Here is a 229715-nt window from a genome sequence, read left to right on the forward strand (position 1 = left end):
GGCCAGCAGTTCGGCGATCGCCTGCTCGCAGCGGGCCAGCACCTCGGCCGCCAGGTCCGTCGCATCGGTATCCACGCGTTCCAGCACGCCGTGCACGAGCGTTCCGAATTCCGCGCCGTAGGGCAGGTTGTTCATCAACGAGGGTGCGGCACCGGCGAATTCGGTGTCGGAGACGAGTTCGGCGGCAGGTTCGGCGGGTTCGTCGGTGGTGTCTTCCGGTGCGGCGGTGTGCAGGTCGTGGGCGGCGGCGGTGAGCGCGGAATAGGAGGTACGCCGCCAGTCGTGATCGATCGCGCGGTCGAATCGGGCCGCGGCGAGCGCGCCGACCTCGGCCCGTCCGCGTTCCCAATGCGGGCGCACCCGCCCGATCGTGCGTACTTCCTCGACCGAGACGACGCCCGGTGCGGCGGCGGCCCACTGCGAAAGCTGTTCGGCCACAGCCTCGTCCACCGCGACCTCGGCGCGGCCGGGCACTTCGGCGCTGCCGGGCAACCGGCCCAGGATCATGCGGTGCAGGGGCGCGAAGGCGGTGCCGTAGGCGGGGGCCCACCAGGCCACCACCTGGCATTGCGCGCGGGTGAGCGCCACATACAGCAGCCGCAGTTCCTCGCCCGCCTCCTCCGTCTCGCAGCGGCGCTTGCGGTCGGCGTAGCCGGGGGCCTCCGCGCCGCCCACATCGAGCACGCGCTCGGGGCCGTCGTGGAACAGCAGCGTGGCCGGAGTGGGATTCTTGGCGCTGTCCCATGCGAAGGGCAGGTACACCACCGGGAATTCCAGGCCCTTGCTGGCGTGCACGGTCGCGATCTGTACGGCGGCCGCGTCGCGGTCCAGGCGGCGGCTGCGGTCGGAGACGGTGCCGGAGGCGGGATCTCGCACCCGGTCGGCCAGCCAGCGGGTCAGCGCGGTCAGTCCCAGCGATTCGCGCGCCGCCACCTGATCGAGCAGCTGGGCGAGGTGGCGCAGATCGGTCAGGCGGCGTTCGCCGCCCGCGACCGCGAGCAGCCGCGGTGCCAATCCCGTTTCGGCCGAGAGCTTCTCGAAGACGGCGGCGAATCCGGCGCGGCTGAACAGCCGCGCCGCCTCGCGCAGCTGGGCGCTGAGCCGGCCCACCAGATCGGCTCCGCCGCTGTCGATCTCGGCGGCCGACAGGCCCAGCAGCGGGGTTCCGGCGGCCAGGCGCACCCGATCGCCGCGGTGCGGTTGTTCCAGGGCGCGCAGCAGCCACAGCCAGTCCGTGGCGCTCCCGGTGGCGAAGACGCTCGCGCCGCCTGTGAGCACCGAGGCGACGCCGACGCGGTCCAGCGCGGCGCGCACGAGGTCGATCTGGGAGCGGGTACGGACCAGCACCGCGATATCGCCCGGGCCGAGCGGGCGATCCTCGATCAGCGTGCCCGAATCGAGCAGTCGGACGATATCGGCGGCCAGATCCTCGGCGACCCGGGAGCGCTGGCGGCCTACGGCGGGGAAGTCCGCGCGGTTGCGCGGTCCGGCGCCATCACGGCGGAAATACCGCAGCCGCAATGGGATTCGCTGCTCGCTCGGTCCGTTCAGGCGAGTGTGCGGGCGGACGGCCCGCACCGGGTGGACGGTGATCTCCTTATGTCCCAGCGCGGCCCCGCCCATGACATGCTCCAGCGCGGTGAGCAGGCCCTCGTCGCTGCGCCGGTTGGTGGTGAGTTCGCGCCGCTGTTTCGCGTGTTCGACGGCGTCGAGATAGCTCAGCACCTCCGCGCCACGGAAGGCGTAGATGGCCTGCTTCGGATCGCCGACCAGCACCAGGGTGGCGTGGCCGTGGAAGGAGCGGCGCAGGATTTCCCACTGCAGCGGGTCGGTGTCCTGGAACTCGTCGACCAGCGCCACGCGGTAGCGCTCGCGGATGCGGGCACAGGCGCGTTCGCCGTGTACCGGATCGGCCAGCACGTCGTGCAGCAGCATCAGCAGATCGTCGAAGTCGCGCAGGCCCGAAAGACGTTTGCGCCGTTCGACTTCCGACCGCACCGCCAGCGCGAACGCGACCCGTTCGGCGGCCGGATGGTCGCCGATCCGCTCATCGGGCACCAGCCGCGCGTGCCGGTCCCCGACCGCCGCGGCACCGAGCTGATGGGCCTCCTTCAGCGCGAAGGGCGCGCCGCCGCGCGCGTAGCGGGCCAGGTACAGATCGTCGGCCACGGTCGCGACCAGATCCTCGATCCCGTCGACCAGCCGCACTCCCGGATCGTGCTCCCCCGCCAGGCCCAGCTCGTCGAGCATGCGCTGACAGAAACTGTGCGTCGTGGCGATCGTTCCGGAATCGAAGTCCGACAGCGCCGCCACCAGCCGCCCGCGCCGCCGCGCCACCTCCGCCGAATCCCCGTGCGCCAGATGTCGAATCAGCTCGTCCGAACTTCCCAGCGCCTGCTGTGGATCCGCCAATCCCGCCGCCACAGCCACGAACCGCTCCCGAGTCCGCTCCCGCAACTCCTGGGTCGCGGCCCGGCTGAACGTCACCAGCAGCAGCTGCGAGACATCGACCCCCGCCTCGGCCACGAACCGCACCGCCAGCCCGACGATCGCATAGGTCTTCCCGGTCCCCGCACTGGCCTCCAGCACGGTCGTGGCCTGCGGCAGCGGGCCGCACAACTCGAACGCATTCCCGGCGTATTCGCCGGGTGCCGGGTGGTGCCGTACTACAACGGGTTCCACCGGGTCGGGAACCGGGAACAGTTCCTCGATCTCGGGTTGGGCCGGGGCGTGGCGGATGGCGGGTTCAGTCGGGCGGCGGCGGGGGCGGGCGGGTTCGACCTCGGGGAGGGAGAACAGTTCGTCGGTCATGGTTGCCCCTGGGTTTCGTTGGCCAGCAATGGATTCCACAGGCGGCGGGCGAGGGCGCCGAAGCGGGTGGTCTCGCCGGACGGGTCGGGGCCGGGCAGGGGGGATTCGAGGTGTTCGAGGCGCGGCGCCGGGCCCCAGACGTAGCGGAGGTAGCGGTCGGTGTGGTCGCCGAAGGCCTTCGGCCCGCCCGGACCGCCGAGGAATTCCTGATCGGCGGCCTGGCGAGCCTCGTCGAGACTCACGCCCTGACAGCGGCGTTCGGCATAGACCGCCGAGGCGGTCGGGGTGATCGGCAGTGGTTCGGCCAGACCCTCGTCGCGCAGTGCGGCCAGCTCGCGCAGGATCGCCTGGGCCGCCGCGGCATTGGGCGCGGTGAGGGTGGAACGCCAGGCGGGACGGTTGAATCGGCCGCGCCCGATGGTGATCGCGCGCCAGCTGTGATTGCGTTCGGTCGCGGCCAGGGCGAGCAGCCGCACCCAGGCGGCGAGGCGATGTTTGGGCGCGAGGCGGGAGAAGGTGGTGCGCACCACCGCGTCGTCGTGCACATCGGGCACCGTACCGCTCAGCAGCCGCCCCTCGCCGAGATCGACCGCGATATCCATGGTGCGCGAGGGCAATTCGTGGATCGGGCGCGCCACCCGGACGAGTTGGTCGACGGTGTCCTCCACATCGGTGAGCACCGCCGCGCCCAGTCCGAACGGCGGCAGCGTGCCACGCCGCCACTCCGCGGCGCGCAGGGCGGCCGGATCCGCACCGTTGAGCCGGGCGGCCAGCATGCGCTCGCCCATATTCCATTTGGTCAGCCCGTCCAGCTCGATGGGCAGCCGCTCGTCGATCTCCTCGGCCTCCTCCGGAACCCGGATTCCCAGGCGCTGCCACAGGAACGCGCGCACCGGATGTTCGGCGAACGAAATCAGTTCCGCCAGTTCCACATCCACGCGCGCCGAGGCCGCCAGCGGACCCGGCAGGAAGGCGGGCTGCTCGCGGACCGGGCCGGTCGCGGCCTGCGCGCCCGCCAGCGCGACGGTGTCGAAGCTGATCGGATCGTCGGCGGCGAAGTTGCGAATGTCGAAGGGCTGCAACGGATGCCGGATCACCACGCCGTCCAGCGATCCGGTCAGCGCCCGCAGGGTGTCCAGCAGTTCGGCGAGCGGGATCGCGGGCGGGCGATGCGCGCCGGTCACCGGATCGGCGCCGGTGTGCAGCACCACGAGCCGGTCCTGGGCGGCCATGATCGCGTCGAGCAGCAGTTGCCGGTCCTCGCTGCGCGGATCACGTTCGCCCACCAGGGGTTCGCGCGCGAGCACATCGTCACCGTCCACGCCGCCGGCACGCGGGAAGACCTCGTCGTCCAGGCCCAGCAGCACCACCACCCGATGCGGTACCGACCGCAGCGGGGCCAGTGCGCAGACGGTCAGCTCACCGGTGCGGAAGTTCGCCCGCGCGCTGCGGCCCGCGAGCCGATCATGTAGCAGCGCCGCGATATCGGGCAGTCGCAGCGGCACCGAGCCCGCGTGTTCGAGCGCGGTGGCCACCTCGCGGCGCGCCTCGACGCCCTGCCAGGACTGCGCATACGTGGTGTCGGTCAACAGATCCAGCGCCCGCCCGAGCACCTGCGCCCATTCGTGCGCGGGACGCGGCGATCCGGCGGGTTCGGCGGGCGTGGGCCCGCGCAGATCGCGCACGCAGACCGCGAGCCGGTCGGTGAATTCCGCGAACCGTCCCGCGAGATCCACATCGGCGGAGTCCACATCCTCGAGCGGTAGCGCCAAATCCAGCCAGTCCTCGGAGGATTCGCCCGCCGCCACGCCGAGCAGAATGCGGTCGACGGCCGCGTTGAGGGTGTTCTGCGCGAATTCGCCCAGCCCGAACGCCTGCCGCTGCCGAGACCCGATCCCCCACCTGGCCCCGGTCTCGGCGGCCCATTCCCGCAGCCGCTCGATATCGTCGTCGTCGAACCCGCAGCGCACCCGCACCGGTTCGGCCGCCGCGAGATCGAGCACCTGCGTGACCGTCACCCGCCCATCGGCGAATCCGAGCAGATCCTCGAGCACGGCCAGCACCGGATTGGCCTCCCCCGACCACCGATCGGCCAACCGCACCCGCAATCCGTGCGCCGGATGCGCGGGCCCCGCCCCCGCCTCGATCTGCCAGTGCCCGAACGCGGCCCGCACCAGCGGACCGTAGGTCTCCACGTCCGGACACAACACGACCACATCCCGCGGCTCGAGCCCCTGATCCGCCGCGAAGATCCCCAGCAACACCTCCCGCAGCACCTCGACCTGCCGTGCGGGCCCGTGACAGGAATGCACCCGCACGGTCCCATCGGCGCGCCCCGCCTCCGGCTCGGGCGGCCACCGATCGTCACGAATCCCGGCCTGCAGCTCGGAAAGCAGAGTGCGCGAGGGACTTTCGCCATGCTCGCGATGATGCGTGTCGATCACCGCACCGACGCCGCTCAACCGCGCCTGCAGCTCCCGCACATCCCGCCCCAACGCCGCCAGCAAAGGATGCGCCACGCGCAGCGCACTGTCATCGACGGCGCGAGACATGTCCGACATGAGAGAGCTCGCGGGGTCAGAGGACACCGGGGAGCCCGCCGGGACGAGGGAATCGGCCGGACCCGACACGATGCGGGAGTCGACGAGGTTCGTCGGGGCGGTGGAGCTCGCGGTGGCGAGCGCGGGTTTCAGGTTCGACCAGAGGGTGGGGCTCGGGTGGGCCAGCCAGAGGTGGACGTCTCGGTGGGCAGCCAGGGCGGCGAGGACCTCGAGTTGGTCGGTGGTGGGGCGGGTGGGGCCGAACAGGGAGATTCGTTGGGGTAGTGGGGTGATCGCCGGGTCGGTACGCAGGCGGGTGCAGGCGGTGGTGAGGCGTTCGGCGGGGCCGGGGGTGGTCAGGCGGGTGCGCAGGCGGCGCCAGAGTTCGGGTTGCCAGCGCAGATCCTCGGGCAGGGGGTTGCCGCAGCCGTCGGTGTCGTGGCCCTGGGACCAGTCGGCGATCAGGGCCGGGCGCCCGGTGGCGTAACCGTCGAAGAGGGCGGCGATGCGCGCGGCGGTGGCGTAGCGGCGGCCCGCGCGGTGGGCCACGGCGGGGATGTCCGCGCCGAGGTGGCGCGACAGCAGGGCGGCCCAGGGTTGTGCGAGAGCGTCATCGATCACACTCAGTAGCGTCCAGACCATCCGCCCGGGCGCCCACGGATCGTCCTCGGCCGGAACGCCGGTCGCCGCGGCGAGCACCTCGGCCACCAGCGCGGCGGGCGTGGGGAAGGCGATATTCGCCGAAATCCCGTCTCCCGCAACCGCGCCCAGCATGCCCGCGAGCCGCTGCTGGAGCCAGCGCTCGATGCCCTTGGCGGGTACGGCCACCACCTCCACGGCGAACGGGTCGGCCAGGGGTCGCGCCAACACCGCCCCGAGCTCGTCGGCGAGCGTCGCCGCCCGCTCGGCTCGATGGATGTGCAGCGCCATCTCCCCGCCTCACTCCCCTCGCTGATGCTGTCGGTGAGCTATCCGCCGGATGCCCCATGGTTGCCTGTCGTCGGCCGATCCTACAAACTCGGCGGGCCCGAACCGCGGCACGACTCGGCATTCCGGAGACATACCATGTGGTATGAGGCTGGCAATCTGCCGGAAATAGGTCTTCAACACACGTTTGACCGAATTGCCGGACAAGTACCAAATTCTCAGCAACACAAGCGAATCCGCTCATCAGACCACGCCGGAAAACTTGACCGCAATTCGCCACCGCGTGTCATGCCGGATGCGGCGGTGTGGTGTGCCACAGTGCTCTGCGGGGTGGGATGGGAGATCTTTTCGAAAGGCTGGTTCGGTTCATGACAGCGACGGTGATTCCCCATGTACCCAGATCAGGGTTCACGGTCCGCCGAGTCGGCGAGCTGTGGGAGTTGGTGAATTCCCGCCACTACGGTCGCACCGTCGTTCTGCACGCCTGGCCCCGTGACGGCCACACCGAGGCGTTCGAACACTGCTATCGACTCAACGGCCGCAGCGTCGAGGAGTTACAGGCCGCCTTCCACTGATCGTCGATGTCCGAAAACCGCTGTGCCACACCGATCTCCGATGCCGCGGTGCCTCGAGCGACCTGGGCGGGCGCGATATGCGCGACCGGAACCTTTGCTATGGTGCGTCCGTGCGTTATCCCCGCAGCGCCGCGCGCGCCAACCGCCCCACGCGCATGGCCGCAGGTGCCTGCGCCGTCGCCGCCGCCGCCCTCATCGCGGGCGCGCCCGCCCTGCAGGCCGGCCCCGCCGCCGCCGTCCCGGTCCGAACCGAGGGCTGCAACGACGGTTTCGACTGTGATATGAGCGCCCGCATCCAGAAGGTGGACGCCTATCTGTCCAATCGCCCCGGCATCACGGGTTATGTGGTGCGCGACCGGGTCACCGGCGCGGTGCACAGCAACGGCAATGCCGATACCCAGTTCTGGACCGCCTCGACCATCAAGCTGGCCATCGCGGAGGATCTGCTCAATCGCGCCCGGGCGGGCTTCATCGTGCTGACCCCCGAGGACCGCACGCTCATGGAGTCGATGCTGGCCACCTCCAACGACACTGCCGCCGATGTGCTCTGGGCCAAGTTCTCCGGACTCGATCACATGGCCTTCAACAACGCCTTCCGCGCCAACGGCATGGTCGCGCTGACGCCGCAGCAGCCGACCACCGGACGTGCGTTCCCCGACTGGGGTTTCCAGCAGTGCACCCCCGCCGATCTGGATCGGCTCATGAACAACGTGCTCGATCACATGAATCCCGACGATCGCGCCTATCTGCTCGATCGGATGCGCAATGTGGACACCAATCAGCACTGGGGCGTCTGGGGCGCGGGCGCGGCCATGCGTCCGGGTCTGAAGAACGGCTGGTCCGACGAGCAGGGCGGCTGGGTCGTCAACTCGGTCGGCTTCGCCGGTCCCGGCGAGCGCTACACCCTGGGCATCATGAACGACCTCGGCACCCAGGGCGGTTACGCCGACGGCGAGGAGACCACCACCCGCGTCGCCGAAATGCTGTTCAGCGGAAGGTAGTTCTCACCGCTTGCGCAGCCGCAGCGGCGCCCCGTCACGCGGGAACGGGATCGTGGAGAATCCCCACGGCATCAGATAGTCGTCGGGGATTCGCCATTCGTAGTCGCGGACCATCGCGGCGATCATCACCTTCACCTCGAGCACACCGAAATGCATGCCGATGCATTTGTGGGCGCCCGCGCCGAAGGGCATCCACGCCAGGCGGTGCGATTTGTCCTCGCGGCGATGCTCGGCGAAGCGTTCGGGATCGAAACGCGCCGGGTGCGACCACAATTCGGGGAGCAGGTGGTTGAGGCTGTAGGCGAGGTCGACCTGGGTGCCCGCGGGCACGTAGTGTCCGGCGATCTCGGTGTCGCGCACCGCGCGGCGCACCAGGCCCGGCACCGGCGGGACCAGCCTCAGGCTCTCCTTGATCACCAGATCCAGATCGTGCAGCCGATCCAGATCCGCGATGGCCGGCGCGCCGCCGCAGTCCTCGCGCAGCGCCAGCGCCTCGGCCCGCACCCGTCGCTGCCACTCCGGATGCCGCCCAAGGTAATAGGCGACCGCGGTCGCGGTGGTGGTCGTCGTATCGTGGGCGGCCATGATCAGGAAGATCATGTGATTGACCACATCGGCATCGGAGAACATCTCGCCGTCCTCGGTGCGCGCATGACACAGCGCGGAGAAGAAATCGGCGCCTTGGGACCGGCGTTTGGCCGGGATCATGCGAGTGAAGTACTCCTCCAGCACCTTTCGGCCCCGCAGCCCCGCCCGCCAGGAACTGCCGGGGACCGGATACCGCACCAGCGACAGTCCGGCGTGGGTGCAGTCGAGGAAGGCCGCGCCCAGCCGCTGCCGCTCGGGCCCGGCCCGCACGCCCATGAACGTCTCGGCGGCGATCTCGAGGGTCAGATCCTTGATCGTCGGATACAGCCGCACCTGCCGCCGCGTGCCGCTCACCCAGCGGCCGATGGCCGTGTCCACCACCGGAACCAGATGTGCCAGATGCGCTTCCAGCCGCTCCCGGGTGAAGGCCTGCTGCATGATCCGCCGATGGAACATGTGCTCGGAGAATTCGAGCAGTAACAGTCCGCGGCCGAAGAACGGGCCGATGAAGTAGTCCCAGCCCTGTCCGAAGTCGCCCCGCCGCTTGCCCAGCACCTCGTCCACGGCCTGCGGTCCGGCCACGTAGACGTGATCGACGCCGAGTGCGGGGTGATAGCTCACCGGCCCGTACCGGTGATAGCGGGCGAGCAATTCGGCTGGGCCCCACCGCAGATACTGCAGCGAGCGGCCGAGCAGCGGCAGTCCGGCATCGCCGTGGACCGCGCGCAGCTCGCTGCCGGATCGGGGCGTGGCGAGAATCTGTTCGCGCACGGGGAGCATCCGCAGCGCTCGATCGATCGGATTGCGGCCGGTGACCTCGAGAAAGCCGATGTTCTCGCGGTCCATCCGGGAGTCGATGCTGACCATGATCGCAGCCTCTCATCAAAAGTACACCTTGTACTTTAACGGTAGAGTGTGGGCTGTGACAAGGCACACATCGCGGCCGCGGCCGCGCGGCCGCCCGCCGGGCCCGCCACTGGACCCGGCGCTGCGGCGCGCCGAAATCCTCGACGCCACAGAGCGAGTCGTCGCGCGCACCGGAACTCCGCTCACGATCGCCGAGGTCGCGGCCGAGGCCGGCTATGCGCGCACCGCGGTGTACGCGGTCTTCCCGGATCTGCCCGCACTGGTCGACGCGCTGGCCGAGCGACATATGGAAGGGCTCATCGCCGCCTCCGACGCGATCCTGGCCCAGCCGCTGCCCGGCCGCGATCTGCTGCGCGCGCTGGTCCAGCTGATCTGCGATTTCGTCGACGGCAATCCGAATCTGCATCACCTGCTGATGCAGCGACTGCAATCCGACGACCCCACGGGACATCGCCGCCCGTTCTTCGCTCGCGCCGCGGACTGGGCCGGATCGGTGTTCGATCTGCTGCTGCGCCAGATCGGCGCCGACCCCGCCCCCGCGCGCGTCTGGGCGACCGCGACCGTGGGCGCGATCCTGATGTCGGCCGAGGATTGGGGCCGCCACTCCGATCGCGATCGCGTCGAATTCGTGGACCGGCTCACCGCATTCCTGTGGCCGCCGCTGGAACAGGTCGGCGCGGATCGGTACATCGGCCCGCTGCGGGGCGGAAGGGAAATCGACCATGATACGTCATCGAACCGAAGACGCGCCGGGGAGGTCGAAGTAACCGAAACTGGGTAAGCCGACTACCGTTAGGCATGTTGTAGATCGAATGGCGGAGGAGCAAAGATGACAGGAGCGGCTGTCGAGAACCGACGCCATCGCGTGGCGGTGATCGGATCCGGCTTCGGCGGCTTGTTCGCCTGCAAGCATCTCAAGAAGGCCGACGTCGATGTCGTCCTCATCTCCAAGACCTCCACACATCTGTTCCAGCCCCTGCTCTATCAGGTGGCGACCGGCATCCTGTCCACCGGTGAGATCGCCCCGGCCACCCGGATCGTGCTGCGTAAGCACCACAACACCCGGGTGATTCTCGGCGAAGTGAACACCATCGATCTCACCCGGAAAACGGTGACCTCGCGACTGCTCAACGAGGACACCGTCACCTCGTTCGACAGTCTGATCGTCGCCACCGGCGCCCAGCAGTCCTACTTCGGCAACGACCAGTTCGCCACCTATGCCCCGGGCATGAAGACCATCGACGACGCGCTCGAGCTGCGCGCCCGCATCCTCGGATCCTTCGAGGAGGCCGAACTGGCCAAGACCCAGGCCGAACGCGACCGGTTCATGACCTTCGTGGTCGTCGGCGCGGGCCCCACCGGCGTCGAATTGGCCGGGCAGATCGCCGAACTCGCCGATCGCACCCTCGTCGGCTGCTTCCGCAATATCGATCCGCGCGACGCGCGGGTGATCCTGCTCGAGGGCGCGGGCGCGGTGCTCGCGCCGATGGGCCCGAAGCTGGGCAGTATCGCGCAGCGGCGGCTCGAGAAGATGGGCGTGGAGATTCAGCTCAACGCCATGGTCACCGATGTCGACGCGCGCGGGGTCGTCGTCAAGGACAAGGACGGCAGTCAGCGGCGCATCGAGGCGGCGTGCAAGGTGTGGTCGGCCGGTGTGCAGGCCAGCGAGCTGGGCAAGCTGCTCGCCGATCAGTCCACGGGCACCGAGGTCGACCGGGCGGGCCGCGTGATCGTGGAACCGGATCTCACCATCAAGGGACATCCGAACGTCTTCGTGGTCGGCGACCTGATGTCGGTGCCGGGCGTGCCCGGACAGGCACAGGGCGCGATCCAGGGCGCCACCTACGCGGCCAAGCAGATCAGCGCCGAGGTCGACGGTAAGCAGACTCCCGAGCAGCGCAAGCCCTTCCGATACTTCAACAAGGGTTCGATGGCCACCGTGTCGCGGTTCTCCGCGGTGGTCCAGATCGGCAAGCTCGAATTCGGCGGCTTCCTCGCCTGGCTTTGCTGGCTGGTGCTGCACCTGTACTACCTGATCGGCTACCGCAGCCGGGTGGTCACCGTCTTCCAGTGGTTCGTGGCCTTCCTGGGCCGCAACCGCGGCCAGATGGCCGCCACCGAACAGTGGGTGTTCGCGCGCCTGGCCATGGAGGCGATGAACGGCAACGAGAACGACCGTCGCGAGGTTCGCGACGAATTGGGCGAAAACGCCCCGGAGGCAGGTAAATCCGAGGCCGGTCACCGAGCCGTCTGAATATCCGGCGATCCGGAGTCGGCAACCGCCGAGTGACCGGATGACGATACGGGCCGGAGTCGCGATCAGCGGCTCCGGCCCTTTCTTGTGTCCGACCTCGGAATTCGCCCGGATTGCAGCTAATCGGTCGCAATACCAAGACATTTCGACGTGTCCGTATTTCCACCCATCCAGGACCGCCGCGGGTCCGAATGCAGGTCGTCGAGAAGTGTCTAGGAAGAAAGGTCGTTATGGCCGCAGGTAAACACAGAGCCCCCAATCCGCACCGTCAACGGGTCAGCACCGCCTTCGCGGCGGGTGCGGTGCCGCTGGTGCTGGCCATCGTCGGCAGCGGGACGGCCAATGCCGCACCCGCCGAGCCGAATACCACGGCGGCGGCGCAGGACGCGCCGGCGCAATGGCCCGCCACCGAAGCGCCGAATACCCAGCCGTACGAGGGCCTGCACATCCCCGGCGACACCTACAGTTCCATCCAAACGGCGCGGTCCATGCCGGACCGTTCCTATCTGGCCCCGGTCGGCGTGCTTCATCCTCCTGCGCCCGTCGCCCCGGTTCCGCCGATCGCTCCGCCCCCGGGCAAGTTCCGCTTCGGTGACGTCCAGCTCGACGTGCCGGCCGGAATGGATCGCGAACAGGCCATCGAGATCAACGACCAATCCGCACAGGCGGAGGCGAATCTCGCCACCTTCCTGGATTCGGTCGGGATGGAACGCAGTCGCTCCGATCGCATCGCCGGGCAGACGGTCGGCACGGCCGCGATGGGTGCGGTCGGCGGTGCGGCCATGGCCTCCCCGTTCGCGCTCACCGGCGGTCTGGTCGGTGGCCTGCTCGGATTGGTCGTCGGGCTGCCGTTCGTACCGGTCGGTGTGATCGCGGGGCCCGCGATCGGCGCCACCGCGGGTGCGGGTGTCATCACCGTGCCCGCCGCCGCGGTCGGCGCGGCGGCCGGTGCCGTTGTCGGCGCGGTCAATGCGTTCAACGCCCCGCCACGCGTGGTCGGCGACTGAGCAGTACCGGATCCACCGGGGCGGGGACGGCCGACGATGTCCGCCTCCCGCCCCGTTCGCGCGCCGTGCCCCACCCACACCGAAAGACGAGGCCGATGAGCCTGTTCCACATGCTGATGCAGACCATGTCGGCCGAATGGCAGTTCGCCGGGGATTCGATCGAATCCTGGCTGGGGCTGTTCCGCCCGTAATCGGTCAGGCGATCGCCAGGGTCGCCGAGGTCCTGGTGAACAGGGTGCCGCCCGCCGCCAGCGGCAGCAGCGAGGCGGTCAGTCCGGTGGTATCCGCGGGACGGCCGTCCGGATAGCGCAGCTCACTCTCCAGCGCGCGTGGCGCCGCGAGCCGATCATCGATGACCGAATCCGCGCCGAGTTCCAGGCGATGCCGCAGCAGCGGCAGATCGCCGATATCGGCGACGAGTTCGCCGCCCCACCAACCGAATTCCTCACCGGTGCGGCCGATCTGCACCCGTTCCCGCAGTCGCACCCGCGCGCCGTCGGCGATCGCGACGCTCGTGCGGGATTCATGTTCGGCCCCGCCCGCGACCACCGTCGGCTCCGGATCGAAATCCAATTCCCCGCCGATCTCGAAGCGCCACCGCGCCCAGGACCGCAGCGTAACCCGGCCGGGCAGGGCGATGGTGGCGGCCACCGAGCGCACCAGCAGCCGCGCGCCCGGCTCCACCACGATCGCGATATCGAGCTCATCCCCACCCAACGGCGTTGCGGCCGTGCCGATCAGGTGCACGGTCTCCGGGCCGGTGCGCCGCGCCGCCAACCCGCCGGTGGCGTGGATATGCGGCAGGGCACCGGCCCTGGCGTGGATCCTCAGTTCAGTGCGCAACCGGGGCGCTCGCGTCAGGGCCGCGGGTGCCGCCATCGGATTCAGTGTCGTGCTCGGCGGCGACGCGCAATTGCTCACGCACCCAGTTCAATACGGGGGTGGCCGCCGGATCCTCGGTCAGGGACGTGAAGACGAATGGGCGGCCGTCGCGCACGGCCGTCGAATCCCGGTCCATCACCGCGAGATCCGCGCCGACCCGCGGGGCGAGATCGGTCTTGTTGATCACCAGCAGATCGGAGAAGGTCACGCCCGGACCGCCCTTGCGCGGCACCTTGTCCCCGCCCGCGACGTCGACGACGAAGATCTGCGCGTCGATCAGGCCCGAGGAGAAGGTCGCGGTGAGGTTGTCGCCGCCGGATTCGACCAGGATCAGATCCAGCGGCGGGTTGGCCTCGATCAGATCGTCGATGGCGTCGAGGTTGGCGGTGATGTCGTCGCGGATCGCGGTGTGCGGGCAGCCGCCGGTCTGCACGGCCGTGATGCGCTCGTCCGGCAGTACCGCGTGGCGGCGCAGGAAGTCGGCATCCTCGGTGGTGTAGATGTCATTGGTCAGCACGGCCAGCGAAAGCTCCTCGCGCAGTTGCCGGCACAGGGCCGCGACCAGCGCGGTCTTCCCCGATCCGACCGGGCCGCCGATGCCGATCCGCAGCGGCTCGCCGGGGGTGCGCTCCCGCTTGGGGCGATCGTGGGCGTGATCGTGCGGTTCGCCGTCGATCAGATGTGGGGGCATGAATGCATTTCCTCTCTACGAAGCGAACAGTGGCATATCGCGTCCGACGTGCCGCTCGGCGAGCACGTCCTGGAGCGGATCCGACAGGGCCGCAAGGCCTTTCACCGCCTCGGCGGCGGTCAGGTCACAGACCTCGGCGAGCCGGACGGTGCAGGCGGCGACGGCCGCGGGATCCAGCGCCAGCAGCCGCTGCGCCGCGGTCGCGGCGCCGGTCATGGTGGTGTACACGACGATTCCGGCGATCTGCTCCGGCGTCGCCCCGGCCTCCCGCCCGATCTCTCCGAATACCGTGGACAGATGCGGGCGGGCACCCAGCGCGCGCCAATCCCGGTGCGGCCATACCTGTTTCGCCAGGCGCGCCAGCCCGCGGCCCTGCGCCCGCGACGCGATCCGCGCCGCCGGGGCCGGCGTGCGCGCATCGGCCTCCGCCTCGGCGCGCCCCGGGTCCAACTCCCCCGCACAAACCGCCGCGGCCAGCGACGCCGCCACCAGACCCGAGGTGCGCACCCGCCGCAGCAGATACACCTGCACCGACCCGACATCGCGCACCAGACCCGAGGCGATCGCCTCCTCGACCCCACCGGAATGCACATGCCCCCCGATCGGCAGCCGCGAATCGGCGAGCGTCAACAGCATCGCCAGACTCATCACCACACCGCCCGATCACCCACGCCCCGATCTTATGGGGCGGATTCGGGACGACCTCCTGTGGGCCGTGGGGTCAGCGGTGGAAGCCGCGGGAGCGGGAGATGAACCGGTGGGTGGAGCCGCGGGTGATATCGCTCCAGGCCTGGAGCGGTCCGGCCCACCAGGGCGAGATCTCCACCGGCTTGGCGACCACGGCGTGGCACACCGTATCGGCGGCCTCCTCGGAGGTCAGGCCCGGCATTCCGCTGAAATCGGTGGGCGCGCTCATCCGGGTGTGGACCAGCGGCATGTAGATCGAGGTGGTGGTCACCCCATCGGCCGCGATCTCGGTGGCCACCGTGCGCAGCCAGACGTCGAAGGCCGACTTCGAGGCGTAGTAGGCCGACCAGCGCGGCATGGGCGGCATGCGCAGGCCCCAGGTGGAGATGTTGACGATATGTCCCGCGCGGCGCTCGCGCATATCCGGCAGCAGGGTCAGCAGCAGCCGCACCGGACCGAGGTAGTTCACATCGATGGTGCGCGTGAAATCGTGGAAACGGTCATAGGATTCGTCGATCCCGCGCCGAATGGAGCGGCCCGCGTTGTTGATCACCACATCGATATGCCCGTGCGTGTCGAGCAGTTCGCGGCCGAGCCGATCGGTGGCATCCATGTCGGACAGATCGGCGGTATAGGCGAATGCCGTGCCGCCCGCGGCGGTGATCTCCCCGGCGACCTCGTCGAGATCCTCCCGCGAGCGCGCCACCAACAGCACCACCGCGCCCGCGGCGGCCAGCTTGCGGACCGTCGCCTTTCCGATGCCGTGCGAGGCGCCCGTCACGAGGACCACCCGACCCGAAACCGCTTCCCGCAGGGCCTTGTCCCGAGGCCTGGCGGTCGGGTACAACAGCCGGGTCGCCACCCGTTCGGCCAGCGGCCGACCGTTGCCTGTGGTGTCGTTCACCCCTCGACTCTAAGCGGGGCGCAGTGATCTTCGCGCCGGAATCCGACCCGAAGTCCGGTTCAGTGCGCGGCGCTATCGACCGGAACGCGGCTGTCCAGCTCGACCTCGGGTCGCGTGCGACCGCGACCCGCGACCGATGCCACCGCCGCCATCGCGACGAGCAGCACCGCACCGACGGTGGTCGCGGTATGCATTCCGGTGACGAAGGATTCGCGGGCGGCGTGCACGAGGGCGCCGTCGCTCCCGGCCCGGTCGATGGTCTCCCCCAGCGTCGAGGCGAATTCACCACCGGAGCGGAACACCAGTGCCGCAAGCGAACCCAGCAGCGCCAGACCCAGCGCATTGCCCAATTCGAAGCTGGTCTCGGAGATCCCGACCGCCGAACCCGCCCGCTCCGCGGGCACCGAGGACACCGACACCTCCGATACCAGCGTGAACACCACGCCGTATCCGAGGCCCGCGACGGTCGAACCCGCCACATACCAACCGATTCCGCCGTCCACGCCGAGCCCGAACAGCATGAGATTGCCCACCGCCGCGGCCCCGAGCGCCAGCACGAACGTAGTCCGCGCACCGAGCCGCCGCGCGATCTTGGCGCCGTTCATCGAACACGCGAACACCACGACGGCCTGCGGAATGCCGAGCAGCGCCGCCCCGAGCGCGTCGCGACCGGTCACCGACTGCAGATACACGCTCGTCAGATAGCTCAGCCCCGCCAGCGACATCATGCCGATCGTCGACGAGCCGATCGCCACCGAGAACAACCCGCGCCGGAACAGCGACAGATCCAGCAGCGGATCGGCCAGATGCCGCTGCCGCCGCACGAACAGCACGAGCACCACGACGCCGAATACGGCGGAGAACGCCGCCGCGACATCGATGCCCTCGGCCGCGGCCCGCTTCACCCCGTACACCAGCGGCAGGATGCCGCCGATCGACATCACCACGCTCACCAGATCCAGCGGCCCACGCCCGGAGGACCGATGCTCCGGCAGCACGAACGGCCCGACCGCGAACAGCACCAGCAGCACCGGCGTATTGATCAAAAACACCGTGCCCCACCAGAACTGATGCAGCAGGATCCCGCCCACGATCGGGCCCACCGCCGAGCCGCCGGCGAAGAACGCCGTCCAGACCCCGATCGCCGTGCCGCGGGTGCGCGGATCCGGGAACAGGCTCGAGATCAGCGACAGGCTCGACGGCAACAGCGTCGCCCCACCCAATCCCATCAACGCCCGCGCCGCGATCAGCACGCCCGCACTCGGCGCGAACGCCGCCAGCACCGAGGCCACCCCGAACACCGCGGCGCCCGCGAGCAGGATGTTGCGCCGCCCGATCCGGTCGCCCAGATTGCCCATGGTGATCAGCAGTCCGGCGATCAGGAATCCGTAGATGTCGAGGATCCACAGCTGCTGCGTGGCCGAGGGCGCCAGCGCATCGGTCAGCGCGGGCATGGCCAGATACAGCACCGACATATCCATCGACACCAGCAGCACCGGCAGGATCAGCACCGCCAAACCCAGCCAGGCACGCCGAGGGGCCGCGATGTCGCGGGTATCGATGCCAGTCATCACCTATCCTTTTCGAGTCGCGCGTACAACGTACGCGTCCATGGTTGGGTACAGCGTACGCATCCGCGCGCCGAAACGAAAGCGAGTAGTTGCATGGCCGAGCCGAAGCTCACCCGCGCCGCGATCGTCGATACCGCGATCGAGCTGGCCGACGAGGCCGGGCTCGATGCCTTGTCGATGCGGCGCATCGCCGAGCGGATGGGGGTGGGCGCGATGTCGTTGTATCGGCATGTGCCGAACAAGGACACGCTGCTGGCGGATATGACCGACGAGGTGGCCCGGCGCAATCCGTATCCGGACACCCCGCCGGACTGCACCTGGCGCGACCGGGTGCGCATCGCCGCGGAGATCGATTGGCGGCTCTACCGGGAACATCCGTGGGTGCTGTTCACCTTCGCCGTGCCGCGCTACAACTTCGGGCCGTCGAGCCTGGCATGCCTGGCCTGGCTGGTGGAGGGCTTCGGCGAGGTGACCGACGACACCCGCGAGGCGACCCGGATGTCGCTGTCGGTGTGGAGCTATATCGCGGGCATCGCGCTGCAGAACGTCAGCGCCGCGATGCTGGCCCGCCGCGACGGCGAACAGGAGGAGTCGAGCTTCCGCGCGCTACTGGACGGCAGGCCGCTGTGGCCGACCCCACCCGCACTGGTCGCGCTGGAGGGCACCGGCCGCGGCGATCTGCTCGATCCCGAACAGCTGCTGTATTCCGGTCTCGCGGCGCTGTGCGACGGGTTCGCGGGCGGCCGCTGACATCGAATCCCGGGTAACGTCACGACCTTCCGAGGGTTGACCCGCACGCCGCGAGTCGCCGATGATCCTCGCGGGCGCACAGGGCAGCAACCCGGACGGGTGCCGACCCGCCGCCCGGGAGGAATTCACCCATGGCACAACCACATCCGAATGCCCTCGGTCCGGCCGAGCGGGCGGGGATCGAACGATTCCTGCGCGAGCGCGGGGCCGACCGGATCGCGCATCCCGGCGGCACACTGCTGGCCCACCTGCTCCGCGTGGCCGATCTGCTGGCGGCCTGGGGCGCGGATATCGACGTCCAACGCGCGGGCCTCTGTCACGCCCTGTACGGCACCGATGGATTCGATCAGCCGCTGCTCGATCTCGCCGAGCGCCCGGCCGCGATCGCGCTGCTCGGTGACCGCGCCGAATCGCTGATCTACCTGTACTGCGGTTGCGATCGATCGGCGGTCTACCCCCGGCTCGGCGCGACTCCCGTCGTATTCACCGACCGGTTCACCGGCCGCGACCACGAGCCCGCCGCGGCCACGCTGCGAGCCTTCCTGGAGATCACCGCCGCGAACGAACTCGACGTCATGGCCCATAACGCCGAACTCGCCGCGCGGCACGGGCCCGCGCTGTACGGCCTGTTCGACCGGACCAGAGTGCACCTTTCGGCCCGGGCATGGCGGGCCTGCCGAATCCAATTGGGCCCAGCCGACGCCTGACTCGCTGTTACCTTGACCCATCAAGGCAACGGTCCTACCTTGGTAGGCCAAGGAGCGGCGATGAACGGACCGACCATGATTCCGTCGATGGCCGAGCGGGCGGCGGCGCTGGGGGTGCGGATCCACGATCCGCCGCCCAAAACCTCGTCGACCGCATCCCCGCCGGCACGCTCGTGGTGGTACCGGACGCGGGACATAACGTGCAGGAGGACAATCCGGCCGGGCTGAGCACCGCATTACACGCCTTTCTGACATGCTGACCGGCGACCGATGAATCCGAGGTCCCCACCCCGTCCGTGGTTGTGCATCAGCCCTATTCGAAGGAGACCCGCATGCAGAACGGTTTCGCGGTCGGAGCACCCTGCTGGTTCGACGTCACCGCGCCCGATATCGACGCCGCGGCCGAGTTCTACCGCGCACTGTTCGGCTGGTCCGCCGAGCACAGCGGACCCGAGCAGGGCAACTACGCCGTGCTCAGCCAGGACGGCGCGCGGGTGGCGGGCATCGCCTGCGCCACCGCGCCCGACGGCGGCGTGAAACCCGCGCTGTGGCTGCCGTACTTCGCCGTCGCGGATCTGGATCCGGCCGTGCGGGCCGCGACCGCCGACGGCGCGACGATCTTCGCCGAGCGGGTCGACATCCCCGGCCAGCTCGAATTCGCGATCCTCGCCGATCCGGCGGGCGCGGGCTACGGGCTCGCCCATCTGACCGGCCACCCGGGCACCGAACGCTGGGGCGCGCCCGGCAATCCGATCTGGGTGCAGTACACCGCGACCGGGGTCCCCGCCGAGGCGATGGCGCATTACGCGACCGTCCTGGGCTGGGACTACCGCACCGCGGGCTGGGAAACCGCCACCGACAACCCATATCAGGCCCTGACCACGAGCGAGGGCGGGCGCGAATTCGGCGGCGCGGCTGCCGCGGGACCCGGGGATCCGGCCCCGTTCTGGTCGTTGACGATTCACGTGCTCGACTGCGACGCGACCGCCGCCCGCGCGATCGAGCTGGGCGGCAAGATCATCGCGGAGCCGCACGACAATCCGGGCCCGTCCCGGCTTGCCGTGATCGGCGATCCGGCGGGCGCCACCCTCGCCCTCATGGCCTTCCCACACTGAACCCCGCACCGGCCCACCGTGATTCGCCGTGGGCCTGTGCCTTCGATCAGTCGAGCACGATCGCGTAGGCCAGGCCGTCCCAGCCCTTGCTGCCGACGGTCTGCAGCCCGATGGCGTCCAGGCGCGGCTCGGCAGCGAGCAGCTCGAGCACCTCGCGGCTACCGCGCGTACTCGGATCGTCCGCCGCCGGGTCGACGATGGCGCCGTGCCGCACGATGTTGTCGACGATGATCACCGAACCCGGCCGGGTCAGCCGCAGCGCCCACCGCACGTAGTCCGCGTTGTTCACCTTGTCGGCATCGATGAACACCAGATCGAACGGCTCGCCATTCTCCTGCGCGAGCACCGGCAGGGTCTCCAGCGCCGCGCCGACCCGGATGTCGACGCGCTCGCCGACACCCTTGCCGTCCAGATTCTTCCGCGCGACCTCGGCGTGACGCGGTTCGAATTCCAAGGTCACGACCTGGCCCTCGGGTCCGACGGCCCGCGCCAGCCACAGCGTGCTGTATCCGCCGAGCGTGCCGATCTCCAGGACACGGCGGGCCCGAATGGACCGCGCGATCAGCGACAGGAACTTACCCTGCGGCGCAGATACATCGATCGCGGGCAGTCCGGCGGCCGAATTCGCCTCCAGCACATCGGAATCCCCCTCACCGATCAGCGTGTCGGTGAGGTAGCGGTCGACGTCGTTCCATCCGGCTTCAGTCATGTCCCCGAGTGTGCCACCGGCCACCGACATCCGCCGGTGTCCGGCTCGTCACACCTCAGAACAGGAAGTAGCGCTGCGCCATCGGCAATGCGGCCGCGGGCTCCTCGGCCCACACCTCGCCGTCGACTCGGACGGTGAAGGTGTCCGGATCGACCTCGATGCGCGGCATGGCGTCGTTGCGCGGCAGATCGGCCTTGGTACGGCGGCGAACATCGGCCACCGGCACCAGCTTTCGCCGCACGCGCAGCCGATCGGCCAGGCCCGACTCGATGGCCTGTTCGGAGACGAAATGCACCGAGGAGCCCGCGGCGACCGTCGGGGACGCGCCGAACATCGGCCGCGGCAGCACCGGCTGCGGGGTGGGGATCGAGGCGTTCGCATCGCCCATCGCGGCCCAGGCGATGACGCCGCCCTTGAGCACCGCATGCGGGCGCACACCGAAGAACGCGGGCTCCCACAGCACCAGATCGGCCAGCTTGCCGACCTCGATCGACCCGATCTCGTGATCCAGGCCGTGGGTGACCGCCGGGCAGATGGTGTACTTCGCGACATAGCGCTGCACGCGCTGATTGTCGGCCGCACCGTCGCCGGGCAGTGCGCCGCGGCGGAGCTTCATCACATGCGCGGTCTGCCAGGTGCGCAGCACCACCTCGCCGATGCGGCCCATGGCCTGCGAGTCCGAGCCGATCATCGAGATCGCGCCCAGATCGTGCAGCAGATCCTCCGCGGCGATGGTCGAGGGCCGAATCCGGCTCTCGGCGAAGGCCAGATCCTCCGGAATCGCCGGATTGAGGTGATGACACACCATGAGCATGTCCAGATGCTCGTCGAGGGTGTTGACGGTATGCGGCCGGGTCGGATTGGTGGAACTGGGCATCACATTGGGATAGGAAGCGACGGTGATGATGTCGGGCGCGTGCCCGCCGCCCGCGCCCTCGGTGTGATACGAGTGGATGGCCCGCCCCGCGATCGCGGCGAGGGTGTCCTCCACGAAGCCGGCCTCGTTGAGCGTGTCCGAATGCAGCGCCACCTGCACGCCCGCGGCATCGGCGACGGTCAGGCAGGCGTCGATGGCCGCCGGGGTGGTCCCCCAGTCCTCGTGCAGCTTGAAACCGCCCGCGCCGCCGCGCAATTGCTCCCACAGCGCCTCGGGCCGCACGGTATTGCCCTTGCCCAGCAGCAGGATGTTCACCGGCCAGCCGTCGGTCGCCTCGAGCATCCGGGCCAGATGCCAGGAGCCGGGCGTGACCGTGGTGGCCTTACTGCCCTCGGCCGGACCGGTGCCGCCGCCGATCAGCGTGGTGATCCCGCCGCCCAGCGCCTCGTCGAGGATCTGGGGGCAGATGAAATGCACATGGCAGTCGATACCGCCCGCGGTGACGATGCGCCCATTGCCGGAGATGATCTCCGTGGCCGCGCCCACCACCAGATCCGGATGCACCCCGGCCATGATGTCCGGATTACCGGCCTTGCCGATCGCGGTGATGCGGCCGTCGCGAATGCCGATATCGGCCTTGATGATTCCCCAGTGGTCCACGATCACCACGCCGGTGATGACGGTATCGGGCGTGCCCTCGGCCCGGGTGGCGCGGGCCTGGCCCATCGATTCGCGCAACACCTTGCCGCCGCCGAACACCGCCTCGTCACCGGCCAGACCCGGCCCGCCGCTGCGGTCCTCGGTGATCTCGATGAGAAGGTCGGTATCCGCCAGGCGGATTCGGTCGCCGGTGGTGGGCCCGAACAGTTCGGCGTAACGGGCGCGGGAGAGTTCGGCCATCAGGCGTCCAGCTTTCCGGGGGCGTCGAGGGAGATACCGTGCACCTCGCGGGCGCCGCGCAGCGGAATCAGCGAAACCCGCTGTCCGAGACCGGGTTCGAAGCGCACCGCGGTGCCCGCGGGAATGTCGAGGCGGTGGCCGTGGGCGGCGGCGCGATCGAATTCCAGCGCGGCGTTGGCCTGCGGGAAGTGCACATGACTGCCCACCTGCACCGGACGGTCGCCGGTGTTGACGACGTCGAGCTCGATCCGCTCGGCGCCCGCGTTGATCTCGATCGGGTCCGCGGCACAGAGGTACTCACCGGGAATCATGTTCGCGCCCTAGCCGATCGGGTGGTGGACGGTGACGAGTTTGGTGCCGTCGGGGAAGGTCGCCTCGACTTGGACATCCGGAATCATCTCCGGCACACCGTCCATGACGTCCGCGCGACCGAGAACCGTACGCCCCGAGGCCATCAGCTCGGCGACCGTGCGGCCGTCGCGCGCGCCCTCGAGCACATGATCGACGATGATCGCCACCGCCTCGGGGTGATTGAGCCGCAGACCGCGCGCCCACCGGCGACGGGCCAGTTCGGCCGCGTAGCTGAGCATCAGCCGTTCCTGCTCGTGCGGCGACAATCGCATCTGGCGCTCCTCGCGATTTCCGTTGGCGTGGGGGACATTCTGGCACGGCCGCACCACGGCGGCGCCGCGACGGGCTCAGGCCGTCGGCAGATTCTGCAGTCGCACCTGTCCGCGCGCGATCATGCGATCCTGCTCGTCGGTGATCACCACCTGCCACAGCTGCTGGCTCCGGCCGCGATGAATCGGGGTGGCCTCCCCGCGCAGCACGCCCTCGCGCACCGCGCGCAGGAAGTCGGTGTTGTTATTGACCCCGACGACCGTGCCGCGCGCGCCGTACCAGGCGCCGCCGGCGACACTGGCCAGCGTCTCGATGACGGTGCAGTACACGCCCCCGTTGACGATGCCGAACGGCTGATGCAACTGCGGCGACACCACCCATTCCCCGGCCACCCGGTCCGGCCCGAATTCGGTGTACTTCAGGCCGATCAGATCGGAGAAGGTCCCCTCGGACAGGCGCGTCATCAGCTCGGGCGTCATCTCCGCCAGCGAGCCGACCTCGGGCTGATCATGCTGCGTCATGGAAAAACAGTTACACAAGGCAATCATCGAGCCGTGCCCGGGTGGGCGAAAGACGAAGCGGCGGGCCTCACCTCGAAGGTAAGGCCCGCCGCGGCACAGGATCGGGAGTCGACCGCAGCCCTCGGGACTCACACACGATCCGAACGCCGATTCCTAGTGTAGGGCAGGCTTACCTAACAAGGCAAGAGCGTCGAAGCGGCATTCCGAGATCCTGCATCGCCATCAGTAACGCCTGCCCCCGTTCGGCGCCCGCGACCGAGGAGGTTCCGGCCAGATCGGGCACGTAGGTCGACGCTCCCACCACGGTTTCCGCGACCAGCGGCCAGAACCGCCGCGCGCTCAGTGCCGCGCAGCGAGACATGCCGTGCTGCACCAGTTTCAGCGCCGCCTCGCAGCGATGCGCCAGCCACACCGCCATCGCGCGCTCACACGGCAGCACGACCACCCCGGGCTCCCCGGCCAGCGGGTCACCGTCGATCACGCGAATCGTGGTGTCCGACAGGCCCGCCCAGTCGATCCCGCCGTCGTTGTCGGTATGCACCCACAGATTCTCGAGGCCGGGATCCCAGGCGCGGCCCTCGGCCACCCACAGCGCCACCACCCGGCCGACCACAGCGTGGATCAGCGCGGTGGCCACCACCTCGGCGGCGATATCGGAGCTGATCATCTCCGCGGCGTGGCGGCGGTACATGAGCTCGATGCGGCCCTCACGCAGTCCGTCGGCCAGCCGCCACCAGCGCCGCCGGCCCTGTTCGGCCATCGCGGCCATGGCATAGACGCGCGGATGTTCCGGTTGCAGTGCGCACAGCCGGGTACAGACCTGTCCGAAGGCCAGTTCGGAAGGGCGTGTCATCAGTTCGGGCATCGAACCTCCTCATCGATTGGCATTGCGGGCCGAAACGGAAGATAGGTTAGGCTTACCAGACTTACCGAGCAATGGAAGAAATCACGTCAGGAGTTATTCGTCGCCGTGCCCGCTGTAGTCACTCCCCCGCGGCGTCGCGCGGCAGGGCTCGCGTTCCTGGCCGCGCTGCTGCTGATCGCGGTGGCCGCGGGCATCGCGATCGGTGCGCGCTCGCTGTCGCCGTCGACGGTGCTGCACGCCCTGAACTGTCCGGACGGCTGGCCGCTGCGCTGCCCGGCCGCGACGCCCGCCGATCAGATCGTGCGCGAACTGCGGCTGCCGCGAACGGCATTGGCGGTGCTCGCCGGGCTGGCGCTGGGCCTGTCCGGGGCGCTCATGCAGGGCTACACCCGCAATCGGCTGGCCGATTCGGGCCTGCTCGGGCTCAATGCCGGTGCGGCGTTCCTGGCGGCGCTGGGCATCCATCTGTTCGGGTTGTCGCATCCGCAGCAGTACATCTGGCTCGCCTTCGCGGGCGCGGCGATCGCGGGGGTGGTGGTATTCGCGGCCTCCTCGGCGGGCGGGGGTAAGGCCAGTCCGCTCAGCCTGGTGCTGGCGGGCGCGGCGGTGACCGCACTGCTGCAGGCGCTGACGAATGCCGTTGTGCTGCTGGATCCGACGGCCACCGAAACCTATCGATACTGGGTGATCGGTTCGGTCGCCGGGCACGATATGTCGACGCTGCGCCAGGTGCTGCCGTTCATCGCCGCCGGTGTCGTGCTCGCGCTGGCCGCCGCGCCGGGACTCAACGCACTCGGGCTCGGCGAGGATATGGCCCGCGCCCTGGGCGTGAACATCGCCCGCAACCGGGCGCTGGGCCTGGCGGCGGTGGTCCTGCTCGCCGGGGCCGCCACCGCCGCGGTCGGCCCGATCGCCTTCCTCGGTCTGATCGCACCGCATCTGGCCCGATTCGTCACCGGCCCGGATCATCGCTGGCTGCTGCCCTATTCGGCGCTGCTCGGCGCATTGCTGCTGCTGGTCGCCGATATCGTGGGACGGGTGATCGCCCTGCCCGGTGAGCTGCAGGCCGGGATCGTGCTCTCGGTCCTCGGCGCACCCTACTTCGTGCTGCTGGTGCGGCGTCGAAAGGCGGTGGCGCTGTGAGCGATTCCCCGACCCTGATCCCCGCGCGTCCGGCGGTGCGGGTGGGCGAGTTCTCCGCGGTGTTGCGAATCACGATGATCGCCACCGTGATCGCGCTCGCGGCGGGCCTGCTGGTGCTGTTCGCCGTCGACATCTCGATCGGCGAATTCCGGATACCGCTGGGCGGCGTCGTCGACGTCCTCACCGGCGGCGGCACCCGCGCACAGCGATTCGTCATCCTGGATTCGCGGCTGCCGCGCGCGGTGGTCGCGGTCGTCGCCGGTGCGGCGCTGGGCATCGCGGGCGCGGTGACGCAGTCGATCCTGCACAACCCGCTGGCCAGCCCGGACGTGTTGGGCATCACCTCGGGCGCGGGCTTCGTCGCGGTGGCCGTGCTGGCCGGAACCGGCGGCGCCACCACGGGATTCGCGGCCGCTGTCGGAGTTCCGGTCGCCGCCTCGATCGGTGCACTGGCGAGCGCGACCGTCATTTATCTGCTCGCCTGGGGACGCACCCACACCGGCGATCTGGGCGTCACCGGAATTCGGCTGGTGCTCATCGGGATCGGCGTCAACGCCGTGTTCATGGCGGGTATCAGCTGGCTGCTCACCCGCGCCACCCTCCAAGACGCCACCCGCGCGCAGCTCTGGCTGACCGGATCGCTGGACGCGGCCGACTGGACCCGCGCGGTCCCGGCCGCATTCGGCCTGGGCCTCGTGCTCGCCGTCACCGCCGCCTCGGCCCGCACCCTCGCGGCGCTGCGCTTCGGTACCGACACCACCCGCGCCCTCGGCGTGCGGATCCAGACCCAGCAGGCGCTCCTGATCGGCGCCGCGGTCGCGGCCGCCGGACTGGCCACGGCCGCGGTGGGACCGCTGTCGTTCGTCGGCCTCGCCGCCCCGCAACTCGCCCGGCGGCTACTGCGCACCCCGGGCGAGCCGATCGTCGGCTCGGCGATCGCCGGCGCACTGCTCGTGGTGGGCGCGGATATCTTGGCGCGCACCGCATTTCCCGTCGACCTGCCGGTCGGCATCGTGACCGCCGCCCTGGGCGGACCGTACCTCCTGCTTCTGCTCGTGCGTGTGAACCGGAAGGCGACCCTGGCATGACCGCCACCACACCCCATCGAATCTCCGCCGCCGATCTGTCCCTCGGCTATGGGGCGAATCTGGTCGTCGACGGCCTGTCGCTGACCATCGAGCCCGGGCTCATCACCACCGTCATCGGCCCGAACGGCTGCGGTAAATCGACGCTCCTGCGCGCGCTGGGACGGCTGCTCAAGCCGCGGGCGGGCCGGGTCCTGCTGGACGGCAAGGCGATAGCAACCCAGAAGACCCGCGACGTCGCCCGCATCGTCGGCCTGCTACCGCAGGCCCCGATCGCGCCCGAGGGCCTCACCGTCGCCGATCTGGTTGCTCGCGGCCGTCATCCGCACCAGTCGTGGCTGCGGCAGTGGTCGGCCGAGGACGAGACCGAAGTCGCCGCGGCGCTCGCCCAGACCGGTATCGCCGAACTCGCCGAGCGCACTCTCGACGAGCTGTCCGGCGGCCAGCGCCAGCGCGCCTGGATCTCGATGGCCCTGGCCCAGGGCACCGACATCCTGCTGCTCGACGAGCCCACCACCTACCTCGACCTGGCCCATTCCCTCGAGGTCCTCGATCTGGTCGACCGGCTGCACGACGAATTGGGCCGCACGGTCGTGATGGTGCTGCACGACCTGAATCTGGCCATCCGCTACAGCGATCGGCTCGTCGTCATGCGCGCGGGCCGCATCATCGCCCAGGGCGCGCCCGCCGATGTCATCGACGCCACGTTGTTGCGTGAGGTGTTCGGGCTGCGCGCCGAGGTGCATACCGATCCGGTGTCGGGGCGGCCGATGATCGTGCCCATCGGGGCCCGGCATGTGCTCGAGACGTACAGCGACTCGCAATCGTGCCCTGCGCCACTATGAGAAATCCCACTGGGCTATCGCCGGGTTACGACATTCAGTAGTACGCATTTGTGTCGTTGCCTCCGTAAACTTATGGGATGGCAGGTCTAGGTGAACTCGAGAAAGCGGTCATGGACCAGTTGTGGTCGGCCGACGAACCCCAGACGGTCCGGCAGGTCCACGAGGCCCTCGCGGCGCGCCGCGAGCTCGCGTACACCACGGTCATGACCGTTCTGCAGCGACTGGCGAAGAAGAATCTGGTCGTGCAACAACGCGACGACCGGGCGCATCGCTATGCGCCCGTGCACACCCGCGACGAACTCGTCGCCAGTCTGATGGTCGACGCGCTGCAGCAGGCCGACGAGGTCGGCAGCCGCCGCGCCGCGCTGGTGCACTTCGTGGAGGCGGTCGGCAAGGACGAGGCTGCGGCACTGCGGGAGGCACTCGCTAAGCTCGAAGCTGCCGAGGCCGCGCGCAACGCGTCCGATGATGACAAGGGAGCCGCCCCACCGCAGTAGTTCAGCGGTGCTCCGGTCACATGGACAACTGCAGAAGCGCCGCGATCTCGGGCCCCTGGCCCCACAACGCAGTGAGCTGAGCATGAATGCAACCGCGCCGGTATTCGCCGGTCTCGCTTTGCTTCTCGCGGGACCGGTCCCGTCCCTGCTCGCTCGAGCCACCTGGCCCTATCGCACGCCCCGCGCCGCGCTGGTGCTGTGGCAGGCGGTCGCGCTGGCCGCGGTGCTGAGCGCGTTCGGCTCCGGCCTGGCGATCGCGAGTGAGCTGTTGGTGCCCGGCCCGAACGGTCGGCCCACGACCTCGCCGACCCGGGAGATCGACGCGCTGGGCCTGCCGCTGTGGCTGGCTTATGTGATCGTGTTCGCCCTCACCCTGCTGGTCGGCGCCCGACTGATCTACGCCGCGATCCGGGTCGGGGTGCATACCCGCCGCCGCCGCGCCCGCCACCGCATGCTCGTTGACCTGCTCGATCAGGGCGGGGACTACCGGCACGCCGATCCCAAGGCCGCCGATATCCGCGTGCTGGCCGCCGCCGAGCCCATCGCCTACTGCCTGCCCGGGCTGCGGCGGCGAGTCGTGTTGAGCCAGGGCACCTTCGCCAACCTGTCCGATGCCGAACTCACCGCGATCGTCAGTCATGAGCGCTCCCATCTGCGGGCCCGCCACGATCTGGTGCTCGAGGCGTTCACCGCGGCGCACGAGGCGTTTCCGCGCTGGGTACGCAGCAAGTCGGCGCTGGATTCGGTGAAACTGCTGATCGAACTGCTCGCCGACGATTCCGCCGTCAAGGTCACCGGCCCCACCCCGCTGGCCCGCGCGCTGGTGGCCTGCTCGAATTCGACCGCGCCCCAAGGGGCGATGGCCGTGGGCGGGCCGACCACCCTCATCCGCATCCAGCGCCTGGCCGGACCGCTCGGCGATCTGCGCGTCGCCTCCGCGGCGTATCTGGCGGCCGCGGCGATTCTCGTGGTGCCCACAATGGCCGTGGCGATTCCGTGGCTGGTCGAGCTGGGCCGGTTGTTCGGTGCCTGAGCCCCGCTTCGCCGAACTGGGTCTGCCGGTCGCGCTGGTGCAGGCGTTGCGTCGCGGCGGACTCGAGACCGCGTTCCCCATCCAGGCGGCCGTAATTCCGGACATCCTCGCCGGGCGCGACGTCTTGGGCAGAGCCGCGACGGGTTCCGGTAAGACACTCGCCTTCGGGCTGCCGATGCTGATCCGCTCCGGCGCCGCGGCCCCGAGGAAACCCCGCGGTCTGATCCTGGCCCCGACCCGCGAACTCGCACAGCAGATCGAGCGCGCGCTGGACGAACCGGCGCTCGCGGCCGGTGTGCGCCTGGGCGTCGCCGTCGGCGGCGTGCCGATCAAGCGGCAAGCCGAGCGGCTCGCCCGCGGCGTCGATCTGTTGATCGCCACGCCCGGACGCCTCGCCGATCTGATCGCCCAGGGCGCGGTCGATCTCGACGCGATCCGCGTGGTCGCGGTGGACGAGGCCGACCATATGGCCGAACTCGGCTTCCTCGATCAGATCACCGTACTGCTCGATCGGGTGCCCGACGGGGCTCAGCAGCTGCTGTTCTCGGCCACCCTGGACGAGGCCGTCGACACCCTCGTCGAGCGATACCTGCGCGATCCGGTGCGGCATTCGGTGGCCAATGCCGATGCCGCCGAACCCGATTCGAGCGTGCGCGATCCGGCGATCGCCCATCATCTGCTGCATCTGCGCAAGGCCGACAAGCGCACGATCGTCACCGATATCGCCGCCCGCGAGGGCCGCACGCTGCTGTTCGTGCGCACCCAGTTCTCCGCCGACAAACTCGCCCGCAGACTGCGCGAGGCCGGGATCGCCGCGGTCGTACTGCACGGCGGCAGGGCGCAGAATCAACGGTCCCGCGCCCTGACCGCCTTCGCCGACGGCACCGCGCCGGTCCTGGTCGCCACCGATGTCGCCGCGCGCGGTATCCATGTCGACGACGTCTCCCTGGTCGTGCACGTCGACCCGCCCGAGGATCCCAAGGCGTATCTGCACCGCGCCGGGCGCACCGCCCGCGCGGGTGCGAGCGGCACGGTGGTCACCCTCGTCACCGACGACGAGCGCGCGGACACCGATAAGCTCCTGGCCGAGGCGGGCATCACCGCCGAGATCCTGCGCGCCCGCCCCGACGACCGCGCGCTGATCGCGCTGACCGGCGCCCGGCACCCCTCCGGCCGTCCGGTTCCCGATCCCGCCGCCGTCGCACCGCCGGAGCCCGTCGCGCGAAACCGCCGCCCCGCCAACCGAACTCACACCCGCCGCCGTCGGCCCGCCTGACCGCCGTTCGCTAGACTGGGCATATCGGAGGAGATCATCGAAGGGGATGCGATGACCGACCGCAAACCACCCGGCGCGAGCTACGAATTCTGGCTGGACAAGCAGATTCGCGAGGCGACCGAACGCGGCGACTTCGACGATCTGCCCGGCAAGGGCAAACCGCTGCCCGATGCGGGAAAGCCCTACGACGAGAACTGGTGGCTCACGAACTATCTGCGCCGCGAGAACGTCGGCGGCGACGGAATCCTGCCACCCGCACTCATTCTCGCGCGCGACCTCGAGCGGCTGCCCGAGACCGTGGCCCGGATGAACGCCGAGGCCCGGGTGCGCGAGTACGCGGGCGAACTCAACGATCGCATCACGAACTGGCTGCGGCTACCGCACGGACCGTACGTACACCTCGCACCGGTCGATATCGACGAGCTCGTCGCCGAATGGCGAACGCGCAGGCAACGCAGGGCATCGGCCGCGAATCCGGCCCAGCCGCCGCCACCTCCGCGCACCTCGTGGTGGCGACGGCTGTTCGCCCGCAACTGATCCGTCATTCCGGCGTGCTTTTCCGGACGGAAGTATGCCGGAATGATCGCGGAGCCACGCTCAGCACACCGGGGGCACTCCCGTAGAATTGCCGGAGTGCATTTTCTTCCGGGCCATACGCCGCCGTACGACCTGACCTACGACGACATCTTCCTGGTCCCCAACCAGACGGATGTGGCGTCCCGTTTCGACGTCGACCTGTCGACGACCGACGGGACGGGCACGACGATTCCGATCGTCGTGGCGAACATGACGGCGGTCGCCGGTAAGCGGATGGCCGAGACGGTCGCCCGCCGCGGCGGCATCGTGGTGCTCCCGCAGGATCTTCCGATGAGCGCGGCCACCAAGACCATCTCCTATGTCAAGAGCCGCTCGCTCACCGCCGACACCCCGGTCACCCTGGGCCCGGACCATTCGGTGTCCGAGGCGCTGGCCCTGATCCACAAGCGCGCCCACCGCGCGGTCGTGGTGATCCAGGACGGTAAGCCGGTCGGCGTGGTCACCGAGGAGTCCTTCGCCGATGTGGACCGCTTCGCGCGGCTGCACACCGTCGCGGACACCGACTTCCGCACCGCGCCCGCCGACACCTCCCCGCGCGAGCTGTTCGACCTGCTCGAGACCCAGCACACCGGACTGATCGTGCTGACCGAGGCCGACGGCACGCTCGCCGGCGTGATGACCCGCAAGGGCGCGGTCCGCGCGGGCATCTACGATCCGGCCGTCGACGCGCGCGGCAAGCTGCGCGTGGCCGCCGCGGTCGGCATCAACGGCGATATCCCCGCCAAGGCCAAGGCCCTCGTCGACGCGGGCGCCGATGTGCTGGTGATCGACACCGCGCACGGCCACCAGGTCAAGATGCTCGAGGCGCTGCGCTCGGTCGCGGATCTGAAGCTGGGCGTGCCGCTGGCCGCGGGCAACGTGGTCTCCGCCGCCGGAACGCGCGATCTGGCCGCCGCCGGTGCGGACATCATCAAGGTCGGTGTGGGCCCCGGCGCGATGTGCACCACCCGCATGATGACCGGCGTGGGCCGCCCGCAGTTCTCCGCCGTCGCCGAATGTGCCGCGGCCGCAAAGGAACTCGGCGTGCACATCTGGGCCGACGGTGGCGTGCGCCACCCGCGTGACGTGGCGTTGGCGCTGGCCGCGGGCGCGTCGAACGTCATGATCGGCTCCTGGTTCGCGGGCACCTATGAGTCGCCCGGCGATCTGCGCACCGACCGCGACGGCAACGTCTACAAGGAGAGTTTCGGCATGGCGTCCAAACGCGCCGTCGCCGCCCGCACGGTCTCCGACGGCGCCTTCGACCGCGCGCGCAAGGCCCTGTTCGAGGAGGGCATCTCCTCCTCGCGCATGCGCCTGGACCCCGAACGCCCCGGCGTCGAGGACCTGATCGACCACATCTGCTCGGGCGTGCGCAGCGCGTGCACCTACGCAGGCGCCCGCAGCCTGGCCGAACTGCACGACAAGGCCGTACTCGGCGTACAGTCCGCCGCCGGCTTCGCCGAGGGCCGCCCGCTGCCGTCGGGCTGGTGATCTTCATCCCGTCCTTCCGGCGAAGAGCGTGCCGGAAGGACGGGACCTGAAGGTTAGGGCGGAGCGTGTGAGGGACGGGACCCGAAGGGTGGGGGCAGAGCGTGTGAGGGACGGGACCCGAAGGTGTGGCGGAGCGTGTGAGAGACGGCACCCAGAGGTGGCGCGGTGCGCGAACCGCGTAAAGAACCCGGTAACATGTGGGTATTCGAGCCGTCCCGCCGACTCGGGGCAGAGCACGTAAAACACTCCCACCTGCGAAAGGAACCAGTTGTCACCCGCGTCCAAGGGCGCCACTCAGGAGGGCTCCTCTACCGAGCCGGGTGACCAACCCGGCGCCTCCGTTCCCCCAGTCCCGCTCGCCCGCTCCGGGTGGTGCTGACAGTGTCAGTCGTGCTCACTGTGCTCAGCCTGGTGGGTTTCATCGCACTCACCGCCGGAACCGCGCTGTTCGTCGCGGCCGAATTCTCCCTCACCGCATTGGAACGCAGCACCGTCGAGGCGCATGCGCGCGACGGCGACCTGCGCGGCCGTCAGGTCCGCCAGGCGCACCGCACGCTCTCGTTCCAGCTGTCGGGCGCCCAGCTGGGCATCACCATCACCACCCTGGTCACCGGTTATATCGCCGAACCCGTCCTGGCCCGGCTGATCGAGCCGCTGTGCACCGGGCTCGGCGCGAGTGCGGGTGCCGCACACGGCATTTCGCTCACGCTGGCCCTGGTACTGGCCACCTCGCTGTCGATGACCTACGGCGAACTGGTGCCCAAGAACATCGCCATCTCCGCACCGTTGACCACCGCGCGCTGGACGGCCGGGCCGATGATCGCCTTCTCCACCGCCTTCGCCTGGCTGATCCGATTCCTCAACGGCGCCGCCAACTGGGTCGTGCGCCAACTGGGCATCGAACCCGCCGAGGAATTGCGCTCGGCCCGATCCCCGCAGGAGCTGGGCTCGCTGGTGCGCACCTCCGCCAAGCGCGGCGTGCTCGATCAGCGCACCGCGCTCGTGGTGGACCGCTCACTGGAATTCGGTGAGCGCAGCGCCGAGGAGCTCATGACCCCGCGGGTCAAGATCGAGACCCTCGACCAGGACGACACCATCGCCGATCTCATCGCCGCCGCGAGTCGGACCGGATTCTCCCGCTTCCCCGTCATCGACGGCGATCTGGACGACACCCTCGGCGTCGTGCACATCAAACAGGCCTTCCTGCACCCGGTTTCGCAGCGCGGCCGCGTCAAGCTGCGCTCGATCGCGCATCCGGTGCCGATCGTCCCGGCCAGCCTCGACGGCGATACCGTGCTCGAACGCATCCGCGCGGACGGCATGCAGGTCGCCCTCGTCGTCGACGAATACGGCGGCACCGCGGGCCTGGTCACGATGGAGGACATCATCGAGGAGATCCTCGGCGATGTCCGCGACGAGCACGACGAGGAGGAACTCGACGTGCGCCGCACCGCCGCGGGCTGGAACTGCTCGGGCCTGATGCGCATCGACGAGGTCTCCCGCACCACGGGCTACGACCCGCCCGAGGGTGAATACGAAACCCTCGGTGGCCTGGTGCTGACCCGTCTGGGCCGCATCCCGGTCGCCGGGGACGAGGTGCTGCTGCCCGAACCCGGTAACGGACAACAGCATTCGTCGCCGCCACAGACCTCCGGCGGCTGGCTGGCCCGGGTGGAGCGCATGGACGCCCGCCGCATCGACCGCGTGCTGCTGCGTCCCGTCGACGCCGACGCGCTGCAGACCTGGGAGCTCAGTCATGGGTGATCTGTTCGGAATCGTGCTGGCGCTGCTGCTACTCGCAGGCAACGCCTTCTTCGTCGGCGCCGAGTTCGCGCTCATCACCGCCCGCCGCGACCGGCTCGAAGCCCTTGCCGCCCAAGGCAAGCGGGGCGCTACCACGGTCATCCGCGCGGGCGAGCATCTGTCGATGATGCTGGCCGCCGCGCAGCTGGGCGTCACGATCTGTTCGCTGCTGCTGGGCCGCATCGCCGAACCGGCGGCCTCACATCTGCTGGAGCGGCCGTTCGAACTGCTCGGCGTGCCCGCGGAACTGCTGCACCCCATCGGATTCACACTCGCGCTCGCGGTGGTCGTGATGCTGCATATGCTGCTGGGCGAGATGATCCCGAAGAACATCGCCCTGGCCGGGCCGGAACGCGTTGCGCTGCTGCTGGTTCCGATGCTGCTGGGGTGGTTGCGGCTGGCGCGGCCGCTGATCACGCTCTACAACATGGGCGCGAATCTGACGCTGCGCGCCCTGCGCATCGAGCCCAAGGACGAGCTCGACGCCACGGTCTCGACGGTGGAGCTGGCCGAGATGATCGGCGAATCCCGCTCCGAGGGCCTGCTCGACGAGGATGAGCATCGCCGTCTCACCCAGGCGCTGGGCACCACCGACCGCATCGTCGCCGATGTCATGGTGCCGCTGGCCAAGACGCGCTGCGTCCCGCTGCGCGGCGACGGCACCACCCTGGGCGATATCGAGACCGCGGTCGCCGAGACCGGCTTCTCCCGCTATCCGGTGCGCACCGACGACGGCTCGCTCGTCGGCTATCTGCACGTGAAGGATGTGCTGGACAAGGTCGCCGACGATTCGGCGGGCCCGTCCACGCCGATCCCGCGCAGCGATATCCGCCCGCTGCCCACGATCAGCATGGGTACCACGCTCTACGAGGCGCTGGCCCGAATGCGCCGCACCAGCAGCCATCTCGGCCGCGTGATCGATTCGCGCGGTAACACCGAGGGCATCGTCGCACTCGAGGATCTGGTGGAGGAGTTCGTGGGCACGGTGCGCGACGCCACCCACCGGATCGCCGAATGAGCATGTCCGCGTTGACGATCGACGTCGCGCCCGAGCACGCATGGCGTGCTCGGGCGGCGGCGCATCGGGAACTCGTCGACACGCTGATCGCCCCGTACCTGGAACATCGCGCCGCCGGGACGAAGCATCCGGTGATCGACTTCCTGTTCACCTACTACGGCCACAAGCCCGCGCAGCTGCGCCGCTGGCATCCGGGTTACGGTGTCGCACTGGAGAATGCGACCGAATACGAGAACTCGCGCGGCTACCTCCGCGTGGATTCCGGCCCCACGGTCGCCTGGACGGCGGATCCGGCCTTCCTGGACCGCCGCCGCGACACCGTGGCCTTCGTCGCGAACCTGTTGCGCGCCACCGCCTCCCGCCCCACCCACCTGTCCTGCTTCGGCCTGCACGAATGGGCGATGGTCTACCGCACCGACGACGTCCGCCATCAACAGGTCCCCCTTCGCCTGGGCCACACCGGCACCGACGCGGTCGTGGAGTCGATGCCGCTGCGCTGCACCCACTTCGACGCCTTCCGCTTCTTCACCCCCGAGGCCGCCCCCCGCAACACCGAACCTCTGACCCGCGACGACCAGCTCGACCGCGAACAACCCGGCTGCCTGCACGCCAATATGGACCTCTACAAATGGGTCATGAAATTGGTGCCGCTATTGGACTCAGAGCTCATGCTGAGTTGCTTCGAGCTGGCACGTGATGCCCGAGAACTCGACATGCGCGCCAGCCCCTACGATCTGACGGCCTACGGCTACGAGCAGATCAAGATCGAAACCCCAGCCGGACGCGCGGACTACGTCCGCGCGCAATCCGACATCGCCACGCGGGGCGCTGTTCTCCGTACCGCGGTGTTGGACCGCTGCCGTACGCTCCTCTCCGCACACCCCCGCTAGCGCGTTTTCAGTGCCAGTCGGAACAGATCCGCTCGCCGCTGAACACATCCTCAACACCTCGACAGCGAACCGGATGCGGGGCCGTAGCAGTTAGCCTCCTTCCATGACCGCTCTGCCTGCGTGGGCCACGGACCCCGCCTCGCTGCTCGTCACGGAGGACGCATTCGACGCCCTGCCCGAGGAGTTGCGGCGCGCACTCGAGGTCATTGCGGGACATGTGGTGTTCTGCCGCAGTGAGAGCAACCAGCACAGCATCGTGGCGCGCAGGCTGGCAACCCACTTCGAGGCCGCCCGCCCACCTGAGCCGTGCACCCGCGTCGTCACCGACGTGGAGATGCACTACCGCGAGCGGCGCGCCGGTACGGAATTCTCCTTCCGGCGGCCGGATGTCGCCGTATACCGTTGCTATGACGAGACGTGGGCCTTCACACTGATCCCACTCATCGACTCCATCTGCTGGACTGCATCGACTTGGCCTGCGCCGCCCGCGAACTCGATATGCGCGCCGACCCCTGCGACCTGACCGAATTCGACTACACCCCGGTCCCCATCGAAACCCCGTCCAGCCGTGCGGAATACGGCCGCGGCCAAGTCGAGCCGGCCGAACGGGCCGTTCCGCTGCGCACCCGGCTGCTCGCCGCCGCGGACCGATTGCTCGCCGCGCCCTGAACCGTGCGGCGCGTCGCCAACACGAGATCTTGTTGAAAACGCCCGTCCTGAACGGGTGAACGCGTTATCGTTTCGGCGTATTGGCGTGACCGCCGGTACGCCTTATCGCGGGTTGCGTGGCGGCGGTTGAGGTTCGAAGGTTGGGGGTGCCGCAATGCTGCGGTTCAACGGGATTCGGCAGTCCAAACCGCTGGTCGTGCTCGCGGCCGCGCTGCTCGGGGCCGCCGTATTGCCACTCGGCGGGGCGTCGGCGGATCTGCGGTCCGATATCGCGAACCAGGTCCAGCAGTTCCTCGATGTCGGGCAGGTAGCGGTGCCGCGCGCCGACTGCGGGCCGGGCTCGCTGCCCGAAACCGGTCTGCAGGGCGATGTTCCGGCGCCCGACCGCGACAACGGGCGCAGCACGCGCGGCTACACCTGCAACATGGTGAGGGTCGGCGGCTTCACCGGCCACGGCGGCGGCATCACCTCCACCACCTACGACCACTGCTCCTACACCGGTTCGTTCTTCCCGGGCAATCTGCTGAATCCGGCACAGGGCGTGCAGGTGCTCGACGTCTCCGATCCCGGGAATCCGGTGCTCACCGGCTCGCTCACCGAACCGGCGATGCTGGCGGGCACCTGGGAGAGCCTGAAGGTCAACGCGGCACGAAAGCTGTTGGTGGGCACCGGCGTTCCGATCGGCGAGGGCGTGGGCTATCTGTCGGTCTACGACATCTCCGACTGCGCGCATCCGCGGCTGCTCAATCCGGGCCCGGGCACGAATCTGGCCATGCCGCTGCCGATCACGACGCATGAGGGAGGCTTCTCCCCCGACGGCCGCACCTACTGGGCCTCGGGCATCGCACCGGGTTTCGTCAGCGCCGTCGATCTCACCGATCCGGCCGATCCGCATGTGATCTGGCAGGGCCTGACCGGTATCGAGGCGCACGGCTTCGGCATCAGCGCCGACGGTAACCGGATGTATCTGTCGGCGCTGGGCGGGTTCACCGTGCTCGATATCAGCGCCGTCCAGCGCCGCGACCCGAATCCCCAGGTGAACCACATCGGCCGGGTCTTCTGGACCGACGGCTGGGCCACCCAGCACAGCATCCCCGTCACCTACGACGGCAAGCCGTACCTGTTCACCGCCGACGAGGGCGGTTCGGGCGGGGTGAAACTCATCGATATCTCCGATGAGAACAATCCGAAGGTCGTCAACAAGCTCAAACTCGAGATCAACCTGCCCACCCATCTGGACAGCCAATTGGCCTCGGCCATGGGCGGATCCGCCTTCTCCTACGATTCGCACTACTGCGCGGCGGACCGCCCGGACGATCCCACGGCACTGGCCTGCGGCTGGGAATCCTCCGGTATCCGGGTGTTCGATGTGCGCGATCCGTTCCACGTGCGCGAGATCGCCTACTACAACCCGCCCGCCCGCACCGGGCAGAACCTGGACCTGTGGAATTCCCCGCACGCCTTGGCCTCGATCATCGGCCCGCCCGTGATGGAGGGCTTCTCGATGGCCCGCGCGATGCTGAACGGACAGTTCGATCCGGCGAAGGCGCTGTCGCCGCGCACCGGCATGCTCGCCTTCGGCGACGTGTCCTCGGACTGGTGTTTCGCTCCGCCGGAATGGCACGGCAACCAGCTGTGGACGACCTGCAACGACAACGGCTTCATGGTGCTGCGGCTCGATAACGACGTGTATTCGCCGCCGCCGGACCAGCATTCGATCGTGGGGTCGTGATGCGGGTCCTGGCCTACCTCGCCTCGGCGCTGATCCTGCTCGTCGCAGGCGCCGCCCTGCGCCCGCTGATCCTGCCCGAACACCCCTCTCCCCCACCGATTCTCGACACCACCGAGATCGGTTTCGCCCAGGATATGACCGCCCATCACCAGCAGGCGATCCAGTTGGTGGCGCGGCTGGATCGGGGCGTGGATCCGGCCGTGGCGCGGCTGGCCGAGCAGATCGATCAGACTCAACGCACCGAGATCGGCACCATGTTGGGCTGGCTGCGGCTGGCCGACTCCTCCCCGATGCCACGCCACCCGATGGCATGGCTGTCGGGTGCCGATACCGCTGCCGCGCATCATCATTCGGCCACTGAGCCGATGACGACCATGCCCGGCATGGCCTCGATGGCCGAACTCGACCGGCTCTCGGCAGCCCGCGGCCGCGATGCGGAAATCCTGTTCCTGCAGCTGATGTACCGCCACCACGAGGGCGGTATCAGCATGGCCCGCGCCGCGGACCACGAGATCGCCTCGGGCCCGGTCAAGGAGGCCGCGCGCGGCATGATCGCCGACCAGAGCCAGGAGCTGGGGCTCATGGCGGTGATGCTGAACCAACGTGGCGCACAACCGCTCTCATAGTCACCAAGTCACCGGCAGCCGCCGCACACCGTAGATGTTGCCGCCCGAGGGCCGCACCCGTTCCGGTTCGATCGCGAGCGCCAGATCCGGGAACCGATCGAACAACGCGGGTAACGCGACCCGCAGTTCGGCCCGGGCCAGCGGATGCCCCAGACACAGATGCGCACCGTGTCCGAAGGCCACCTGCCCGATCGCGCGCCGCCGCACGTCCACGACGTCCGGATCGTCGAATCGGCGCGGGTCGCGGTTGGCCGCGCCCAGCGCCAGTACCACCGTCTCGCCCGCGCGAATCAGCTGCCCGGCCAGCTCGATATCCTCCAGCGCCGCACGGGCATTGGTGTGGGCGACCGACAGATAGCGCAGCAGCTCCTCCACCGCCGAATCCCACAGGTCCGGATCCGCGCGCAGGATCGCGAGTTGATCCGGACGATCCAGCAGCACCATGACGCCGAGGGCGATCATGTTGCGGGTGGTCTCGAACCCCGCGGCGAGCAGGAAGGTGCCCAGACCGGCGAGCTCCTCGTCGGTCAGATCGCTTCCGGTCAGATCGCCGAGCACATCGTCGGTCGGCGCGGCGCGCTTGGCCGTGACGAGCCCGGCGATGTAGTCCGCCAGCCGATCCCAGGCCACACCGATCTCCTCGATCGATTCCGCGTCCACCATCATCGCCGCCGCCTGCCGTTCGAAGAACTCATGGTCGGCGTAGGGCACCCCGAGGATGTCGCAGATCATCAGTGCCGGAACGGGTTGCGCGTAGGCGCTCACCAGATCCATTGCCGGGCCATGCTTCTCCATCGCGTCCAGTCGCTCGGCGCAGACCCGCCGCAGGCGACCGGTGAGCAGGCCCATGCGACGCACGGTGAATCGGGAGGCGACCGCGCGGCGCAATCGGGTGTGCTGCGGCGCGTCGACACCGCTGAGATCGCCGGGCGGCGCCGCCGGGAACGGGCCGGGGATATCGTGGATCGGATCCCGCAGCAGTTCGTAGCGATTGCTGAAGCGCGGATCGGCCAGCACCGTCCGCACCACCTCGTAACCGGTGGCCAGCCAGCCCAGCTGCCCGTCCGGGAACCGCATCCGCGTCAGCGGGCGGTCCGCGCGCAGTCCGGCGAGCTCCGGCGGCGGATCGAATGGCCGCGCCGGATCACGCAGGAGCGGCAATGCGACTGCCTCGGTGGATGTTTCGGTCATATCTCCTCCTTACCGATACGCCCTCACGGTAGGAACCATTCACCCATCCGGCAACGCCGTAGTTCGCAAATCCCCTGGAAAACACCGCAATGCCGCCCGATTCATTGCAATGACGCTGCACGGTAACGCAATTGGATGCCACTATCGTTGCAATGGGCTGCCGTCGAATGCCACCCTGGAGGTCATCGTCGACCGTCAGGAGTTACCGATGCCGGGACATCGCTTGGCCTATCCCGAACGCCGGCAGATCACCGCGGGCCTGGCCGCGGGCCTCACCTACGCCGAGATCGCCCGGCGCCTGGACCGCCCCACCTCCACCATCACCCGCGAGATCTCCCGCAACGGCGGCCCGGGCGGTTATCGGGCCGAACCGGCCCAGCGCGCCACCCAGCAGCGCGCCCGCCGCCGCCCGCCCGTGGCGGCGAGCCCGAAGCCGGACACCACCCGCGCGGCCGTCGAGGTGATCGATACGGTGCGCGCCCAGCTGATCGAGACGATCGTCCGAATGGGGCTGCCGCGCATGGCCGCTCGCGTCTTCGCCTGCCTGTTCCTCAGCGACGCCGACTCCCGCACCGCCGCCGAACTGGCCGCCGAACTCCGAGTCAGCCCGGCCTCGATCTCCAAGGCGGTGACCTATCTCGCCGACGTCGGCATGCTGCTGCGCGGCCGCGACGGGCGGCGCGAGCGCTACCGCATCGGCCGCGACGTGTGGGCACGCACCTGCATGGCCAGCGCGCAGGTGGATCGGGCGCTGGCCGATACCGCGCGCCGGGGTGCCACGCTGCTGGGCACCGACACCCCCGCCGGGGCGCGGCTCGCGGAGATGGCATGGTGCTTCCAGAATCTGTTCGGCCTCGAGCTGCGCGGCGCCGAGCGTTGGCGGGCCTTCCTCGAATACTCGACGGGCGCAACGCCCGACGATCCGGACGCCCCGGCAACCGTCGCCGTATTGCACTGCCCGGACTGCGGATCGGCGGTGCCGATCCCCGGCACCCTCGCCTCGCAGACCTGACCCGGAAACGCCGAATGCCACGCGATTCGCGTGGCATTCGGCCGTATTGTATTGCTGGATCAGCGCATCACAGCGGCGGTATTCCGGACGAACCGGTCGTGACCCAGTCCCAGAACGAGTTGAAATGCGCGATGAGCACATTGGCGAGATCGATCACGGTGCTACCCATGGGGATTCCTCACATCCGACGATGAACTGGCAGCGCCCAGGGTAACGCGTCATAACCAGGCCGACGCATTTCAAAGGTTTCCCACAGCATGTTCCAATCTGCGCGCCACCAGTTCCCGGGCCTGCTCGCGCAGCGCCGGGCGATAGCCGCTGGGATACACCGGATCCGCGGGTGTGTACTGCTTGAGCACCTCCTTGGCGAGGGTGATCTTGTGGACCTCGGTGGGCCCGTCGGCGATCGCCATCACCTCGGCGTAGTTGAGCATGTCGACGAACGGCAGATCCTCGCTGACGCCGAGCGCGCCGTGCAGATGCAGGGCCCGGCGCGCGACGTCGTGCATGACCTTGGGCATGGCGACCTTGATGGCGGCGATATCCTTGCGCACCTTCAGATAGTCCTGCTCCTTATCGATGCGCCACGCCGTGCGCAACACCAGCAGCCGGAACTGCTCCATCTCGATCCAGGAATCGGCGATGCGCTCCTGGGTCATCTGCTTACCGCCGAGCACACCGCTGCCCATCGGCCGCGATACCGCGCGCTCGCACATCATGTCGAAGGCCTTGCGCACCATGGCGACCGTGCGCATGGCGTGATGCACCCGCCCGCCGCCCAGGCGGGTCTGCGCGACGATGAACCCCTGGCCCTGCGCACCCAGGAGATGATCGGCCGGGATACGCACATCGGTGAACCGCAGATGCGCCTCGTGTTCGCTGAACCCGTGCACATGGAAGTTCTTCACGATCTCGAGGCCGGGGGTGCCGGCGGGCACGATGAACATCGACAGCCGCTGATGCGGCGGGGCGTCGGGATCGGTGACGACCATGACGATATGGAATGCGGCGTATTCGGCGGCGGTGTTGAACCACTTCTCGCCGTTGATGATCCAGTGATCGCCGTCGCGCACGGCCGTGGACCGGAACGCGGTGGGATCGGAACCGCCGGTGGGCTCGGTCATCACATAGCAGGAGCCGATTTCCCCGTCCAGCAGCGGCTGCAGATATCTGGCCTTCTGCTCATCGGTCCCGTAGTGCGCGAGGATCTCGGCATTACCGGAATCCGGTGCCTGACACCCGAATACCATCGGCGCCCACATCGAGGTGCCGAGCATCTCGTTGAGCAGCGCCAGCTTCAGCTGCCCGAATCCGGGACCGCCGAGTTCGGGGCCGAGGTGACAGGCCCACAGGCCCTGCTCCTTCACCTGCTCCTGCAGGGGCCGCAGCAGCGCCCGGACCTGCGGATCGGATTTGTGATAGGGATTGAGCCCGATCAGATCGAGCGGTTCGATCTCCGTCGCGACGAATTCGGCGACCCAGTCCAGCTTGCGCTGATACTCCGGGTCGGTCTCGAAATCCCAAGACATGATCAGCCTTTCGTGTCGTATGTCGTGCTTACGAGTCCCTCGAGTACGGTTCCGGCGAGGATGTCGGCGATCTCGTCGGGGCGGCGGCCACCATGCGGCCGATACCACAGCGTCACCGAATTCAGCATGCCGAGAATGCCGTTGGTGGCCACATGATCGGCGCTGCGCAGCTCACCCGCCGCATACCCCGCATCGATCACCTGCTGCCAGCAGTGCTGCACCCGATCGCGCAGCTCCTGCAGATCGGCGGCGCGGTCGCCGGTGAGCGCGGAGACGTCGCGCAGCTGGATCGCGACCTCGCGGCGATGGGTGATGATCAGCCGGACGTGGCTGCGAATCAGCCTGCGCAGCTGGGCGACCGGGCCCGCGGCGCTCGCGACGATCTCGCTGGCCTCGGCGTACATCACCTCGGTGTAATCGCGCAGGATCTGGAACAGCAGCTCTTCCTTGGATCCGATGTGATAGTAGAGCGCGCCGCGCTGCACATCGGCCCGGTCGCCGATCTCCGCGACGCCGGTGCCGTGAAAGCCCTTCTGCGCGAACAGATCCACCGCCGCGCGCACGATCCGCTCCCGCGTCTGCTCTCCCGCGGCGGCCGGTGGCCGACCGCGCCGGCGCGCCGGTGCGGTCGTCATCGCAGACCGCCGTCGAGGGCCAGCGTCGCACCGGAGCAGTATCCCGAGACGTCGGCATCCGCGAAATACAGTGCGGCGCCCACGATCTCGTGCGGCCGGCCGAGTCGCCCGGCGGCGGTGCGCCCGGCCAGCTCCGCGACCATCTCCTGCGGCCACGCGGCGGAGATATCGGTCGCGAACGGACCACACTGAATCGTGTTGACCCGCACCGACGGACCGTAGGTATGCGCCAGGCCCAGCGTGAGCGCGTTCAGCCCCGCCTTCGCCGCCGCATACGGCACCGCGACCGGTTCGGGCCGGACCGCCTCCAGCGACGAGACATTGATGATCGCCCCGCCGTCGCCCACGGCCATCCGCGATCCGATCAGCGCCGAAAGCCGGAACGGCCCTTTGAGATTCACGCCGACGACCTTGTCGAACAGCGCCTCGCTCACCTGATCCAGGCTCGGATACAGCGGCGACAGACCGGCATTGTTGACCAGCACATCCACCCGGCCGAATTCGGCGTAGGAGGCCTCGACCAGCACGTCGCACTGCGCCCAATCGCTCACATTGCACGCCACCGGAAGTGCGCGGCGGCGGTACCGATCGGCGACCTGCTCGGCGAGCTCGGCGCAGGCGTCGTACTTACGGCTGGCGATCACCACATCGGCCCCGGCCGCGGCGAATCCCAGCACCATCTCCCGCCCGAGCCCGCGACTGCCCCCGGTGACCACTACGACCTTGTCCGACAGCCCCATCGGCACCTCCCGGAGAAATGTTCCACTCAGTACATTAAATGTACCGGCCGATACAATCAAGGGGCGGATTCGCCGGGACGGCGAGGGACCCAGGCCGAGACTTCTACCGCCGAGTAACATGACAGGCGTACTTTTAAACCATCCGGCTTTCTCGAAATGAGGCAGTAGATGACAGAGCGGATTCAGGTCGGCGGGCTTGCGGTGGCGAAGGTTCTGCACACGTTCGTCGAGAACGAGGCGCTCCCCGGTACCGGCGTCGATTCCGCCGCGTTCTGGTCGGGTGCCGAGCGGGTCATCAACGACCTCGCGCCGCGCAACCGCACCCTGCTGGCCGAACGCGACGAAATCCAAGGCAAACTCGATGCCTGGCATGCCGAGAACCCCGGCGCCGGCTACGACAAGGCCGCCTACAAGCGGTACCTCACCGAAATCGGCTATCTGCGCGATGAGCCTGCCGATTTCCGGATCGCGACCCAGAACGTCGACGACGAGATCGCCACCACCGCGGGCCCGCAGCTGGTCGTGCCGGTGATGAACGCGCGTTTCGCCATCAATGCCGCCAACGCCCGCTGGGGCTCGCTGTACGACGCCCTGTACGGCACCGACGCCATCCCGGAGACCGGCGGCGCGGAGAAGGGTTCGGGCTACAACAAGGTCCGCGGTGACAAGGTCATCGAATGGGCCCGCAACTTCCTCGATGATTCGGTGCCGCTGATCACCGGCTCGCATATCGGCTCCAAGAAGTACGCCATCGTCGACGGCGAGCTCGAGATCACACTCGAGGACGGGACCACCATCGGCCTGGCCGATGCCTCGGCGCTGGTCGGCTACCTGGGCGATCCGGCGAATCCGACCTCGGTGCTGCTGAAGCACAACGGGTTGCACATCGAGATCCAGATCGATCCGAACTCGCCGATCGGTAAGACCGACGACGCGGGCGTCAAGGATCTCGTGCTGGAGTCCGCGGTCACCACGATCATGGACTTCGAGGATTCGGTCGCCGCGGTCGACGCCGAGGACAAGGTGCTCTGCTACCACAACTGGCTGGGCCTGATGAAGGGCGATCTGGCCGAACAGGTTTCCAAGGGCGGCAAGACCTTCACCCGCACCATGAACCCGGACCGGGTCTACACCGCGCTCGACGGTTCGGATCTGGTCCTGCACGGCCGTTCACTGCTGTTCGTCCGCAATGTGGGTCACCTGATGACCAGCGACGCGATCATCGATTCCGACGGCAACGAGGTGCCCGAGGGCATCCTGGACGGACTGATCACGTCGCTCATCGCGACGCATTCGCTGCGCGACGACGCGAAGCTGCGCAACTCCCGCACGGGTTCGGTCTACATCGTGAAGCCGAAGATGCACGGCCCGGACGAGGTGGCCTTCGCCGACGAGCTGTTCGGCCGCATCGAGGATGTGCTGGGCCTGCCCCGCAACACCCTCAAGGTCGGCATCATGGACGAGGAGCGTCGCACCACGGTCAACCTGAAGGCGTGTATCGCCGCGGCTACCGAGCGCGTGGTGTTCATCAACACCGGCTTCCTCGACCGCACCGGCGACGAGATCCACACCTCCATGGAGGCCGGGCCGATGGTCCGCAAGGCCGACATGAAGAAGCAGCAGTGGATCCTGGCCTATGAGGACTGGAACGTCGATACGGGCCTGGCGACCGGACTGCCCCACAAGGCGCAGATCGGTAAGGGTATGTGGGCCATGCCCGATCTGATGAAGGACATGCTCGAGCAGAAGATCGGTCACCCGCGCGCGGGCGCCACCACCGCATGGGTGCCCTCGCCGACCGCCGCGACCCTGCACGCCACCCACTACCACCTGGTGGACGTGTTCAAGCGGCAGGCCGAGATCGCCCGCGGCGGGACGCGCGCGAGCGTGGACCAGCTGCTCGAGATCCCCCTTGCCGCGCAACCGAATTGGACCGCCGAGGAGATCAAGGGCGAGGTGGACAACAACTCCCAGTCCATCCTCGGCTACGTGGTCCGCTGGATCGATCACGGCATCGGCTGCTCCAAGGTGCCCGATATCCACGATGTCGGGCTCATGGAAGACCGTGCGACCCTGCGCATTTCGAGCCAGCTGATGGCGAACTGGTTGCGCCACGGCATCATCACCGCCGACCAGGTGGTCGAAAGCCTGCAGCGCATGGCCCCGGTCGTGGACCGCCAGAACGCGGGCGACCCGAACTACAAGCCGATGGCCCCCGATTTCCCCGCCAGCCTCGCCTTCCAGGCCGCCAAGGAGCTGATCCTCGAGGGCACCAGCCAGCCCAACGGCTACACCGAGCCGATCCTGCACCGCCGCCGCCGCGAGGCAAAGGCCTTGGCCGACAAGAACTGAGCCTTGGCTCCTGGAGCGGGCCCAACCTAATACCCCGGTCGTCCTCTACTCCTGTCCCCCGGTCGCGAAGCGGCCGGGGGACTTTCATTACTCCCCCGAGACCGCCCTTCGCACAACGCTTTACCGCCGATTCGCCGAGTGATAACCTGCGGACCAGTCGGTGACGAACAAGGGGGTAGTCATGGGTGTCCAGGTGTCGCCGGAGCAACTCCGGCAGGCCGCAAGTGAATTGACCACACTGAGCGGCGATGTCGCCGATACGAAGAAACTCCCCCCGCTCGGCGCCGGTCGCGGAATGACCGCCCTGCCAGGGTCTCCCATCGCGGCGGCCCTGACGAATGCGGATGCGGCCAGCGCGACCGCCACCTCCGTATTACGGGGCCGCCTCGAGGAAATGGCGAATCTGCTGACCGCCTCGGCGAACGCGTACCACGACACCGATACCGATGCCGCGGCTCGACTGGCGGCCCTCGGTGATCTCAACTCCGGCAGCATTCAGAAGTAGGCACGATGGAGCGCCCCACCCGCGACCAGGTGATGTCCTGGGACGCGAGCCCGCTTGCGGATATCGCCGCGGACGCCGACAAGATAGTGCAGGGCATCGACACGATCGCCGACAGCATGCGGCGGACGATTTCCGGTATGCACTGGTCCGGCGCGGCCGCCACGGCCGCCAATCATCGCGCCGATAACGAATACCAGCAGATCCGGACGATCGCCTCGGCCTATGACGAACTCGGCACCGCCTGCCGAACGGCACACAGCCAGATGAACCAGGCGATCGCCGATATCAAATCGACGGTCCATGCGACGGAAGTGGAGCCGGTCAGCGTCGCCGATGATTGGTCGGTTCTCAATATGCAGGACCAGAACGAGGCCGAGAACATCACCGCGCGCCTCACCGGACTTGCCGACTCCATCGGCTCGGCCATGGATACCGCCGGAAAGGCGATCGCGACGGCCGTCGACACCCTCGCCGCACTCACTCCCGTCTCCGCCGGTCTGAGCGGCACGCTGGCCGATCAGGATCTGACCGATTTCCGTAATGGCACAGCGACTCCGGAAGAACTCGCGAGAATCCAAGCGGCCACTCGATTGACTCCGGAGCAGAAACAGGCTCTGGCCGATGGTCGACCGGTCGAGCTGCCGCAGGGCCAGTTCGACTATCTGAGCCATCTCATGCGGTCCGAGGACGGCATGACGATCGATGACATCGCGAATATCGGCTCCCACCTCACGCCCGACCAACAGCAGCAGTTGCAGCGCGGGATCGCCGACAGCATGCAGCTGATATCCAATCCGCAGGTACACACCGCGAGCATCGACGGCAGTGCGAACTGGCCCGACCGGGGTGGGATGGAGCAGCTGCCCGCCACTGTTCGAACGGTGCTGACCGAAAACCCGCTCTGGACAAGCGGACCCAATACCACCAACCCCTACGGGGTGATGTACCCCGGTCCGAATGTGGGCTACGGAACTCAGCTCGACAAGCTGGTCGACATAGCCAGTCGAGGCGACAAGAGTATGGCCCAAGGCTCCGATCTCGACCGCGGACTGATCAAGCAGGCTTCAGAGATCGCGACTCTGAACAAGGATCCCAACCACGACTTCGCCGGGCTTTCCGACGATGGCACCAAATCCAGTGCACTCGCGGACAAGATGCTCGACTTCGTCAGTAGCGATCATCAAGCCGTCCATGATTTCATCACCGGCGAGAACATGAACCCGACCTGCACTCCAGACGGAAGCTATAACGCCGAGAGCCATGTCCTCGATGTCCTCCAGAACGAGTGGGGCAAGGACCAGCACGGTGCGGAGAACATCTTCGAGTGGATCGGCGGCGACGCGGGTGCACCGGATCAGGCTGCGCAACAACGGGCCGGAGAGTCGGCCGAGCATCTTGCCAACATCATCTCCCATAATGAGGCCACCCTGGCCCAGGATATGCCGGGCCGTTCGGATCACGCAGCCTTCGGTCAGGTCAATCCAGGTGTCAGCAATGCCGTCGCTGGAGCTCTGAAGGATTACATTCCCAACTTCGCGGGAGTGAACGAGCCTGGCCTACTCGTCAATCACTACGCTCATAGCCTCGATACGGCGGGCGACCATCACGATGGTGTCGGCCGGGACGGCAGTAGGGTCGACCATCACCCCGGCGACCTGTCGAATCTGTTCAAGGTGATCGACTCCAACCCCGACGCGGCGGCCATGTTCAACAGCCGCGCCGCGAAAGTCGCCGGCCAACTCGATTTCCAAGCGGGCACGGGCGCCAATCCACATGCAGCATACGAGTCGGCGCAACTCACCGGTGCCATGCAGATCGGACTCAATGACGAATTGTTTTCCCTCACCAAGATCGACCACCAAAACACCGCCGACCAGCAAACAGCGGAATACAACAAGAAGCTGGAGATCGTCGACGTCGTTACCGGCGCAGTGAATCCAACCGGTCCAGTAATCTCCACTACGGCATGGGTGCTCGACCCGGTTGTCAAGGCAGAGATACCCAGCCCCGACATACCCTCCATAAACGAACAGCCCACCCATTGGAGCGACGATTTGGAGCCTGTTCGGCAAATCACCGACCAAAACAGCCTCTACCAACAAACCAACATCGTGTCCGGATACAATTCCACACATCCTGGAACGTTGGAACTATTCAATACCCACCCGGACCCGTCCGGTCGGACTTACCAATTCTTCGACGAACAAGGTAGGCCCAACGCTTCGGTAATCGAGGCCAACCGAGCAGCTTTCGACAACGCGTATGCAAAGATCGTGCCGGACAGTTTGACAAACCAATACAACGACTCGCACGGGCGCGGGTGGGTGGATGACAAGATCCCGCCCATCGACCCACAAAAAGGGCATCGATGAGCAGAAGATCCACTGCGCTGATCCGTACGCACACCGCCAGCAGGACCATCGCCGCCGCCCTTATCGCAGGCTCCCTGGTGGGCGGCTGCACAACCGACAAACCCCAACCAACCGGTACCGTCGTCCCAACCGGGCCGGTCGTCGTTGGCGACTACACGATCTCTACTCTCCCTGTCGGCCAGAGGCTGCGGGCCGTCGCCGTGGACTCCGGCACACGCACAGCCGTTGTCACGGGCCGAGGGTCGGACAGCAAGGATGCGGTATTCGTGCTCGATACCGCAAGGCGGTCGGTCGCAACGACCATTCCCGCCAGCACGATTCACCGAATCGGCACCGATCCGGTGAATCACATCGCGTACGTCACGTCCCACGAGGGGCTGCTGCTTGTAGACACCAATACTCGCGCGGCAACGGGCAGTATCGACGTCCCTGGCAACACGCTCGACGTGGCAGTCGACCCCGAAACACACACCGGGTTCGTTGTTATTTCGGTCGCCGGGTTGGGCGTGGTCGACCTCGCGGCCCGGAAGTTCGGATGGGCACTCGAACCGCGTCCCGGGGGGGTATCGGACAACGCAGCAGTAGCCGCCGACCTGGTCAGCCACAAGGTGTATCTGGCTACGAATTGGGACCTCTGGATCTTGGATACCGCGGCACCGATCCACGGGGACGGGCAAATACAGCTTGATCTGACCTCGGCGGCGGTTGCCGTCGACCCCACCACTCACCTCGTCTACGTGGCGGGCACGGGAACCGGCATCGGCGAGCTCGCGGTGGCTGATACCACGACGCGCACGGTGACAGCCACGATCCCTGTCGGCCAGAAACCCTCCAGCATCGCAGTCGATCCCACCACCCACACCGTCTACGTCACCAACTACGACGACAACACCCTCTCGGTAGTCGATGCCACCACCAACACCGTGAAAGCCACCATCCCGGTCGGCCACAAACCTGCGGGCGTCGCGGTCGACCCCACCACCCACACCGTATACGTCACCAACTACGACGACGGCACCCTCTCGATCATCACCCACCGCTGAATCTCCAGCCGGGGCCTTTCCTCCTCACCGAGCGTCGCACCCATAGTCCGCTCGAATTCTCAGTAGCCTGAGCACCGAACACACACTGAGACGGGAGTACCGGAAACCTGGACCTTGGAGGCGTATTGCGGCCGCTCGTGATCCTCCGCATCAGCGCCTCCAGGACACGTTGGGCCACCGCCCGGCAAGGCAGTCATGACCAGGTCGAGATACAGTCCCCGAATCCACACGCACATGGTCGAATTCGGGTAATCGCATCCCGACCACCGATGTCAACAGCTCCGCCACGAGCTGGGGCCGCAGGCGGATCAGCTCGATCAATGCTTTGCGGACTCGGGACGGCATGCGCGGCCCGCTACGCGCAGCCACCGACAGGTTGGATCGAACACCGTTGCGACAGCGGGCGATCCGGCTCAGGCGGGGGCGTCCGGCCAGGTGTCGTCCACCGGCCAGCCGCCCGCCACCAGATGCGCCCGCACTCGGGTCAGGTCCGATTCTCGCGGCATCTCGTCGGTGAGTCGGGTGATGAGCACCCCGGCATCAGCGCGCTCGGCCGGGATGGCGCCCTGGTCGACTAGTGCGGAGGCGACCTGCCGCACCTCCTCCTGCGACAGCCGGCGCGACAGCAATGCCAGCAGGGGAAGGTAATCCGACTCCGGCACGCCGTGCGGATAGCCCGCGCGCAGCCAATCGACGATCTTGGCGAGGAATTCGGATAGCGGCATCGATTCCAGTTCCGTTCGCAGCGGGTGTGTTTCAGGCCTCCGAGGGATGCGCCAGTGGCCACCCTCCGGCGGCCAATCGCGACGCTACCCGCATCACATCGTCCTGGCCCGGCTTTTCGTATGCAAGCCGGGCGATCGCCGCCTCGATATCGATGCGCCGGACGCCGTCGGCGGTACCGTCGGCGACCAGGTGATCGACGATCTCCCGCACCTCGGGCTCGGTCAGTTTACGGTGCAGCACCGCGAACAATGCCACATAGTCCTCCCGCGGGACGCCGCGCGGATATCCGGCCCGCAGCCACGCCAGCACCGCGCCGAGAATCGATTGATGACCGGTCACGGTGCTACCCCTTCGAGGCTTTGGCGCCGAACAACTGGATATCGAAGGTGTGGCTGATGAAATCCTTTGCGATATAGAGGATTCCGGCGATCACGGCGATGATCACGATCGCGAAACACACATAGGCGATCGCCTGGGCCGCGGTATTGCGCCGGGCGACCGCGCCGTCCGGGCCGACGGTCTCCATCGACCAGAACCGGATGCCGACCCCGAAGATGATGGGCAGTCCGGCCCCCAGCACGATGGCGATGAGCATGACCTCGCCCAGTGATTTCACGATGGTGGTGACGGTGTGCATATCTCGTACCCCTTACGCCGACGCACCGGTAGCGGATCCGGCGAGGTTGGACGGAGGCGTGAGCCCGCCCTCCCATTCCTCGTTGACATTGGCCGTATCGACCGGATTGCGGTGCGCGCGCAGGTACATGTACACCGCCAGGGCGATCAGGATCGCCAGATCGACCAGTACCCCACCCACGCCGCCGATCAGGCGGGCGATGCCCCAGCACAGCGCGCCGGTGAGCGCGGCCAGCGGCAGGGTGAGCACCCAGGCCACCGTCATGCGTCCCAGCACGCCCCAGCGCACCTCCGCACCCGGCTTGCCCAGCCCGGTACCCAGGATCGAACCGGTCGCGGTATGCGTGGTGGACAGCGGCAGGCCGAACTGCGCCGAGGTGAGAATGATTGCGGCCGAAGAGGATTCGGCGGCGAATCCCTGCGGCGAATCGATCTCCACCAGACCCTTGCCGAGCGTGCGGATGATCCGCCAGCCACCCAGATAGGTGCCGGCGGCAATCGCCAGCGCGCAGCAGATCTTCACCCAGGCCGGGATGTCGTCGCTGTTGGTGTAGGTGCCGTGCGCGACCAGCGCCATGAAGATGACGCCCATGGTCTTCTGCGCGTCGTTGGTGCCGTGCGCGAGCGATACCAGCGAGGCCGAACCGATTTGGCCCCAACGGAATCCGCGCTTGACCTTGGTCTCGTCGGAGGCCTGGGTGAGCCGGTAGATGACGAAGGTGCCCAGCGCGGCGACCGCGGCGGCCACGAAGGGTGCGACGAGGGCCGGAACGATGATCTTGTTGATCAGGCCGGTGCTCGCATTACCGGTCCAGATCACACCGCTCGTGCCGAGCGCCACGACGGCCGCGCCGATCAGCCCGCCGAACAGCGCATGCGTCGAACTCGACGGTAGGCCGAGCAGCCAGGTCAGTAGATTCCATACGATGCCGCCGACGAGCCCGGCGAACACGATCTGTAGTAGTGCCATGTGGTGGACGTTGCCGATGTTCAGCAGACCACCGGATACGGTCTTGGCGACCTCGACGGACAAGAATGCGCCGACGAGATTCAAAATCGCCGAAAGTCCCACGGCGACACGGGGACCCAGTGCGCCGGTGGCAATGGAAGTTGCCATGGCGTTGGCCGTGTCGTGGAAACCGTTCGTGAAATCGAATGCCAGCGCGGTGACTATCACAATCAAAAGTACAAAAAGCTCTGCGCTCACGAACACAGTCTGTTCCCGCCTTTCCCCCGCATTCCAGAACCCGGAAATCTGTTCATTCGACGTTCAACGAATGTGTCCCGGCGCGTCCCCAACGGCCCGAGTCCGGCCCGCCGGGGCGGCGGAAGGCGGAACAAAACCACCGGCCCCCTCGTTGAACGGGCGACGGGGGGGCAAGAAAATCACCCGACAACGGCGTAATGCTGTGTCACCATTGGCGATGATCAGCTCCGGCCCCGCACACCGCGGGGCCGGACGCGCCAGGCGAGCACCAGGAAGGAGGAGGTGGCCGATGCAGCCCGAGATTATGAACGATCTTGGCATACAGCGACTTTCGAGTCACGAACGGCGATCGCCGTGCGGCCGCCTCCTGGGACGGGCCTGACCCTCCCCCTCCGTTTCCCTCTCCGCTCTCCACGAAACACGGTGACTCCCATGCTGTTCCGCCGCGCCGCCGAGTCGGCTCCCGATCCCGACAACTGGATACACACCGGCGTCCTGGTGCTCAACGCCTCCTATGAGGCGCTCACCGAGATCAGCGCCGACCGCGCGGTGGTGCTGCTGGTCTCCGGTGCCGCCGAGACCGTCGCCACCCGCGAACCGCATTTCCCGATTCGCTCCAAGCATCTGGAAATCGCACTGCCCGAGACGATTCGGCTGCTGCGCTACGTCTATCTCGAACACCGCGTGCACGTGGAGGACGAGAGCCGGGCCACCCTCGCCGGTGTGCTGCGGCGCGACGGACATCGGTGCGGCTACTGCGCCGGCTGGGCGCGCACCGTCGACCACATCCGCCCCCGCAGCCGCGGCGGACCCAACACCTGGAACAACCTCGTCGCCGCGTGTGCGCCCTGCAATACCCGCAAGGCCGATCGCACGCCCGAGGAGGCCGGGATGCGGCTGCTGTGGGAGCCCAAGGCCCCCACCGACTTGGCCCGCACTCAACGGCGGATCTGGAAGGACCTGACCGCCGCCACTCAGTGATCCGTGAAGGAGGGATCCCATATGACCAACGCAATTCAGCAGGAGCTCACCCTGGTGGATCTGCTCCCGCTCTCGGACTCGCAGAGCTGGGAGGAGGCCGCCTGCACAGGTGACCCGAACCATGAGGCGTGGTTCCCGTACCCGTCGCAGGACTTCACCTACGCCCGCGGCATCTGCGCCGGATGCCCGATTCGCCGCCAATGCGGAGAGTTCGCCGCGAGCACCGGGCAGACCGGCGTGTGGGGCGGCCACGAGTACGACCGCGGGCGCCTGGTCCGGGACTAGTCACCCTAAACTGGCACTTCGTGGGTACACATCGCAGCGCGGGCGGTTCACGGGGCGTCAGCAAGGGTCTGGTCATATCCGTGGTGGCCGTGCTGCTGGTGATCGCGGCGATCGGTGGCTGGTTCTGGCTCAGCCATCGCGCCGCCGACGAGAGCCGCAGCGCGGCCGCCGAATGCGTCGAGGGCGGGTCCTCGCTGCCGGTCACCGTCGACCCGGACATCCTCACGCCCGTGCGGGCGGCCGCGGACCGCTTCAACGCCGCCAAGCCGAAGGTGCGCGATCATTGCGTCAGTGTGCGGGTGATCGCGCAGCCCTCGGCGGCCATGGTGGCCGGATTCACCTCCGGCGCTTGGAATCCCGCCCTCGGCACGCAACCGGCGCTGTGGATTCCGGATTCCTCGCGCTCGGTGGAGTCGATGCGGGTGCCCGGTCTGGTCGAGGGCACACCCGCACCGGTGGCCGCGAGCCCGATCGTGCTGGCCGTGCCCGATCCGCTGCGCCAGGCGCTGGAGACCGCGAAGACCAGCTGGGCCGATCTACCCAAGCTGCAGCAGGGTTCGCTCGGCGACCTGGGCCTGAAGGGCTGGGGCGGGCTGAAACTGGCGCTACCGGCCGGTGACGACACCCTGGCCACCGCGACCACGGTCGGCGCGGCACAGACGAGCTCCGATCCGCTCACCGACGATGCCGCCCATTCCGGCCAGGTCATCTCGACGATCTCCAAACTCGCCGCGGACGCACCGCAGGCCGCCGACACCGCCGCGGCCCTGGCCACGCTCGCCGCACCGGGCGATCCGGCCAAGGCGACCGTGCACGCCGTGCCGGTCACCGAACAGCAGCTGAAGGCCACGGCCGGACTCACCGAATTCCGCCCGGCCGGTGCGACGCCGGTGGCCGATCATCCGGCCGCCCTGCTCAACGGGCCGTGGGTGGACAAGACCCAGAACCTCGTCGCCGGGGTGTTCGTCGACTACCTGCGCGCCCCCGATCAGCAGAAGCTGTTCGCGGACAACGGTTTCGCCGCCGCGCCCGCCACCACCGCCGCGGTACCCACGAAATCCGTTCTGGATCAGGTGCGTTCGGTGCTGGCCAATCCGGTGCTCGGAGTGCAGACGACGGTGCTGATCGACACCTCCGCCGCCATGGGCGTCACCGACGGCACCCTCACCCGCCTCGGAAACACCCTCGGCGCCCTGCAGTCGACGATGGACACCATGCCCCCGGACTTCGGCCTCGGCGTCTGGACCTACGCCCACGACCTGGACGGCACCAATCCGTACAAGATCCTCTCCCCCACCGCCGCGCTCACCCAGCAGCACCGCACGGAATTGGCCAAGGCCCTCGGCGACGTCAGCGCCACCACCGCGAAAACCGACCGCACCTACCCCGCCCTCGAGGCCGCCTACCGCAGCGCCATCACCGGATTCGCCCCCGGCCGGACCAATTCCGTCCTCCTGATCACCGGCGGCCCCAACGACGATTCCACCATCACCGGCGACCAACTCCTCACCGACATCACCGCCGCCATCGACCCAGCCCACCCGGTCCGCATCGACATCATCGTCCTGGGCGCCCAGCCCACCCCCACCCTGCAAACCCTCACCCAGAAAACCGGCGGCACCCTCACCCGCCTGCCCACCACCGACGACCTCGCCTTCGGCACCGCCATCAGCCAAACCCTCACCACCCCCTGACTTGTCGGCGGTCCCTGGCATCCTCTGACCATGGGGAGGAGGAGACCGTGGCAGCCGCCGCCGTGTGCCTACATCATGGCGAGCGGGCCGCACGGGATGCTGTATGTCGGCTCGACCTGGAATCTCGTCGGCCGGGTGTGGCATCACAAGAACGACGTGGTCGAGAGCCATACCAAGCGGCACCGCATCCATACGCTCGTCTGGTACGAGCCGCAGGACACCCTAGAGAACGCCATTCTCCGGGAGAGACGGCTCAAAAGGTACAGCCGACCTCGCAAGATCGCGTTGATCGAGACCATGAATCCCGAATGGCACGATCTCTATTCGGTGCTGTTGTGACGCATCCTGGACCGGCGCCGGATACTGCTGCAAGTTGAGACTAAACCGATCGGTCTACCCAGAGTCGGTCAGAAGTGCTGATGCGTCGAATTCTGTGCACGGTCCGGATCGGGAGTATCGAGCGCTCGCGCCATCGCGAGGTGGAACCGGTATTGCTCGAGACCTAGGGCGGCGAGATACTGCCCGAACCCGGCGAGGAACAACCCCGGCACTCGAGCTGACAACCGAACCGCCACCGCGGCGACCGACCGCGTGCGACCATCTACTCGTGGTCCTGGGCGGGGAGGGTTGCGATGGAAGTTGTCATTCGCGTCGACGGCGGCGATCGCGCCGACGACGAACTACGGTCCTTGCGTGAATGGCTGATCGCGCACGAGACGCTCCGTGGCCGAGTCGAATTGACGACGACACCACCGGCGCCCGGCAGGCTCGGCGCCGTCACCGACGCGCTCACGATCGCTCTCGGCTCCGGTGGCGCGATAGCCGCATCGGCCACCGCACTGTCGACGGTGCTGATCACCTGGATCAGGCGACGCACCGGCGGCATCACGGTCAAGCTGACCAAGCCCGACGGGGCGACCATCGAATATCACGCCGAAAACGTCCGGCAGCTCTCCGCTTCCGAAATCAGGGACGCCACAACACAACTCGTGCGGCAGCTCGACCATGACGGCTGAATCAGGAGCGCGGAACTACGCACTTCGCTCACCGGGCGCCCGAGTGTTGATCGTCGGTACGGGAACCCACACCGTGGATTCGCGACTCGCCGACATCGCCGCTGCCGCGACCACGGCCGGGGACCTGGAGTGGCTGCTGCTGCATCGCTGCGGCGTGGCCCGGGAGAACCTGCGCGTTCTCGTCGACCCCGTCGACCCCCTCGAGCTCGGCCGAGCCCTCAGCGAGTCGGCAGCCGCGGCGACCGATGTCTTCGTGCTCTACTACATCGGACACGGACTGGTCAGCCCCGGGAACGAACTCTATCTGGCGACCGCGGCCACCGACGACGAGCTCACCGGTCTGGCATTCACAGCGCTTCCCTACCAAGCGGTTCGGGACGTGCTGGGTACCTGCCGGGCGCGGTCGGTGCTGGTAGTGCTCGACTGCTGCTTCGCCGGAAGGGCACGCGGCTCGTTCGGCAACGCCCCAGCCATGGCGTTCGACCTCGCGTCCTTCGGAGGCACGTATCTGCTGTCGGCGGCGTCGGCCACCGAGTCGGCGCTGGCTCCCGAGGGGGATCGGCACACCGCGTTCACCGGTGCGGTGATCAATCTGCTGTACGAGGGCGATCCCGCTGGATTACCCGATATCACCGTGGAGTCGGTCTATCGGCACCTTCGCAGAGAACTTCCTCGCCGCGGCATCCCCGCACCGCAGCGCAGTATCAGCGGAACCGCCGGAGATATTGTCCTGGTACCGAATCCGGCCGCACCGTCGCGGCCTGCCGCTCCCCTACCGGTCGAGATCGGGCCTCAGCCTGATTCGCCCTGTCCCTACCGTGGACTCGATCCGTTCACCGCCGACGATTCGCGGTACTTCTTCGGCCGCGAGACCGCATTGGCCGAACTGCTCGCCGCCGCTTCGACTTTCACCGACGACGGCCCGATCTTCCTCGTCGGCGTCTCCGGCGTCGGGAAATCCTCACTGCTGCGAGCCGGTTTCATTCCGGCGATCGCCCACGGAGAGCTGCGACTGCCCGGCGCTCGCTCCTGGCCCAACCTGTACATGACGCCGGGGCGCCGGCCGCTGACGATCCTCGCGCAGCGTCTGGCAATGCCCACCGCGGCGACGCCGGCGGCCCTACTCGCGCAGTTGCGCCAGGACCCGGCGCAGTCCCCGAAGGTCGTCGCCGACGCCCTGTCCGCCTACGCCGGGACCGAGATACCGGATGGGCGGCTGCTCTTGGTGGTCGACCAGTTCGAGGAACTGTTCACCACATGCGACGACGAATACGAGCGCCGGGCCTTTATCACCGCCCTCGACGCTGCGAGCCACTCGGTCGCCCTCGTCCTGATCACGGTGCGCGCGGACTTCTATCCCCACTGCATGGCTCGTCCGGAGCTGTTGAGCGCCCTGCGACACCGCCAAGTGGCGCTCGCACCCATGACCGCCGACCAGCTCCGTGACGCCATCGCCAAACCCGCGGCGGTCGCCGGCCTCACCCTGGAGCCGGGGCTGTCCGATCGCCTGCTGACCGACCTCGGCGCCGATCTCGGTTCGATGGGCGCGGGACTGCCATTGCTGTCCTATGCCCTGCGACAGACCTGGATCCGACGACAGAACTCGACACTCACTCTCGCCGGATATCAAGCCAGCGGCGGTATTCGGGATGCGGTGACCCAACAGGCCGACCTGGCGTACGCGAGCCTCGACGCCGACGGCCGCCGCGCCGCGCGGCAACTGCTGCTGCGGATGGTCCATATCGGCTCGGATACCGAGGACACCCGCCGCACAGTCGATCTCGACGAGTTGCCGCGTGAACATCCCGACGAGACGGCGGCCGTCCAGGCAGCCTGCGACTCCTTCTCGAGCAAACGCCTCCTCGTCCTCGACGGCGGCACCGCACGCATCACCCACGATGCCCTGCTCCGCGCCTGGCCGCGGCTGCGGCGCTGGATCGACGAGGACCGCAGAGGTCTGCTGATCCGCCAGCAACTCGCGGAGGACGTCGCGGTCTGGCGTCGCACCGACCACGATCACGATCTCCTCTACCGTGGCGCCCGCTTGACCGCGGCCAGAGAGTGGTCGCGTGAACCCCGCAACAACTCTGCGCTGAGTCACCTCGAAAAGCAGTTCCTGACCCGCAGTATCCGAGCCACCCGGCGCAATCGGATATGGGCACTGGCGAGCGTTGTCGTGCTGCTTGCGGCGGTCTCGGCAGGTGGTATCGCCGTGGTCCAATACCGTTCCGCCACAGCGCAAGCGCTGTTGGACGATTCCGTCAAGACGGCCCGCACCGCCGACACCATCCGGGACAACGACCCCGCGACGGCGCTACAGCTCAGTCTGGCGGCGTATCGGACAGCTCCCACCCCGCAGGCGCGGGCGGCCCTACTGGCTGCGGCGGGCACCCCGTTTCCCATCCAGGTGGGACGGGCCGACAAGGACATACTTCGACTGGCGATGTCCAGCGACGGGCATACGCTGGCCAGTTCCGATGAAAGCAGAACGATTCATCTGTGGGATATCGGCGACATCCTCCATCCCGCGGCCGGGGCCACTCTCAAACCCGATAAGGGCGAAGCCGCACTCGCCTTCGTGCCCAACACACATGTACTCCTCGAGCAAACGGCCGCCTCACTGCAACTGTGGGACATATCCGATATCCGACATCCAGTTCAACTGGGGCAGAGCACCTTTCCGGACTCGTCGACCGACGATATCGCGGTCGACAGCTCCGGAACCCTCGCCGCGGGGGTCGGGATCTTCGACGGCGCGTTGCGGTTGTGGGACATCACGGATCGGCGCCATCCGATCCTCGACGCGAATATCGTTGCCGACAACTTCGGCATCCATGCCGTCGCATTCGATCCACAGCGGCCGTTCCTCGCCACCGGCGGAGCGAAAGATCCGAACGACAAGAGCTGGGACAACGCACACGTCAAGCTGTGGGACATCACCAATCCGCAGGCCCCCACGCTGACGGCCGCGATGCCCGCGGCCAGTCTCGCCGGGCTGACCTTCGGTCCCACCGGGAATCTCCTGGTCGGGGTCGGTGCACAGCGATCCGTCGGAATCTGGGACACCACCGACCCGAAGCAACCGGCGGCGAAATGTGGCCCGGGACAAGGCAGCCAGCTCTTCGCCGGAGATATGCTCCGGGTCGAATTCGATTCCGACCGCACCTTCGTCACATCCGATTCGAACGGCAGCGTGGACCGCTGGACCATGGATGCCGGGTCGGACTGCCCTCAGCTGTCGTCGAGATATTCATCACGACAATCGGTTTCGGCAATCGCTGTCGACCACGACGGTCAGAAGACCGCGAGCGGATCGGCCGACGGCACAATCCTGCTGTGGATCAATCCCAGCGCGCCACCGCTGCCGGGCCAGCCGCTGCTCCCGGATCGCCGGGCTTCCGGGCTCGGTTTCAGCGCGGGAAGCAAGTACTTCATCGACGAGGACATCTGGGATGTCGCCACTCCGACCGAGCCCCAACGGCTGAAGGGACCGGTCGACCCGAATTGGTATCCGGTGGAACGACTTCCGGCGCGCGACAACCTTTTGATATGTACGGACATCACCGAGGGCACAGCCTCCCTGTGGGACGTGACGGATTTCCGGCGGCTGATGCTGAGGTCGACGCTCGGTCGCCCGGGCGACTACTTCTCCCAAGGCTGGAGCATCAGCTCCGACGGGGACCTCCTCGCCGTGCCGAGAATGCCCGGACCCGATATCGACGTGTGGGATCTCACGGACCCGTACCATCCGATCCTCGCCGCCACGATCTCCGGATTCATTCGGCCGCCGGAAAGTTTCTTCGACGACGCCAGCGATCCGGGTATATCCGCTCGATTTGTCGGGGCACGGCTTCTGGCGGTGGCCGATGGAACCGGTGGCGTGCGTCTGGTGGATCTCACCGACCGCACGCATCCGTCCGCGCCGACACAGGTTTACCGGCCGGACACCCCCACCCCCTTCCCCAGGGAGCTGCTCGCGAGTGACACCTCTCTCGTGACCACCGAGGGCGGGTCGAACTCTCCGGTCGTACTCGACTTCGAACACAGCCGAAACCCCGGGCCGCTGACCATAGATCTGCCGCCGACGACCCCGGGCATCACCTTCCTCGGTTCGCACGTTCTCGCCGTCGCGGTATCGAGCCACCTCGAGATATGGGACCTGCGGAGCCGATCGCTGCGCAGCAGTCTGTCGACCGGACAGGAAGTATTGGCGCACACCCTGAATGCCAGTCCGGACAATCATCTGCTCGGGGTCATGACCGATGACGGTTCGGTCCACGTGTGGGACGTGTCGAACCCGAGTGATCCGGTGAGCATCGGCCAGACCGCGGGAACGCATTCGCCGGGGCTCGGGGGCCTCGTTCAATTCAGCCCCGATTCACGGGTTCTGGCCTTCACCGCGGGCAACGATCGAACCGGCCTGGCAACGCAAGTGGTAGACCTCGACCCGGCCCGCATGTACCAGCACCTGTGCTCGCTGACGCCGCACGACCTGTCCCCCGAGACGTGGGCAAGATACCTCCCGGACGTCCATTACCGACCGCCATGTCCGTGAGTGACGCTGCGGCGGTGTGGCATCCGACTGATGCCACACCGCCGATCGGCGGACCGAACTAGTCCGCGTACGCCTCCAGCGGCGGGCAGGAGCACACCAGGTTCCGGTCGCCGTAGGCGCCGTCGATGCGCCGCACGGCGGGCCAGATCTTCGGGCGGGGCGCGGCCACACCCTGCGGGTAGACCGCGGTTTCGCGGGAGTACGGGTAGGCCCAGTCACCCACCAGCGAGGCCGCGGTGTGCGGGGCGCCGCGCAGCGGGCTGGATTCGACCGGCCATACGCCCTCGGCGACCTGATCGATCTCGGCCTTGATCGCGATCATGGCCTCGATGAAAGCGTCCACCTCTTCGAGGTTTTCGCTTTCGGTCGGCTCCACCATGAGGGTTCCGGCGACCGGGAAGCTCATCGTGGGGGCGTGGAAGCCGTAGTCGGCCAGGCGCTTCGCGACATCGTCGACCGTGACGCCGGTGCGCTTGGTGATCTCGCGCAGGTCGAGGATGCATTCGTGGGCGACCATACCGTTCTCACCGGTGTAGAGCACCGGGAAGTGCGGATCCAGCCGCCGCGCGATGTAATTGGCCGAGGCGATCGCGGTCAGGGTCGCGCGGCGCAGGCCCGCGGCGCCCATCATGCGGATATAGGCCCAGGTGATCGGCAGGATCGACGCCGAACCGTAGAGCGCGGCCGAGACCGCGTGCGAGCCGGATTCCAGCGGATTACCGGGCAGATACTTCGCCAGATGTTCGCGCACCGCGACCGGGCCCACGCCGGGACCGCCGCCGCCGTGCGGGATGCAGAAGGTCTTGTGCAGGTTCAGATGCGAGACGTCGCCGCCGAAACGGCCCGGACGGGCAAGGCCCACCAGGGCATTCAGATTCGCGCCGTCCACATACACCTGACCGCCCGCATCGTGCACCAGTGCGCACAGCTCGGCGACCTCCTGCTCGTACACGCCGTGCGTGGACGGGTAGGTGATCATGATGCAGGCCAGCCGGTCGGCGTGATCGGCGATCTTGGCACGCAGATCGTCCAGGTCGACATCGCCGTTGTCGCGGCACTTCACGACCTCCACCCGCAGCCCGGCCATGGCCGCCGAGGCCGCGTTGGTGCCGTGCGCGCTCGACGGGATCAGGCACGTATCCCGATGCGTATCACCGCGATCCAGGTGGTAGCGCCGGATCGCCAGCAGTCCGGCGTATTCGCCCTGACTTCCGGCGTTGGGCTGCAGGCTGACCCGGTCGTATCCGGTGACCGCCGACAGCCAGGTCTCCAGATCCTCGATCACCCGCAGGATGCCGGGCACATCCTCGACCGGTGCGTACGGATGCAACCGGGAGAAGCCGGGCCAGGTGATGGGTTCCATCTCCGCGGTCGCGTTCAGCTTCATGGTGCACGAGCCGAGCGGAATCATGCTGCGGTCCAGGGCGATATCCTTATCCGACAGCTGCCGCAGATACCGCAGCATGGCGGTTTCGGTGTGATAGCGCGTGAACGCCGGATGGGTCAGATACTCCGAGGTGCGGGTCTCGATCGACGCCAGCCCGGTCTCGCTCGTCGCGCTCTCGGCACCGAAGCTTTCCAGCACGATCGCCACATGCGCGTCGGTGGTCGCCTCATCGCAGGCGACGGCCACATGATCGGCGTCGGCCAGGCGCAGATTGATCCCGCGCCCCTTCGCCTTGGCCACCACCGCCTCCGCGCCACCGGGCACCCGGACCAGCACGGTGTCGAAGAACCGTTCGTGCACAACGGCTTCGCCGAGGCCGGCCGCGAGCCGCTCGGCATGCCCGTGCACCCGCCGCGCGATCGCGCGCAGCCCGTCGGCGCCGTGATAGCTCGCGTACATGGCGGCCACGATCGCCAGCAGCACCTGCGCGGTGCAGATGTTCGAGGTCGCCTTCTCGCGCCGGATGTGCTGCTCGCGGGTCTGCAGCGCCAGGCGGTAGGCCCGGTTGCCGTCGGCGTCGACCGAGACGCCGACCAATCGGCCGGGCAGCTGCCGGGCGTGGGCGTTGCGCACCGCGAGATATCCCGCATGCGGACCGCCGAAGCCCAGCGGCACGCCGAAGCGCTGGGTGGTGCCGAAACAGACGTCGGCGCCCTGTTCGCCCGGCGAGGTCAGCAGCGTCATCGCCAGCAGATCGGCACCGGCGGCGACCAGCGCGCCACGCTCGTGCGCGGCCGCGATCAGGCCGGTCCAGTCGACGATGCGGCCCGAGCAGCCGGGGGTCTGGATCAGCACGCCGAAGAACTCGCCCTCGGGCAGGACGCCGGAGGCCAGATCGGCCTCGACGATCTCGATGCCCAGCGGTTCGGCGCGGGTGGCCAGCACGGTCCGGGTCTGCGGGAACAGGTCGGTGTCGATCAGCAGCCGGTGGGATTTGCTCGACCGGTTCGCGCGCTGCAGCAGTGTCATGGCCTCCGCGGCCGCGGTCGCCTCGTCGAGCATGGACGCGTTGGCGACCTCCATACCGGTCAGATCCGACACCATGGTCTGGAAGTTGAGCAGCGCCTCGAGGCGGCCCTGACTGATCTCGGGCTGATACGGGGTGTAGGCGGTGTACCAGGCCGGATTCTCCAGCAGGCTGCGCACCAGCACCGGCGGGGTGAGCGTGTCGTAGTAGCCGAGGCCGATCATGGAGGTGGCCACGGTATTCGAATGCGCCAGGGCGGCAAGCTCGTTGAGCGCCTCATGCTCGGAGACCGGCGCGGGCAGCACGCTCAGATCGTTGCCGGCGGGATCGTCGAGGATGCTCGCCGGGACCGCGCGGGCGGCCAGCTCGTCCAGCGAGCCGATGCCCAAGGTATCGAGGATCTGATCGATGGCAGCGGAATCGGGTCCGATGTGGCGATCGGCGAAGGAACGGGTCACGGCAGCTCCCAGGAGGGTCGGGTCGGGCCCTCCCCCTCTGTCGTGGCGCCTGAGAGATTCAGGGCCCCGGACTCGGGCTCCCTTTTCCCCATGGGCGGGTGGCCTGCACCTGGGTGCAGCCACCGCTTTCCAGAGGCGTCGAGTGTCCGTACGGTCCCTGATGCCTGAGAGATTGACGGGGAGGTGCTGCTCCTTCGGCGCCCGGGTCGGACCCGGAACTCTCCCGCACGGCGGCGACGCATAGCCAGTCTAAGCAATGAAAGGTGAACGACGTATTACCGACCCGACGGTTCGGGTGTCGCGAAGGTCACGTGCAGGTGGGGGCGCTAACCGGTCTTGCTCATCCGGGCCTTGCGGCGGTAGGCCAATTCGTCCTCGGGGCGTTCGCTGGTCGACTGGACCTCGGCACGCTCGGCCGGGAAGTTGGCGATCGCGCCGGTCAGTTCCCGCATGGCGCCGCTGACGGCGATGCCGAAGACACCCTGCCCGCCCTGCAGTAAATCGACGACCTCTTCCGGCGAGGTGCATTCGTAGACCGTGGCGCCGTCGGAGAACAGCGTGATCCCGGCCAGATCCTCCACACCGCGGCTGCGTAGGTGGTCGACGGCGATGCGGATGTTCTGCAGCGAGATCCCGGCGTCCAGCAGCCGCTTCACGATCTTGAGGACCAGGATGTCCTTGAACGAGTACAGCCGCTGACTGCCGGAACCCGAGGCGCTGCGGATCGAGGGGACGACCAGGCCGGTCCGGGCCCAATAGTCGAGCTGGCGATAGGTGATCCCGGCCACCTGACACGCACTCGGCACGCGGTAGCCGACCAGTTCGTCGGGGACCGTGTCATCGGGGAACAGCCCTGGCTGCACCACACCCTGCTGCGGTTGATCTCCCACGAGAACTCCCCTCACTGCTTCGCCGAAGTAGAACAACGGCCTAACTATCGAGGCTACTCTCTCGATTGTCTCGGCTCGATCGCCCTCACACCAAACTCCGCGAGCGGCGTGTTTCTCGACCTCAACGTGAGGTTGACCGCAGGAATCTCGAATGTCGAACGGCTCAGCTATCGGTCGCCTTGAAGTCGTCGGGCGATACCGACTCGAGGAATTCCTTGAACTTCTCCACCTCGTCCTCGCGTTCGTCGGGCATGACCAGCCCGGCCTCCTCGAGCACCGGCTCCTCGGCGTAAATCGGGCAACCCACCCGCAACGCGATGGCTACCGAATCGGACGGACGCGCCGAAATCCGCAAATCGTTCTCGAAGACCAGATCGGCATAGAAGGTGCCCTCTTGCAGATCCACGATCCGGACCTCCTTGAGGGTATGGCCGAGCTCGTGGATCAGGATCTTGATCAGGTCGTGGGTCAACGGCCGGATGGGCGTCACACCCTCCTGCTCGAGAACGATCGCCGTCGCCTCCGACTGCCCGATCCAGATGGGCAGGTACCTGTCCCCATCGACCTCGCGGAGCAGCAGCACAGGTTGATTCTGGGGCTGCTCGACACGAATGCCGATCACACGCATCTCACTCATGACTCCACCTCGCTGGCGCTCGACGGCCGTATCACCGAGTCTAGGCGATGATTTCAGCCTCCGAGGGCAGCGCGCACCGAGGTCTTCACCAGACTGGTATGCAATGTCAACGACAGCGCCGCGAGCTCGCGGACCGTCTCCTCGGCACGGGCGCGCGCGTCGGCGTCGCGCCCCTTGGCAATGGGTGCGGCGATCTGCGCGACCATGGCCGCCTCCCGGTCGGCGGCGAGCTTGAAGGCGCGCAAATGCCTTGCCTCCAAACCGAATTCGCTCATCGCCTTGGCCGTGCGGGCGAGGGTCACCGCCTCGGCGTCGAAGAATCCGGCAGCACCCGGGGTGATCAGATTGGCGCGGATCAATTCGGTGAGAAACTTCTCATCGATACCGGCCCGATCGAGCAGATCCGTTCGCGTGACACGGATTTCGTGATCGAACCGCAGTTCGTCCGGCGAGATCTCACCCGGTACCACGCCGAGCCTCCGGGGTGGGTTCGGACCGATGTCCGCGGCGGCGGAGTCGGGCGCACGCCCCGCTCCCGCCGCGTCGACGCCATCCGCCCGGGCGCGCGCCTCGCGCACTCCGAGCGTCGCGGCGCCGCTGTCGATCGCCTCGAGCTGTTCCTTGATCACCTTCAACGGCAGGTATTGGTCGCGCTGGGCGGTGAGAACGAACCTCAACCGCTCGACGTCGGCGACCGAGAACCTGCGATAGCCCGAGGGCGTGCGCTCCGGGCTGATCAGTCCCTCCGATTCGAGGAAACGGATCTTGGAGATGGTGATATCCGGAAAGTCCGGACGCAGCAGGTCCAACACGGAGCCGATCGACATTCCTCCGCGAGTCCACTGCGCTGCGCCTGTCATCTACCTGTCCCGGCCCGTCAGAGCGTGCCCGCCGAGTCGCTCTGCGCCGGCTTCGGGCCGGTCAGGAACACCAGGCGGAACTTGCCGATCTGTACTTCGTCGCCGTTCTGCAGCTCCGAGGAGTCCACCGGCTCCCGGTTGACATAGGTGCCGTTCAGGCTGCCCACATCGACGACCTGGAAGGTGTCGTCGTCCTGACGGAACTCCGCGTGGCGACGAGAGACCGTGACATCGTCGAGAAAGATGTCGCTGTCGGGATGACGTCCCGCGGAGGTGGTGGGCTGATCCAGCAGGAACCGCGAACCCGCGTTCGGGCCGCGCTTGACCACCAGCAGGGCGGCGCCCGGAGGCAGGCCCTCGACCCCTTGCACCGGCTGTTCGCCGGTCTGCTCCCCGGAGCGCGACGCGTCGACCTCGTTCAGGAAGTCAGCGCGAAACACCGATGTCGTCTCGGCCGCTGTCTCCTGATATGGGCCTTGGTTCTCGCTCACCCTTGCTCTCCTCCTCGAACCGATTATCCGTACAAGCATCCGAAAGCCGTCACCCAACGCGACCGGCTGTCGCGCCCTTGGAGATTCCGGCTACCGGCCGCCGGCACATCTGTTGGCATTGACCGTACCCTGCCAGGGCGATCCCGTGCAGGTAGAACTGTGAAGGCGGCTTCAGCCCCCGATAACTCCTTCATAACCTGCGGCATCCAGGAGTTCACCGAGCGTTGCGTCCAGCTTGCTCGCGTCGTCGACCTGCAGCTCGAACATCCAGCCGTCGCCGTAGGGATCGGAATTCAGCGTCTCCGGCGCGGAATCCAGAATGTCGTTCACCGCAACGACTTTCGCGCTCAGCGGCGCGTAGATGTCGGACACGCTCTTGGTGGACTCCACCTCCGCGATGCCGTCACCGGGCGCGACGTCGGAATCGACCGCGGGCAACTGCACGAAGACGACGTCACCGAGCTGTGACTGCGCGTAGTCGGTGATTCCGACCCGCACGCGAGTCGGACCGACTCGGCGCACCCACTCATGTTCCTCGGTGTAGCGCAGATCCTCGGGAAGGGAGGTCACTGGTGCAGTCCTTTCACAGGGCTCGTACTCACTCGCGTCGTACTCACTGTATCGGCTCCCGGCTCCCGTGCGGCACAGCCGGTATCACCCGGGCGACCACGAGTGCCTTACCCAGATACAGCAGCCCGGTCCATACATACACCGCCACGCCCCAGATCAGCAGCGCCCAGCCGAAGGCGTGGCTGAAACCCGCTGCGCCCCAATTCATCTCGCCCGCCAGCAGCCACGGCAGCGCCGACATCAACGCGAAGGTGGCCGCCTTGCCGAGATAGATCACCTCCGTCGGCGGCAGATCGCGGCGGCGGTAGATCGGCAGCGTCGCGGTCAGGATCACATCGCGGGCGAGGATGATCACCACGATCGGCCACGGCAGGATGTCGCGCAGCATCAGGCCCAGCACGGTGGCGATCAGATACAGCCGATCCACCAGCGGATCCAGCAGCGCGCCCAGCCGCGAGGACTGATCCAGCAGCCGCGCCAGCTTCCCGTCCAGGAAGTCGGTGACGCCGCTGATGATCAGCAATGCGAACGCCCAGCCATCGGCCCGTTCGACCAGCAGCAACCACAGCAGCACCGGCACCCCGATCAGGCGCAGCACACTCAACGCGTTGGGCACGGTCAGAATGCGATCGGCGCGCGGATCGGCCGGAGCTCCGGCGGGTTCGGTGGTCACAGCCTGTTGCTATACCCGAATCCCACCGACACCGCCATTCGGGCACGCCGGGCCGGTCGTGGCGGCAGGATTGGAAGCGGGATCGACAGGCGGGATAAAGTAAGTGTTTCCCGTCGTCACATCCAAGTGACAGAATGAGTCGATAATCGTTTCATTGTATGTGCGGTGGAGGAGAGGAAGGCCATGCCCGACTTCGACTACGACGTGGTGGTGATCGGCTCCGGATTCGGCGGGAGCGTGAGCGCCCTGCGACTGACCGAGAAGGGCTACCGGGTGGCCGTGCTCGAATCCGGTCGCCGCTGGCCCGCCGAAGCCATCCCGAAGACCAATTGGAATGTGCGCAAATCCATCTGGGCGCCGCGGCTGGGCCTGACCGGTCCGCAGCGGATCAGCCTGCTGGGCAAGTGCGCGGTGTTCTCGGCCGCGGGCGTCGGCGGCGGATCGCTGATCTACGGCAATACTCTCTACGAGCCGCTGCCCAACTTCTATCGCGATCAGCAGTGGGCGCATATCACCGACTGGCGCAGTGAGCTGGAGCCGTATTACGACCAGGCCAAGCGCATGCTCGGCGTCGCGCCGAATCCGCGAATGACGCCCGCCGACGAGGTGATTCGCTCGATCGCCGAGGATCTGGGCGTGGGCGACACCTTCCACCCGACCAATGTCGGGGTCTTCTTCAACGAGGACGATCCGGGCGCCGAGGTCGACGATCCGTACTTCGGCGGGGTCGGCCCGCGGCGCAGCGGCTGCATCCACTGCGCGCGCTGCTTCACCGGCTGCCCGCACAACGCCAAGAACACCACCCCGACCAACTATCTGTACCTGGCCGAGCAGGCCGGGGCGAAGGTGTTCGAGCTGACCACCGCCACCCGGGTGCGCCCGATGGTCAAGGGCGGCTACGCCATCGAGACCGCGCGCTCGGATCGCTGGATCCGCAAGCAGCGCAGGACCTTCACCGCCGAGCAGGTGGTGTTCGCCGCGGCCGCGCTGGGCACCCAGAAGCTGCTGCACAAGATGCGCGACGAGCGGGTGCTGCCGAATCTGTCGCCGCGGCTGGGCGAGCTGACCCGCAGTAACTCCGAGGCCATCCTCAACGTGGTGAGCCGCGCGCGCGACGATTTCGCCGAGGGCATCGCGATCACCTCCTCCATCCATCCCGAACCCGACACCCATATCGAGGTATGCCATTACGGCAAGGGGCAGAACGCGCTGTTCCCGCTGTCGGCGCCGATCGTGGACGGCGGGGCGTTCCGGTTCCTGCGCTTCCTGCTGGCGATGTTCACCCATCCGATGGTGTTCCTGCGCAGCCTCAATGCCCATCGGGCGTCGGAGAGGTCGGTGATCCTGCTGGTGATGCAGTCGCTGGACAACTCGCTGACCTCCTTCCGGCGCTGGGGCGGGCTCAAGACCCGCCAGGGCACCGGCAAGCCCAATCCGACCTGGATTCCGATGGCGCACGATATCGCCCGCCGATTCGGCGAGAAGGTCGACGGCGATGCCCACGGCCTGGTCATGGACGTGTTCAACATCCCCTCCACCGCGCACTACATCGGCGGCTGCGTGATCGGCGAGGGTCCCGACAGCGGTGTGGTCGATCCCTATCAGCGCGTCTTCGGCCATCCGGGGCTGCATATCGCCGACGGTTCGACCGTGACGGCCAATCTCGGCGTCAATCCGTCGCTCACCATCACCGCCCAGGCCGAACGCGCAATGGCGTTCTGGCCCAATAACGGTGACATCGACCCGCGGCCCGAGCTGGGACTGTCCTATCGCCGGATCCCGCCGGTGGCGCCGTACTACCCGACGGTCCCGGATTCGGCGTTCGGCGCCCTGCACCTGCCGATCAGCCCGGTCGAATCCGGCGGACGGCACGCCGTCCGGCCGATCGGCGCGACTCCCGAATAGCACCGGGGGCGCGGCGCAACCCGTCCTAACCGACGCGGCCACTTATGCTTTCGGGTACACGTGTCGACGGGAAGGGCGGGTTCGCCATGCTGGTGCGAGTGCAGAACGCCGCCGGAACGCTGGCCGAACGGGTGCTGATCGACTGGTTGCGCACCTGGAAGGGGCCCGGGGATCCGCACGGCGTGGCGACGGTGAATTGCAGTCTGTTCCAGGCCGATCGGCTGCATCAGTTCGATGCGGTGGTGTGGACGCCGAACAGCTGCGTGATCATCGAGGCCGAGGCCCTGGTGGAACAGGTGAGCGGCGAGCTCGAGGTGCCGCTCAACGGGCCGTGGCGAGTCGGCGGCCAGGTGGTGACCCTCGAGGGGGCCGATCGGCGCACACCGCTGGACGCCTCGCGCGAGCACACCTTCGCGCTGCAGAGCTGGCTGGCCGAGCGCGGTCTGGGTCAGCGGGTCGTGCACGGCGCGGTACTCGTGGTCCCGCCGAACGGGACGAATCTGCGTGTGCGCCAGCTGTGGAACGATCCCAGCTTCCAGGTGCTGCTGGGCGACGATCAGCGCAAGCTCGCCGACTATCTGAACGCGCTGGCCTCCCAAGGCCGCGCGCAGTGGACGGTCAACGATGTGGCGATGGCATTTCGCGGCATGGCCATCCTGCCCTATCTGCCCTCGCCGCAGGATCTGGTCGCCGAGGGCTTCGGCGGCCCGGTCGACACCACGCTGTGGTTCGGCGGCCCGCAGCAGGCTCAGGCCGAGGCGTACGTGGAGCAGCAGGTCCTCGCCGCGCAGTCCTCCGGCCGATCGCTGGCGATCCGCGCGCCCTGGTACAGCCCGTGGGAGCTGTATCCGAAACAGTCCGAGAAGATCGATATGGGCCGCGCGTTCCTGCGCACCACGATGGCGCTGGGCATGCTCATCGCCTTCGCGTGGGTGCTGTGGTTCGTGCTGTCGGTACTGCTGACCTACGCGCCCTGATCGCGGCGACCGCGGCATACATCGCGGTCACCAGCGCGACCGCCGCGGCCGTCCCACCCAGCACATCGGTCGGATAGTGATACCCGAGCCCGATCATGCCCACCGCGACGACGACCAGCACCACCATCGCCACCACCGTCTCCACGACGCGCGTACGAGCCCGCTCGGCGACCAGCACGAAAGCTGTTGCGATAGCGACGAATTGAACGGTGTGCCCACTCGGATACGCCAGATAGTCATGAAGATGCCGGTGCCACAACGGCTTCAGCACCACCGCATTCACGGCCACCACCAATTCCGGTGCCACAACCAGAAATCCGGCCGACCACCACTGCCGCCGCCGCGCGTACCACACCGCCCCGACCGCCAGCAGCGGCAACAGAATGTACCCATTGCTGGGAATCACCAGCACCTCGAACACCCCCCGATGCCCACCCAGCACTCGATCGATCCCATCCCCCACCACCTGATCGAATCCGGTCGGCCCACCATCCTCCGGCACCACCGCCCCGATCCCGACGGTAGCCAGCACCCCGCCGACCACCACCACCAGCCACCACATACCCCTGGAACGCTCCACACCTCGACCTTATGAGATCGCGGCGGAACAGGTCATCCGGTGACCCGCCGGGCGTCGCGGGTGTCCAGAGGATGCGGGCCACGAGCGAGCGCGGAATCGACGTCGAGGCGGTCGGACTCGAAGGTCCGCGCCCCACCGGCACCGATTGAACGCGGGGGCGGGGTCGATCGTGGAGCAGGCAGCGAGTGTCGAGAGGAGACACGATGAACGTCGCCGCCGAACCGGTCGCGGGTACCGAGCGGGTGCGGTTCGATCCGCTGACGCGAATCATCCATTGGCTCATGGTGATCGGCATTGTCGCCATGCTGGTGCTCGGTGTGATGCTGTGGCGGCAGATCGGTGATTACAGCTGGGTACAGGTCGCGCATCAGAGCATCGGGATCGGGGTGCTCGTGGTGGCGGTGATCCGGATCGGCAATCGGGTGCTGCGGCGCGCGCCGCGCTCGACGCTCGGGCGAGGCGAACGAGTGCTCGCGGCGGGTGGGGAGCTGGCGATGTATCTGTTGTTGCTGGCCCAGCCGATCGTCGGCTGGGCCATGTCCTCGGCCACCGGCGCGCCGGTGACGCTCGCCTATGGGCTCACCCTGCCGTCGATCGCCCCGGCCGATCCGCATCTGTTCGGTGAGTTGCGCACGCTGCATATCGTGCTGGCGTGGGCGCTGGTCGCGGTCGTATCCGCCCATATCGGCGCGGTGGGGTTCCATACGCTGGTGCTGCGCGACGGGGTCGCGTCCCGAATGCTGTTGGGGCCCACGCGCGGCCGCAGCGGCCGAGGGCGGCGCTACTCGCCCTGATGCACGCTGGCGTCGTTCAGCATGGCCGCGTGCAGCATCGCCTCCGGCACACCGAGGGCCTCGACGAGCGTCGGTGCGTGCGGGCGCAGCCGGTCCACCAGCTCGTTCACCCCGCGCCGCACCGATTTGGCGCGCTCCACCGACATGAACCGGTGCATGATGTACCAGGCCTGGTTCTGCTCGATGGACCAGTACACGAACAGATCGCAGACCGAATCGGCCAGCTCGCGCGCTTCGGGATCATCGATATCGGCGATGCCCTCGATGAACGACTCCAGGATGAGCCGCTCGATATGCGCCTCGCCCGCGATGAGGATGTGGTCCTGGGCATTGTTGAACGCCTCGAACGGATTGGTCTCCTGGGCGCGGGCGCGCAGCCGGTGCGCGGCCGTGCGCACCAGATAGTCCTCGCGGTCGGCGAACAGCTGCAGCTGCACCGAGCGGCGCGCCAGATCGCCGTCGTCCACGCCGCCGTCGGAGCGGTCGCGCAGCCGCTGAATCAGCTGTCGCACACCGGAACTCTCGCGCACCACATCGCGGGCCATGGTCGCGGCGAAACGCACCCAGCCCAACGCATCCAGATCGCGCACCTCATCGGAGTAGGCGGTCAGCAGCTCCTTGGCCACCAGCTGGGTCAGGACCAGATTGTCGCCCTCGAAGGTGGTGAACACATCGGTGTCGGCCTTCAGCGTCACCAGCCGGTTCTCGGTGAGATAGCCTGCGCCGCCGCAGGCCTCGCGACATTCCTGAATCGCCTGGGTCGCGAACCGGGCCTGCGCGGCCTTGAGTCCGGCGGCCCGCTTCTCCAGTGCCCGCTGCGCGGTCGGATCCAGATCCTGTCCGGTCTGGATGACATGCATGCGCCGCACCAGATCGTTCTGCGCGAACGCCAGCGCGAACGAGCGCGCCACCAGCGGCAGCAACCGGCGCTGATGACCGCGGTAGTCCAGTAGCACCGTCTCCTGCCCGGTCTCCGAATCCTTGAACTGCCGCCGCTTCTCGGCGTAGCGCAGCGCGATGCTCAACGCCATCCGCGCACCCGCCGAGGCCGCGCCGCCCACGCTGACCCGTCCGCGCACCAGCGTGCCGAGCGTGGTGAAGAACCGGCGGCTCGGATTCTCGATCTCGGAGCGATAGGCGCCATCCGGTTCGACGTCGGCATAGCGGTTGAGCAGGTTCTCGCGCGGAATTCGCACGTGGTCGAACAGGATTCGGCCGTTGTCCACCCCCGCCAGCCCGCCCTTGAGGCCGCAGTCGGAGGTGGTGACACCGGGCAGATCGTTCCCCTCCTCATCGCGGATCGGCACCAGGAGGCAGTGCACGCCGCGGCCCTCACCGCCGGTGATCAGCTGCGCGAATACCGCCGCCATCCGGGCGTGTTCGGCCGCGCCGCCGATGTAATCCTTGCGCGCGGACGCGGTCGGGCTGTGCACCACGAACTCCCGCGTCGCCGGATCGTAGGTGGCCGTGGTCTCGAGATTCGCGACATCGCTGCCGTGCCCGGATTCGGTCATCGCGAAACAGCCCAGCAGATCCAGCGACAACAGCTGCTTGATCACATCGCTGTGCCGTTCGGTGCCCAGATTCTCCACCGCGCCGCCGAACAACCCCCACTGCACACCGGATTTCACCCACAGCGACAGATCCGCGTAGGCGAGCATCTCCAAGCCGGTGACCGCCGCGCCGGGCTCACCGGTCCCGCCGTGCTCGAGCCGGAAACCCTTTTCGGCAAGGCCGAATTCGCTCACCAGGCGCATCTGCCCGAGCACCCGCGCCCGCGCGGCGCGGTAATCCAGATAGGGGTCGGCGAACAACCGGTCGTCGCACAGCTGCCGTCGGGCCTGCTCACGCACCTCGCGCCAGGGTCCGTCGAGGGCCGCGCGCAGGTGATCCGCCGAGGTCTTGGATTGGGTCGCCATAACCCGACCCTATCGGCGTGACCGGCGCTCGCCCCCGTGATCGGCCTCACGTGTCGTGCGCGCCGGGGCTGACGATCGCCGCGGCCGCCACTACCTTGCGAGGTATGAGCGATGAGGTGCAGACACAACCGATCCAGGTGTTACCACCGCCGGGCCGCCAGACGCGGATCCGGCAGGCCGTGGGCCGGGTTGTGGATCGGTTGGTGGCCCAGCGGCAGGCGACGGTCGATGCGCTCGTGCCCGCGCCCACCCCGCTGAAGCCGGTCGATCTCACCGACGACGCGCGCGTCACCCAGGTGCTGGAGCTGGCCGAGTGTGTCGGGGATGTGGTGCTGGCCTCGGGCAGCTCGGTCATGGACACCTTGAATCATGTCGAATTCATCGCCTCGACTTATGGTCTGTCGCACTGCGATATCGACGTCACCTACAACGCGATCCGCATCTCGGCCGATCGCGGTTCGTCGCTGCCGCCCGCGAGCACCATGCGGGTGGTGCACCATCGCTCGCTGGACTTCACCCGGCTCGCCGCGGTGGACCGCCTGACCCGCCGCATCCGCCGCGAGGTGGTCGCGCCGGAGGATGCGCAGGCCGCCCTCGACACCATCACCGGCGCACCGCATCCCTACAACCGCTGGGTGGCGACCTTCGGCTGGTCGCTGCTGGCCGCCGCGATCGGATTCCTGGTCGGCGGCGGCATTCTCGTCGCCGTGGTGAGTTCGATCGCGACCGCGCTCATCGACCGCACCAACCGCGCGCTCAACCGGCGCGGGCTGCCGTTCTTCTTCCAGGCCATGGCCGGTGGCGCGATCGCGACCGCACCCGCGATCGCACTGGCCACCTTCGCCGGGAGTGTCGAGGCCAATCCGTCGCTGATCGTCGCGGCGGGAATCACCGTGCTGCTCAGTGGTTTACAACTGGTCGGCGCGGTCGAGGACGCCATCACCGGCGCACCGATCACCGCGGCGGCGCGCATGCTCGAGGTGTTCATGATGACCGGCGGCATCATCGCCGGGGTGGCGCTGGCCCTGCGCGCGGCCGAGATGCTGCACGCAGTCTCACCGGCGATCGACATGTACTCCTCGACCGATATCACAAATCTGCCGTTGAAGGTGATCGCCGGTGCGGTCGCCTCACTGGCATTCGCACTGGCCTGTTACGCCGAACAACGCGCGCTGGCCGCGGCCGGGCTCAGCGGCGCCGCGGCGACGGTCTGCTATCTGTTCACCCAGCATGCCGGATTCGGTCCGGTCGTCTCCTCCGGCGTCGCCGCCACCGTCGTGGGCCTCGCCGGTGGTCTGATGGCCCGCCGTGCGCTCACCCCGCCGCTGGTGGTCGCGATGGCCGGAATCACCCCGCTGCTACCGGGTATGAAGGTGTACCGGGGCCTGAGCGCGCTGCTCGACAATCAGCTGCTGATGGGTCTGAGCCAGCTGTTCGCCGCGTTCGCGGTCGGCTGCGCCCTGGCGGCCGGTGTCACACTCGGCGAATGGGTGGCGCGCTTCCTGCGCCGGCCGCGAATCCTGCTGCGCTTCCAGGGAATTCGACGACCGGTGCTGGCCGGCGACCGGTAGCCTCACTCGATCGACAGCCCGATGGTCCGCGCGACATCGGTCAGCGTCGCATCGAACAGCGCATCCGGATCACCCACGGGCATCGGATAGTTGCCGAATACCTCGAGGGTCACATGCCCGTACAGCCGCGCCCAGAGCTGGATCATCAGATAGGTCATGCCCAGATCCAGCTTCTCGGCCGGGAACTTCTGCTCCGAGGCGGCCAGCAGCGCGCATTGGAACCCGATCAGGTCCTCGCGCAACGCCTCCGGAATCACCTCGGCCGAGGGCGTGACGATATCGTAGGTCGCCAGCAGCCGCCCCGCCGCCGCCAGGAAGATCCGCCCGAACGGCTCATCGATCTGGCGCATGGCGCTGGGCCCCGCGCCCGTGGGCGAGGCGAAAACCAGCGTGAATTCCGGTGCGTGCGCCAGCGCCCAGCGCCGAAAACCCTTGCAGATGGCGAACAGCTGCACCACACCGTCATCGGGCAGCTCGGCCGCCTGCGCGGCCAACTCCGCGGCCAGATCCGCGCAGATATCGAGCCGCAGCGCCGCCACCAGCTCGTCCCGCGACGCGTAGTACCGGTACAGCGCCGGCGCGGTGATCCCCAGCTCCCGCGCGATCGCGCGCAGCGTCACCGCCTCGGGCCCCTGCTGCCCCAGCAGCGTTCTCGCGACCCGCCGAATATCGCCGTCACTGACCGCGGGCACCCGACCCCGACGCGCGGGCTGATTCATCCGTCTCCGACCTGCCAGTTCCCGAGTTCTGTATCAGCACGAGCCTAACGGGCCTGCCGATTTCATGTGACGGCGGATGTTTCCTCAGCGGAAGTCCTTGGCCCCCAGACCGATCGACTCCCCGATCTCGGCCAGCGTCGCATCGAACAGCACATCCGGATCGGTCACCGTCAGCGGATAGTTGCCGAAGGCCTCGAGGGTGACATGGCCGTACATCCGGGCCCAGGACTGGATCATGACGTAGCTGATGCCCAAGTCCAGCTTCTCGGCGGGGAACTTCACACCCGAGTCCGACAGCACGCGCAGCAGTTCGGTCTGGAAGACGGTCAGATCCTCGCGCAGACCGTCGCGGATGAATTCCATTGGGGGTGAGACGATCTCGTATTCGGTGAGCAGCCGGCCCGCGGCCGTCAGGAACAACCGGCCCACCGGTTCGCCGAATTGCCGCATGACACTGGGGTTTCCGCGTCCGGCGGGCGAGGCGAACACCAGGGTGAATTCGCGGGAGTGGGTCAGCGCCCAGTGCCGGAAGCCGCGGCAGACGGCGAAGAACCGGGCCGCGGCGTTATCGGGGGCGTCGTCGTGCGCGGCGGTCAGATCGACGGCCAGATCGGCGCGGACGTCCGCGCGCAGCGTCGCGAGCAGATCGTCGCGCGAGGCGTAGTAGCGGTAGAGCGCGGGAGCGGTGATACCCAGCTCCCGCGCGATCGCGCGCAGGGTGACCGCCTCGGGCCCCTGATCGACCAGCAGCGTCCTGGCCACTCGCCGGATATCGGCGTCGCTGACCGCGGGCGCTCGGCCCCTGCGCGCGGGAATCGTCATTCGTATGCGACCTGCCAGCTCTTGATGCCGTTCAACCACCCCGAGCGTAGCCGCTTCGGCTCCGAGATCTGGCGCAGCTTCGGCATCACGTCGGCGATCGCGTTGAAGATCAGATCCAGTTGCAGCCGGGCCAGATTCGCGCCGAGGCAGTAGTGCGTGCCGGTGCCGCCGAAACCCACGTGCGGATTGGGGTTGCGCCCGACGTCGAAGGTGAACGGCTCGTCGAAATGCTCCTCGTCGAAGTTCGCCGAGGCGTAGAACAGGCCCACCCGCTGTCCCGCCTCGAGCACCGTGCCGCCGATCTCGGTATCGCAGGTCGTGGTGCGCTGGAAGGCGGTGACCGGGGTCGCCCAGCGGACGATCTCGTCGGGTGCGGTGCGCGGGCGCTCGGCCTTGTAGAGCTCCCACTGATCGGGGTTGTCCACGAAGGCCTTCATACCGTGGGTGGTGGCGTTGCGGGTGGTCTCGTTGCCCGCGGTCGACAGCAGGATCATGAACCACGCGAACTCCTCGGCGCTCAGCGCCTCACCGTCACGATCGGCCTGCAGCAGCGTGGTGGCGATATCGTCCATCGGACAGCGCTGCCTCTCCTCCGCCAGGTTGTAGGCGTAGCCCATGATCTGCGCGTTGGCCATCCGGAAATCGCCGTCGAAGTCCGGATCGTCGTAGGAGATCATGTGATTGGTCCACTCGAAGATCTTGTGCCGATCCGACTGCGGGATGCCGACCAGTTCGGCGATCGTCTGCAGCGGCAGCTCGCACGCGACCTGCGCGACGAAGTCGCCGCCGCCGGTGCGCCGGGCCTCGTGCACGATCCGCTCGGCACGTTCGGTGAGCGCGGCGCGCAGGCTCTCCACCGCGCGCGGGGTGAAACCCTTGGAGATGATGCGCCGGGTCTTGGTGTGCACGGGCGGATCCATGTTGATCAGCAGCCCGGCCTGGATGTCGATCTCCGCGCGGGTGATATCCGGATTGAACCGGATGATCGACGAATTCGCGGTCGAGGAGAAGATCTCCGGCCGCTTGGAGATCTCCTTGATGTGTTCGAGTTTGGTGACGACCCAGTAGCCGCCGTCGTTGTAGCCGCTGACCCCGTCGGGCTGGGGGTTCCACCAGACGGGCGCGGTGCGGCGCAGTTCGGCGAACTCCTCGACCGGCAGCCGGGTGGCCATCAGGTCCGGATCGGTGAAATCGAACCCGGCGGGGATCGAGGGGATGGACGGTGCGGACACGGGAACCTCCTTTGGAACACGTTCCAAGGAGTGAACCACATCACAGCCCTTTTGTGAACACCTATTAGTAAATGATGTTCACTCCATCAATAGGCGCCGTCCCCGCGCGTGACCGCGCCGATCGTCTTGGCGATGAGCAGCAGATCCAGCACCATCGACCAGTTCTCCACATACGAAAGGTCCATTCGCACAGCATCTTCCAGCGACAGGTCCGAGCGCCCGCTGACCTGCCACAGCCCGGTCACGCCGGGTTTGACCAGCAGCCGCCGCCGCATCATGCCGTCATAGGAGTCGACCTCGCGGCGCACCTGCGGACGCGGGCCCACCACGCTCATATCGCCGCGCAGCACATTGAAGAACTGCGGCAGCTCATCGAGGGAGAACTTGCGGAGTACCCGGCCCACGGACGTGATCCGGGGATCGTCACGCATCTTGAAGAACAGCGGATTGCCGCCGTGAGCAGCGATCAGCTTGCCGACGTGCGCCTCGGCGTCGGCGTACATGCTGCGGAACTTGATCATCCGAAACGGCTTGCCGTCCCGGCCGATTCGCTCGGACAGATAGAACACCGGGCCCGCGCTGGTGAACTTGACCGCCAGCGCGATGCCGATCAGCATCGGCGCGATCGCCAGCAGCGCCGCCGCGGCGAAGCAGAAGTCGAACACCGCCTTGCCGATCGAGCTCGCGCGCCCGTACTGCGGCCGGCCCACGTGCAGCATCGGCATATCGGCGACCAGCCGATGGGTCAGCCGCGTACCCGCGATATCGACCAGGCCCGGCGCGACGATGAGTTCCACGCCGAGCGGATCCAGTTCCCAGGCCATATGCCGGAAGTCGGCCGGGCCGAGGTTGTCGGTCGCGGTCACCGCGACGGTGTCCGCGCCGCTGAGCCGCACCGCCTCCAGCACCGAACGATCGTCTCCCACAACGGGAATGGTGCGCTTGTCCACGCTCAGTCCCGGCGCGGAGCCGTCCGGCGTGCAGACCCCCACCACCTGATATCCGGAGGCGAGATCGCGGGAAAAGGCCGCGACCATGGCCGCCGCCGAGCCGCGGCTGCCGACCACCAGCACGCGGGTCGAATAGCCACCCGCCACCCGGCGTCGGGCGACCCAGCCCCGCCACATCCGCCGCTGCACCATCAGCCCGACCACGCCCAGGGGCAGCGCGATCGCCAGATAACCGCGGGCGATATCGAAGCGGAAGATCAGCGAGCCGATCGCGATCACGCCGAACAGCTTCAGCGTCGCCGCGACCAGGCGACGGTATTCCTCTGTGCCACTACCGATCACCCGCGGCGAACGGCTGCCCGCGCCGGCGAGCAGGCCCACCCACACCAGCCCCAGCAGGACCGAGACCACGGTGTAGCGCACCTCCCCCGGCAATCGCATGGCAAGGGGCGGATCCGCGGGTCCGCCGAAGCGGATCACCTGCGCCGCGGCGACCGCCAGCCCGACCACGACCAGATCGCCGATCCACAGCCGCCGGGCGTATTCGCTCTGCCACCGCTCGCGCTCGGACCGCGGCTGGACCGCTGCGCGCGCGGGAGTACCCGCGCGGAGTTCGAAACTCATGAATGGACGCACCTCCCCCATGGGAGAACTCGGTTCCGTTCCGATCCCCACTGACCGGTCTCCCAAGGGATTCGAACCATGACAACCCTGTGGGCTCGACGATGTTTCGCCGACCAGAAGGCGAATGTTACTGGGGCCCGCGCGACAGTGTGCGCCGAATGCGCTCGGGGCCAACGTATCTCGTTGGTAGCCGGTAACGTAGCAACCGGTTCCTTCTCGCATACCCCTATCACACCCCGACCAGGCGAATCCGCTGGCGCGATCGTCCGATCCGCGACGTATAGCCCCGTAACGCTTCCACTTCGACAGATTTGCACGGTAGCTCCTCGAATACTCACGGGTGCGGGCGAATAGAAACCGACCGGAACTCGCGGGCAGCTCCTCTCGTTCCCGGGACAGGGGTTGCGAAAGGTGTTGTAACGTAAGCACAGTCGACGTCGACGTGCAGTTCGTATCCGGCGGTTCCGCCGACCATCCCGGCCCGACGAAAGGTGGGGGAATTCTCTCGTGCGTTGCCGTCTGTGTGACTCCGAACGTTTGGAGACCGTGGTAGATCTGGGCGCCACACCGCCCTGCGAAAAGTTCCTCACCGAGGCCGAACTCGATCTACCCGAGCCGACCTATCCGCTGCACCTGCGGGTGTGTGCGGACTGTCTGCTGTTGCAGCTGCCCGCACTCATCACCCCGGCGGAGACGTTCACCGAATACGCCTACTTCTCCTCCTATTCCGACAGCTGGGTACGGCATGCGAAAGCCTTTGTCGATCAGGCAGTCACGGAATTGGCACTACGCCCGGACTCGTTCGTCGTGGAGGTGGCCAGCAACGACGGCTATCTGCTGCGGCATGTCGTCGACGCGGGCGTGGGCTGCCTGGGCATCGAGCCGTCGGTCAACGTCGGCGCGGCCGCCCGGGACAAGGGCGTGCCCACCGTGACCGCCTTCCTCACCGAGGAGTTGGCGCGCGATATCCGCACCGAACACGGCCCGGCGGATCTGGTGGTGGCCAACAATGTCTACGCCCACGTCCCGGACCTGCGCGCATTCACCCGCGCGCTGCGCGAACTGCTCGCCGATGACGGCTGGCTGTCGATCGAGGTGCATTACGCGCTGAATCTGGTGCGGCTCGGGCAGTTCGACACCATCTATCACGAGCATTTCCAGTACTACACGGTGCTCTCGGCCCAGCGCGCGCTGGCCACCGCGGGCCTGACCGTGGTCGATGTGGAGCTGCTGCCCACGCACGGCGGATCGCTGCGGCTGTGGGTCCGCCCGGATGCGGTCGCGCAGGTGCGTCCGCGGGTCGGCGAGCTGCTGCGCACCGAGGCCGAGGCCGGATTGCACAGTGTCGCAGGCTATTCCGGGCTTCGCCCGCGCGCCGAACAGGTGCGACAGGAGCTGCTGCGGTTCCTGCTCGACTGCCGCGCGCAGGGCCTGCGGGCGGTCGGCTACGGTGCGCCCGGCAAGGGCAACACGCTGCTCAACTACTGCGGCATCCGGCCGGATCTGTTGTCCTACACCGTGGATCGCAATCCGTACAAACACGGCCGCTACACACCCGGCACACGCATCCCGATCCTGTCGCCCGACCGTCTCGAGGACGACCGGCCCGATGTGGTGGTGGTACTGCCGTGGAATCTCGAGGCCGAGATCACCGCACAGTTGCGGCATATCGGTTCCTGGGGCGCGGAGCTGGTCTATCCGCTGCCCACACTGCATCGCGCGGAAACCGCAGGGAGTCATTCGTGAAGGTCGTTCTGTTCTGTGGTGGCTACGGCATGCGCATGCGCGGGGGCACCGACGATCCGGTGCCCAAGCCCATGCAGCTGGTCGGCCCCCGGCCGCTGATCTGGCATGTCATGCGCTACTACGCGCATTACGGGCATAAGGACTTCATCCTGTGCCTGGGCTACGGCGCGACCCATATCAAGAACTTCTTCCTGACCTATCAGGAGTCGGTGTCCAACGATTTCGTCATCCGGGGCGGCCAGGTGGAACTGCTCGCCTCCGATATCAGCGACTGGACGATCACCTTCGTCGACACCGGGCTGGAGTCCGCGATCGGCGAACGCTTACGCCGGGTGCGCGAACATCTCGTCGGCGAGCAATACTTCCTGGCCAACTACGCCGATGTGCTCACCGACGCACCGCTGGACGAGATGATCGACAAATGCGTGGCCGCGAGCGCGGCGGCCTCGATGATGATCGTGCCGCCGCAGTCGTCGTTCCACTGCGTGGATGTCGACGCCGCGGGCAGCGTCGAGCACATCACGCCGGTCTCGCGGCTGCCGATCTGGGAGAACGGCGGCTACTTCGTGCTCACCAACGAGGTGTTCGATCTGCTGCCGCCCGGCGGGGATCTGGTCGAGGACGCCTGCGGTGCCCTGGCCGCACAGGGGCGGTTGGTCGGCTATCAGCATCTGGGCTTCTGGAAACCGGCCGACACCTTCAAGGAACGTGCCGAACTCGACGCCGCCTATCATTCCGGGCAGCGTCCCTGGATGGTGTGGGAGCGGAGCCGGGCCGCATGCTGAGCCTGCGCGGCGATGTGCACGAGATCGCCCTGGTCGGCGCGCACTGCGATGATCTGGCGATCGGCGCCGGCGGGACGCTGCTCAGCCTCGCCGCCGCGGTGCCCGGCCTGCGGGTGCGGGCGCTGGTGCTGTGCGGCGGGGATACCGACCGCGCGGCCGAGGAGCGCGCCGCGCTCGAATCCTTTTGTCCCGGAGCCGAACTCGAACTGACAGTGCTGACGTTGCCGGACGGGCGCACGCCGCCGTACTGGGGCATCGCCAAGGCCGCGGTCCACGAGCTGCGCCGCCGGGGCGCCCCGGATCTGGTGTTCGCGCCGCAACCGGGCGATGCCCATCAGGATCATCGGCTGCTCGCGGAGCTGGTGCCCACCGAATTCCGCGACCATCTGGTGCTGGGCTACGAGATCCTCAAATGGGAGACCGATACGCCCCGGCCCACGCTGTTTCATCCCCTGTCCACCCAGATCGCGCTGCGCAAGGCGGAGCTGTTGGTCAAACACTATGCTTCCCAACGGGATCGGGACTGGTTCGACGAACAGTCCTTCCTCGGGCTGGCCCGGCTGCGCGGCGTGCAATGCCGCGCCCGCTACGCCGAGGCATTCGTGATCGACAAGGCCGCCGTCGACTTCGGAGGTATGTGACCCATGCGAGTACTGCTCACCGGCCATCAGGGATATCTCGGCACGGTCATGGCCCCGGTACTGACCGCGGCCGGACACGAGGTGTCGGGCCTGGATATCGGCTACTTCGCCGACTGCGTCCTGGGTGACGCCCCGGCCGATCCGCCGGGGGTCACCGCGGATCTGCGCGAGCTGACCGAGGAGCATCTGGCCGGATTCGACGCGGTCGTACATCTGGCGGCGCTGTCCAACGATCCGCTGGGCGCACTCGCCCCGCAGATCACCTACGACATCAACTATCACGCCTCGGTGCGGCTGGCACGGCTGGCCAAACAGGCTGGGGTGCAGCGGTTCCTGTACGCCTCGACCTGCTCGGTGTACGGGGCGGCCGGGGACGGACTGGTCGGCGAGGATGCCCCGCTGCGGCCGCTGACCCCCTATGCCGAGAGCAAGGTGCGGGTCGAGGACGATGTGGCCGCGCTCGCCGATTCCGGGTTCTGCCCGGTATTCCTGCGCAATGCCACGGCATTCGGCTTCTCACCGCGGCTGCGCGCCGATATCGTGCTCAACAATCTGGTCGGCTACGCGGTACTCACCGGCGAGGTGCGGGTGCTGTCCGACGGGACGCCGTGGCGTCCGCTCGTGCACACCGCCGATATCGCCGCCGCGTTCGCGACCTGCCTCACCGCGCCCGCGGACCGAATCTCCGCGCGTGCCTACAACATCGGCGACGAATCCAACAACCTCACCGTCGCGCAGATCGCGCAGGCGGTGGTCGAGGCGGTGCCGGACTCACAACTACTCATCACCGGCGAGACGGGGTCGGATCCGCGCTCGTACCGGGTCGATTTCTCCAGGGCCCGTGCGGAATTGGGCTATCGGGCCGAGTGGAGCGTCGCCGCGGGCGCGGTGGAGCTGGCCCGTGAATACCGCGCGCGCGGGCTGACCGCCGAGGATTTCGCGGCGCGGTTCACCCGGCTGGCCCAGCTGCGTGAGCTCAAAGACACCGGCGCGCTGGATGATTCGCTGCGCCGGATCACGATCGGGGCGTGAGGTGCAGCGCGGCGAGCAGATCGGCCCAGCTGCCGGCGGCTCGATCCCGGGCCGAGATCAGGATGACCGGTTGCGGCCAAGCGATCCCCAGCTCCGGATCGTCGTGAGCGACGGCGAGATCCTCGGCCGGATCGTGCGGCCGGTCGATGCGATAGCAGACATCGGCGACCTCGGTGAGCGCCTGGAAGCCGTGCAGGAAACCCGGCGGCACATACAGGCTCCGAAAGTCGTTGTCGTCCAACAGGAATGCCTGTTTACGGCCGAAGGTGGGCGATTCCGGCCGGATATCGATCAGCACATCGTGCACCGCGCCGTGCGCGCAGCGGACCAGCTTCGCCTCGCCGCGGCCGGACCGGCCGTGCAGGCCGCGGACCACGCCGCGCACCGAACGCGACTGCGAATCCTGCACGAACGCCGCGGCCGCGCCCGTGACGCCCAGATGGGCGTCGAACATCTCGGCATCGAAGGTGCGGGTGAACAGGCCCCGCTCGTCTCGATGCGGCTGCGGGGTCAATACCAGCACATCGGCCAGCTCGGCCGGTTCGATACGCACCAGGACATGGTGTCATGACGCGGTTCCACGAGCCAGGCTTCGCGCGACGCGGATGCCGAGCATGCGGGGCGGCCGCGCTCACCGGCGTCCTGGATCTCGGGAAAATGCCTGCGGCGGACCATTTTCCGGAGCGGGATGAGCCGCTGGCCGCAGACCCCCTACATATGCTCGCGATGGTGATGTGCCGGGCGTGCGGGCTGGCGCAGCTGGCCGACGACGATACGATCGCCGACGAGCCGCGCGGTGTCGAACCGCGCGCACTGCGGGAGCAGGCCGCCGACGCCGTGGCCCGCATCGCCGCCACGGGCCTGCTGCGCGGGCGGGCGGTCCGCGAATTCGGCAGCCCGCACGGCGGCACCTGGCTGCCGCTGCTCGCCGCCCACGGCTGCCGCGAAACCACCGACGGCCCCGCGGATATCGTCGTGGACACCTTCGGAATCATGCATGAGCCCGATCAGCGCGCCGCCGCGGCCGAGCGCGCGGCCGCGGTCGGCACGGGCGGGACGCTGCTGCTGCAGTTCCATTCGCTGCGGGCCATTCGCGCGCAGGGTCAGTGGAATGCGTTGCGGCACGGGCACTTCGCCTACTACTCGCTGACCGCGCTGTGCGCACTGTTCGCGGGGGCGGGCCTGTATCCGGCCACCGCCTGGGAATTCGAGCTCTACGGCGGGACGGTGCTGGTCGCCTTCGCGCATCGGCGGGTCGCGCCCGATGAGCGGGTGCGGGCGATCCTCGACGCCGAGGCCGAACTCACCGATCCGGCCGCGCTCGGCTCGCTCCAGGACGCCGCCGACCGCCAGGCCGAGGCGCTGCGGCGCTGGCTCGACGAGGAGGCGACCCGGCAGCATCGGATCTACGCCTATGGCGCGGCCTCTCGCGCGGTCGCGCTGTTCGCCCGTGCCGGCCTGGGGCACGCACACCTCGCCGCTGTCGCCGACGCCTCCCCCGCCAAACAGGGGCGCCGCATGCCCGGCACCGATATCCCGATCATCCACCCGGCCGAACTCGTTGCGGCACAACCGGATCGGGTGCTGCTCACGTTGCCCGATCTGCTCGGCGAGGTCGAGACGAACCTGCCGAGCCTGCGCGGACGCTGGGTGGTGGAGGTACCGCAACCGCCGTGAGACCGGGCGGGTGCCGGACAGGGTCGGGGCCGCACCGGGCACCGGTGCGGAGATGACAGATGAGGAATCGGGAACCATGAAGCACAGGACGCAGCGCGCTCTCGCGCGCACCACCGCCGCCGCGGCCGCCGCGGCCGGCCTGATCGCCGGAACCGGTAGCGCCGCCGCCGGTGTCGACGGCACCAACAGCATCGTCGATCACAGCACACGCACCGTCGAGGCGATCTCCGAGGACACCCACATCAACTTCGTCCCGCCGCTGGACGGCAATCCGCTGACCCGCGAATGGTTCCACAACGGCCGGGCCAGCTTCAAGGTGTCCGGGCCCGATGCCGACAAGTGGCACGGGCATATCACCATCGGCTACATGGTCGGCTTCCCGGCCACGCTCAGCGGGAAGATCAAGTTCGAATACACCACCCCCGGACTGGAATTGGAACTCGGCGGCGACGGGGCCAAACTCGACTTCTTCGATCTGATCCCCAAGGTCGGGGTCGAGATGGAGGTCGGCTTCGGGCCGGGCATCCAGACCGTCGACTGCGCGGGCGGTGACATCTCCGGCGTCGAGGGATTCATCCAGATGTCCGGCTTCCACGGCACCGTCACCGGGGTGGTGGGGCCGACCACGATCCGCCCGTATGTGAAGGTGGTCAGCGCCGACGGCGACACCGTCATCACCTACGGCCCTACCGCGACGATCTGAGCAGTCCCACCGCTCGTACCCGCACCCGCTCGGCCGCCTGCCGGACCAGTCGCAGATCTCCGGTCACCACATCGGAGCTCTCGACCAGATCCGGATACTCGCGGCCGAGCCGGTGATGGAAGCGCGCCATCTCGGTGAGCTTGGATACCGTCGAGGTGCTGCTGCACAGGTTGAACGATGAATTGCGCCAGGCCGCGAGGATATTCGGCATACCGTAGAACAGGCCGAATTCGCAGACGCGCGCGAACAGGTCCACATCCATCGGGAACACCAGATCGCCCCGGAATCCTCCGGCACGCTCGAAGTCGGCGCGGCGGAACATCGCCGCCGCGGTGGGCCCGAAATCAGCCGGACCGCGGCGCACGATCGTGCGCATGAGCACCCGCGCCGGCTGCGGGCCCAGCAGACCCGGCAGACCCAGATCGGTCTCCTCGACCTCGCCCGCCTCGTCGATCACCTCGAATTTCGATGAGCTGCAGGCGATATCGGTGTCACGCATGAGTTCCAGCTGCGCCTTCAGCGCGCCGGGCAGCAGGATATCGTCGGCGCAGACGACCTTCACCAGCTCGCCCGAGGACAGCGCGACGGCCTTGTTCCAGTTCTCACCGATGGCGAGCACACGATCGTTGCGGTGCAGGCGGATCCGGTGGTCGTCGAACGAGGCGGCGATGGCGGAGGTGGTATCGGCGCTGGCATTGTCGAGCACCGCGATCTCGGCCTCGACGTCCTGGTCGAGGATCGAGCGCAGCGTGGTCTCCAGGGTGCGGGCGGCGTTGTAGGCAGGCACGCAGATCGATAGTGTCGTCATCACTCCCCCTTGGCCGGTACCGCGGACGGTTCGCTCTCGACGAGCCGGGCGATTCGCTCCAGCGCGCCACGGGCGGCATCGATCTGTTCGATGGCCTTGTGCCGCAATGGCTCTCGCAGCGTGGGCGCCTGCTCCCATTGCGCCCGGATCGCCGCGGTCAGTGCCGGTTCGAGATCCGGATCGCGCAGCTCGACCACGCGCAGTCCGGTGCCGAACATCTCGGCCAGGCCGTGGAACTTGTCGTTGTAGTAGCGCGAGGCGGTGATACCGACAGCCGGAATGCCCTGTGAGAGTGCGAAGACCGCCAGATGATAGGCACTGGTGACCACCACCCGGCAGCGCGCGACCTGCCGCGCCACATCCGCCGCGGTGGCGCCGCGACCGACCGGGCGACGGGTGCGGGCCGCACCCGCGAGCAGCGGTAGCGTGCAGCGGCGGTCCTCGGAGTCGTATTCGGAGATGATCAGCGGCGACAGCGCGGCGTCGAATTCGGCCGACAGCGCGCGCACCGTGGTGCCGAGCACGGCCCGGGCCGCCGTGCCGACGCGTGCGTAATCGGCTACGCGCAAACAGATTCCGAGATCGGGGCCGATGGTTTCGGGCCGCAGCCGATACGCCAGCTCCACCGCATCGTCCCCGGTGACCACGATCCGGTCCGCCGCGACGCCCAGCTCGGCCAGCAGCGCCGGACCGCGGCGGCCCTCACGCAGCGCGATGAGGCCCACCTGCGGCAACACCTGCGCCGCGCGGTCGAGCAACCGCGGATCGTCGATCGGCCCGATACCCTGCCCGATCATCGCCGTCGGAATACCCTGCGCCTGAGCATATTCCAGCAGATTCAGGGTGCGATGGGCCTGATAGCGATCGACGTCGGTGAAGTAGCCACCACCCTGCGCCAGCACCAGCGAGGCGTCGGCGACCGCCGAGGGCAACGGCGGCGCAGGCGGTTCGGACGCCGGAGCGCCACCGGCCCGCCGCAGCGCCCGCAGCCTCGATTTGGGCCCATCGGTGCGGGCCCGCCACTGCAGCGCCGCCACCCCGACCGCCCGATCCCAGGCCCGCGTCCCGGGCCAATACCCGCCGCTGCCGAGGCAGATCGGCTCCGCCTGCGGCAGCAACGCCCGCAGAATCCGCGGCTGATCGGTGAGCATCCCGATCCGCGCATCCGGCCATCGCTCCCGCAACCGCCGCACGGTCACATCCATCATGGCGATATCACCGCGATTACGCAGCCAGTATTCACCGTTCTCGACCAGAACCCGAATATCCGCGGCATCGAACCCCGCGCCGAACTTCCCCACTCTGTAGTTCCTTCCGCACGTCCGGACCCGCCGGCTCATCGGTTCGGAGAAGCAGCACTGCCACCTGAGACCTCCATCGCACCATGTCACCACCCCGTTACGCAATATTGCGAAATGCCTTCGCCACCAAAGTATTCCGGTCGGTTGGGTTCCGACGTCTTCCTCGTCATGGCCGTGGCCGTCGGCCTCGCGCCGTTGTCGCCGAACTCATCCGGGGAGCCGGATCGGCACGAGGATGTGGAGTCGCCGATGTCCGGCCGACGCGCCGCCCACCGGGCGGAAGGTGGCCGCGCGGGTCGGGCCGATCAGGCCGATCTCGATCGGGGATGTCCGCGCGACCTGGACGGCGTCCAGCAGCCAGCGGGGATTGAAGGCGGTGGTCACCGGGTCGCCGGTCAGGTCGGCGGGCAGGGACTCCTCGGCGCGGCCGCCGGTGTCGTCGCCGGCGGTGAGGCGCACCGCCGAATCGGCGAAGGTCAGGTGGATTCGGCTGGTGTGGGCCGAGAGCAGGGCCACGCGTTTGATCGCCTCCACGAGTGCGGTGGTGTCGATGCGGGCGAGGGTGGTGTGTTCGTCGGCGAGGTATCGCTCATAGGGGGCGTAGGGCATATCGAGCAGTCGCGTCGTGTGGTGCTGGGTCGGCGAACTCAGGGACAGGACCGATCCGGTTGCCGCGCCGCCCAGTTCGATGCCCTCGCCGAGGAACGTCTTCGCGGCGTCGGCGAGGGCGCGGGCCGGGACGAGCAGCGCCGCGGATCGATCATGGTTCGCCGGTTGCCAATCCAGTTCCTGCACGGCGATCCGGAAGCGGTCGGTGCAGACCAATCGCAGTGTGGCGCCGTGGAATTCCAGATGCACGCCGGTCAGCATGGGCAGCGTATCGTCGCGGCCCGCGGCCACGGTCGCCCGCGCCACCGCCTCGGCGAAGGCGGCGCCGTCGACCGTCCCCCGCGGCGCGGCGGCGTCCGGCAGCGCCGGATAATCGTCGATCGTCATGAGCGGCAAGGCGAATCGCGCCGAGCCGGACACCATATGCAGATGCGATCCACCCTCGGATATCTCGATCGGCCGCGCCGGCAGGGCCTTCGCGATCTCGGCCAGCAGCCGTCCCGAGATCAGCACCGCGCCAGGCTCGTCGACGATCGCCTCCGCGACGACCGCGCACGAGGACACCTCGTGATCGAAGGCCGCCACGGTCACCGTATCGCCGGTCGCGCGGATCAACACCCCGGCGAGGATCGGAATCGGCGGGTGGCTCGGAAGGCTGTGCGCGACAACCGATATCGCCCGGACCAGGGACGCCCGCCGGATCCGGAGTTTCATCGCCTCTCCCCCGTGCGGTACTCCAGCCGGTGATACAGCGCGCTGGCCCGCGCGTGCGCGGCCTGTTTCGACCGGTATCCGAACCATTCGGCGATGGTCGCCCAGCCGACGCCGCGCTCGCCCGCCGTCCGCAGGATCGCGAGCTCCAGCCGATCCAGTTCGGTATGCGCCGCGCTCAACATCGCCGCGCACGCCGCGAGCAGCTGCGGGGTCGGCACCGCCTGCTCGTCCGCCGACAGGCGCGAAACCACCTCGCGCAGCACCTCTTTCGGATCCTCCGGCGACCGCCCGTCGGGCGGCCCCGGCAATCCGTCCAGCCACTCGCGCGCCACCGCGCGATCCCACTGCCCCGTCTCGGTCACGGCGACCAGCCTACCGATGCTGTCAAAACAGTTTTGACAGCAGGGAATTCAGCGAGCGCTGCCCAGGTTCCGGTCCTCCTGCCCGCCCGACAACATGGTGGTGGTCTCGATGATCTGCCGGAAGCGGCCGTCGGCGGTCATCTCGGCGAAGACCAGCACCTCGAAGGCGACCTCGCTGCCGTCGTTCTTGCGGGCGTGCACGGTGTGCCGGTCGGCGTAGCGATCACCGTCGCTCAGTTCGTCGTGCACCTCGACGCTCCCGCTCTCGACCACGCCGCGCAGATGCGTGATGTGCTCGACGAACTCCGCGCGATCGGCCCACACACCGTCGGTGCGCTGGCGGTAGTCGTCGGCGAAGTGGCGCGCGACGGCGGTCTCGACGTCGATCGATCGGTCGAACAGCAGGTCGGTGAGCGCCGCGGAAATGATGCTGGTGGTGACGGACATGGGAAACTCTCCTTCATCAGATGCGTGCTTCGTGCACGCATCCGACTGTAACGCATATGCGTGCGCGATGCACGCTATTCTCGAAACATGACACAGCAGGGAATCGGAGCGCAGGTCGCCGAGGCCATCGCGGAGTTACTGCGGCGACAGACCCGGGAGGGGGTGTACGCCGAACTCACCGCGGGAGTGGATCCGGCGGTGGACGCGGCGACCTATCCGGTGCTCAGCGCCCTGGCCCGCTGGGGTCCGCGTAGCGCGGCGGCGCTGGCCACCGAGATCGGCCTGGACCGGTCGGTGACCAGCCGCCACGCCACCCGGCTCGAACGCGCCGGGCTGGTGCTGCGCTCCCCGGATCCCGACGACGCCAGGGCCACCCTGCTCAGCCTGACCGAGGACGGACAGCGGGCGATCGCGGCCATGCGCGGGCGGCTCGCGCGGCGGCTCGATCGGCATCTGGCCGACTGGCCCGAGGCCGAGGCCCGGGCGTTCGCCGCCGCGCTGACCCGGTTCGTCCGCGAGGAACCGTTCGGTTAGCGGTTGCTCTCCTGCAGCGCGATGACGCGGTGCAGCGCCTCACGGTCCTTGACCACCTGGTCGTAGAGCCACGCCAGATCCTGTTTGAGCGCGGTGCGGGAATTGCCGTCCAGATACACCATGTGCCCGGACGGATAGAAGCGAATGTGTAGATTCTCCCGCACCGCCGGATCCGCGAGCGGCATCTGCTGCAGATCCTGCACCGTCTGGAAGCAGGGGGTCACGAAATCGTAGTAACCGTTGGCGGACAACACCTTCAGATCAGTGTTGATCGCCATGAGCGCGGCCAGATCCCCGGCGGTGTACAGGGCGGTGGCGGCCAGTTTGGTCCCGGTGGGATCGACGTGGCTGTAATCCCAGTTCTGGAAGACCTGATCGTTGAGGTCGGTGTAGGCGGAATTGGAGGTGAACTTCAACTGCTCGTTCAGATACAGATTCCACATCGCGGTGTACACGCCCGACACCGCGGCCATGGTCGGATCGTTACCGCCCGAGGCCGGATCGACCCGCCCGGCGATGCCGGTGTCGATGGCCGTGACGCGGCCGTCGTAGGCGCCCAGCGCCTTGCCCTGATCCTGCAGCAGCGCGGTCAGGAACGGGTAGCCGATGATCAGGCTCCACGAGACCAGGACGGTCTTATCGATGCCGGTATAGGCCGCGAGCTTATCGATCACCGCCGGATCCGACTTCGGAAATGCCTGCAGCGCCTGCAGATACGGCCCGACGGCGAACTGTTCGACCTCGCTGACGAAGGTCGCCAGATCCGTCGGCGGCGGGGTGACCCCGAGCCGCTTGTGATACCAGGCATCGGCCGCGGCGGTCGGCAACAGCCCGATCGGATTGCCCACCTGCCGATAATCCAGGATCGAGGATTGCAGCGTGATCCCGTTCAGGTCGACGCCGTCCTCGTGCAGCATGTAGCCCAGCACACAGCTCCGCGCCGTGCCGTAGGACTCGCCGTAGAGGAACTTCGGTGAGTTCCACCGGTTGTTCTTGGTCAGATACCGCTTGATGAAGTTCTTGATCGACTGCGCATCCGGGTCGGTGCCCCAGAACTCCCGATTCTTATGCGGCGCCACGGCCGCCGAATAGCCGGTGCCCACCGGATTGATGAACACCAGATCGCTGCGGTCGATCAGGCTGTCCGGATTGTCCTCCATCGCATACGGCGCGGGCGGGGTGAAATCCGGCATGTTGGTCTTGATCCGGCGCGGCGCGTACGAGCCGAGCAGCACGAACACCGCCGACGACCCCGGCCCGCCGTTATAACAGAAGGTGACCGGCCGCGTCTCTTCCTGCTGCCCGTCCTGCGTGAACGCGACATAGAACATCTTCGCGTTCGGCGCCGAACTACTCGGATCCACCGTGACCAGATGCCCCGCGGTCGCGGTATAGGCGATCTCCCGCCCGCCGATCGTGATCGAATGATGCGTCACCGCCGCCGTCTCGGTGATATCGGTGACGCTGTCGTCCGGCCCGTTGCCATACACCACCGGATCGAAGAAAGGCTGATCGCCGCTCTCATCGAGAAACGGACCCACGACACCACTCATCGGACCTACCCTTCGTAGCCGAATCCCCCTCACACCCAGGGGTTTCCAGCCTACCGCTCCGGCACCCGACTCCGCCCCGGCATCGTCCACTCCCGCGCCCTGATCATGCGCCGCGCCGCACGCCGGTTACGGCTACCTCAAGGATCGTCTCGCGGCCCTGCGGGCGCGGGCGAGCCGGGTCGAACGGCGCTGGCCGGATCAGAGTGTAGCCGACGATCTGGTCGTCGAACATGCGCGGATGCGCATTCGGGCCGAAATCGACTGGCATGAGAAGGTTCTGGCCGATATCGGGAAACTGCGGTCCGGATGAGGATTGCCGTCGGTTGGCCATCGCTTTCGGGTTCGTTCGCCTAAACTGTCGGCTGGACAAGGGGTTCATGTCGCGGTCGCGGCCGGGACAATTCGATCGACTCAGGGGTCGTAGGTGGTTTTGCGGGTGCATATGACCGGGTCGGAGTGGTTCTCCGCCGCGCCCGGTGGATTGAACAGATACTTCACCGATCTGTACCGCGCCCTCCGGGGTCTCGACGAGATCACCCTCAGTGCAACGGCTTTCGGGACTCCTCCGCCCGGCGGCAGTTCCTGGGGAACGACCGGCGGAACCACCTCACACCGCGCACGCCGCGCATTCATGGACCGGTCGGGATTATCCCCTAAAGCCCCTAACCCCATTGTGGACAGACATTTCTGCCTGTATGGAACGCCGACCTCCGGACCGCTGGTGGTGCATTTCCACGGGCCCTGGGCACAGGAAAGTCAGGCGGCCGGAGAAACCGACCGGACAGTGCGTGCCAAGTATCTGCTGGAACGACTGCGTTATGCCCGCGCGGATCGATTCGTGGTGCTGTCCGGCCATTTCCGCGACATTCTCGGCACCGACTACCGCATCTCCGCCGATCGGATCACCGTGGTGCCGCCGGGTGTCGATCTGAACCGCTTCGCGCCCTCCGAACCACAGCCCGGAACTCCGCCGACCGTGCTGTGCGTGCGCAGGCTCGAGCGCCGCATGGGCATCGATGTGCTGCTGCGCTGCTGGCCCGCCGTCACCGACCGCCATCCCGACGCCCGTCTGATCATCGTCGGCACCGGCACGGCCGAGCCGGCATTACGCACCCAGGCCGCCGCCGACGACTCCATCCGCTTCACCGGGCGCGTCGACGACGCCGAGCTCATCCGCCTCTACGCGCGAGCCACCTGCACCGTGATCCCCTCGCTCGCCCTGGAGGGCTTCGGCCTGATCGCACTCGAATCGCTGGCCGCGGGCCGCCCGCCGATCGTCACCGACTGCGGCGGCCTCCCCGATTCGGTGCGCGAACTGGACCCCACGCTGATCGTCCCGCCCGCCGACCCCGACGCCCTCGCCGAACGCCTCGCCGCCGCGCTCGACGGCGCCGCCCCGACGCCGACACAGTGTCGCGCCCATGCGGAGACGTTCTCCTGGGACCGCGCCGCCCGCCGCCACCTCGACCTCTATCGCGAGCTGGCCGGATGAGAGCCGTCTTCCTGACCCACACCGCAGCGCCGTCCGGGGCCGAACTCGCCACGCTCCGACTGGTTTCCGCGCTGCGCGGCCCGCTGGACCCGGTGCTCGTCTACACCGCCGACGGCCCGATGGTCGAACGCACCCGCACCCGCGGCATCGAAACCCGAGTGCTGCGCAACGATTTCGACAGCCGCGCGATGACCATCCAGAAGGCGGATCCGCGTCGCCTGCTCGCCGGGGCCCTCGCGCTGGCGCGCATCGGCTGGACGCTGGGCGCGACGGTCCGGGAACTGGAGGGCGCGGTGCTGATCGCGCAGAGCACGAAGGCGCTGTTGATGGGCGCGGTCGCCGCCCGGCGCGCCCGCGTCCCGCTGATCTGGCAGGTGCACGATCGCATCGCCGCGGACTACTTCGGCCGCCGGCTCGCCCCGCTCATCCGCCTGCTCGGCTGGCTGCTCGCGCACGGCTATCTCGCCAACAGCCAGACCACCCTCGCCACCCTGCACACCTGGCGTCGCCCGGCCGCCGTCGCCTATCCCGGCCTGGAACCGCGCCCGCCGGGGCCGCGGCGCCCGGCCCAGCGCCCGCCCGCCGACACCGTCGTCGCGATGGTGGGCAGGCTCGCGCCGTGGAAGGGCCAGGATCTATTCCTGCGGGCGATCGCCGAGACGAAAACCGTTCCGCGACAGATCCTTCTGATCGGCGGCACCTTCTTCGACGAGCAGCCCTACCGCGCCGAACTCGAGCGCCTGGCCGCCGAGCTGGCCCTGCCGGTCACCTTCACCGGACATGTCGACGATCCGGAGGACTATCTGCGCGAGGCCGATATCCTCGTGCACTGCTCGGTGCTGCCCGAACCGTTCGGCCAGGTGGTCGCGGAGGGGATGCGGGCAGGTTGCGCGGTGATCGCCACGCGCCCCGGCGGTCCCGCCGAAATCGTCGAGCCCGGCCACAGCGGACTGCTGGTCGACGCCGGGGATCGCGCCCGACTCACCGCGGCGCTCGACACCCTCATCGAAAACCCTGAACTGCGTGCGAAACTCGCCGACGCCGCCCAGCTCCGCGCGCAGCAATTCGATATCGCCGAGACGGCCCGCACGGTCGCGGAGCTGCTGGCCTCGGTGCGGCGAAAGCGAGTACGACATGGTTGATTCCGTCGATCGGGACGAGCGGCGGCGAAAACCGGGCCGCTTCGGCGCGATGGGCGTGCTGCGCGATATCGGCTACGTCAGCTTCGGCAAGTACGGGCAGTACGTCATCACCGTGGTAACCCTCCCGCTGATCGCGCGCCAGCTCGGCACACACGGCGTGGGCCTGCTGGCTATCGGGATGTCGGCGTACTTCATCGGATCCCTCGCCGTGGATCTGGGGATCACCTCGTTCCTCGCGGCCAAGGTGCACGATGCCCGCACCGGAATCGGCCCCGATATCAACCGGCTGCGCGGCACCTATCTGCTCATTCGCGCCACGACCCTGACCGTCCTCGGCGCGGCGCTCGTCGCGAGCCTCGTGGTCGGGGTGCGCCCGCAGGTGCATATGATCCTGTTGGGCCTGTTCGCCGGTGGGATGTGGTCGATCTCGGAGGACTGGCTGCTCATCGGGCAGGGGCGGTTCGGGGCGTCCACCCTGTATCAGGGGGTCGGCCGCGTCGCCTATCTGATCCTGTTGGTGGCGTTGCTGCCCCGGTTCCCCAGCGCGTCGATGGCGATGGTCTGCCTACTGGTGTCGTCGCTGCTCACCGTCGGGCTCACCTGGTGGGATTCGTTGCGCACCTTCGGAATTCCGGGCCGCCCCCGCGAGGTGCGGCGAGTACTGCGGATCGGCGCGCCGGTGGTCACCTCCCGCGCGCTGGTCACCAGCTACGGACAGGGTTCGGCGGCAGTGTATTCCGCGGTACTCGACGCCGCCACGCTCGGATTGTATTCCGCTGGAGACCGTTTGGTCCGCGCCATCCAATCCCTGCTCGACCCCATCGGTTTCGCGCTGCTGCCCCGCATGGCGCGGCGCAGCGCCGAGGAGTCGTTCTGGCGCAATTCGATGCGCTCGCTGGCCGCCTGCGTCTCGGCGGCCGTGGTCGCGGTGCTGGGCGTGTGGCTGGCCGCGCCGCTGTTGATCCACATCATGTTCGGCAGCGCCTTCCTCGGCGCGGTCCCGCTGCTGCGCGTGGAGGTGCTCATCCTGCCCGCCACGACCGTCACCTCCTTCGCCACCACCGCTGTGCTGCCCGTCCGCCAGGACACCGTCGGCGTGCTGATCGGGGCCGTGTTCGGCACCGTGGTCGCGGCCGGGGCGCTGATCGTGGCGGTGCAGACCCAATCGGTGTGGACACTGGTGTACGGCACCGTCTGCGCCGAGGTTACCGTCGCACTCTGGTATCTGAGCCGGATGCGCTGGCTGGTCCTGCGCGAACGCGCGACCCGCGATCGGGTGCCGACACCGGCGGCCGTGCCGGCCCTGGAGGGCGACGCGGCGTGAGAATCCTCTATCTGGGCGACGATTGGCTCGGCAGCAACGCCCGGTCGCTGGCCGACGGCTTCCGCCAGGCCGGTCACGATGTGGTGGTGGTCGACACCACCGCGGTCACCCTGCCCGCCAGGCTGTCGCCCTCGTGGTTGTACGCCAAGGCCTCTCATCGCCGGGCCCCCTGGACGCTGGCCGCCGTGCACGACCGGATCGACGCGCTGGCCGCGGATTTCGCACCGGATATGCTGTTCGCCTTCAAGGCCGTACATCTGGATCAGCAACGGCTGCTGTCGGTTCCGGCCGCGCTGCGGGTGCACTACAGCCCCGACGATGTCGCCAATCCGGAGAACATCAGCGCCGAATACCTTGCGCACGAACCGGAATGGGACCTGGTCGTCACCACCAAGCGGCATAACGTCGAGGAGTTGCGCGCCCGCGGCGCCGGCGCGGTCACCTTCGTGCCCAGCGCCTACGATCCGGCCTGGCATCACCCCTGCGCCCGGCGCGGCGGCAGCCAATTCCTCGCCGGATTCATCGGGGCACAGCGGCCCGACCGCCGCGCACTACTGGTCGAGCTGGCCCGCGAGCACGGCGACCGCTTCGCCGTCTACGGCCCGGGCTGGCGCCGGGTGGCGTCGATGCGGCGCTCGGCCGCGGCCGTGCGCGGACCGGTCTACGGTCAGCAGTTCTCGATCGCCGTCGCCGCCGTCACCGCCAATCTGGTCCTGCTCAACTCCGCCAACCGCGATACCCACACCTGCCGCAGCTTCGAAATCCCCGCCGCCGGAGGCCTTTTCGTGGGCGAACGCACCGATGAGCATGCCGCGCTGCTGACCGAGGGCACGGAATGCTTCCTGTTCTCCTCCCACGCGGAACTGCGCGAGATCCTCGAGCGCTGCGACCGCCGCCCCGACGAGGCGGTCAAGGTCGCCGAGGCCGGATATCGCCGCATCCTCGCCGGGGGACATCGCTATGTGGATCGCGCGCGCGAGATCGTTCATGCGATCGGGTAACGGCCGGGCCGTCCACTCGGACATAGGAATGATGAAGGACCGGCCGTGACGGGCGTCGTGCAGCCCGAAGTCGCTCTTGTCGCAGCGGCCTTGGCGACTGTCCTGCTCGCCAGTCTGTGGCTGCCCGGGCCGATCCGGGTATTCCTGATCGCGCAGTCCACGTACTGGACGCTGTCGTATGTGGCCAGGCCGGTGGTGCTGCTGTGGGTGCGGCCCGAACCCCGCTACGGCGACAATCTGCCCGATCCCCGGCTCGCCTCGATCGGTTACGACATCGGCATCGCGACCGTGCTGAAACCCATCGCGGTCGGCCTGTGGATCTACGCGGGATTGATTGTGGCGTACGCGATCTGGACGCGCTCGAGACAGGGCCGCGCCCCCGCGCCGGCGCGCACCCCGATCCCGTTCGCGCACGATCCGGCGTTCATCCGCACCCTCGTCATCCTCTACGCGCTCGGCACGCTGGGCCGCCTCGCGGCGGTCGCGACCGGAAACAACGGGCGCGCGGGGGAATTGGAGAGTCCCAACCCGATCGTCAACCTGATCACCATCCTGGCCACCATCGGCGCGATCGGGCTGATCGTCTACGTCCGCACCGATCGCACCCGCGACACGCTGCTGATCATCGGCGCCCTGACCGCGGGCGAGCTGCTGTGGACGGCCGCGGTGCAGTCCAAGACCCCGATCATGGGCGCGGCCCTGGCGATCGCGGTGCGCTGCGCCATGACCGGCTGGACCCGCGCGAATCTGGCCGCGGTGCTGGCGATCACCGCGGTCGCGGTCGGCGGCTTCGGCTGGTTGCAATCGCTCAAATCCACCGATACGGCCAAGGCCGAAGCGGCCGAGGCGGATTCGGCCTATCCGGCGATCGTCCACCCGTTCCTGAGCCTGCTGCGCCGCTTCGACGGCCTTGAGGCGGCCACCGACGCCTACTACGCCGGACCGCATTCCTGGCTCACCCCCGGCCAGGTGCTGCTGCATGCCGTGCAGAGCCTGATACCGACCCAGCTGCTGGGCGCGGAGAAGTTCCGCTCGGGTGCGGAATGGGCGATGCAGGTGCGCGGCCAATCGGTGGATATGAGCCAGGTGTCGGTGTCACTGGCCGAGGGCAATATCAACGAGGGCTACGTACTGGGCGGCTATACCGGTGTGGCGCTGGGTGTTTCGATCACCTTCGCCCTGCTGCTGGCCTGGTCACGGTCACTCTACAGTCGGCTGGTGGCGCTGCCGGTGTTCGGACTGGCGCTGATCGAGGTGCCGGTGCTGTTCGAACGCGGCATGCTCGGCACCATCGAAACGCTCGGGAAGTACCTGCAGGCCATGGTGCTGGTGTGGATCACATATCTGTTGACGGCGGAATATCGACGAGGGTCGTCGACCGGGAAAACGAGGGCGGCACAATGGGTTTGAGGGACTTATGGCGGCTGGCCAGGCGGCGCTGGCCGATCATCGCGATCATCACGGTACTGTGCCTGGCCGCCGCCTTCGGCTACGCCAAGACCCAACCGGTCACCTACACCGCCTCGAGCACCTGCTACGTCTCCATGGCCACCGGCACCTCGGTCAACGACTCCTATCAGGGCGGCCTCGCCGCCCAGCAGCGGGTGCGGTCGTATGTGGACCTGGTCACCAGCCGGACGGTGGCACAGCGCGTGAAAGACCAATTGGGACTGTCGATCTCGGCCGACGAACTGCGCGGGAAGGTCTCCGCGGCCTCCCCGCCCGCCACCACGATCATCGTCGTCTCGGTGCGCGACGACACCGCCGACAGCGCGCGGCGGCTCACCGACGAGGTGGTCTCGCAGTTCCGGCATCTGATCGACCAATTGGAGACCATCCAGGTCGACGCCGCCCCGGCCGCGCGCGTCGCGGTGGTCGACAAGGCGCAGATGCCGACGGCGCCCAGCGGACCGCAGTCCAAGCGGATCCTGATCCTGGGCCTGTTGGCCGGACTGCTGTTCGGCGGGCTCGCGGCCTTCGCTCGCGACCGCCTCGACCGGCGGCTGCGCACCTCGAGCGAGATCGAACAGGTGGTATCCGCGCCGATCCTGGGCATCGTCGACGACGGACGGCCCGGCGCGACCGGGGAACTGCGCCGGCTGCGCACCCGGCTGGCCGACGAGCACGACAGCAGCGTGCTGCTCACCGCGCTGTCGCAGCAATCGGTGCCGGATGTGGCGATCGGATTGGCCCGCGCGCTGGCCGATACCGACCATCGGGTCGTACTCATCGACGCCGATACCAGCGGCGGCGGCAGCTCCTCGCGGATGCCCGCCTCCGAGAGCGCCGGACTGGCCGAACTGCTGCGCCGGTCGACACCGCTCGACGATGCGATCGTCAAGTGGCCGGAGGTCGGCATCAGCGTGCTGCCACTGGGCGTGACCGATCTGCGCACCTCCGATCTGCTGGCCTCGGAACGATTCATCGAGATCATGTCCAAGCTGCGCGGCGAATTCGACCACATCCTGGTGGAGGCCGCCCCGGTGAGCGCGGCCGCCGACGCCGTCACGCTGACGCGCCTGTGCGACACCACGATCGGCGTCATCGAACTCGGCGCCCGCGCACCCCAGGTGCGCGGCGCGGTGGCCACCGTGGGCGCGGACCGGCTGACCGGCGTCGTGGTCTTCTCCCGCCCCGGCAAACCGGCCCGAAAGCTGCTGCCGCACCTCGTGAGACGAGGAGGATGAACCCGATGACAGGTCCCGTCGGCCGGCGGCGCATGCTGGCGGTCACCCTGGGCGCGGCGACCGCTGGATCGCTGGCCGCCTGCGCCCCCGATCCCGTCCCGCGGCTCGAATTCCGCTCCCCCCATGTGACCGATGCGCCCGCAGCACGCAACCTGCGCGATTTCGGCGCGGTCGGCGACGGTAAGGCCGACGACACCGCCGCGCTCGCCGCGGCCGTCGCGATCGGCGATCGTCCGCTGGTGCTGTATCTGCCGTCGGGCCAGTACCGGGTCACCCGACTACCCGACTTACCCGACTACGCGACGATTCTCGGCGACGGCGCCGATGTCTCGACCATCTACTACGACGGCAACGCGCCCCTGATCTCGCTGAAAGGTAAGCAGCGGGTGCGCTTCGCGCGGCTCGGGCTCTATCTCACCGGCGAGAAGGCCACGGCGGTACATCTCACCGAATGCTTCCGCTGTTCGTTCGAATCGGTCGTATTGCGCGGCAATCACCTTGCCGAGAACTTCCCCCGCTACGTCGACCAGCGCGGAGTGGTGCTCGACGGCAATACCGGCGGCACCGCGTTCATCGACTGCGATATCAACAACTTCGGCTACGGCCTGGTCACCTCGTGCATCCAGAACTACGTCACCTCCAGCAAGTTCACCAACAACCGCATCGGGGTGCTGGGCACCGGCAGCGACCACAACGCCGGCCTCGCCCTGTCCAATGTCGAATTCGTCTCCGACAACGATCCCCGGACCACCGACCGCCAGATCGTCGTCGACGGTGCGGCCAACGACTGGTGGTTCACCAACGTGTGGTTCGAAGGCGCCGACACCGCGCTGTCGATCGGTACCGAGGCCGGCGGGCCCGCACAGTTCGGGATGGTCAACTGCAAGGTGGCCGCGCGCCGAATCTGCCTGCAGCTCAACCACTGTCGCCAGCCGTATTTGGCCAATGTGCAGTTCGATCCGGACCTGGACAACCCGCCGATCGAGGTGCAGATCGACGGGCACGGCTGTCCGGAGGGCACGGCGATCAACCTGATCTCCGGATCCTTCCCCGATATCGATCCGCACGCCTTTCCCGACGGCTGGCATGTGATCGGCCGCGGACAGGTACACGGGGCCCGCTTCGCCGGGACCATGGTCGTGCAGGCCGGGGCGCCCGACACCGATATCGTTCAGGTGCAGGATCATTCGGGCACGGTGCTGTCGTCGGTGCTGCCCAGCGGCGCGTGGTTGTCGGATCGGACCGACGGCGGTGTCGTGCTGCGCGATCCGGGCGGCAGCTACTGGCGGCTGTCGGTGGGTATCGACGGTGTCGTGAAGACCGCGCCGCTGGGTAAACAGCGGCCGCGGACATGAGCCGGGTGCGGCTGGGACCCGCGCGACTGCACGGGACCGGCGTGCTGATCCGGCCGCCGCGACTGGCCGACTATCCGGCGTGGCGGCGGATTCGATTGCGCGATCGCGCGCTCATCGAACCGTTCTGGTACAGCTCGCCCTCGAACTGGGCCGACCGGCACAGCGAAACACAGTGGCTGCGTGAGTATCTCGTCGCCACCATCGAGGCATACGCGGGACACCGGGTTGCCGGGGTCATCGAGATCGACGGGCGGTTCACCGGTCAATGCGAACTGGTCGCCGTCGATAGGCGCTGCGGCACAGCGGAATTGAGTATCTGGATCGATTCCCGCCTCGCCCGGCACGGCTTCGCCGGACTGGCCGCCGGGCTGGTGCTCGATCACGGCTTCGCGACGCTGGGGCTGGAGCGCATCGTCGCGCCCATCTCCCCCGCCAATGCCGGTGCCGCGCACGGCGCGCAGCAGCTGGGCTTCGTGCGGGAGGCGTCGATGGCGCGCTACTTCGACGTCGGCGGCGCGCGCCGCGACCATGATCTCTGGGCGCTCACGCGCGCCGACGTTCCGCCGAACGGGTTCGCGGACAGGTGGATTCGCCGCCTGGGCGACCGGGCGGCCGACACCGTCGAGACGACCGGCGACGCCGATTCCGACGACAGCCGCTGGCGGCGCGCCGCGTCGATCGGACCGGTCCTCGCCCGCCTGATCGCCGGGCGGCTGCGGCGACGGATCCAGGTCCTGCGCGGCGGCCACCCGATCCGGCTGCCGGTGCCCGGTCATCCCGGCGCGGTGGTGCGCAGCCGGTGCCTGTCCGACGGAGCCGGCTGGCGCGACGCGCGGTCCGGCGACGCCGCGACGCTGGGCCACCGCGACTGGTGGCGCGAATTCGCCCGCAGCCGAGGCGGTTTGCGTTCGGCGGGCGGACTGGTCCTGGTGCTCGATATCGACGGCTATGCCGGGGAGTTCCGGCTGTTCGATCTGGATATGTTCGATCGCAATGCCCGGCTGTTCGCCTGGGCCGATCCCGCACGCGCCGACATCGGTGTCCGCACGGCGGCGACCCGAGCGGTGGTGGATCACGCCTTCCACGCCCTCGGCCTGTATCGGGTGGCGATCGACATCGACGCCACCGACACCGAATCCGCCGCGGTCGCCGCCCGCGCGGGACTGCTCGAGGAGGGAATCATGCGCAATCACGCCGGGCCCACGGGCCGCCGCGGTGACCACGCACTGTGGGCATCGACCATCGCCACCCGGCCGGGGCAGCCGTGATGCGAGAGTTCCGACGCAGCAATGCGATTCAGGCACGCCTGCACGAGCTCGTGCCCGGCGGCGCGCACACCTACGCCCGCGGCTCCGATCAGTATCCGGAGCAGATGACGCCGATCCTGGTGCGGGGCAGCGGCTCCCACGTCTGGGACTGCGATGGTAACGAATACGTCGAATACGGGATGGGCCTGCGCTCGGTGACCCTCGGCCACGGCTACGCCCCGGTGGTCGAGGCGGTCACCCGGGCGATCGCCGACGGCGTCAACTTCTCCCGCCCGACCGAACTGGAACTCGCCGCGGCCGAGGACTTCCTGAGTCTCGTACCGGGCGCGGATATGGTGAAGTTCGCCAAGAACGGCTCCGACGCCACCACCGCGGCGGTGCGGCTCGCGCGCGCGGTCACCGGCCGGGATACGGTCGCGATCTGCGCGCAGCCGTTCTTCTCGGTCGACGATTGGTTCATCGGCACCACGGCCATGAACGCCGGGATCCCCGACCGCGCGTGCACCGTCACCTTCCCCTACAACGATCTGGAAGCCCTTGCCGCCGTATTGGATTCGCGCGACGTGGCGTGCGTGGTGATGGAGGCGGCGACGGCGCTGGCCGAACCGGATCCCGGATATCTGCCGGGTGTGCGGGCACTGTGCGACCGGTTCGGCGCGCTATTGGTCTTCGACGAGATGATCACCGGATTCCGCTGGTCCGCCGGTGGTGCGCAGCGGGTGTACGGGGTCACCCCGGACCTGTCGTGCTGGGGTAAGGCGATGGGCAACGGCTTCCCGATCTCGGCGCTGGCGGGGCGGCGAGAGTTCATGGAGCTGGGCGGTTTACGCACCGACCGCGATCGCGTATTCCTGCTGTCGACCACGCACGGCCCCGAAACCGGTTCGCTGGCCGCGTTCCGGGCCGTGGTGCGGGCATACGCGCAGACCGATCCGATCGCCCGCATGGAGCATGCCGGGCGGCGACTTGCCGAGGGCGTCAACAAGATCGCGGCCGAATTCGGCATCGGCGACCATCTGCAGGTGATCGGCCGCCCGTCCTGTCTGATCTTCGTCACCCGCGACCCCGACGGCCTCCCGTCCCAGCCGTATCGCACCCTGTTCCTGCAGGAACTGCTCGAACGCGGCGTGCTGGGCCAATCCTTCGTCACCTCGGCCGCCCACACCGACGCCGATATCGACCACACCATCGAGGCCTGTCGCCCCGCCGCCGAAATCTACTGTCGCGCACTGCGATCGGGAACCGTCGAGGGCCTGCTCCGCGGCCGGCCGGTCGCTCCCGCCCTGCGCCGCCACGCCGCACCGCGCGCTATCGAACCGGGAGCCCAGTCATGACTCCGCGCATCGCGGTCGTCCACGAACGTTTCACCGAATACGGCGGCTCGGAGGCCGTGGTCGCGGAATTCCTCAAGATCTGGCCCAGCGCTCCGGTCTTCGCCCCGATCGCCACGCCCGAATGTCTGGCGGCGGTGAGCGCGGCTGCCGCCTCCGATCATCGCGTCCGAGTGGGTGACCCGGCTCGGCCCGGTGCTGCCGCCTCGGCAGCCGATTCCGTCGCCTGCGGCGGACTCGGCGGCGGATCGCCCGATCCGGCGGGCTTCTCCTTCCACACGACCTGGTTGAGCCGCGCCCACGCGCTCGGCGGCGGCCGTTCCCACGCACCGCTACTGCCGTTCGTACCGGACACACTGCGGCGGCTACCGCTCGATCCGACGGTGGATGCGGTGGTGGTCAGCCATCACGCCTTCGCCACCCAGGCAGCGCACGCGACCGAGGCGCCGGTGGTCGCCTATGTGCACAGTCCGGCTCGATGGGCCTGGGATCCGGCATTCCGGGCGCGCGAAGCGGGCGGGCGGGCCGGGCAATTCGCACTCGCGGCGCTCGGGCTGCTGGCCCGGCGATGCGAGCTGCGGGCCGCGCCGCGGCTGGCACGGGTGGTCGCGAATTCGCGGGCGGTCGCCGAGCGGATCGATGACTGGTGGGGCCTGCCCGCCACGGTCGTGCCGCCGCCGGTGCGCATCGATCGCTTCGCACCCGATCCCGCCGTCGCGCGCGAGGATTTCTTCCTGTTCGCGGGACGGCTCGTCCCTTACAAGCGCCCCGATCTGGCGATCCGGGCCGCGCGCCGGGCGGGCTGCAGGCTGGTCGTGGTCGGCGACGGCCGATTCCGCACCCAGCTCGAGGCCCTCGCGGGCACGGAGACCACCTTCCTCGGCGCGGCCCCCGACGAGGTGCTGCTCGATGCCTACCGCCGCTGCCGCGCGCTGCTGATGCCCGGCGTCGAGGACTTCGGCATCGTCCCGGTCGAGGCGATGGCCTGCGGCACACCGGTTCTCGCGGTCGGCGCGGGTGGCGCCCTGGACACCGTCCGCCCCGGCAGCACCGGCGAACTGCTCGAATTCGCCGACGACGAGACGCTCGTCACCGAATTCGCCCGCGCCATGCGCGAATTCGATCCGGCGGCCTACGATCCGGCGACCGTCCGCGCCCACGCCGAGTCCTACTCCCCCGCCGCCTTCCGCACCCGCATCGCCTCGATCGTCACCGACGTCCTGGCATGAACGCCGCCCCGAGCGGGACCCGGTGTGATCCCGCTCTGCCGACCGGTCTATCCCAAACCCTCGGCCGCGGCGATCATCACTTCCCGCGACCGCTCCGGCCGCTCCGACTGGACGGCGAGGCGATCCATCACCTCGCGATAGAGCTCGATATCCTCGCGGCGGTCCAGATACAGCGCGCTGGTCAACTGCTCGAGATAGACGACATCGGGCAGTTCCTGTTCGGCGAAGCGCAGAATCGTGAACGAACTACCCGCCGCCGCATGAGCTCCCGCGACATACGGGAGGACCTGGATGGTCACATTGCGCCGATACGACATCGCCACCAGATGTTCGATCTGCGCGCGCAGCACCTCGTTGCCGCCGATCGGCCGATGCAATACGGCCTCGTCCAGCACGGCCCACAGCGTCGGCCCGCCGCGCACATCGAGGATCTCCTGACGCTTGCGGCGCAACTCCACCCGGCGCACGGCATCTCCGGTCTCATGTCCGAGCCCGACGACCGCGCGAGCGTAGTCCTCGGTCTGCAGCAGACCCGGAACCAGTTGGCCCTCGAAGGTTCTGATGGACATCGCCGCACCCTCGAGGCCGAGATAGGTCTCGAACCAGGACGGCAGCAGATCGCTGTAGAGATGCCACCAGCCGGGTTCGTTGGCCTTGTGCACCAGCTCCAGGAACCGATCGCACTGCGTGGGCTCGGTGACCCCGTACAGGGCCAGCAGATCGCGCACGTCACGTTCCTTGAATCCCGTGCGCCCGAGCTCGAGTCGGCTGATCTTGGCATGTGAACCCCGGATATGGTCCCCCGCGGCCTCGCGCGTGACCCCGCACTCCTCACGCAACTTGCGCAGCTGACCGCCGATCGCGATCCGTAGCGCCGTCGGACCACGTTCCGCGACATGAGAATCGACGACGTCGATCCTGATCCGTTCACCGACCATGGGGCCCACTCCGACATCCGAAGGTCACCGACGGGCCACGCCGAACATGCCGCGACCCACACCGCACCGTCCCATCGTAACGCCGCATCCGCCGATTCATGGCATTCGGCGTCGAGCCACCCGAACCCGCGCCGCCGCCACCCCACCGTCAGCACCGCGATGAGCAGCTGCGAGACCGATTTGCCGGGCTTGAAGTGGTGGCAGCACAACGCAATACGGGGTGAGAGGAGCGTCCTGAGTGCGCGCACCGGTTACCTGTGAGGTCCCTTCGAGACTCGCACCGGTGTCCATGTCCTGGAGGACCCCTTACTTCCGATCGTCGGCTCGATGGGCGCGCCTCGAACCCCGCTGGAAAACGTCACCGACCGCGCGGCACGGTTCGCCGCCGACACCTCGGCACGACACCCGCTACGGGTTGTTGATCACGATGACGTTGGAGTCGGTATCGGCCACCCGGCCCAGATACAGGCGGCTGGCGATGATCTCATGGGTTCCACTCGTGCCGGGTGTCCATGTGGCGCTGATCTTCTCGGTGTCGTGCCGCCCGTCCAGGCAATCGGGGATCTCGACCTCGCCGATCTGTACCCCGGCCGTCTCGTCGCGGAAGTCGATGAATCCGTCGGTATCGGTATGCGTGCAGGTGGTGACAGCCGTGACGGTTTCCGCCTGGCCGACCACGGCCGCTCCGGAAAACGACACCTGCTCCACGCCGGACCAACCCGCGCGAGCGGGTGCGGCATTGCCCACGCCGGTGACCGCGAACGCCATGGCCGCCACCGCGGCCAGGCTCACGCCCACTCCACGCATACGACGCGTCGATTCCATGGAACCCCCTGAGGGTCGGTATCCATTTCGTCCTGTCCAAACCGTAGCAGGACAGCCCTACCGGGCACCATCGCCGTTGCCACGCAGGACGACCCATTCCTCGAGCCGCTCCAGCGGCCCGCTGGCGACGACCACACCGTCCGGGTCGGTCAGATCCCAGCCGAATGGCGGCTGCAGGCACCGATCGACCCGCCAACCGGGACCGGCCGCGTCGGCAATACCCTGCGCCCACAATCGAACAGCTTCCAGCGCAGGCAGATACGCCGGATCCGGGTCCGGTCCGCGCGCGGCACTCTCACCGCCCATGGTCTTCGTCTTCGATGCGCCGACGAATACCATCCACCGATCGATCTCACGAAATCCGTTGCGGCCACGGGGTTATCACCGCGTATACAAGCAGTGACACCGCGATCGCACCGAGGAACAGCAACAGAATGCTCATCACATATACCGCCCGCCCCGCGACTTCGTGAATGGAGCCTCCAGCTTCACAGTCAGCGCAAATGCGGACAATGGCACTTTCCGGAGAGGTACCCGAGAAGTGCCATTCATCCCATGTTCGGCGAAGGATCAGTAATCGAGTTTGATCACATCAGCCAGTTCCCGCATATCCGTGGTGAGGGTGCGTCGCTTACTGACGATCAAGCCCAAGATGTCTCGCGCATATCGTTGCTGTACAAGCCATTCCGGTGCGGTTCGCCGCACGATGCGGAATTCGTCCAGAGCCTCGCTGTAGTGGCCCATCTGTGTGTACGCGTTGGCGACATCCAGTTTGTGGCGCATACGACTGGCGCCCGCCGGTTCGATCGTCGGCGCCGGAACCCTGGATGCGATCGCGAGTGTCTTCTCCGGCTCCTGGGCAATCACATGCGATTCAGCACTGATATAGGACACCTCGAGGGGGCCGAAGGTGCGGCCGAGCAATCGGTCCACGTATACGTCGTGACCGATCCGAGCGGCTGCCGCGCGGGCCAACGACAATGCGTCTTCCACCTCGTTCGGCTGATTGTCGCGCACAGCGGCATTGGCGATCTTCAACCACAATCGTCCCCACATCCCGACCGATTGCAGGGTGGCCCGGGAAAAGCGCGGTTCGATCTCATCGGCCCATTGCACGGCCATCGTCCGGGCATCGTCCAGCCGACCTTGCCGCAGCAGCGCCCAGAGCCGAGTATCGATCGCCGTGGCGGCCTCGACATGAGACTCCGCAACATCCACCGCGCGGCCCAGGACGACGTCGGCGGCCTCGAACTGGCGAGTCTGCGCCAGCAGCGACGCCACCATGTTCAGTGTCTTGAACTTCACCCCGCGCGCATCGTCGAGACTGTCCATATCGCGAATGAGGTCGGGCAGCAACGCGGTAACTTCGCGGTATCGGTCGGCGCCGATCATCGTCTGCACCGTGTCGAGCATCGCTTGGACACCCTCGGGCGTCGCCGGTTCGTCCGGCTGGACGATGTTGCCGTACAGCGCCCGCATCACCGGCTGCCACTGCATCTCCGTATCGGTATCGGGCACCTCGTAGTCCGGCATCGCCTGCAGCGCGGACGTGCGGAGATTCATCGCTACGGCGAACGCCCGCAACGTCTCCAGCCGGGGTTCGTAGTCCCCCTGCTCGATCTTGCGCAGTTGCGACAGCGAGACGCCCGCAGCGGCGGCAAGCTCTCGCTGCGTCATACCCGCTCGCTTCCGGGCGTTCTTCACCCGTTCGCCTACCACACTCATATACCCACGCTACGACCGGTCGCGCTGTTCCTATAGGGGTTCCGCGATGCGCACTCGTTGCGGTGAGACTTAACGACAGCTATCCACCGAACACGTCCAGCAACCGATCCAACATCCACATAACACCAGCTCTCCCGAGCCCCGATCGATACACACGGACGGCCAGCTTTCGTCCGAAAGTTTGATTCTGCGGGCCGAACGGGCCGGTATCGTCGGTACTGTAGTTAGGGTACCCATACCGGTGCCCTCGGGAGTCTGACGAGGAAGTTGAGATGCCGGATACCACTAGTCCGTCGGAGGCCGCACCGTTCTCCGCGCAGATCCGCACCGCGACCGAGCGGCAGCATGCGGAGGCGGAGAATTCCACGTTCATGAGCGATATGCTCGGCGGGGCGCTGGGGGTCGAGGCGTTCTATCGGTACACCGGGCAGTTGTGGCATGTGTACCGCGCGCTCGAATCGCAGTGGGACGAGCTGGCCGGGGATCCGGTCGCGGGGCCGTTCGTGCGGCCCGAACTCGCCCGGCTCGCACATCTCGAAGAGGATCTGGCGCACCTCGGCGGAGCGAACTGGCGCGATGATGTCGATCCGCTCCCGTCGACCGTCGCCTACGCCGCCCGCGTCGAGGAGTGCGCACGGGACTGGCCCGCGGGATACGTCGCCCATCACTACACCCGCTATCTCGGCGATCTGTCCGGCGGCCAGATCATCCGCGGCACCGCGGAGAAGCTGTGGCAACTGCCCAAACGCGGCGACGGCGTGCGCTTCTACGTCTTCGATCAGATCCCCAATCCGGCCGCCTTCAAGCGCGAATACCGGACCATGCTCGATCAGCTCGCCGTCGACGATCTCGAGAAGCAGCGCGTGCTCGGCGAATGCCGCCGCGCATTCGATCTCAACACCGAACTGTTCCGCGAACTCGGCGCGGAATTCCCGGTGCGGCAGCGCGGGTAAACCCCAACTGGACGACCGACCGGATGGTTGCTAGACAGTTACCAACTGCATCCGACGGTTACATCAAACCCGTTGTTACACAGAATATTCGGCGCTCCCACGTGGTGACACGTCCCACACCACGAGGGAGCGCCGTCTTGTTGCGCGCCCATATCGACCGCCGCTAAAGTTACTCATCAGTTAGGCACGAAGGTGTTCCTACCTCGGCCCGACTTCTGTTACGGGCCGATTCATCCACGTCCGCATCCACCGACGCATGTCGGACGAGCAATGTTGCGCTTCAGCTCGAAATGCTTTGTGCGACAACAGGGTTCGAATGCAGGAGGGGCGATGGCTACCTATATCGTCACGGGCGGTACCGGATTTCTCGGACGCCGCGTGGTCCAACGGCTGGTGGCACGCGACCACGACGCGGTGGTGCACGTGCTGGTGCGTGAGGCGTCCGCGGCCAAGCTCGCCGAGCTCGCCGCGAGCTGGGGCGCGGCCGATCGAGTGTTCCCGCTCATCGGCGATCTGACCGTGGAACACCTTGGGCTGCAGGATGATTCGCCGCAGGCCGATCATGTGGTGCATCTGGGCGCGGTCTACGACATGACCGCCGACGAGCAGACGTCTTATGCCGCCAACGTGAACGGCACCCGCGCGGTGATCGCACTCGCCGTCGCGCTCGGGGCCGTGCTGCACCATGTGTCGTCGGTGGCCGTGGCCGGTGATCACCGCGGCAAGTTCTTCGAGGACGACTTCGATCTCGGCCAGAACCTCACCTCCCCCTATCACCGCACGAAGTTCGCGGCCGAGAAGTTGGTGCGCGAGGCCGAGGGGCTGCGGTGGCGGGTGTATCGACCGGCGATCATTGTCGGCGATTCGGGTACCGGCGAGATGGACAAGATCGACGGGCCCTACTACTTCTTCCCGGCCATCGCACGGCTGGCGGCGCTGCCGGATCTGCCGCTGCCACTGCCGGATCTGGGCGCCACCAATATCGTCCCGGTCGACTACGTCGCCGAGGCCATGGTGGAGCTCGTGCGACGGCCGGGCCTGAACCGGCGCACATTCCACCTGGTCAATCCGGAGCCGCAGCCGTTCGGCGAGATCTACGCCGCGATCGCCCGCGCGGCAGGGGCGCCCACCGGCATCGGCACGGTGCCCGGCAGCCATGCCGCCCTCGCCGCGCTCGGGCAGCTGCCCGGTGTGCCGCAGGTGCGCGATTTCCTGTTGCAGCAGTTCGGGATTCCGGCCGAGGTCGCCGCGCATGCGTCGTTCTCCTCGGAGTTCGTCTCCGATTCCACGCGTTCCGCGCTGCGCGGCAGCGATCTGACCGTGCCGCCGTTCGAGAGCTACGCCGACAAGCTGTGGGAGTTCTGGAGCGCGCATCTGGATCCGGATCGAGCCCGCCGCGGCACCGCCAAGGATCCGCTGCGCGGCCGGATCGTGCTCATCACCGGCGCCTCCTCGGGCATCGGACTGGCCACCGCGCATGCGGTCGCCACGCGCGGCGCGACCGTGCTGATGGTGGCGCGCGGCCTCGACGAACTGGAGGCCGCCGCGGCCGCGGTGCGCGCCGAAGGCGGTGCGGCCCAGGCGTATCAGTGCGATATCACCGATGAGAAGGCGGTGCAGCTGCTGGTCAAACAGGTGCTCGCCGATCACGGTCACGTCGATTACGCGGTCAACAACGCCGGCCGCTCGATCCGCCGCTCGGTGCTCAACTCCACCGACCGGATGCACGATTTCGAGCGGACGATGGCGGTCAACTACTTCGGCGCGGTGCGGCTGATCCTGGCCCTGCTGCCGTCGATGCGTGAACGCCGCTTCGGGCATTTCGTGAACATCTCCTCGATCGCGGTGCAGACCAAGGTGCCGCGGTTCGCGGCCTACGTGGCGAGCAAGTCGGCGCTGGACACGTTCAGCGAGATCGCCGCGGTCGAAAACGCCGATGCCGGAATCACCTTCACCTCGGTGCGGATGCCGCTGGTCCGCACTCCGATGATCGCCCCGACCGAGATGTATCGCTCCATCCCGGTGCACACCCCCGAGCAGGCGGCCGAGATCGTGGTGCGTGCCCTCGAGGAGCGCCCCACCCGAATCGACACTCCCATCGGCACATTCGCCCAGGTGGTCGATACGGTGCTGCCCTCGCTGAAGAAGGCGATCCTGCATCAGGGCTACCGTCGCACCGGCGAATCCACGGCGGCCCAAGGCAAACCTGAGTCCGGCACACCCGCGACCGAGCGCCCGTCCCGCAGCCCGCTGCTGGCCCTGGCCCCGATCGTCCAGCCGCTGATGGGCCTGCCCGGCCCGGCCGCGCGCCTCGCCAACCGAATTCCGGGCCTGCACTGGTGAATTCGAGCCCGCGAGAGCGGTAGCGTTCGGCACCCGCCGCAATCTTGCACACACTGCCGGATTGCGGCGGGCGAAACGCAGGCGTCGCTCGCGGAGGGCGGGGCGAATACCCAGCAGATCGTCGCCATCGCCCCGACCGATGGACGACCGGGACTGATCATCCTGCTACACGCCATTTATCAACCCGGCCCCCGGACCGCCACCTGCGCCGCCGCGCGAGCACGGCTATCGGTCCGTCACGATCTTGCAGTTGATGCGGGACCGAAATGTCGGAATTCACCGTGCCGCCGTGCGCACGCAAACCCGATCTGCCAGAGTCGTCGCCATGCGCCCTCGCCTACGTGTTCTCGGGATCTGTGCGACGCTGTCGATCCTGTCGGTGGTCACCGGCTGCGGCGGCGGCTCGGACAAACCCGCCGCCTCGCCGACGCCCAGCCCTACCGCGGTGGTCGGCACCGATAATCTGCCCGCACCGCAACCGGGCGAGGTGCATCTGTTCGGCCTCAACGACCTGCACGGCAACCTGCAACCGCCCACCGGCGGCAACGGCAAGATCGGCGCCTCCACCGCGGGCGGCGCGGCCTATCTGGCCGCCCACCTCGCCCGGCTCAAGGCCCGCTACCCCGACAGCGCGATCGTCTCGGCCGGGGACAATGTGAGCGCGAGCCCGCTGGTGTCGGCGCTGTTCCACGACGAGCCCACCGTCGACTACCTCAACGCCATCGGCGTGGCCGCCTCCTCGGTCGGCAACCACGAATTCGACCACGGCGTCCGGGAATTGGCGCGCCTGCAGACCGGCGGCTGCGCCCCCGACGGCTGTTCGCCCGGCGAGCCGTTCACCGGCGCGAAGTTCCCCTATCTCGCGGCCAATGTCACCGACGGCAACGGACAGCTGCCGCCCACGCTGCGGCCCTGGACCATACTCGAGGTCGGTGGTCACAAGATCGGCGTGGTCGGCGTCGTCACGCCCACGACCGCGAATATCGTATTGCCCGAGGGTATTCGGGGCTATTCCTTCGGCGACGAGGTCGACGCGATCAACAAGTCTGTGCCCGAGCTGAAGTCGGCGGGCGCGGAAACCGTTGTCGCCCTGCTGCACGACGGCGGCGCGCAGCAGGCCCAGGGACCGGTCGACTACAACGGCTGCGCCAACATCTCCCCCGCCGTCACCGATCTGGCCAAGCGCACCGATCCCGCGGTCCGCGTCCTGGTCACCGGCCACACCCATCAGGCCTACAACTGCACCCTCGGCGATAAGGTCGTCACCCAGGCCGCTTCCTACGGCCGCCTGATCAGCGATATCACCCTGCGCTTCCACGACGGCACGGTCGATGCCAAGGCTGTCAACCGCGTCGTGACCCGCGATATCGCCCCGGATCCGAACGCCGCCAAGCTGGTCGACTTCTTCACCGCCCAGGCCGAACCGCTCGGCAAACGCGTCCTGGGCACCGCCACCGCACCGCTGCCCAATAAGCCGCTGCCGGGCGGGGATTCGCCGCTCGGAGACGTCATCGCCGATTCGATGCTGGCGGGGCTCGCACCCGATGCGGTCGCGGCGTTCATGAATCCCGGTGGCGTGCGGGCGGATCTGGCCGGCGGCCCGATCACCTATGAGCAGGCCTATACCGTGCAACCGTTCGGCAATCAGGTGGTCGGCGTGCGCCTGACCGGACAGCAGATCCTGAATCTACTGGAACAGCAATGGGATAACCCCAACAAGACCAGCGTGCTGTCGGTGGCGGGGCTGACCTACGCCTACAGCGATGCCGCGCCCAAGGGCCACAAGGTGCTCGCCGATACCGTCCGCATCGGCGGGCAGCCGCTCAATCCCGTTGCCGTGTACACGGTATCGACCAACAACTTCCTGGCCTCCGGCGGCGACGGCTTCACCGTCTTCACCCAGGGCACCCCGGCACGGGTCGGCCCGACGGATCTCGACGCCCTCGAGTCGTATCTGAAGGCGCACGGGGCGGTCGAGCCTCCGTCGGGCCGGGTCGAACGCCGCTAGAGGCGGTCGGCGGCGAGGTTCGCCGCGGCGACGAAATCGCCGCCGTAGGCGACGTGCGCGGCCGGGTTCAGCCCGCCCGCGCACACGGGATCGCCGGTGGTGCAATAGTTTCCGGATCGCCACAGATAGGCGTCGGGCAGATTCCAGCCGATCAGCCGCATCGGATCACCGAACAGCAGCACCACCGCCACCCGCGCACCCAGATCGCCGTCCATCCGGACCGCGCCCGGCACATCGGCGGTGACACCGGTGCCCAGGGCCGTATGCACGACCGCGGCGCCCTGCGAATAGCCGACCAGGACGAACCGCTGATCCGGGCAGGCCGCGGCCTGCCGGGCCAGATGCGCGACGAGATCCGCGCTGCCGTCACCGATCGAATCGGCGTCGGTCAGATCGGCCGGATAGTTCACCCGATACGCGCTGGTACTCATCGGCAGCCGGTCCTGCAGCACCCCGTAGAGGGGATCGCCCACCTCACTGCCGAGATATCCCGGCTCCCCAGTTCCCCTGGCCACCACCACATCTACCGCCGCACAGCCTTGTGCGCGGGCCGGTGGGGCCGGATACACCATGCCCACCATCAGTAGTGCGGCAGCGAATACCCAAGCTGTACGCCATTTTCCAGGCAGCAGCACCTTCCGGTCGCCCATTGCTCTCACCTTCTCACGCCGTTGTGAGCAGGCCCGGTCTTTGACTGTTGTCAAAGTCTATTGTCAAGGCCTGATGTGTCCCAAGGTAAGGGGGAAGCAAGGGAACGGCAACGTGATCTGCCGGAGGGATACCCAACCGTCGCACAACCGTATCCGGGCGAAAGTAACGTTCCACCAGCGATTTCGAATCGGTGAACCGGGCGGTCTGTGACAGATCTCCCGAACGTTCGACCCTGACGCTAGAACAGGTTCTCATAGTCTGTAGGCATGGAACGCATGACCGGGCTGGACGCCAGCTTTCTGTATTTGGAGACCGACACTCAACTTCTGCACGTCTGCGCGCTGATCGTGGTCGACCCCGCCGCGGACGGTATCGACTACGAATTCGCCGCGCTGAAGGCCGAACTCGGCCGCCGCCTGCATCTGGTGCCGTCGATGCGCCGGCACATCCACCGCGTGCCGTTCGATCTCGATCACCCGATCTGGGTCGAGGACGCGCATTTCGATCTGGATTATCACGTGCGGCGCATCGGGATTCCCACGCCGGGCGGACGACGCGAACTGGCGGAGCTGGTCGCCGATATCGCCGGACGCCCGCTCGATCGCGACCGGCCGCTGTGGCAGCTGTGGGCGGTCGAGGGCCTCGAGGGCGGCAAGGTCGCGGTGATCTCGAAGTATCACCACGCGGCCGTGGACGGTATCACCGGTACGCACATCATGATGCATCTGTGCGATCTCGAACCGGGCGTGCGCTATCCGGAGTCCGAGGACATCCGCACGGTCGAATCCGAGCCCAACGACGTGCTGTTGGCGGCCGAGGGGCTGCTGCGGTTCCCGGCCAAGCTGGGTGCGTTCGGCATGCTGCCCAAAACCCTCGGCATGGTGGGCGGTTTCGCGAATCGTCGACGACAGGACAAGAAGGGCATGGCGACTCCGTTCACCGCGCCGCGCACGCCGTTCAACGGCACCATCAGCCCGCATCGCTCGATCTCGTTCACCAAGGCGAGCCTCGGCGATATCAAGGAGATCAAGGCCGCGTTCGGAGTGAAGGTGAACGATGTGGTGCTGACCGTGGTCGGCGGCGCGCTGCGCGAATATCTCGATGCCCGAGGCGAATTGCCCGACAGTTCGCTGTTCGCGTCGGTGCCGGTGTCCACCCATGCCACCTCCCGGCACCGCCACGGCGTCAACAAGGTGTCGACGCTGTTCTGCCGGCTCTACACCGATGTCGCCGATCCGGTCGAGCGGCTGCGGCTGGTCGCCGAGGCCAATCGCGGCGCGAAGGAGGAGCACGACCTGATCGGCGCGGACTTCCTGCAGGATTGGGCGAAGTACGCCCCGCCCACCACCTTTCAGCTGGCCGCGCGGATGTACTCGTCGTTCAAACTGGCCGAGCGGCATCCGGTCGTGCACAATCTGGTGATCTCGAATGTGCCCGGCCCACAGGCGCCGATGTACTTCCTCGGCTACCGGATCGATGCGATGTATCCGTTCGGCCCGGTATTCCACGGCGCGGGCCTCAATGTCACCGTGCTGTCGATGGGCGGGAGCCTTGATCTGGGCTTCATCGCCTGCCGGGAGCTGGTGCCCGATCTCGACACGATGGCCGATGCCGTGCACGAATCGATCGCCGAATTGCTGAAGGCGGCCCGCGACCAGGGCTGACGGCTCACAGCCGCGCGATCACCGCCGCGCAGGCCTCGAGGAGCACAGGGACAAAGGCGTCCGCCTCGAGTACGCACGCCGCATGTCCGGCGCGCGCCAGGAAGATCTCCGCCCCCTCGATCCGCATTGCCATCTCCAGCTGCCGGTACACCGGCAAGGCCCGATCATGCGTCGTGATCACCACCGACACCGGAAGTTTCACCTCCGCCAGCCACGGCGAGGAATCGAAGGTCCCGAGCGCCGCGATGGCCTGTGCCATCGCCCATCCGTTGGCCGTGCGCAACTCCCCCCATGCCCAGCGATTCATGCGCCCCGGATTCCAGGACACCTGCGGCAGATCCGGCAACCGCCGCTGTGCCCGCGCGACCTTGCGCGTCACCAATTCGGTTGTGGTCGTGGCGAAGCCGCTCATCGTGCGATGGAACGCCCGCTCGCGCCATGTCTCCTGGAAGCGATAGGTCGTGGCGCACAACACCAGTCCGCCGATCCGCCCCGGATGCCGGTGCGCGGCAAGCTGTCCGACGATCCCGCCCATCGAATAGCCGACCAGCACCGGCTTTTCGATGCCGAGCAGATCCGCGACCGCGACCGCGTCATCGGCCAGATCCGCCAGCACGAACCGCTCCGACCGGATCCCGTGCCCATGCCAGCGCTGGTCGTACAGCACCACCCGATACTGCCGCGACAACTCCTCGAGAGCCGGAAACCAGTTGAGCATCGCGGTGGTCACCAACCCGTGCAACAACACCACCGTGGGCGCACCCACCGGTCCCGGAATATCGACCAGATAGGTCCGCCCCCGACCCGGCAACTCCACCACCGCACCCGACGGCACCCCACTCAACCGCGAAACCCGTTCCCCGAAGCGCCGATCCACCGACAACCTCCCAAGCACGACGCCCGCCTCAGCGAGCTAGAACGCGTTGCAATTCATGATGCCACAGCCCCTCTCGCCGACGTCGCTCACCTCGATTGTCGGCTGGCTCACTGGACATCACACCCAGATGGTCGCCAGCTCGACGGTCACCGCTGCCGCGAGAAGGAGTGCGAGGTTGAGGGCGACGCTGCGATCTTCGCCGGTCAGGTGGACCGGGATCGCGCCGATCTGCAGGAGGACGAAGCCGATGGCCGCGGCCAGGGCGAGCCAGGGCGCGAGGCCGGTCAGTGGCGGAAGGATCAGCCCGAGCGCGCCGAGTAGTTCGAGCATGCCGAGGGTTCGGACGGCGGGTAGTGGGATGCGGTCCACCCAGGCCATCATGGGCCGGAGTCGATCTCGGCTTCGGAGGACCTTCATGCCGCCCGCGTACAGATAGAACAGAGCGAGCAGGGCGGCAGCGATCCAGAATGCGATGTTCACGATTGCCTTCCAGCGGTGACATCCGCGGGCCGAGGCGAGAGGCGCTCGGCCCGCTGGAGTTTCAGGCGAAGTCGGTGGCGGGCTCGGTGGCGTAGCGGCTCATCACGTCGATATTCACCCGTGGTGTCATTTCCTGGCCGCTGGCGATCGTGTCCCGCAGATCGCGGAAGTACTGCACATACAGGTCGGGTGTGAAGGTGCTGAGCATGACGGCCGGTTGGCCGGTCACATTGGCGAAGGTGTGCGGGACGCCCGGTGGGACCATCACCAATGTGACCGCTGTCGCGTCGTAGTCGGTATCCCCGACGGTGAATCGCACTGTGCCGGAGATGATGTAGAACCCTTCGTCGTGCAGGGCATGCCGGTGCTGCGTCGGTCCCGGAGTGTAGGGAGCCAGCACGGATTCGGCGATTCCGAGACGGTGTCCGGTGGTGCTGCCGTCCTCGAGTACGCGCATTCGGGTGGTGCCCAGCATGATCGTCTCGCCCTCGCGGGGGCCCACCACAGAAACGGTTGCGCCGGAGTTGTTTTCGTCGTCCCTTGTGTCGTCGGTCATGGTTCGATTGCACCGCCGAGAGACCGATGGCGTCCAAGACCTGTTCTACGATGCCGATACCGAACGGGTATCGTGCCAGCGTGGAGCTACGTACGCTGCGTTACTTCGTAGCTGTCGCCGAGGAACGTCATTTCGGTCGCGCCGCGGCCCGGCTGCACATCAGCCAACCGCCGCTGAGCCGCGCCATCCGGCAGTTGGAGGCGGAAGTCGGCGCCTCCCTGTTCGACCGGTCGCCCACCGGCGTCGGTCTCACCCGGGTCGGGGCGGTGTTGTTCGACGAGGCGCGCGCCCTGCTCGATCAGGCCGATCGCGTCAGCACGCGGGTGGCCACCGCGGCCGGGGCCTCGAATCTCACCGTCGGCATCCTGAGTGACGGCACCGACCCCGGCATCACCAGGCTGGCCGCCGCCTATCGGCGCAAGCATCCGAATGTCGAAATCCGCATCCGCGATACCGATCTCACCGACCCCACCTGCGGACTGCGGGCCGGACTGGTCGATGTCGCCGTGACCCGTGCACCGTTCGACGGCACCGCCCTGACCGTGCGTGAACTGCGCGCCGATCCGGTCGGCGCGGTACTGCGCGCCGACGATCCGCTGGCCCGCCGCGACCATCTGACGCTGGCCGATCTGGCCGGCCGGCGCTGGTTCCAGTTCCCCGACGGCACCGATCCCGTCTGGCGGTCCTATTGGAACGCAGGCGAGTCGCGCGAAGGACCGGTCGTGCGGGTCGTCCAGGAGTGTGTGCAGGCCGTGCTTTGGAACGGCACCGTCGGGATGACTCCCCTCGGGCACACCGTCACCGAGGGACTCACCGTGGTCCCGCTGATCGATATGGCGCCGAGCAGGGTGGTGGCGGTGTGGAACGAGGGCGACACCAATCCCTTGATCCGGTCGTTCGTGCAGATCGCGACGGCCGCGTATCGCGACCGGTAGTGGACCTCGGTCAGCCGGTCGATGCGCGGTGAGACCGCCGTCGACGACGAGTTCAGCGCCTGTGACGTAAGAGGATTCGGCGCTGGCCAGGAAGAGGATGGTGTACGCGATCTCGGTGGCGAGGCCCGGGCGCCGCATGGGTGTGCGCACGATATCCGGTTGTCGATCGCCCTGTTCGTCAAGAATGTCCTGGATCATGGGTGTGGCGACGACCCCGGGCGTGGTTGTCGAGCGGGGGTGGCGACGGGACCGAACGACGGGAGGTGTTGGCGGGCGTCAGGTGCAGGGGGTGGCGACAGGCATGGTCGGTGCGGGGGTGATGGTGGTCGGGGTGGGTGGCTTGGTCGGGGTGGGTGGGGGTGGCGGGGAGGTGTAGAGGTGGAGGTTCGTGTGCTGGATTTCGCCCGGGGTGACGGGGATACCCGGGATCTGGAGTTGATTGTCCTCGGTGTCGGTGAGCAGCGCGGTGAACGGGCCCGGGCCCGCGCCGGAGATGGTCCAGTAGTTGTCCATGCCGCGGTTCAGGACGTGGCCGGGGCCGCCGGCGTCGGGGCGGATCTCTACCCGGCTCAACGGATTTCCGGTGTCGGCGAATAGCAGGCCGATCCAGGCCGGGGAGGATCCGTCCTGCACGCGATAGAGGACATCCGGCGGTGGGACCGGATCGTGCACGCGGGTCAGGTGAATCGCGGCCACGCCCGGGCCCTCCGCGGCGACCCGCGTGAATGCCGCGGTGCTGAGGTCGTATTGGTGCGGGCCGCAGCCGGGGCAGCGGTCCACGACCATGGCCCGCACGCTGCCGAGCGGGCCATCGATATCGATGCGGGCGCCGCACGCCGCGCCGCCCGCGTATTCGTCGGTGGGCACGCCGACGTAGTAGCCATCCATCGGCAGATCCGGGAACGAGCAGGAGACGTTCTGGTTGAACACGTAGTAGCGGGCCTGGCCGCTCGTCGGCGGATCGCGATGCTCGATGCTCGGAACCGGTACTCCCGCAAGCGAATTCGTCGGTGCGACAATGCCGGACCGGGTCTTCGTGGGTAGCGCGCCGACGGATGCGGACCGGCAGGTCGGTGATTGGGGATGCACCACCCACACCACGAAGGTCACCACGGCCGCCAGAACGAGCGCGCCCAGCACCCACGGCCATGCGGCACGGATGTGTTGCTGCTGTGTTACCCGATGCATATCTCCTGCCTCCGGTTCACCTCAGGCCACTGTGTTCACAGCAAAGCAGCAGTACCCAGCGCATCGGATCCGAATCGCGAACTAGGAGTGCGGAGTCGGCGTGTCCGCGGCGTGTCAGGGAACGAGAACGGCCGCACCGGCAAACTTCCCGTGGGCCAGATCCGACAGCGCACGGTCGGCACCGTCCAGCGGGTACGAGTGCACGGTCACCTCGAGGCGATGCCGCGCGGCGAACGCCAGGAATTCGCGGGCATCGTCTCGGGTATTGGCGGTGACCGAGCGAATCTCGCGCTCCTGGAACAGATGTCGCTGATAGTTCAGCGCCGGGATATCGCTGAGATGGATGCCCGCGATCGACAGCACCGCGCCGCGATCGAGCGCGGCCAGCGCCGGCGGCACCAGATCCCCGACCGGTGCGAACAGGATCGCCGCATCCAGGGCGACCGGCGGCGGATCGGCCGCGCCCTGCGCCGAGGCCGCCCCCAGCGCCAGCGCGAGCTCGCGCGCCTGCGGATCGCGGGTCATGACATGGATTTCCGCGCCGCGGGCCAGAGCGACCTGGGCCGCGAGATGGGCGCTGCCGCCGAAGCCGTAGATGCCCAGCCGCCCGCCCGGCGGGAGCGCCGCTCGCCGCAGCGCGCGATAACCGATGATGCCCGCACACAGCAGCGGGGCCAGTTCGGTATCGGCATAGCCCGCGGGCAGCGGATGCGCGTAATCGGCGGGCACCGTGGCGAATTCGGCATAGCCGCCGTCGGCGTCCCAGCCGGTGTAGCGCGAGTACGGACACAGATTCTCCGCGCCGCGTACGCAATAAGCGCACTGCCCGCAGGTGTGCCGCAGCCAGGCGATGCCGATCCGATCACCGACGCCGAACTCGTCTCCCGCATCCGGCCCGCGGGCGACAACCTCGCCGACCACCTCGTGACCCGGCACCACCCCGGGCCGGTGCACCTCCAGATCCCCCTCGGCCACATGCAGATCCGTGCGGCAGACCCCGCAGGCCAGCACGCGCACGAGCAACTCCCCCGGTCCGGGTTCCGGCACGGGCACGCGGGTCCGCTGCAGCGGGCCTTCGTCGATCGGGCCCGGCCGGATCACACGCCAGGCGGTCATCATCACGTCACTCACCCGCCATCATTCCTTCCATTCGGATGCATTCGAGGTTAATCCCGCCTCCGCATCGCGTTCGCCTGCCGTTGGCTCGCCTCGTCGAGGTTGTTCCTGACGTTCGAATCAGTAACAGCGGCAACGTGATTCAGATGGAAGGAATGTTTTCGATGCGTAGTAGAGCAGCTGTGGTGGGCGCCTTCGCCCTCGCCGCGACACTTCTGACGACTGCCCCCTCGGCGAATGCCTGGGGAGAGCAGGGCCACAACGTCACCGGCGCGATCGCCGAGCTGCGGCTGAGCCCCGCCGCCCACGACCAGGTCGCGCGCCTGTTGGCCGATGAGCCCGATCCTACCCTTGCGGGTGTGGCCTCCTGGGCCGACGACATCCGCAAGAGCGATCCCGATCTGGGCAAGCGTTCGGCCCCCTGGCATTACATCAACATGGGCGAGAACGACTGCGTCTACGATCCGGCCGTGAACGGCAATGACGGTCAGAACGTCGTCGACGCCCTGCGGACCCAGACCGCGACACTCGCCGACACCTCGCGCTCAGACGCCGACCGCAACCAGGCGCTGAAGTTCGTCGTCCACTTCGTCGGCGATATCCATCAGCCGCTGCACGCCGGTTACGCCCGCGACCGTGGCGGTAACGAGGTCAAGATCCAGTATCTCGGCCGCAACACCAATCTGCACTCGGTCTGGGACACCCGCATGCTCGACACCCGTCGTGCGAGCAACGACGAGGAGGTGAAGCGGCTGCTGGCCCTCCCCGCCCCGAATCTGCCCGCGCCCCAGCCGGATACCGATCCGATCGCCTGGGCCCAGGACAGCTGCAAGATCGTGAAGTCGCCCGGCTTCTACCCCGACTCCGCCACCATCGGCGACGACTACACCCGCCGCTTCCTCCCGGTCGCCGAATCCCAGCTGCGCCTGGCCGGCGAACGGCTGGGCCGACTGCTGAACGCGGTGCTGGACCCGGCGGCTCGCCGGTAGCTCATCGGGCGAGTGCCGCGCGCACGCAGCGGGATAGCGGTGGCGCGACCGATACCGCGCGCGGCGCTGGTGACGAGGTCGGTGAGATCCCAGGCGGTCGGGGCTGTTCGGTGGCATGTCCTCACGATGCCCGAGCCGCGATCGTCTGGGGAGGCCGTCGTTTCCCTGGTAGTGACACACCCAGGACGATTGTGCCGGTGCCACATACGATGCCGCTATGGCACCATCCGAACTCGGCGAATTCCTGCGGGCGCATCGCGCGCGGCTCCGCCCGGACGAGGTGAACCTCCCCAGCACGGGGTTTCGCCGAGTTCCGGGTCTGCGGCGTGAGGAGGTCGCCATGCTGGTCGGGGTCAGCGTCGACTACTACGTCCGGCTCGAACAGGGCCGTGAACGCGGGCCCTCGGCGCAGGTGATCGATGCCTTGTCTACCGCGCTGCGCCTGGATGAGGACGGCCGCCGCCATCTGTTCCGGCTGGCCGGGCTCAGCCCTCGGGCCCGGATGGCCACAGTGCAAACCCATGTCGACCCGAGCCTGCTCGATCTGATGGCGGCCTGGCCGCACAATCCGGCGATCGTCTACAACCGGGCCTTCGACGTCCTGGCCTCCAACGCGATCGCCGATGCGCTGTTCCACGACTGGACCCATTCCCGCAATCTCACGCACATCGTCTTCACCGATCCGGCCGCGCGAACGTTCTATCTCGACTGGCACGACGTCGCCCGCAATTCGGTCGCCGGTTTCCGGCTCGGCTACGGCGAGGCGCCCGAGGACCCCCGAATCCAGCGCGTACTCATCGAATTACTGGACCAGAGCCCCGAATTCGCGCGCCTGTGGACCGATCACGACGCGCGCGGCAAATCTCTCGAACGCAAACGCTTCCACCACCCCGACATCGGCGCCCTGACCCTGACCATGCAAACCTTCGGCGTCCGCTCCAGCCCAGGCCAGGAGCTCACCGTCTACCACGCGGATCCGGCCTCGCCCAGCAGCGAGGCCCTGGCCCTGCTCGGCTCACTGGCCGCCACCCACCGAACCCCCTGAGCCACACCGTCTCTCACCTCTGCCAGCCGCGGCCGATGCCGGAACCGGTCTGCGCCTGGCTAGCCCGCATCACCGTGTCCGAACAGGGCCCTCGCCTCGGCGATCGCCTTCATCAGGGCGGCGGGTTCGGCCGTCAGCTCCGCGACGATCGAGTCCACGGCCTGCAGTCCGGCGCGCTGCAGCAGGCGTTTTTCGTTGGTGACCCATTCGCCCCGTGCCGCGAGCACCGCATGGGCCGTCTGCATCGCGGCGATGGCCAGCACGCCCGCGACCTCGGTGACCCGGCCGCGTGCGGCGTAGGCGCCCTCCGCGTACTGCAGGGTCAACGTCGCGCGGTCGCGCCAGAACCGTGGCGCGGCAACGCGAAGCGGCTCGGGGTAGTCGGGGCGTGGCAGGGCGCCGGACAGTGTGCGGCCGAGCGCCAGCTCGCCGACCACCAGATAACTGGGAATGCCCGCGAGGTGGAACATCAACGGCTCCCATCGGAATCGACCCCGCTCGGCCTCGACCAGCTCGTATTCGACATCGTCGAGGTCCCGATAGTGGACGTCGACGGCGCGTCCGTCGATCTCGAGCCACGCTCCCCCGTTGAATACGCCGCCACCCCAGCCGCCGATCTCGCCGACCTCGCCGTGCCAGCCGACGGCACGCAGATCGGCCGGGTCGAAATCGCCGCGATAGTAGATCGTGAAATCCCAGTCACTGTCGGGGGAATGGGTATTCGTGGCACGCGATCCGCCGAGGGCGACGGCGTGCACACCGGGAAGAGCCGCCAGGCGGTCGGTCACCTGGGCGACAAAGTCGTTGTCGGGCATAGTCTCTCCTCGAATCATCTGCCCTGCAGAAATGGCCATCGCGGGATGGCACGCGATCCTCCGCGGCTGCCCGGACGTTCAGCCGAGCTGTGCCGCCGCGTTCAGGCATGCCAGGGCCGAGCTCTGCCGGGCGGCGTCGCCGGTGTGGAACGGGCCGCTCCAGACCAGGCCGAATTCATCGCCCGGGCCGTGGGAACGGGTCCAGATCGAGATCGCGTTGTTCACGATGTAGCCGAAGTACCGGAGGTCGGGCGAGACGGTCCGCAATGCGGCCAGGTTGCGGATGAAGATTCCCTTGAATTGTGGTCCGTCGGCGCCACATCGGTCCGCGGACGGTTCGCAGGATTCGTGCAGGATGCCGTCGGGCCCGCTGAGCGTCGCGATCGCGGCGTCGGCGATTCCCCGTGCGACGCGCAGGAATTCGGGATTCCCGGTCAGCCGGTAGAGTCCGGCGGCGGCGCCCAGCACGACCCCTTGGTTATAGGACCAGACCGTGCCGCCGTTGTTATGACAGGCGGCGTCGAGCCCATCGTTGACCAGTCTCCCGCCGTTGATCATCCCGCTGCCGGTGAACCAGTCCCATCCGCGCAGCGCCCACGCGCGATACGACGCGGCATCGGCGCCCTCGGCATGCCGGGCGAGTTCGGCGCCGAGCGCGATGAAGATCTCGTTGGTGACGGCGTTCTTGTATCCGCGATCCTTCGACCACCAGACTCCGCCTCCGCAGGTCTGATCCCAGCCTCCGGTGAGATCGTCGAACAGCGACCGCGCGGTCTGCAGATATCGCGCATCGCCGGTGATATCGAAGGCCCGCACCCAGGTGAGCGCCCACCAGCCCTCGTCGTCGTAGTAGTGATTGAGAAATCCGCTCGACTGGTTGACGGCATAGGTGGTGGCCGCGCGACGGATTCCGCGATCGTCACCGCGCAGCACCGACGCCGTCAGCTCCGCCTCCAGCGCATGGGCGGAATTCCACCAGCCGGTCGTCCGATACAGCCCGGTATCGGCGTCGTACCAGCCGTCGAGTGTCGTCGCCCCGGCGCTCACCCAGTCGAGAAAGGGCCGGCCGATCGCGCTCTGCGCGGCGGCGGGCCGCATACCGACCATCGACGGCACGGCGACCGCGGCGAGCAGTACCAGCACAACAGCGACGAGCCTGCTCCGTCCCCCCGCCACGGTTCGTGCACCTCTGTACCTCAAACCCATCCCTCTCCCTAGCACACCAATCATGCTGCGGCACAGTCGAACCGGCCAGGCCCCCGTGCCACCATACCCGCCGTCGACGCGGGGAGTGCGTGGCATATGATCTGATCATTGCGCAGGAGGGAGCCCGATGGAGAGTCCGATCGAGGTGGTGCGCAGGTTCTGCGCGGCGTGGTCCGACGACGCCGAAGTCAGCGAGCTCGCCGCGTTCTTCACAGACGACGCCGTCTACCACAACATCCCGATGGCACCGCTCACCGGCAGGGAAGCGATCGCCGACAACATAGCCTCGTTCATCCGCCCTGGCCCGCCGGGCGTCATGGGTATCGACTTCCGCATCATCAACATCGCAGCCAATGGTCCGGTCGTGATGACCGAGCGGGTGGACGTCTTCACGATCCCCGGCAGGTCCTTCGAGCTCGAGGTCATGGGGACCTTCGAGGTCACAGACGGCAGGATCAGCGCCTGGCGGGACTACTTCGACCTGAACCAGTTCACCAGCAGGATGGGATGACTCCGGTTCGCTGCCCGAACTTCAGTTCTGCCACGGGCGTACACCGATCCGAGAGGATCCTCCTCAGGCTGTTCCCTCGGAGTTGCTAGACCGACCGTAAGTCGTTACGGGACAGGACGGATTGGGTGGTCCAGTGGTCGCGGCCCAGGACCCGCAGGCAATCGGTCACCAGGTCGACGTGTAAACGATCCGCGAGCGCGTGGTTTTCCTTCCCACCGACCTCGGACAGGCTGGTGAGGTGATTCTCTCTGCTGGCCAACGTGTCCGGATGATCCGATCCCAGCAGGCGGGTCCGATCCGCGACCAGGGCGGTATAGCACCGCAGCTCCGCGTCGTGCTCGCCGAACTCGCAATAGTCCATGGCCTCCTTATCGCGGCACCTCAGTGTGTCGGGGTGGTCGGCACCCAGCAGCCTGACGTGGTCGGCGACCAGCGCCGCCCACTGCGCCGCATGGGCCTCGAACTCCTCGAATCGCCTATCGCCCGACTTGTAGCCGAGCCTCAGCTTGTAGTCGCGCCAGATGCCTTCCACGTGGAGTAGCCGCATACGCAGGGTGTCCGGATGCGCGGGTCCCAGTAGATCGGTCTGCTGTTCGACCAGCGAAGCGAGCATCCGCACCGCGTCGCCAGCAGGTTCGTCCACATCGGCCTGCTCGATCCGCTCTGCCGCCACCAACGCTCGCACAGCGATCGTCACCTGATGGTCCGGGCCGAGAACCCGCAGACAGTCGGCCGTGAGCGAAATACCGTCACCGAGCGCGTCGTCGCGCCACCGAATGAGATCCGCGAGCAGATCACGCCGAGCGGTCAGGGTGTCGAGATGGTCCGCCCCCACAACGCGGGTCCGCTCGGCGACCAGTGCCGTCATCCGCTCCCTGGCCCGCTCGTTCGACGCATCGCGCCGATCGAAGTACGCGTCGTACTCGGCCTCGGACCACAACAATTCGCTCACAGCACCTCCCGACCACATCCACCACAGGCGAACCTTCACCAACCGCGCCAACCGTATCAACGCACGCTGTCCAGAACATGGTTGATCTTACGGTTGCCGAGCGGGAGAGCCGGTGGCGCTTGCGGTCTCCGGACGAGGCCTCCAGCGGTGCCGTTCCAGGAGGCGAACCGGTCCAAGCTTGCGAATCCTCAGTGTGCTGCCGATAGGCGATGTAAGCCACGGTTAACTGCCGAGCACCGAATTCCCGTGACTAACTTTAGCTGGTACTTAACTGGAAGGTATTCGACGGAATCAATGCGCGGTCTCATCCTATGCTCTCCTCCTATGCTTCGAACATCCGAATTGAAGCTTCGAGTCGCATCCAAGGGTAGACGTGCGAATACTAGGAAAGCGCTTGGGATCACCTGATCCCAAGCGTCATCTGTGGGTTTTGGGTTTCATCGCACCGGCGACCGCGTTGCTGCCCTCGCAGCTGGTGCTGCGAACGGGATCTCCGGTCTTCTGGTGGAGCGGTCCGATCATCGTGTTCGTCGTTATCCCGGTGTTGGATTGGGTCGTGGGGGAGGACGGCAACAATCTGCGCGACGAGGATTACGAGGTGCTGTCGAACGACCGGTACTACCGGTGGTGCACGTACCTGTTCCTGCCGGTGCAGCTGATCGGCCTGGTCGTCGCGTGTGCCATGTGGTCCGGTGACGAGTTGAGTGTGGTGGACAAACTGGGTCTGGCGACGACGGTGGGCTTCGTGAGCTTTATCGGTATCAATGCCGCCCACGAGTTGGGGCATCGGGTCGAGAAACTGGAGCGGTGGCTGTCGAAAATCGCCCTGGCACAGTCGGGTTACGGCCACTTCACCGTCGAACACAATCGCGGACATCACGTATGGGTAGCCACACCCGGCGATCATTCGAGCGGGCGGTACGGTGAGTCGCTCTGGGAGTTCCTGCCACGCTATCTGGTCAGCGCCTTCCGCGCCGCGATCGAGCTGGAGGGGGTGCGGCTACGCCGAAAAGGCCAGGGGTGGTGGAGTATTCACAACCAAATCCTGCAGGCGTGGTCGATGACCGCGGTGCTGTTCGGCGGACTGCTCGCCGTATTCGGCTGGAGCATTTTGCCATATCTGTTACTGCAGGCAGTGCTCGGCATGGCGTTACTCAAGACGATCGGCTACATCGAGCACTACGGACTGCTACGCGAGCGGAAGCCCAACGGTACCTGGGCTCGCTTCTCGCCCAAGGATAGCTGGGACTGCGACTGGCTGGTCACCAACATCTTCATCTTCAATGTGCAGCGGCACAGCGATCACCACATGAATACGGGACGTCGGTATCAGACTCTCCGCAGTTCCGACGAGGCGCCACATCTTCCGGCCGGATACATCACCATGGTCCTGTGCGCGGCGATTCCGCCGCTGTGGCGGCGCGTGATGGATCCGCGGGTGCTCGCGCACTACGACGGTGACATCACCAAGGCCAACATCCATCCCCGTAAACGAGCCAAAATCCTGGCGGCCCATGGACGCAACGAACTGAACCACGTATATAGGCTTGAAATGCCGACAGCTCGGCCGTCCATCAGAGACGGCCAAGCCGCCGACTGATTCAGTCCGCGGGCAGCTCGGTTCCGGTGGCCGCCGCCTTGGCCGCGACATCGGCGGGGAAGACGTTACGGAACAGGAACAGGTCCTGGCCCAGGCGCCAGCCAGGGGCCAGGGCCACCGCGTAGCGCTCGAAGTAGCCGAGTTGTTTGCCCATCAGGATCAGCTGTTCCGGGCCGAATGCGCCGCGGCGCTTACCGAATTCGACCAGGCGGGCGGCCACCTTACCCATATCGAGCTGGGCGAGTTTGCCCGACAGGACCGGGGCCAGGGCGGTGGCGAGCTGGCGTCCGATGGTGGCGTCGTCGCCGGAATCGCCCTCCACCAGATCCAATTCGCGCAGCGCGCGGGCCACCGGGCGGAAGTCGCCGTCGATCGCGCTGGCGTGGAACAGCGCCCGCACGAATTCCCGCCACTGCGGGGTCATCTTGCCGACGATGCCGAAATCGAGCATGGCCGCGCGGCCGTCCTCGAGCAGCCACAGGTTGCCCGCGTGCACGTCCCCGTGGAAAAGGCCGTGCACCACAACGCTTTCCACCCATACCTTGACCAGGCGCCGGATCAGCAGTTCGGGATCGGGATGTACGGCGCGGATATCGTCGAAACGGTCCAGCGGCATGCCGCGCATCCGCTCCATGCACAGCACCCGCGGGCCGCTGTAATCCCAGAACACCTCGGGCACAACGACTCCCGAGTTGTCGCCGAAGGCGCGCAGATTCGCGCGGGCGCGGGTCTGGTTATCGGCCTCGTTGCGGAAGTCCAGCTCCGCGACCGTCGTCTCGTACAGATCGCGCACCATGCCCTCGGCATTGGCGACGCGGGCGTTCTCCGACCGCTTCTCCATGAGCCGCGCCAGCCGGAACGCCGCGCGCAGATCGACGATCATCCGCCGCGCGATATCAGGGCGCTGCACCTTGACCACGGCCGGGCGGCCGTCGACGAGCATACAGCCGTGCACCTGGGCGACCGAGGCCGCCGACAGCGGGATGTCGTCGAATTCACCGAACAGCTCCGTGATCGGCTTACCGAGATCGGCCTCGATGATCGCGCGGGCGTCCACCGCCGGGAACGGCGGCACATCGTCGAGACAGCGCAGACACGCATCGGCCAGCTCGCGCGGGAACGCGCCCGGCGAGGAGGCGATGAGCTGGCCCAGCTTGACGAACATCGGGCCCAGCACCTCGAAGCCGTCGACCATGCCGTCGGCCATCGCGAGGCGGCGCTTGCGGCGGCCGAAACCGCCGGTCAGCACCCGCCGCGTCACCGAACCGCCGAGCACGGCGCCGATGACCGCGGTGCGCCGGAATTCGGCGAAGCCGAACTTCTCCAGCGCAGGGCGCAGCGGCGCAGCGGCCGCCTGCTCCTCGGTATCCACGGCCGCGGCGGTCATCGCGCACTCACTTCGACCGCGTATCCGATCGTTCGTTGTCCTGCCGGCTCAATCAGCACCGCTCCGACCGCCTTGTCCGTATCGTTCGAAACGCTCAATGTCGTCGCCCCATCCCACGGGTTGTACGACGCAAAGTCTACGACTCGATCGAGCGTTCTCGACGTCGGAGCCCTCTCGGCAGGTCGCGCGTCAGATGATCCGGCCGCCACCGCCGATCAGCCACGGGTTGAAGCTGCACTGCACGTCCGGGGTCTGCCGCGGATCCAGCGTGTTGAGCACGATCGACAACGTCCGCGGGGAATACAGCATTGTCAGGTGGTCCGACATATCCAGTTCGCAGCCGTCCTGCAGGGTGATGTTGCGGACGTCGCTGCCCGGCCCCGGACGCAGGAAGGTCAGATCGTAGGGCGTGCTGACCTCGTCGTACCGGGTGCCGACCACGGTGTAGTCGACGCCGGGCACGGTATCGCCGCCCGCGTTCAGCCGGTTCAGGAAGTCCGAGCCGACGATCTGCTGAACTCCGGAGCGCCCCACCAGGACTCCGGCCGGCGCGAGGACGTCCAGGCCCGCGTTCGTGACGATCCGTCCCAGCCAGGCGAGACCGTCGAGGGTGGTGCCGTGATTGGTGGCGGCCAGGGTGATCTCGTGATCGACCTTGTTCGCGCCGCCGCCGAACTTCAGATACCACCGCGACACCGGGCCACCCTGGGAGTGCGCCACGATATTCACCTTTCGCGCACCGGTCGCGTCCAGCACCCGGTCCACGAACGCGCCCACCTGCCCGGCGGAGGCGACCGGATCACCCACACCGCTGCGGCCGGGCAGCACCGTGCCCAGACCGCCGCCCTGCAGCAGATTCTCCCGGCCGTAATTCAAGGTGAATACGCAGTATCCGGCGTTCTTCAGCGCCCCGCTCAGATACGCGAAGGTCTCATAGGCGTTGACCCAGGTGCCGTGCAGCAGTACGACGGGTTCGGGATGCGCGGCCGACGGACGGCATCCCCAGTCGTTGGCTCCCGGCGGCGCCGCATCGGGCTGCAGGATGCCGTAGCCGAGCGCGGCCAGCCAGGCGGTCTGCGCCGGACCGGCACCCGCGGTATCCGCCGCGACCGGACGCAGTCCGGCCCGGCCGCCGTCGACGATCGGCGCGGCACCGGGCGTCTGCACGCCCTGCGCGATCTGATCGGCCAGCCGATGCTCCTGATCCGATACCGACGGCGCGGCATTCGCACTGCCGAATCCGACCGCGAGCATCCAGGCCAGAACCGCCGCCGCGACGGTCATCGATCTGCGGCGGAAACCTCGTCTCATTCCATCCCTTCCCACACCACCCGAATTGCGGGTTACATGCTATGGAGCCGGGCCCGTCACCGCCCGAGTGTTAATCGCGGCTTCACGACACGCCAGGTATGGCTTCAGGGTGCGTCACCACGATGTGAGATCGCACACCATTGTCCTGCGAGAATTCGGACTGGTCGATCGGAAGCGGGCGAATTGTCCGAACGGCAGGAACAATCCGTCGGCACGGCCGCGAACCCTCGTCGCGCGCAACCGATCACAAACAAATCACGGACTCACCGGTGCGGGCGGCGCGTCCAGGGCCGCGGCGATCGCCTGCCACGTGTCCGGAAGCTGCGCAGCGAAATCGGGCCACGAATGTGTGCCTGTGGGTTCGTATCGCACGGTGGCCGGGATACCCAACTCTGCCAGGCGCGCCGCGAAGCGTTCGGTGCACAAGCGCGCGCCGGCTTCGAGGGCCGCGCCGCCACCGGCCACCCGCAACGCGTCGAGGACGTCGGGGGCCGCGGCGACGGCATTCAGGTCCGGCACGCTGGGCAAACCGGTTCCGGCGGACAGATGAACCGCCGTGCCGCGCAACGCGTCCGCGCCCAGATAGCTGTCGTGCGCGGCCCATTCCGGTGAACTCGCTGGGCCCCACAGATTCTCGGGGTTACCGCCCCGCGAACTCACCGTGATCCGGGTGACGGCCTGGCCGAGATCGTCCGCGGTGGAATAGCATCCGCTGATCCCGGCGGCCGCGCGATAGCGACCCGGATGGCGCGCGGCCAGCATCAACGCCGCCTGTGCGCCCATCGATACACCCGCGATCGCCCGGCGCCCGTCGCTGTGCAGATACGACTCCACGATCGGGGGTAGCTCGTCGATCAGGAACGTCTCCCAGCGGTTGAGCCCGAGGGTGCGGTCGTAGTGTTGCCAGTCGCTGTACATGCTGCCCACTCCGCCGCTGGTGAACACCACATCCACCGGCTTATCGGAGAAGAACTGTGCCGCACCGCCCTTGGTGAGCCAGCCGGAGACCGGTCCGGCCTCCACCCCGTCGAGCATGTACAGCGTCGGCCGTGGTCCGGAGCCGGAACCGTGCAGCACATCGACCGCGATCACCCGTCGCATCGAGGCCGAGGCGATATACAGCCGGTCCCAGCCCGGCCCGCGAACCTCGGTGCGCTCCAGCGCGGTTCGGGTCACGGCCGGATCGATCGCGGGCGGGGGCGGATCGGCGGGTGCGTCGGCCTGGGCGGGCGCCGCGGCCACCACGGCCGCTGCCACCAGGCACGCGGCGAATGCCGCGCGGGCGCTCATCCCGCCGATACGGCACGATCGGCGCGTGCCGTCATCATCGCGCCGGGCATGCGGTCCAGCGCGCTGGCGAAGATCAAGTAATAGCAGCTCATATGCGTTTTCTGATCGATGATGATGCGCCTGCAGCATACGTTCGGCGATCGGTTCGACACACGGAGTTTCGGTAATCCGAGGGCAGGTTCGCGTCATATGTGCGTCATTCGGGCCTGTTGCCGCGCAACGGGATCCAACGCACGCCCCGGCCGGGCGTGCTCACACCTCGATGTCGCATGTCCTTTCCTGTCCGATTCCCGCCCTCGACGCTGGCCTCACCGTAGGACACGAAAGGTCCGATTCCTCGAAATACGGATAATCCGATGACAATTCATCAATAACCCAACCGGTTGCTAGGAGCGCGACACAAATGACCGTCCGATCACGATCGAGAGATCCGCGGAACGACCCGGGAAATCCCGTGACGGTCCTGGGCTAGCGACCGATCAGTGGTTGAGTGCGCGCTCGCACGGTAGCGTGCAGCACGGGTCATCGGCCGCCGATCGCGGCACGATGGCCAGGAGACAGCGGAAAGGCATATCGGAGCATGACGGGCACCCGAGGAAAACTGCAGCATCTGCACAAACTCCTCGAACTGGCGGAGGAACCGACCGGACAGGCCGGAGTCGACAAACGCCGAAGCAAAGACATCCCCAGTGCCCGAGAACGCATACGCACACTGGTGGATCAGGGCAGTTTCGTGGAGACCGGCGCGCTCATGCGCCAGCCCGGCCAGCCCGACGCCTTCTACGGCGACGGCGTGGTCACCGGCCGCGGGCGCATCGATGGGCGTCCGGTCGTGGTCATCGCCCACGATCAGACGGTCTACGGCGGCTCGGTCGGCGAGATGTTCGGCCGCAAGGTCGCCGCCGCGATGGAATTCGCCTACGACAACGCCTGCCCGGTGATCGTGATCAACGATTCCGGCGGCGCCCGGATCCAGGACGCGGTGACCTCGCTGGCCTGGTACGCGCTGATGTGCCGGCGGCAGGAGGATCTGTCGGGCTACGTGCCGATGGTGGCGGTGATGCTCGGCAAGTGCGCGGCCGGTTCGGTGTACGGGCCGGTCAATATGGATGTGCTGGTCGCGACCGAGAAGTCCTATATGTTCGTGACCGGTCCCGACGTGATCAAGGCGGTGACCGGCGAGGAGGTGACCGCCGAGGAGCTCGGCGGCGCGGCGGCGCAGACCGCCAACGGCACGATTCATCACGTGGCGGCCACCGAGCAGGAGGCCTTCGACTGGGTGCGCTCGTATCTGAGCTATCTGCCGTCGAGCTGTCTGGAGCGGCCGCCGGTGGTCAATCCCGGGCTGGAGCCGGAGCAGACCGCGCACGATCGCGAATTGGATTCGATCATCCCGGATTCCGATAAATCCGGCTATGACATGCACGAGATCCTGCTGCGCATCTTCGACGACGGAGATTTCCACGAGATCGCCGCGGACACGGCACGGAATCTGATCACCGGATTCGCGCGGGTGGACGGGCGGGCGATCGGCGTCGTCGCCAATCAGCCGCAGGTGCTGGGCGGTGCGCTGGACGCCCTGTGTTCGGACAAGGCAACGCATTTCATCCGGCTCTGCGATGCGTTCGGGCTGCCGCTGGTCTTCGTCGTCGACACCCCGGGCGTGCTGCCGGGCGTGGACGAGGAGCGCAACGGGGTGATCAAGCGCGGCGGGCGGTTCTTCCGCGCGGTGATCGAGGCGACCGTGCCGGTCGTGACCGTGGTGGTGCGCAAGGCCTACGGCGGCGGCTATGCGGTGATGGGCTGCAAACAGCTCGGCGCCGATATCAGCCTGGCCTGGCCGACGGCGCGGATCGCGGTGATGGGTGCGGAGAGCATGGTCGGCATCGTGGGCCGCCGCCAGCTGGCCGCGACCCCGCCCGAACAGCGGCCGGCGGTGCGGCAGAACATGATCGACTTCTACAACGCCACCGTCGCGACGCCGTGGATCGCCGCCGAGCGCGGGTACATCGACGCGGTCATCGAGCCGTCGACGACCCGGCTGGAGATCCGCAAGGCGCTGCGCCTGCTGCGCGAGAAGGACGGGCGCAAGCCGAATCCGCGTAAGCACAACCTGTTTCCGGTGTAGGTCCGCGCTCAGCACTCGTTCGGCGCGGGCACTCCCTGCAGGCGCTGGTCGACCCATGACATGGCATCCGGATAGCCCAGGCCCGCGGCGATGATGTGTTCGCCGGGGACGCTGCGGTAGACCGCGTGCACGCCGAGGGCGCACTGTTCGTGGAACAGTTCGCGGGCGCCCTCGGCGGGGATCCAGAATTCCTGTTCGCCGTTGTAGATGTACAGCGGCACAGCGGATTTCATACCCTGCATGCGGGTGACCCGGTAGATCTCGGCGGCCAGGGCACTGTGCAGCGGGTCGGGGATGTCGGAGGCGAGATCGATCGGCAGCATGAGCACACCCGGCACGGCGAAGACGCCCGCGCAGGTGTCCTTCAGCGGCGAGATCGCCGCCCAGCGCCCGAGATTGTTCATCCGCTGCAGGATTTCGGGACGTTCACGGGCGATACCGAAGGTGGCGGCGAGGAACACTCCGGAGGCGAGGTTCGCATTCATGCTGCGCGCCAGGATCTGATAGTCCGCGGGCACGCCGCCCATCGCCGCCCCGACGATCACCGACGCCAATTCCGGTGCGTAGGAACCGATCAGAGCCACCGCGCCGCGGGTTGCGATGGCGCCGCCGGAGTAGCCGTGCATGGCGTAGCGGCTGTCGCCGAATTCGGCGGGCCGCAGCCGTCGCACGGCGCGAATGGAATCCAGCACGGCGTGTCCGGCGACATAGGGTTCGGCATAGGCCATGCGCGGGCCCTCATGATCGGGGATCAGCACGGCGTATCCGCGCAGCACGGCCAGCTGGGTGGTGGGCGGGATCCAGTCGGTCATCGCGGAGTCGACGTTGAGGCCGTGCGCGAGTGTGTAACTCGGGGTGCAGGCGCGGCCGAGCGCATCGATGGGCAGGTTGTTCACCAGCACCGGCCGCTCACCGGGGCCGGGCCAGGGCGCGGCGGGGATGACGAGCGAGGCGGTGCCGAAGGACGGCTCGCCGTGCGCGTCGGTGGTGCGGAACTTCAGTTGCAGCACCTGCCGGACCGGGACGAGGAGCAGCGCTGCGGCCGTGGGCGTCACATCGCGCGCGTCGAGGATATCGCCGGGCGCGTGCGCGGCGAGATCCGGCGGCCACCTGTCGAACAGCGGATCGCCGACATCGCGCGGCAGCACCGCCTGCTGCAGACTCGCCAGGTCCGGGGTGAGCCCGGCGGCCACGATCGGACCGGGCGGGGCGACGATCGGGGGCGGCGGGATCACCGCCTCGATCCACTGCTGCAGGCCCGGCAGCCCGAGGCTGGGAGGTAGCGGAATCGCCGGGGGCACAATGGGATTCGGAACCGGTGGCTGCGCCTGGGCCAGCCCGGCGGAGCCTGCGACAATCGTCAATACCGCGATGAATACGCGCCAACCTCGCATGACCCACTCCCGTTTGTGAGTTCGTCCTCGGCTCCGCAGACCAAGTGGTTCGAGAGTATTCGGACGAATCGGAAGATCGCGGCGTTGTCGCCGGATCGTGTGCAGGACGAGTCCGCTTCGAGACACCCGATTCCGGAGAGACCTCTCGGTAGGATCGGATGTCATGCGAATCGTCATTGCGGGCGGACACGGCAAGATCGCACTGTTGCTGGCCGGGTTGCTGACCCGGCGCGGCGATGAGGTGTACAGCCTGATCCGCAACCCCGATCATGCGGCCGAGGTCGCCGAAACCGGTGCCGAGCCGGTGATATTGGATCTGGAGAAGGCGACGGCCGAACAGGTCGCGGCCGCCCTGGCCGGAGCCGATGCCGCGGTCTTCGCCGCGGGCGCGGGCCCCGGCAGCAGCGCAGCCCGCAAGTACACCGTCGACCGCGACGGCTCGATCCAGTTGGCGCAGGCCGCCGAACGCGCCGGAGTCCGCCGCTTCGTCCAGATCTCCACCATGGGCGCGGGCAGCGCCCCGGCCCCCGGCACCGACGAGGTCTGGGCCGCCTATATCGACGCGAAAACCCAGGCCGAGAACGATCTACCCGCCCGCCCCCTGGCCTGGACCATCCTGCGCCCCGGCCGCCTCACCGACGCCCCGCCCACCGGCCATATCGCCCTCACCGAACCCCCGGGCCCCGCCGGCGCCATCCCCCGGGCCGACGTAGCCGCAACCCTCGCCGCAATCCTGCACGCCGACAACACCATCGCCAAAACCCTCGAACTCATCGAGGGCACCACCCCGATCCCCACCGCCGTCACCGCCATCAACTGACCCACACCCACAAGCCGCCGCCTCATCCCTGAAGATGAGGCGGCGCTCCGCTTCCCTCTTGTCCTGCGGCACTTCGCTTACTCTCCTGTCCCTCGATCGCGCAGCGATCGGGGGTCAGCAGTTGGTCGGGGCCGGGATGCCTTGGTACCGAGCGGTGAGCCAGTCGAGGACGGCCGGGAGGCCGAGGACCGCGGCGGTGAGGTGATCGGGGACGGGGATGGCGGCGGATTGGAGTTTGACGCCGGCCGCGCACCACCGGTGGTCGGTGTTGAGGATGGCGTCGACCGGGACCAGGCCGTCGATGGGTGAATGCCATTCGTAGACCGGCATATTGGGGACGCTGTCGGTGTAGAGCTCGAGGCTGTTCTCCTCGACCACCTTGCGGGCGCTCAGATCCTGGGTCATCGAGGTGGTGCGGGCCACGTCGAGCACGCTGCGGCCCGCGCCGTCGGCGAGCAGATCGTTGGTGCAGCTGTTGGCCATCTCATTACGAATGGCCATGCCCTTGTCGTTGAGCTGATCCGAGAGCGGGAACCGGTCGGGATACTCTCGCTCGAGCCCGATCCCGGCCGCGAACGCCAGCCCGAACACCGGATGCGCACCGTATCCGAGCCCCTCCAGCATCTTCACCATATTCATCGGCACGCCACCCGCGGCCGCCCCGGCGATGGTCAGATCCGGGGCGTAGACGGGCGCCAGCGCTGCGGCCCAGGCGGTGGCCATCCCGCCGCCGGAGTATCCGGCCATCGTGACCGGGCTGTGCTCGAGCCGCAACTGCTTCGCGCTGCGCACCGCGCGAATTCCGTCCAGGGTGATCTGCCCGCCCAATCGGGCCGCTCCGTAGGCGAATTCGGGCCCGAGATGGTCGGGCATAGCGATGCTCCAGCCGCGCCGCAGCACGACGTTGTAGGCCGGCGCCTCGCGAATCATCAGATTGGGATCGTTCGTGTACAGAGCCCTCGACACCGCGCATTTGGTGCCCAGCCCGTTGATGATGGTCTGATACGACAGCAGCGGGCCGTCGACCGCGCGCTCATGCGGCGTGAGCACGGTCGTGGTGGCCGCGATCGGCTTACCCTCGGAGTTGGTGGAGCGGAACTTGATCAGCGTGATGTCGGTGTCGGGGAACATCATCAGCGGCGACAGCGCGCGCATCTCGAGCACGTCCCCGGGCTTGTGCTCGGCGATATCCGCCGGCGCGGCGTAGAACGGATCCGGATCCGGCGTCGGATAGATCGGCTGCGCGACCGCGCTGGTGGACGCCGCGACGAGCAGCAGCAGGCCGCCCGCGCAGGCGCCCACCGCGCGACGGAATGCGATGTGACCCATGACCATTCACGCTATCGGGCGGCGGTCCTGGCCGCCCACGGGGGCGAAATGTCCTGAGAAATCACAAATCCGGAGGTCGTGCGGCTGTGTTGCGCGACGAATTCGCCATCGCCCGCTGGCCAGTACATCGGCCCGACCGTACCGTCTCCCCTGTGCGTTATCGCCGAATCGCCGGTGTGGACGCAGCAGGTGAAGGAGCACGGCCATGGATATGCCCGATATTGCCCCGGAGGCGCCCACGCGGCGCATCACCGTGTACTTCGACGGCTCCGAGCCAGGTGATCAGCTGATCCTGGAATACGCCGCCACCCGGGCCGAGGCCTGGGAATTCGCCGCGGCGGCGGTCAATTCGGGCCTCGCGGTGACCGTGGACAACAAGATCCGTCCGGGATTACGCCCCCTCCCCTGCCGCAGCCTGTGGCACTGACCCGCCGGACGAACGGTCGTCCGGCGGGCCGGGCGCCGACGCGGGGACGGACAGGTATGAGTCGGTTTCGCCTGTCCGCGCCTCCGCCCTTGTGCGGCGCGGCGCGCTCGCCGGACCGGATGTGGCGGGTGGCGGTCCGGCGGACGCACGCTCGGCGGCGTCGGTGTCACCCTACGACCGGGCCCGCGACGAAGGCGAGCGCCGCGGTCGGTATCTGGCAGTTCTCACAGCGGGACACCGATCATCTTGGGCAGCTTCACAATTCGAATCAGAGCGGATCGTGCCCCATCGACATCAACCGGTGCCGCCACTGCGGGCGACCGGGCGGGCCCCGCCGAGGGCGTCGGCGCACTACTGCGGCACGGCTAGAGAAGACCGAACAGTGCGAATGACGAACCCCGGCCTCGCGGGACCAGCGAGAATGTCAGTCCCGTAAGGCTTCCGCGCGGAGCCAGCCCAGGGTTTTGGTGAGGATGCGCGAGACGTGCATCTGCGAGATGCCGAGCGCCTCGGCGATCTGAGTCTGGGTCTTGGACTCGAAGAATCGCATGACCAGCACGGTGCGTTCGCGTTCGGGAAGTTCGGCGATCAGGGGTTTGACGGCCATGAACTCCTCGACGCGGTCGTATCTCGGCTCGGCCTCACCCAGCACCTCGAGCAGCGACAGCGGGCTGTTCTCGCCGTCGTCGCCGGTGGCGGCGTCCAGCGACGAGGTCTGATACGAATTGCCCGCGATCAGGGCCTGGGTGACCTCCACCAGATCCACGTCCAGTTCCTCGGCGATCTCCCGGGCGCGCGGCATGCGGCCCAGGCGCTGCGCGAGCTGATCGATCGTGCCGCCGATGGACAGCTGAATCTCCTTGGTGCGCCGAGGAACTCGCACCGCCCACGTATTGTCCCGGAAGTGCCTGCGCACCTCGCCCATGATGGTCGGCACCGCGAACGCCAGGAACGACGAGCCCCGCGACACATCGAACCGATCGACCGCCTGCACCAAACCCACCCGGGCCACCTGCAACAGATCGTCGAAGTTCTCGCCACGGCCGGAGAACTTGCGCGCGATATGGTCGGCGAGCGGCATGCACAGCCCGATCACCTTCTCCCGCACCACATCTCGCTGTGGATCCGCGGGCGCCAGCGCGGCCAGTTCCTCGAATACCGGTTCTATGTTGTCGTAGCTGTCGCCACCGCGGTGACGCCGGCCGCGTTCATCGGCCATCGGCTTCCCCTCGCGCCCGGCCGAATTCGACGGCGACGGGAAATCCGTTGCGAGTCACGTCGAACGGTGCGGTCTCGGCCGAGATGGAATCGGTGATCGTCTGTAGTACGTGCCAGCCGAAGCTGTCCTGATCCAATGCGTCCGCCACCGCCACCGCGCCGGTGACATGCACCGTCATCCGGCCGTCGTCGAAGGCGAAGTCGCAGTCGATCGAGGAGCCGGGTACGGCCTCGGCGATCAGGGCCGTGGCGATCTCGTCGAGGGCGACCCGGATATCGGTCACCTCGTCGAGCGCGAAATCGGCGATCAGCGCGACGGTTTCGGCCAGCGCGCGCAGCATGGTGAGCTGTCCCAGATCGGCGGGCACGCGAATGCCGACGTTGGAGGTCTGCGCGGGTGACCTCGAAACCCACTCGCTCATCGACACGTCCCTCTCCTCCTCCCAACCGGCGACCACGGCCGGGGCGCGCACGCCCCGGCCGTGCCGCCGTCCATTCGATGTCACGTCCACGGTCCCCCACAGCCTTCGACCTTAGGCCGGGTGCGGCCGGCCCGCGGCGTCCGGGGCGATATCGCTGCCACGTTATGACCTTTCTGTCCGGCGATCGGATCAGTGGACGCTTACCCGGGTCGATCCGATCGAAACACACGCACGACGGCGGGGCCGATCCGAGACCGGCCCCGCCGAATCCGTGCGGTGACTACTCCTCCAACGCGGCCTGCACCGACAGGTAGTTACGGAACAGCGGCCGCAATCCCGTCACCTCCAGAACCCGCTCGATCTCCCGTCGTCCGGAGACCACCCGCAGATCCACACCCGCGGCCGCCGCACGTTGCTTGGCGTCGACCAGGGCACGCGCCGATCCGATGCTGAGGAATCGCGTCGGACGCAGATCTATCACCACGGCCCGGGAGCTGGCTGCCACGGCCTGGCCGAGAGCCTTGCGGAAATCCTCGGCGACGGTGGCGTCCAGCTCACCCTCGACCCGGACTATCGTGCATAGCCGCCGATGGGCCACGGGAATCCACGGTGGGCCGTCCGCGTCGGCGGATGGCGAATCGATCCGGCGGTGCAGAACGGCGATTGCAGACATAACTAGAGCCTCCCTGGAAGGGGGTGTCCAGTTCCTGCGCGGAGATCGCGAATGCCTGGCGACAGACCATTGTGCTACTACATGACCGCCGCCCGACCGTGGGAGATTCCGCGCGCAAACCGGGATCGGCTGTAGTCTCAACCTGGCATCCATTCTGTCACGGGCACGCGCGAGTGTCAGCGCTTCGGCTCGAAACCACCGGATCGACGCCCGCCGATCATCGATCACACGGCCTGCCCGCAACCCCTAGGCCCCGACCGCGCCCCTGCGCGTCCGGCGCCGGGAATGCTTCGAACGCCAAACGTCGGAACAGCCGAATTACCTGTGTGACAAGCTGTTTCGATGTCCTGACGATTCCGAGTGCACTGCGGTGATCGCGCACCTCGCCGCCCCGCGCACTCACCGACGACGACCTGGTCTGTCCCACAAAACAATTCGACGATGCCCGTCCGGAAACATCACGAATCAATTCCGGCGCAGCGGGTGAAAGGTATATCGCAAACCTACCCGTCGGCTTTGTGATGCGCTTGATCCGCTTCTCGATAAGGGGTACATGTCGGAGGTGACAGTCGATCGGGTCCAGATGTCGGCACGGCGGCGCAGCTGGGAACAACTGCCGCCGACCACCCGGGCGGCGGTCGCGGCGATGACCGGTCCGATCCTACGGGCGGAATCCATCATCGCCGGATTCTCCAGCCATCTCGCGGCCGTCGTCGATACCGCCGACGGCCGTACCTTTGTCAAGGGAATGCGCGCCGACGATCCCGAGGTCTGGACCCAGCGTCGCGAGGCCACCCTCGGCCCGTATGTCACTCCCATCGGGCCGCGGGTGCGCTGGCAGATCACCAGCGACGGCTGGGATCTGCTCGGATTCGATTTCGTGGCAGGACATTTCGCCGACTACCGGACCGACGCCGATCTGCTCGCCACCGTCGAGACCATGACCGCGCTGAGCCGATTGCGCTGCCCGCCCGGTCTGGAGTTGAAGGATGCGCAAAAGCGCTGGGGCATATACCTTCCCGATCCCGGCGAGCGCGCCGTATTCGCCGGTGACACCCTGTTGCACACCGACTGGAACTACAGCAATGTGCTCATCAGCGAGACCGGGTGCGCACATCTGGTCGACTGGCCGTGGGCCACCCGCGGCGCGGCCTGGATCGATCCCGGCTGCTGGATCGTCTGGCTGATCCTGGCCGGCCGGCAACCCGGCGAGGCCGAACGCTGGGCGCGGCGAATTCCGGCCTGGCACACCGCGACCGCCCATGAACTAGAGGTCTTCGCCACCGCGTTGGCCGAGGAGTGGACCGCCACCGCGCGCCGCAATCCCAACGTCTGGACCCGCGGCCTGCGCGATGCCGCCCGGCAATGGCTGGAGTATCGCCTGGCGCAGTGACGCCTCAGGCGGCGGCCCGCGACGCCGCGGCGATCACATCATCGATCCGGGACGCGGGAATCTGCCGGGCCGCGTTCGCGACCGCGGTGATCATGGCGGCCCCGAAGCTACCGTGCCGATCGAACAGAGTCTGGCAGATAGAGCACGTGACGCACGATCGCGGCTGCCCGGCTCCGAGGCGGGCGGCCGCGATTTCGCCGGGCTCGCTCGGGGATTCGGTATCGGCCTACCCCGGATCGCCAATCCTGATCGGTGTGGCGTTTCCATTCGGCAGCGTCGGGCAACCCTCATCCATGACGTCGATCTGGTTGAAGACCCCGCGACCGCAGGCCCGTCCGCCCCTGCGCCCGGGCCTGCGCTTCGATGTGGTGGTGGTCGGCGGCGGCCTCACCGGTCTGATCACCGCCCTGCTGCTGGCCGAGCAGGGCGTCGCGGCGGCCGTGGTCGAGGCGCGCCGGTCGGGGGCGGTCACCGCCGGGAACACCACCGGCACGGTGAGCCTGCTGCAGGGCACCCGCGCGAGTGCGATCGCCCGCAGACATCCGGTCCGGACGCTGCACGACTACACCGACGCCCACCGCGCCGGGCAGCTCTGGCTCGCCGGGTACTGCGCCGAGCACGGCATCGATATCCACCGCGAGGCCGCCTACACCTACGCCCAGACCGAGGATGGCGCCCGGGCGGTCCGCGCCGAATTGGCCGCCACCCGCAAGGCCGGGCTGGCAACGGAATTCGTCGAGAAGCTCGACCTGCCGTTCCCGCAGTACGGCGCGGTGCGGCTGGCCGATCAGATCCAGCTCGACGCCGTCGAGGTGATCGACGCGCTCACCGCGGATCTGGACGCGCGCGGTGTGGCGATCTTCGAGAACACCCGGGTAGAGGGCATGCGTAGCCGCGACGGGGACGATCACGTCCTGCGCACCGACCACGGCGACGTCGCCGCCGATATCGTCGTATTGGCCACGGGCACGCCGATACTCGATCGTGGCGGCCTCCTCCCCCGAGTGCACGCCCGGCGCTCCTACGCGGCCGTATTCCGGACGCCGCGGCGGCCACCGCGCGGCATGTATCTCAGCGCCGACGAGCCGATGCGCTCGCTGCGTCGTATGCCCTGCGCACAAGGCGATCTGCTGCTGGTCGGCGCCGGCGGATACGGCGAGGACGTGGTGAGCTGGACCCGGACCTGGTTCCCGGAGGCGGAACCGCTGTACCGGTGGCCGGCCCAGGACTACCGGCCCAGCGGCGAACTGCCCTATGCCGGGCCGATTCTGCCCGGCCACGACCGCATCCTGGTCGCCACCGGATATGCCAAATGGGGTCCGGCCAATGCCGTCGCCGCCGCACATACCCTGGTCGGACGGATGACCGGCATACCGTCGCCCTGGCAATCGGTCTTCGGCACCTGGAGTCCGCGGGAGCTGGCCGCGCTGCCCACCGCGGTGCGCGACAACGGCGAAGTGGCCCTGCGCTTTTCGAAGGGCTGGCTCTCGGCGCTGGCGGCACCGATCGCCGACACCCATGCCCGGCGGTTAGCCGCGACCGCGGCCGGGTAGCTCCAGGGCATGCCCGCGCCGATCGACCCGCTGCTCCAGGCACTCACGCGCGTCGTCAACACTCTGCTGGAGGCCGAGATTCCGTGCGCGGTCGCCGGTGGGTACGCGGTGCACGCGCGCGGCGGCCCGGCCTCGGATCGCGATGTGGACATCTTCGTCAAACCCGCCGATATAGAGCGGGCTCGCCATGCGCTGGGCCGCGCCGGGCTGCGACTGGTCGATCCACCCGAGGACTGGCTCACCAGGGCCTACGACGGCGAGACGCCGGTGGATCTGATCTTCCGGCCCAACTATCGCCCCGTGACCGACGAAATCCTCTCGCGCGCAACGCGGATGCGAATCGGTCCGGTCGCGGCGCCGGTGGTCAGCGGCGCGGATCTCCTGGTGGACAGGCTCATGGTGCTCGATCCGCATCGGCTGGACTTCACCGCGCTGATGCATATCGCCCGCGCGCTGCGCGATCAGATGGACTGGTCACGGGTGCGCGCGGACACAGCCGCATCACCGTATGCCCGCGCCTTTCTGGGCCTGCTCGACGATCTGGGCATCACCGACAAGGGAGGTCTCGCGATGGACGCCCCGGCCGATCATGAACACCTCGGCTGACGGCGCGGGCGTTCGCCGTCTACCACCTGGCCGTGCCGGACCGAGCGCGGGTTTCCGAATCATCCAGGGCCCGAGTCGTATCAAGCCGGGTATCAGTGCCGACCGGTCGGTCTTGCCTCATATCGAACCTATTCGCCCGAACGGACGGTCACGCGGATTCACCGCCGCCGCCCGGTACCGCTTACGCGCCCCTGAGGCCCACCGAGCGCCTCCCGAGCGAGTAATCGCCCCCCGTTCGACAGTGCGGCGGCGCAGGCGCGTCACGACGCCGCTGGCGGCATCGGCGCCTCGTACCGGCGGACCGGGCGGACAGGTGTCCGTCCGGACCCAGCCGTCGTTCCGATCTTGTTGTGCTGGAGCCGGATACGGGCCGAACGCGGCGACACGGACACCCCGGCGGACACGGAGGACGGCGACACGCCGTGTGATGTGCTGTCGAACAAAAGCGCAGACGAACATCACGTGACGGCCCGCAAATCTCTGGAACAAGATTCGAAACACGCCGCGACACCCACCCGTGAAACCTCCTACAACGACAAACTCGGACGCATCGATCCGGACCCCGTATCCTTGGGTTATTCTGATGTTGCATAGCAACCGCCCAGCACCCCAAATGTCCTCTGCGACGGGATATTAGAAGTTGCAGATGTACTTGCATCTGCTCCTTGCACGGACCTAAACTCTCACTGTCAAGGCAGTACAGGGGACTACCAGGGAGCCGCAGGGTTAACCCAGGGCCACATTTCGCCATCGGTTAGCTCTCGGCCTGGCGTCAGGGGCGTTCGCATGAACCAGCCAATGGACCTCGGCCGACTCGGAATTATGGACAGAAACCGGACCGAGCAGCACAGCTATTCGCGGGAAACCGCAACACGTTTCGTGATAGACGCGGTCGAGTCCACCGGCGCGGCATCACGTGACGATTTCGATATCGACCGAATCGTCACCACCGCACACGCGATGGTCAACGATTGGGATCTTCACGCGATGCAACCTGAGGCGTTCTGGCGCATCGCATCCAGCTGTATCAAGCAGTAACACGCAGTACCACCGAGTAATACCAGCGGTACCAGCTGACATCAGCGCGAGCGGCCATCGGCCAGAAGCCGACGGCCGCTCGTGCCGTCCTGGCAGAGATCGTCGATTGCCATCACGGCGGAGCGCGCCGGCCTACAGCAGCTCGGCCGCCACTATCTCCAGTATCTTTCGCGACCGCTCGGGCGGTTCGGCCTGCACACTGAGGCGATCCATCACCTGGCGGTACAGCTCCAGATCCTGCTGGCGATCCAGATACAGCGCACTGGTCAGCTGTTCGATGTAGACGATGTCGGGGAGTTCCGGTTCCGCGAAGCGCAGCATGGTGAACGAACTGCCCGCGGCCGCATGCCCACCCGCCGCATACGGCAACACCTGAATGGTGATATTCCCCCGGCCCGCCATCTCCAGCAGATGCAGGATCTGCGCGCGCAATACCTCGTTACCGCCGACGGGCCGGTGCAACACCGCCTCGTCGATCACCGCCCACAGCGTCGGGCCGCCGCGTCGCCCGAGGATTTCCTGCCGCTTCCTGCGCAATTCGACCCGGCGCGCCGTTTCGGAGTTCTCATGGCCCAGCGCCACCACGGCCCGCGCGTAGTCGTCGGTCTGCAGCAGTCCGGGGACGAGCTGCCCCTCGAAACTGCGAATCGACTTGGCGGCGTGCTCGAGTCCGAGATAGGTCTCGAACCAGGGCGGCAGCAGGTCGCTGTAGCGATGCCACCACCCCGGTTGGTTCGCCTTACGAACCAGATCCAGGAACATCTCGCGTTGTTCAGGGTCGCTGACGTGGTAGAGCGTCAGCAGATCCCGAATGTCGCGTTCCTTGAAGCCGGTTCGACCGAGTTCGAGACGACTGATCTTGGCGTGCGAGCCGCGGATGTGATCACCCGCGGCCTCACGCGTGATTCCGCACTCTTCTCGCAGTTTGCGGAGCTGTCCGCCGACCGCGATCCGCAACGCGGTCGGACCGCGTTCGGCGACAAGCGATTCCGCGCGGCCAAGAGGGACAGGTTCTGCGATCATGAGGTCAACTCCGATGCTCGACGACCACCGGCAGTGAGGGTCACAACCGCCTCGTCGCGAACCACACCGCGCCGGAAGCTAATGCTACCGCTCACACTGCCAGATCGTCGAACTCCCCACTCTTCGCGCCGCGCAGAAATGCGTCGATCTCCGGACGGGTGTAGACGAGCACCGCGCCCTCGGGGTCGCGCGAATTGCGCATGGCGACCAGTCCGTTGGGCATATCGGCCACTTCGACACAGTTCCCGCTGGGATTGCTGAACGTGCTCTTGCGCCACGCCAAGCCGGACGGCCGCTCGAAACCCATAGCTGTCATATCGGTCATTGCTGTCTCCTGCTCGATCGGAGGGCCCACCGCTCATCGAGGTGAGCCAGTGCTTGCATATGTTCGCGCAACTGTTCTTGCATTTGAAACCGACATCCCAAACGATAGCACGCGAGTTGCCGAAGATCGACCCTTTGATCCGGGCGGAACCAGCTGGGACACAACGGATTCAATCTTGATCCGTCATCCTTCCGGATGGAGGTGAATACCGGACGACCAGTCTTGAATAGGCGGTTGCGGGTCCCTATCCGGAGTCCGCCTTCGAGAACCCGGAGCGGTTCGGGCACAACAAACGCAACACGCATTTGCACGGTGCAGATGTGCTTGCATCTGCACTGTGCAGCGGCCTAAGCTTTTCTCGACGAGGATGGCCGGACAAGCGCCGGATCCGATGGAAGCCCCGAGCCAGCGTCGCCACCGTTATCCACCGCGAACGGTAAGAGGCGTCCCATGACTCAGATGCTCCAGCATTCCGGTACATGCGATTCCGTCGGTGGCACCGACTCGGTCGGTGACTGCTCCGTCGAACCTCGCGAGCTCACCTATCGCGGCGCGCGCGCCATCATGCGCACACACGATCGGCACTTCGGCTGCCGGCAATGGGTCGCCGCCGCGGCCTATCTGTCAGCGGGCCTGGACGACGAATAGTCCCCTGTACCACCGGGACTCGCATACGCGCCCGCCCACATCACTGTCGCGTCACTCGGGCTCCTACCATGGATGGTGGACGCACCACCGGCAACGCGAAGCGAACCACCATGATCCTGACCGTCGCCCACGAACTCTTCCTCGCCCAGATTCAGAACCCCACCCCGGAAACACCCCCGGTGGCGGACAAACTCATGAAGCTGGTGCACTACTTCACCTGGTTCATGCTGCTGTCCGGCACCACCGGGATCATGTACGCGGGCGGCCGATTCGCCTGGGAGAAGTGGAGCGGCGGGCGGATGGAGTCGCCGAAGATGGTGGCGGGGGCGCTGATCGGCGGGGTGTTGATCACCAGCGCGGGCACGATCATGAATTCGGTCATCGGGAGCTGAGCCGATCGCGCACCGGAGACTGTCGCCACCCAGCACCGGAAATCCCTGGCGGCTCCTCCGCGCCGACAGCTCGGAGACGGTGCCGATACTGCGGCGCGCTTCGTCACGTGGCAGGAAGATGACCACGAAATCGACCCATTTCGTCGGCACATCGGGCCGAAAACCGTGGTCGCGCAGCACCGTCGACGACTCCTCGCGCAGATCCGCGGGCACACGATGCGCTCGCAGCGTGGAGGGACCGAGATACGCCGCGTCGGCGACGTCGACGAATTCCTGGCCAGCGGATCGGCGTAGAGCCGGTCCACGGCGGTCAGCGGCGGGCCGGAAAGCATCTCGGGGAGTGAGGAACCGGCCATGACGGACTCCTACCCAACGGTTCTCGGGTGGATAGGTTTCGCGTATCGCACGCGACGGGCCCCGATGACGCAGAATTGGGTCGGAGAAAGGTCGGTCCGAGAGCATCATGAATACCCGCCAGACCGTTGTGATTTCGCTAGCCGTGTCGTTGATGGTTGCCGGATGCTCGCATCAGGCCCCGAGACCGGTCGCACAACTGGCCCGGCAGCCACCGGCTACCCAGCAGTATTCCGATATGCCGGTCGGGCCGGGTGCCGCGGACGCCCATACCGTGCAGCAGCAGCCCGCGCCCGGCAGCTGTCATTATCTGAACGCCTCGAATTGGCAGGCGCTGCCGGATCCGAACTGCACGCCGGGCGCGGTCGATCCGGCGGTGCGCGCCGACAACGTCGTCGACACCATCTGCCGCGACGACTATGCCGCCTCGGTGCGCCCGCCCGCCGAGATCACCGATCCGGAAGAGGATGCCGACGCCCGCGCCTACGGCTACAACGGGCCGCTCGACGATGCCGAATACGACCATCTGATCCCGATCGAACTCGGCGGCGACCCCAACGATCCGCGCAATCTATGGGTCGAGCCGGGTCCGGCCAGTCCGAAGGACACCGTGCAGCGGCAGCTGCACGCACTGGTCTGCTCGGATAAGGTCGCGCTGACCGATGCGCAGATCGCCATCGCTGCGGACTGGACCACGGCCTTGGCGAGCGTCGGCTTTCCGAATGGGAACTAGCCTCCGGGACGGATCGCGGTCGCCAGGCTCACCAGGCCCGGAACCAGTTTCGCGGACTCGCCGCTCATGACCTGTCCCCGGCCGACCGAGGCCAGATACTCGGGCAGGGTGATGCCCTCGGCCCGCCAGCCGCGCGCGGTGAACCAGTCGACCACATCGGGGCGCTGCTCGTTGTAGACCAACTCCACCCAGCCGGAGCGGATGGGATCGGGCTGGGCGGCGCGGATCGGTTCGGGCAGCGGAGCCATCTGCTCGATCGCGACCCGGCTGCCGGGTGCGCTGGACCGCTCGAGGTTGTCGAACAACTGGTCGGTCGCCTCGGCGGGCAGATAGGGCAGCAGGCCCTCGATCAGCCATGCGGTCGGCGCGGCCGGATCGAAACCGTGCTCGCGCAACGCCTTCGGCCACTCCTCGCGCAGATCCACCGCGACCTCGCGACGCTCGGCGCGGGGTTTGTCGCCGTGATCGGCCAGCGTCCGCCGCTTGAATTCCAGGACCTGCGGCCGATCGAGTTCGTAGACGACCGTGCCGTCGGGCCAGGGCAGGCGGTAGGCGCGCGCGTCGAGACCGGCCGCCAGCAGGACGATCTGCCGCACCCCGGCGGCGACCGCATCGGCGAAGTAGGCGTCGAAGTACTTGGTGCGCGACCCGATGAAGGCGCGGAAGGCCGCGCCGAAATCGGGGTCGAGCAGCGGATGGCCGGTGGCCTTGCCATCGAGCACATCGGTCCACTCCGGTCCCGCGGCACGCGCGAAGACCTCGGCGAACGGATCGACGGCCAGCGGCGCCTCCTCGCGACCGGCCAGCACGCGGGCCACGGCGACGAATAACGCCGTGGACCCGACACTGGTGTTGATATCCCAGCTGTCACCCTCGCTACGCATGGTCGCCAACGTACGTGCCATTCCGAACCACCGCACCGGGCCGTCGGCATGTCGCCGACTTCCGCCTGCCGTGTCGCGTCCGGTGCACGAATCCTCCTCGCGAACAACCGCTTTCGCGGATTTCCCGCATCGGCACGCGACGGCGACCCCGGCCGTCGCGCCGCGCCCGAGCGCGGGGGCCGAAACCTTTACGGTTAGCTACCCTTAACAACCTCGGCCACACCACCGGACCGTCCTAGAGTTCGACTTGTGGTTTCACCGATCGACGTGGCAAAACGCCTGGTCCTCGGGCGACCGTTTCGCAGCGATCGACTCGGTGAGACCTTGCTGTCCAAGCGCATCGCCCTGCCGATCTTCGCCAGCGATCCGCTGTCCTCGGTCGCCTACGCCACCCAGGAGATCCTGCTCATCCTGACCCTCGCCGGGGTGGCATATCTGCGGCTGAGCTGGTGGGTCGCCGCGGCGGTGATGGTGCTGCTGGCCGTGGTGGTGCTGTCGTATCGGCAGGTGGTGCAGGCCTATCCGTCCGGCGGCGGATCCTATGAGGTGGTCGCGGAGAATCTGGGCCCCACGGCCGGGCTCGTGGTGGCGGCGGCGCTGATGGTGGATTACGTCATGACCGTGGCGGTATCGGTGGCCTCGGGTGTGGACAACATCATCTCCGCGATTCCCGCTCTCAATCCCTATCGGGTCGCGGTCGACCTGGGCATGATCGCCTTCCTCACCGCGATGAATCTGCGTGGCGTGCGCGAATCCGGGCGAACCTTCGCGATCCCCACCTACGGCTTCGTCGTGGGCGTGCTGACGATGACGGCGGTCGGGCTCACGCAGACGATGCTGGGGCACGCCCCGGTCGCCGAGAGCGCGCACTACGAGATCCGTCCCGAACAGGTCGGGCTGTCCTCCGCGGGCGTGGCGTTTCTGCTGCTGCGGGCGTTCTCCTCCGGATGCACCGCGCTCACCGGCGCGGAGGCGATCTCCAACGGCGTCCCGGCGTTCCGGAAACCCAAGGCGCTCAACGCCGCCCGCACCATGACCGCGATGGGCGTACTGGCGATCGGCATGTTCGCCGGGGTGACGGCGCTGGCCATGATCTCGCATACCCGGGTCGTGGAGAACCCCTGCGATCTGATCGGCTTTCCCGGCGACTGCCGCGCCGGCGCCCAGAAGACCGTGATCGCCCAGATCGCGGCGGCCGTCTTCGGCGGCCACAGCCTCGCGTTCTACTACCTCATGGTCACCACGGCGCTGATCCTCGTGCTGGCGGCCAACACCGCCTACAACGGCTTCCCGCTGCTGAATTCGATTCTGGCGCAACGGCGTTATATGCCGCGCCAGCTGCATACCCGGGGCGATCGGCTGGCCTTCTCCAACGGCATCCTGCTGCTGGCGCTGGTCGCGGGCGGGCTGATCTACGCCTTCGACGGCTCGACCTCCCGGCTCATCCAGCTCTACATCGTCGGCGTCTTCACCTCCTTCACGCTCTGCCAGGCCGGGATGGTACGGCACTGGAATCGCGAATTGCGCACCAGCACAGGCGGATTGGCGCGGGCGCGGATCCATCGCGCCCGGTTCATCAACGCCTTCGGCTCATGTTTCACCGGGGTGGTGCTGATCGTCGTCATGATCACCAAGTTCACCCACGGCGCCTATCTGGTGGTGGTCGCCATTCCGCTGCTGGTCCTGCTCATGTACGGCATCCACCGGCACTACGCGTCGGTGCGGGCCGAACTCACCGTCGACGACGAGGACTTCGAGACACTGCCGGGCCGGGTGCACGCGATCGTGCTGGTCTCGGGCTGGCATAAGGCGACCCGCCGGGCCGTCCAATTCGCCCGCGCCACGCGCCCGGATACGCTCACCGCGATCACCGTCAACGTCGACGAGGCCGACACCCGCCGCCTGACCCAGGAGTGGGAGGACGCGCGGGTGGCGATCCCGCTCAAGGTGATCGAATCGCCGTATCGCGAGATCACCCGGCCGATCATCGAATACATCAAGCGGGCGCGCCGATCGCGCCCGCGCGATGTGGTCGCGGTCTACATTCCCGAATACGTGGTGGGCCGGTGGTGGGAGAATCTGCTGCACAACCAGAGTTCGCTGCGCCTGAAGGCACGGCTGCTGTTCGTGCCGAATGTGATGGTGATCAGCGTGCCGTATCAGCTGCGATCCTCGCGGTCGCGCGCGCCGGAGCGCGTGGAGCACAGCCCGGGCGAGATCAGACGGGGAATCGCGACACGTCCCCATTGAGGAGGTGATCGAGATGGTCGACGATGTCGAGAAGAGCTGGCACGATCCTGGTCTGTTCCGCCGGGCCGTGACGTATTCGATCTGTGTACTGGCCGGCGCGGCGCTGGTGTTCGCGGTGATCGACGAGTGGGCGCAGCGGCGCGAGCCGTGTGCGCACACCGGGCGGACGTTCTGCGATACCGCCTCGCAGGCAACGATTCTCGGCGGTCCTGCGCTGGTGTTGCTGGCCGGGACCCTCGGGGCGTTCGTGGCGACGTACCTGGTGTGGCGGCGGCATCGGGCCTGGCCGATCTGGCAGGGGGCAGGGTGGTTCCTGCTCACGGTCACGCTGGCCTATCTCGCGATCGGGTCCGGTGTCGTGACCGAATGAGGGGGAATTCATCCGATGACTGCGATGTTGCAGGCCCTGGAGGTGCCTGATGATCGATGTCCCCCTGTCCGTACTCGACCTGGCGCCGGTCCAATTCGGGAATACCGTGGGCGAGGGATTGCGTGCGACGACCGAATCGGCCCGGAACGCCGAACGGCTCGGCTATACCCGTTTCTGGGTGGCCGAGCATCACAACATGCCCGGGATCGCCAGCTCGGCCCCGGCGGTGCTGCTGGCCCATCTGGCCGCGGCCACGTCGACGATCCGCATCGGATCGGGCGGGGTGATGCTGCCCAATCACGCGCCGCTGGTGGTGGCCGAGCAGTTCGGCACGCTGCACGCGCTGCATCCGGATCGGGTGGATCTGGGCATCGGGCGCGCGCCCGGCACCGATCAGGCCACCGCGCTCGCACTGCGCCGGACCACCGAGGGCCTGTCGGCGGATTCGTTTCCGCAGGAGCTGATGGCGCTGATGCGCTACTTCGACGGTGACAGCGCCGACGGAATCGTGGCCGTCCCCGGCATCGGGGAGACTCCGGAGATCTGGTTGCTCGGATCGAGCGGATTCAGCGCCCAGCTGGCCGCGCTGCTCGGACTGCGCTTCGCCTTCGCCCATCACTTCAGCTCCGAGAACACCGAGGCGGCGCTGGGGTTGTATCGCGAGAACTTCAGGCCCACACCGCGACTCGAACGTCCGCATGCCATGGTCGCGGTCTCGGCGGTCTGCGCCGATACCGATGAGCAGGCCGATCTGCTGGCCCGGCCGAGTGAATTGGCCTTCCTGAATCTGCGGCTCGGGCGGCGCACCGCGCTGCCCACACCCGAGCAGACCGTGAACTTCCCGAGCACCGAACAGGAACGGCAGTTCGTCGCGGACCGCCGCAAGGATCAGCTGCTGGGCTCCCCGGCCACGGTACGGCGGCAGCTGGACGATCTGCTGCGCCGCACCGAGGCCGACGAGATCATGCTCAACACTCGCATCTACGACATCGATGACCGGGTGCGTTCACTCGAACTGATCATGGAGAAGGTCGCGGCCTGAGTTCCGCGACCCTAGCGGGCCCCGGCATGCTTTTCCCTTAACGGGCCCCGGCATGCCTTTCCCTCAGCGGGCCCCAGCATGCCTTTCCCTCAGCGGGCCCCGGCATGCCTTTCCCTCAGCGGGCCCCGGCATGCTTTTCGCCGGGGTGGCTGAGCCGGTTGATCAATGGATAACCGGCACACACCAAGACGGCCCACACCACGCCGACGATCAGCGCGGTGCGCCCGTCGTCGGTGAAGAACAGCAGCACGACCACCAGGCCCAGGAAGGCCAGGGCCAGCACCGTGGTCACGGGCGCGCCCGGCAGCCGGTAATCGGTGGCCGGAAGCTCGCCGCGGCGCACCTTGATCCGGTAGAGCAGGTGGCAGACCAGGATCATGCCCCAGACGAAGATGATGCCCATGGTGCTCACCGAGGTGATGTAGTTGAACGCCTTGTCCGGCGAGACCACGTTCACGATCACGCCGATCACCATCGCCGCCGCCGACACCACGATGCCCGTATAGGGCACCTGGCGGCGGCTCAGCCCGCCGAGCGCGACCGGGGCCTCTTGGCGCAGCGCGAGGCTGCGCAGCATGCGACCGGTGGAGTAGATGCCGGAGTTGCACGACGACAGCGCCGCGGTCAGCAGCACGAAGTTGATCAGTCCGGCCGCGCCGGGAATTCCGATCTGGGCGAACACCTCCACGAACGGGCTGCGCCCGGCGTGGAAGTCGCGCCAGCTCGCCACCGACATGATCACGATGAGCGCGCCGATGTAGAACAAGCCGATGCGGAACGGCAGCGTATTGATCGCCTTGCGCAGGGTCTTGCGCGGCTCGGCCGCCTCCCCCGCGGTCACGCCGACCAATTCCACACCGACATAGGCGAAGACGACGATCTGCAACGCCAGCAGCGATTGGCCGAAACCGTGCGGGAACACCCCGCCATCGGCCCACAGATTGGTCACCGTCGGATTGGCCGCATGGCCGAAACCGATGGTCAACACGCCGATCCCGATCAAGATCATCGCCACGATGGCGGTCACCTTGATCGCGGAGAACCAGAACTCGCCCTCACCGAACACCTTCACCGAGATCAGGTTCGCCGCGAACAGCACCGCGAGCACCACCAGGGCGGTCACCCATTCCGGGACCGCGAACCAGTACTTCACATACTTGCCCGCCACGGTGATCTCGGCCATGCAGGTGGCCACCCACACCGCCCAGTAGGTCCAGCCGGTCGCGAATCCGGCGAAGCGGCCGAGGAATTCGTGAGCGTATTCGGCGAAGCTGCCCGAGACCGGTCGATAGGTCAGCAGCTCGCCCAGCGCCCGCATGATCACGAAGATCGCGAGTCCGGCGACGAGATAGCACAGGATCAGTGCGGGTCCGGCCTTCTCGATCGCGCCGCCGGCGCCGTAGAACAGGCCGGTGCCGATCGCGCCACCGATGGCGATCATCTGGATGGTTCGGGGAGTGAGGCCGCGCTTATAGCCTTCTTCTTCACCGGTTGCGGTGGGATCCGGCGCGCCGAGCGCCTCCGCTGTGCGGTCTGTGGTCATGCACGGCACGGTACCGGGTGGATTGTTACCCGGTGTTTCGAACCGGTAAGAGGACTTCTGTTCGGAAGCAACCGATCTCGATGAATGCGGCGGTGACCTCTCACACAGGGGGTTGCCAGGTGAATAGTTGTGGTTTCACAATCTTTGTGTGCTTACAACTATCGAGGGGCTGACCGCGCGTCGCAAGACGATCGTGCTCGTGACGTGCTGTCTGAGTCTGCTGATCTCGTCGATGGACGCGACGATCGTCAACGTCGCGATCCCGACCATCCGATCGCAGATGGACGCGCCGCTGCCGCGGCTGCAGTGGATCGTCGACGTCTACACCCTCACCCTGGCCAGCCTGCTGATGCTCTCGGGCGCCGCGGCCGATCGGTTCGGCCGCCGGCGGATGTTCCGGATCGGACTGGCCGTCTTCGCGCTCGGCTCGCTGCTGTGCAGCCTCGCACCGAGCGTCGACATCCTGATCGGTGCGCGATTGCTGCAAGCCGTGGGCGGATCGATGCTCAATCCGGTGGCGATGTCGATCATCACCACGGTTTTCACCGGCAAGGTCGAGCGCGCCCGCGCGGTCGGGGTGTGGGGCGCGGTGGTCGGCGTCTCCACCGCCCTGGGCCCGATGGTCGGCGGCGGATTGATCGATGTGCTGGGCTGGCAGTCGGTGTTCTGGATCAATCTGCCGATCTGCGCGGTGGCGTTCGTGCTCACCACGCTGTTCGTTCCGGAGTCGAAGTCCGCCACGCCACGCGGCATCGATCCGGTGGGCCAGGTGCTGGCGATCGCGATCATGTTCACCTTCGTCTTCGGGCTGATCGAACACCGGCCCGTGATCTTCACGCTGACGGCGGTGGCGCTGGCCGGATTCGTCTACCACGAGGCGCGGCATCGGTCACCGTTCATCGATCTGCGGTTCTTCCGCAGCGTGCCGTTCGCCTCGGCCACGGTGACCGCGGTCTGCGCCTTCGCCGGACTGGGTGCGTTCCTGTTCAGCGCCTCGCTGTATCTGCAAGAGACGCGGCACTATTCGGCCGTGCACACCGGCCTGCTGTATCTGCCGATGGCGCTGGGCGTGCTGATCTTCTCGCCGCTATCGGGCCGGTTGGTGGGCCGCCACGGCACCCGGCCCTCACTGCTGGGTGCGGGCGTGCTGATGGCCGCGGCCGCGATCATGCTGACCACACTGCGGGCCGATACGCCGATCTGGCAGCTGGTGATCATGTTCGCCACCTTCGGTATCGGCTTCGGCATGGTCAACGCGCCGATCACCACCGCGGCGGTCAGCGGGATGCCGCTGGACCGCGCGGGCGCCGCGGCGGCCGTGGCCTCCACCAGCCGGCAGGTGGGTGTGAGTATCGGGGTGGCGCTGTGCGGGCTGCTGACGGGCGCGAGCCTATGGTGGGTGCTGGCCGCGCTGGCGATGGGCATCACCGTCCTGGGCGTCATGGCCAATACCCGGTGGGCCGCCCGCAGCCGCGACCGGGTCGCCCCGTTGCTCGAACAGAAGGTGCCCGCCCATGCCGGATGACTCCCCCACGCCCGACGAGGTCTGGCAGCTGCTCACCCATATCGTGATGGACACCCGCGATATCTGGAAGCGGGCGGTCGTCGAGCGAACGGGCTTGCCGTTCAGCCGCTTTCGCGTATTGCGCCGGCTGTGCGCGGGCCCGATGACCATCACGCAACTGGCCCGGGCCGCGACCATGGACGCACCCGCCACCACCGTCAACGTCAACGATCTCGAGGAACGGGGCCTGGTGATTCGCCAGACCGATCCCACCGACCGGCGGTCCAAACTGGTCTCGATCACCGACGCCGGGCGCGCGATGGTCGCGCATGCCAAGACCACCCCGGATCCCGCGCCCGAGGAGCTGACGGCGTTGTCCCCCAACGAATTACGCGATCTGAGCGGGCTGCTGCGCAAGCTGGAGCATTAGAATCACCGTCCTCACAGCGGATCTCGAGCTTGGCGTTTCCCCACGACGCGGACCGACGGCGGAATTAGGGTATGGCCCATGACGCCGCTGCAGCGCTACATCGTCGAGGAGATCGCCACCGATCACGCCGAGGGACTGCTCAGCCGGCGCGAGGCGCTGCGCCGCCTCGGCCTGCTCGGCCTCGGCGCGGGCGCGGCCGCCGCGCTGTTGGCGGCCTGTTCCAGCGATAAGACCGTCTCCCCCGCCACCACCGGTCGCGCCGCGGCGAATTCGACGCCACCGGGTGCGGCCGGGGCGCTGCCGTCGACATCGATCACCTTCTCCGGGCCGGACGGGCGCACGCTGCAGGGCGCCTGGGCGCAGGCGCCACACCCGCGCGGCGGGGTGCTGGTCATCCACGAGAACACCGGGCTGACGCCGTTCATCCGTTCGGTCACCGGCCGATTCGCCGGGATCGGGTATTCGGCGCTGGCGGTGGATCTGCTGTCGGAGGAGGGCGGCACCGCGGCCTTCATCGATCCGGCCGCCGCCACCGCGGCACTGAGCAAGACCCCGCAGGACCGATTCGTGGCCGATCTGCAGGCGGGGGTGGCCGAGCTGGCGCAGCGGGTGCCGGGAAACAAGCTGGGCGCCACGGGATTCTGCTTCGGCGGCGGCTTGACGTGGCTGATGCTGACCTCCGGGACGCCCCAATTGGCGGCCGCCACACCGTTTTACGGTCCGTTCGCCGGTGGCGAGATCCATACGCAGGTCGCGGTGCTGGCGATCTACGGCGCGCTCGACACCCGCGTGGACGCCAGCCGCCCGCAGGCCGAACAGGCCCTGGCCCAGGCGGGCGTCCCGCACGAGACCTTCGTCGCCGACGGCGCCGATCACGCCTTCTTCAACGACACCGGCCCGCGCTACCATCCGGCGGCCGCCGCGCAGGCGTGGCGGCGCGTCACCGATTGGTACGGACGCTATCTGGGCTGAGCCGCCAGCGCCGCGCGGATCTGCTCGATCATGGTCTCGACGTCCCCGGTGCCGTCCCCGGTGAGCCCCGCCTCGTCGTCAGCCGGGGGCTCCAGATCCGCCAGCTGCGAGGCGAGCATGTCCGCGCGCATGAAATGCCCTGCGCGCGTGGTCAATCGGCGTTCCAGCTCGGCGGGCGGCACCGCGGGATAGACCAGGAACAGCTCCGGGGAGGCCGCGCGCAACCGATCGCGATAGCGGCGCTTGAGCGCCGAACAGCTGACCACGCCGTCGCGATGGGCGACGAGCCAGTCGGCGATGATGTCCAGCCACGGCGCGCGATCGGCGTCGTCCAGGGGGATTCCGGCGGACATCTTGGCGACATTCGCGGCGGGATGGAAATCGTCCCCCTCCGCATATGCCACACCGAGCGCCTCGGCCAGTCGCACCGCGATCGTCGTCTTCCCTGCCCCGGCCACACCCATCACCACGATCGGTCGCATACGTTCACCCATCCCACGACCCTAAGCTCTACGCTCGTCAGCGTGACCGAGGAGATTACCCCGAAGTGGGCACCGAGCGGGTCGGGCTTCGAACTGGGCACCGATGGGCCGCGCGTGATCATGGTGGGCGTCGACGGATCCGACTCCTCATGGCGGGCCGCGGCCTATGCGGCCGGACTCGCCCGCCGCCAGAACGCCCTGCTGGCAATCGTTTACGTCCAGCCGTACATGGTGATGGCCGGCGCCTACGGCGCGGATGTGCAGGGCGTGACCCAGGAGATGGCCGAGGATCTGGCCCGCGAGATCCATGATCACGCCGAACGCGTCAAGGACGTCTACTCCACCCGATGGAAGTTCCTGACCCGCCGCGGCGACCCCTACCTCGGATTGTCCGAGGCGGCCGACGAACTCAAGGCCGACGGCGTCGTGGTCGGCGCGTCGGAGAAGACGGCTCACCGGCTCATCGGGTCGGTGGCGGTACGGTTGGTCAAGGCCGGACGCTGGCCGGTGACCGTCGTTCCCTGAAAAGGGCGGGCACGTCCGCGTTTGGTGCGCACAACTGCGGGAACTCGCCGAAACAGCCATCGACGAAAGGGTTCTTGTCATGTTGATCCGCCGCCTGGCCCGCCCGCTGCTGGCCACCGCCTTCGTCGTGGACGGGGTGGATACGTTGATGCATCCCGAGCCGCGCGCGAAGGCCGCATCCGCGTTGGTCACGCAGGGAGAGCAGAAGCTGCCCGGGCAGATGGCCGCGAGACTCCCCTCCGATCCCGGCAAGGTGGTCCGCATCAATGCCGCCGCCCAGGTCGGGGCGGGTGTGCTGTTGGCGCTGGGCCGCGCGCCGCGACTGTCGGCGCTGGTGCTCGCCGCCACGGTCGTCCCCGCGACCGTCACCGAACAGGACTTCTGGAATGAGCAGGATCCGGCCCGCCGCGATGCGAAACGGGTGGCGTTCCTGAAGGATCTCGGCCTGCTGGGCGGGCTGATGATCGCCGCGGCCGATACCGAGGGCAAACCGTCGCTGGGTTGGCGCGGCCGCCGGGCCGCCCGCCGCGCCGCCGCCGCACTTCCGTTCGGCGCCGCCGGAAGCGATACGCTGCGAGATCGCCTGGCGCAACAGGCCGTTCGCGGCCGAGAACTGGTCGAGACCGTGCAGGACCGCGGCCCCGACTGGGCCGAATCGGTCAAACAGCGCGGCGCGCATCTGGTCGACATCGCCCAGGACCGCGGTCCGGAATTCGCCGAGGCCGCCAAACAACGCGGCGCGCACCTCATCGAACTCGCCCAAGACCGCGGCCCCGAATTCGCCGAAGCCGCCAAACAACGCGGCGCACATCTCATCGAACTCGCCCAAGACCGCGGCCCCGAATTCGCCGAAGCCGCCAAACAACGTGCCGCGCACCTGGTGGAACGGGCCCAGGACCGCGGCCCCGATGTCGCCGAGGCCGCGAAACAGCGTGCCGCGCACTGGGCGGAACTGGCCGACCGGGCTCAGCATCGCGGCGCGGAACTGGCCGAGCGCGCCCAATCCCGGGGTGAGGATCTGGCCGAGCGCGCCCAGTCCCGCTTCCGCCGCTGACCCGATCCGGCCGCGCCCGCGCATCATCCGGCGGCGCGGCCGAGTCACGTCGAAAGGCACTGTCCGGCAATACCTTCACGACCTGTTCAAGCGAGTGTCCCGGGACCGGGATCGAGGTCCACCCGAACCGTGAGCAGGTCACCACCGACCACCAGGACGCCGGTGCTGTTGAACCGGGGCAATTCCCGCAGCCGCCGCCGGGCATCGTCGGACGGGACCAGATGCGCCACGCCGGGATACCAACGGCCGCGGAGCCGGACCCGAATCCGTGGGTTGGCCATGATGTTGCGGATGTAGTCCGATCGTTCGCCGTATTCGGAGACGAACCAGAACGCATCGCCGATCCGGCGGCCGCCGAGCGGGGTCCGCCGCGGCAGCCCGCTCTTGCGCCCCGTCGTTTCCACCAGGGTCTGGATCGGTAGCCGCCGCGCGATCGGATTGACGACATACCGCTGCCCCAGCCCCACTACCTTCCGCTTGATCTCGATTCGATCGGGCATTGCGCACCTCCGGGGCGAAGACTTGCGAGACAAATCGGGTATCTTTGTCTCGATGCTAGGGTACGGTTCCCGTGTCGACAAGGGAGGTTCGTGGCCGACACCGTGGTGCACGCATTCGCGACGATGATGGCTCCCGATGCGGAGCTGATCCGGCGGCTCGATACGGCCGACGAGATCACCGAGCGCATCCTCGCCGCGGCCGCCGAGCAGATCGCGACCGCGGGCTGGCGGCGGTCCACCGTCGACGATGTCGCCCGGCGCGCCCGGCTCGGCCGCGCCACCGTCTATCGGCGGTTCCCGACCAAGAAGGACCTCACCGACGCCGTCGTACTCAACGAGGTCCGCACCTATCTCGCCGGGAGCACCGCCGCGGTCCGCGCACTGACCGACGTCGCCGAGCGCATCGTCGAAAGCACCGCCTACACCGTGGAATTCCTGCGCGAGCACCGCCTGCTGCGCCGATTGCTGGAAACCGAACCCGACGCCGTCCTGCCCGCCCTGACCCTCGACGCCGGCCCGCTGGTCGACCTCGCCCGCGAATTCATCGTGGGCATCTGGCGGCGAGAACTGCACGGTGACAACGCTATCGACGACGACCGACTCGAGCGGCTGCGCACCGTCGCCGAACTACACGTCCGGATCACGCTGTCGTTCGTCCTCACCGGACATACGGCCGTCCCGCTCGACACCGCCGAACAGGCCCGCCGATTCGCCCGCGCGCATCTGGTCCCGATGCTGGGCCTCAGATCCGGGTGAGTTCGTACAACCGGAACTCACGGGGCCGCGCCAGGCGGGCCTCCATCGCATAACCGGGCCAGTAGGCCACCGCCCGCTCCCACGCCGCCGCGCGGTCCGCGCCCGCCAGGCGGCGCACCCGAACCTTGAAACGCTCACCGCCGCTGTGGATTTCGGCATGATCGGCGGCGTTGAGATTGGCCGACCAGACCGGATGGCCGGGTCGGCCCCAGTTCGAGCCGACCAGGAAATAGGTGCCGGGGCCGTCGGGGACGTAGAGCAGCGATACCGTGCGCGGCAGACCGGATTTGCGGCCCGTGACGGTCAGCTCGATCGAGGGGAGACCGGCCAGGTCGAGGACGCCGCGGCGACCCCGGGTGATCCGGCGGACCAGGCGCTCGAACCGAGCGATCGCGGGCGCGGCCCGCATGACCAGTGGGCGGCGCGCTATGGCCCGGCCTACTGCGGGCAAGGGATTCCTCGGCACGAATCCACCGTAACGGCACAGCGTTTCGTCACGGTGTCCGGACGCCGCACGATTTGCTCACATTGCGCCCGCGGCCGCGAACACACCCTGGTTTGACCTCCACGGCGGCGGGCATTGCCTGGGCATAACGTCCAACAACGTTTCGGGAATTGGAATTGTCATGATCGTACTCATCGGGTTGATCGTTGTGATCGCCGCGGTGGTGGTCGGCGTCGCCGCCGTTGTGGCGAATACCGGCGGCGCCCACCTGCTGTCGAGCGACTTCACCGTCTTCAACCAGCATTTCACCCCCTCGCAGGGCGAACTGTTCGACGCGGGCATCGCGGTCGGCGCCGTCGGCATGTTCGGTCTGGCGCTGCTACTGACCGGCGCGTTCTCCTCCGCGCGCCGGCATGCGGAGATCCGCCGCGAGCTACGCCAGTCGCGACGCGAAATATCCGCCACGCGAGCCGATCTCGCGAATACCCCACCCGCCGGACAGCCGGTCGAGCCCCGGCCGCAGCCGATGTGGTCGCGAAATCCGTTCCTGCGCCGCCCGGCCGGTGAACGGCCGCCCCGCGGCACCGCGCCGCAGTCCTGATATCCACGGAGCGCATCATGATCATCCTGGGCATCGTGCTCATCGTCGCCGGCTACCTGCTCGGCATCTCGATCCTCACCACGATCGGCATCATCCTGGCCGTCATCGGAGCGGCCCTCGTCCTGCTGGGTGCCGTCGGGCGCCCCGTCGGCGGGCGACGCTGGTATTACTAACCGGCGCAATCGGTTTCGACAAACCGGCCCCCGGGTGGCGCTGCCGCCCGGGGGCCTTGCCGTGCTCGCCCGGTCCCCTCCACGCGGCCGGGCGCGCCTATCAGGGTCGCGGATTCAGAATGGCCCGCGCCCTCGCGATCGGAAAGACAGTAGGACCGGGGGCAGTCCTGTCAAGGGCGTCGGTAAGATATATCATTTGTATCCTTTCCGTTTCGTCAATATTGCCGGAATGTTACGGCTACCCTGGTGCCATGCTGTCGATCTGCGCGATCCGGCCCGGCCAAGACCCGTTCTACGCGATCAATGCCGATGTCCCTCACGACGATCGCACCCATCTCATCTGCCAGCTGGAGCAGTGCGGGCATATGGGCGCCCCGCGCGTCACCGCCTCCGAACTCGCACACCGGATACTCACTTTGCCCACCGACGATCTGAATGCCCTGGCGCACAACGCCGTCGGCGATCTGGCCGTCGGCATGCCCGCCGGAACCCGGGTCGCGGGCGCCGACGGTTGGTCGCTGCGGCTGCGCCACGGCGTCGCCCTGATCACCCCCACCGACGCGCCGCCGTACGCACTGGCGGTCTGCTACACCGGCCCGCTGGCCAACGGCCACGCCGTCGGCGATCCGGCCACCCGCCTCCTGGCCAGGATCGCCGCGCAGGTCTGGTCACTGCGCCGCGGCTAGCCGAGATCGAATCCGTACTTCGGCAACGGGATCGGCCGCGGCCGGGACAAGTGGACCGCGCGCCGGACGGCGGGACATGGGATGCTGCCCGCACGTCGGCACTCCGGAGGAAGCGAGACCATGACCACCACTCCGCTCGTCCTGCTACACGGCCTCGGCATGTCCGCGCTCGCCTGGGACGATGTCGTCCCCGCCCTGTCGCGCCACCATGTGGTGTTCGCGGCGACCATGCTCGGCCATCGCGGCGGACCACGGGTGACACGGCATCCGGCCGGAATCGACGCGCTGGCCACCGATATCGAGCGGCGCATGGACGAACGAGGCTGGGAGACGGCGCATTTCGCCGGGAACTCGCTCGGCGGCTGGGTCGCCCTCGAACTGGCCCGGCGCGGGCGCGCGCGTAGCGTCTGCGCCCTGACCCCCGCCGGTTTCTGGACCGCCGGCGGCCACGGCCACACCGTCGCCGCGCCGATCATCCGGCGCATGGCCGTGCTGACCCGGCTCACCCGCCCCGTGGCCCCGATCGGCCTGCGCTCGGCGACCATTCGCCGATTCGCGCTGCGGGATGTGGCCGAGCGCGGCGAGCGGGTCGGCCCACGCCGAATCCTGGCCATCACCGACGACCTGCTCGCCTGCGATATCCTCGACGATTACCTGCCCGGCACCGAGCAGATCGCCCCGCTGGACCCGCTGCCCTGCCCGGTCACCCTCGCCTGGGCCGAACGCGATCATCTGCTCCCCGTCTCGATCAATGCCACGATCGCGCGCGAACGCGTGCCGCAGGCGCGATTCGAGATCCTCACCGGCGCCGGACATGTGCCGATGTTGGATTCGCCGCGCCGGGTGGTGCGGGCCATCCTGGATACCACCGCACGCGCAGAACTCAGCCCACGGTGAATTCGGCGGACGTGCCGCCGAAGCGGGTCACCGCGCCCGCCGGATCGCGGCCGTCGCCGGTGTATTCGATGCGGTAGCGGCCTGATTCGGCGTCCGGCGGGATGGTCCAGTCGATGCGGATCAGCGAGGCGGCGGGCTGGCCGTCCGGTCGCGACCAGTGCAATTCGGTGCACCAGTCGTTATCGTCGAACACTCGCCGCCAACCGGACCCATCGTCGCGCTGCACCTCGAAATACGTTCCGCCGGTGTGGAAGTCGTTGTTCGGATGGGCGCCGGCGAAGGTGACCGACACCGTCGCACCGGTCGGATAACCCGGTGCGGGCCCGTCGACCACATCGCCGAAACCGTGCCCGCCGACGGGCACATCCGGCGGCACCGGCGGCAGCAGATTCGGCTGCGGCCCGCTCGTCCAATCCAGCGGGGCCGGACCGCGGCCCGGATCGATGCGCGCCGCCACGGCCCGTGCGAGCCGGTCGAATTCCTGCATATAGGCCGACAGCGTCCACCGGCCGAACAGCGTCTCCCCGCCCTCGTATTGCTGCGACACGTACTCCTCGGGCGTCGTGACATAGCCGCTGTAGCCGTTGGCATAGCCCTGCATGAGCACGTTCTCGACCGGCACCCCGAGCGCCCGCGCCACCACCCGCCGGATCCGCAACCCGGATACGATCGTGTATTCCGCTGGGCCACAAGCCAATACCAGTTCACCGACGCGCAGGATCTGGATCGGCAGCACCAGTGGCGCCCAGGGCCGCGGCGGCAGGATCCCCAACGGTGCCACGATCAGCTTGGGCGCCTGCACATCTCGCATCCACTGCTCGACGGGGGCGTTCACCCCGCCCAGGGCGATCACCAAGGGATTCTGCTGACCCTCGTACAGGAACGGCAGCTGGGTGTTCCAGTTGTCCTCCGAACTCGTGGCCGCGGCCGAGGCGCCCATCATGGCCGGGGTGGTGCGCGCGGGTTTGCCGTCGGGGGTGTAGTCGCCGTCGATGGCGGTGTCGCCCATGTTCACATAGCGCAGCGCCGCGTCGACCCCGCTGCCCGACATCGGTCGCGCGGCCGCGAATGCCGCACGCCCGGCCTGATATTGGCGTTCGCCGATGAGGGCACAGTTGACCCGGTTGTCCTCGGTCGGTCCGGTCGGATGCCACGGGATGACGTTCAGATTCGGCGTGATGTCGCCCGGATTGGTCTGGGCGAAGGCGGCCACGAAGCCCGCCGGACCGTCCAGATAGCGCACGCCCATCTCGTCGTGCTCCCAGCGGTAGCTCGCATAGCCCTTGTTATCGGCGGAGATGAGGGTATTGCGATCGGTGAGGGAGGTGCCGTGGGTCGCGAACCAGGTGATCGCGCCGATATCGCGCCCGCCCTGGCGCAGCCGCAGCACCGTGACCGCCGGATCGATGGCGTCGGGGAATTCGGCCTTGTCCTCGGCGGGATTGAGATCGAAGGCGACCCGGGAGCGGTTGGCCGAGGCATCGTGCAGTTCGCCGCGCCCGAGCAACAGGGTGCCCGGCGCCAACCGTTCGTGCGCGGCGACGATCGCGGCCACGATGCCGTTCACCTCGGCCTCATGCGAATTCTGCTGAAATCCGTACGCGGCCAGGGAGTACGCGTATTCACGGGCGGTGCCGCCACACGAGTTGTGATTGTGGGTGGCGTTGATATTCACGTTGCGCTCGGTGTACAGATCGCCGAAGCGCTGTGCCAGCCGCGCCAGCACAGCCAGATGTACCGATTGGAACAGGCAGGCGATATCGGCGGTCACGAAGGCGATCCGGTCGCCGGTGGCCCGGTCGACGATCACATACGCGCGCGCCCAGCAGCGCATCAGCAGGCCGGTGGCCACCTGATCCAATTCGGAGTAGCCCATCATGCCCTGGCCCGCGATCGCGCCGGTGGCGTCGGCGATACCGCAGCCGATCAGATAGTCCTGGCCGTCGGCGGCGCGGCGGGCCGGATCGCCGGGCCGGGCGCCCGCCACCGCGGGCCCGCTCGCACCGACCGCCAGCATCGCGCCCGCGGTGCCGGTCAGCATCGATCGCCTGGAGACCGCCACGTTTGCTCCTAAGGTTCCGGGACGTCACGTCGCTGCGAATACCTGATTCGGGGAAGCGTACTGGTCATACGTCCAGCACGCTAGAGTTCCTGCCGATCTTGTTGTCGGGAGCGTAGGCGAATCGGCGGCAAATGCGGCCGCGCACCTCCGGAATGTTCGAACGCCCGGCCGGATCGTATAAACGATCCGACCGGGCGTTCACCCTTACGGGACGCTGCCGGCACGGCCCTGGTGCGCCGGCAACGCGTCAATGGGGCAGTTACACGTTCCCCGCGAACATGCCTGCCAGGCCCGCGACTCCCGCGAGAGCGGCACGACCGGTTCCCAATGCGGCGGGGAGGAGAGTCAGAATCATGACGACCCTTTCGGTGCAGACTACCTATGCCGAAACGTACAGCCGCGCAGGGGGTCTCACAATCTCCTTTGCCATACTCTTGGGGAGTTCGAGGACGATTGACAGGCCGCTCTCAGTATTGACAGCGCATTCTCAGTAATAACGCCTCAGCGGATGATCTCGGCCGACAGCGGGAGCTCGGCGACCGAGGCGCCGACGTGCACCGTGAAGGATCCGGTCTCGGTCGCCCAGCCGTCGGCGGTCCAATGCTCGAATGCCCGCCGGGGAAGGGCGATCTCGACGCGCCGGGACACACCGGGTTCCAGTGTGCGGCTTTCGAAGGCCGCCAGCCAGCGAATCGGGCGATCGATCGTGCTCTCGGGGCGCGACAGATACACCTGGACGACCTGCTTACCGGATCGGTCGCCGGTATTGCGCACGGTGACCGCGACGGTGTCGTCGCGCACCGCGAGATCGCTGAATTCCCAGCTGGTGTAGCCCAGTCCGTGACCGAACGGATAGGCGGGCTCGATACCGGCGCGCAGCCAGGCCCGGTAGCCGATGTGCAGGCCCTCCTCGTAGCGCAGCGCGCCGTCGGCGTCGGGGGTCGTATTCAGCACCGGCACCTCGTCCATGGCGGTCGGCCAGGTGGTGGGCAGCCGGCCGCCCGGCTCGCGCGCGCCGGTCAGCACATCGGCCAGCGCCGCGCCGAACTCCTGACCCGGGAACCAGGACAGCAATACCGCGGCCACCTCATCGCGCCACGGCATCTCCACGGGCGCACCGGAATTCACCACCACGACGGTGCGTGGATTGACCGCCGCCACCGCAGCGATCAGGTCGTCCTGACGGCCCGGCAGGCGCAGCGAGGCGCGGTCGACGCCCTCGCTCTCGATCAGTTCGGTCGTGCCGACGACCACGACCGCCACCTCGGCGGTGCGGGCGGCCTCGACCGCGGCGGCGAATTCGTCGTCCTCGTCGCGCTGCGGACGCTCGATGGCGAGGGTGACACCGAGCAACACGCCCAGGCCCGCAATGGCCTCGGGCGTTTCCAGGGTGATCCGCACATCCACCTCCCGGCCCGCGCTCAGGACGCACGGCACCGATCGCTGCGGCGGATCCATCAGCGCCGACAGCGGATCCGAACCCGCCGGGGCGATGGTTTCGTCGAGGACCGTCTCGCCGTCCACCTCGAGTCGGACGTGGCCGACCGCGGCCGCGCCGATCCGCCACTGCCCGTCCGCATCGGCGCGCAGCCGGGCCCTCAGTTCGATAGCCGACGCGCGCGCGGCCGACGCGTCGCCTAACAGCACCAGACTGCCCGCGAGGCGATGCTGGGTATCGATGACGGTATCGCCGTCCAGATAGCGCAGACTCACGCCGGGCGTACCGGTTTCGGGATCGGTGAGCAGTTCCAGCGGGGCCGGTACGAGGCCGTCGGCGACCCGCACGCCCGGCGTATGCACCACCTGTGCAACGGCTTTCAGGCCCTCCAACGGGGTGACGATATGCGCCGGGATGACCGTGGCACTGCCGCCGCCCATCACGCGCGGCTCGGCCGCGCCCGGGCCCAGCAGCGCGATCGAGGCACCCGGGCGCAGCGGCAGCACACCCTCGTTGCGGACCAGCACCATGGCGTCGGCGGCCGCCCGGCGCACCAGTTCATCGGCCTGCGCATCGGTGAAAGCCGGTGTGGGACGCGGAGATCCGTCCAGCGCGCCGACCCGGACCGCGAACCGCAGGATCCGCCGGACCTTGTCGTCGATGGCCGATTCCGGGACGACTCCCGCGCGCACGGCCTGCTCGAGCGGCGCACCCCACAGCATCGGCGGTCCGGGCATGCACAGATCGGTGCCGTGGGCCGCGCCCTCGGTGCTGCGCACGGCGGTCCAGTCGGAGACGACCACACCGTCGAAACCCCAACTGCCCTTCAATGGTTCGGCCAGTAGGGGGTTCTCGGTCATGGTCGTCCCGGCGACGGAGTTGTAGGCCGCCATCATCATCCAGGCCCCGGCCTCGACGCTGCGCTCGAACGGGGACAGGTACAGCTCGTGCAGGGTGCGGTCGCCCACGCGCACATCCACGGTGAAACGATCGGTCTCGGAATCGTTGGCCACGTAGTGTTTCGGGCATGCGCTCACGCCGTGTTCCTGCACGCCGCGCACATAGGCGGCGGCCATCTCGCCGGTCAGCACCGGATCCTCGGAGTAGCACTCGAAATGCCTGCCGCCCAACGGCGATCGATGGAGATTGATCGTCGGTCCCAGTACCGCGTAGACCCCCTTGCGGCGGGCCTCGGCCGCGATCAAGCCGCCGATCTCGCCCAGCAGATCCCGATCCCAGGTCGCCGCCAGGGCGGTCCCCGAGGGCAGGCTCACCGACGGATCCCGCTCGTCCCAGTCCTCGCCGCGCACGCCCGTCGGACCGTCCGAGATCGGCATCTCCGCCAGCCCGATCGCCGGATCCCCGGCCATCCGGAACATGCCGGCCCCCGAGATGAGCCGCAGCTTACCGGGCAGATCCAGCATCGCCAGCACCTGTTCGATGCGCTCGTTCACACACTCTCCCTTCGCCACTCTCCACTGCCGACCAACCACTCGGTAGGCTACCGTCGACGGTACCGATCGATCGCCCGGCGGGCGAGTACGGCCCGAGTGTCATCATGTGGACGCTCGGCGTTTCACATCGATTCGACGCTCGTTTCCATGACCACGAAAGGTTCGAGCGATGCATACGACCACGCGCTCCACCCTTGTCGCAGTGATCGCCATGGCCGGACTCGTTCTGCCCGCACACAATGCGCTGGCCGACGATCCGCTACCCACCAAACAGCAATGGCTCGCCGACGTCGATCAGGCGATGCGCGACGCCAAGCCCTACCTGCACGACCGAAAGGCCAAGGGCGGCAACAACCTCGCCATCGTCCTCGACATCGACAACACGGCCCTGCAGACCCACTACGCCCCCGGTGAGGCCACCCCCGCGGTCCTCGACGCCGCCCGCTACGCCAAGGCCAACGGCTACAGCGTCCTGTTCGCCTCCTACCGCCGCGACGCCGAATCCGCCCAGGACTCCGTCGCCGACGCCGGCTACCCCGTCGACGGCATGTGCGTCCGCTCCCCCGACGACTCCGGCAAGGCCGACACCAAACAACGCTGCCGCCAGGAATACACCGACGCCGGCTACACCATCACCGCCAACATAGGCAACCGCTCCACCGACCTCGAGGGCGGCAACTACGAAAAGCCCTTCAAACTCCCCGATTACAACGGCCGCCTCTCCTGACCCCTCGCCCGCCCGACGGCCCGAATACCCGTCGGGCGGGCAAGTTCCCTGTCCCCCAACATGAGTGGGTACATCCCCGAACATGAGCGGACACATCCCGCAACATGAGCGGGCACGTCCCCCAACACGAACGGGCACGTCCCCCAACACGAACGGGCACGTCCCCCAACACGAACGGGCACGTCCCCCAACACGAACGGGCACGTCCCCATGTCCCCGCCGCGAGCGTCAGCGAGCGGCGGGGTCAGTTCGGGTGGGGGGCGTCTATTCGGGTGATCAGGGTCGCGCCGTCGTGGGAGGCGACGGTGACTACCTGGTGGTAGATGCGAATGGTGTTACCGGGGCGGGATTCGGTGACCGCGACGTCATAGCGGGTGTCGGGCAGGGGGTTGATCTCTACGCAGTAGTGGGTGCCCGCGGGGATCGTGGCGATGCCGAGATCGATCGTCTGGGATGGGGATACCCAGGCGTCGGGGGTGGTGACCGTGCGGGCCAGCGCCCCGGAGCGGGCGATGTAGTAGGCGTGCTGGAAGGCGAGGATGGCGTCGGGGCCCGTGTCCGTGGAGCCGATGCCGTTGCCACGCACCAGTTGTGGGGTGCGCAGGGGTGCGCAGCCGGGACCGCCGCCCAGGACCGCGTCGGCCGGGCCGGCCAGCGCCTGTGGCACGGTCTGCTGCACCCTGGCCTCGATCCGGGCCAGTACGAAACCACCGGCGACCGCGGCGGTGCCGATCATGGCGAACGAGCTGATCATCATCCGGCGGCCGCGCCGTCGACGCGGTAGGGCGTGGCGGCGCCGCGGCCGCGGCGGGGGAATCATGCCGGGCCACACCGGATTCACCACCGAGGTGGTGCGCAGCCGGCCAGCACGACGCGGCCCATTGAATTCCGTCTCCGACGTCATGGCCTCGCCGCACCCCCTTTCCGATCCGTCCGCCTCGGGCTCGCCGATTCGGTATCAGGTTGGGCGATAACAACATTGCATATCGACGGCTCATATGCCGGGCAAATGCCCAAGTCGAAGACGTGTTTCAGGAGTTCGAGTTGTTATCGCCCGTCGAATTCCCCGGCAATTCCAGGACTCCCGGTAGGTTTTGCGTCGCGAGTGGCATAAGAGATTCCCGAGACGACCACGCATATCGGCCGGAGCATGGCCGCCGATGCGGACCCGTCCCCGAATCCGGCCCCTCGGTCGAACTCGCCATGCCTCCGCGCTTCCCGCGCATCATTCCGGCAAACACGCCCGGAATCGCTGCCACGCAGACGGCCGCCATCCCACGACATGTCATCCTCGAAACCTCTCGAATCCCGCTATCCGCCATACGTTTAGCGGCTCTCCCTTCGGGTGGCGGCCCACCGTCGGTCCGGCTATGCTCGTGCCCGAAATTCGAAATCGCCTGGTGGTCTGCGTTTTTCAACCGACTCGTGCGTACAGGGTGACACTCGGGGGAACCGCGGATCCGCGGGTGGAATGCGTGCGCGCGAAAGGTGCCTCGAACGGTGAACCCGCCCCAGGATCGCCCGGGGGAAGCCGCGGCCGTACCGCCTCGACCCCACGCCGACTCCGCACGCACCGCCGCCAGCCGATTCCGCGCTCCCGCACTGACATTCGCCGCCTGCGCCGTGGCGTCGGCGGCCGCCGTCGCGGTCGCCGTCTGGTTCACCCCGCAGACCGTTCGCCTCCCCCTCGCGCTCGGCGGCGGCGCCGCGGCGCTGTTGCTGTGCGCGGCGATCACCGCGGCCGTGGGTTATCGGCAGATCGCCGTCGACTCCCGCCGCGCGCTGGACCGGATCGAACAGCTCGCCGCGGCCCGCGCCGCCGAGACCGCCCGGGCCCTCATCGCCGCCCGCGACGCCGCGGCCGCCCAGGCCCGCGAGGCCAAACACAGCGACGGCCGTCGCGCGGCGGCCATGGCCGCCTTCGCCAACGCCGCGGGCCGCATGCAGGCGATGACCACGAGCATGCTCGCCGAACTGCGCGAGATGGAACACCGCCACGCCGATCCCACGGTGCTGGCCGATCTGCTGCACCTGGACCATCGCACCGCGCAGGCCGGTCGGCTCGCCGACAGCATCGCGGCGCTCAGCGGCGCCCGCTCCGGCCGCCGCTGGGCCAAACCCATTGCGATGGAATCGATCCTGCGCGGCGCGATGGGCCGGGTCGCCGGCTATCAGCGGGTGCGGTTGCGCGCGATCGCCGAGATCGCCATCGCCGGTCACGGGGCCGAGGGCGTCATGCATGCGCTGGCCGAACTGCTCGACAATGCCTGCAACTTCGCCCCGCCCACCACCGAGGTGCACGTCTACGCCGCCGAGGTGCCCGCGGGCGTGGTGGTGACCATCGAGGACAGCGGCTTGGTGATGAGCGAATCGGCACTGCGCCGCGCCGAGCGGACCGTCGCGGGCGTCGCCGCCAATGGCCGGCACGGCACCACCGCCCTGGATCTGTCCTCGCTCACCGGGACCCGGCTGGGCCTGGCGGTGGTGGGGCATCTCGCCCGCAAACACGCACTGACCGTGTCGTATCGGCCGTCCGCGATCGGTGGCACCGCGGTGGTCGTGGTCGTTCCGCGCGAACTGATCGTCCGACTGGACCGCTCCCCGGGCTCGATCGCCACCTTCACCCTGCCCGCCGCACCGCTACCGGCCGAGGCCCCCGCGCCGCCGCCCGCACCGGTCGAGGTCGTCCTGCCCAAGCGCCGCCGCGGCAGCACGCTCGCCGCCGTCCACCCCGACGGCCTGTCCGCACCGCCGCCGAGCACACCCCCGCCCGCCGAACCCGCGCAGCCGTCCGCGCTGGCCGCCTTTCAGCGTGCGGTCTCCGGGCGCACCGCACCGTCCGAATCCGTTGCCGTGGAGAAGGATCTATGACACTGCCCGCGACGTCGCAGCTGGGTTGGCTGCTGGAACAACTGCTCTCGCGCAGCCCGCGCGCCCGCCACGCTGTGTTGCTGTCCAGTGACGGCCTCAAGATCTGCCACACCCCCGAACTCACCGTCGACAAGGCCGATCAGCTCGCCGCGATCGCCGCGGGCATCCAGAGCCTCTCGCACGGCGCCTCCGTCGAATTCGGCGACGGCCGCAGCGGCGTGCGCCAATCCATGACCGAGTTCTACGGCGGCATTCTGTTCATCGTCGAGGCCGGCATGGGCGCGCATATCGCGGTCGTGGCCGCCGAGGACGCCGACGCCGGCCTGATCGGCCACCAGATGCGCGAAATGGTCGAACAGCTCGGCGATCATCTCTCGGCCGCACCGAGATCGCCGGGAGCGAGTCTGTCGTGACGAGACTCGGCCGCGATGAGGATCCCGATCGGCTCTATACGCTGACCGGGGGACGCGCCAGGCCCGACAGCGACGCCTTCGATCTGGTCACCCTCGTGGTGAGCGAATCCGTGCCGACGCCCGGTATGCAGTCCGAGCATCGGGCGATCCTGTCGATCTGCCGGGCGCCGACCGCGGTCGTCGAAATCGCCGCCGAACTACGGGTTCCCGTGGGCATCGCGATGGTGCTGCTCTCGGATCTGTTGCACGCGGGCAAGATCACCGTGCGACATCCGCAGCTGACCTCGAATATTCCCGGGGCACCGTGGAATTCACTGCCCGACTCCGCAACGCTCGAGAAGGTGCTCGTTGGTCTCCGCCAGCTTTGATTCGCGGCCGGCGCGGGCCGACGCGCCGCTGCCCAGCTCCACCCGCACCGGTTTCAAGATCGTCATCGTCGGCGGATTCGGCGTCGGCAAGACCACCATGGTCCGCGCGGTCAGCGAGATCCGCCCGCTGGACACCGAGGCCACCATGACCGATATCGGTGTGGGCGTGGACGATCCGACCGGCGCGCCCGGTAAGTCGACGACGACGGTCGCCTTCGACTTCGGCCGCCTCAGCATCGACGCCGAACATGTGCTGTATCTGTTCGGCGCGCCCGGCCAGGAACGCTTCTGGTTCCTGTGGGATCGACTGTTCGGCGGTGCGCTCGGCGCGATCGTGCTGGTGGACCCGCGCCGCATCGCCGACTGCTGGTACGCCATCGATCGGCTCGAACATCAGCGCACGCCGTTCGTGGTGGCGTGCAACGTCTTCGGCGATGTCTTCGGCGATCAGCCGCACCACCCCGATCTGGTCCGCGACGCGTTGGATCTCGATCCCCATGTGCCACTGCTGGATTGCGACGCCCGCTCGCGCGCCTCGTGCAAACGAGTCCTGATCACCCTCGTCGAACACCTCCACAGCCTTACCCCGCCGACCCCGGAGATCGCGTCATGACCATGCCGTACGCCACCCCCGGTCGACCCGGACACCCTGCGATAGTCCCGTTGAGCGGCCCGCGTTTCCACACCGATCCGCAGCAGCTGTATCGCGAGATGCGCCGCGAGCACGGCCCGGTGGTTGCGGTCGAACTACCCGGCGGCGTGCCCGCGTGGCTGGTCGTCGGCTATCGCGAACTCCATCAGGTCACCAGCGATCCGGAGCTGTTCCCGCGCGATGTGAGCCTGTGGAACCAGTGGCCCAACATCCCGCCGGATTGGCCGCTGCTGCCCATGGTCGGTCAGCCCATGCCCTCGATCTACTTCACCGCCGGGGCCGAACATCGCCGCCACGTATCAATGGTGGAGCCCGCGCTGGAGGCGGTCGATCCGTTCGAATTGCGCAGTGCCTGTGAGGCATTGGCCGATCGGCTGATCGACGGATTCTGCGGCCGCGGCCAGGCCGAGCTGGTGACCGACTTCGCCGAACCGCTGCCGGTGCTGGCGCTCGCGCGCATCCTCGGCTTCCCGGACGAGGACGGTCCGGATCTGGCGTGGACCATGAAGACGTTCACCGACGGCGGGCCCGACGCGCAGGCCGCGCATCTGCGCTTCGCCGACCATATGCGGCGGCTGCTCGCGGCCAAGAAGGCCCGTCCCGGTGCGGATCTGGTCTCGCGCATGCTGACGTGCCCGATGCCGTTCACCGATCAGGAGTATGTGCTCGACCTGATGGCGATCACCGCCGCCGGCCATCTGCCGACCGCGGACTGGATCGGAAACTCGGTGCGGCTCATGCTGACCGACGATCGGTTCGCCGCGGCGCTCGGCGGCGGCCGGCACAGCATCGGGCAGGCGATGAACGAGGTGTTGTGGGAGGACACCCCCACCCAGATCCTGGCCGGGCGCTGGGCCGCGCGCGACACCCGCCTGGGCGACAGCATCGTGCGCGCGGGCGATCTGCTGCTGCTCGGTCTCGCCGCGGCCAACGCGGATCCGCATGTGCGCCAACATCTCGCCGACGGTGTGGAGCCCGCGCACAGCGGTAACAACGCCCACTTCGCGTTCAGCTACGGCGAATACCGCTGCCCGTTCCCGGCGCAGCAGATCGCCGAGATCATCGCGCGCACCGGCATCGAGGTGCTGCTGGATCGGCTGCCCGATATCGATCTGGCCGTGCCCGCGCAGAACCTGGTTCGGCGGCCCTCGGCGTTCCTGCGCGGAATGACCTCCCTCCCTGTCTGTTTCACCCCAGTTCGCGCCGTCGGAGGTGCCCCGTGAGTACATCCTGTCCCCATGCCGAAACCCTCGTGATCGACCCGATGATCGGTGATCTGCACGGCGAGACGACGGCACTGCGCGAGGCGGGCCCGCTGGCCCGCATCGATCTGATGGGCGCGCCCGCGTGGACCATCACCACTCACGCCTTGGCCCGGCAGCTGCTGGTGGATCAGCGGCTGGTCAAGGATATCGGGGTCTGGTCGCTGTGGCAGTCCGGCGCGGTGACCCGGCAGTGGCCGCTGATCGGCATGATCGACGCGGGCCGCTCGATGTTCACCGTCGACGGCGCCGAACACCGCCGGCTCCGCATCAAGACCACCCAGGCCCTCTCGCCGCGCCGCCTCGACGCCCTGCGCCCGGCGATCGAACGCCTCACCACCGAACTGCTCGACGATCTCGCCGTCGCCGGACGCGACGGCGCGGTGGTGGATCTGAAGGCGGTGTTCGCCTATCCGCTGCCGATGCGAGTGATCAGCGAGCTCATGGGCGTCCCGCGCGCGGACCACCCCTGGCTGCTCGAGTCCTACAAGGCGTTCTTCTCCCTGCTCACCCCGCAGGACGAGCGACTGCGCGTGATCGCCGAACAGCACGAGTACTTCACCGAACTGGTCCGCAAGAAGACCGCGCAGCCCGACGACGATCTCACCTCCGCGTTCATCCTCGCCGACGAGGGCGGCGACCGGCTCACCGAGGAAGAGGTCGTCGGCAACCTCAAGGCGCTCGTCGCCGCGGGCCACGAGACCACCGTCTCGCTCCTGCTCACCACCGTCCGTGCCCTGCTCACCCATCCCGGCCAGTTCGCCCGTCTGCGCGACGGCGACTACGACTGGCGTCAGGCCATCGAGGAGTCCCTGCGCTGGGACGGACCGGTCATCCATCTGCTCATGCGCTTCGCCACCGAGGACATCGCGATCGGCGATCTGGTGATCGAAAAGGGTGCGGGCGTTGTCATGTCGTATCGGACCATCGGCCGCGACCCGATCCCGCACGGCCCCGACGCCGACGACTACGACCTCACCCGCCCGACCGCCAACCGGCATATGTCCTTCGGCTACGGCCCGCACATCTGCCCCGGCGCGGCGCTGTCCCGGCTCGAGGCGGCCATCGCGCTGCCCGCGCTGTTCGACCGCTTCCCCGAGCTGAACCTCGCCGTCCCGGTCGAGCAGATCCGCAACCTGCCGGTGCTCACCCAGAACGACCTGGCGGCCTTCCCGATTCGGCTCACCCCGGCCTGACGGACCGAAATCGAGGATTACCGAACGGAATTGAATGCCCGACGGTATGAGATACCGAAAGTCATTGATTTCCACCGAGTATTGAATACCCGAAGGTATTCTCCGGAGTTTGCCGAACATCAGCCATCAATGGTGTGTAGCGTCTGGAACCCTGAAACACTCACGGGGAACGGCGAAGTGATCGGTATTGATGACTGCATGATGCGCATCATGGACATTCCGGGCGCGCGCAGTGTGACACTGGTGGACGGTACGAGCGGACGGTCGGTCGCGGATGCGGGCAGGCATGCGATCGCCGATCGGCGCGAGGATACGTCGACCACGATCGACGTGGTCCGGGCCGTATTGGCCTGTCCCGCACTGTCGACCGGCCGCCCCGGCGACGGCGTGATCGAGATCATCATCGGTGGCACCCACGGATTCCACCTGTTGCATGTGGTGACGGGCGACTTCGACGAGCGGCTGTTCGTCCATGTGCTGTTCGAGGGCGATACGGGCAATCTGGCGATGGCCCGGTATGAATTGCAGGGAATTCTCGACGAGTTTGCCCAGACACGAACCGAGCCGCCGCCGCGCTGGGCGCCGGTCGATCGCGAGGTGCTGAGCCGCCTGCGGGCGGCACTGGAGAGATTCGAGTGATGCCGTGCGCCGCAGCGGTATTCAGCTCCGGCGCAGGATCGCGGTGATACTCGGCCCCGAACCGCCCGTGCTCGCATAGGTCAGTGAGCGGTCGGGATTCAGCTGGAGCGCGGAGACAGTGGCCAAGCCCGCACAGGCGATCCCGCCGAGCGATCGCGCCGCCAGCGTCAGATCGGATTCGCTTGCGCTGAGCAGTCTTTCGACGCGATCACAGCGCAGGCCCGTGGCGCGATCGGTCACCGTCGAGGCGCCCATCTCCTCGGCGTTCTTACCCGAGTTGATTCGCAGCACGATATCGAAGGCGCCCCGCCCATCGCTCGCCGTGCCCGTCCATTCACCGAGAAAGGCCTGTGGGACGGCCCATATCGCCACCACCGGCGTGGTGTCATCCGGACGCGCGGTCGGCGAGGTGGTGCTAGCGCCCCCGCCCGAGATGGTGTGGGCGGCGCAGCCGACCGACAGCATCGCCGTCGCCACCCATACCGGCAGCGCGGCAATCCGATACCGACTCATCGGGCCGAGTGTATGCCGGGACACCTTCGCGCGCCCCGGCATTCGCACTCATCCGGCGAAACGTTCGGCCAGCCAAGTGGTCACAGCGTTGCGATCGTAATCGAGCATGGCGAAATGCGCGCCGAGGTTGTCCGGATCCGGATTCGGCACCATCACCTCGCCGCGCTCGTAGCGCACATACAGCGGCGGGTTGTCCGGATTGGTCACCGGCAGTTCCTCCTCGGCGAGGGCGTCCACGCCGCGCACGCTGATCGTGAAGCCGGGCAACTGGACCTCGGTGGTCTCGGTCTTGACGCGCTGATCGTCGGCGGATTGCGAGATACGGATCGGCACCGAGATCGGCAGGTCCGGATTCATCAGCCGCAGTTGATCCTCGAACTTCGTCTGCTCGGCATTCGGCTTGGCCGGATACGGATTCAGCAGGGTGCTGCGGAACTGCTGGATGCCCAGCAGGCCACCCCAGGAATCGGAATCACTCAGTCCCGCACGGCATCTGGTCAGCACATCCGGCCATACGAGCAGCGCCGTATCCGAGAGCACCTTGTCCACATCGATGGTCGTATCGCCGACGACCGCGCCGGACAGGAACAGGGGCGTGAATGCGAATCCGCCGTCGGTGGCGGGCAGCAGCGATCCGGCGCGGACGATGCCGTAGGGATGATTCGCCGGAGCCATCGCGGCGACCCCGACCAGACCCGGGACCCGGCCGCCGTGATGGGCGGCGAACAGCGCGGCCTGCCCGCCCTGGGAGTGCCCCATGATGGCGTACTGCTCGCCGACGTACTCGCCGAACAGCCTGCGGGTGGTCTCGACGATATCGAGTACGCCGTGCGCCTCGGACTTCCCGAGCAGATAGGGATGGCGGCGACCCTCCACGCCGAGGCCCTCGTAATCGGTCATCGCGACCGCCCAGCCCTGATCGAGGAAACCGTTGAGCAACCGCTGCGGATACTTGTTCATCGGATGAGCGCTCGAGCCCACGTAGTCGCGCGACGGGCCGCAGGTCGGACAGACACCGACCGTGCCGTGCGCGAACGTCACGATCGGATAGCCCTGCCCGTCACGAGGCGGATCGTTGGGCAGAGCGATGATCCCGGAGACCGCGATGGGCTCCCCGTCGGCGGCCTCGGATCGGTACAGCACCAGCCAGTTCTGGCCGTGGGTGAGTACGGCCTCCGGATTGTCCAGGGGCCGAAGGAAGATCGGATCTCCGAACGTTCCGTGTGGAAGTTCGGGCAGCGGTGCGTAGAAGGCGTCACCCTCGGGTGCGGACGGTCCATCGAATACCGGCTTATGGTCCATGACCTATCCCTTCCGGGGCAGCGAGACCAGGCGGCGACCTGGAGAAGCATCGCTGCCGGATTCAGCGTATCGCCGTAACATGCGCTGCCACAGGGCATTTCGGCACAACGGACGGTCGGTATCCCGGCGGGTCCCCGGCCCGACACCACGCGAAGTTCGGCCCCGGCCTCCACCCATTCCCCCGCAACATTTGCTAGAAAGTAGCAACAGGGCAATCAGGGCATCACACTTAGGTAACGAAGTGATCTTTTCAGCACCACTGGGCGACTAGTCTTCGGCAGTAGACCATTCGCCTCAGCGCTGGTGTCGAGCCTGCCTCGACCGATCCAGCTCTCCTGCGAACAGCGGTGCACCTACTCCGACCGGGAAGGTGTTGCGAGATGGCTCAGGTATTGCTCGTCGCGATCATCGCCGCGACCATTGCGATGGTCGCCTTCGTGGTCGGGGATCGGATCCGGCCGAAGGCGTGGCGGCACGCCGGCGACGAGGTGGCCAGCACGCTGGCGCTCGATCTGGTGAAGACGTACTTCACGGCCCTGGTCGCCTTCGTCTTCGTCCTGGGCTGGCAGCAGCACAACTCCGCCCACGACCACACCATCGCCGAGGCGAAGGGCCTGGTCGAAACGTACCGGGCCGCCGAGTCGTTCCCGCCGCAGCAGCGCCAGCGGATCCAGCAGCTGGTGCGCGACTACACCTCCGGCGTGCTCGACGACGAGTGGCCGATGATGGAGCGCGAGAACCGCATGAGCCCCGATACCGCGGCGACCTTCGAGACGCTGCGCCGGACCGTGGTGGCGATCCACTCCCCCGATTCGGCCGTCACCGAGGCCCGGTCCAGGGCGCTGTCCGGCATCGATAAGACGGCGTCCGCGCGGCAGGAACGCGCCATCGATATGGAGCGCACGATTCCCGAATTCCTGTATGTAGCACTGTTTTTCGGTGCGGGAATGGTCACGCTGAATCCGGTCCTCAACGGCATCCGGCTGACCCGGCGCAGCCTCGCGATGACCGCGCTGCTCGGCGTCGTCATCGGGGTCGCGCTCCTGGCCATCCACGACCTCGAACGCCCGTACACCGGCTCGATCGAGGTACCCAAGGACGCCTTCGAAAACGCCCAGGCCGACTTCAAACGCATCGGCACCTCCCCGAACTACTTCGGCGAATGACGCTCCGGCATCGAGCTTGCCCCGCAAGGACTTTCGCCTTGGCCCTGGCCCTGGTGCCGATGACCCTGTGTGCCGCACCCGTTCTCGCGGACCCTGCCGACGGTCCCGCACCCGCCGAACCCGCCCTGGCGACCTGGGGACCCCACACCGAGCCCCCCTCCACCCCAACGAATTCCGACCCATACGCCAGCCGCGACGACACCGCACCGGCCGAATCCGCCCGCGACCCGAATCCGCCGCAACAGCCCGAGGACCGCCCCGCCGAACCGAACGACGCACCCAAGCCGCCACCACCACTCGCGACCGGCAGCGCCATCGGACCGGCCCCGCCGACCGGCAGCGCGGGCATCGACATGCCGCTGTCGCTCACACCGAAGGCCACCCGGCCGACCGATCCGGCGGCGGATGGTCACGCCGAAATACCCACGGCGGCAACCACATCCGGCGCCGCCACGCCGGTGCTGGTCGGCCCGGACACCGGCAGCATGCTCGCCGGATGCGCGGGCAGTGCCGCACTGGGCGGTTCGGCGCTACTGGCAGGCTCGGCGTTGGGCAGTGTGCTGCTGATCCCCGCGCTCTACATAGGCGCGCTGGGTGGGGCGATCGTGCTGGGATCGGGAAGCTTCCCGCTGGCCGGTTCGGGCGGATCCGCGGCGGCGGGCGCGCTCCCGGCTCTGATCCTGGGCAGCACGACCCTCGGCAGCGCCTTGGCCGGAGGCGGCGCGCTCACCTGTCTGCTGGCCTTCCCGACCGTTCCGCCTGTGCCCGAATTCCCGCTCATCGTCCCCCCTCTCCCACTGGGCCCGGTCGCCGCGCCCGTCGGCGCACCCGCCGCACCGGCCCTCGCCCCGCCGGGGCCGCCCGTACCGGTGCCGCCACCCCTGATGCCGACCTCGCCCGTGGCCGCCGACATCGAACTGGCCACAAGCCCGCCGATCTGGGACACGATGGAGTTCGTGACCGTGCTCATCGTCGTGGTCATCCTCGGGACGACGGGTGTGACGACGAGCAGTACCAGCGGCAACGGCAATGCCAAGAAGCGGCGGCCGCGCTAGGCGGTGTCCTGCAAGTCATCGCAGCCATAGGACGATCGCGGCGATGGTGAGTTCGGCCTGGTAGTAGGCGGCTCGTTTGGCGTAGCGGGTGGCCAGATCGCGGAATTGTTTGAGCCGGTTGAAGCATCGCTCGACCACGTTGCGCTGCTTGTATGCCTCGGCGTCGAACGCCGGTGGTCGGCCGCCGCGCGATCCTTTGGCCTTGCGTCCTTCGATTTGATCGCGCCGTTCGGGACTGACGAACCGGACTCGGCGGTCGCGTAATGCCAGCCGGGTCGAGGGATGGGAATATGCCCTGTCCGCGAGCACCGCGTCGGGACGGACACGGGAACGTCCCGGCCCGACGCGGGAAACACTGATCCCATCGAGAAGCGCCAGAATCTGCGGGTTGTCCCCGGCCTGACCAGGGGTGAGCAGGACTCGCATCGGCAACCCGCGTCCATCGACAGCGAGGTGGATCTTGGTGCTCAGCCCACCTCGGGATCGTCCGAGTGCTTCTCCCTCGACGGCGATGGCATCGCCGAATCTCGTTGTGGCGCCCCCTTTTTCCGGGCACCAGCCGCATGCTGGTGGGCCCGGACCACGCTGGAATCCACGCTGAGGATCCACTCGACCTCACCGACCGAGTCGTCCTTGACGATCACCTCGTCCAGCAGCCGCTGCCAGGTGCCGTCAGCGGTCCACAGTCGCAACCGTTCATGCGCGGTCTTCCATGGCCCATAGCGTTCTGGCAGGTCACGCCACGGAGCGCCGGTCCGGAGCTTCCACAGAATCGCGTTGATCACCTGACGGTGATCACGCCAGCGTCGGCCCCGGCCCGACACCGGCAACATGGGCTCGATCCGAGCCCATGCACGATCCGTCAACTCACCCCGGCCAACCACCACATACAACTAACACACACCAGCACAACGACTTACAGGACACTGCCTAGGCCTCCACCACGAAAGGCGCTGCGGCCGCGCGCATCCGCTCGCCGCTGACCCAGGTCGCATGGAATCCCAGGGGAATCCGGGTCGGTACGCCCAGGCGGCATACCGGACCGGCGCTCGGATCGGCGGCGTCGTAGATCCAGACCTCCGCCAGATCGGTATGGCCGTTGTAGGCGAACATGGTCAGCCACGCATCGTCCTCGGCGGTCGCGCCCGGCCGCGGGACCACGGTCAGCTCGCTGCCGTAGATGCCCTCGCCGAAGGGCTGGGTGTGCTTGGCGCCGGTGAGTACGTCGTATTTCACGAGCGCGTCGAAGAGCATGGTCCGATCCACCGACAGCCGCATCTGATACGCCCAGCGCCCGCGCGTGCCCGTGCGGCTCTGGTCGATCGCCGGGAATTCGGTGTTCACATCGTCGAGCTGCTCCTCGGCGGTCGCGCCGGTGCGCAGGTTGAACCGGTACCGATACAGCGTCGCCTCGGGCCGCAGATAGCTCAGCAGCTGTGCCAGTGGATGAGTGCGATCCGAGGCCGGACTGGGTCGCGCGACCCGGCAGGCGATCAGGACGATCTCCTCGCCGTCCTCCCACGCGTTGACGGTGTGATAGATGTAGCCCGGCTTCGCCTCGAACCAGCGCGCCCGCGCACCGTCGCCGCGACGCGGCAACACGGCGAAGCGACTGGGCAATTCGCGATCGAAGAACAGCTTGAACCGGCCCGCCGCCGCGGCCCGCGGATCGTTGTACAGCGGCAGATCCATGAGGATCGAGTAGTTCTCGGTGATCGCCATATCGTGCGGCAGGCGCGGGCCGGGCAGCTCGAGCCCGGTGTAATGGGTGACCGCGCCGGACGGATCGGCGACCCCGTAGCGCAGATACGGCGCGTGGATGCCGTAGTCGAAGAATACGAATTCCTCGGTGCGCTCGTCGACCTTCGCATGTGCGGACACCTCACCGGGCAGCGTGCCGCCGAACGTATCGACCCCGCGCGTCTCGAGGCTGATCGGATCCAGCGCGTACGGCCTGCCCGCCCGGTACCACAGGGCCAGCAGATTGCCATGATGGAAGATCACATCGGTGTTGGCGGAGTCGCGTTCCCGGCGATCGCCGGGCGGATTGGCATCCCACGGCTCGATCACCCCGCGCCACAGCGCGGTGCCCGCGGCGCGCTCGGCCTCGAATTCGCGAGTTCGCACAAAGCGATTGCGATAGGTGGCCCGGCCGTTCTCGAAATGCACCGCATGCAACATGCCGTCGCCGTCGAACCAGTGGTAGCGGCCCAGCGGCGCGAACTGCGGATTGGGCCCGTTGCGCACGTAGACCCCGTCGAGATCGGCGGGCAGCTCACCCGCGAGCACCGGAAGGTCGGTGGCGGTGATCTCCTCGGACTGCGGCGCGTACGGACCCTCCAGATACGGATTGGTCAGCGCCTCGGCCGCCGGTGCGATGAGTTCTTCCTTCAGCGTCATGACCGCGCCTCCCCGACAACTACATTTAATGAAGTGGTACGCGCCTCATCCGACGCTGTCAAGGGACGGTCGCGTCGCCGCCGGTACCGGTTCGAACCGAATATCGGTGCGCGCCAAGCACATCCCGCAGCCGCGGCAGCGCAGCGCGGGGACCAGCGGCTGCCCACACGCCCGGTGGTGGATGCGCGGACCGGAATCCGGCCCATCCGGATGCGCCCGCTGGGCCCAGGCCAGCAGGAAGACGAATACGCCGAACAACGCGCGCCCGCGCGGGGTGAGCCGATACTCCCGCGCCGCGCCCGCGCCGTCGCCGGGCCGGCGCAGGATGCCCGCCGCGCACAGCCGCGCCAGCCGTTCGGTGAGGGTGGTCGGCGAAATGTTCAGCACCGCACCGAATTCCCCGAATCGGCGCACCCCCGCCAGCGCCAGCCCGGTGACCACCGCACTCCAGCGGTCGCCGATTGCCTCCATGATCTCGTCGAATCGCGCATCACCCGGACCCGGCTCGATCGATCGCGCCGAGCGCCGCCGCCCGGAGGTGAGCCGCCACAGCGCGTCGGACGCCAGCTCGACGCCGGTGTCGCGGGCGGTCACGGCGCACCCGCAGGCGCGGCACATCGGCACCGGCGGGCCGCGGTGGCCGCAGTCGAGGTGGACCATTTCGGGCAGCACCGCGCCCTCGCGGGTCCATTCCCGCTGCCAGGACCAGACACACACCAGAATCTCCCAGGTGTCCAGGCCCAATGCGGTGAGCCGGTACTCCCGCGCGGATCCCGTTGCGCGCGTGAGGACTCCGGCGTCCACCAGGGCGGTCAGGCGCGCGCTCAGCACGGCCGGGGGCGCGCCGGTCAGCTCGCTCCACTGCGTGAACCGGCGCGCGCGATGAGTGAAGGCCAGGCGCAGGATGGTCAGCGTCAGGCGATCGCCGAGCAGATCGAAGGTCGCCGCCACCGGATCGACCGCGGGCTCGGGCCGCGCGGGAATCCCGTCGAACATCACTACATCAACTGTAGTCAATGCGCCGCCCAGCCGGATGATTGCCCAGATTTCACCGGCCGGAGCCCTCACGAAACTGTGGCATCGCGCGGAGTGCGCAATACGAATACGGTGGGTATATGCGCACTTCCGTACACCTGGTGCTGTTCGCCTGCGCCATCGTCATGGCCGTCGGCGCGTTCGGGCCGCTGATCGGCTCGCTCGAGGCCCGAGACGTACGACTCGACGATCTGCGCGACGGTTTCGCGACGGGTCGATCGCTCGATCAGATCTCAGCCCAATCGATCTCGTTGCAGACCTCCCTCGCGGTGGTCCTGCTGGGCATCGCCGCGGTCGTGCTGCTGGCCGCGCTGTTCGGCTCGCGCATCCTCGGCCGGCTCGCCGTCCTGGCCGCCATCGCCGCGCTGGCGGTGCTGGCCTGGCGGTTGGACGAGCGGTTCGATCATCAGCTGCGCACCGACTACCGCCAGCTGCTCACCGGCGTCTGGGGCCTGTATCTGTTCGGCGGCGCCACGATCGTCGCGCTGCTGGTCGTACTCGCGCCCCGGGAGCGGAGGGCCGCCCGGATGTCCCCTCGCTGAGATCCGCGAATTCCCACCGGCGCCAACGCCTTTGAAGCACCCCGCGGCGAAGACATCGCCGCGCAAGGGATTACCGCCCCGCTCGGCGGTCATGCCCGAGGGCCACCCGCCTGATATCCGAATCTTGTAGCGCGGAAAGGGTTTCGTCCGCCGGGCAGAGGATACGCGACTCCACCGGTGCCGTTCGATCGCCCGAGGAAACGCATGCCACAGACCTCACGCTTGGAACGACGTATCATGCGGGACTTTCCCGAGCCCGGCTCGACTCGGGAAATCCTTGTCGCGCTGGATCGCATGGTCGAGGACGCGGGCTATGACGAGGACTACTTCACATCGGAGCGGGTCAAGGCCGGCATCATCATGCTCGCCAATGGCAGTCTGACCAAGTTTCGCAGCGCGGTAGACCTCGCCGAGACCGACTGGCGCGATCTGCTGGTTGCCGCCGGTCTCGCCCACGAGGACTGGCCCGCTCGGCTGGACGCGGAACTCGGGCCCGCCGACGGCGGTGCCTCGTAAAGCAGCCTTGGGTAAGTAGTTCGGGTGGCGAATCACGGCGCCGCGGCCACTCACTCACCTGAGCGTCGCCGCAGTATTAGGCCAGTGCCCAGGAAAAGGTGGCCTCTGCTGTGAATGACGCTCGGGTCGTTGGCGTTTCGGCAGAAAAGGCGTGGTCGGTTCGAGATCCCGGCTATTGTGACGTGTTGACGGACAACAGGCCCTCAGTGATCCAGCTCGGTTGTCACCCACTCCTGCAGGAGTCCTGTGTGGACGATCGGAGAAGTCTGGGACCGAGGCAGGTCTGTCGAGAGTTGCGAGGAGATCGTTGCCCGACACGCCGATCCAGGAGTTGGCTATGACTGACCTAGTCGGAAGGACCGCTTCTCGTAGCCGGGGCGTCCAGCGTCATCGGCCGGCGTCCTGCCGCTCGACGGGGCGGTGAAGAACATGCTTTTCGGCACGAGCCGACCCCACCACAGCCGACGGCGTGGACGGGTTGTTGAGCGACCTCACCGACGGGCATCATGGAAGGAGTGGATCGCTGCTGTCGGGGTTGTGATCCGATCGGCCGAAGTCTCTGGCCTCGAGCCTGCCGAAAGAAGGCAACTTGCAGTGGATGTTCGTGACGTTCCGTGCGGGCCCGGACGTTTGCCGGTTCTCGGCCACGGTTGGAGATTGTGGCGTGATCCAGTCCAGTTCATGGTGGATCTGGTCAGCGTCGGGAAAGTAGCACGCGTCGATATCGGCAATCGCGTTGTCTATGTCATTACGGATTTCGAACTACTCCACAGGGTGTTGGTAGAGAACTCCGATGCCTACGAGCGAGGGCTCCTCTTCGAACGCATCCGTCTCATATTCGGAGAATCGCTGATCGTCGCGGATGGTCAGCGACACAGGGATCTTCGTCGGCTGTTGCAACCAGCGTTCCATCGGACAGAGTTGGACGGCTACGCGCCCATCATCAAGCATAATGCGGATGCGTTGGCGAGTTCGTGGCGGCCAGGCCAGATTGTCGAGGTCCGTTCCGCACTGTCGGAGGTGGTGATCGTCGACCTGCTTGCGTCCATGTTCTCGCACGAACCCGATACCGAGGAGCTGCAACTCATCTCGGGTCTGATCGAGGACATAGGTGGAGGCGCCATAGTGGGCAGTGTGCTGCCCAAGATGCTGGCAAGCCTGCCATTGCCGGTGAATCGCAAATTCCTGTCGGCTGGAACGAAACTGCGAGACTACTGCCGGGACCTGCTCGTCGCGCGCCGGGTCAGCGGTGACCGCCGGAGCGACCTGATCGGCATCCTGCTGGAATCGTCGAGTGAGGAACACCGTAGTGACGAGTTCCTGGCAGAGCAGGCCGTGACCATTCTCTTCGGCGGGCTCGATGCCTTGACCGCCACGCTGACCTGGGCTCTCTACGAGTTGTCCCAGCGTCCGGAGGTGGCTTCGAAACTGAAGCACGAGATCTCCGCCGCAGGAGATCTCAATCCCCGAAGCCTCGACAAGCTCGACTACCTGAACCGGTTCCTGAACGAGGTCACGCGGATCCATTCGCCACTACTGCAGACCAGACGCAGTGTCACCACGGTCGAACTCGACGGTTTCACATTTCCCGCTGGGACCGATATCGGATACAGCATTGCAGCTATTCACCGCAACCCGGATGTTTTCGCCGAGCCGAACACTTTCGACCCCGATCGGTGGCCGCCCTCGAACTCTGGGGCGAAATGCAGAAGCTTCGTTCCGTTCAGCATGGGCAATCAGATGTGTATCGGTAGCAATTTTGCCTGGGTGGCACTGCAGACGACTCTCCACAGCCTGCTGTCGAAGTGGGAGTTCCAGCCGGTCACAACCAAGAAGCTCCCGCGAGCCATGGGTCCGATCCCCGGGCTGAGAAGGCTTCCGCTCGAGGTTCGTCCAGTCTCCGTGTAATCACACCGTAGCCATCGGGCTCGTGGGACTTGGCTCAGGTTGTGCCTGATTTGGCGAGCGTCGCTCTGCGGCGTCCGGACAACCGGCGAACGAGGATGGGTAGGACGGCTGTGGTGATGAAGAGGGTGGCGGCGACGAGGATGAAGTACAGCAGAGATCCGGTGCGGCCGAAGCGAGGGAGGAAGGCGACTTGCTGGCCGGTTGCGGCGACAGCGTTGAGGAACGGGGCGTAGGCCTGCAGCGTGTACCCATGAGGTAGCAGATTGATGTAGTTCTCGCCCGCATAGACCCAGAACAGAAGGACGGCGACGGCGGCGGACGGAGTGCGAATCAGTGACCCGACCGCGATACCTACCCCGCATGCGGCGAACGCGTAGATCGGGACGGTCCAGAGGAACCGGATACCGGCGGAGTCGGTGATGTCCACAGCCCCATAGATTCGGGGGAACAGGTGTGGCAGCGTGACCATGACGACGACGAGCAGAACAACTGTCGAGATTGCCGTGATGGTGCCGTAGTAGATCCACCGGGCCAATGCGACCGTCCAGGACCGGGGAAACAGGAAGGCATTGAGATCGCTTGTCTGACCGCGCCATTGGGTGGCATGGGCGTAGGCGGCGGTGACCATCATGACCGACACGGACAAGGTGATCACCCAGTACACGGAATTGGTGGTGGAGACCGCGGCCACGTAACTCACTCCGGGGAGGGTGGCGAGTCGTTCTGCCACGGCGGCGATTCCGAAGGTGACGACCAGCGGCAGCACGAAGGTGAGGGGGACGGCGACGGTCCACAGGAAGCTGCGCCCGGTGGTGCGGGTCCATTCGGCGGCGACGCCGCGGCGGATCAGGGTGGCCGGACCGAGGCTGTTCATGGGGCCACGCCGAACGCGAGGTGGGTAGGCAGGCCGGCGATTCGCAGATAGGCGTCTTCGAGGCTGGTCTCGCCAGGGCCCAGGGTGTCCATGAGGTGGGCGAACGGCTGGTCGGACAGGATGCGCCGGTTTCCGAGGATGACGATGTGGTCGGCGTTGCGTTCGACCTCATCGAGCAGATGCGTGGCAACCAGCACACAAGTCCCGGCATCAGCGAGCTGGCGCAGCAGTTCGCGCATCCAGCGGATGCCCGCGATGTCGAGGCCGTTGAGAGGTTCGTCGAGCAGCAGGGTCCGAGGCTCGGAGAGCAATGCGGCGGCGATGCCGACACGTTGGAGCATGCCGAGCGAAAAGTGCCCCAGCCGACGATCGGCGACCCGGACGAGGTCGACGATCTCGAGGACGTCGCCGACCCGGCCGGTGGGTAGTCCACGGGCGCGGGCGATCCAGCGTAGGTGCCGACGTGCGGTGTGGCGTGGGTCGAAAGCTCGGTAGTTGAGGTGCATTCCGAGAGTTGCCGGTGTGGTGTGATGGGCCCGGATGAGGGTGCCGTCGACCCGGACGGTGCCGATGGCAGGCGCCATGATGCCGCAGATACACCGCAGTAGCGTGGTTTTGCCGGTGCCGTTGAGACCGATCAGGTAGGTGAGTGCCCCGTCTGCCACGGTCAGTTCGGGGACTTCGAGGACGGTCACGCCCGGGTAGCTCAGGGTGAGGTCACGAATGTCGATCACGGCGCTCGCAGCTGGTCAGAAGTCGCAGGCAAGCGGAAGTCCCACGGCCTTGACGCCCTCGCACACGGAGCTGTTGGACAGCTTCCAGACACCATCGATACGCTTCCAGACCACGCGCGCAACCAAATCCGGCCGTCCCGCTGACTTGCTGCGCAGCATAGCCGTGTGCACGTCGCCGTCCTGGGTTTCGGGACCGGTGATCTCATTCGACCCGATCGGGGCTCGGAACAGGCCGGAGTTGTAGAGGGTGTCCGCAACCACGACCGCCCTCATACCGCCCTCCATATTGGCGGCCTTGGCCTCGTCGGAGACGCCGGGTGTTTCGATCAGGAACGCGACCTGGTTGTGGAGATCGTCGAGGGTGGGGACGTCTCGGGTGATGAGGAAGTCGCCGGAAGCGGCGGAGGCGGCAGGGGCATTGGCAACCGAGGCACCGGTCGTGACCATGGTGACCGTTGCGATCGTCGACACGACACCAGCGACAATTTTGAGGGTCTTCATGACTTCATCCTCTGATCGACTGGGACAACACCTGATGCATGCTCAAATATGCAGGCGGCCAACAGCAAATTGGCGCATTCGAGAATACTCCTGTTCGTGTCGGATCCTCAGGGTTTGCGGCCTATAGCCCCTATCATGACCATCCGAGTGTCCGGCAAGTCGGGGCCGAGCCACTCCTGCACCGGCACTACACCAGGTTCGAACAACTCGAAGCCGGCGAGGAATGCCTCCGTCTGCGCTGTGGACCGAAAGGTGACCTGGGCCGAAGTATTGTTGGTGCCGGCGAGCACCTCGAGTATCTCTGGGTCGGAATCACTGGAGCCATGAGTGATCGCCAGGTAACTGCCCGGTGCCAACTGATCGCGGAAGGCGGCGATGATCTCGGCGGGGTGATCGTCGTCCATCAGGTAATGCAGCACACCGACGAGCGAGATAGCTACTGGCTCGTTGAAGTCGATCAGGGCGCGGTCTCTCAGCTGATCGAGGATGTCGCGGGGACGACGAACGTCGCCCAGCAGTGCTGCGACACCGGGTGGTCCGGCCAGCAGCGCTTCGCAATGAGCGTGCACGACCGGGTCGTAGTCGACATACACCACCCGCGCCGACGGCTCGATCCGCTGAGCCACCTCGTGCACGTTGGGCGAGATCGGCATACCCGAGCCGAGATCGAGGAACTGACGGATACCGGCAGCAGCGGCCATCTCGACCGCTTTGAGCATGAAACTCCGGGTGAACCAGACCAAGACCTTGAGCTCGGGTGCGCGAGAGAGCATTTGAGAGGCCATGTCTCGGTCGATCTCGTAATTGTCCCTTCCGCCCAACAGGTAGTCGTACACCCGGGCGGAGGTCAGCTCACCGGGGTCGAACGGGTTCGGCATCCGTGTGCTCTCCGACACAGGTCCTTCAATTCCTTCGACCACAGGTGTAACCGTAGCCGACCGCCACCTCAGGTGTCCGCTACTCCAGAGATCTGTCGTCGCCCGGATGTGGTGGAAGTATGCGTTGCCCGAACGAGGCGCTGCTCCGCCCGACCGAACCGGCCCCCGATCGAGCCGTCGGCGAACCATACTCCGACACAACACAATCCAACACTCCACGACAAATCGACCGGTACTTACTTCCGGCTGCCATCGCTGGTCGGGCTTGGATCTGTTTCAGCCAGGGCGACTGCGTGTGCTACCGCGGACCGCGCCCGGTCGACGGTCGCATAGCGGCCCAGACCGCATGGGGCCGCGACGTCCAACAGGCCGCCGTAGGCCGATTCCGCCGCAGCCAGCCCCTGTCGTGCTTGCGCGAGCGGCTGTGTCGAATGCGCCAGCCCGGCGATAACACGTGTAGTGGCAGGCAATTCGAGGCGCGCCAGGGGCGCGTAGTACCGCGGCCGAACCGGCGCCTGTTTGCCGTCGCCGATGGGGAGGTGGACGAAATCGAGATGCCTCCCCGCAGGCCAGTATCGCGCTATCGCGTTGGCCAGCGCGACGACCGGGGCCGTCGATCTCGGCGCCACGACCGGCTTGTCGTCGAGGCTCCCGTAGCACAAGTGCACACCGAAACGGGAATCATGAGGCGCCCGTGCGACGAGGCGTGCGATTGCTCGACCCGCCACGGTGGCCGGGCCCTGCCGCACGCCCGCAGGTGTCCCCGCGCAGAGGAGCGTCTCCGCTGCCAGTTCGAGTTGGAATACGACGTTGTCTCCCAACGCCTCATGGATACGGACGATCTCCCTGACAGTGGCGTCGACAATCGGGCGGTAATAGGGGAAGCCTCGGTCACCACGGCCGGCCGAGCCTCGACGCCACATGAGCATCCGCGCCTCGAAAGCGATGAAACCGATGACGAAGGGCGTCGGTATGCCTACCTGCAAGCGAAGTCCGGGATCGGTTCGGCGTATGTCGACCAACGCGTCCCCAGCACGCCGGGCCTCCTCCGCATAGCCGAGCGCGGCGTCGATATCGGCCTCGGCCAGCGATCGGCCGGCCCGAAGCCGAAAGGTGTCACGGGAAAACAGTGTCGACCAATCACCGTGGCGCACAGGCGCCAGCGCCGGGACCTTGCCGAGCCGGTCGATGATGGGTCTGACGTACCATTGGGCCCGATATGGATCCGCTTCACCACCCGGAACCATGCCGTCCAGGAATTCACCGGCTGTGTCGACGGCGAACGCCATCGCCTTCTCTGGACTGTCCAACTCTGCGGGCAAGCTGCCCACGAAGTGAATCCTGCGCTTGGGCTGCACAGCGTCAGTCTCGCATATCGGCCGTCCCCGACACGTGGGCTTTCCCCGCTGTTCCGGCGGCCACCGGAACGACGCAGCATCACGCCGGGCTATCGCCATGGATCGGGAACCTTCGGACCTGCGGAGAACCCACTCACACCGGAATCGACCTATGTCGTGTCCTCAAAGTGGTTGTGGCTGATGTGCTTTGATCGTCGGTTGCGGTGCGTGAACACGAGTTGACCGAGGAGCAGTGGCGGGTGGTCGAGCCGTTGCTGCCGGTATCGGGAGCGAAGGGCCGTCCACGAGTGGACGATCGCCGGGTGATCAACGCGATGCTGTACAAAGCCAAAACCGGGGTCGCGTGGCGAGACCTGCCCGAACGGTACGGACCGTGGAAGACGGTCTACAACCGGTTCTGGCGGTGGACCCGCAACGCACCCTGGCTGTGCATGTCCGATCAGTCGTGTTTCGCCTCGTAGCGCAGCAGGACCGTGCCGCCCGGGAAGGTGCGGTTCTCCAACAGTCGCAGCGAGATCCATGACGGCAGTGTCGGGAAGAACGGGGTGCCCCCGCCCACGGCGGTGGGCGCGACCACGATCCGGTACTCATCCACCAGTCCGGCCCGCACGATCGGTGCGGCCAGCGTCGCGCCGGCCACCTCCAGCCTGCCGTCGGTTTCGGCTTTCAGTCTCGTCACCACCTCGACCGGGTCGCCGCGTTCCAGGCGGGAGTTCCAGTCGACCGACTCCAGGGTGCGCGAGAACACGACCTTGGGCATGTCGCGCCAGATGTGCGCGAAGTCGACGATCAGAGGGGTGGCGTCCGGAGCCTTGTCAGCGGTCGGCCAGTACGCGGACATCAGTTCGTAGAGCCGCCGCCCGTAGAACGACAGGGCGGTCTCCCGCTCGAAGTCGTTCCAGTACTGATGGAGCTCTTCGCTCGGATCGGACCAGTCGATGTTGCCTTGCGCGTCGGCGATGTACCCGTCCACCGACACGTTGAAGCCATAGATGAGTTTGCCCATGCAGATCAGACTGCACCGGAGGACAAAACTCATCGCGACGCCACACAACAGATCTACCAGCGTCAACTCACACAAGTGTCGTTGCGGTATTGGGGGTCGGTGGGCATGACGAAGCCGGGGCCGGCGAGTCGAACTCGCCGGCCCCGGAGCCGCTCTGGGAGTGACTACTTCTTCCGATCACCCCGGCCGAACGGCCAGTCGGGCTGGGCGCCACGCTGCTGGGGTGCGGTCAGGCCCGGGTGCTGGTTCAGCGAACCCGGGTAGAGGTACTCATCGGCCGGGCGGGTCGTACCGTTGAGCCAGGCGTCGAAGAATCCGGTCAGATCCGTCTCGGTGCGGGACTGGATGAAGTCGCGGAATTCCGGAATCGAGGCATTGCCGTTGCGGTGGCCCTGCACGAAATCCTTGACGGCGGTGAAGAATACGTCGTCACCGATGGTGCGGCGCAGGGCGTGCAGGAACAGCGGACCACGGGTGTAGACGGTGGTGAACTCCTTGCCTACGCCCGGATCGTAGAGCGGTGTCGACCAGATGCCGCGCTGATCGGCGGTGCCCAGCGCGTTCAGATAGATCTGATCCGGATCGGCGTGCTGGACCCGCTCCGGGTACAGGATGTCGGCGGTGTAGCTGGCGAAGCATTCGTTCAGGCACACGTCCTTCCACTGCTTCACCGACATCGCATCGCCCCACCACTGATGGGCGTTCTCGTGCACCAGGGTGTTCAGATCGGTCCACGGCGCGTAGATCGGCCGGGTCTGGGTCTCGAGCGAGAACTGCAGATTGGTATCGACGTAGATGCCGCCGCCCGCATCGAGCGGATACGGCCCGTACAGCTGCTCCTCGAAATCGAGCACCTGCGGCAGATTCTTCTCGAGCGACTGCTTCTGCCCGGCCGCACCCGGGGCGAAGAAGCTCTCCAAAGTGGTTCCGTCCGAACGCTTCTGCTCGAGCCGGGTGAACTTATCGATGGCGACGGTGGTGAGATAGCCGATGATCGGGGTCTTCTCCTCCCACGTCACGGTGTGCTTACCCTCGGCCGCGGGCCTATCGGAGGTGCGCACGCCGTTCGAGGCGACGTCCCAGCCGTCGGGCACGGTCGCGTGCAGGCTGAAGGTCGCCTTGTTCAGCGGCGTGTCGTTGAGCGGGTACCACGTTGTCGCCGAATGCGGTTCGCCCGCGGCGAAGGCGCCGCCGCTCGGCGAGAGCGTCCAGCCGTTGCCGGCGGTATCGGACATGGTCCCGGCGTATTCCACGACGACCTGGAACGGCAGACCGTAGGTCAGCTGGATGGGGGGAGTGATCACCAGTTCGTGTTCGCCGGTCCGCGTGAACTGAGCCTTCTGACTGTTCACGGTCACCGATTTCACCGGCGGTCCCGCATAGTCGAGATCGAAGGAGGTCATGCTCTGGGTGGCGCTGGCCGAGATGGTGGCCTTACCGGACAGGTTGCGGCTGGCCGGGTCGTAATCGATGGCGACGTCGTAGTTCTTGACGTCGTAGCCGCCGTTGCCGTCCTTGGGGTAGTAGGGATCGCCCAGACCGTCCGAACCGGGTGTGGCGATCCGCGCACCCGGGTGGTGCGGCACGCCCGGCGGCGCACCCTCCGGCGCGGCCGACACCGGCGTGACGGACAGCAGCGAAAGCGCCACGGCGCAGGCCGATAGCGCGATGGGGTATCTCGAATAGTGAATTCGCATGGTGATCAACGCCTTTGGAACGCGATCCGGCCAGAGCGCACCCAGGGCCAACTGACGAACGCTCTATCGAATCTGTAATCAACTGCGGGACACGGATACTCGCGTGTGATCACGATCTCCGTCAGTCAATGAGACACCAGAACCGGTGCGGCGGCCCGAAAATCGACCGATCAGCCTGCGATCGGGGTAACGAGTAGGGGGACCCGCTACGACTTCCCGGTCACGGCCGTGCACCAGGCCAGCGCCAGCAGGGCGGTGAGCACGAGATAGCAGGGCACACTCACGATCACGGGCACGGTCCAGCCGCGGGCGTTCTGGGCGTTCCACAGGCAGTAGGAGGTGAAGCACACCAGCGTCAGCCCGATACCGCCGTAGGTCATCAGGGTCTGAAACTTCAACTGCCACGGCTGAACTCGGAAATCGGTGACCTTGCGCGCTCGCTCACGGCCGATCTCGTCGACCGTCACGCCCGCCGCGGCCAGTCGAGTGGCGGCGAACAACCGCAGCTCCAGAATCCGGATGGACTTGTTGCGGGTCACGATGGTCGCGATCAACAGCACATGGAACGCGGCCACCATCCACAGCGGGAACGGGATGAGCACGGCGAACAGATAGGACTGCCGCAGATCATGGAACTGACCCACCACCACGCCCAGATAGGTGACCGCCCCGGCGATCAACGCCAACGCCACATTCATATGCGTCTGCTGATCGGCCCGCTCCGCGTCGTACAGACTCGTCAGCGCGGCAACCTCCACCCGCTGCACTTCGGACTCCGGCGAGCTCATACCCAAGCTTATGCCTGGTCAGAGGCCGAATCCCGGTTCGCGCGCGCTTGTGACCGAACAGCCTCCGATCCGGCACATTTCGTGATCGCCACGACACCCGAGCGGGATTCGCCGATCAGCGGCGCAGCAGATCCGCGATGTACGCGGCAACGTAGGCCTGCCCGGCGGCGTTGGGGTGGCCGGCCACGTAGGGCGCCGCCGGGATGGGCGGTTCGACCCAGCGAACGCCCGGCGGCTGACAGGCGTCGTGGCCGAGTTCGGCCCCCACATCGGCGAACAGCGCACCGCGCTCGGCCATCTCCGCACTCGCCACGACGCGATAGCGATCCCACATCTCGTTGAAGAAGACCGCGTCGCCGTCGGCGACCGGCAGCTGCCAGCGGCAGGTGCCGGTCGGCGGCAGCGGCCGCAGATAGTCGACGGAGACGACGGTGGCATGCGGTGCGCGCCTGTGGATCTCGTCGAAGACGCGCCGCATATTCGCCGTCGCGTAGGCGGCCCGGGCGGCCAGCTGATCACCGCCGAGTCCGAGAGAATCCCGGCAGGGCGCGCCCGTCGGATCGGTCACTGCCAGTGCGCCGCAGCGGGCGAACAGGTCCCCGACACCGAAATCGTTGCCGCCCACGGTGATCGTCACCAGATCCGTATCCTCGGTCAGCGCGTCGAGCTGCGGCGGATTCACTCCCACGGGCGTCACCTGCGGCGCGAACATATCCGCGGTGACCGCCTGACCACAGGTGACATCGACGAACTGCCCGGCACCGAGCAGCCGGGCCAGATCACCGGGATAGTTGTCGGCGGCCCGGGCGCATCCCGGTACGCGGGGGTCGATGGTGGTCAGCGTCCCCACGGCCGCATACGAATCACCCAGCGCCACATACTTTCCCACGCTCGGCGGTGCCGCCGAGACGGTCGCCCAACTCCCGGCCGACAGCACCGAGATCATCGCGACCGCCGGGGCCCCGATCCATCTCGACCGACGCGCACCCGATATCGATGAGGCGGCCCCGCCATCCCCTCGCGGACGAAATCCGTTCGGGTGCGAGGACATTCGCTGCCTATCAGGCGGGCCGAACAGCCCACGACACATCACCGGCCGCTCCGAGGGCTCTCGGAGTGCCGCTCGGACAGCAACTCCTCCTCGCGAGTGATCATCGGGATCGGGGCCTGCCGGCCACCGACGCCCGCGGTGTCGCGGGCCGTGCGCGCCGCCGATCCGGTCAGATGGCGTTCCAGCAGATCCGCGCCGCGCTGGATGCCACCGGCCACGGCGAATCCCGTCGCCACCCGCGCCGCGCCCTCGCGGCAGCCCCTGGCCGCCTCGATCCCCGCCCGTAATCTACCGGGGGACAACTTCTTCGGCTGGACCGACGTGCCCGCCTCATTGGTGACCACGCGCCGGGCGACCTCGGCCTGATCGCGGCCGAACGGCACCACACAGACCGGCACACCGGCCGCCAGTGCCTTCTGCGTGATCCCCATGCCGCCGTGGGACACGACGACATCGGTGCGGTCCAGCACCAGATGATGCGGGAGGAACGATTCCACGCGCGCATTGGGCGGCACCGAGAACGAGGCCGGGTCGATGGCCCCGGCCGTCACGACCGTATAGAAGTCGGTATCGGCCAGCGCGTCCATCGCGACCTGCGCCAGATGGCCGTCGTCCTGGAACTCCGTGGAGCAGGTGACCAGGGCCAGCGGGCGATCGATCGAATCGAGCCATTCGGGAGCCCGTCCCGGCGGGGCCCACAGGCCGGGGCCGATCTGATGGATCGAGGTGGGCCAGTCGCGGTGCACATCATCGAACGGCGGCGCGGTGAAGTTCAGCAGCAGCGGTGGCTGCAAGAAGAAGTCCCTGGAATGGGCCAGGGGCTCGAGCCCGAACCCGGCCCGCGCCCGGTTCATCTCCGGCAGCACCTCGTCGAAGTAGTGATCGAGCACCCGCTGCACGACGCCGTCTCGAATGCGGCCCGCCACACCGGATTTCGGGCGCAGTCCCGGACCGAACGGCGGCACACCGCGCGACGGGATCGGCAGCAGCAACGGCGCCCACGACGCCCACGGCAGGCCGCTCGCCGCCGCCCGGAATTGCGCGCCCGGGGTCGTGATATCGATCAGCAGCGCATCCGGGGTCTCGGCCGCGATCGCCAGGCGCAGCGACTCGGCCTCGACGGGCATCCGATCGACCAGCGAGCGCGCGAGCGACCGCAGGGCCGCGATCCGCGATCCGGCCCCCCAATCGTTGAGGGTGTCCTCGGCCAGCTCCGGCGGCAGCGCCCGCACGCCGATGCCCAGGGGGGCCAGTGAGCGACCCGAATCCGGCAGCGTGACCACGGTGACCCGATGGCCGCGTTCGACCAGTTCGGCGAGTACAGGGGTAATCGGATAGAGGTGGCCCTTGGCGGGAGAAGTGAACGCGAGAATCTTAGCCATGACTTAGGCTAACTTCTGGCTATCGCTGATGAAAGGATTGTTGGTGATACGTTATCCGCCATGAAAGCGGAGCGAATGACCTGGGCTCTTCGGGCAATCTGCGTCTCTGCGGCCACACTGATGGCTACGATCGCGCCGCAGGCCATCGCATCGGGGGACGAATCAGACCTGAAGTACGAAACTATAAGAACTCCCGTATTCGCTTCTGGCAAATGGCTGGTTGACCAGTCGGGCCGAGTGTTTGTCCCACATGGCGAGAATGTCGCCGCGAAGCATGTCCCCTATCTTCCGTCCCGGCTCGGCTTCGGCGACGAGGATGCCGACCTGCTGACCCGCGAGGGTTTCGACGCGGTCCGGCTGGCGGTGTTCTGGGCGGCGGTCGAGCCGCGGCCCGGTGTCTACGACGACGACTATCTGGCCGATATCCGCCAGACCGTGGCCATGCTCGAGCGCCACGGCATCGCCACGCTCGTCGAGGCCCATCAGGACATCTGGTCGACCCGGTACGGGGGCGACGGCGCGCCCGACTGGGCCACGATCGACGACGGCATCCCCGACGGTCCGCACGATCTGATCGGGGCCAATCTGGCCAATCCCGCCTACTGGCGCGCCACCGACAACTTCTACGCCAATCGGCCCGCCGCCGACGGGATCGGCATCCGCGACCGCTTCCTCGCCATGTGGCGACATGTCGCCGAAACCCTGTCGGGCACACCCGGTTTGATCGGCTACGGGCCGCTCAACCAGCCGCCCACCGGAGCCGCGTTCCTGCCATGCCTCGCCGATTTCTGCCCGCCGCCGCTGGCGGATCAGCTGCGCGCGCTGAGTCGCGATGTGACACAGGCGATTCGGCAGGGCGACGGTGCGACTCCGGTGTGGCTGGCACCGCTGATCACCTCCAACTACGGCTCCCGCTCGGATCTGGGGCAGGTGCCCGATGCGAATGTGGTGTACGGCTACAACTCCTACTGTGTGGTCGCCGCGCTGCAGGGCGGCGGCGGCGCGGGCTGTGAACCGCAGTGGCAGGCCGGCGCCGTCGAGGCCGCCCGCTACTCCGGCGAGCAGCGAATCCCCGCCATGGCAACGGAATTCGGCGCCACCGGCGCGGCCGACGCCCTGCGCGCCAATGCCGCGATCTTCGATGATCACCAGGACGGCTGGTTCCACTGGACCTACTTCGGCGGCGATCCGGCCACGGTGGCGCGCGATCCCGACGCCCAGGCGATCGTGATCGATCCGCGTCGCCCGCGCACCGACGGCAATATCAACGAGGCCAATCTCGACGCCTTGGCCCGGCCCTATCCGCAGCTGACCGCCGGAATCCCCGGGCCGTGGCGATTCGATCCCGGCACACGGCAATTCGACTACAGCTACACCCCCGCGCGGGCCACCGGCGACGGGGCGTTCCCGATCGGCAGTCGGACAGTGGTGGCGCTGCCTCAACGCCAGTATCGCGATGGATACCATCTGCGCCTGCGCGGCGGGCGGGCGGTATCCGAACCCGGTGCGCCCCAACTGCGCATCGCCTCCTGCACCGAGAACGGCGATATCGCACTCACCGTGCTGCCGGGCCCGGGCGCCGACGACCAAGGTTGCTGAACGAAAGGACTGCCCGATGAAGATCACCCGCGTATGTCTCGGTGTCGCAACGGCTTCGGTCCTGGCGGCCACCGCCGTGGCCGTGCCGGCCGCGTCTGCCGCCGAACCCGGCGTGCGGTACGTCGCCTTCGGCGACAGCATGACCGTGGCGCCCTTCGGCGGAGGCGGCGGCGTGCTCGGCCTGCCCACCTTCCAGCAGCAGCCCAAGACCGTTCCGCCGCCGAATCCGATGGACTGCGCCCGCAGCAACTTCGGCTGGCCGTCGATCATGGCCGCGGACTGGGGATTGGGCCAACCGCAGACCGGCGACTGGGCCGACTACGCCTGCCAGTCCGCCACCACCGACAGTGAACCGGTCAACAATCTGCGTACTCAGATCGATCAGTCCATCACCGACGGAATGCTCGGCGCCGCAACACGATTGGTCACCATTCAGATCTCCGCGAACGATATCTGGTTCCCCGGCCAGGTCTCCAACTACGCCTACACGCTCGCGATGTGCCTGACCGATATCATTCGTGGCTGCGACTATCGCACCGATCCGAACCTCTATACCGACGCCGACGCGATGACCGGCGCCGATCTGGCCTTTCGCATGACCCGCGGCATTCGCGGCGACATGATCGGCTCCATCCGATCCGCCGCGCCGAACGCCGAGATCCGCCTCGTCGGCTATGAAGATCCACTCCCGCCGCCCGGCGTCCCCTTCGTCTGCTTCTCGGTATTCGGCCTGCACATTCCGTGGCCGCAGTACCGCACGGCCTATGCCCATCTGATGACCGACAACATCGAGTACGCGATCCACGGTGCCGCCGACCGGATCGGCGTGGGCTTCTGGTCACTGCGCCCGGTCGGCATCGGCCATGACCTGTGCTCCCCCGCGACGCACTGGACCGGCCTGATGGACCCCGGCGAACCCTTCTTCCCCTTCCACCCGACCCTCGAGGGACATAACGCCCAGGGCCATTTCCTCACCGGCGTGCGGCTGGCCGACGGCATCAACTGACCATCGCCCGTTTACGAACGCGGTGACGGGCTATAGCCGGATTGCGGGCTCCAGCCGAGCGGGCCGGCACACCACATCGGAAAGGGGACGCCATGAGCGCCACCGACAAGGCGAAGAACAAGCTCGACGACCTGACCGGCCAGGCCAAGGAGAAGGTCGGCGAGGCCACCGGGGATCAGGACAAGAAGAACGAGGGCAAGGCCGACCAGGTCAAGGCGAACCTCAAGGACGCGGGCGAGAAGGTCAAGGATGTCGGCGAGAAGGTCAAGGATGCCTTCCGCCACTGACCCTGCTGACGCCTAACGATCCCGGCGTCGACTCCTTCTAATGGTCCCGGCCCGCGGTGGGCCGGGACCTCCCGTTGTCATGACGCTCGGCCGCGGTAGCCAGATACGCGCTCAACTCCCGCTGCAACGTATGGTCCAGCGCCTGGTTCAGCGTGTTGTGCACCGCCGCCACGCCGAGCTCACGCAGATGATTGAGCATCTTGGTGGTCTCGGCGATCTCCTCGTCGCTGTCGGGCAACCACCCGGGCCCGTGCTCGTCGACGATATGGTCCTTGGCCGCGGCCACCATGGTGTCGGCGATATCGTTCACCCGCCCGGTCACCGCGCCGTACACCTCGATCAGCCCGGGCAGCCCGAATCCGTAGCCGTGCAGCGCCCCGAAGGTCTCCAGCAGTTCGGGCTGGGTGAATTCGATGATCTCCCCGTGCACTCGGACCAGCCCCAGCTCCGCGAGCCGGGCGATATCGTCCTGACCGACCGGGCCGTCGGGACCGTCGCCGAGAAAGGTGTCGACCAGCTCGCGCGGCACCGACATCGGCTCCTCGGGCGAACCCCAGGTCGCGGTGACGGCCTGCTGCAGCCCGAGGATCTCGCTGAGATCCTTCCCCGTCTCCCAGCTGGTGATGAAGTCGGCGATATGGGCGGTCGTGAAGCCGCGCTGCAGCAGCGCGTCGATGATCCGCAACCGGGCCAGATGGGAGTCGTCGTAGATCAGGGCCCGGCCGCTGCGCCGCGCGGGCGCAGGCAGCAATCCGCGCTCCTGATAGTTGCGCACATTGCGGGTCGTCGTGCCGGCGGCGCGAGCGAGATCGTCGATGCGGTATTCCGCCATCCGCGTCTCGCTCCTCCTGCTCGACCGACCGTTCACCGAACCGCCCTCGACATTAGCCCAGCCTGGCCCCGACCCGCCGATCGACGTCCACACCCGCGCGCGGCGTGGCGAGGTAATCGCTCGGATCGACCGCCGCCAGCTGCCGGGTGAACTGGGTGCCGAAGCCCGGATACATGGTGGCGTTGAAGCCGTCCTCGGTGAGATACCAACTGCGGCAACCGGAATTCCAGGTGGTCGACGCGAGCCGCCGCTGCAGCACGGCGTTGTAGCGGTCCTGACGGTCCCGGCTCACCTCGAGCATCCGCAGATCGCGGTCCAGCAGCAGTCCGATGGCGTCGGTGAGGTAGTCGATCTGCGCCTCCATGTACACCAGCGCCGAATTGTGTCCCGGCCCGGAGTTGGGTCCGAAGGTGAAGAACAGATTCGGATAGCCCGAGACCGCCACACTCTTGTAGGCATAGGCCCCGCGCTGCCACTCCTGCGCCAACACCCGCCCGTCGCGACCGGTGATCGGGAACGGCGTGCCCTGTTTGGACACATCGAATCCGGTGGCGAACACGAGGCAGTCGGCCCGATGCTCGATGCCCTCGGCGGTGCGGATGCCGCGCGGGACGATCCGCGCGATCGGCCAGGTGACGAGTGTGCAGTTGTCGCGCTGCAGCGCCGGGTAGTAGTCGTTGCTCAACAGCAACCGCTTACAGCCCGCGCGGAAGTCGGGGGTGAGCTGGCGGCGCAGCCACGGATCGCGCACCTGCGCACGCAGATGCAGCAGCGCCACCGATTCCACGACCCGGGTCAGGGGCGAATTCCACACCACGCCCAGCGCCACCGATTCATGTCCCCAGAACCAGGCCTCACGGACCAGGTCCTGGGTCAGCGGCACGGTGCGATACATCCGTCGGGTCAGCGGGTGGGTGTCCCGGTTCACCCGCGGCAGCACCCAGCCGGGCGTGCGCTGGAAGACCTTGACCGACCGCGCCTTTCGCGCCAGTTCGGGGATGATCTGCACGGCGCTCGCGCCGGTGCCGATCACCGCCACCGTTTTGCCGGTGAAGTCGTAGTCGTGATCCCATCGGGCGCTGTGGATTCGGTGGCCCCCGAAGTCGTCGAGACCCGAGATCGCCGGGAAGCCCGGATTGGCCAATGGCCCCGAGGCCATGACGACGCTGCGCGCCTTGACATTCGGCTTCTCGGTGAACGAGATGTCCCACAGCCCAGTGGTTTCGTCGAATACGAGGCCGGTGACGGTGTGGCCGAACCGGATCGAGGGCCGCAGCCCGAATTCCCCGACCATCGTGTCGATATAGCGCAGGATCTCCGCGCTGCCCGAATAGGTTTGCGACCATTCCGGATTCGGCGCGAAGCGGTAGGAGTACAGCCGCGAGGGGATATCGCAGGCCGCCCCGGGATAGGTGTTGTCGCGCCAGGTGCCGCCGACCCGATCGCCCCGCTCGAAGATCGCGAAGTCGCCGATGCCCTTCTGCCGCAACCGGATCGCGGTCCCGATTCCGGCGAATCCGGCGCCGATGATCGCGACGTCCAGCGGCCCGCTCATGCGACGGGCTCGTAGGTCAGTTCCTTGGACCAGGTGGGCTGGGCCGGCAGGAAACGATCGGGTATGCGGGCGGTCAGCTTCACCAGCGCGTCCGCGAACAGGTGATAGGGATGATGGCGGTCGATCACCCAGTTGCCGTGCATCTTCACGATCCGGTACATGGGCACGCGATTGGCCAGCGGCATGCGCTCCCCGACCGCGCGGTACTTGCGCAGCGCCGCGTACAGCTTCTCCTCGTCCACGCCCATCTCGACGATGTTGTCGCGCATCTTGTTCAGCAGCGGAATATAACTCAGCACCCCGATCAGCAGGCTGGGCTTGATCCAGCCGCCCACCAGATCGATGAACAGCTTGCGCGCGTGCGCGTGGCCGAGCAGCTCCATCACCGCGTAATCGGTGGCCAGATGCCGGGATTCGTCGGAATTGATCTTCTTGAACACCTCCTGCGCGACCGGATCGGAGATCTCATCGGTGATGAACTTGATCAGCGCGCCGTCCAGCGCCACCTCGAGCATCGGGATCACCGTGCCCAGGAACGACAGCGACATACCGTCGGCGTACTTGTCCAGGAAGTCGATCACCAGCTTGACGTTGATATTCGGTTCCGGGATCTCGTCGCCGTCGAGCATGTCCCACCGCCGCATCAACGCCAGTTCGGCATTGGCGTGGCGCTGCTCCTCGGCGTGGAAGTAGCGATAGATCTCGCGCAGGGTCTGGGTCGGCGCCTTCTTGGCCATCGCCGCGAACCCACGGGCGCCGACGTTCTCGATCCACATCAGATCGGCCAGGAACGGCTTCAGCTTGGTATGCAGCTCCGGCGAGATCAGCTCGACGCCCGGTGCCTCCCAATCGATATCGGCCAGGGCCCACTGGCGGGACTTGATCTTGACCAGCATGGCATCGAAGTCGAAGGCCATGTCACACTCCTGTCTTCGCTGCGTCGGCCACCGGGGAGGACGACTCCTCCTGCGGCAGAACGCGATTGAGCACGCCGAGGGCGTGGGTGTACAGACTCGGGAACTGCCGCTTGAGCAGCCACACGGCCCGGGCGTCCAGCTGCGGCAGCACATAGAGGCGGCCGTGATCGCTCGCGTCGAGCGCGGTGCGCGCCACGCGCTCGGGTGAGAAGCCGATCCGGCGCATGAGTTCGGCGGCCAGTCGTGACGATCCGGCGGCGATCCGGCCGTCGCGCACCACATTGGTTTTCACGAAGGTCGGGCACAGCACGGTGACCGCGACCCCGCTACCGGACAACTCCGCGGCGAGGGTCTCCGACAACGAGATCACCCCGGCCTTGGACACGTTGTAGGCGGCCATACCGGGCGCGGCCGCGAAACCCGCCGCGGAGGCGACGTTGATGATGCCGCCGCGACCGGCCGCGCGCAGCCGCGGCGCGAAGATCTCGCAGCCGTGCACCACACCCCACAGGTTGATGCCCAGCGCCCACTGCCAATCGTCCAATCCGATCTCGCCCACCGGTTTTCCGCCGATGCCGACACCGGCGTTGTTGATCACCAGAGTGGGCGCCGCGCCGAAGATCAGCTCGGCATGCAGGGCCAGGCTCTCCATATCGTCGCGCCTGGCGACATCGCAGAGGTAGGAGTGGGCGGGGCGGCCGTAGCTGGTGTCGATCATCCGTGCGGTCTGCGCGGCGCGTTCGATATCCACGTCCGCGCACAGCACTTCCCCACCGCGCGCGGCCAATTCGAGGGCGAAGGCACGGCCGATGCCGCTACCGGCCCCGGTCACGACGGCCTTGGCGGCGCGGGTGCGCCGCGCCCGCACCGGGATTCCGGGAATGCCGAGGTCGAAATCGAGCAGGCCCATCTCAACTCACCTTTGTTCGAACTGTCGTATCTGCCCGCGCCAGAGCGTCTTTCACGAACCCGGCCGCGCGGCGCAGGGCGGGGACGGCCTCGGGGACCAGCAGCGGCAGCGCCTGGAACACATGGATGCGCCCGGGCCACAGCTCGAGTTCGCAGCGTCCGCCCGCGGCGAGGATCATCGCGTGCCAGGCGCGGGCGTCCGCCGACAGCATCTCCCCCGCGCTGGCCTGTACCAGCATCGGCGGCAGCGCGGCGCCGGGCGGCGCCACCAATCGCAGCCGCGGCGAATCCGGCGGCTGCCCAACGGTATACAGCTCGAGCAGGCGACGACCCACCCGCGCCGGGGCCATCGGGTCGCGGCTGAGCCGGTCCTGCCGCTCGGCGAGCCCGAGCGTCACATCCAGCAGCGGCGAGAACACGAATACCCCGGCGGGCTGGGAGGTTCCGCCACGCAGATTCTCGAGCAGCAGATCCAGCGCGAGATGTCCGCCCGCGGAATCACCACCGATCACCAGATCCCGCGCGCGATAGCCGTGCGCGAGCAGCCAGCGATAGCCCGCCTCGACATCGCGCGCGGCGGCCGGGAAGCGATGTTCGGGCGCGAGCCGGTAGTCGACGAGGAAGACCGGCAGCCCGGTCAGCCTCGACAGCCGCGAGGCCAGCCCGCGATGGGTGCGCGCCGAGCACACCACATACCCGCTGCCATGGATGTAATAGATCGCCCGGGAACCGTGTTCGACGCCCGCCGCGCGCACCCATTCGCCGCGCACGCCGCCCGAGCGCACCGGCGTGACCCGGGTGCCCGGCAGCACGGGACCGAAGGTCGCCATGACGCCCGCGATGATCGCGCGGCCGATGCCGATCCCGAGCCGATTGGGCGGCAATACCGCGTGGACCTGCCGCAATCCCAGCACCGAGGCCGAGGCCGCGAGCCGGGTGCGCAGGGCGGCCACCTCGGGAACCGAGGCCGGGCCGGTGGTCATCGTCGACCATGTACTCGACATGTCATAAGAATCACCGGCCTATGCGCCATCTGTCAATGGCACATTTGATAACACCTATTCAGGCGCCCGTAGGCTCCGCATCCGACGTGGCCTTGGGTAGCGACCAGGGCGAGGCGGGCGCCAGCCACGGCTCGTCGACCGCGATCGCATTACCGCCCTGCTGTTTCGCGCGATACATGGCGGCGTCGGCGCGGTGCAGCAGTTCGGCGAGTATCCGCGCGGCCCCACCGTCGCGAGGGCGGCCGGGCGGCAGGGTCGCCATGCCGAAGCTGGCGGTGATCCGCACCGGTTCGGCCGCCTCGGCCACGGCCCGGCGTAGCCGCTCGGCGAGCACCCGGGCCTCGGGCGGGGGCAGCAGGGCCAGCACCGCGAACTCCTCGCCGCCCGTGCGGGCGACGACCGCCCCGTCGGGAGCGGCGGCGCGCAGCCGGTGCGCGGTATCCGTCAGCACCCGATCGCCGATGCGATGTCCGAAGGTGTCGTTGATCGCCTTGAATCGGTCGAGATCGACCGCGATCACGCAGACGTGCGCGAGTGACGAGCGGTAGATCGTCTGTGCCGCATAGTATTCCAGTCCGCGTCGGCTCGACACCCCGGTGAGGGAGTCGGACAGGATATCGGTCCACAGCAGCCAGCACCCGAACTGCAGCCCGGGCAGCACCACGCCGCAGACGATCACCATGGCCGTGATCATCGCGACGCCCGCGAGCGGATGCTCCCCGCGCAGCGCCGGAATCGACAGCACCACGGTGGACAGCACCGACCACGCGGCATGTGCGACCACCATGCGGGGTGTGTGGAAGAAGGTGAAGTAGAGCCCGATGGCGACCAGCAGGACGAGTGCCGAGGCGTTGCCGATATGGTCGCCCGCGAGGAGGGCGACCGCGGTCACGAAGATATCCGCGCCGCCCATCAGCAGGATCGAGGCGAGCACGGCCGGAACCGGCCGCAGCCACCAGCGCAGGGCGAACAGCGCGGCCACCGCCGCGCAGACGAACAGGGTCACGCGACCGGAATGCTGCCGCTCCGGCATCGAATACGCCGCCAGGACAAGGACGACCGCGGAGGCCAGCCCGCCGGAGCCGACGACCACTTTCATCCACACCAGCGCCGAGCGCGAGGCGATCGTCTGCACCAGCCAGCGATAGTGCCCGTTCTGTTTCCACCAGGACCGAACCAACTGCCGACTACTCATCCGACCCCCTGGTTACCGCTCACGTGGGTAATGCACGTTTGCCACCAATTAACTGCCGAGTGTATTCCGGTGCGCAACTCCGACGCGCGAGCGAGTCGGTGTCGTGATGGAACCCTCAACCTTGGTACAGGATGGTTCTATTGGAATTCATGGCGCCGTCGGGGCAGGTCACGGTCAGTTGGATGTAGAACGAGCCGACGGCGTTATTGGGCGGCGCCACCGAGAAGGACAGGGTCGTATCCCAGGTGTCGGACGGTATCTTCGGCAATCCGGAGCTGAATCCGGTGTTGCCCTTGGCGCCGTTCACGTACATCGATTGCGCGGCATAGGTGCACCGCTGGCCCTTCTCGCCGGAGACCTCGAGATCGGCGGCGAAGGCGTTCGGACCCGCGAGTCCGCCCTCATACCGAAAGGTGGAGATGTAGATCGAGCCGGTGCCCCGGCCCAGCAATCCGTCGAACCACGCCTTCACCGATGGCACCGAGTTGATGGCCGCCCCGGCGATGACCCCGGCCGTCGTGATGCCCGCGACCGCGAGCGTCACCTTGTGCGCGGTCTTCATGACGGTCTCGGCTCCATACCTCACCTCGAAACCTGGAGAGCCCGACCGAGATCAATGGTAGAGCCGCCGCCGGCGCGCCGAGGCCCGAACGATCAGATGCAGCGCCACCAGCAGCCACACCACGGCCAGGGCGAGGAGCAGGCCGATTCCGTACGGCCGGTCGAGCACGGTCGAGTTGGTGGCGAGCGCGTGTTCGCGGTCCACGACCGGCAGCGCGACCGCGATCAGCGCGATCGAACAGATGCCACCGTAGACCACCGAGGCCCACCACGCTGCGGGCACCAGCCGCCGCGCGCCGACCCCGACGGCCGCGCAGATCGGCGCGAAGACGAAGTCGTGCAGGATGATTCCGCCCGCGAACCAGATCACCACCGATCGCAGATCGTCCGGATTCTGTTCCAGCAACATCCGGATGCCGTAGCCGGCCGCTCCGATTCCCAGGGCCAGCAGGATGATTCGCACGGCGATCACGACAGCACCTCGATCGAGGACAGCCATTTGGTCTGCAGCACGCCCGGACGATTCGGCGCGATGAGCCGGCACGGATAACCATGATCCAGACTCAGCTCCGCCCCGTTGAGCCGCAATGCGACCAACGTCGAATCGTCCACCGCATGCCGCCGCGGCAACACCGACCGCCCGTAGATCCCCCCGGTCTCCAACGACACGAAACCGACATCCCCACCCCGATATTCACCCACCGCCCCCAGCAGATCCCGCAACCGCACCCCCGCCCACCGCGCCGACGCACTCCACCCCTCCACACAAGCAATCGGCAACTCCACCTCATACTGCGGCAACCCCGCCAACTCCCCCCGCGAAAACCCCCGCTTCCCCCCACCACAGCTCACCATCAACCGATACCCCTCGGCCAAGGCCATCTCCCCCACCCCCGCCTCCCCCGCGGTCCGATTGACCGGAAGCCCTTGCGGCCCTTCCCCACTCCGCGGCGCCAACACCGCCAACCACCGCAGATAAGGAACCGTCTGCCCCGCCACCGCCAACCCTGCCACCACAGCCCCCAACCCGGCCCCCACCAACACCGCCCGCCGCGACACCCCTGCCCCGGCCGCTGGGGCGGCCGGAGCAGGGGACTCTGGGGACGGACCCGCCGCCAGAGCAGGCGACTCCGGAGACGAGCCCGCAGCCGAGATGGGCGCACCGAGGGCTGTGCCCTGGCCCTTCGATCCCTCAGCGCCAACACGTTTCAGCCCACCGGCACCGACCGTCTTCAATTCCCCAGCGCCAGAGCCCGTCTCGCCCTCAGCGCCACCATCCCTCTCGCCCGCAGCATTAGCGACCGTCTTGATGTGAGCATCAGTGCCCCTCGAGGTACCAGCGCTGGTACCCGTATCGATCCCGGCGCTGGCACCCATTTCGACCTCGGGGCTGGTGCCCCTTCCGACCTCGGGGCTGATACCTCCCTCGACCTCGGAGCCGGCACCCCTCTCAACCTTGGCGCCGGTGCCCCTCTCAACCTTGGCGCTGGTATCCCTCTCGCCAGCAGCGTCAACACCTTTCGGCTCACCAGCGTCGTCCCCACTCGACTCCCCGGCGCCAGCCGCCACCATGTCCCCTGCCCCGGCCGCCCCGGCGGCCGGGGCAGGGGTCGGGTCGTCCAGGGGGGTGGACAGGGCGGTGCGGACGATGGGGAGCTTGACGGCCAAATGGACTGCCAGGGCGCCTATGGCTACGTAGGCCATGGCGTAGTGGGTTGTGGTGAAGAAGAACTTCCAGGGGTAGTACTTGGCGGTGTTCAGGAGGCCGGTGGTCAGTTGGAAGATGGTGGCGCCCACCAAGATTGCTATGGAAGCGCGTTCCAGGAGCTGGAGGGGGTCGCCCAGGCGCGGGCGGGCGAACAGGCGGGGATAGACGGACCAGAGTTTGACCAGGAGCAGGGGGATGGTCATGGTGCCCGAGATGACATGGGCGCCTTGGGTTACGCGGTAGAGCCATACCGGGTGGGTGGGCCAGACGAACCAGGTGGGCGGATGTTGGATCCAATGGCTGATCAGGCCGGTGAGGAAGCAGAGGGTGATCGTCGCGCCCAGGGCGATGCCGACCCGCGCCGTGACCCGGGTATCGCGGGCGGGTGAGATCCGGTTCTCGATGGCCGTCGGGATCATTGCGATACACGCTCCAGGTCACCGACGGTGCGGGCGAAGCGGCCCGTGCATTCGGCGGCGACGGCGAGGGCGTCGTGGTAATAGTCGACGTCGGTGAGGATCGGGAGCTCGCGGACACGATATTCGCAGCGGTGCAGCATATTTCGGGTGTGCTCGCCGGTGCGGTCGGTCGACATCGGGACCTCGGTGAGCAGGCGGGCCGGTCGCGGATCGGGCAGGCCGAGCGCCCACCAGCCGCCGTCGGCGGCGAAACCGAGCACGCTGTCGCCGGTGTCGACCAGCAGCCGCGCGGCCGCCCCCAGCAGTTCGGGTCCGGCCTGCGGGGTGTCCATGCCGATCTGCAGCACCGGCAGGCCGAATCGGGCCGCATCGGCGTGCGCATTGGCCAGCCGCTGCCCGAAGTCGTTGCCGCGCTGCGGAATCACGGCGAAGTCACGCAGCGCCACGGCGAGATCCTCGGCCTGTTCGGCGCGATCGAGGTCACCGGTCCAGGCCACCACGGCGTACCGCACCCCGCTGAGCCGCACCGCGGCGAGCGTATCCAGCAGCGCGTCCGCGGCGAGACTTGCCGCCTCGGCAGGCGACAACGGCGGGGTCAGCCGGGTCTTGGCGAATCCCGCGATGGGCGCCTTGGCCACCACGAGAAGCGTTGCGGCGATATCGAATCCACTCATCGCACACTCCAGAAGTCGCGTACCGCGCGGACGGTGCCCCGCACCGAACCCGAAACCTTCGATACCCCATGGCTTCTCGGGCGATAACTGATATCGCGCTCGACGATCCGCCACCCGGCCAGCGCCGCCCGCACCAGTAACTCCAGCGGATAGCCCGACCGCGGATGCAGCGGGCCGAGCGCACGCAGCCGGGCGCGGCGGGTCACCCGCACGGCCGCCACATCGTGCACCGGCAGCCCGTAGCGCCGGCGCAGCCGATGGGCCACCAGCACATTGCCCAGCCGCGCATGCCACGGCCACGCACCCCGCGCGGCGGGTCGGCGGCGGCCCACCACCATATCCACCGTGGGGCCCAGTTCGGCCACCAGTCGCGGCAATTCGGCGGGATCCATCGACCCATCGCCGTCGAGCACGGCCACCACCTCGGTCCGCGCGGCATCGATGCCCGCACGCACCGCGCTGCCGTATCCGGGGGTCGGCTCCACGACCACGGTCGCACCCGCCGATCGGGCCACAGCCGCGGTCGCATCGGTGGAACCGTTATCCACCACGATCACTCGATACCCTGACGGAACGGCCGAGAGCACACCCGGCAACGCACCCGCCTCGTCCCGGCACGGGATCACCACGGTGACACCCGGCTCCTCGTGTGATTCGGTCACACCGATGACCGTAGAGCCACGACGGCCCGAAGAGGGTCAGCGAATCGGTGACAAAAGTATGACGAGACCTGGACGAACACTCATCCTGACGGTCTCGGGCCGGTCACGGCTCTAGGGTGTACCCGTGCCGACCACCTCCGTCACCACCGCGCGACCCGGCCTCGCGAGCCGGGCCGACCTCGCCTGCGCCGGCGCCGCGGTGGCCCTCGTCGCCCTCGCCATCGCCGTCCCGCTAATTCGTGGCGAACAGTGGAGCAAGCATCTGTACGCGGGCGCGGCGCCGCTGTTCGGCCAGTGGATGACCCATATCGGCTGGGGCACGGCACCCGCGATCGCGATCGCCGCACTGGTCATCGCCTACGGCCCGAGCCTGTCTCGGCGGCTGCCCTGGCGTCGGCTGCTGGCGCTCACCTGGCTGACGGCCGTGTGCTGGGCCTTCGCCCTGGCCATGATCGACGGCTGGCAGCGCGGTTTCGCGGGCCGGCTCACCACCCGCGACGAGTATCTGCACGAGGTCGGCGGCGTCACCGATATCGCGGCCATGCTGCGCGGATTCTCCGCCCGCATCCTGGATTTCCAGCCCGGCTCCTGGACCACCCACGTCGCCGGCCACCCGCCGGGCGCGCTGCTGACCTTCGTCCTGCTCGACCGCGTCGGCCTCGGCGGCGGCGCTTGGGCGGCGTGGCTGTGCACGCTGGTCGGCTGCGGCGCCGCGGCCGCGGTGGCGGTCGCGCTGCGCGCCCTGGGATCGGAGGAAAGGGCCCGCGCCGCAACGCCGTACCTCGCCCTCGCCCCAGCTGCCATCTGGATCGCGGTCTCCGGCGACGCCCTGTTCGCCGGGGTCATGGCCTGGGCGGTGGCGCTGCTGGCCGTGGCGATGCGCCAGGAAAGGCGTTGGCTCGCCGCCGCTTTCGGCTCCGGCGTGTTGTTCGGATTCGGCGTCTACCTCAGTTACGGCCTCGTGCTGATGGCGATTCCGGCCGCCGCGGTGATCGCGCTGGGACTGCTGCGCCGGGCGGAGCTGCCCGCGATTCGCCCGGCGCTCGTGGCCGCGGTCGGTGCGCTGCTGGTGGCCGGGATGTTCACCACCGCGGGCTTCTGGTGGTTCGACGGCTATCACCTTGTGGTGCAACGCTATTACCAGGGCATCGCCACCGAGCGTCCCTATTCGTATTGGGTGTGGGCCGATCTCGCGGCCGCGGCCTGCGCGCTCGGGCCCGCTGCCGCGGCGGCGCTGCACCGCCTCGCACGCGAACTGCTGCGCCCGTTCTCGACCGAATATGCTGGGCTCCAGCCCACTCGGCGCGCCCGCCTGGCGAGCGTGGAACCTGCCGCCGTGCTGGCGGCCGCCGGACTCGCGGCGATCCTGGCGGCGGATCTGAGCGGGCTGAGCAAGGCCGAGACCGAACGGATCTGGTTACCGTTCGATATGTGGGTGCTCGCCGGCACGGCGCTGCTACCCGCCCGCGGCGCCAGGTTCTGGCTCGTGATCCAGGCCGCGACCGCCCTGCTGTTGAACCATCTGGTCCTGACGAACTGGTGACATGATGCGCATTCTGGTAGCCGACGACGATCCGGTGGTCCGGGAGGTGGTGCGGCGCTATCTGGAACGCGACGGGCTCACCGTGATCGAGACCGCCGACGGCCCCGCGACGGCGGAGGTCTTGGCGCGCAACGAGATCGACCTCGCGATCCTCGATGTGATGATGCCCGCCCCGGACGGGATCGAGCTGTGCCGCGCGGTCCGATCGGGCCCACATCCGCAGATGCCGATCATCCTGCTCACCGCTCTCGGCGAGGAGGACGATCGGATCATCGGCCTGCAGGCGGGCGCGGACGACTACGTCACCAAACCGTTCAGCCCGCGCGAGCTGGCGCTGCGGGTGGCCTCGGTGCTGCGCCGCGCCCATCCCGCGCCGGGCGGCGACGAGATGTTGCGCAGCGGCGTCATCGAATTGCGCCGCTCCTCACGCACCGTCCAGATCGACGGCGTGCCGGTGGATCTCACCGCCCGCGAATTCGATCTGCTCGCCTTCCTGCTCGGCCATCAGCAGCGCGTGTTCAGCCGTCAGGAGCTGCTCGCGCAGGTGTGGGGCTGGAGCTTCGGCGACCTGTCCACCGTCACCGTCCATATCAAACGCCTCCGCGCCAAACTCGGCGACGCGCACCGCATCGACACCGTATGGGGCCGCGGATACGCCTGGGGCAGAATCGATTCCGACGATGCCCAATGATATCCTCGGCCTGATCGCCTACGCGCTGGCGGGTTCACTGCCCGTGGTCGGCATCGGCGCGCTCCTGCTGCGCTGGACCCGCAATCGTTCGCTCATCACGAGTACCGCTGTGCTGGTGCTGATTCCGGCGCTGGCCACCCTGGCCGGAGTGATCGCGGTCAGCGGGCTGATGTTCACCGACGAGCTCGAGCGCACGGCCGTCGTACTCGGCGTGGTCACCGCGGTGACCGTCCCGGCGGCCGTACTGCTCGGCCGCGCCCAGGCCCGGAACATGGTGTGGGAGAAGCAGATGCTCGAACAGGAACGCGCGGCTGAACGCTCGCGGCGCGAACTGATCGCCTGGGTCAGCCATGATCTGCGCACCCCGCTGGCGGGCATCCGTGCCATGGGCGAGGCGCTGGCCGACGGCGTGGTCGACCAGGCCGGGGACGTGGAACGCTACGGGTGCACCATCGTCCGCGAGACCCATCGGCTCACCGCCATGGTCGACGATCTGTTCGAGATGTCCAAGATCAACGCCGGGGCGCTGCGCCTGTCGCTGGAACCGCTGGATCTGCGGGAGGTCGTCGACGAGGTGCTCGCCGCCAACACCCCGACCGCGGCACGCGCCGACATCGCACTCACCGCAACCCAACCCGCCCATCGGGTGCCGGTCGCGGGCAGCGACCGGGCGTTGAGCCGGGTGTTCACCAACCTGATCGCCAACGCCATCGCGCACACCCCCGCCGGGGGCCGCATCGACGTCACCGTCGGCACCGACGGCCGCCAGGCATGGGTACGCGTCGACGACACCGGCCCCGGCATCACCGCGGCCGATCTGCCCCGCATCTTCGAGGTCGGCTACCGCGGCAGCACCGCCCGCACCCCGGCCGCGGACGCCCTCGGCAGCAGTAGCGGCATGGGGTTGGCGATCGCGGCGGGTCTGGTGCAGGCACATGGGGGTTCGATCCGGGCGACTCCCGGCGAAGAGCACGCCGGGAACTCAGTACGGACGCATGCCGAGAACTCAGGGCGGCTGCATACGGGAAACTCGGGAGGGCCGCCCGCCGAGGGACTGGGTGCTCATTTCGAGGTGCGGCTGCCGCTGGTGTCCTGACGCCACTGGGGAGCGCCGGTTCCGGAGGCCGGACGCAAAGGGGCGTGGGCGAATTCGATCAGGCCGCGTTCGGGGGTGACCGCCGCGGTGAAGCCCAGTTCCCGGCGGGCACGCTCCGGTGAGGCGACGATGTGGCGCACATCGCCCGCGCGGTACTCCCCCGTGACCACCGGCTGCTTGCCGTCGCTGGCCGCGGCCAGCACCGTGGCGACCTCGGCGATCGTGATCGGTTGTCCCGAGGCGATATTGAGCGGGGTGAACCTCGACAGCGGCCGGTCCAGGGCAGCCACATTCGCCGCGGCGATATCGCGCACGTGCACGAAGTCCCGTGCCTGGCAACCATCTTCGAACACTCGCGGCGCCTCACCCCGTTCCAGTGCGGAGCGGAAGATGGCCGCGACGCCGGAATACGGTGTATCCCTGGGCATTCCGTCGCCATAGACGTTGTGGTAGCGCAGCGCCGTCACCGTCGAGCCGGTGATGGTCGCCCAGGAGGCGGCGTAATGCTCCTGCGCCAGTTTGCTTGCCGCGTAGAGGCTGCGCGGCCGCAGCGGCGCGGACTCGTCGACCAGCGCCCAGTCCAGGACCGCATCCGAGGGCGACCGATGATCGAATACGCCGCGGTCCAAATCCTCTCGTCGGCGCGGCTCCGGTTCGACCGCCGCACCCTGCCCATCGACATAGCGACCCTCGCCGTACACCACCATCGACGATGCCAGCACCAGATGCCCGCAGCGAGCCCGATCCATGGCCGCCAGCAGCACCGCGGTGCCGAGATCGTTGTGACTGGCATAGGCGGGCGCATCCTGCGCGCTCACCCCCGCACCCACCACGGCCGCCTGATGACATACCGCATCCACCCCGCGCAGACACCGGTCCAGCGCCTCGGGATCGCGGACATCCACGCGCTCGACCTCCGGCGGCGGCGCGGCGTGCGGCCCGTGCGCGGCGGCGAGCATGAGATCGATCGCCACCACCTCATACTCGCGGGCCTCCAGGGCGCGGCGGATATGGGACCCGATGAATCCGGCCGCCCCCGTGAGCAACACCCGCATCATTCGACCTTTCGTAGGAGATCCACGCACGGACGCACAGCATTCTGGTCGCCCGAGGGCCGAGGAGGGAACCGGGACACGGCCGATGCCGCGAAATGTCAGAGTTCGGTCATATCAGCCGTCCGTTTGTTCCGGATTCCCTACTCGGGGACCAGGATTACGGCGCCTGCCTGCGGGTAAAGCCACCATACCGGCGTTCAGCGGCCGCGTTGTCGACCATCGACGAAGGAGAGGGCCGAGATGGCTGATCCGAAGAATCCTGGGCAGTTCGGCAACCGTGCGGACACCGTGGAGCAGGCCCGCAAGGGCGGTCTGGCCAGCAGTGGCAGTTTCGGCGGCGCCAATTCCGCCGACCCGCGCGCGGCCGGCCGCAAGGGTGCCAAGGCGCAGCCGACCGAGGCGAAAGCCAAGGGCGGCAGGCACAGTCACCGCCCGAGCAGTGGCACGGCCCCCGATGCCCACGGCGAATCCCCTTCGCGCGACGGCTGATCGGCCGCCCGTCACGCCAACCCGATCAACCGCCCCAGCAGCGCGACCTGATCGGCGAAGTGGGTGAGGAACTCCGGCGAGCCCGGGTCCACGCCGCAGACGCCCTCGACGATCTGCGGCAGGGTGACGGGCGCCATCGACGCGGCCATCAGCATGATCAGCAGACAGCCCGGATCCACCTCGGCCGGTAACCGACCGTCGGAGTGCAGCGCCCGTAGCTGCTCGACGCCGGCGAGGATCCCCTCGTTGACCGTCGCCGCGCCCGGATTCTCATCCGGCCCGGTGTACTGCAGTCCGGCCCACGCCAGCAGCCGCGCGCCCTGCGGGTTGTGCAGCGCCTCCAGCGCATAACGGCGCAGCTGTTCGGGCATGGGCGTCCCGGGCGGGACCAGTTCGTCCTGCCGCTCCCGCCACAGGCCCGACATCGCTTGGTACAGGCCCTCTTTGCCGTCGAAGTAGTACGAGATCAGCTGCTGATTGACCCCCGCGCGGGTGGCGATCGCGCTGATCCGCGCGCCCGCATAACCGTGCGCCCCGAATTCGGTCGCCGCCGCCTCCAGGATCAGTCGGCGGGTGCGTTCGGAATCGCGCTGCCGCTCCTGCGGCTTGGGTGACCTGCGAGGTTTCGACGTCGGCACCTCATGATCATAACCTCACTTGGCAGTTTCAAGCGTCGCCGTGAGTTAATCAACCATCTGGTTGACAAAGGTGTCGGTTCGTTTGACGATGGGAGGACGCCGCGACAGCAGCGGTCACACACTCAGAAGGACCGGACCATGTCGACTCACCCTCGAATCCTCATCGCCGGCGGCGGCGTCGGCGGGCTCGCGCTCGCACAGGTGCTGCACCACGGCGGACTCGACGTCGCCGTCTACGAACAGGACCCCACACCGCGAATCCGCAACCAGGGCTACCGAATTCACATCGACCCCGACGGGAATGCCGCGCTGCGGGCCTGCCTGCCGCGCGCCGCGCTCGACCGAATTCGCGAAACCAGCGGCGTCAGCGGCGATCTCGTCGCCGGCTACACCCATCGCCTGGAGCAGGTCATGGCGCAGACCTTCCCCAACGTCCCCGCGGACGAGATCACGCACGTGGACCGCAACGCATTTCGCGCGGGCCTGCTCACCGGCCTCACCGATATCGTCCACTTCGGCCGCACGGTGGCCGACTACCGGATCACCGAATCCGGCCGAGTACGAGTGGAATTCGCCGAGGGCGGCACCGACGAGGGCGATCTGCTCGTCGGCGCGGACGGGGTCGGCTCCGCCGTGCGCCGCCGCCTGCTCCCGCACGCCGAGATCGCCGATCTGGGCATCCGCTGTCTCTACGGCCGCATGACGATCACCGAGGCCACCGCGGCACTGATCCCCGACGACTTCTACCGCGGATTCTGCTGGGCCGCCGACGAATCCGGCTGCGGCGCGGGATTCGCGGGTGTGCGCTTCCGCACCCGCCCCGAGGGTGCCTCGGACTATCTGATGACCACCCTCGCCGCCACGAACGAGCGGCTGGGCGTCACCGATGAGGAGCTCTATCGCCGCACCCCGAAACAACTGTGGCAACTCGCCGTCGAGGCCACCGCCGACTGGCATCCGACCCTGCGTGAACTGTTCGCCCGAGCCGATACCGACGCATTCTTCCCCATCACCATCCGCTACGCCCGCCGCGTCGACCCCTGGCAGCCGGGCCCGGTCACCCTGCTCGGCGACGCGATCCACACCATGCCCCCGACCGGCGGCGTCGGCGCCAACACCGCGCTGCGCGACGCGGCGACCCTCGCCGAACAGCTGCTGTCGAGCGAGCGCTCCCGCACCGATGCCGTCGCCGCCTACGAAACCATCATGCTGCCACGGGGTTTCGATACCGTCGACCAGTCGCTACGACTGGCCGGTCAACTGTTCGGCCGGTCGGCGTAGATCCCGTCGATCAGTCGCGGCACGGCCGCACTGACATCCACCTCGGCGGCGAGGGCCACATCGGCGCCCATCTCGATGCCGATCAGCTCCCGCCCCGACACCGCCTCGGCGAGCAGGCCCGCGATATCGTCGGCCGCGGCGCGAAAGGCCAAGGCGGCCACCCGCGTTTCGGGCGACCCGCTGTCCTGCCGATCCCAGAGTGCGGCCGCGATCGCCCCGGCGCCCAGATAGTCCTCGATGCCGGGACGCATGGGTCCCTCGGTGACGGCCCACCGTTCGCCCGCGGCGATGATCCCGATCGGACGATCCCCCGCCGCCTCGGCCGCCGCCCTCGCCACCGCGGCCGCATTGCGCAGCGATCCGGCGAAGACGGCCGCACCGAGATCGGCGGCCCGGGCCGAGAGGGTCGCGCCGTTCGGTGAGGGCAGTGCCAGCAGTGTTCCCGCGGGCAGATCCAGCAGCGAGGCGGGGCGCAGCGACCAGCCTTCCTCGCCCTTCGCCACCGCCGGTATCGCACCCGCCCGCTCGGCCGCCCGGGCCACGCGCGGATCGGTTCGGCGCCACGGCAGCGGTAGCACCCGGCCGCCGCGACCGGTCGCGATATCCACCGAGGTCGAGAAGGAGAGGACGTCGACGATGATCACGGCCCCGCAGTGCGGCGCGAGCGCGGCCAAGCCCTCCCGTCCCCACTCGAGCCGGATCCGATATCCGTCCTGATCGAAGACGCCCGCCACCCTGTCCCCCCGCATCTCAGGTAGCTGTTTGTCACAGCGTCGAACCCTACTAGCCGGTCTACTGTGGTCGGTAATGCACGAGTAGCGAGGTGGTAACCGCAGTAGCCCGAGGAGATGCGTGATGAGCACATCGAGGTCCGAGACGACTGACCGTAGCGCGCGCGACCGTGCCGATTTCACGGTGGCCGGACCACCGGTCACCGGGCAGATCTCGGAGGTGCTGGACCGCTATCTGCCGCTGCTGACCGAGGACGCTGTGATCGAACTGCGCGGGATGCCACCGGAATTGCCGACCCGGTTGACCGGGCATGACGAGGTGCGCCGGGCCGTAGCGCGATTGACCGACCACGATATCGACATCACCCATCTGGCCGCCGCCGAACCGCTGCTGGACGCCGATACCTGGCTGGTCTTCGCCCGCGGCGAGCTGATCACGCGGTCCACCGGCGAGCGCCGCCGGCAGGGCTACGCTTTCGCGGTGCGCTTTCGCGGCGCGCTCATCTGCCAGTGCGTCTGCGTTCTCGACCCACTCGCCGCCCCGGCGGCCGAGACCGCGCGCCGACGCGGCCGCCTCGCGCCGCTGGGGTTCGCTCTACGTCGACGCCGACGCGGGCAGGCGCCCACCGACCGGCTGTGACGACCGTCTCGGCACGCCGCCTCCACTACCACGACCGTCGGGACGATGCCGATAGATTCGGAGAGATCGTTATATCGATGAGTCGAGGAAAGCGGATGCGATGCACTGGGACCAGATGAACGCCACGCCCGATGACCTACGCAAGCGGGCCACGCGGCTGCGGCGAGGGGTCGGCCAGCTCGGGCTGCTGGAGGCGCTCATCGATGCCGCCTACGGGCCCTGGCTGGGCGCCATGGACGCCGACGGGCGCGGCACCGCGGAACTGCGGATGCATCTCGCCGGGCAGTACCGGATCACCGCGGTGGTGACCAGCGCGGGCAAGCTCAACCTGGTCCAGCTGGCCGATCCGGACAGCGAATTGGTGCTCGCTTCCAAGCCCGCGCTGCGCCGCGGCTGGACCGACACCGAACCGATGCCCAAACAGCCCGACTGGATCGAATACGTCGTCAGCTGGCTCGAGAACGCCAGCACCCATGTCGATCGCGGCGCGGTGATCGCCTGGCGGCTCGAGGGCGCCGACCGCCGCCTCGTCGCCATGGACGACACCATCGAGAGCCTGCGCGCCAGCCTCCTGGAACGCGAACAACTCCGCGCCGACCTGGCCACCGAAATCGCCCAGCTGCGTACCGAACTCGATACGCTCCCGCCGCAGGCCGACGCCCCCGTGACCCTCATCCCCGTCCCGGCCGCTCCTCCCTCCGAGGCGCCCGCCGATGTCGCGCCGGATCCCGCTCCCGCTGATTCGTTGCCGGACAACACCTCCACCGACGCGGTGAATCAGACCGCAGTCCGGCAAACGACCCAGGTCATCATCTAGTAACTCGCCGCAGGCACTGCTCGACTGTCCGCAGCCGCACTCCCACTTCCTTTCTGGAAGATTGGCGCCGAAACCGGCTCGCGCTCTAGCATTTTCATGTACCGAGCAGTTCACGACAGCGAAAGAGCCTCATCATGATACTTGCGGCCCTGCACGACACCGTTCTCGCTCAGCTCGGTAATCCGACTCCCGAGACACCGCCCGTCGCGGATAAGCTGATGCGGCTCGTCCGGTACTTCACCTGGTTCGTGCTGTTGTCCGGCGTGCTCGGGATCACCTATGCCGGTGGCCGATTCGCCTGGGACAAGTGGACCGGCGGCGGCTCGCAGGCGCCGCGGATGGTGGCGGGGGCCATGATCGGGGGCATCGTCGCCACCAGTGCGGGCACGATCATGAACGCGGTCATCGGATCCTGAACGCGCGACAGTGAACATCCGATGATCCGCTCGCACACCCGCGCCCACGGGGCCACAATCGACGTGTGCCGATAGACCGAGCCGACGCCGACTACTCCTGGGAGTTGCGCCACGACGACCGGGTGGTCGAATACGGCGCCCTGTCCTGGGACGACGCACATCCCTGGACGGGCAAGGCCGCGGCGAGCCCGTACGAGATGGGCAGCGAGCTGTTCGATCTGGCGTGCTCCACCGCGCTGGAGGATTGCCGCGACGCCGTCGTCGATGCCCGCATGGACGGCCGTCCCGATCCTGCCCCGATCGGCCGGCTCGCGGTGATCCTGCGCGACGCCGAGGGCGGCGAACTGATCTCGATGACCGCCCGGCTGATCCACCTGCCGATCACCGACGAGTACGTCGACGAACAGATCGCCATGCTGCGCGCGAGCGAGGAGGAGGATCGCCGGCTGGCCCTCGCGCGGCTGCAGCACCCCGAGCAGCCGCCCACCTCCCTGCTGATGATGAATTACGCGGCGGAGCAACCCCTTCCACCGCTGGATCCACCCGACCCGCCCGATCCGGATCGGCAGCGCATCGACGACCTCGAACGCGAGGCGGAGAATCTGCGCGAGAGCGTTGTCGATCCGGATCACTGCCGCCGCAAGCTGTTCGAGGCGCAGCGCCGCCTCACCGAGGCCGAACAGCAGATCGAGCGCGCCCCCGGCGAGGACGCCGCGATCCACGTGGCCCGCTGCGCCGAACAGGTGACCCTCTGGCACAGCCGCTCGGCCGAATCCACCGAAACCTACCTGCGCGCCGCCGCATTGGACGCCGAGGCGAACCGCCTGCGCCGGACGAGCTAGCGGCGCGGGCGATTACCCTCGCAGCGTCGGGATCGGGGCCAGGATCCCCCACTCCTGCAGATTGATGATCATCCTGTGCAGCAGCCACATCAACTCGGTCGTCATCCCTAGACCATGCGCCCGGCACGGCCGTGATCACCAGGGTCAGGGCCGCTGCCACATCGGATCGCGGCCGAGCAGCGCCACGATCGCATCCATCGGCGTCGATGCCGAATCCTCGCTCAGCGACGGCAGATACATCCCGCCCGGCCCGTTGAGAACGCTCCCCGGTGCGGTATTGGCCCGCGCGAGCGGCAGTGCGGCCGCGAGCAACCGATCCGGCACCGGGCATTCCCGGCCCACCGCCCGCGCCAGATCCCAGCGATGCACCAGCATGTCCACGAAGTGGATTCCCAGGACACGCTCGGTGGTCGCGCGGCCGAGCAGCCGCAGTCGCATCTGCCCGCCGCTGTTCTCCGCGGCCGCCAGCCACCGCCCGGTGATCCGGGCGAAGTCGTCGCGAGGATCGTCGGCGTGGTCGTCGAGCGGACCGAGCGCCGCCGAATTCACGGACTCGTGCTGGGAATTCATATGCTCGATCAGATCCCGGACGGTCCAGCCGGTGCAGGGCGTCGGCGCGCCGAGTTCGGATTCGGACACGGTGGCCACGTCGTGGCCGAGCAGTGCCAGGGCGGTCGCATCCAGTCGCAGCAGATCACTCATGGTTCACCTTCGATAACGTACGGTCATTCGCCATATCTATAGCGAACGATCGTACGTTAAGATCGGGGACATGTCTCCCCGCAGTTCCCTCGCCGACGCGGCCCGCACCCGCGAACGGATCGTGCGCACCGCCGTCGACGAGGCGTCCCGAATCGGCTTGGAGGGCTTGACGATCGGCGCGCTGGCCGATCGCCTCGGCATGAGCAAGGCGGGTGTGATCGGCCCCTTCGGCACCCGCGACATCCTGCAGGGTGAGGTCCTCGAGCGGGCGAGCCTGATCTTCCGTACCGCGGTCGTCGACCCCCTCGCCGGAGTGCCGCCGGGACCGGATCGGCTCGCGCGGCTGATCGACGCCTGGATCGACTATCTCGCCGACTGTCCTTTTCCCGGTGGATGTTTCGTCACCTCGGTCTCGGCCGAACTCGACGGCCGTCCCGGCCCACTGCGTGACCGGGTGCGCGCGGCGGTCATCGACTGGCACACCCTGTTGACCGCCGAAATCGCCGCGGCACAGCAGGATTCGACCGTCTCGGATCGCTTCGCCGAGGAGATCGCCACCACCCTCGTCGGCATCTCCATGGCCGTCAATCAGGGCATCCAACTGCTCGACGACCGGTCCGCCGCCGCGCGCGGCCGTCGCGCCATGCGCCACGCCGCCGGACTCACCGGGTGATCCGTCGGTGTGCCGGGGCGGCGCGATCGGGCCCGGGCGGGCAGGATCGACTCGGAACCGACTCGTCCTCGTCCCTGGAGGTTGTCCATGCCGCTGTCGCATCCGTCCGGTCCGCGTGCTCGCGCCTCCGAACAGGTCGCGGTGAATCCGGTCTTCACCCGGGAGCCGATGTCCATCCCGCGCAACCGGATGCCGGCCGGGGATCTCGATCCCGACACCGCCTATCAGATAGTGCACGACGAACTACTGCTCGACGGGAACGCACGGCTCAATCTCGCCACCTTCGTGACTACGTGGATGGAGCCGAAGGCCCGCGAACTGATGAGCGAATGCTTCGACAAGAACATGATCGATAAGGACGAGTATCCGCGCACCGCGGAGCTCGAGCACCGCTGCGTGCGCATCCTCGCCGATCTGTGGCACGCCGAGGATCCCGACCGCGCCATCGGCTGTTCGACGACCGGTTCCAGCGAGGCGTGCATGCTGGCGGGGCTGGCGCTCAAACGTCGCTGGCAGCACCGCCGCCGCGCCGCGGGCCTGTCCACCGATCGGCCGAATCTGGTGATGGGCATCAACGTTCAGGTGTGCTGGGAGAAGTTCGCCAACTACTGGGAGGTCGAGGCGCGGCTGGTTCCGCTGTCCGGCAACCGTTTTCACCTCACCGCGGAGGAAGCGGTGAAGTACTGCGACGAGAACACCATCGGCGTGGTCGCGATCCTGGGCTCGACCTTCGACGGCAGCTACGAACCGGTCGCGCAGATCTGCGCCGCGCTCGATGAGCTGCGGCGGCAACATGATTGGGATATCCCGGTCCATGTCGACGGCGCGTCCGGGGCGATGATCGCACCGTTCTGCGATCCGGAGCTGGAGTGGGACTTCCGGCTCGCGCGCGTCGCCTCGATCAACACCTCGGGGCATAAGTACGGGCTGGTGTATCCCGGTGTCGGCTGGGTGGTGTGGCGCGACCGCGCCGCCCTGCCCGAGGATCTGATCTTCCGGGTGAACTACCTCGGCGGAGAGATGCCCACCTTCGCGCTGAACTTCTCCCGGCCGGGCGCGCAGGTGATCGCGCAGTACTACACGTTTCTTCGCTTCGGCCACAAGGGATTCGAACGCATTCAGGGCTACTGCCGCGAGGTCGCCTCGAATCTGGCCGACCGGATCGCGAAGCTGGGCCCGTTCCGGTTGCTCACCGATGGGCGCGAGCTACCGGTGTTCGCCTTCACGCTGGCCGATACCGAGACCGGCTATTCGGTCTTCGACGTCTCGGCCGCGCTGCGCGAACAGGGCTGGCTGGTGCCCGCCTACACCTTCCCCGCCGAGCGCGAGGATCTGGCGGTGCTGCGCATCGTGGTGCGCACCGGCTTCAGCCACGATCTGGCCGATCTGCTGCTCGATGCCTTCGAACGCGCGATCCCACGGCTGCGGGCACAAGATCGCCCGGTGCGTGGACCGGAATCCGGCGGCTTCGCGCACGGCACCGAATCACGGTGAGCGTCAAGGGTTTTCAGCCGCGACCGTGGCGCAGTTCGTAGGCCTCGCGCTCGGCCGCGGCGCGGCGGCGCTCGGTGACATCGGCGAGCGCGGGATCCAGATCGTGCCGAACCAGGCGGTGGCGGCGGTAGACGTACATCAGCGCGATGGTGAAGTAGATCAGCGGGATGTACAGCAACGCCATCATCGACAGGCCGACCCACAGCGGCCCCGGAACCAGCAGAAACAGACACAGCACCGGAATCATCGGAATGAGGAACCGCAGCAGATAGCGGCGCCCGGCGCCCGGTCCGGTCAGATCCTCGAGTACCCACTCGCGCATCGACGGCGGCAGCGTCGCCCCGCCGATGTAGCGCACGCGCTGAACGAGATTGGGGGTCTGTCGCTCCATCAGTTCTCCCTACCTACCGGCGCCCGCCGGGCCGCCTCGTTGACGCGGGTCAGCACCGCGCGCAATTCCTCGAGATCCGCCAGGCTCACCCCGAGCCGCCGCACCACCGCGGGCGGTATCTTCTCCGCCTCGCGACGCAGCGCCCACCCGGCCTCGGTGAGGTCGATCAGCAGCGTGCGCTCATCGTGCTCGTGGCGGCGGCGGGTGATCACCCCCGCGGCCTCGAGCCGCTTGAGCAGCGGCGACAGCGTCGGCGAATCCAGCTGGATCGCCTCGGCGATCGCCTTCACCGACATCGGCGCCTCGCCCCACAGCGCGAGCATCACCAGATACTGCGGATGGGTCAGGCCGAGCGGTTCCAGCAACGGCCGATACACCGCGAGCACCGAACGATTGGCGACCGCTAGCGCGAAACACACCTGCCGGTCCAGCCGCAACGGATCTTCGATCTCCACGGCATGAGCTTAACGCGCCAACAGTTAGCGCACAAACTGTTCGTGCGTGATGTGCGTCAACCGAGGATCGCCGAGTGCTACACCTCCGGCTCGGAGAGATGTCGGACACGGCACGTTCGCACCGTTATTCCCTTGTGGGGCACTGAATTCGATACTCGAAGGCCTGCTGGAAGCCACGAGGATGACCGGCGCCGACGGCACCGCCCGAACAGCCCGATGAAAACGCTCTTCACCGCTAAACATCCTGACGCGACTAGATAAGGACAGCGGATATACCGCATCGCGAACATACCGCTACCGAACAAGTCGTGCTTGCCCCACAGTTGCGTTACATACCCCGAACCCTTTTCCGATCCCCTCGAGCGCAATCGGTCGCGAGTGGCCGGGCACCGACCATGATGAGCGGCATGAAGAGCGTCGCGCCGGGCAGGGATTCGGAGGGCCAGCAAAGGGACAACTGCGCAGCGAGACCGGAGACATCGATCTACCCTCGGATTCGTGGGTAGGCACATCGGACGGGCAATCGCCGCCCAGCGCAAGATTGCCGGGTTGAGCCAGCGGTAAATGGCTGGTCGTGCCCAATACAGCCTCAGCATGGTCAAGGCCGTCGAACAAGGCCGCGAAGTGGCGAGCCCCGGTTTCATCGTGGCGGTCGCGGGCGCGCTCGGTGTCGACGTCGAGCGGTTGCAAGGGGTGCCCTATGAGGGCTCGCTCGAGGATGATGGGCCGCTGGTGGGGCTGATGGATCTCCGCACGATTCTTGTCGAGGGTGCGTATGTGAAGGCGGACGAATCGCTCGGCCTCGTGGCGTTGGCAGCTGAATCGGCAGCGGTGGAGGTGGCTTTGCGCGGGGATCGGACGCGGCGGGCGTTGGCGATGCTGCCCGGTCTGATTCGGAGGTTGCACGGTGCGCTTCGCGATGCGAGGACCGGAGACGAATGCGCTCAGGTGTATGAGATGCTTTGTGCTGCATACATTGCCGCGGAGTGCGCGTGCTATCGGCTTGGTTACTCGTCGCTCACCGCCTTGGTGCTCGACCGGTTGGACTGGGCCGCTTCTCATGTCGAGGATCCGGGTTATGCGGTGCGGAGTCTCATGAAGCGGTCTCGGTTGCTGATGTCGCACGGGGCAACGGATGTCGCTTTGGCGTTGGTGGGGCGCGGATTCGAGATACTTCCGGGAGAGAGTGAAGGCGAGAGGGTTCTGCGCGGGTACGGGCATCTTCGCGGGGCGATCGTTGCCGCGCGTGGCCGCCGGTTGGAGCTGGCGCGTTCGCATATCGACGAGGCTCGGGCGATTGCCCGGCCCATGACTTGCGAAAGCAATCTCTACACAACGGATTTCGGACCTGGCAATGTCGAAATCCACGCTTGTGCGGTGGAATTGGAAGCGGGCGATCCCGGCAAGGCCGCACGCGAGGGCGCGGCGCTGCACCTGCCGCCCGGTATGGCCGCACCGCGCATAGGCCACCATTGGCAGGACAACGCACGCGCCTGGCTGATGTCCGGCAAACCCGATCGCGCACTCACCGCACTCGACAAGGCCCGCGCCGCAGCACCCCAACAGACCCGGCTGCACCCCTCGGTACGGGAAACCGTCTACGGCATCGCCGCAGCCCAACGCCGACAGACCGGCAGCCTGCTCGGGTTCGCCTCCTGGCTCGGTGCCATGGTGTAACAACGGATGACACGATGGCCCTATGAATGATCAGGGCGAGCCCGTTCTGTATGCCATCGTGACCGGTTCACCGATTGCGGGGGATGTCGGCACACTCGTGGATCTCGCACAGGCCGACGGGTGGGACGTGTGCGTGGTCGCTTCGCCGTACGGGCGCAGGTTCATCGATGTCGATGCGCTCGAGGCGAAGACCGGGCATCCGGTGCGGAGCGAGTACAAAGATCCGGGAACCCCGGATGTACTCCCGGAGGCCGATGCCATTGCGGTTGCGCCACTGACATGTAACTCGTTGGCGAAATGGGCCGCCGGGATCTCCGATACGTTGCCGCTCGGTCTGGTAGTCGAGGGGGTCGGCAAGAGGTTGCCGATCGTCGCCGTACCGGCGTCCAATCGCGCGCAGATCAGCTTTCCGGCCATTCAGAGCGGGATGCGCAATCTCGCCGAGTGGGGTGTGACGATCCTCGGGGAGGATGTCTATCCGCAGCCCGAGCCCGGGACCGGCGGACACCGCCACCTGTTCCCGTGGCCGTTGATTTGGCGTGCGGTGCTGGAACATCCGTGGCGTTGACGCGGTGCCCGCTGCCAGCGTGAACAAGGTGAGCTCGCCCCCGACGCCCGATCGGCCGGGCCGCATGCGGTCCGGCCGATCGGGTCGAATCCGGTGCTCGCTTACTGTTCCTGGCTGAAATCCGTTGCCAGACCGCACCATTGCCACTGGCCGTTGTTCTTCTGCCAATTCACGGCGACATCCTCGGTGTTCACATACTGCTTGTACCGGTCGGGAACGTTGCTGAACCACAGATGAGTGGTGGACTGCCCCTTATCCGCACCGTTCTGCGTCACGCCGACGATGTCGATATGCGGCTGCACATCCTTGAGTTCATCCGCCAGCGCCGCATCCCGATAGGGGATCATCTGGGCGATCAGCTTGTCGGCGTCGGGCTTGGAAGCGGCACATGCCATCTGGACCAGTTGATCGGGGTTCTTGGAGACAATGGCGTTCACCGCGTTATTGACCGCGGACGTCAAACCCGCGTCGACGGCGCCGGTGCCTCCGGAGGCGGCGGCCGTGCGGCCGAATACCGCGGGCGGATTCGGCATCGGGTATCCGGACCCGCCGATGTTGTTGTCGAAGGCGGTCTTCCAGCTGCCGTCGGCGATCATATCCGAGACTGCCGTGGTGAGCTGCTGCTGCCGGTTCGTATCACCCTTCTTCAGGCCGATACCGTAGTACTCCCGGGTGAACGGCTTACCGACCAGCTTGAATTCGCCCGGGCTCTGCGCGGCGTATCCGGCGAGGATCACGTCATCGGTGGTCACGGCATCGACCGAACGGTCGCGCAGACCCGCGACACAATCGGAGTAGGTCGGACGCTCCATCAACTGCGCCTGCGAGGAGAAATCGTCCTTGATCTTGGCGGCCGCCGTCGATCCGGCGGCGGAGCAGGTCTTCTTGCCGTTGAGACCCTCCGGACCCGCGATATCGGGATTATCCGCCCGAACCAGCAGCGACTGCCCCGCGATGAAATACGGCCCGGCGAAGGAAACCTGTTCGCTGCGTTGCTTGTTCATCGAGTACGAGGCGACCACCAGATCGACCGTACCGTTGTTGATCATGTCCTGGCGATTATCGGATTGGACGGTCTTCCA

The 229715-nt window shown here is 67.8% G+C and carries 223 protein-coding genes, 3 pseudogenes and 1 riboswitch (2 of these 227 cut by a window edge); of the genes and pseudogenes, 117 read left to right on the forward strand and 109 right to left on the reverse strand.

Annotation, left to right across the window (positions count from 1 at the left end):
- A protein-coding gene (locus ACIA76_RS04665) for a UvrD-helicase domain-containing protein (RefSeq protein WP_397148459.1) crosses the window boundary here: on the reverse strand, positions 1-2811 show its 5' portion. Its footprint begins 642 nt before the window's first position; 2811 of the gene's 3453 nt are visible here — the first part of the coding sequence; the start codon lies at positions 2809-2811; its stop codon lies off the left edge, out of view.
- On the reverse strand, positions 2808-6281 hold the full coding sequence (gene recC, locus ACIA76_RS04670; RefSeq protein WP_397148461.1) for an exodeoxyribonuclease V subunit gamma: 3474 nt from the start codon (positions 6279-6281) through the stop codon (positions 2808-2810). The genes ACIA76_RS04665 and recC overlap by 4 nt, the downstream gene beginning before the upstream one ends.
- Before the next feature lie 365 nt (positions 6282-6646).
- On the opposite strand from recC, the gene ACIA76_RS04675 reads away from it, so the two are divergent.
- The gene (locus tag ACIA76_RS04675; protein ID WP_397148463.1) at positions 6647-6853 is read left to right on the forward strand and encodes a hypothetical protein; all 207 of its coding nucleotides are present in this window, start codon (positions 6647-6649) and stop codon (positions 6851-6853) included.
- Between the two features lie 155 nt (positions 6854-7008).
- A complete protein-coding gene (locus tag ACIA76_RS04680) occupies positions 7009-7854 on the forward strand; it encodes a serine hydrolase (RefSeq protein ID WP_397149392.1) in 846 nt (281 codons plus the stop codon).
- Positions 7855-7857: 3 nt separating this feature from the next.
- Here ACIA76_RS04680 and ACIA76_RS04685 read toward each other — a convergent pair whose 3' ends face one another.
- Positions 7858-9309 carry a cytochrome P450 gene (locus ACIA76_RS04685; protein WP_397148465.1) on the reverse strand — a complete coding sequence of 484 codons (1452 nt, stop codon included), beginning with the start codon at positions 9307-9309 and terminating at the stop codon, positions 7858-7860.
- 55 nt (positions 9310-9364) lie between these two features.
- Here ACIA76_RS04685 and ACIA76_RS04690 point away from each other — a divergent pair, with 55 nt between their 5' ends.
- From ACIA76_RS04690 to ACIA76_RS04700, 3 genes are all read left to right on the forward strand, one after another.
- Positions 9365-10090, forward strand: coding sequence for a TetR/AcrR family transcriptional regulator (locus ACIA76_RS04690; protein ID WP_397148467.1), 726 nt, complete (start codon positions 9365-9367; stop codon positions 10088-10090).
- A gap of 48 nt (positions 10091-10138) precedes the next feature.
- Positions 10139-11563, forward strand: coding sequence for an NAD(P)/FAD-dependent oxidoreductase (locus tag ACIA76_RS04695; protein WP_397148469.1), 1425 nt, complete (start codon positions 10139-10141; stop codon positions 11561-11563).
- Positions 11564-11793: 230 nt separating this feature from the next.
- Positions 11794-12570 (forward strand): hypothetical protein, encoded by a 777-nt coding sequence (locus ACIA76_RS04700; protein WP_397148471.1) that lies wholly within the window; start codon positions 11794-11796, stop codon positions 12568-12570.
- Positions 12571-12765: 195 nt separating this feature from the next.
- On the opposite strand, the gene ACIA76_RS04705 is transcribed toward ACIA76_RS04700, so the two are convergent.
- From ACIA76_RS04705 to ACIA76_RS04725, 5 genes are all read right to left on the reverse strand, one after another.
- Complete coding sequence (locus ACIA76_RS04705; RefSeq protein WP_397149394.1) at positions 12766-13413, reverse strand: urease accessory protein UreD; 648 nt, start codon at positions 13411-13413, stop codon at positions 12766-12768.
- Positions 13403-14143 carry an urease accessory protein UreG gene (gene ureG / locus ACIA76_RS04710; RefSeq protein ID WP_397148473.1) on the reverse strand — a complete coding sequence of 247 codons (741 nt, stop codon included), beginning with the start codon at positions 14141-14143 and terminating at the stop codon, positions 13403-13405. Before ureG ends, ACIA76_RS04705 begins: the two co-directional genes overlap by 11 nt.
- 15 nt (positions 14144-14158) lie before the next feature.
- A complete protein-coding gene (locus tag ACIA76_RS04715) occupies positions 14159-14791 on the reverse strand; it encodes an urease accessory protein UreF (protein WP_397148475.1) in 633 nt (210 codons plus the stop codon).
- A gap of 73 nt (positions 14792-14864) precedes the next feature.
- Complete coding sequence (locus ACIA76_RS04720; RefSeq protein ID WP_397148477.1) at positions 14865-15734, reverse strand: SDR family NAD(P)-dependent oxidoreductase; 870 nt, start codon at positions 15732-15734, stop codon at positions 14865-14867.
- 59 nt (positions 15735-15793) lie between these two features.
- Positions 15794-17305 (reverse strand): MFS transporter, encoded by a 1512-nt coding sequence (locus tag ACIA76_RS04725; RefSeq protein WP_397148479.1) that lies wholly within the window; start codon positions 17303-17305, stop codon positions 15794-15796.
- Between the two features lie 93 nt (positions 17306-17398).
- On the opposite strand from ACIA76_RS04725, the gene ACIA76_RS04730 reads away from it, so the two are divergent.
- Together ACIA76_RS04730 and ACIA76_RS04735 are read left to right on the forward strand one after the other, a co-directional pair.
- A complete protein-coding gene (locus ACIA76_RS04730) occupies positions 17399-18055 on the forward strand; it encodes a TetR/AcrR family transcriptional regulator (protein ID WP_397148481.1) in 657 nt (218 codons plus the stop codon).
- 131 nt (positions 18056-18186) lie between these two features.
- Complete coding sequence (locus tag ACIA76_RS04735; protein ID WP_397148483.1) at positions 18187-18762, forward strand: DUF6817 domain-containing protein; 576 nt, start codon at positions 18187-18189, stop codon at positions 18760-18762.
- 20 nt (positions 18763-18782) lie between these two features.
- Here the strand turns inward: ACIA76_RS04735 and ACIA76_RS04740 are convergent, their stop codons facing one another.
- The gene (locus ACIA76_RS04740) at positions 18783-18959 is read right to left on the reverse strand and encodes a hypothetical protein (protein ID WP_397148485.1); all 177 of its coding nucleotides are present in this window, start codon (positions 18957-18959) and stop codon (positions 18783-18785) included.
- Positions 18960-19094: 135 nt separating this feature from the next.
- Here ACIA76_RS04740 and ACIA76_RS04745 point away from each other — a divergent pair, with 135 nt between their 5' ends.
- Positions 19095-19877, forward strand: a complete 783-nt coding sequence (locus ACIA76_RS04745) for a VOC family protein (protein ID WP_397148487.1) — start codon at positions 19095-19097, stop codon at positions 19875-19877.
- A gap of 46 nt (positions 19878-19923) precedes the next feature.
- Here ACIA76_RS04745 and ACIA76_RS04750 read toward each other — a convergent pair whose 3' ends face one another.
- The 6 genes from ACIA76_RS04750 to ACIA76_RS04775 form a co-directional block, all read right to left on the reverse strand.
- Complete coding sequence (locus tag ACIA76_RS04750) at positions 19924-20586, reverse strand: O-methyltransferase (RefSeq protein ID WP_397148489.1); 663 nt, start codon at positions 20584-20586, stop codon at positions 19924-19926.
- A gap of 55 nt (positions 20587-20641) precedes the next feature.
- On the reverse strand, positions 20642-22363 hold the full coding sequence (locus ACIA76_RS04755; RefSeq protein ID WP_397148491.1) for an urease subunit alpha: 1722 nt from the start codon (positions 22361-22363) through the stop codon (positions 20642-20644).
- On the reverse strand, positions 22363-22674 hold the full coding sequence (locus ACIA76_RS04760; RefSeq protein WP_397148493.1) for an urease subunit beta: 312 nt from the start codon (positions 22672-22674) through the stop codon (positions 22363-22365). Before ACIA76_RS04760 ends, ACIA76_RS04755 begins: the two co-directional genes overlap by 1 nt.
- 9 nt (positions 22675-22683) lie before the next feature.
- A complete protein-coding gene (locus tag ACIA76_RS04765; RefSeq protein ID WP_397148495.1) occupies positions 22684-22986 on the reverse strand; it encodes an urease subunit gamma in 303 nt (100 codons plus the stop codon).
- 75 nt (positions 22987-23061) lie between these two features.
- Complete coding sequence (locus ACIA76_RS04770; protein WP_397149396.1) at positions 23062-23463, reverse strand: PaaI family thioesterase; 402 nt, start codon at positions 23461-23463, stop codon at positions 23062-23064.
- A gap of 211 nt (positions 23464-23674) precedes the next feature.
- Entirely contained in the window at positions 23675-24370 is a 696-nt protein-coding gene (locus ACIA76_RS04775) for a hypothetical protein (RefSeq protein WP_397148497.1), read from the reverse strand.
- A gap of 105 nt (positions 24371-24475) precedes the next feature.
- Between ACIA76_RS04775 and ACIA76_RS04780 the strand changes: the two genes are divergently transcribed.
- From ACIA76_RS04780 to ACIA76_RS04850, 15 genes are all read left to right on the forward strand, one after another.
- On the forward strand, positions 24476-25513 hold the full coding sequence (locus ACIA76_RS04780; protein ID WP_397148499.1) for a FecCD family ABC transporter permease: 1038 nt from the start codon (positions 24476-24478) through the stop codon (positions 25511-25513).
- Complete coding sequence (locus ACIA76_RS04785) at positions 25510-26601, forward strand: FecCD family ABC transporter permease (protein WP_397148501.1); 1092 nt, start codon at positions 25510-25512, stop codon at positions 26599-26601. Before ACIA76_RS04780 ends, ACIA76_RS04785 begins: the two co-directional genes overlap by 4 nt.
- Positions 26598-27443 (forward strand): ABC transporter ATP-binding protein, encoded by an 846-nt coding sequence (locus tag ACIA76_RS04790; protein WP_397148503.1) that lies wholly within the window; start codon positions 26598-26600, stop codon positions 27441-27443. The genes ACIA76_RS04785 and ACIA76_RS04790 overlap by 4 nt, the downstream gene beginning before the upstream one ends.
- 77 nt (positions 27444-27520) lie before the next feature.
- Complete coding sequence (locus ACIA76_RS04795; protein WP_397148505.1) at positions 27521-27940, forward strand: BlaI/MecI/CopY family transcriptional regulator; 420 nt, start codon at positions 27521-27523, stop codon at positions 27938-27940.
- Positions 27941-28022: 82 nt separating this feature from the next.
- Positions 28023-28973, forward strand: a complete 951-nt coding sequence (locus ACIA76_RS04800) for a M56 family metallopeptidase (protein ID WP_397148507.1) — start codon at positions 28023-28025, stop codon at positions 28971-28973.
- Positions 28966-30249 carry a DEAD/DEAH box helicase gene (locus ACIA76_RS04805; RefSeq protein ID WP_397148509.1) on the forward strand — a complete coding sequence of 428 codons (1284 nt, stop codon included), beginning with the start codon at positions 28966-28968 and terminating at the stop codon, positions 30247-30249. Before ACIA76_RS04800 ends, ACIA76_RS04805 begins: the two co-directional genes overlap by 8 nt.
- 51 nt (positions 30250-30300) lie before the next feature.
- Positions 30301-30786 carry a DUF1992 domain-containing protein gene (locus tag ACIA76_RS04810; RefSeq protein WP_397148511.1) on the forward strand — a complete coding sequence of 162 codons (486 nt, stop codon included), beginning with the start codon at positions 30301-30303 and terminating at the stop codon, positions 30784-30786.
- Positions 30787-30882: 96 nt separating this feature from the next.
- Positions 30883-32319: a GuaB1 family IMP dehydrogenase-related protein gene (locus ACIA76_RS04815; protein WP_397148513.1), complete on the forward strand. Its 1437-nt coding sequence runs from the start codon at positions 30883-30885 to the stop codon at positions 32317-32319.
- 381 nt (positions 32320-32700) lie between these two features.
- Complete coding sequence (locus ACIA76_RS04820) at positions 32701-34083, forward strand: hemolysin family protein (protein ID WP_397149398.1); 1383 nt, start codon at positions 32701-32703, stop codon at positions 34081-34083.
- A complete protein-coding gene (locus ACIA76_RS04825; protein WP_397148515.1) occupies positions 34076-35140 on the forward strand; it encodes a hemolysin family protein in 1065 nt (354 codons plus the stop codon). The genes ACIA76_RS04820 and ACIA76_RS04825 overlap by 8 nt, the downstream gene beginning before the upstream one ends.
- 2 nt (positions 35141-35142) lie before the next feature.
- Positions 35143-36030: a 3-methyladenine DNA glycosylase gene (locus ACIA76_RS04830; protein WP_397149400.1), complete on the forward strand. Its 888-nt coding sequence runs from the start codon at positions 35143-35145 to the stop codon at positions 36028-36030.
- A 103-nt stretch (positions 36031-36133) separates the two neighbouring features.
- Positions 36134-36553: a hypothetical protein gene (locus ACIA76_RS04835; RefSeq protein ID WP_397148517.1), complete on the forward strand. Its 420-nt coding sequence runs from the start codon at positions 36134-36136 to the stop codon at positions 36551-36553.
- Positions 36529-36699 (forward strand): hypothetical protein, encoded by a 171-nt coding sequence (locus tag ACIA76_RS04840; protein ID WP_397148519.1) that lies wholly within the window; start codon positions 36529-36531, stop codon positions 36697-36699. The genes ACIA76_RS04835 and ACIA76_RS04840 overlap by 25 nt, the downstream gene beginning before the upstream one ends.
- Positions 36700-36853: 154 nt before the next feature.
- Positions 36854-38431, forward strand: a complete 1578-nt coding sequence (locus ACIA76_RS04845; RefSeq protein WP_397148521.1) for an LVIVD repeat-containing protein — start codon at positions 36854-36856, stop codon at positions 38429-38431.
- On the forward strand, positions 38431-39057 hold the full coding sequence (locus tag ACIA76_RS04850; protein ID WP_397149402.1) for a DUF305 domain-containing protein: 627 nt from the start codon (positions 38431-38433) through the stop codon (positions 39055-39057). The genes ACIA76_RS04845 and ACIA76_RS04850 overlap by 1 nt, the downstream gene beginning before the upstream one ends.
- On the opposite strand, the gene ACIA76_RS04855 is transcribed toward ACIA76_RS04850, so the two are convergent.
- A complete protein-coding gene (locus tag ACIA76_RS04855) occupies positions 39058-40248 on the reverse strand; it encodes a cytochrome P450 (RefSeq protein WP_397148525.1) in 1191 nt (396 codons plus the stop codon). It lies immediately after the preceding gene.
- A 208-nt stretch (positions 40249-40456) separates the two neighbouring features.
- On the opposite strand from ACIA76_RS04855, the gene ACIA76_RS04860 reads away from it, so the two are divergent.
- Positions 40457-41260: a helix-turn-helix domain-containing protein gene (locus ACIA76_RS04860; protein WP_397148527.1), complete on the forward strand. Its 804-nt coding sequence runs from the start codon at positions 40457-40459 to the stop codon at positions 41258-41260.
- Between the two features lie 239 nt (positions 41261-41499).
- Here ACIA76_RS04860 and ACIA76_RS04865 read toward each other — a convergent pair whose 3' ends face one another.
- From ACIA76_RS04865 to ACIA76_RS04875, 3 genes are read right to left on the reverse strand one after another with little or no spacing between them, the layout of a single operon-like run.
- Positions 41500-42789 carry an acyl-CoA dehydrogenase family protein gene (locus ACIA76_RS04865; RefSeq protein ID WP_397148529.1) on the reverse strand — a complete coding sequence of 430 codons (1290 nt, stop codon included), beginning with the start codon at positions 42787-42789 and terminating at the stop codon, positions 41500-41502.
- Positions 42790-42791: 2 nt separating this feature from the next.
- Positions 42792-43424, reverse strand: coding sequence for a TetR/AcrR family transcriptional regulator (locus tag ACIA76_RS04870; protein ID WP_397148531.1), 633 nt, complete (start codon positions 43422-43424; stop codon positions 42792-42794).
- Positions 43421-44164 carry an SDR family NAD(P)-dependent oxidoreductase gene (locus ACIA76_RS04875; RefSeq protein ID WP_397148533.1) on the reverse strand — a complete coding sequence of 248 codons (744 nt, stop codon included), beginning with the start codon at positions 44162-44164 and terminating at the stop codon, positions 43421-43423. The genes ACIA76_RS04870 and ACIA76_RS04875 overlap by 4 nt, the downstream gene beginning before the upstream one ends.
- A 168-nt stretch (positions 44165-44332) precedes the next feature.
- Here ACIA76_RS04875 and ACIA76_RS04880 point away from each other — a divergent pair, with 168 nt between their 5' ends.
- From ACIA76_RS04880 to ACIA76_RS04895, 4 genes are all read left to right on the forward strand, one after another.
- On the forward strand, positions 44333-46516 hold the full coding sequence (locus tag ACIA76_RS04880) for a malate synthase G (RefSeq protein WP_397148535.1): 2184 nt from the start codon (positions 44333-44335) through the stop codon (positions 46514-46516).
- Positions 46517-46697: 181 nt separating this feature from the next.
- Positions 46698-47021: a type VII secretion target gene (locus tag ACIA76_RS04885; protein WP_397148537.1), complete on the forward strand. Its 324-nt coding sequence runs from the start codon at positions 46698-46700 to the stop codon at positions 47019-47021.
- Positions 47022-47026: 5 nt separating this feature from the next.
- A complete protein-coding gene (locus ACIA76_RS04890; protein ID WP_397148539.1) occupies positions 47027-49393 on the forward strand; it encodes a DUF3945 domain-containing protein in 2367 nt (788 codons plus the stop codon).
- A gap of 266 nt (positions 49394-49659) precedes the next feature.
- The gene (locus ACIA76_RS04895) at positions 49660-50436 is read left to right on the forward strand and encodes a YncE family protein (protein WP_397148541.1); all 777 of its coding nucleotides are present in this window, start codon (positions 49660-49662) and stop codon (positions 50434-50436) included.
- Positions 50437-50849: 413 nt separating this feature from the next.
- Here ACIA76_RS04895 and ACIA76_RS04900 read toward each other — a convergent pair whose 3' ends face one another.
- From ACIA76_RS04900 to ACIA76_RS04915, 4 genes are read right to left on the reverse strand one after another with little or no spacing between them, the layout of a single operon-like run.
- Positions 50850-51161 (reverse strand): DUF3349 domain-containing protein, encoded by a 312-nt coding sequence (locus ACIA76_RS04900; protein WP_397148543.1) that lies wholly within the window; start codon positions 51159-51161, stop codon positions 50850-50852.
- Positions 51162-51192: 31 nt separating this feature from the next.
- On the reverse strand, positions 51193-51501 hold the full coding sequence (locus tag ACIA76_RS04905; RefSeq protein WP_397148545.1) for a DUF3349 domain-containing protein: 309 nt from the start codon (positions 51499-51501) through the stop codon (positions 51193-51195).
- 4 nt (positions 51502-51505) lie between these two features.
- Positions 51506-51799, reverse strand: coding sequence for a hypothetical protein (locus tag ACIA76_RS04910; protein ID WP_397148547.1), 294 nt, complete (start codon positions 51797-51799; stop codon positions 51506-51508).
- A 12-nt stretch (positions 51800-51811) separates the two neighbouring features.
- The gene (locus ACIA76_RS04915) at positions 51812-53005 is read right to left on the reverse strand and encodes an anion permease (protein ID WP_397148549.1); all 1194 of its coding nucleotides are present in this window, start codon (positions 53003-53005) and stop codon (positions 51812-51814) included.
- 432 nt (positions 53006-53437) lie between these two features.
- Between ACIA76_RS04915 and ACIA76_RS04920 the strand changes: the two genes are divergently transcribed.
- The 6 genes from ACIA76_RS04920 (at position 53438) to ACIA76_RS04945 (ending at position 61536) form a co-directional block, all read left to right on the forward strand.
- Positions 53438-53986, forward strand: a complete 549-nt coding sequence (locus tag ACIA76_RS04920) for an HNH endonuclease (RefSeq protein ID WP_397148551.1) — start codon at positions 53438-53440, stop codon at positions 53984-53986.
- A gap of 21 nt (positions 53987-54007) precedes the next feature.
- Positions 54008-54271: a WhiB family transcriptional regulator gene (locus tag ACIA76_RS04925; protein WP_397148554.1), complete on the forward strand. Its 264-nt coding sequence runs from the start codon at positions 54008-54010 to the stop codon at positions 54269-54271.
- Positions 54272-54291: 20 nt separating this feature from the next.
- Positions 54292-55965, forward strand: coding sequence for a substrate-binding domain-containing protein (locus ACIA76_RS04930; RefSeq protein ID WP_397148556.1), 1674 nt, complete (start codon positions 54292-54294; stop codon positions 55963-55965).
- Positions 55966-55995: 30 nt separating this feature from the next.
- Positions 55996-56304: a GIY-YIG nuclease family protein gene (locus ACIA76_RS04935; RefSeq protein ID WP_397148558.1), complete on the forward strand. Its 309-nt coding sequence runs from the start codon at positions 55996-55998 to the stop codon at positions 56302-56304.
- Between the two features lie 293 nt (positions 56305-56597).
- On the forward strand, positions 56598-56981 hold the full coding sequence (locus tag ACIA76_RS04940) for a hypothetical protein (RefSeq protein WP_397148559.1): 384 nt from the start codon (positions 56598-56600) through the stop codon (positions 56979-56981).
- A gap of 73 nt (positions 56982-57054) precedes the next feature.
- Positions 57055-61536, forward strand: coding sequence for an AAA family ATPase (locus tag ACIA76_RS04945; protein ID WP_397148561.1), 4482 nt, complete (start codon positions 57055-57057; stop codon positions 61534-61536).
- Positions 61537-61594: 58 nt separating this feature from the next.
- Here the strand turns inward: ACIA76_RS04945 and gcvP are convergent, their stop codons facing one another.
- From gcvP to ACIA76_RS04980, 7 genes are all read right to left on the reverse strand, one after another.
- Entirely contained in the window at positions 61595-64408 is a 2814-nt protein-coding gene (gene gcvP, locus ACIA76_RS04950) for an aminomethyl-transferring glycine dehydrogenase (protein ID WP_397148563.1), read from the reverse strand.
- 141 nt (positions 64409-64549) lie between these two features.
- A riboswitch (glycine riboswitch) is annotated at positions 64550-64644 on the reverse strand.
- A gap of 90 nt (positions 64645-64734) precedes the next feature.
- Positions 64735-65298, reverse strand: a complete 564-nt coding sequence (locus ACIA76_RS04955) for a MerR family transcriptional regulator (protein ID WP_397148565.1) — start codon at positions 65296-65298, stop codon at positions 64735-64737.
- Positions 65299-65461: 163 nt separating this feature from the next.
- Positions 65462-65935: a bifunctional nuclease family protein gene (locus ACIA76_RS04960; protein WP_397148567.1), complete on the reverse strand. Its 474-nt coding sequence runs from the start codon at positions 65933-65935 to the stop codon at positions 65462-65464.
- 53 nt (positions 65936-65988) lie between these two features.
- Positions 65989-66795 (reverse strand): MerR family transcriptional regulator, encoded by an 807-nt coding sequence (locus ACIA76_RS04965; protein WP_397148569.1) that lies wholly within the window; start codon positions 66793-66795, stop codon positions 65989-65991.
- Between the two features lie 17 nt (positions 66796-66812).
- Positions 66813-67286, reverse strand: a complete 474-nt coding sequence (gene garA / locus ACIA76_RS04970) for a glycogen accumulation regulator GarA (RefSeq protein ID WP_397148571.1) — start codon at positions 67284-67286, stop codon at positions 66813-66815.
- 171 nt (positions 67287-67457) lie between these two features.
- Positions 67458-67856, reverse strand: a complete 399-nt coding sequence (gene gcvH, locus ACIA76_RS04975) for a glycine cleavage system protein GcvH (protein WP_397148573.1) — start codon at positions 67854-67856, stop codon at positions 67458-67460.
- 43 nt (positions 67857-67899) lie between these two features.
- A complete protein-coding gene (locus ACIA76_RS04980; protein WP_397148575.1) occupies positions 67900-68529 on the reverse strand; it encodes a CDP-alcohol phosphatidyltransferase family protein in 630 nt (209 codons plus the stop codon).
- Between the two features lie 183 nt (positions 68530-68712).
- Between ACIA76_RS04980 and ACIA76_RS04985 the strand changes: the two genes are divergently transcribed.
- Positions 68713-70434 carry a GMC oxidoreductase gene (locus ACIA76_RS04985; protein WP_397148577.1) on the forward strand — a complete coding sequence of 574 codons (1722 nt, stop codon included), beginning with the start codon at positions 68713-68715 and terminating at the stop codon, positions 70432-70434.
- Positions 70435-70520: 86 nt separating this feature from the next.
- Positions 70521-71411, forward strand: coding sequence for a nuclease-related domain-containing protein (locus ACIA76_RS04990; RefSeq protein WP_397148579.1), 891 nt, complete (start codon positions 70521-70523; stop codon positions 71409-71411).
- On the opposite strand, the gene ACIA76_RS04995 is transcribed toward ACIA76_RS04990, so the two are convergent.
- Positions 71350-71991, reverse strand: coding sequence for a phosphatase PAP2 family protein (locus tag ACIA76_RS04995; RefSeq protein WP_397148581.1), 642 nt, complete (start codon positions 71989-71991; stop codon positions 71350-71352). The two genes, ACIA76_RS04990 and ACIA76_RS04995, sit on opposite strands and share 62 nt — an antisense overlap.
- Positions 71992-72194: 203 nt before the next feature.
- On the opposite strand from ACIA76_RS04995, the gene ACIA76_RS05000 reads away from it, so the two are divergent.
- A complete protein-coding gene (locus tag ACIA76_RS05000) occupies positions 72195-72785 on the forward strand; it encodes a cytochrome b (protein ID WP_397148583.1) in 591 nt (196 codons plus the stop codon).
- Here ACIA76_RS05000 and ACIA76_RS05005 read toward each other — a convergent pair.
- Positions 72773-74704, reverse strand: a complete 1932-nt coding sequence (locus ACIA76_RS05005) for an acyl-CoA dehydrogenase (RefSeq protein ID WP_397148585.1) — start codon at positions 74702-74704, stop codon at positions 72773-72775. The genes ACIA76_RS05000 and ACIA76_RS05005 overlap by 13 nt on opposite strands.
- Before the next feature lie 104 nt (positions 74705-74808).
- Between ACIA76_RS05005 and ACIA76_RS05010 the strand changes: the two genes are divergently transcribed.
- Positions 74809-76275, forward strand: a complete 1467-nt coding sequence (locus tag ACIA76_RS05010) for a threonine/serine exporter ThrE family protein (RefSeq protein ID WP_397148587.1) — start codon at positions 74809-74811, stop codon at positions 76273-76275.
- Between the two features lie 2 nt (positions 76276-76277).
- On the opposite strand, the gene ACIA76_RS05015 is transcribed toward ACIA76_RS05010, so the two are convergent.
- From ACIA76_RS05015 to ACIA76_RS05030, 4 genes are all read right to left on the reverse strand, one after another.
- Positions 76278-76994, reverse strand: a complete 717-nt coding sequence (locus tag ACIA76_RS05015; RefSeq protein ID WP_397148589.1) for a TetR/AcrR family transcriptional regulator — start codon at positions 76992-76994, stop codon at positions 76278-76280.
- 84 nt (positions 76995-77078) lie between these two features.
- Positions 77079-77816 (reverse strand): TetR/AcrR family transcriptional regulator, encoded by a 738-nt coding sequence (locus tag ACIA76_RS05020; protein WP_397148591.1) that lies wholly within the window; start codon positions 77814-77816, stop codon positions 77079-77081.
- Complete coding sequence (locus tag ACIA76_RS05025; RefSeq protein WP_397149404.1) at positions 77813-78988, reverse strand: cytochrome P450; 1176 nt, start codon at positions 78986-78988, stop codon at positions 77813-77815. Before ACIA76_RS05025 ends, ACIA76_RS05020 begins: the two co-directional genes overlap by 4 nt.
- Positions 78989-79134: 146 nt before the next feature.
- Positions 79135-80622, reverse strand: coding sequence for a sugar transferase (locus ACIA76_RS05030; protein ID WP_397148593.1), 1488 nt, complete (start codon positions 80620-80622; stop codon positions 79135-79137).
- A gap of 507 nt (positions 80623-81129) precedes the next feature.
- Here ACIA76_RS05030 and ACIA76_RS05035 point away from each other — a divergent pair.
- The 4 genes from ACIA76_RS05035 to ACIA76_RS05050 are packed head-to-tail and all read left to right on the forward strand — an operon-like array spanning position 81130 to position 84826.
- Complete coding sequence (locus tag ACIA76_RS05035) at positions 81130-82368, forward strand: methyltransferase domain-containing protein (protein ID WP_397148595.1); 1239 nt, start codon at positions 81130-81132, stop codon at positions 82366-82368.
- Positions 82365-83153, forward strand: a complete 789-nt coding sequence (locus ACIA76_RS05040) for a sugar phosphate nucleotidyltransferase (protein WP_397148597.1) — start codon at positions 82365-82367, stop codon at positions 83151-83153. The genes ACIA76_RS05035 and ACIA76_RS05040 overlap by 4 nt, the downstream gene beginning before the upstream one ends.
- Entirely contained in the window at positions 83147-83794 is a 648-nt protein-coding gene (locus ACIA76_RS05045) for a PIG-L deacetylase family protein (RefSeq protein ID WP_397148599.1), read from the forward strand. Before ACIA76_RS05040 ends, ACIA76_RS05045 begins: the two co-directional genes overlap by 7 nt.
- A 3-nt stretch (positions 83795-83797) precedes the next feature.
- On the forward strand, positions 83798-84826 hold the full coding sequence (locus ACIA76_RS05050) for an NAD-dependent epimerase/dehydratase family protein (RefSeq protein ID WP_397148601.1): 1029 nt from the start codon (positions 83798-83800) through the stop codon (positions 84824-84826).
- Here the strand turns inward: ACIA76_RS05050 and rfbC are convergent.
- Entirely contained in the window at positions 84810-85379 is a 570-nt protein-coding gene (gene rfbC, locus ACIA76_RS05055; RefSeq protein ID WP_397148603.1) for a dTDP-4-dehydrorhamnose 3,5-epimerase, read from the reverse strand. The two genes, ACIA76_RS05050 and rfbC, sit on opposite strands and share 17 nt — an antisense overlap.
- A gap of 14 nt (positions 85380-85393) precedes the next feature.
- On the opposite strand from rfbC, the gene ACIA76_RS05060 reads away from it, so the two are divergent.
- Both ACIA76_RS05060 and ACIA76_RS05065 read left to right on the forward strand, forming a co-directional pair.
- A complete protein-coding gene (locus ACIA76_RS05060; protein ID WP_397148605.1) occupies positions 85394-86503 on the forward strand; it encodes a class I SAM-dependent methyltransferase in 1110 nt (369 codons plus the stop codon).
- Between the two features lie 76 nt (positions 86504-86579).
- Entirely contained in the window at positions 86580-87206 is a 627-nt protein-coding gene (locus ACIA76_RS05065; RefSeq protein ID WP_397148607.1) for an MspA family porin, read from the forward strand.
- Here ACIA76_RS05065 and ACIA76_RS05070 read toward each other — a convergent pair.
- From ACIA76_RS05070 to ACIA76_RS05090, 5 genes are all read right to left on the reverse strand, one after another.
- Entirely contained in the window at positions 87190-88014 is an 825-nt protein-coding gene (locus ACIA76_RS05070; RefSeq protein ID WP_397148609.1) for a glycosyltransferase family 2 protein, read from the reverse strand. The two genes, ACIA76_RS05065 and ACIA76_RS05070, sit on opposite strands and share 17 nt — an antisense overlap.
- Complete coding sequence (locus tag ACIA76_RS05075; protein ID WP_397148611.1) at positions 88014-89315, reverse strand: polysaccharide pyruvyl transferase family protein; 1302 nt, start codon at positions 89313-89315, stop codon at positions 88014-88016. The genes ACIA76_RS05070 and ACIA76_RS05075 overlap by 1 nt, the downstream gene beginning before the upstream one ends.
- A 207-nt stretch (positions 89316-89522) precedes the next feature.
- A complete protein-coding gene (gene dnaN / locus ACIA76_RS05080; protein ID WP_397148613.1) occupies positions 89523-90638 on the reverse strand; it encodes a DNA polymerase III subunit beta in 1116 nt (371 codons plus the stop codon).
- Positions 90635-91000 carry a hypothetical protein gene (locus ACIA76_RS05085; protein ID WP_397148615.1) on the reverse strand — a complete coding sequence of 122 codons (366 nt, stop codon included), beginning with the start codon at positions 90998-91000 and terminating at the stop codon, positions 90635-90637. Before ACIA76_RS05085 ends, dnaN begins: the two co-directional genes overlap by 4 nt.
- Positions 91001-91048: 48 nt before the next feature.
- Positions 91049-91447 carry a nuclear transport factor 2 family protein gene (locus ACIA76_RS05090; protein ID WP_397148618.1) on the reverse strand — a complete coding sequence of 133 codons (399 nt, stop codon included), beginning with the start codon at positions 91445-91447 and terminating at the stop codon, positions 91049-91051.
- Between the two features lie 87 nt (positions 91448-91534).
- Between ACIA76_RS05090 and ACIA76_RS05095 the strand changes: the two genes are divergently transcribed.
- Positions 91535-91981 (forward strand): MarR family winged helix-turn-helix transcriptional regulator, encoded by a 447-nt coding sequence (locus tag ACIA76_RS05095; RefSeq protein WP_397148620.1) that lies wholly within the window; start codon positions 91535-91537, stop codon positions 91979-91981.
- On the opposite strand, the gene ACIA76_RS05100 is transcribed toward ACIA76_RS05095, so the two are convergent.
- Both ACIA76_RS05100 and ACIA76_RS05105 read right to left on the reverse strand, forming a co-directional pair.
- Positions 91978-93534: a S10 family peptidase gene (locus ACIA76_RS05100; protein WP_397148623.1), complete on the reverse strand. Its 1557-nt coding sequence runs from the start codon at positions 93532-93534 to the stop codon at positions 91978-91980. The genes ACIA76_RS05095 and ACIA76_RS05100 overlap by 4 nt on opposite strands.
- 103 nt (positions 93535-93637) lie before the next feature.
- Positions 93638-93865, reverse strand: a complete 228-nt coding sequence (locus ACIA76_RS05105) for a hypothetical protein (protein ID WP_397148625.1) — start codon at positions 93863-93865, stop codon at positions 93638-93640.
- A gap of 111 nt (positions 93866-93976) precedes the next feature.
- Here ACIA76_RS05105 and ACIA76_RS05110 point away from each other — a divergent pair, with 111 nt between their 5' ends.
- From ACIA76_RS05110 to ACIA76_RS05155, 10 genes are read left to right on the forward strand one after another with little or no spacing between them, the layout of a single operon-like run.
- A complete protein-coding gene (locus tag ACIA76_RS05110) occupies positions 93977-95026 on the forward strand; it encodes a glycosyltransferase family 4 protein (RefSeq protein ID WP_397149406.1) in 1050 nt (349 codons plus the stop codon).
- The gene (locus ACIA76_RS05115; RefSeq protein WP_397148628.1) at positions 95023-96168 is read left to right on the forward strand and encodes a glycosyltransferase family 4 protein; all 1146 of its coding nucleotides are present in this window, start codon (positions 95023-95025) and stop codon (positions 96166-96168) included. Before ACIA76_RS05110 ends, ACIA76_RS05115 begins: the two co-directional genes overlap by 4 nt.
- A 49-nt stretch (positions 96169-96217) precedes the next feature.
- The gene (locus ACIA76_RS05120) at positions 96218-97492 is read left to right on the forward strand and encodes a lipopolysaccharide biosynthesis protein (RefSeq protein ID WP_397149408.1); all 1275 of its coding nucleotides are present in this window, start codon (positions 96218-96220) and stop codon (positions 97490-97492) included.
- Entirely contained in the window at positions 97489-98493 is a 1005-nt protein-coding gene (locus ACIA76_RS05125; RefSeq protein ID WP_397148630.1) for a glycosyltransferase, read from the forward strand. The genes ACIA76_RS05120 and ACIA76_RS05125 overlap by 4 nt, the downstream gene beginning before the upstream one ends.
- Positions 98494-98538: 45 nt before the next feature.
- Positions 98539-99903 (forward strand): hypothetical protein, encoded by a 1365-nt coding sequence (locus ACIA76_RS05130; RefSeq protein ID WP_397148632.1) that lies wholly within the window; start codon positions 98539-98541, stop codon positions 99901-99903.
- Positions 99894-101180 (forward strand): Wzz/FepE/Etk N-terminal domain-containing protein, encoded by a 1287-nt coding sequence (locus tag ACIA76_RS05135; protein ID WP_397148634.1) that lies wholly within the window; start codon positions 99894-99896, stop codon positions 101178-101180. The genes ACIA76_RS05130 and ACIA76_RS05135 overlap by 10 nt, the downstream gene beginning before the upstream one ends.
- A 5-nt stretch (positions 101181-101185) precedes the next feature.
- A complete protein-coding gene (locus tag ACIA76_RS05140; RefSeq protein WP_397148636.1) occupies positions 101186-102535 on the forward strand; it encodes a glycosyl hydrolase family 28-related protein in 1350 nt (449 codons plus the stop codon).
- Positions 102532-103803, forward strand: a complete 1272-nt coding sequence (locus tag ACIA76_RS05145; protein ID WP_397148638.1) for a GNAT family N-acetyltransferase — start codon at positions 102532-102534, stop codon at positions 103801-103803. The genes ACIA76_RS05140 and ACIA76_RS05145 overlap by 4 nt, the downstream gene beginning before the upstream one ends.
- Positions 103803-105137: a glutamate-1-semialdehyde 2,1-aminomutase gene (locus ACIA76_RS05150; RefSeq protein WP_397148641.1), complete on the forward strand. Its 1335-nt coding sequence runs from the start codon at positions 103803-103805 to the stop codon at positions 105135-105137. The genes ACIA76_RS05145 and ACIA76_RS05150 overlap by 1 nt, the downstream gene beginning before the upstream one ends.
- The gene (locus ACIA76_RS05155; protein ID WP_397148644.1) at positions 105134-106363 is read left to right on the forward strand and encodes a glycosyltransferase; all 1230 of its coding nucleotides are present in this window, start codon (positions 105134-105136) and stop codon (positions 106361-106363) included. The genes ACIA76_RS05150 and ACIA76_RS05155 overlap by 4 nt, the downstream gene beginning before the upstream one ends.
- A 47-nt stretch (positions 106364-106410) precedes the next feature.
- Here ACIA76_RS05155 and ACIA76_RS05160 read toward each other — a convergent pair whose 3' ends face one another.
- The 4 genes from ACIA76_RS05160 to ACIA76_RS05175 form a co-directional block, all read right to left on the reverse strand.
- Positions 106411-107301 carry a helix-turn-helix domain-containing protein gene (locus ACIA76_RS05160; RefSeq protein WP_397148646.1) on the reverse strand — a complete coding sequence of 297 codons (891 nt, stop codon included), beginning with the start codon at positions 107299-107301 and terminating at the stop codon, positions 106411-106413.
- A 408-nt stretch (positions 107302-107709) separates the two neighbouring features.
- Positions 107710-108126, reverse strand: coding sequence for a hypothetical protein (locus ACIA76_RS05165; protein WP_397148648.1), 417 nt, complete (start codon positions 108124-108126; stop codon positions 107710-107712).
- 57 nt (positions 108127-108183) lie between these two features.
- The gene (locus ACIA76_RS05170) at positions 108184-108465 is read right to left on the reverse strand and encodes a hypothetical protein (protein ID WP_397148651.1); all 282 of its coding nucleotides are present in this window, start codon (positions 108463-108465) and stop codon (positions 108184-108186) included.
- Positions 108466-108696: 231 nt separating this feature from the next.
- Positions 108697-109851 carry a helix-turn-helix domain-containing protein gene (locus ACIA76_RS05175; RefSeq protein WP_397148653.1) on the reverse strand — a complete coding sequence of 385 codons (1155 nt, stop codon included), beginning with the start codon at positions 109849-109851 and terminating at the stop codon, positions 108697-108699.
- A gap of 272 nt (positions 109852-110123) precedes the next feature.
- On the opposite strand from ACIA76_RS05175, the gene ACIA76_RS05180 reads away from it, so the two are divergent.
- From ACIA76_RS05180 to ACIA76_RS05190, 3 genes are all read left to right on the forward strand, one after another.
- Positions 110124-110804 (forward strand): heme oxygenase (biliverdin-producing), encoded by a 681-nt coding sequence (locus ACIA76_RS05180; protein WP_397148655.1) that lies wholly within the window; start codon positions 110124-110126, stop codon positions 110802-110804.
- Between the two features lie 330 nt (positions 110805-111134).
- Entirely contained in the window at positions 111135-113147 is a 2013-nt protein-coding gene (locus tag ACIA76_RS05185) for an SDR family oxidoreductase (RefSeq protein WP_397148657.1), read from the forward strand.
- A 325-nt stretch (positions 113148-113472) separates the two neighbouring features.
- Positions 113473-115155: a bifunctional metallophosphatase/5'-nucleotidase gene (locus tag ACIA76_RS05190; protein ID WP_397148659.1), complete on the forward strand. Its 1683-nt coding sequence runs from the start codon at positions 113473-113475 to the stop codon at positions 115153-115155.
- On the opposite strand, the gene ACIA76_RS05195 is transcribed toward ACIA76_RS05190, so the two are convergent.
- Entirely contained in the window at positions 115152-115805 is a 654-nt protein-coding gene (locus ACIA76_RS05195; RefSeq protein ID WP_397148661.1) for a cutinase family protein, read from the reverse strand. The genes ACIA76_RS05190 and ACIA76_RS05195 overlap by 4 nt on opposite strands.
- A gap of 267 nt (positions 115806-116072) precedes the next feature.
- Between ACIA76_RS05195 and ACIA76_RS05200 the strand changes: the two genes are divergently transcribed.
- Positions 116073-117470: a wax ester/triacylglycerol synthase family O-acyltransferase gene (locus ACIA76_RS05200; protein WP_397148663.1), complete on the forward strand. Its 1398-nt coding sequence runs from the start codon at positions 116073-116075 to the stop codon at positions 117468-117470.
- 4 nt (positions 117471-117474) lie between these two features.
- Here the strand turns inward: ACIA76_RS05200 and ACIA76_RS05205 are convergent, their stop codons facing one another.
- The 3 genes from ACIA76_RS05205 to ACIA76_RS05215 form a co-directional block, all read right to left on the reverse strand.
- On the reverse strand, positions 117475-118365 hold the full coding sequence (locus ACIA76_RS05205) for an alpha/beta fold hydrolase (protein ID WP_397148665.1): 891 nt from the start codon (positions 118363-118365) through the stop codon (positions 117475-117477).
- A 99-nt stretch (positions 118366-118464) separates the two neighbouring features.
- The gene (locus tag ACIA76_RS05210) at positions 118465-118827 is read right to left on the reverse strand and encodes a DoxX family protein (protein ID WP_397148667.1); all 363 of its coding nucleotides are present in this window, start codon (positions 118825-118827) and stop codon (positions 118465-118467) included.
- A 61-nt stretch (positions 118828-118888) separates the two neighbouring features.
- A complete protein-coding gene (locus ACIA76_RS05215) occupies positions 118889-119383 on the reverse strand; it encodes a cupin domain-containing protein (protein ID WP_397148669.1) in 495 nt (164 codons plus the stop codon).
- A gap of 80 nt (positions 119384-119463) precedes the next feature.
- Here ACIA76_RS05215 and ACIA76_RS05220 point away from each other — a divergent pair, with 80 nt between their 5' ends.
- Positions 119464-120318, forward strand: a complete 855-nt coding sequence (locus ACIA76_RS05220; RefSeq protein ID WP_397148671.1) for a LysR substrate-binding domain-containing protein — start codon at positions 119464-119466, stop codon at positions 120316-120318.
- Between the two features lie 39 nt (positions 120319-120357).
- Here the strand turns inward: ACIA76_RS05220 and ACIA76_RS05225 are convergent.
- From ACIA76_RS05225 to ACIA76_RS05235, 3 genes and pseudogenes are all read right to left on the reverse strand, one after another.
- Positions 120358-120528, reverse strand: a pseudogene (locus tag ACIA76_RS05225) (SDR family oxidoreductase); the annotation flags it as partial.
- 66 nt (positions 120529-120594) lie between these two features.
- A complete protein-coding gene (locus tag ACIA76_RS05230; RefSeq protein WP_397148673.1) occupies positions 120595-121506 on the reverse strand; it encodes an expansin EXLX1 family cellulose-binding protein in 912 nt (303 codons plus the stop codon).
- 114 nt (positions 121507-121620) lie between these two features.
- Positions 121621-122622, reverse strand: a complete 1002-nt coding sequence (locus ACIA76_RS05235) for a zinc-binding alcohol dehydrogenase family protein (protein ID WP_397149410.1) — start codon at positions 122620-122622, stop codon at positions 121621-121623.
- 164 nt (positions 122623-122786) lie between these two features.
- Between ACIA76_RS05235 and ACIA76_RS05240 the strand changes: the two genes are divergently transcribed.
- Positions 122787-123611 (forward strand): S1/P1 nuclease, encoded by an 825-nt coding sequence (locus tag ACIA76_RS05240; RefSeq protein WP_397148675.1) that lies wholly within the window; start codon positions 122787-122789, stop codon positions 123609-123611.
- Positions 123612-123828: 217 nt separating this feature from the next.
- Entirely contained in the window at positions 123829-124656 is an 828-nt protein-coding gene (locus tag ACIA76_RS05245; protein WP_397148677.1) for a helix-turn-helix transcriptional regulator, read from the forward strand.
- Between the two features lie 59 nt (positions 124657-124715).
- On the opposite strand, the gene ACIA76_RS05250 is transcribed toward ACIA76_RS05245, so the two are convergent.
- Both ACIA76_RS05250 and ACIA76_RS05255 read right to left on the reverse strand, forming a co-directional pair.
- A complete protein-coding gene (locus tag ACIA76_RS05250; RefSeq protein WP_397148679.1) occupies positions 124716-125471 on the reverse strand; it encodes a nucleotidyltransferase domain-containing protein in 756 nt (251 codons plus the stop codon).
- Between the two features lie 78 nt (positions 125472-125549).
- Entirely contained in the window at positions 125550-126647 is a 1098-nt protein-coding gene (locus ACIA76_RS05255; RefSeq protein WP_397148681.1) for a glycoside hydrolase family 76 protein, read from the reverse strand.
- Positions 126648-126822: 175 nt separating this feature from the next.
- Between ACIA76_RS05255 and ACIA76_RS05260 the strand changes: the two genes are divergently transcribed.
- Positions 126823-127188: a limonene-1,2-epoxide hydrolase family protein gene (locus ACIA76_RS05260; protein WP_397148683.1), complete on the forward strand. Its 366-nt coding sequence runs from the start codon at positions 126823-126825 to the stop codon at positions 127186-127188.
- 85 nt (positions 127189-127273) lie between these two features.
- Here the strand turns inward: ACIA76_RS05260 and ACIA76_RS05265 are convergent, their stop codons facing one another.
- Positions 127274-128140: a tetratricopeptide repeat protein gene (locus ACIA76_RS05265; protein WP_397148685.1), complete on the reverse strand. Its 867-nt coding sequence runs from the start codon at positions 128138-128140 to the stop codon at positions 127274-127276.
- Between the two features lie 394 nt (positions 128141-128534).
- On the opposite strand from ACIA76_RS05265, the gene ACIA76_RS05270 reads away from it, so the two are divergent.
- Positions 128535-129740, forward strand: a complete 1206-nt coding sequence (locus tag ACIA76_RS05270) for an alkane 1-monooxygenase (RefSeq protein WP_397148687.1) — start codon at positions 128535-128537, stop codon at positions 129738-129740.
- 1 nt (position 129741) lies between these two features.
- On the opposite strand, the gene ACIA76_RS05275 is transcribed toward ACIA76_RS05270, so the two are convergent.
- The 3 genes from ACIA76_RS05275 to ACIA76_RS05285 form a co-directional block, all read right to left on the reverse strand.
- Positions 129742-131127, reverse strand: a complete 1386-nt coding sequence (locus ACIA76_RS05275) for an ABC1 kinase family protein (RefSeq protein ID WP_397148689.1) — start codon at positions 131125-131127, stop codon at positions 129742-129744.
- Positions 131128-131316: 189 nt separating this feature from the next.
- On the reverse strand, positions 131317-132411 hold the full coding sequence (locus ACIA76_RS05280) for an esterase/lipase family protein (RefSeq protein ID WP_397148691.1): 1095 nt from the start codon (positions 132409-132411) through the stop codon (positions 131317-131319).
- 282 nt (positions 132412-132693) lie between these two features.
- Positions 132694-133728: an alpha/beta hydrolase gene (locus ACIA76_RS05285; RefSeq protein WP_397148693.1), complete on the reverse strand. Its 1035-nt coding sequence runs from the start codon at positions 133726-133728 to the stop codon at positions 132694-132696.
- 580 nt (positions 133729-134308) lie between these two features.
- On the opposite strand from ACIA76_RS05285, the gene ACIA76_RS05290 reads away from it, so the two are divergent.
- Positions 134309-135856, forward strand: coding sequence for an acyl-CoA carboxylase subunit beta (locus ACIA76_RS05290; RefSeq protein ID WP_397148696.1), 1548 nt, complete (start codon positions 134309-134311; stop codon positions 135854-135856).
- 8 nt (positions 135857-135864) lie between these two features.
- Here ACIA76_RS05290 and ACIA76_RS05295 read toward each other — a convergent pair whose 3' ends face one another.
- Positions 135865-137250 (reverse strand): lipase family protein, encoded by a 1386-nt coding sequence (locus tag ACIA76_RS05295; RefSeq protein WP_397148698.1) that lies wholly within the window; start codon positions 137248-137250, stop codon positions 135865-135867.
- 163 nt (positions 137251-137413) lie between these two features.
- On the opposite strand from ACIA76_RS05295, the gene ACIA76_RS05300 reads away from it, so the two are divergent.
- Positions 137414-138070, forward strand: a complete 657-nt coding sequence (locus tag ACIA76_RS05300) for an NAD(P)H-binding protein (RefSeq protein ID WP_397148700.1) — start codon at positions 137414-137416, stop codon at positions 138068-138070.
- 114 nt (positions 138071-138184) lie between these two features.
- Here the strand turns inward: ACIA76_RS05300 and ACIA76_RS05305 are convergent, their stop codons facing one another.
- Positions 138185-139399, reverse strand: coding sequence for a lipase family protein (locus ACIA76_RS05305; protein ID WP_397148703.1), 1215 nt, complete (start codon positions 139397-139399; stop codon positions 138185-138187).
- 205 nt (positions 139400-139604) lie between these two features.
- Here ACIA76_RS05305 and ACIA76_RS05310 point away from each other — a divergent pair, with 205 nt between their 5' ends.
- Positions 139605-139826 (forward strand): hypothetical protein, encoded by a 222-nt coding sequence (locus ACIA76_RS05310; protein ID WP_397148705.1) that lies wholly within the window; start codon positions 139605-139607, stop codon positions 139824-139826.
- Positions 139827-140250: 424 nt separating this feature from the next.
- Here ACIA76_RS05310 and ACIA76_RS05315 read toward each other — a convergent pair whose 3' ends face one another.
- From ACIA76_RS05315 to ACIA76_RS05325, 3 genes are all read right to left on the reverse strand, one after another.
- A complete protein-coding gene (locus tag ACIA76_RS05315) occupies positions 140251-141045 on the reverse strand; it encodes an RNA polymerase sigma factor SigF (RefSeq protein ID WP_397148707.1) in 795 nt (264 codons plus the stop codon).
- The gene (locus ACIA76_RS05320) at positions 141035-141550 is read right to left on the reverse strand and encodes an ATP-binding protein (RefSeq protein WP_397148710.1); all 516 of its coding nucleotides are present in this window, start codon (positions 141548-141550) and stop codon (positions 141035-141037) included. Before ACIA76_RS05320 ends, ACIA76_RS05315 begins: the two co-directional genes overlap by 11 nt.
- Before the next feature lie 196 nt (positions 141551-141746).
- Positions 141747-142139: an STAS domain-containing protein gene (locus tag ACIA76_RS05325; protein WP_397148712.1), complete on the reverse strand. Its 393-nt coding sequence runs from the start codon at positions 142137-142139 to the stop codon at positions 141747-141749.
- A gap of 553 nt (positions 142140-142692) precedes the next feature.
- Here ACIA76_RS05325 and ACIA76_RS05330 point away from each other — a divergent pair.
- From ACIA76_RS05330 to ACIA76_RS05345, 4 genes are all read left to right on the forward strand, one after another.
- Positions 142693-143532, forward strand: coding sequence for a hypothetical protein (locus tag ACIA76_RS05330; RefSeq protein ID WP_397148714.1), 840 nt, complete (start codon positions 142693-142695; stop codon positions 143530-143532).
- Between the two features lie 293 nt (positions 143533-143825).
- Positions 143826-145085, forward strand: a complete 1260-nt coding sequence (locus tag ACIA76_RS05335; RefSeq protein ID WP_397148716.1) for an NAD(P)/FAD-dependent oxidoreductase — start codon at positions 143826-143828, stop codon at positions 145083-145085.
- Positions 145086-145094: 9 nt separating this feature from the next.
- The gene (locus tag ACIA76_RS05340; RefSeq protein ID WP_397148719.1) at positions 145095-145691 is read left to right on the forward strand and encodes a nucleotidyltransferase family protein; all 597 of its coding nucleotides are present in this window, start codon (positions 145095-145097) and stop codon (positions 145689-145691) included.
- Positions 145692-146477: 786 nt separating this feature from the next.
- The gene (locus tag ACIA76_RS05345) at positions 146478-146729 is read left to right on the forward strand and encodes a hypothetical protein (RefSeq protein ID WP_397148721.1); all 252 of its coding nucleotides are present in this window, start codon (positions 146478-146480) and stop codon (positions 146727-146729) included.
- A 132-nt stretch (positions 146730-146861) separates the two neighbouring features.
- Here the strand turns inward: ACIA76_RS05345 and ACIA76_RS05350 are convergent, their stop codons facing one another.
- Entirely contained in the window at positions 146862-147752 is an 891-nt protein-coding gene (locus ACIA76_RS05350) for a helix-turn-helix domain-containing protein (RefSeq protein WP_397148723.1), read from the reverse strand.
- Between the two features lie 91 nt (positions 147753-147843).
- On the reverse strand, positions 147844-148077 hold the full coding sequence (locus tag ACIA76_RS05355; RefSeq protein ID WP_397148725.1) for a DUF397 domain-containing protein: 234 nt from the start codon (positions 148075-148077) through the stop codon (positions 147844-147846).
- Positions 148078-148527: 450 nt separating this feature from the next.
- Here ACIA76_RS05355 and ACIA76_RS05360 point away from each other — a divergent pair, with 450 nt between their 5' ends.
- From ACIA76_RS05360 to ACIA76_RS05370, 3 genes are all read left to right on the forward strand, one after another.
- The gene (locus ACIA76_RS05360) at positions 148528-148725 is read left to right on the forward strand and encodes a hypothetical protein (protein WP_397148727.1); all 198 of its coding nucleotides are present in this window, start codon (positions 148528-148530) and stop codon (positions 148723-148725) included.
- Positions 148726-148835: 110 nt separating this feature from the next.
- Entirely contained in the window at positions 148836-149117 is a 282-nt protein-coding gene (locus tag ACIA76_RS05365; protein WP_397149412.1) for a hypothetical protein, read from the forward strand.
- Positions 149118-149580: 463 nt separating this feature from the next.
- Entirely contained in the window at positions 149581-150204 is a 624-nt protein-coding gene (locus ACIA76_RS05370) for a hypothetical protein (protein ID WP_397148729.1), read from the forward strand.
- On the opposite strand, the gene ACIA76_RS05375 is transcribed toward ACIA76_RS05370, so the two are convergent.
- Positions 150201-151088 carry a class I SAM-dependent methyltransferase gene (locus ACIA76_RS05375; protein WP_397149414.1) on the reverse strand — a complete coding sequence of 296 codons (888 nt, stop codon included), beginning with the start codon at positions 151086-151088 and terminating at the stop codon, positions 150201-150203. The two genes, ACIA76_RS05370 and ACIA76_RS05375, sit on opposite strands and share 4 nt — an antisense overlap.
- A 249-nt stretch (positions 151089-151337) precedes the next feature.
- Here ACIA76_RS05375 and ACIA76_RS05380 point away from each other — a divergent pair, with 249 nt between their 5' ends.
- The 3 genes from ACIA76_RS05380 to ACIA76_RS05390 are packed head-to-tail and all read left to right on the forward strand — an operon-like array spanning position 151338 to position 154750.
- Positions 151338-153338, forward strand: a complete 2001-nt coding sequence (locus ACIA76_RS05380) for an APC family permease (RefSeq protein WP_397148731.1) — start codon at positions 151338-151340, stop codon at positions 153336-153338.
- Positions 153339-153351: 13 nt separating this feature from the next.
- Positions 153352-153708, forward strand: coding sequence for a hypothetical protein (locus tag ACIA76_RS05385; RefSeq protein ID WP_397148734.1), 357 nt, complete (start codon positions 153352-153354; stop codon positions 153706-153708).
- 49 nt (positions 153709-153757) lie between these two features.
- Positions 153758-154750: an LLM class flavin-dependent oxidoreductase gene (locus ACIA76_RS05390; RefSeq protein ID WP_397148736.1), complete on the forward strand. Its 993-nt coding sequence runs from the start codon at positions 153758-153760 to the stop codon at positions 154748-154750.
- A 115-nt stretch (positions 154751-154865) separates the two neighbouring features.
- Here the strand turns inward: ACIA76_RS05390 and ACIA76_RS05395 are convergent, their stop codons facing one another.
- Complete coding sequence (locus ACIA76_RS05395; protein WP_397148738.1) at positions 154866-156293, reverse strand: amino acid permease; 1428 nt, start codon at positions 156291-156293, stop codon at positions 154866-154868.
- 148 nt (positions 156294-156441) lie between these two features.
- On the opposite strand from ACIA76_RS05395, the gene ACIA76_RS05400 reads away from it, so the two are divergent.
- The 3 genes from ACIA76_RS05400 (at position 156442) to ACIA76_RS05410 (ending at position 159199) form a co-directional block, all read left to right on the forward strand.
- Complete coding sequence (locus ACIA76_RS05400) at positions 156442-157818, forward strand: MFS transporter (protein ID WP_397148740.1); 1377 nt, start codon at positions 156442-156444, stop codon at positions 157816-157818.
- The gene (locus tag ACIA76_RS05405) at positions 157808-158227 is read left to right on the forward strand and encodes a MarR family winged helix-turn-helix transcriptional regulator (RefSeq protein ID WP_397148742.1); all 420 of its coding nucleotides are present in this window, start codon (positions 157808-157810) and stop codon (positions 158225-158227) included. Before ACIA76_RS05400 ends, ACIA76_RS05405 begins: the two co-directional genes overlap by 11 nt.
- Before the next feature lie 78 nt (positions 158228-158305).
- Complete coding sequence (locus ACIA76_RS05410) at positions 158306-159199, forward strand: dienelactone hydrolase family protein (protein ID WP_397148744.1); 894 nt, start codon at positions 158306-158308, stop codon at positions 159197-159199.
- On the opposite strand, the gene ACIA76_RS05415 is transcribed toward ACIA76_RS05410, so the two are convergent.
- The gene (locus ACIA76_RS05415; RefSeq protein ID WP_397148746.1) at positions 159187-159693 is read right to left on the reverse strand and encodes a gluconokinase; all 507 of its coding nucleotides are present in this window, start codon (positions 159691-159693) and stop codon (positions 159187-159189) included. The genes ACIA76_RS05410 and ACIA76_RS05415 overlap by 13 nt on opposite strands.
- A gap of 30 nt (positions 159694-159723) precedes the next feature.
- Here ACIA76_RS05415 and ACIA76_RS05420 point away from each other — a divergent pair, with 30 nt between their 5' ends.
- Positions 159724-160206 carry a universal stress protein gene (locus ACIA76_RS05420; protein WP_397148748.1) on the forward strand — a complete coding sequence of 161 codons (483 nt, stop codon included), beginning with the start codon at positions 159724-159726 and terminating at the stop codon, positions 160204-160206.
- A 79-nt stretch (positions 160207-160285) separates the two neighbouring features.
- Positions 160286-161260 carry a DoxX family protein gene (locus ACIA76_RS05425; protein WP_397148750.1) on the forward strand — a complete coding sequence of 325 codons (975 nt, stop codon included), beginning with the start codon at positions 160286-160288 and terminating at the stop codon, positions 161258-161260.
- A gap of 86 nt (positions 161261-161346) precedes the next feature.
- Here the strand turns inward: ACIA76_RS05425 and ACIA76_RS05430 are convergent, their stop codons facing one another.
- Entirely contained in the window at positions 161347-161760 is a 414-nt protein-coding gene (locus tag ACIA76_RS05430; protein ID WP_397148752.1) for a nitroreductase/quinone reductase family protein, read from the reverse strand.
- A gap of 90 nt (positions 161761-161850) precedes the next feature.
- On the opposite strand from ACIA76_RS05430, the gene ACIA76_RS05435 reads away from it, so the two are divergent.
- A complete protein-coding gene (locus ACIA76_RS05435) occupies positions 161851-162516 on the forward strand; it encodes a helix-turn-helix domain-containing protein (RefSeq protein ID WP_397148755.1) in 666 nt (221 codons plus the stop codon).
- Here the strand turns inward: ACIA76_RS05435 and ACIA76_RS05440 are convergent.
- Positions 162503-162982, reverse strand: a complete 480-nt coding sequence (locus tag ACIA76_RS05440; RefSeq protein ID WP_397148757.1) for a nitroreductase family deazaflavin-dependent oxidoreductase — start codon at positions 162980-162982, stop codon at positions 162503-162505. The genes ACIA76_RS05435 and ACIA76_RS05440 overlap by 14 nt on opposite strands.
- 160 nt (positions 162983-163142) lie before the next feature.
- Between ACIA76_RS05440 and ACIA76_RS05445 the strand changes: the two genes are divergently transcribed.
- From ACIA76_RS05445 to ACIA76_RS05460, 4 genes are all read left to right on the forward strand, one after another.
- Complete coding sequence (locus ACIA76_RS05445) at positions 163143-163562, forward strand: hypothetical protein (RefSeq protein WP_397148759.1); 420 nt, start codon at positions 163143-163145, stop codon at positions 163560-163562.
- Positions 163563-163579: 17 nt separating this feature from the next.
- Complete coding sequence (locus ACIA76_RS05450) at positions 163580-163735, forward strand: DUF6131 family protein (protein WP_397148761.1); 156 nt, start codon at positions 163580-163582, stop codon at positions 163733-163735.
- A gap of 251 nt (positions 163736-163986) precedes the next feature.
- On the forward strand, positions 163987-164421 hold the full coding sequence (locus tag ACIA76_RS05455) for a hypothetical protein (RefSeq protein ID WP_397148763.1): 435 nt from the start codon (positions 163987-163989) through the stop codon (positions 164419-164421).
- 120 nt (positions 164422-164541) lie between these two features.
- Positions 164542-165318: an alpha/beta fold hydrolase gene (locus ACIA76_RS05460; RefSeq protein WP_397148765.1), complete on the forward strand. Its 777-nt coding sequence runs from the start codon at positions 164542-164544 to the stop codon at positions 165316-165318.
- On the opposite strand, the gene ACIA76_RS05465 is transcribed toward ACIA76_RS05460, so the two are convergent.
- Both ACIA76_RS05465 and ACIA76_RS05470 read right to left on the reverse strand, forming a co-directional pair.
- Positions 165305-167380, reverse strand: a complete 2076-nt coding sequence (locus tag ACIA76_RS05465) for a neutral/alkaline ceramidase (RefSeq protein ID WP_397148767.1) — start codon at positions 167378-167380, stop codon at positions 165305-165307. The genes ACIA76_RS05460 and ACIA76_RS05465 overlap by 14 nt on opposite strands.
- Before the next feature lie 501 nt (positions 167381-167881).
- Positions 167882-170272, reverse strand: a complete 2391-nt coding sequence (locus tag ACIA76_RS05470) for a beta-glucosidase H (protein WP_397148769.1) — start codon at positions 170270-170272, stop codon at positions 167882-167884.
- 169 nt (positions 170273-170441) lie between these two features.
- Between ACIA76_RS05470 and ACIA76_RS05475 the strand changes: the two genes are divergently transcribed.
- Positions 170442-170999, forward strand: a complete 558-nt coding sequence (locus ACIA76_RS05475; RefSeq protein ID WP_397148771.1) for an HAD family acid phosphatase — start codon at positions 170442-170444, stop codon at positions 170997-170999.
- A gap of 244 nt (positions 171000-171243) precedes the next feature.
- Here the strand turns inward: ACIA76_RS05475 and ACIA76_RS05480 are convergent, their stop codons facing one another.
- Positions 171244-171903 (reverse strand): hypothetical protein, encoded by a 660-nt coding sequence (locus ACIA76_RS05480; RefSeq protein WP_397148774.1) that lies wholly within the window; start codon positions 171901-171903, stop codon positions 171244-171246.
- Positions 171904-172499: 596 nt separating this feature from the next.
- Between ACIA76_RS05480 and ACIA76_RS05485 the strand changes: the two genes are divergently transcribed.
- From ACIA76_RS05485 to ACIA76_RS05515, 7 genes are all read left to right on the forward strand, one after another.
- A complete protein-coding gene (locus ACIA76_RS05485; RefSeq protein WP_397148776.1) occupies positions 172500-173870 on the forward strand; it encodes a sensor histidine kinase in 1371 nt (456 codons plus the stop codon).
- Positions 173867-174283, forward strand: a complete 417-nt coding sequence (locus ACIA76_RS05490) for a roadblock/LC7 domain-containing protein (protein ID WP_397148778.1) — start codon at positions 173867-173869, stop codon at positions 174281-174283. The genes ACIA76_RS05485 and ACIA76_RS05490 overlap by 4 nt, the downstream gene beginning before the upstream one ends.
- Positions 174280-174651 carry a DUF742 domain-containing protein gene (locus ACIA76_RS05495; RefSeq protein ID WP_397148780.1) on the forward strand — a complete coding sequence of 124 codons (372 nt, stop codon included), beginning with the start codon at positions 174280-174282 and terminating at the stop codon, positions 174649-174651. Before ACIA76_RS05490 ends, ACIA76_RS05495 begins: the two co-directional genes overlap by 4 nt.
- Positions 174652-174679: 28 nt before the next feature.
- Positions 174680-175264: a GTP-binding protein gene (locus tag ACIA76_RS05500; RefSeq protein ID WP_397149416.1), complete on the forward strand. Its 585-nt coding sequence runs from the start codon at positions 174680-174682 to the stop codon at positions 175262-175264.
- Positions 175261-176526, forward strand: coding sequence for a cytochrome P450 (locus ACIA76_RS05505; protein WP_397148782.1), 1266 nt, complete (start codon positions 175261-175263; stop codon positions 176524-176526). Before ACIA76_RS05500 ends, ACIA76_RS05505 begins: the two co-directional genes overlap by 4 nt.
- Entirely contained in the window at positions 176523-177761 is a 1239-nt protein-coding gene (locus ACIA76_RS05510) for a cytochrome P450 (protein ID WP_397148785.1), read from the forward strand. Before ACIA76_RS05505 ends, ACIA76_RS05510 begins: the two co-directional genes overlap by 4 nt.
- A gap of 210 nt (positions 177762-177971) precedes the next feature.
- The gene (locus ACIA76_RS05515) at positions 177972-178400 is read left to right on the forward strand and encodes a hypothetical protein (RefSeq protein ID WP_397148787.1); all 429 of its coding nucleotides are present in this window, start codon (positions 177972-177974) and stop codon (positions 178398-178400) included.
- Positions 178401-178421: 21 nt separating this feature from the next.
- Here the strand turns inward: ACIA76_RS05515 and ACIA76_RS05520 are convergent, their stop codons facing one another.
- Entirely contained in the window at positions 178422-178913 is a 492-nt protein-coding gene (locus ACIA76_RS05520; protein WP_397148789.1) for a hypothetical protein, read from the reverse strand.
- A gap of 48 nt (positions 178914-178961) precedes the next feature.
- The gene (locus ACIA76_RS05525) at positions 178962-180215 is read right to left on the reverse strand and encodes an alpha/beta hydrolase family protein (protein ID WP_397148792.1); all 1254 of its coding nucleotides are present in this window, start codon (positions 180213-180215) and stop codon (positions 178962-178964) included.
- A gap of 380 nt (positions 180216-180595) precedes the next feature.
- Between ACIA76_RS05525 and ACIA76_RS05530 the strand changes: the two genes are divergently transcribed.
- Both ACIA76_RS05530 and ACIA76_RS05535 read left to right on the forward strand, forming a co-directional pair.
- Positions 180596-181381: a hypothetical protein gene (locus tag ACIA76_RS05530; RefSeq protein WP_397148794.1), complete on the forward strand. Its 786-nt coding sequence runs from the start codon at positions 180596-180598 to the stop codon at positions 181379-181381.
- A 38-nt stretch (positions 181382-181419) separates the two neighbouring features.
- Positions 181420-182436, forward strand: a complete 1017-nt coding sequence (locus tag ACIA76_RS05535) for a hypothetical protein (protein ID WP_397148796.1) — start codon at positions 181420-181422, stop codon at positions 182434-182436.
- Positions 182437-182451: 15 nt separating this feature from the next.
- On the opposite strand, the gene ACIA76_RS05540 is transcribed toward ACIA76_RS05535, so the two are convergent.
- The 3 genes from ACIA76_RS05540 to ACIA76_RS05550 all read right to left on the reverse strand — a co-directional run bounded on the left by ACIA76_RS05540 (position 182452) and on the right by ACIA76_RS05550 (position 185832).
- Positions 182452-183269, reverse strand: a protein-coding gene (locus ACIA76_RS05540) for an IS5 family transposase (protein WP_397148799.1) whose coding sequence is annotated in 2 segments (ribosomal slippage) — positions 182452-182972 and positions 182972-183269 — 819 coding nt in all. Because the reading frame shifts where the segments join, the coding sequence is not laid out codon by codon here.
- Between the two features lie 97 nt (positions 183270-183366).
- Positions 183367-184836, reverse strand: coding sequence for a carotenoid oxygenase family protein (locus ACIA76_RS05545; RefSeq protein WP_397148801.1), 1470 nt, complete (start codon positions 184834-184836; stop codon positions 183367-183369).
- Positions 184837-184881: 45 nt separating this feature from the next.
- Positions 184882-185832, reverse strand: coding sequence for a winged helix-turn-helix transcriptional regulator (locus tag ACIA76_RS05550; RefSeq protein WP_397149418.1), 951 nt, complete (start codon positions 185830-185832; stop codon positions 184882-184884).
- Positions 185833-185951: 119 nt separating this feature from the next.
- Between ACIA76_RS05550 and ACIA76_RS05555 the strand changes: the two genes are divergently transcribed.
- From ACIA76_RS05555 to ACIA76_RS05565, 3 genes are all read left to right on the forward strand, one after another.
- Positions 185952-186413, forward strand: coding sequence for a hypothetical protein (locus ACIA76_RS05555; RefSeq protein WP_397148804.1), 462 nt, complete (start codon positions 185952-185954; stop codon positions 186411-186413).
- 237 nt (positions 186414-186650) lie between these two features.
- A complete protein-coding gene (locus ACIA76_RS05560; protein WP_397148806.1) occupies positions 186651-186929 on the forward strand; it encodes a hypothetical protein in 279 nt (92 codons plus the stop codon).
- A gap of 429 nt (positions 186930-187358) precedes the next feature.
- Positions 187359-188837, forward strand: a complete 1479-nt coding sequence (locus ACIA76_RS05565) for a cytochrome P450 (RefSeq protein WP_397148808.1) — start codon at positions 187359-187361, stop codon at positions 188835-188837.
- Positions 188838-188871: 34 nt separating this feature from the next.
- Here the strand turns inward: ACIA76_RS05565 and ACIA76_RS05570 are convergent, their stop codons facing one another.
- The 5 genes from ACIA76_RS05570 to ACIA76_RS05590 all read right to left on the reverse strand — a co-directional run bounded on the left by ACIA76_RS05570 (position 188872) and on the right by ACIA76_RS05590 (position 193155).
- Entirely contained in the window at positions 188872-189711 is an 840-nt protein-coding gene (locus ACIA76_RS05570; protein ID WP_397148810.1) for an ABC transporter permease, read from the reverse strand.
- The gene (locus ACIA76_RS05575; RefSeq protein WP_397148812.1) at positions 189708-190445 is read right to left on the reverse strand and encodes an ABC transporter ATP-binding protein; all 738 of its coding nucleotides are present in this window, start codon (positions 190443-190445) and stop codon (positions 189708-189710) included. The genes ACIA76_RS05570 and ACIA76_RS05575 overlap by 4 nt, the downstream gene beginning before the upstream one ends.
- 15 nt (positions 190446-190460) lie before the next feature.
- Positions 190461-190946 carry a hypothetical protein gene (locus ACIA76_RS05580; RefSeq protein ID WP_397148814.1) on the reverse strand — a complete coding sequence of 162 codons (486 nt, stop codon included), beginning with the start codon at positions 190944-190946 and terminating at the stop codon, positions 190461-190463.
- 107 nt (positions 190947-191053) lie between these two features.
- A complete protein-coding gene (locus tag ACIA76_RS05585; RefSeq protein ID WP_397148816.1) occupies positions 191054-191824 on the reverse strand; it encodes an SAM-dependent methyltransferase in 771 nt (256 codons plus the stop codon).
- Positions 191825-192060: 236 nt separating this feature from the next.
- A complete protein-coding gene (locus tag ACIA76_RS05590; protein ID WP_397148818.1) occupies positions 192061-193155 on the reverse strand; it encodes a hypothetical protein in 1095 nt (364 codons plus the stop codon).
- Between the two features lie 230 nt (positions 193156-193385).
- On the opposite strand from ACIA76_RS05590, the pseudogene ACIA76_RS05595 reads away from it, so the two are divergent.
- Positions 193386-193607 (forward strand): annotated as a pseudogene (locus tag ACIA76_RS05595) (transposase); the annotation flags it as partial.
- A gap of 14 nt (positions 193608-193621) precedes the next feature.
- Here ACIA76_RS05595 and ACIA76_RS05600 read toward each other — a convergent pair.
- The 5 genes from ACIA76_RS05600 to ACIA76_RS05620 all read right to left on the reverse strand — a co-directional run bounded on the left by ACIA76_RS05600 (position 193622) and on the right by ACIA76_RS05620 (position 199106).
- A complete protein-coding gene (locus tag ACIA76_RS05600) occupies positions 193622-194188 on the reverse strand; it encodes a dihydrofolate reductase family protein (protein WP_397148820.1) in 567 nt (188 codons plus the stop codon).
- A gap of 164 nt (positions 194189-194352) precedes the next feature.
- The gene (locus ACIA76_RS05605; RefSeq protein WP_397148822.1) at positions 194353-195885 is read right to left on the reverse strand and encodes a M1 family metallopeptidase; all 1533 of its coding nucleotides are present in this window, start codon (positions 195883-195885) and stop codon (positions 194353-194355) included.
- A 206-nt stretch (positions 195886-196091) separates the two neighbouring features.
- Positions 196092-196673: a hypothetical protein gene (locus ACIA76_RS05610; protein ID WP_397148824.1), complete on the reverse strand. Its 582-nt coding sequence runs from the start codon at positions 196671-196673 to the stop codon at positions 196092-196094.
- A 115-nt stretch (positions 196674-196788) separates the two neighbouring features.
- The gene (locus ACIA76_RS05615; protein WP_397148826.1) at positions 196789-197619 is read right to left on the reverse strand and encodes an SGNH/GDSL hydrolase family protein; all 831 of its coding nucleotides are present in this window, start codon (positions 197617-197619) and stop codon (positions 196789-196791) included.
- A gap of 143 nt (positions 197620-197762) precedes the next feature.
- Positions 197763-199106 (reverse strand): glycosyltransferase, encoded by a 1344-nt coding sequence (locus ACIA76_RS05620; RefSeq protein WP_397148828.1) that lies wholly within the window; start codon positions 199104-199106, stop codon positions 197763-197765.
- 237 nt (positions 199107-199343) lie between these two features.
- Here ACIA76_RS05620 and ACIA76_RS05625 point away from each other — a divergent pair, with 237 nt between their 5' ends.
- From ACIA76_RS05625 to ACIA76_RS05635, 3 genes are all read left to right on the forward strand, one after another.
- A complete protein-coding gene (locus tag ACIA76_RS05625; RefSeq protein WP_397148830.1) occupies positions 199344-200705 on the forward strand; it encodes a cellulase family glycosylhydrolase in 1362 nt (453 codons plus the stop codon).
- A 16-nt stretch (positions 200706-200721) separates the two neighbouring features.
- The gene (locus ACIA76_RS05630) at positions 200722-201711 is read left to right on the forward strand and encodes an SGNH/GDSL hydrolase family protein (RefSeq protein ID WP_397148832.1); all 990 of its coding nucleotides are present in this window, start codon (positions 200722-200724) and stop codon (positions 201709-201711) included.
- A 92-nt stretch (positions 201712-201803) separates the two neighbouring features.
- The gene (locus ACIA76_RS05635; RefSeq protein WP_397148834.1) at positions 201804-201998 is read left to right on the forward strand and encodes a CsbD family protein; all 195 of its coding nucleotides are present in this window, start codon (positions 201804-201806) and stop codon (positions 201996-201998) included.
- Between the two features lie 37 nt (positions 201999-202035).
- On the opposite strand, the gene ACIA76_RS05640 is transcribed toward ACIA76_RS05635, so the two are convergent.
- The 11 genes from ACIA76_RS05640 to ACIA76_RS05690 form a co-directional block, all read right to left on the reverse strand.
- A complete protein-coding gene (locus ACIA76_RS05640) occupies positions 202036-202830 on the reverse strand; it encodes a MerR family transcriptional regulator (protein ID WP_397148836.1) in 795 nt (264 codons plus the stop codon).
- A gap of 52 nt (positions 202831-202882) precedes the next feature.
- Positions 202883-204385 carry a flavin-containing monooxygenase gene (locus tag ACIA76_RS05645; protein ID WP_397148838.1) on the reverse strand — a complete coding sequence of 501 codons (1503 nt, stop codon included), beginning with the start codon at positions 204383-204385 and terminating at the stop codon, positions 202883-202885.
- Positions 204382-205302, reverse strand: a complete 921-nt coding sequence (locus ACIA76_RS05650) for a ferritin-like domain-containing protein (RefSeq protein WP_397148840.1) — start codon at positions 205300-205302, stop codon at positions 204382-204384. Before ACIA76_RS05650 ends, ACIA76_RS05645 begins: the two co-directional genes overlap by 4 nt.
- 1 nt (position 205303) lies before the next feature.
- Positions 205304-206212 (reverse strand): SDR family NAD(P)-dependent oxidoreductase, encoded by a 909-nt coding sequence (locus ACIA76_RS05655; protein WP_397148842.1) that lies wholly within the window; start codon positions 206210-206212, stop codon positions 205304-205306.
- A gap of 1 nt (position 206213) precedes the next feature.
- Positions 206214-207215, reverse strand: coding sequence for an alpha/beta hydrolase (locus ACIA76_RS05660; protein WP_397148845.1), 1002 nt, complete (start codon positions 207213-207215; stop codon positions 206214-206216).
- 58 nt (positions 207216-207273) lie between these two features.
- Positions 207274-208410 carry a GGDEF domain-containing protein gene (locus ACIA76_RS05665; RefSeq protein ID WP_397148847.1) on the reverse strand — a complete coding sequence of 379 codons (1137 nt, stop codon included), beginning with the start codon at positions 208408-208410 and terminating at the stop codon, positions 207274-207276.
- Positions 208411-208525: 115 nt separating this feature from the next.
- Positions 208526-208996, reverse strand: coding sequence for a hypothetical protein (locus ACIA76_RS05670; protein WP_397148849.1), 471 nt, complete (start codon positions 208994-208996; stop codon positions 208526-208528).
- A 27-nt stretch (positions 208997-209023) separates the two neighbouring features.
- Entirely contained in the window at positions 209024-209443 is a 420-nt protein-coding gene (locus tag ACIA76_RS05675; protein WP_397148852.1) for a hypothetical protein, read from the reverse strand.
- Positions 209440-211098: a molybdopterin-dependent oxidoreductase gene (locus ACIA76_RS05680; RefSeq protein ID WP_397148854.1), complete on the reverse strand. Its 1659-nt coding sequence runs from the start codon at positions 211096-211098 to the stop codon at positions 209440-209442. The genes ACIA76_RS05675 and ACIA76_RS05680 overlap by 4 nt, the downstream gene beginning before the upstream one ends.
- A complete protein-coding gene (locus tag ACIA76_RS05685) occupies positions 211095-211772 on the reverse strand; it encodes a DUF2064 domain-containing protein (protein WP_397148856.1) in 678 nt (225 codons plus the stop codon). Before ACIA76_RS05685 ends, ACIA76_RS05680 begins: the two co-directional genes overlap by 4 nt.
- Positions 211769-212434, reverse strand: coding sequence for a glycosyltransferase family 2 protein (locus tag ACIA76_RS05690; RefSeq protein ID WP_397148858.1), 666 nt, complete (start codon positions 212432-212434; stop codon positions 211769-211771). The genes ACIA76_RS05685 and ACIA76_RS05690 overlap by 4 nt, the downstream gene beginning before the upstream one ends.
- 124 nt (positions 212435-212558) lie before the next feature.
- Here ACIA76_RS05690 and ACIA76_RS05695 point away from each other — a divergent pair, with 124 nt between their 5' ends.
- From ACIA76_RS05695 to ACIA76_RS05705, 3 genes are read left to right on the forward strand one after another with little or no spacing between them, the layout of a single operon-like run.
- The gene (locus ACIA76_RS05695; protein WP_397148860.1) at positions 212559-213977 is read left to right on the forward strand and encodes a hypothetical protein; all 1419 of its coding nucleotides are present in this window, start codon (positions 212559-212561) and stop codon (positions 213975-213977) included.
- Between the two features lies 1 nt (position 213978).
- Positions 213979-214668, forward strand: a complete 690-nt coding sequence (locus ACIA76_RS05700; RefSeq protein WP_397148862.1) for a response regulator transcription factor — start codon at positions 213979-213981, stop codon at positions 214666-214668.
- On the forward strand, positions 214658-215764 hold the full coding sequence (locus tag ACIA76_RS05705) for a sensor histidine kinase (RefSeq protein ID WP_397148864.1): 1107 nt from the start codon (positions 214658-214660) through the stop codon (positions 215762-215764). The genes ACIA76_RS05700 and ACIA76_RS05705 overlap by 11 nt, the downstream gene beginning before the upstream one ends.
- Here ACIA76_RS05705 and ACIA76_RS05710 read toward each other — a convergent pair.
- Positions 215731-216822 (reverse strand): NAD-dependent epimerase/dehydratase family protein, encoded by a 1092-nt coding sequence (locus ACIA76_RS05710; protein WP_397148866.1) that lies wholly within the window; start codon positions 216820-216822, stop codon positions 215731-215733. The two genes, ACIA76_RS05705 and ACIA76_RS05710, sit on opposite strands and share 34 nt — an antisense overlap.
- A gap of 237 nt (positions 216823-217059) precedes the next feature.
- Between ACIA76_RS05710 and ACIA76_RS05715 the strand changes: the two genes are divergently transcribed.
- Complete coding sequence (locus ACIA76_RS05715; RefSeq protein WP_397148868.1) at positions 217060-217308, forward strand: hypothetical protein; 249 nt, start codon at positions 217060-217062, stop codon at positions 217306-217308.
- 11 nt (positions 217309-217319) lie between these two features.
- Here the strand turns inward: ACIA76_RS05715 and ACIA76_RS05720 are convergent, their stop codons facing one another.
- Positions 217320-217946, reverse strand: coding sequence for a TetR/AcrR family transcriptional regulator (locus ACIA76_RS05720; protein ID WP_397148870.1), 627 nt, complete (start codon positions 217944-217946; stop codon positions 217320-217322).
- A gap of 138 nt (positions 217947-218084) precedes the next feature.
- On the opposite strand from ACIA76_RS05720, the gene ACIA76_RS05725 reads away from it, so the two are divergent.
- The gene (locus tag ACIA76_RS05725) at positions 218085-219227 is read left to right on the forward strand and encodes an FAD-dependent oxidoreductase (RefSeq protein WP_397148872.1); all 1143 of its coding nucleotides are present in this window, start codon (positions 218085-218087) and stop codon (positions 219225-219227) included.
- On the opposite strand, the gene ACIA76_RS05730 is transcribed toward ACIA76_RS05725, so the two are convergent.
- Positions 219203-219976, reverse strand: coding sequence for a 2-phosphosulfolactate phosphatase (locus ACIA76_RS05730; protein WP_397148874.1), 774 nt, complete (start codon positions 219974-219976; stop codon positions 219203-219205). The two genes, ACIA76_RS05725 and ACIA76_RS05730, sit on opposite strands and share 25 nt — an antisense overlap.
- Positions 219977-220082: 106 nt before the next feature.
- Here ACIA76_RS05730 and ACIA76_RS05735 point away from each other — a divergent pair, with 106 nt between their 5' ends.
- The 4 genes from ACIA76_RS05735 (at position 220083) to ACIA76_RS05750 (ending at position 222673) form a co-directional block, all read left to right on the forward strand.
- Complete coding sequence (locus tag ACIA76_RS05735) at positions 220083-220598, forward strand: nuclear transport factor 2 family protein (RefSeq protein WP_397148876.1); 516 nt, start codon at positions 220083-220085, stop codon at positions 220596-220598.
- A gap of 100 nt (positions 220599-220698) precedes the next feature.
- Positions 220699-221415, forward strand: coding sequence for a hypothetical protein (locus ACIA76_RS05740; RefSeq protein ID WP_397148878.1), 717 nt, complete (start codon positions 220699-220701; stop codon positions 221413-221415).
- 134 nt (positions 221416-221549) lie between these two features.
- On the forward strand, positions 221550-221831 hold the full coding sequence (locus ACIA76_RS05745; protein WP_397148880.1) for a hypothetical protein: 282 nt from the start codon (positions 221550-221552) through the stop codon (positions 221829-221831).
- A gap of 65 nt (positions 221832-221896) precedes the next feature.
- Positions 221897-222673, forward strand: a complete 777-nt coding sequence (locus ACIA76_RS05750; RefSeq protein ID WP_397148882.1) for a hypothetical protein — start codon at positions 221897-221899, stop codon at positions 222671-222673.
- 144 nt (positions 222674-222817) lie between these two features.
- Here ACIA76_RS05750 and ACIA76_RS05755 read toward each other — a convergent pair whose 3' ends face one another.
- Entirely contained in the window at positions 222818-223375 is a 558-nt protein-coding gene (locus ACIA76_RS05755) for a TIGR03086 family metal-binding protein (RefSeq protein WP_397148884.1), read from the reverse strand.
- A gap of 70 nt (positions 223376-223445) precedes the next feature.
- Here ACIA76_RS05755 and ACIA76_RS05760 point away from each other — a divergent pair, with 70 nt between their 5' ends.
- Both ACIA76_RS05760 and ACIA76_RS05765 read left to right on the forward strand, forming a co-directional pair.
- On the forward strand, positions 223446-224048 hold the full coding sequence (locus ACIA76_RS05760; RefSeq protein ID WP_397148886.1) for a TetR/AcrR family transcriptional regulator: 603 nt from the start codon (positions 223446-223448) through the stop codon (positions 224046-224048).
- Between the two features lie 87 nt (positions 224049-224135).
- A complete protein-coding gene (locus ACIA76_RS05765) occupies positions 224136-225542 on the forward strand; it encodes a glutamate decarboxylase (protein WP_397148888.1) in 1407 nt (468 codons plus the stop codon).
- A gap of 13 nt (positions 225543-225555) precedes the next feature.
- On the opposite strand, the gene ACIA76_RS05770 is transcribed toward ACIA76_RS05765, so the two are convergent.
- Complete coding sequence (locus ACIA76_RS05770) at positions 225556-225933, reverse strand: DUF5313 family protein (RefSeq protein ID WP_397148890.1); 378 nt, start codon at positions 225931-225933, stop codon at positions 225556-225558.
- On the reverse strand, positions 225933-226388 hold the full coding sequence (locus ACIA76_RS05775; RefSeq protein ID WP_397148892.1) for a MarR family winged helix-turn-helix transcriptional regulator: 456 nt from the start codon (positions 226386-226388) through the stop codon (positions 225933-225935). Before ACIA76_RS05775 ends, ACIA76_RS05770 begins: the two co-directional genes overlap by 1 nt.
- A 564-nt stretch (positions 226389-226952) precedes the next feature.
- Here ACIA76_RS05775 and ACIA76_RS05780 point away from each other — a divergent pair.
- Both ACIA76_RS05780 and ACIA76_RS05785 read left to right on the forward strand, forming a co-directional pair.
- On the forward strand, positions 226953-228065 hold the full coding sequence (locus ACIA76_RS05780; RefSeq protein WP_397148894.1) for an XRE family transcriptional regulator: 1113 nt from the start codon (positions 226953-226955) through the stop codon (positions 228063-228065).
- A 22-nt stretch (positions 228066-228087) separates the two neighbouring features.
- Positions 228088-228633: a flavoprotein gene (locus ACIA76_RS05785; RefSeq protein WP_397148896.1), complete on the forward strand. Its 546-nt coding sequence runs from the start codon at positions 228088-228090 to the stop codon at positions 228631-228633.
- A gap of 512 nt (positions 228634-229145) precedes the next feature.
- On the opposite strand, the pseudogene ACIA76_RS05790 reads toward ACIA76_RS05785, so the two are convergent.
- A pseudogene (locus tag ACIA76_RS05790) lies at positions 229146-229715 on the reverse strand (glutamate ABC transporter substrate-binding protein) (its annotated part continues 252 nt past the right edge of the window); the annotation flags it as partial.

The organism is Nocardia sp. NPDC051570, from assembly GCF_044454005.1.
Taxonomy (GTDB): Bacteria; Actinomycetota; Actinomycetes; order Mycobacteriales; family Mycobacteriaceae; genus Nocardia.

Bases quoted from the DNA above. Each gene is read 5' to 3' on its own strand.
- recC (WP_397148461.1), bottom strand. From the start codon at position 6,281: ATGGCGCTGCACATCCATCGAGCCGAGCGGGCGGCGACGCTCGCCGAC.
- ACIA76_RS04675 (WP_397148463.1), top strand. From the start codon at position 6,647: ATGACAGCGACGGTGATTCCCCATGTACCCAGATCAGGGTTCACGGTC.
- ACIA76_RS04680 (WP_397149392.1), top strand. From the start codon at position 7,009: ATGGCCGCAGGTGCCTGCGCCGTCGCCGCCGCCGCCCTCATCGCGGGC.
- ACIA76_RS04685 (WP_397148465.1), bottom strand. From the start codon at position 9,309: ATGGTCAGCATCGACTCCCGGATGGACCGCGAGAACATCGGCTTTCTC.
- ACIA76_RS04695 (WP_397148469.1), top strand. From the start codon at position 10,139: ATGACAGGAGCGGCTGTCGAGAACCGACGCCATCGCGTGGCGGTGATC.
- ACIA76_RS04700 (WP_397148471.1), top strand. From the start codon at position 11,794: ATGGCCGCAGGTAAACACAGAGCCCCCAATCCGCACCGTCAACGGGTC.
- ureG (WP_397148473.1), bottom strand. From the start codon at position 14,143: ATGCCCCCACATCTGATCGACGGCGAACCGCACGATCACGCCCACGAT.
- ACIA76_RS04715 (WP_397148475.1), bottom strand. From the start codon at position 14,791: ATGAGTCTGGCGATGCTGTTGACGCTCGCCGATTCGCGGCTGCCGATC.
- ACIA76_RS04725 (WP_397148479.1), bottom strand. From the start codon at position 17,305: ATGACTGGCATCGATACCCGCGACATCGCGGCCCCTCGGCGTGCCTGG.
- ACIA76_RS04730 (WP_397148481.1), top strand. From the start codon at position 17,399: ATGGCCGAGCCGAAGCTCACCCGCGCCGCGATCGTCGATACCGCGATC.
- ACIA76_RS04735 (WP_397148483.1), top strand. From the start codon at position 18,187: ATGGCACAACCACATCCGAATGCCCTCGGTCCGGCCGAGCGGGCGGGG.
- ACIA76_RS04740 (WP_397148485.1), bottom strand. From the start codon at position 18,959: ATGTCCCGCGTCCGGTACCACCACGAGCGTGCCGGCGGGGATGCGGTC.
- ACIA76_RS04745 (WP_397148487.1), top strand. From the start codon at position 19,095: ATGCAGAACGGTTTCGCGGTCGGAGCACCCTGCTGGTTCGACGTCACC.
- ACIA76_RS04750 (WP_397148489.1), bottom strand. From the start codon at position 20,586: ATGACTGAAGCCGGATGGAACGACGTCGACCGCTACCTCACCGACACG.
- ACIA76_RS04755 (WP_397148491.1), bottom strand. From the start codon at position 22,363: ATGGCCGAACTCTCCCGCGCCCGTTACGCCGAACTGTTCGGGCCCACC.
- ACIA76_RS04760 (WP_397148493.1), bottom strand. From the start codon at position 22,674: ATGATTCCCGGTGAGTACCTCTGTGCCGCGGACCCGATCGAGATCAAC.
- ACIA76_RS04765 (WP_397148495.1), bottom strand. From the start codon at position 22,986: ATGCGATTGTCGCCGCACGAGCAGGAACGGCTGATGCTCAGCTACGCG.
- ACIA76_RS04770 (WP_397149396.1), bottom strand. From the start codon at position 23,463: ATGACGCCCGAGCTGATGACGCGCCTGTCCGAGGGGACCTTCTCCGAT.
- ACIA76_RS04775 (WP_397148497.1), bottom strand. From the start codon at position 24,370: ATGCCCGAACTGATGACACGCCCTTCCGAACTGGCCTTCGGACAGGTC.
- ACIA76_RS04790 (WP_397148503.1), top strand. From the start codon at position 26,598: ATGACCGCCACCACACCCCATCGAATCTCCGCCGCCGATCTGTCCCTC.
- ACIA76_RS04795 (WP_397148505.1), top strand. From the start codon at position 27,521: ATGGCAGGTCTAGGTGAACTCGAGAAAGCGGTCATGGACCAGTTGTGG.
- ACIA76_RS04800 (WP_397148507.1), top strand. From the start codon at position 28,023: ATGAATGCAACCGCGCCGGTATTCGCCGGTCTCGCTTTGCTTCTCGCG.
- ACIA76_RS04810 (WP_397148511.1), top strand. From the start codon at position 30,301: ATGACCGACCGCAAACCACCCGGCGCGAGCTACGAATTCTGGCTGGAC.
- ACIA76_RS04825 (WP_397148515.1), top strand. From the start codon at position 34,076: ATGGGTGATCTGTTCGGAATCGTGCTGGCGCTGCTGCTACTCGCAGGC.
- ACIA76_RS04830 (WP_397149400.1), top strand. From the start codon at position 35,143: ATGTCCGCGTTGACGATCGACGTCGCGCCCGAGCACGCATGGCGTGCT.
- ACIA76_RS04835 (WP_397148517.1), top strand. From the start codon at position 36,134: ATGACCGCTCTGCCTGCGTGGGCCACGGACCCCGCCTCGCTGCTCGTC.
- ACIA76_RS04840 (WP_397148519.1), top strand. From the start codon at position 36,529: ATGCGCGCCGACCCCTGCGACCTGACCGAATTCGACTACACCCCGGTC.
- ACIA76_RS04845 (WP_397148521.1), top strand. From the start codon at position 36,854: ATGCTGCGGTTCAACGGGATTCGGCAGTCCAAACCGCTGGTCGTGCTC.
- ACIA76_RS04850 (WP_397149402.1), top strand. From the start codon at position 38,431: ATGCGGGTCCTGGCCTACCTCGCCTCGGCGCTGATCCTGCTCGTCGCA.
- ACIA76_RS04855 (WP_397148525.1), bottom strand. From the start codon at position 40,248: ATGACCGAAACATCCACCGAGGCAGTCGCATTGCCGCTCCTGCGTGAT.
- ACIA76_RS04860 (WP_397148527.1), top strand. From the start codon at position 40,457: ATGCCGGGACATCGCTTGGCCTATCCCGAACGCCGGCAGATCACCGCG.
- ACIA76_RS04865 (WP_397148529.1), bottom strand. From the start codon at position 42,789: ATGTCTTGGGATTTCGAGACCGACCCGGAGTATCAGCGCAAGCTGGAC.
- ACIA76_RS04870 (WP_397148531.1), bottom strand. From the start codon at position 43,424: ATGACGACCGCACCGGCGCGCCGGCGCGGTCGGCCACCGGCCGCCGCG.
- ACIA76_RS04875 (WP_397148533.1), bottom strand. From the start codon at position 44,164: ATGGGGCTGTCGGACAAGGTCGTAGTGGTCACCGGGGGCAGTCGCGGG.
- ACIA76_RS04880 (WP_397148535.1), top strand. From the start codon at position 44,333: ATGACAGAGCGGATTCAGGTCGGCGGGCTTGCGGTGGCGAAGGTTCTG.
- ACIA76_RS04885 (WP_397148537.1), top strand. From the start codon at position 46,698: ATGGGTGTCCAGGTGTCGCCGGAGCAACTCCGGCAGGCCGCAAGTGAA.
- ACIA76_RS04890 (WP_397148539.1), top strand. From the start codon at position 47,027: ATGGAGCGCCCCACCCGCGACCAGGTGATGTCCTGGGACGCGAGCCCG.
- ACIA76_RS04900 (WP_397148543.1), bottom strand. From the start codon at position 51,161: ATGCCGCTATCCGAATTCCTCGCCAAGATCGTCGATTGGCTGCGCGCG.
- ACIA76_RS04910 (WP_397148547.1), bottom strand. From the start codon at position 51,799: ATGCACACCGTCACCACCATCGTGAAATCACTGGGCGAGGTCATGCTC.
- ACIA76_RS04920 (WP_397148551.1), top strand. From the start codon at position 53,438: ATGCTGTTCCGCCGCGCCGCCGAGTCGGCTCCCGATCCCGACAACTGG.
- ACIA76_RS04925 (WP_397148554.1), top strand. From the start codon at position 54,008: ATGACCAACGCAATTCAGCAGGAGCTCACCCTGGTGGATCTGCTCCCG.
- ACIA76_RS04935 (WP_397148558.1), top strand. From the start codon at position 55,996: ATGGGGAGGAGGAGACCGTGGCAGCCGCCGCCGTGTGCCTACATCATG.
- ACIA76_RS04940 (WP_397148559.1), top strand. From the start codon at position 56,598: ATGGAAGTTGTCATTCGCGTCGACGGCGGCGATCGCGCCGACGACGAA.
- ACIA76_RS04960 (WP_397148567.1), bottom strand. From the start codon at position 65,935: ATGAGTGAGATGCGTGTGATCGGCATTCGTGTCGAGCAGCCCCAGAAT.
- ACIA76_RS04965 (WP_397148569.1), bottom strand. From the start codon at position 66,795: ATGACAGGCGCAGCGCAGTGGACTCGCGGAGGAATGTCGATCGGCTCC.
- ACIA76_RS04985 (WP_397148577.1), top strand. From the start codon at position 68,713: ATGCCCGACTTCGACTACGACGTGGTGGTGATCGGCTCCGGATTCGGC.
- ACIA76_RS04990 (WP_397148579.1), top strand. From the start codon at position 70,521: ATGCTGGTGCGAGTGCAGAACGCCGCCGGAACGCTGGCCGAACGGGTG.
- ACIA76_RS05000 (WP_397148583.1), top strand. From the start codon at position 72,195: ATGAACGTCGCCGCCGAACCGGTCGCGGGTACCGAGCGGGTGCGGTTC.
- ACIA76_RS05005 (WP_397148585.1), bottom strand. From the start codon at position 74,704: ATGGCGACCCAATCCAAGACCTCGGCGGATCACCTGCGCGCGGCCCTC.
- ACIA76_RS05010 (WP_397148587.1), top strand. From the start codon at position 74,809: ATGAGCGATGAGGTGCAGACACAACCGATCCAGGTGTTACCACCGCCG.
- ACIA76_RS05015 (WP_397148589.1), bottom strand. From the start codon at position 76,994: ATGAATCAGCCCGCGCGTCGGGGTCGGGTGCCCGCGGTCAGTGACGGC.
- ACIA76_RS05020 (WP_397148591.1), bottom strand. From the start codon at position 77,816: ATGACGATTCCCGCGCGCAGGGGCCGAGCGCCCGCGGTCAGCGACGCC.
- ACIA76_RS05025 (WP_397149404.1), bottom strand. From the start codon at position 78,988: ATGGCCACCCGGCTGCCGGTCGAGGAGTTCGCCGAACTGCGCCGCACC.
- ACIA76_RS05030 (WP_397148593.1), bottom strand. From the start codon at position 80,622: ATGAGTTTCGAACTCCGCGCGGGTACTCCCGCGCGCGCAGCGGTCCAG.
- ACIA76_RS05045 (WP_397148599.1), top strand. From the start codon at position 83,147: ATGCTGAGCCTGCGCGGCGATGTGCACGAGATCGCCCTGGTCGGCGCG.
- ACIA76_RS05050 (WP_397148601.1), top strand. From the start codon at position 83,798: ATGCGAGTACTGCTCACCGGCCATCAGGGATATCTCGGCACGGTCATG.
- ACIA76_RS05060 (WP_397148605.1), top strand. From the start codon at position 85,394: ATGACGCGGTTCCACGAGCCAGGCTTCGCGCGACGCGGATGCCGAGCA.
- ACIA76_RS05065 (WP_397148607.1), top strand. From the start codon at position 86,580: ATGAAGCACAGGACGCAGCGCGCTCTCGCGCGCACCACCGCCGCCGCG.
- ACIA76_RS05070 (WP_397148609.1), bottom strand. From the start codon at position 88,014: ATGACGACACTATCGATCTGCGTGCCTGCCTACAACGCCGCCCGCACC.
- dnaN (WP_397148613.1), bottom strand. From the start codon at position 90,638: ATGAAACTCCGGATCCGGCGGGCGTCCCTGGTCCGGGCGATATCGGTT.
- ACIA76_RS05090 (WP_397148618.1), bottom strand. From the start codon at position 91,447: ATGTCCGTCACCACCAGCATCATTTCCGCGGCGCTCACCGACCTGCTG.
- ACIA76_RS05095 (WP_397148620.1), top strand. From the start codon at position 91,535: ATGACACAGCAGGGAATCGGAGCGCAGGTCGCCGAGGCCATCGCGGAG.
- ACIA76_RS05100 (WP_397148623.1), bottom strand. From the start codon at position 93,534: ATGAGTGGTGTCGTGGGTCCGTTTCTCGATGAGAGCGGCGATCAGCCT.
- ACIA76_RS05105 (WP_397148625.1), bottom strand. From the start codon at position 93,865: ATGGCCAACCGACGGCAATCCTCATCCGGACCGCAGTTTCCCGATATC.
- ACIA76_RS05110 (WP_397149406.1), top strand. From the start codon at position 93,977: ATGACCGGGTCGGAGTGGTTCTCCGCCGCGCCCGGTGGATTGAACAGA.
- ACIA76_RS05115 (WP_397148628.1), top strand. From the start codon at position 95,023: ATGAGAGCCGTCTTCCTGACCCACACCGCAGCGCCGTCCGGGGCCGAA.
- ACIA76_RS05120 (WP_397149408.1), top strand. From the start codon at position 96,218: ATGGGCGTGCTGCGCGATATCGGCTACGTCAGCTTCGGCAAGTACGGG.
- ACIA76_RS05135 (WP_397148634.1), top strand. From the start codon at position 99,894: ATGGGTTTGAGGGACTTATGGCGGCTGGCCAGGCGGCGCTGGCCGATC.
- ACIA76_RS05140 (WP_397148636.1), top strand. From the start codon at position 101,186: ATGACAGGTCCCGTCGGCCGGCGGCGCATGCTGGCGGTCACCCTGGGC.
- ACIA76_RS05145 (WP_397148638.1), top strand. From the start codon at position 102,532: ATGAGCCGGGTGCGGCTGGGACCCGCGCGACTGCACGGGACCGGCGTG.
- ACIA76_RS05150 (WP_397148641.1), top strand. From the start codon at position 103,803: ATGCGAGAGTTCCGACGCAGCAATGCGATTCAGGCACGCCTGCACGAG.
- ACIA76_RS05155 (WP_397148644.1), top strand. From the start codon at position 105,134: ATGACTCCGCGCATCGCGGTCGTCCACGAACGTTTCACCGAATACGGC.
- ACIA76_RS05160 (WP_397148646.1), bottom strand. From the start codon at position 107,301: ATGGTCGGTGAACGGATCAGGATCGACGTCGTCGATTCTCATGTCGCG.
- ACIA76_RS05165 (WP_397148648.1), bottom strand. From the start codon at position 108,126: ATGGAATCGACGCGTCGTATGCGTGGAGTGGGCGTGAGCCTGGCCGCG.
- ACIA76_RS05170 (WP_397148651.1), bottom strand. From the start codon at position 108,465: ATGGTATTCGTCGGCGCATCGAAGACGAAGACCATGGGCGGTGAGAGT.
- ACIA76_RS05175 (WP_397148653.1), bottom strand. From the start codon at position 109,851: ATGAGTGTGGTAGGCGAACGGGTGAAGAACGCCCGGAAGCGAGCGGGT.
- ACIA76_RS05180 (WP_397148655.1), top strand. From the start codon at position 110,124: ATGCCGGATACCACTAGTCCGTCGGAGGCCGCACCGTTCTCCGCGCAG.
- ACIA76_RS05185 (WP_397148657.1), top strand. From the start codon at position 111,135: ATGGCTACCTATATCGTCACGGGCGGTACCGGATTTCTCGGACGCCGC.
- ACIA76_RS05190 (WP_397148659.1), top strand. From the start codon at position 113,473: ATGCGCCCTCGCCTACGTGTTCTCGGGATCTGTGCGACGCTGTCGATC.
- ACIA76_RS05195 (WP_397148661.1), bottom strand. From the start codon at position 115,805: ATGGGCGACCGGAAGGTGCTGCTGCCTGGAAAATGGCGTACAGCTTGG.
- ACIA76_RS05200 (WP_397148663.1), top strand. From the start codon at position 116,073: ATGGAACGCATGACCGGGCTGGACGCCAGCTTTCTGTATTTGGAGACC.
- ACIA76_RS05215 (WP_397148669.1), bottom strand. From the start codon at position 119,383: ATGACCGACGACACAAGGGACGACGAAAACAACTCCGGCGCAACCGTT.
- ACIA76_RS05230 (WP_397148673.1), bottom strand. From the start codon at position 121,506: ATGCATCGGGTAACACAGCAGCAACACATCCGTGCCGCATGGCCGTGG.
- ACIA76_RS05235 (WP_397149410.1), bottom strand. From the start codon at position 122,622: ATGACCGCCTGGCGTGTGATCCGGCCGGGCCCGATCGACGAAGGCCCG.
- ACIA76_RS05240 (WP_397148675.1), top strand. From the start codon at position 122,787: ATGCGTAGTAGAGCAGCTGTGGTGGGCGCCTTCGCCCTCGCCGCGACA.
- ACIA76_RS05245 (WP_397148677.1), top strand. From the start codon at position 123,829: ATGGCACCATCCGAACTCGGCGAATTCCTGCGGGCGCATCGCGCGCGG.
- ACIA76_RS05250 (WP_397148679.1), bottom strand. From the start codon at position 125,471: ATGCCCGACAACGACTTTGTCGCCCAGGTGACCGACCGCCTGGCGGCT.
- ACIA76_RS05275 (WP_397148689.1), bottom strand. From the start codon at position 131,127: ATGACCGCCGCGGCCGTGGATACCGAGGAGCAGGCGGCCGCTGCGCCG.
- ACIA76_RS05280 (WP_397148691.1), bottom strand. From the start codon at position 132,411: ATGACCGTCGCGGCGGCGGTTCTGGCCTGGATGCTCGCGGTCGGATTC.
- ACIA76_RS05285 (WP_397148693.1), bottom strand. From the start codon at position 133,728: ATGAGCGCCCGCGCGGCATTCGCCGCGTGCCTGGTGGCAGCGGCCGTG.
- ACIA76_RS05290 (WP_397148696.1), top strand. From the start codon at position 134,309: ATGACGGGCACCCGAGGAAAACTGCAGCATCTGCACAAACTCCTCGAA.
- ACIA76_RS05295 (WP_397148698.1), bottom strand. From the start codon at position 137,250: ATGCGAGGTTGGCGCGTATTCATCGCGGTATTGACGATTGTCGCAGGC.
- ACIA76_RS05300 (WP_397148700.1), top strand. From the start codon at position 137,414: ATGCGAATCGTCATTGCGGGCGGACACGGCAAGATCGCACTGTTGCTG.
- ACIA76_RS05305 (WP_397148703.1), bottom strand. From the start codon at position 139,399: ATGGGTCACATCGCATTCCGTCGCGCGGTGGGCGCCTGCGCGGGCGGC.
- ACIA76_RS05310 (WP_397148705.1), top strand. From the start codon at position 139,605: ATGGATATGCCCGATATTGCCCCGGAGGCGCCCACGCGGCGCATCACC.
- ACIA76_RS05315 (WP_397148707.1), bottom strand. From the start codon at position 141,045: ATGGCCGATGAACGCGGCCGGCGTCACCGCGGTGGCGACAGCTACGAC.
- ACIA76_RS05325 (WP_397148712.1), bottom strand. From the start codon at position 142,139: ATGTCTGCAATCGCCGTTCTGCACCGCCGGATCGATTCGCCATCCGCC.
- ACIA76_RS05330 (WP_397148714.1), top strand. From the start codon at position 142,693: ATGTCGGAGGTGACAGTCGATCGGGTCCAGATGTCGGCACGGCGGCGC.
- ACIA76_RS05335 (WP_397148716.1), top strand. From the start codon at position 143,826: ATGACGTCGATCTGGTTGAAGACCCCGCGACCGCAGGCCCGTCCGCCC.
- ACIA76_RS05340 (WP_397148719.1), top strand. From the start codon at position 145,095: ATGCCCGCGCCGATCGACCCGCTGCTCCAGGCACTCACGCGCGTCGTC.
- ACIA76_RS05345 (WP_397148721.1), top strand. From the start codon at position 146,478: ATGAACCAGCCAATGGACCTCGGCCGACTCGGAATTATGGACAGAAAC.
- ACIA76_RS05350 (WP_397148723.1), bottom strand. From the start codon at position 147,752: ATGATCGCAGAACCTGTCCCTCTTGGCCGCGCGGAATCGCTTGTCGCC.
- ACIA76_RS05355 (WP_397148725.1), bottom strand. From the start codon at position 148,077: ATGACCGATATGACAGCTATGGGTTTCGAGCGGCCGTCCGGCTTGGCG.
- ACIA76_RS05360 (WP_397148727.1), top strand. From the start codon at position 148,528: ATGACTCAGATGCTCCAGCATTCCGGTACATGCGATTCCGTCGGTGGC.
- ACIA76_RS05365 (WP_397149412.1), top strand. From the start codon at position 148,836: ATGATCCTGACCGTCGCCCACGAACTCTTCCTCGCCCAGATTCAGAAC.
- ACIA76_RS05370 (WP_397148729.1), top strand. From the start codon at position 149,581: ATGAATACCCGCCAGACCGTTGTGATTTCGCTAGCCGTGTCGTTGATG.
- ACIA76_RS05375 (WP_397149414.1), bottom strand. From the start codon at position 151,088: ATGCGTAGCGAGGGTGACAGCTGGGATATCAACACCAGTGTCGGGTCC.
- ACIA76_RS05385 (WP_397148734.1), top strand. From the start codon at position 153,352: ATGGTCGACGATGTCGAGAAGAGCTGGCACGATCCTGGTCTGTTCCGC.
- ACIA76_RS05390 (WP_397148736.1), top strand. From the start codon at position 153,758: ATGATCGATGTCCCCCTGTCCGTACTCGACCTGGCGCCGGTCCAATTC.
- ACIA76_RS05395 (WP_397148738.1), bottom strand. From the start codon at position 156,293: ATGACCACAGACCGCACAGCGGAGGCGCTCGGCGCGCCGGATCCCACC.
- ACIA76_RS05405 (WP_397148742.1), top strand. From the start codon at position 157,808: ATGCCGGATGACTCCCCCACGCCCGACGAGGTCTGGCAGCTGCTCACC.
- ACIA76_RS05410 (WP_397148744.1), top strand. From the start codon at position 158,306: ATGACGCCGCTGCAGCGCTACATCGTCGAGGAGATCGCCACCGATCAC.
- ACIA76_RS05415 (WP_397148746.1), bottom strand. From the start codon at position 159,693: ATGGGTGAACGTATGCGACCGATCGTGGTGATGGGTGTGGCCGGGGCA.
- ACIA76_RS05425 (WP_397148750.1), top strand. From the start codon at position 160,286: ATGTTGATCCGCCGCCTGGCCCGCCCGCTGCTGGCCACCGCCTTCGTC.
- ACIA76_RS05430 (WP_397148752.1), bottom strand. From the start codon at position 161,760: ATGCCCGATCGAATCGAGATCAAGCGGAAGGTAGTGGGGCTGGGGCAG.
- ACIA76_RS05445 (WP_397148759.1), top strand. From the start codon at position 163,143: ATGATCGTACTCATCGGGTTGATCGTTGTGATCGCCGCGGTGGTGGTC.
- ACIA76_RS05450 (WP_397148761.1), top strand. From the start codon at position 163,580: ATGATCATCCTGGGCATCGTGCTCATCGTCGCCGGCTACCTGCTCGGC.
- ACIA76_RS05455 (WP_397148763.1), top strand. From the start codon at position 163,987: ATGCTGTCGATCTGCGCGATCCGGCCCGGCCAAGACCCGTTCTACGCG.
- ACIA76_RS05460 (WP_397148765.1), top strand. From the start codon at position 164,542: ATGACCACCACTCCGCTCGTCCTGCTACACGGCCTCGGCATGTCCGCG.
- ACIA76_RS05475 (WP_397148771.1), top strand. From the start codon at position 170,442: ATGCATACGACCACGCGCTCCACCCTTGTCGCAGTGATCGCCATGGCC.
- ACIA76_RS05480 (WP_397148774.1), bottom strand. From the start codon at position 171,903: ATGACGTCGGAGACGGAATTCAATGGGCCGCGTCGTGCTGGCCGGCTG.
- ACIA76_RS05490 (WP_397148778.1), top strand. From the start codon at position 173,867: ATGACACTGCCCGCGACGTCGCAGCTGGGTTGGCTGCTGGAACAACTG.
- ACIA76_RS05505 (WP_397148782.1), top strand. From the start codon at position 175,261: ATGACCATGCCGTACGCCACCCCCGGTCGACCCGGACACCCTGCGATA.
- ACIA76_RS05515 (WP_397148787.1), top strand. From the start codon at position 177,972: ATGGACATTCCGGGCGCGCGCAGTGTGACACTGGTGGACGGTACGAGC.
- ACIA76_RS05520 (WP_397148789.1), bottom strand. From the start codon at position 178,913: ATGAGTCGGTATCGGATTGCCGCGCTGCCGGTATGGGTGGCGACGGCG.
- ACIA76_RS05525 (WP_397148792.1), bottom strand. From the start codon at position 180,215: ATGGACCATAAGCCGGTATTCGATGGACCGTCCGCACCCGAGGGTGAC.
- ACIA76_RS05530 (WP_397148794.1), top strand. From the start codon at position 180,596: ATGGCTCAGGTATTGCTCGTCGCGATCATCGCCGCGACCATTGCGATG.
- ACIA76_RS05545 (WP_397148801.1), bottom strand. From the start codon at position 184,836: ATGACGCTGAAGGAAGAACTCATCGCACCGGCGGCCGAGGCGCTGACC.
- ACIA76_RS05550 (WP_397149418.1), bottom strand. From the start codon at position 185,832: ATGTTCGACGGGATTCCCGCGCGGCCCGAGCCCGCGGTCGATCCGGTG.
- ACIA76_RS05555 (WP_397148804.1), top strand. From the start codon at position 185,952: ATGCGCACTTCCGTACACCTGGTGCTGTTCGCCTGCGCCATCGTCATG.
- ACIA76_RS05560 (WP_397148806.1), top strand. From the start codon at position 186,651: ATGCGGGACTTTCCCGAGCCCGGCTCGACTCGGGAAATCCTTGTCGCG.
- ACIA76_RS05565 (WP_397148808.1), top strand. From the start codon at position 187,359: ATGCTTTTCGGCACGAGCCGACCCCACCACAGCCGACGGCGTGGACGG.
- ACIA76_RS05570 (WP_397148810.1), bottom strand. From the start codon at position 189,711: ATGAACAGCCTCGGTCCGGCCACCCTGATCCGCCGCGGCGTCGCCGCC.
- ACIA76_RS05580 (WP_397148814.1), bottom strand. From the start codon at position 190,946: ATGAAGACCCTCAAAATTGTCGCTGGTGTCGTGTCGACGATCGCAACG.
- ACIA76_RS05585 (WP_397148816.1), bottom strand. From the start codon at position 191,824: ATGCCGAACCCGTTCGACCCCGGTGAGCTGACCTCCGCCCGGGTGTAC.
- ACIA76_RS05600 (WP_397148820.1), bottom strand. From the start codon at position 194,188: ATGGGCAAACTCATCTATGGCTTCAACGTGTCGGTGGACGGGTACATC.
- ACIA76_RS05605 (WP_397148822.1), bottom strand. From the start codon at position 195,885: ATGCGAATTCACTATTCGAGATACCCCATCGCGCTATCGGCCTGCGCC.
- ACIA76_RS05610 (WP_397148824.1), bottom strand. From the start codon at position 196,673: ATGAGCTCGCCGGAGTCCGAAGTGCAGCGGGTGGAGGTTGCCGCGCTG.
- ACIA76_RS05615 (WP_397148826.1), bottom strand. From the start codon at position 197,619: ATGATCTCGGTGCTGTCGGCCGGGAGTTGGGCGACCGTCTCGGCGGCA.
- ACIA76_RS05620 (WP_397148828.1), bottom strand. From the start codon at position 199,106: ATGGCTAAGATTCTCGCGTTCACTTCTCCCGCCAAGGGCCACCTCTAT.
- ACIA76_RS05630 (WP_397148832.1), top strand. From the start codon at position 200,722: ATGAAGATCACCCGCGTATGTCTCGGTGTCGCAACGGCTTCGGTCCTG.
- ACIA76_RS05635 (WP_397148834.1), top strand. From the start codon at position 201,804: ATGAGCGCCACCGACAAGGCGAAGAACAAGCTCGACGACCTGACCGGC.
- ACIA76_RS05640 (WP_397148836.1), bottom strand. From the start codon at position 202,830: ATGGCGGAATACCGCATCGACGATCTCGCTCGCGCCGCCGGCACGACG.
- ACIA76_RS05645 (WP_397148838.1), bottom strand. From the start codon at position 204,385: ATGAGCGGGCCGCTGGACGTCGCGATCATCGGCGCCGGATTCGCCGGA.
- ACIA76_RS05650 (WP_397148840.1), bottom strand. From the start codon at position 205,302: ATGGCCTTCGACTTCGATGCCATGCTGGTCAAGATCAAGTCCCGCCAG.
- ACIA76_RS05655 (WP_397148842.1), bottom strand. From the start codon at position 206,212: ATGGGCCTGCTCGATTTCGACCTCGGCATTCCCGGAATCCCGGTGCGG.
- ACIA76_RS05660 (WP_397148845.1), bottom strand. From the start codon at position 207,215: ATGTCGAGTACATGGTCGACGATGACCACCGGCCCGGCCTCGGTTCCC.
- ACIA76_RS05665 (WP_397148847.1), bottom strand. From the start codon at position 208,410: ATGAGTAGTCGGCAGTTGGTTCGGTCCTGGTGGAAACAGAACGGGCAC.
- ACIA76_RS05680 (WP_397148854.1), bottom strand. From the start codon at position 211,098: ATGATCCCGACGGCCATCGAGAACCGGATCTCACCCGCCCGCGATACC.
- ACIA76_RS05685 (WP_397148856.1), bottom strand. From the start codon at position 211,772: ATGAGTGGATTCGATATCGCCGCAACGCTTCTCGTGGTGGCCAAGGCG.
- ACIA76_RS05700 (WP_397148862.1), top strand. From the start codon at position 213,979: ATGATGCGCATTCTGGTAGCCGACGACGATCCGGTGGTCCGGGAGGTG.
- ACIA76_RS05705 (WP_397148864.1), top strand. From the start codon at position 214,658: ATGCCCAATGATATCCTCGGCCTGATCGCCTACGCGCTGGCGGGTTCA.
- ACIA76_RS05710 (WP_397148866.1), bottom strand. From the start codon at position 216,822: ATGATGCGGGTGTTGCTCACGGGGGCGGCCGGATTCATCGGGTCCCAT.
- ACIA76_RS05715 (WP_397148868.1), top strand. From the start codon at position 217,060: ATGGCTGATCCGAAGAATCCTGGGCAGTTCGGCAACCGTGCGGACACC.
- ACIA76_RS05725 (WP_397148872.1), top strand. From the start codon at position 218,085: ATGTCGACTCACCCTCGAATCCTCATCGCCGGCGGCGGCGTCGGCGGG.
- ACIA76_RS05730 (WP_397148874.1), bottom strand. From the start codon at position 219,976: ATGCGGGGGGACAGGGTGGCGGGCGTCTTCGATCAGGACGGATATCGG.
- ACIA76_RS05735 (WP_397148876.1), top strand. From the start codon at position 220,083: ATGAGCACATCGAGGTCCGAGACGACTGACCGTAGCGCGCGCGACCGT.
- ACIA76_RS05740 (WP_397148878.1), top strand. From the start codon at position 220,699: ATGCACTGGGACCAGATGAACGCCACGCCCGATGACCTACGCAAGCGG.
- ACIA76_RS05745 (WP_397148880.1), top strand. From the start codon at position 221,550: ATGATACTTGCGGCCCTGCACGACACCGTTCTCGCTCAGCTCGGTAAT.
- ACIA76_RS05755 (WP_397148884.1), bottom strand. From the start codon at position 223,375: ATGAGTGATCTGCTGCGACTGGATGCGACCGCCCTGGCACTGCTCGGC.
- ACIA76_RS05760 (WP_397148886.1), top strand. From the start codon at position 223,446: ATGTCTCCCCGCAGTTCCCTCGCCGACGCGGCCCGCACCCGCGAACGG.
- ACIA76_RS05765 (WP_397148888.1), top strand. From the start codon at position 224,136: ATGCCGCTGTCGCATCCGTCCGGTCCGCGTGCTCGCGCCTCCGAACAG.
- ACIA76_RS05770 (WP_397148890.1), bottom strand. From the start codon at position 225,933: ATGGAGCGACAGACCCCCAATCTCGTTCAGCGCGTGCGCTACATCGGC.
- ACIA76_RS05780 (WP_397148894.1), top strand. From the start codon at position 226,953: ATGGCTGGTCGTGCCCAATACAGCCTCAGCATGGTCAAGGCCGTCGAA.
- ACIA76_RS05785 (WP_397148896.1), top strand. From the start codon at position 228,088: ATGAATGATCAGGGCGAGCCCGTTCTGTATGCCATCGTGACCGGTTCA.